We start from the raw sequence: 177,500 nt of genomic DNA, 5'->3' as shown, positions 1-177,500 counted from the left end.
CAAAAAGAAGGTCTCTTTTTGACAAATGCTCTAGCAGCACGGCCCGGCCCGCAACAGACGCCGGGGGCCGCACCTTTCCTGCGGCCCCCGGCGTCCTGAAGTCGGCGTTACAGCGCCAGATACGCCTCGCGCACCCTGGGGTCCGCCAGCAGCGCCGCGCCCGTCCCCTCGTTCACGACCTGCCCATTTTCCAGCACGTAGGCACGGTCGGCCAGCCTCAGGCTCAGGCCCACGTTCTGCTCGACCAGCAGGACGGTCACGCCCTCGGCATTCACTGCCCTCAGTGCCCCGAACACGGTCTGCGTCATCAGGGGCGAGAGGCCCAGCGAGGGTTCGTCCACGACCAGCACGCGGGGGCGGGCCATCAGCGCGCGGCCCAGCGCCACCATCTGCTGCTCGCCGCCCGATAAGGTGCCCGCCAGTTGCCCCTGGCGCTCGCGCAGGCGCGGGAACAGGGTGTAGACGTGCTCCAGCGTCTGCGCCTGCATCGCGCGGGCTTCCGGCCGCATCGCCGCCCCGAGTTCCAGGTTCTCACGCACCGTCATCAGGGGGAACAGTTCCCGGCCCTCCGGCACGTGCCCCAGCCCCAGCGCCACAATCTGCGGCGGGGTCGCGCGCGTGATGTCCTGCCCGCCCAGCAGGATGCGGCCCCCGCTGGGCTTCACCACGCCGCTCACGGCGCGTAGGGTGGTGGTCTTACCCGCCCCGTTCGCGCCGATCACGGCCACGAACTCGCCGGGCCGCGCGTGCAGGCTCACGTCCCACAGCACCTGCACCTTGCCGTACCCGGCGGCGAGATGTTCGATCACGAGGTCCTGGCCCTGGAGGTGCGGTTCAGTCATGGGTGTGCCTTGGTTGAGGAGAGGGGGGCGTGGGAGGCAGGACGCGGTGCGCGGTGAGGGGGCTGCCCGTCCGGTCCGGTCAAAGGCCTGTCAGAGCAGGACAGGGAACGCCGGAGCTGGCCCGTCCTTTCTTTTTCCCGCGCACCGCGCACCGCGTCCCGCTGCCTTCTCCCCCTCATGCGTGTAGCCCCTCTTCCGTGCCCAGGTAGGCCGCGACCACCTGCGGGTTCGCCGTCACCTCGCGGTAGGTGCCTTCCGCGAGCACCTGCCCCTGGTCCATCACGACCACGCGGTCGGCCAGGTCGCGCACCACCGGCATGATGTGTTCGATAAACAGCACGCTCACGCCGCTGCCCCGCACGCTCTGCACCAGCCCCACGGCCTCCTGCGCCTCCGCCGGACGCAGGCCCGCCATCACCTCGTCGAGCAGCAGCACGCGCGGCTGGGTGGCGAGGGCGCGGGCGACCTCCAGCCGCTTGTCCTGCAAGAGGGTCAGTTCGTGCGCGGCCTTCTCGGCGTGCGCGGCGAGGCCGGTGCGCTCCAGCAGGTCATAGGCCCGCTCGCGCGCCTCGGGGAGGCCCACGCCGCGTGTCACTACGCACGTTATTTGCGATGTTTCTCCGCCTGAAGGCATCGTTTACACAAGTTAATTGCGAATAATACACACAGTATTTGCGAATTTAGTGCAACTGGGTCACAATATATGCGAATATGCGACCTCCCCCCAAGCCGCTTGGTGAACATCCTGTCCGGGCCATCACGAAGAACCACCGTGCGGTGACGGGAACCCTGGCCTCTACCAAAGGTCCGGCAGGGGCGCAGTATGAGTCGGCGCTGGAGCGGGATTTCTTTCTGCAACTGGATTTTGACCCCAGCGTCGTGCGGTTCGTTCCTCAGCCCGTCTTGATTTCGTGGGTCAATGGACGGGGGCGGAAGTTGCAGTATCCGCCGGATGTGCTGGTGCACTACAGCGACGGGCGCAGGCCTGCCCTCTTCGAAGTGAAGTATGTGGCGGAAACCCAGGAGAAGGCGGATGAACTGCGGATCAAATTTCGTGCAGCGCGTGCTTTTGCTCGTGAGCAGGGTTGGACGTTTACGCTGGTGACCGAGCGGACGGTGCGCGCGCCCAGCCTGAAGAACATTCAGTTCCTGCGGCCGTATGCTGCGCGTGTCTTTGCTGAGGACCAGACTGGGCCTCTGCTCACGGCCCTTGGGCATGAGGTGAGTACGCCTGAGTCCCTGCTCTCCACGTTTCCTGAAGCTGAGCGTCCCCATCTCATTCCCGCACTGTGGCACCTTGTCGCCACGCATCGCATCGAAGCAGACCTGAGCCTTCCGTTCACCATGAAGAGTGCCATTCGCGCCCGGAGGCGGTCATGACTGAACAGTTACGTCTGAAAGTCGGTGAGTGGTACGAACACCACGGTGAGCGCGTGCGGCTCGTTCGGACGCCCAACCTCACCGAGGTGCAGGTTCGTGATGAGCGAGGGGACTTGCGAACGGTTCCGCTGTTTGCCCTGGGGCCTGTAAAGCAGGAGGCATCGAACGTAAATGCCGCCCGGCCATCGCGTCCTCTGGATTCCCGTGCCCATGCCCAGGCCCTCGCAGGCGCTGAGGAGCGTATGGCCGTGTTGGAGTCCCTGGTGGCCCTGCCGGGGGGCCGGGCGTCGGAGCGGGTTGCTGAGGCCGCGAAGCGCTGTGAGGTTCATCCCAGCACGATCTACCGCTGGTTGGCGGCCTATGACCGCAGCGGGTCGATGGAGGGCCTGCTGAGACAGCCCAGGCAGGACCAGGGGAAGTCCCGCCTTCCGCAGGCGGTCGAGGAACTGATGGACCGCGTGATCGAGACGAAGTACCTCGTTCCCGAGCGGCCCAGCTTGTCTTCTGTCTATGTCCTGCTGCGCGGTGAGATCGAGCGGGCCAACCGCACGCACGCAGCAGGCGAGCCTGAGTTGCCCACACCGAGCTACGAGACCTTCCGTCGCCGCATCGGGGCGGTGGAGCAGCGCAAACGAGTCAGCCGCCGCTACGGTCACCGGGCCGCCGAGGCGCTCGATCCGATCCTCGGGCACTACCCTGGGGCGACATACCCCCTCGCAGTTGTGCAGATCGACCACACGCCCATCGACCTCGAACTGGTCGACAGCATTTACCGTCGGCCCATCGGGCGGCCCTGGCTGACACTGGTGATGGACGTCTTTTCGAGGGCAGTGCTCGGGTTCTACATCTCGTTCGATGCCCCGAATGCCTTCAGCGCGGGGATGGCCCTGACGCACGCCATCCTCCCCAAGGAGATCTGGCTGGCCGGGCATCAGCAGGTCATCAGCGGTCTGGTGAAAAACCTGCGCGATGAACTCGGTGGCGGCGACCCTGACCTGCAACTCTCCTGGCCCTGCTGGGGGAAGCCCGTCCTCGTGAAGATGGACAACGCCCGCGAGTTCCGGGGGAAGACCCTCGAACGGGCGCTGCGCTGGCACGGCATCGACCGGGAGTTCCGTCCGGTGAAGAAGCCGCGTTATGGCGGGCACGTGGAGCGCCTGCTCGGCACATTCGCACGGGAGATTCAGACCCTGCCCGGCACGACTTTCAGCAACCCCCGTGCCCGTGGGGACTACGACTCCGAGGGGAAAGCCGCGCTGACGCTGGAAGCCTTCGAGACCTGGCTGACGGCCTACATCCTCGGGATCTACCACTGCCGGATTCACGAGAGCCTTGGCAAGACGCCGCTTCAGATGTGGGAGGACGGTCTGTTGATCGGCACGGACGACCACCCGCCGACTGGGGTTCCCGAGCGTCTCGGCGGAGACGCGGCAAACCGCCTGAAGATGGACTTCTTGCCTTTCTTCGAGGGCACGGTGCAGCGTGCGGGCATCCGCCATGACGGGTTGACTTACCGGAGTGACGTTCTGCGTCGTCATGTGGGCGCGCGCCACCCGGACTACCCCTCGCGCGCCCGCGTGTTTCAGGTGAGCTATGACCCGCGTGACATCAGCGGTGTGTACTTCCTCGATCCGGACATCAACCGTTATTTCGAAGTGCGTTGCGTGCAGGCCAACTTCCCGTCCATGAGCGTGTGGGAGTTGAAGGCGACCCGCCGTTTCGCGAAGAGCCAGAACATCCGTCTGGACAACGAAATCGCCATCATGAACGCCTACCGACTGATGCAGCGTCTCGTGGACAGTGAGAAAGCGGAGACGAAATCCATCCGGGCCGGGGCCGAGAAGAAGCGGCAGCGGGCCAAGGTGGAGACTCCGGCGGGCGTCGAACGCATGCGGGCACCCTCACTCAGCCGCTCCGCTCTGAACCCTTTTCAGCATGTCGGTGAGATCAAGCCCTTCGATGAAGTTGAGTAGACCGATTCTCCGTTATTCATTTCAGACTGGCGTTAAACGACTCTCTGGTCGTACCAGTGGCCGTCTTGGACAATCTGTCGGCGCACCACCGTGAATCCGTGAGGGCGTTAATAGAAGAACGCGGTTAGATGCTGCTTTTTCTTCCACCCTACAGCTCAGATTTCAATCTCATTGAGCTGATGTTCTTCAACCTCAAAGCCTGGATTCGGGCCCGGAAATTTTGTGAGGTCAAGGCCCTGAATCAGAGCATCGGGAACGTATGCCCCAGCATCAGCCGGGGCATACCTCTGAATGGGAATTATCTCAAATGTTCTCGTCCAAAGAAGGCCAAGTCACTGCGGGCCATGGTCGGCACCAGGAAGTTCCGATCCAAAAAGCGGTTGAACGTCTCACAAGACGTCTCTGAGGCCAACACGCAAGCGTGGCAGGCTGCGCCCTTGAGTCCTCCATGCTCGGCCGGCTCATGATCTGCGCATAGTGGATCCGAAGAGCAGCGCTCCATCGAGCGCAGCGCGCCGCGCAGCAATTCGGGCAGCCGCTTATCAGAACCCAGGTCCACCAGCCCTCCTAGGCTGCCGTCGGTATCCGCACTGGCGGTGTAGAGCAAGATGCCGCTCATAGGCTGCTCCGGGTCAGTGCTGCTGTAAATGCGTTCGCGAATCGCACTCGCCGAGTAGCCGCAGTCCAGGGACAGTTGTCGAATCAGCGCGTGCGACAGCGAGTGCAGCAGAACGTAGCGTGCCCCCGGGAATGGCACGGGCTGGCGTCCCCGGAACTGCCGCTGTAACGTGCTGAAGTTGACGGCTAGTTGCAGGGCCCGCTGCCGGACGGCCTTCTGGCCCTCCCACTCACGTAGCTTGGTCTCGTTCAGCTCGATGAATATCCCTTCCCCACGCACCTCCACCGCCGGGAGCCAATCCAGTGGCGTCCGGCTCAGGGGCGCAAGTTGGTCCGGCAGTTCGTCATCAAAGCCGGCCACCGCGTCAATCCGCGTGAAGCCCACCAGAGCCCGCACTTCCAGCAGCTTGCGTGCGAGAACCACCCGGGTCACCTCAGTCTCGAAGCCAGTTGGAACCTCGCCGCCTTCCAGGAAGAGGTCTTTTTGATCGTCCTGGGCAGAATCCGGGTCGCGCAGCACTTCCCACTCGGGCCGCCGCAGGTCGGTGTCAGACAACTCCTTGAGTCCCCGCATCCGCTGTAACTCGTCCCACACCTCTTGCGGCGTGTAACCGGAAAGCGAGGGGAACATGCCCATGTCGAGCATGACCTTCACTCCTTCCGGGGTGGTGAGCTTCTCGATTTGGCCCTGGTTGCACTCCTGCACGGCGCGGCGCAGCGGCGTCGCCTGCTCGCCGATGGACAGAGCGCTGCGCACTACCGAGAACCAGCCGTTGGTCGCCACGCGCTGCATGGCGCGCAAGCTCTGGGGCTGCTGACACCCGTGGGCATCGTATTCGCTCATGCCCATCCAGGGCCGGCGCCCCTTGCATTCCTCTGTGAACTTCTCCTGGTTAAAAGCGTCACTCAGCGAGCGGAAGACCTTGCTGGGCTTCTTGGGATCGTCGCGCCCGCAGTCGCACTCTACCACCAGGTCGGCGATTGAGCCGGTCCGCGCCCGCGTGAACAGCCGCAGACGCCTCGTGCATTCGGTATCCCCACGGTGGACATATTCGCGCCAGGGGAAGTCATCCAGGTGGCCATGGGCGCAGGCCACTACGATGGGTGCCGGGACTGTCCGGACCCGGCGGGGCTTGCCCTTGCCTGGTGCCCCCTCTTCCCTGGGCTGGTTGCAACCAGGAGCATTACATTCCGGTTCACGGTCGGCCCGGGTATGCTTGAGGTCGTCGCTGCCATAGAGCGAAAGCGTGCCGCATTCCGGACAGTGCTGGTAGCGGGGGAAGACATATGCTGGCACACCGCCCCCCCCACCGGAACTGGGGGTCAGAAAGTGACTGACCTTGAGGATGCGCTCTAGGCGGGGCTCACGAATGATGTGCGTCCGCTCGGTGTTCCAGGTATCCAGACCACCGACGATAACTGATAGGGCACGGGTGTCGACGATCGCGCCCGGGCCGAAGGTCGTGATGAGTTGGCTGGGCCGGACCTCCCCGGCCTTTCTAAAAACAGGGGGGGACGTCATGGTCAGAGGTTCTCCAGCAGATTGATGGCGACGGTGGGCTCCACCTCGCGCAGCGAGCCCGGCACGGCCCAGCGACCTTCTTCGCGCGATCCGGAGGTGCGGATCAGGACGCGCGCGTTGTTCTTGGGAGGGGACTTAGGCCCATTCCAGTAAATCGTCGGATCCTCGTTGAGGCGTTGCCACTCCTCAGCTGCCTTCTCCAGCCTTTGGCGTATTCGCTCGGCCTCATCGCCGTCGCGCAGAGCCGCGGCCCGCTGCACGATCTCTTCGATGACCTTTGTTGCGCTCAGCGCTTGCGGCTGGAATCCATGCGCATCTTCATTGCGCACCATAATTGCGTCTTGCAGTCGATTCATGGCCACATACACCCCATGCAGTCCCCGATCTAGCGCCCGGGAGGCAAAGGGGGTGGCGCTGATCGCCTCGACATGCCGGTAAATCGCCGCGTGATAGGAACGGAAGCGCTCGTAGTGCGACAGGTCGCGTGCGCCCAGCCAGTTGTAGGCCACGACGACCAAGCCAGGGTACTTGCGCCCCACGCGGCTGGTCGCCTGGATGTACTCGGCCGTGGTCTTGGGCTGTCCCGCGACCACCATCAGGCCCAGGCGGTCAACGTCCACGCCTACCGAAATCATGTTGGTCGCCAGCAACACATCTAGCGGCCAGGGCATAGACTGGCCCTTCTCGGGACGCGGAAAGGGTAGGTCCAACCGCTTAAGCAGCTCTGGGATCTCAAAGGACTTCTTGCGGCTGGTCATCTCCTCGACATTCAGGTAACGTCTATGCGGAAATTGATGCTGCTGCCGTAGGTATCTCAAGCGCACCCGCACGTCATCTTCGACCAAACGCTTGGCACCGCCCAGGGCTCGCAAGCTGTTGAAGTACCCCACCAGGGTAGCGTATGGGTCTGCGTCCATGACCTCACCCGACTCCACTCGCACATCCATGGCCTGCTGGGCCGACGCGAGCAGTGCGGCGTAGATACGCACCATCAACGTCTTGCCGCTCGACCCTGGAGCGTTGAGCCCGACATAGAGACGGCCTGCCGAGGCATCTTTCTCGGGGTTGATTTTGACTTCCTTGGCGAAAAAGGAGTCACGAGCAGTCACACCGCTGGGTGGGAATACGCGCAACTCCCGGGCGTAAAGTTGGCGGACTTGCTCATCGGCCCGGCGAATCGTAGCGGTGGACGCGATGACCTTAGCGCGGACACGCTTACCTTCCTGTTGTATCTGTGTGAGGTGGTCCACTGCCGTTTCGTAGAGCCCCACCATGGTGCCTAAGGGCCCCGAAATCAGGTGTAACTCATCTTGGATAATCAGCTCTGGCGGCAGCAGGGGCTTGGCTGCAGTAGATGCGTCCTTGCCGCGGCCCTTGAAGCCCTTATGGGCGGCGGTGAGATGTCCGAACTGTGGGTGATACCGGGACCGCGCCCCGAAGATGCCCTGTGTCTCACCTTTGAAGGGCAAGCGCGCGAACTTGTCGACGGTGCCGATGATCACACACGGCCGCATGCGGTAGATCTCATCGTCTACCACCACCACGGGAATGCCTTGGCCGCTGGACTTGGGGCCGGAAAAGTCGCAGTCCCGGTTGGGGCAGTACAACAGGATTCTCTTGCAGAAATCATCAGCGATGTACGTCCTGGCACGGGGCTTCCCTCTGTCCACCAGGTGCTCGCCACACCACGGACAGGCAAGTAGTTGGACGGGTGTTCCCTTTTTGGTCTCCCCGCTTTCCAGGCTCAACTTGGCATCGTCATAGGTGTTGGGCGTGGCCGACTGACCCACCCACAGCCCAATGCGGAAGCGCTCCTTGCCGTAGCTGCGCTCATCTCCGCGCCGCAGCATTTCGCAGGCGGCCACCAGCGCCGTAGCGCGCTGGAACTGCTGGATGGTGAGCAGACGCAGGGTGTAGCGCATAATCACGCTGACCCCAGCGTCTGCGGCGTGAGTCGCCGTGCCGCCCTTGAGGCGGCGCAGCGCCAGGGTGAAGGCCGCCAGACCCAGGTAGGCCTCGGTCTTACCACCGCCAGTGGGAAACCAGAGAAGATCGACCAGATCGCGGTCTGGACTGCTCGGGTCCGCCACGCCACGCAGATTCAGCAGAATGAAGCCCATCTGGAAGGGGCGCCAGGTGCGGTTGTCGGCGAAGTCGATGTCGACGTCCCTGGGCGAGCCGGTGCGCTCACCGGTTTTGCGGGTGCGCGCTGCCCAGATCGCCTGCGTGCGTTGCATCCACATTGCCCGGTTCGCAAAGCCAAAAGCCTGGAAGACCTTGGCGTCGCTCTCAATCAGCTCAAGCCCTTTCTCCATACGCTGCAGCGCCTCGCCGCAGCGCCTCAGGTGGCGCTTGGCTGCATCGGCGAGGCTTGTGTCGCCTTGGATGTCCGGCTGTTCACACTCCTGCTCCACCTTGGCTATCCATTGCCGGTAAGCTGTCAGAATGGGTTGAAGCATCCCTCGTACCTCGGCACCGCTCTTTGCCTCGGCCAGGTCGCGCATGTCCAAGCAGGCACCGCCCGCCGCTGAAGCGGGAGCCACCAGAGCGGGAATCTCAAAGCTCGGAATAAATTCAGTCCAGACGGCAACTGTACGCTTGCTGTCACCATCGGGCTCTGACCACTCGGCGGCCACGCCGTGGCCGGTGGCGAATTCCCGGGCATGCCGGTACAACAGGGCGTTGCTGGCTTCATCGTCGTCCAGGGCACGCTGTTGGTCGCGCACCGCATCTTTGGCGACGAAAATGGGAGTCTTATCCGGTGCGCGAACGGTCATGCGCGGTTGAAAGATCCACCGCCGGTCCTTGCGGCGATCCTCCTTGGCGTCGGCGGGACGCCGATTTACCAAGAAGAGGCTCACGGCGCGGTAGCCGCCGAACTCACTGACCACGCCCTCCAGGCGCACGTCATTGTCTTGGAGTCCTTCAACCTCGACTCCGACATGGTCCGCGCCTAGCCCCTCTGGATGAAGCGGGATGCTGGGCAGCTTCCCAGTCTGGTTGACGCGGAGGCCCGTGACCTTGCCCTGGCGGGGACGCCGATGCCACGTGATGGATGAGTCGCCTTCGGGCTCATAGTCCCCCCAGCTTAGCTCGACGTCGACCTGCTGAACCCCCGTATCAAGCAGGAAGGATAGACCGAAAGACGACGGCTTAAAGCTGGTCAGCAGCGGCGGCGGCGGTGGGGTGTCACCGAGATCAGTGTCATCGCCCCCGTCCTCAAAGACACTGAAGTCAGGATCAGCCTCACCGACGTCGTCCTCCAGGGTCTCCAGGGGTGCCAGGCGCCCGAGCAGATAGCGGGTAGTAGGAAACTCGGCCGAGACTTCCTCGGGAGAGGCAGGTCCCATCAACTCCTGGGTGAGGAGTTCAATGAGCCTTGAGCGCACCGTACGCTTGGGGCCAAAGCCTGGTGGGACGTTAGGGACATCAGATGTTGAACTGGGGGGACTATGGGTCATGAGGACTCCAGAAATGCGCAGTGAGGGAGGTGCCCCAAGTGTAGAGCACGAGACTCAGATCCCACGCTCCAAATCTGCAGGATTACCGTTCTGGCTTGCGAAACGGGGCGGGGCGTGCTCGAATACGAGCAGATGACCACCTCCCCGTTCTCCCCCCTGGCCCTTGACGGCCGCCCCCTAGGGGAGATTCTCGCCGTCCTTTATCAAGAAGAGGAGAGGACGCCCTGGGCAGATCGCTTTGGTGAGCTGATGCGGCACTCCTTGCGGTGGCCAGCCGAGCAGTTGCGGACCCTGAGTCTTTTCTCGGGGGGTGGGGGGTTGGACATTGCTTTTCATGACGCGGGCTTCGACGTGGTGGAGATGGTCGAACTCAGCCCCAGCTACTGCGCGACGCTGACCCACAACGCGGTGCCGGGCGGCATGCTGGCGGGGTCGCAGGTGCGCTGCGGGGACATCCGTACTTACGACGCGGGCCACCTGCGCAACATTGCCTTCATTATCGGGGGGCCGCCGTGTCAGACCTTCTCAGCCGCAGGACGGCGCATGGCAGGTGCTCCCGGTGCCAAGGACCCACGTGGGGAACTGTTTGAGCCGTACGTCGCGCTGCTCAAGCAGCTTCAGCCCCGGGGTTTTCTGTTTGAGAACGTGCCCGGAATCAAGAGCGCCGATGGCGGGAAGACCTGGCCACGCATCCTGCAAGAGTTCGACCGGGCTGGATACGACGTGTTCGAGCGAGTGCTGGACGCGGCGGATTATGGGGTGCCGCAACACCGCGAACGCCTCTTCGTGGTTGGCGTGCGCAAAGGCTCGGGAACCTTTGCCTTTCCGCGCCCCACCCATGGCCCCGATGCGGAGACCGGGCTGGAACACTTCCCTGCAGGTCAGGCCGTTGCAGGGGCCGACGTCAGTGGGGTGATCCGAGGGATCGGCGGCATCTATGGGCACTTGCTGCCTGATATTCCTCCAGGCTTAAACTACAGCTTCTATACGGCGCGCATGGGGGATCCGCGCCCGTTGTTCGCCTGGCGCTCAAAGTTTTCGGATTTCCTCTATAAGGCTGACCCTGAGCGCCCGGTGCGGACGCTCAAGGCTGCCGACTCGGGCTACACTGGTCCTTTCTCCTGGGAGAACCGCGTGTTCACCAGCGGGGAACTCAAGCGGCTGCAGACTTTCCCTGACGCTTACGTTCTTCACGGCACCTCTAAGGGACAGGGGGAGCAGATAGGCAACGCGGTTCCGCCTCAAGTGGGACGGATTCTGGCGCTGGCCATCCTCGACCAGGTGTTTGGCCTTCCGATCCCCTGGACGGTGCCGTATCTGAAGCCTGGCGAGCCCCTCTCTTTTTCTCGCCTGAAGCGCAACCGCCAAGCGGACTCTTTGGCCAAGGCCCGTGCCGCTCATGCCAAGCGTGGGGTGACGCCCCTGGTGTCGGCCGCGCGGCACGTGTCCCGGAACCGACGCCTGGGGACGGGCTTTGAGTGGACGGAACACGAGACCGGCACGGGGGTCTACCGAGTTGAAGCCGACCTGGGGGAAAAGGAGTGGCGCATCAGCGCGGGCGAGCGCCTAGAAGGTTATGGTTATGAGCTTGAACTCCGGCCTAGTCGGGATCGGAGCTGGCATATTCCTCTGGAGCGGGTGGTTCTGATCGGGCGGGACCGTCAGGCGGAGACGCACACTGCCCTGTGGTTGGCCTTCGAAGAGTTCTTGCGCGAGGTGTATGGCAAGTACGACCTGGTCCAACTATCGGACTACTATTACTATCCATCGCGCATCCAGGCACGCTTTACTTTTCCAGGAGCGCGCCCCCGGGGCAAGGTCTGGAAGGCGCTGCGGGCGGTGGTCGAGGGCCATGGTGTGGGCGAACGCATGATGGTCCACCAACTGGCCAAAATCTGGGGATTGAAGGAGATGGATGTGCTACCAGTCTTGCAGGGGCTGCGCGCACTCGGATATGAGGTGCGCGGCGCTAGTACTAACCTACAGATGTCCCCGGAGGAATATCTGGTGCCGTATGCGTTCCCGTCACTGCGTCCCAAGAGTGTGCAACGCCACCAGCTCTTAAAGCAGCTGGAGCAAGCGCCAGCGGCCGCAGGTCTGCTGGCTACCGCCGACGATGAGGAGGATGACTGAGCCTCTGGACCTCCCGCCCTCCCCATGCTTGGTGATGAACATGCGGGCATCCGACAACGCGTATGGGGAGTATGGACTTCGGGGGGCTGGATAGATTTGGGGGTGTTCCAACGTGCTGCCCTCCCGCTTTACCACGGCGGCCCGTCCGAGGGCCGGATGCAAGCGCGCATCCGGCAATACGCCATCGGACGGGTGGACGTGGTGGTCGCCAGTCATATTTGTTTGACCACTTGCCCTCCTGCACCAGACTGGTTACCATGACACCCGGGGGTATGTCAGGTGGCACAAGAACGGCAGTTGATCGAGGCGGCTGCGGCGCTGTTGAAGGCACCGGACGCGGAGCGGATCGCGTTCATCAAGAGAGACCGCTGGATCGGGTACCCGCAGGCGAAGGCGGCCCTCGTGGAGATGGAGACCCTCTACAGCTATCCCGTAGTGACGCGCCCGCCGAACATGCTGCTGACGGCGGACACCAACAACGGCAAGTCAACCATTGTGAACCGCTTTGCGGCACTGCATCCGGTGGTGGATGACCCCCACGCGGCCCGTGCAGAGCGCCCGGTGATCGTTCTGGACGCGCCGAGTGCCCCGGATGAGGAGCGGTTTTACAACCACCTGCTCAAGGAACTGGGCGCGATCTACAAGCCGAGCGACCGCATCGACAAGAAGCTCTTTCAGTTGACCGACCTCCTCTTGAAGACAGGCTTGCAGGTGCTTGTCATCGATGAGATCAACAACAGCCTCGCGGGGACCGGCACGCGCCGCCAGCAGATGCTGAACGCCATCAAGGAACTCGGGAACTCCCTCGGTCGCCCCATCATCCTGACCGGAACCTTCGACGCCCTGCTGATGCTGCGGGAAGACAAGCAGGTCCAGAACCGCTTCCCGCCCTTCGTGCTTCCCAAGTGGCAACTCGATGGCGACTTCCTCCAGCTTCTTGCCTCGTTCGAATCGGCCCTGCCCCTGAGGCGCGCCTCGAATCTCGCTTCTGAACGCCTCGCGCCACTGCTGCTGATCCTCAGCGGGGGCTTGATCGGTGAACTCAGTCGTCTGCTCAAGCGGGCGGCCACCGAAGCCATCCTCAGTGGCCGGGAACGTATCACCATTCCGCTGCTTCTGGACCTCAAGTGGCTGCCGCCTGAGGAGCGCGACAAAGCGGCGAGTGCAGCGGAGGCCGGACTGGTCTACCGCTTCGACTACCGTGACCGTCTCGCGGCCCTCGGCATCGACCAGGGCGATGAAGACGACGAGGACGCCGAGTAAGACCCCGTCGGCCTCGGCCACGCATTCTGGAGGATCACCGTGGAAGGCCTGTTGCCTGTCCGGCCCCGTCCCTACGATGGGGAACTGTTCACCTCATGGCTGATGCGCCTCGCCCATGCCAACGTGCAGCGCCTGCCGTTCTTCACCCGCATGCTCACGGGAGACGCGAACTTCTGGGTTCACGACGCGGACCGCCATCTTCGCCCGGACGTGGTCGAGCAACTGGCCGCGGCCACTGGGGTTACGCCTGAACGGGTGGAGGCCCTGTCGCTGCGGGCTTTCGAGGGGCGGCTGTTTCCCGGCTTCCAGCCCCGGAGCCTGCCTCGCTGGGTGCTGCCCCTCTACAAGAAGGGCTACCTGCGTGAACGGCCCGGTGTGGTGTATTGCCCCCACTGTCTGCGCGAAAAGCTGTACCTCCGGCTCCACTGGCGGCTCTCGTTCATGACCGCCTGTCCGGAGCACGGTTGTGAGTTGCTGGATGCCTGCCCGCGTTGTCAGGCCCCCTATGCCCCTCAGCGCAATGACCTCGGATTCGGTCAGGACTGGAGCGTGCAACCAGAGCCGCCCTTCGGCTATTGCGCGGCCTGCGAGGCCGACCTGCGCGACGCCCCCACCAGACCAGCAGCCCCCGCCCTCGTGACCTTGCAGGCCCAGCTTCTGGAGGCGCTGCGCTGCGGCGTCATGCCATGGACCCCCGGCCATGAGGTTCCAGCCATTGAGGGCTTCGACGTGCTCCACCAGTTGCTCGCTGTGGTGGTTCAGGGGGACATGGAGGCATACCTGACCCGGACCTGTGGTCACGAGGTCTTGCAGGCCCCTCCTGAGCGCCGCAACCGGGCCTTCGAGGATCATGCCCTCCCCGACCGCCGACGCCTGATGCAGCGGGTGACTGACCTGATCGAGGACTGGCCCCAGCGGCTCATCCGGGCCTGTGAAACGGCGCGCGTCTACAAGCGGCCCTTGATGGTGAACTTTGCGGCGGCTCCAGCGTGGTACGTGGCCGTCGCTGACCAGGTGAGCCGGGCGAACGGGCGTCGGCCCTACAAGCGGACGCCCCTCGTGCCTCACCTCAGCCTCGAAGAACTTCGTGCGGAGTTGCAGGCGGCCCCGACAGCCCGGGAAAGGCGGCGCTGGGAAATCCTCTGTCATTACCACGGAGTGGAAGAGGCGCTGCCTGTGGCTCAGGCGCTGGGGGCATCACGAGAACTGGTCTTCCGCACTGTCAGCGTCTACAACGAGAGTGGGCCGGACGCCATGCGACACCACCAGCGGGGTCGCCCCAACCCCCGCAAGCGCCTGTTGACCGCCGAGCAGGAGGCGGACCTGCACGCGGCGATGCAGCGGGTTCCTATGACCTACGAGGAGATGGCGGACTGGGTGGAGCGCCGTGTTGGCAAGCGCCCCTGCGCCTCGACGATGTGGATCTACAGGCGGGGCGCGGAAAACCAGTCACGGGAAGGGCGGCGGGCACGGCAGTAGAGGCGAACGCGATGCGGAGGTAGCGCGTCAGAATCTGTTCTATGCCTTATGCATTGGAGCTTTACCGCGGCCCCCTAAACCAGTCCCAGCGGCTTCTGTCACTCCCGCGCGCCGAACTCCGGCGTCAGACCTTTCAGGCTGTTCAGAACGGTGATCAACAAACACTATGCGACCTGATGAAGGCGCATCTGCTGGCCTTCGGAGAGGCGGGCGGGCGGATCAGCGACCACACTCTGCGCTCGTACACCACCAGTGTCCGTCAGTTTCTCACCTACGCAAAGCGCAATGCCGTCAACATCCTCCGTGCCACCCCTGAGCAGGGCCTTCTCTGGGTCAGGGGCATGGAGACTGTCGGGAAGGCTGCGGCTACCGTTCGGGTCAGAATGGCTGGTGTCCGTGCCTTTTACCGCGCCCTCCGCTGGGCGACCGACATCCAGACTGATCCCCTTCAGGACGTCAAGGCAATGAGAGATCCGACGCCACCATGGGAGAAGCGTCTGCCATATCAGGTGGCTGAGATCGACACCCTCGTGAACGCCAGCCCGCCGAAGTTCCGGCGGCTGATCCTGTTGTGTGCCCATGCTGGGCTGCGGATCAGTGAGGCCTTGAGCGTGAAAGCAGACGACGTGACGGAGGACGCACTGATGGTCCGCAATGGCAAGGGCGGGAAGGCCAGGCGGGTCGTCCTGAGCCGGACGCTCAGGGAGGCGCTCAAAGCGGCCCCGCTGTGCCCCGAAGAGGCCATGACGTACCAGACGGCCCGGCGTACGTTGAAAGCCCTGTGCGACCTCACGGCGGTGCCTTACCGGGCGTGGCACTCCATGCGCCACTACGCAGGTACGCGCCTGAGCCGCGAAACGGGCAGCCTTGAATGCGTGGCGCGGCATCTGGGGCACACCAACCTCGCCACGGCGCGGATCTACGCCAAGTGGAGCGATGACGCTTTGGTTCAAAGCGTAGGCAACTGGTAACAAGATCTACCGTGGCGTACTCACAGGCTGTAACGACGCCTTCGTGATTGACGAGCAGACACGCACGCAACTCATTGAGAAAGATCCAAAAAGTGCGGATCTGATTCGGCCCTTAGCCGTCGGCGACGACGTACGTAGGTGGCATATCAGGGATAAAAAGCGCTACCTGATCTTTACTCGACGCGGAATAGAAATCGAAAAATATCCCGCCATCCTCGCCCACCTGGATCAGTTCCGCGAACGTCTCGAACCACGTCCAAAAGATTGGGACGAGTCAGAACGGTGGCCGGGTCGCAAAGCTGGAACATATAAGTGGTACGAGATTCAGGATGATATAGCTTATTTTCAAGAGTTCGGCAAGCCCAAGATTATCTACCCAGACATGGCTCAAGAGCCTAGATTTACCCTTGATTATTCGGGAACATTTTTTGGCAATACCGCTTATATGATTGCAATAGAAGATAAGTATCTCCTTGGCGTTCTCAACTCCGCTCCTTTTTGGAATCTTTGTCTCCAAAGTTTTGCCGTATTTAAAGGAAATACGCTGCGAATTTTCAAGCAGGATCTCGAAAGTATGCCAATTCCAGTTGCCACCGAAGAGTGTCGACAAGAGATTATTGCCCTTGTTGACATACTTCTAAGCAATCCAAAAGCTGACAGGCTTCTATTGGAGAAAACGATTAGCAATTTGGTATCTAAGCTATATGGTTTATAATCCGTATAGTTTAGTAGCGACTTCGTTGATTTCAGCTTCCACTTTGTCCAAATCTCCTCTCTTATTCTCCAAACAATTTTTAGCTAATTCGGAAAGTTGATTTTTGGTAGTATTATCGGCGTCCGGAATGGGAATCGTTGATACATATATCTTCTTCATTCTCAGTGATTTCCCTTGAATGGATGCGCTAACTGAAATTAAGTAATTCCATACAACTTTCGAATTTAGTAAGGCTAATAAATAATAGTCTTCAGCTGGCAATATGAATGTTGTATCGTTTGAAAACGTGCCGGACTTATCAATCGTAAAGCGGCCGTGCTGGACAATGTCTGGGTAGATAATCTTGGGCCTATCGAATGCATCGTAGTAGTCGCAAGAGCGCAGTTCCCACCAATGATTTCCCTGATCAGATCGGGCACGAAGGCGATCTTCAAACTTTTTAAGATGGGCAAAGACAGCAGGGTAACGCTGAATGTCTACGCCAATTCGAGTCACAATGAGGTAGCGCTTTTTATCCCTGATATGCCAGCGCCTGACATCATCGCCCACTGCAAGGGGCTTAATGATTTCGGCGCTGTTTGGATCAGCGGCAATAAGTTCATCCCGCTTTTCCGCATCGATGACAAATGCCTCGTTGCATCCGGTCTTTATTCCCCAATAGATCTTGTTACCGACATACTCCCCAAGGGGAATGCCCCGCGACCGCATTTGCTCGACCATTTTCGCAAGGTCATTGCTCATGAGTCGCCACTCGTCGCCCTTGATGGCATCCTGCGGCAGAATCTGCCCCTGCTCTGCAACCAGAAGCTCGATGTCCGGATAAGGGGCTGCCAGGTTTTTCACCTCGGTCAGCACCGTGTCCACCGTCCGGCCATCCTTCTTCTCGGCTATGAAAATCATCGGGTAGGTCGTGGCGTTCTTGAAGACGGGCAGTTCCCCAAAGTCGATGATGTTGTGGATCGCCATCTTCTCTGCGAGGTGGCGGCGCAGGCTTTTGCCATAGTTCGCCTTGAACCACTTGTTCGGTGTGATGAACGCGAGCACACCGCCTGGCTTCAGCACCTCCAGCGCGGCCCCGTAGAAGTACGTGTAGAGGTCCGCCGTCCCGTTGTAGACGTCCGGAAACGCCTTCTTCAGTGCCGGCTTGAGCTCCTTGATCAGTTCCTGCCGTACATAAGGCGGGTTGCCGATGGCTATGTCGAAGCCGCCTTCGCGGAAGACCTCGCCAAAGGCCACATGGAAGTCGAAGGTGCCGTCCTGACCCCAGTGCCGGGCCGCCGCATACACCTTCTGGGTGGCTTCGTTGATCTCCTGCCGCAATTCCTGCTTGCGGGTGCGCTGGCTTTCGTTGAAGTAGGTCTGTTTGAGTTCTGCCAGTCGGTCCCGCGCGGCGAAGTCCGTGAACCCTTCGATGCGGCTCATGGTGTTGCCCACGACGATCTTGTAGTCGAGGTTCGGCAGCGGCTTGATACTGCTGAAGTCGGTTTCGTCCACGACCAGGGAGAGCCAGAGGCGCAGTTTGGCGATGTCTACAGCGGCGGCGTCGATGTCCACGCCATAGATGCTCTCGAAGATCGCGTGGCGTTTGAGCGTGTAGGCGCTCCGGTCCTCATTGCTCCCCAGAAACGGCGTGAGGAAGGCGCGGCTGCGGATGATCTCGGTCAGCACACCCACCGGGAACGCCCCGGAGCCGATGGCCGGGTCGATGACCTTCACGCGGGCCAGCAAATCATCAAGTTCACGGGCATGGGTTCGAATGCTCGCGGGCACCTTGAAGCTGTATGCCGCAGTTTCTTGCCCTTTCGCGGCGGTGGCGGCGTCGTTCTCTATCGCCAGATCGGCGTAGCGAATAAACGAGGCAATGTCCGCGACCGGCACCCGTTCGGTGTAGGTGCGGTTGCTCAGCATCGGCTGCCGCGTGAGAGCCACAGCGCTGCCGAAGAGGCCCGGCTGCGCCGCCGCCACGAGTTCCACCTCGCCGAAGTTCATGCCCCGGTCGAGGTAGTGGATCAGGGCGTCCTGCGCCATGTAGTGCACGATCTCGCGGGGCGTGTAGAACGCCCCCTTGCTCTTGCGGTCGGTAACTTCCAGCAGATTCTCGAAGACTTTCCCGAGCATCTCCGGGTCGACGGCGACCTCTTTGTCCAGCGGGGAGTCTTCCTGCACGGTGAAGTTGTAGAGGTCGAAGGTGTCGAGCACGTCGCCGATGTGCTGGTCCGGCACCCGGATACCGATGTTCACCCAGTCGTACCCGTTCATCGGCTCAAACAGGCCGCCGTTCAGGAAGGGCACACGGCAACGCAGGTGGTGGAAGTAGTGATCCTCCACGCTGCGGTCGAGGGCCAGGCCCTCGTAGAACAGTGGTTCGAGCAGGTCGTCGAAGAAGTTGTCGTACGGAACGATGTCTTTCCGGTAGAGCCTGCGCAGGAAGTCGCGCGGCCCTTCACCCCAGCGGTGGTGCTTCTCCACACCGAGCCAACCTTTCTTCTGGATGAAGTAGAGGAAGACGAGTTGCCCCATCAGCCGCTTGGCGAACGTGGCGGTGTCGATGGCTTTCGCGCTGAACTCGGCGGCCACCTGGACGTCGCTCGCCACAATGTCGTCGAGGTCGCCCTTGAGTGTCAGGAACAGACGCTTGTAGCTCTCGAAGAACTCGTCGGTGACGACTTCGATGCTGAAGGCGTCCTCGATGGCCGCGAGCGTTGGTGTGCCTTCGTCTTCGAGGAGGCCGACGAGTCGCCGCTGGGCCGTGTGGCTGCCCTCACCGGGACCCACGAGGAAGGAGAGGCGCTTGGCCGGGGTCACATTCTTCTGGAACGCCCCTTTCCCATCCTCTCGCGTGACGTAGTTGAGTTCGAGCTTGATCAGCGAGAAGCGCCATTCGGTGGTGTCTTCGCTGTAGAAGGCGACGATGGCCGCGTCCCGCCCACTTCCTTCGAGATACCGCGCGACGAAGTTGCGCTGCGCGGTGCGCGCGCGTTCCAGTGTCAGGCCGCTTTTCAGGCGAACGGCGAGGACATCGACATCCTGCCGCGCAGCGTCGGTGAAGTGCCCGAGGTGTTTGACCTGTGTGACGGTATCGCGAAACGCCTCGCTGACCGCTGACCCGCTCGAAGCGGGACGCTGCTCCTCTTGCCAGTGGCCGAGGAGGTTGCGGACGAAGACGCGGAAGCGGGTCTCGTCGTAAGGCGCTTCGAAGGTGGTGTGGATAAGGCGGCAGGCCTGTTCGTGGTTCATGTGGGGTCTCCAACGAGGTACGCCGAGAGGATGACCTCGCGGCTTTGCTGCTGACCGGGCGGCCCCGAGTGAAGCGGGGCGAGGTGAGCGGGAGTGACGTGCTTGCGGAAGCAGCCAAGGATCTGAAGTGGGCGCAGCCCCCCCTTCTTCAAGGCCGCATCGATCTCTTTGCGGATGGTCTGAAGGGTCTTGTGAGGGACGGTGCCCGCGTCGAGGGCGGCGCGCACTTGCTGAAGGAAGAGCTCGTCCTCGTCGGTGAATTCCGCCACGCGGCGCATCTCGGACGACCGCAGCAAGGTGGCGAGGTGGCGATCATGGCTGGCTCCAGTGGCCCCCATGCGTTCCTCAGGCGTCGTGAGGCTTTCGAACTGCTCCTTGTTGCGCTGAAGCAGGTCGAAGTAATCCTTCGGCATCGGGACGCGAGCGAGGTCACGCGGGCAGGCGAGCAGGTCAACCGCTTCGAAGAAGTTCACCTCGCTGACTTTGTACTGTCCGGGCATGCTGGCGAGCACCTTCTTGAGCTTGCCCTGGCGGAAGAAGGTCATCAGGGTGCTGCGCTCGTGGGGGCGTGCGCTGCGCCCCTTGCGAGGCAGGCGTTTGATGCGTTCGAAGAGTGTCGGCTCCTTGTCCCGGATGTCACGCAGCAGTTGCAGGTACTGCAATTCACTGCGCTCCTCCTGCTCTTCGAGGCCAGCTTTCGTGCTGAGGCGCTGGTAGAGCCGGTCGCTGAAGTTGTGGCTGGCAATCTCCTCGTCGTCGCTGAGGTATTTGGCGTCCTCACCGAGCGTGTCGTGAAAGCTCTGGAGCTTGGCCTTGATGCGCTGCTCCAGGCCGAGGTGACTCTCCGAACGAGCGGTGGGGAAGAAGTTGAAGACCGAGACTTCGGTGTGCTTCGTACCGACGCGGTTGACGCGTCCCACGCGTTGAAGAACCCGCGTAGGGTTCCACGGCAGGTCGTAGTTGATCACCACAGCAGCGCGGTGCAGGTTCATCCCTTCTGCGAGCACATCGGTCGTGACGAGCAGACGCAAGGGGGACTCCTCCTTGCGCGCGCGCTTGGGGTCGAAGGCGTTCTCGATCATGCTGCGCGCGGTTTGCACACTGAGGCTTTGACCGTCGTGCCGACCACCGTTGCTGGCGTAGGCGATGACCTCGTTGCCGTACTCGCTGCGCAGATGTTCGTACAGATAAGCTCCGGTCTCCTTCGACTCCGTGAAGATCAGCACGCGCTGCCCTTTCAGGCGTGGGTTGACTTTCAGTTCATGCAGGAAAGCGTCGAGCTTTGGATCCTCATGAACGTCCTGCCAGAGCGACTGGATCCGGCGGAGCAGATCGAGATCCTGCCGGAGCCTGGGCAGATACTCGTCATCGAAGTCGGTGGCTGCGTAACGGTCGAGCTTGCCCTTGCCCTCCAGGTCGAGCAATCGAGCCTCGTCGTCGCTGTTGAGGAGTTCGTACACGTCGAGGTTCTTGCCGATGAGGATGGTGCCCCCTTCGAACATCTCGATGAAGCGTTCATACGACGTGATGAAGCGGGCGACCGTGAGGCGGAAGGCATGAAACGACGATTCGAGGCGTTTGACGAGGATGCCTTTCATGAACCCGCCGACGTTCCGTTGCCCCTGCCGCTGCTGCCCGGTAATCGCCTTCTGGAGGTACAGCAGAGGCGTGTAACGGGTGTACTGGAACTCCCGCAGCAACTCCATCGTCTCGTCGAAGACCTCGTTTGTTCTCTCGTCAAATTCGTAGATGATGCGTTGAGGCGGCGCGAGAGTCGGGAAACTCAGGTTCTGCTCTTGGAGATCCTGCGAGAAAAACTTCTGGATCTCTGTACGGGTCCGCCGGACCATGACGTGCGAGAGCACCTTCTCACGCACCTGCTCGGAGGCCCGCTTGACCGCTTCGAGGTACTCGGGTGTGCCCTTCTCGTACAGCTTGAGGGACTGGTTCAACTCCTTGAAGAAGGCTTCGAGGTTCGGCACACCGGGAATCGTCCCCCGCCGCGCGGGCTGGAACAGTTTCAGCAGGCTGAGGATGTCTTCGAGGCGGTTGTTGAGCGGTGTGGCAGACACCAGGATGACGCGCTTGCCCCAGCAGATGTCATGCAGGGTCTGGTAGGTCTGGGTGGTGTCCGTCCGGAAGCGGTGGGCCTCGTCGATCAGGACGTACTGGTACTTCTCGGTGCCGCGTTCGCGAATCTCGTCCAGTTTGCCGAGCGAGCGGACCTCCACGCCGCGCACGCCGAATTCAAGGAAGGTTTCGCGCCAGTAGTTTTCAAGGGGCGGGGGGCAGATGACCAGTTTTCGCCCCGGGTACCCTTGCAGGAGCATCGCGCTGATGTACGTCTTCCCGAGACCGACCACGTCTGCGATGAAGACGCCGCCATACGCTTCGAGGATCTTGCGGGCGGTCAACACGGCCTGCTTCTGGTAAGCGAGATCCATGAAGCCGTCGGGCAGGTCGATGTCCACCTCGTTGTCGAGGTTGATGTCCTCCTTGAAGTATTCGTAGAGGAACTTCAGGTAGATCTCGTAAGGCGTGATGGCCTCGGAGAGCCACGTCTTTTGCTGGACCGTGTCGACGTAGGTCATGCTGACGTCCACGCCATCGCGCCAGAGGTCCTCGAACTTCGCGAGGGCGAAGTCCACGTCGTTGCGGTCTTTGAGTTCGACGTTGAACTCTCGCTGTGCGACGAGGCCGTTCAGGCTGAAGTTGCTGGAACCGGTGATGACGCGCCCGTAATCAGGGAACGTGTCCGGGAAGCGCGAGATATAGACCTTGGCGTGGAGGTCCTGAGATGGGAAAGCGCGGAGTTCGAGCTGCCCGCTCTGGATGGACCCGATGAACTGCCGCGCGGAGGCCTCGACTTCTGCGGCGTCGTCCCCGTACTCCAGTTCGTTGACAAGTTGCTCGGTGAACTGCTCCTTCGACCGGGCGTGGGATTCGAAGTCCAGCATGCCCTGATGGGCCTGCGAGAAGAGGTCGAAACTGCGCTGGTCGACGTTCAGACCCACGAGGATCCGCATCTTCTCCACGCTGTTCAGCTTGTCGTGCATCGCCTTGTAGCCGCTGGTGCGGAAGTAGCCGACCAGAACGTCGAAAAACTGGGCATGGTCGAGAATCTTCCCGAAACGGTCGTGCAGCGTGGCACCCGGCTCGTTCGTGAAGAAGCGGCGGTCGCTGGGATGGGTCTGGGTCATAGGGGTTTCTTATCTCAAGTATAGGCGAAATGTACCCCTGAGCTTTGCGGTGGAGAATTCTCTTTTGTTTCTTGCGTTAATTGTTTGCGCCAGATTTCTATTATCGGTAATTTACTGATAAGTAATCATTGATAAATAATGCAGTTAGTTCTAAAAAGTAATCCTGTATTTCTTCGGTAATTGCATTCCCGCGCCCGGATTTATAACCTAAGCCGGACCGGCTGTATATAGACACTGTACCGGGTGTGGAGGGCTTATTGTCAATTTTATAGAGTGACCAATTGACGTTAAATACGGAGACATTTACATCCGTATTGTATAGAAGGGACACTGTTAATTGAAGCGCATTACCCTTGGAGCAATCGTTTGAGGTAATCTTATATTTACCAAGTTGGACCAATAGGTCTTTGCTAATTTTATCTTCTATTCCCTTGCCATCGAATTGGGCTGCCTCAGCGCTCACTTTCGCCCCGATAAAGCAGAACTTTAACCCTTTTAGGTTTTCAGGTGGTGCAAACGCTGCACCTGCTGATGTCATCCAGAATGCTCCTCCCAGGAGGATGCCCAGTGCCCTAAGTCGTATCGGTTTCACCCTTCCACCGTACCCAGGTGGAAGAAGAAAAACCAGCTCCCACAGCTGAAAAATCAGCTTTTGACGACTTCGCCCCGCACAAGCGCCCACAGCGGATCCTCGATGAGGTCGAGCCTCCCCCGCAGCAGGCACCCCTGCATGGTGTGCAGCAGGTCTTCCTTCGGGCAGCGGTGCTGTGCGTACGGCCACGGACGCCTCAGCAGCGCGGCGGGCAGGTCGGGGAACAGGTGGTGCCGCAGGAGCAGCGCGATGTCGTGCAGGCGGTGGAGTGTCAGCGCCTCCGGCGCGGGGTACGCTTCGATGATCGAGTTGAGTTCACCGGGTTTGATTCCGAACGTCTGCATGAGGTGGTGCCGCTCGGGCTGGGCGCGCAGGTAAGCCCCCGATGTGCAGTGCCGCAAGAGGGGCAGCAGGGGCCGGTAGCGGTCACGGGCGGCCAGGTCGCCCAGGTGGCTGAGCCATGGCGTCTCCTGCCGGGCACACAGCGTTGCGAGGCTCAATGTGAACCCACCGGGCCAGCGCACCGCCTGTCCGTCCTCGGTGACTTCGGCGCGGCGGAAGACGTGCTCGGCGCTGAGCGGCAGCAGGCTGTCCGGGCCTTCGCTGGGCCGCAGGGCGACATGCAGGGTGCGTTCCTCGTCCACGGTCACCCAGAGGCGGTGGTGGCAGTCCGGCAGCACTTCGGTGATGCGCGAGAGAGGCGTCATGTCCGCACCAGCAGGTCGGAGATGACCACCAGCCGGGCGTGGATGACCGCGTGCGGGTGCCGCCACGTGCCGCTGAGGCGGTACGAGATGCGCCGCTCAGCGTCGGGGGTCTCGCGCCACAGCAGCAGGCAGGGTCCGCAATGTTCGGTCAGCAGGCGGTAGACCTGCCGCCGGATGGCTGAAGGTGGGCGGTGGGGCGTGAACAGCGTCAGGGTGGGCGGCGTCACGAGGCTCCTCCGGTGGTTACCCCTGGGGGTTGAGGTTGCGGGTTTGCCGGGCGCGGCCTGTGCCGATGTGACCCACGAGGCAGCCCTGCACGAGGACGTCCACGGTCTTGAAGGTCATGGGCGGGTAGTCCGGATTTTCCGAGAACAGCGTCACCGTACCGTTGTTGCGGTGCCAGCGCTTCAGGGTGGCGGTGTCTTCACCGGGCACGGCCACGAGGGCGATCTCGCCATTGTGTGGCTCGGCGGCGCTGGGACGGATGACCACGTAGTCGCCGGGGTAGATGCCGATGCCGATCATGCTTTCACCGCGCACGCGCAGCAGGAAATCGCCTTCGTGGAGCGAGAGCAAATCCTGCAAGCGCGTGGCGTACCCTTCGACATGCTCGCTGGTGTATCCGGGCGGGCCTGCCGCCACGTCACCGACGATAGGCAGGGAGAGGACGATGGGCGGAAGGTGGAGGTAAGCCCGTCCACGGTCGCTGAGTTGAATCACGGCGGTGCGGCGTTCGCTGGCGTCGTAGTGAACGAGCTGGCGTTCGACCAGGATGAGGAGGTACATCCGGACGTTCTGGCGGGGCATCCCGAGGTGTTCGGCCAGCCGCCCTGTGGTGATGTTCTCGCCCAGAGCCTGGAGCCGGGCGACTTCCGCGAGCACGTCGCGTTGCCGGGGAGTGAGGGGTTTTTCCTGTTCCATTATGTCACCTGACGTAATTGTGTCCTGGTGACTGAGAGAAAGCAAGGCCCCCGGCTCTGACGGCTGTGAGATGCTGCGTTCACATGGCCGAATCATTTACGGAGACTGAGCGCCGAACCATCTACCGCAAAAGTGCCGACATGTGCTGGTATTGCGGCAGGGCGAGAGCTGCCCACGTCGAACACCAGACGCCGAAGGCCCTGGAGGGAACCAGCCACCTCAGCAATCTGGTCGGGGCTTGTGCCGAGTGCAACCGTCAGAAGGCGGGGCACCGCGTCTCCGGGAACCCAAACTGGACGCTGGAGCAGTACCGCGTTCAGGTGGCGGCGGCCCTGGCTGTCCCAGCCGAGGGCTTCGAGTTTTATGGCGAGCGCCTGGATGCTCTGCGTCGCGCCTATGCCTCTGAGCATCCCGGAGAGACCGCGAAGCTGGTGTTACGTGGCCTGAAAGATGACTTGCTCCCCGGTGTCCCAGAGCCTTTGCCGATGATCGTTTGGAACCCGCCCTATGTCTACGAGGACGACAGCCTTTAAGGCGAACTGGGCTTCACGGGCTGGATGCCTCCTTGTTGTTCCTGGCCCCGCAGCCTTTCAAGGCGACCCTGCACGCCCGCCGCGAAGCGCTGGTCGTCAGTGAAGGCGTGTGGGACGGTGAGCAATTGCCAGCCGGGCAGGGCTGCAGGCCAGGAGCGGCGGCCCTGCCGGGTGGTGAGAAGGGGCCGCAGGTCGTCGGTGGTGGCTGGTGCAAGCCCCAGCCGGGCGGCGACGAGCAAAGGCCCATATTCACCGGGGCGGCGCGCCCTTTCGGCGAGGTAGGCGTGGAAGGGCGGCTGAAAGACGTGAACCACGAGATGTTCTGCATGCTCCGGTGGAAGCGGCACAGGGACTTCCTCGGTCTGGAAGCCAGCCTCGCGCAACAGGTCCGCCACGCGGCGGAGGGCAGCGAGGTCGTCGCGTGCTGGAGGAGGGGCCATTTCAGGGGGTTCGTCGTTCGCTTTGCGCGTGATGGTTACCTGCCGGGCATGGGAGTGGACGTCGCTGCCAAGGCCCGTGGAAAAGGTGCCTATGGGGGTCGGTGCCGCGAAGAAGGTGAGGTTGTCAGGGGCCTGGGCGATTCCCTCTTCGCGGGGGAGAACCTTCTCATCGGAGAACTGAGAGGGCAACGCACTGAGGAGGCGGGCCTGTCCACCGCGCCGGGGTTCCTGATCGGACACGAGGACGGTGTGCTGACCCTGAACTGGGGGCAACCTGCGGTTGCGTTCACCCTGTGGGGCGTCGGCCTCTTCTCCCGTCTGTGGGATGGGGAGGGTCACCTCATAGGGCAAGCGGTAGTCGACATCGAGGATCTGATGCACCAGAAAGCGGCGGCGGCTGGGACTCCCCTCTGGGGCGGGGACCCACCTTCCCCGCGCGCGTACGCGGCGAACGCCGTTGTAGGGGAAGAGGGCGCTCGGATGACTGATGCCGGATGTGGGGTCGCCGCGCTCCCGGCCACGCCCCCGCGTGACGGCGATGCTCCGGTCGATGTTCAGGGCTTGCAAACGCGCCTGGGTGTCTTGAGAGAGCCACGCCAGCGTGTAGGCATCCTGTGGGGGAAAGCCGGGTGGGAGCACCAGATCGAGACGGTTCCCGTTCAGGAGTGCGTGCTCATCGACCCAGTCGAGGACGCGGGCCAGTTCGTCGGACAGCACGGCTTGGAGCATTCGGGAAGACGAACCGTAGCACCAGCGCAGCAGTTCGGCCACGGGCACGCAGATGCCGTAGGGGTCGGTGGAGCGCGTGAAGGCGGTGACGGCGCTCTGGTTCACGACGGGTTCGGCGTGCCTCGCAACGAGGGACTCGAAGGGCAAGAGTGTCGGCGGGTCTCCGAGCCGGAACACTTGCTGCCTGCCGAAATCGATTTTGAAGGATTGTTCGCGGAGCAGGCCCCGTCGCGGTGCGTAGGCGCGTCCCTTGCTGAAGAAGGTTCCGATGGAGAGCATCGGCAGGTCGCCGACCGCGAACTGCACAAGGCGCATGTTGTCGAAGGCCTCCCGCCGCTCGGGGTAGCCGTTCTGAAACACTTCCCGAAAGGTCTTACCACTGGAGTCCCGGATGCGTTGAACGACCCCGCGCATGGTGCGCTGGGTCGGCATGTTGGAATCGATGTCAAAAAGCCCCAGCCACGTCAGGAGCCATACGCCGTCATCATCCGGCAGGCTCGCAAAGCGTGGTGGGGCTTTGTTCAAGCAGCGACCCTCTGCTGGGAAGGGTCATTCGCATTTAATTTGTGTAATTCGCATTTATTGTGTGTAGTGACACCGCGTTTGCCGAACAGCGCCCCCACCGTCACGTTCTCGTGCACGGTCATCTCGGGAAAAGGCCGCACAATCTGGAAGGCGCGGCCCAGCCCCGCGTGACAGCGCGCCTCCATGCTCTCCTCCGTCACGTCCCGCCCCAGCAGGTGCAGCCGCCCGGAGCTGGGCCGGTACACCCCCGACAGCAGGTTGAGCAGCGTGGTCTTGCCCGCCCCGTTCGGTCCGATGACCGCCAGAATCTCGCCGTCGTACTGCGTGAACGTCACGTTCTGCACGGCTTTCAAACCACCGAACCTCTTGCTGAGACCCTCGGCGCGCAGCACGACTTCCTGCTGGCTGACCGCTGACGGCTGACTGCTGACGGCCGTCACAACTCCCCCCCGTGCTTCCCGCGCCGAAACAGGCCCATCAGCCCGCGCGGCAGCCACAGGATGCTCAGCATCAGCACCAGGCCGTAGACGACGAGGGAGCCGTTCTTCACGTAGGCGTGCAGCACTTCCTCCGCCACGCGCAGCACGGCCGCGCCCAGGATCGGCCCCAGCGTGGTGTACAGCCCGCCGAAGATGGAGGTGGTGAGCGGCGCGATGGAGTTGGCGAGGCTGAAGGTTTCCAGCGGATTGATGAAAAAGGTCTTTCCGGCGAACAGCACGCCGCCCAGCGCCGCCAGGAAGGAGGAGATGAAAAAGGCGGTGAGCTTGTAGCGCACCACGCTGACCCCCAGCACCCGCGCCGTTTCCTCGCCCTGCCGGATGGCGGCGAAGGCGTGGTGCAACCTGGAGCGGCGAAGGGCGAGACTCACGAGCGCCGTGAACAGCAGCACCCCGAAGGCCAGGAAATACTGCGCCCGCGCGTTGCCGCCCAGCAGCGCGGGCACCAGCAGGCCGTTCGCGCCGCCCGCCACCGATTCCGGCAGGTTCTGGATAACGGTCCGCACGACCTCGGTAAAGGCCAGGGTGGCAATGGCGAAATACATCCCGCTCAGGCGCATGGTCACCGCCCCCAGAATCAGGCTGACCAGCCCGGCCAGCAGCGCGGCGAGGGGCATCGCCAGGAACCAGGGCAGCACCTTGACCAGCAGCGCGAAGCCGTAGGCCCCCAGCCCGTAAAAGGCTGCGTGCGCCAGGCTGACCTGCCCGCTGCGCGCCAGGATGTCCCACGACAGCGCCAGCACCCCCGCCACCAGCGTGAAGAAGGCGATTTGCAGCAGGTATTCGGCCCGCGCTCCCAGCGGCAGGAAGGGGAACACCAGCGCCAGCCCGAAAAAGAGGCCCAGCGGCACCAGCGCCCGCGCGGTGAAGTCCGGGCGGCGGATGACGGTCCGCCGGGCGTCGATCGCCTGACTCATGGTGCCCCCCTCATCTGGCCCCCCGGAAGGACCGGAACACCAGCGTGGCAAAGATCAGCAGGAAGAACACCGCGTCACTCCACCCGCCGCCCCCAGGCACGTAGGTCTGTACCAGCGCCTCGGATACGCCCAGCACCACGCTGGCCCACAGCACGCCCGTCAGGTTGCCCAGCCCCGCCATCACGATGATGGCAAAGGCCTTCAAGGCAAAGACCAGCCCCACCGTAGGGGACGCGAACAGCAGCGTGGCGACCAGCACGCCCGCGACCGCCGCCAGGCCGCAGCTCACCCCGAAGGCGATCAGGTACACCCGGTCCACGTCGATGCCGATCAGTTGCGAGCCGCGGCGGTTCTGCGCCACCGCGCGCATCTGGCGGCCCAGGGTGGTGCGGTACAGCACCGCGTACAGCCCCGCCAGAATCACGGCCGCCAGCCCGAACGCGATCAGCTTCGGCCCGCCCACGCTGAGGTCGCCCAGGCGGAGGCTGCTGCCCTGATAGGGCGTCGTGACCGTGCGCGTGTTGCCGCCCAGCAGCATCAGCGCCAGGTTTTGCAGCAGGATGCCCAGGCCGAAGGTGAGCAGCATCTGGTTGAGTTCGGGGGCCAGCAGCACGTGGCGGATGCTCACCCGGTAGGTCAGCGCGCCCACCGCGAACACGGCCACCGCCACCAGCGGCAGCGACAGCAGCGGGTCCACCCCCAGGTACACGCTCGCGCCCCAGGCCAGAAACGCGCCGATCATCAGAAACTCGCCGTGCGCGAAGTTCACGATGCCGACCACGCCCACCGCCAGCGCCAGCCCCGACGCGACCAGGGCATACAGGCCGCTTTGCAGCAGGCCGTTGAGCAGGGTTTGAAGAAAGAGTTCCATGCAGGCTCCCTCGGGAGCTGTCAGCCGTCAGCAATCAGCCAGCAGCAAAGAGCGCAAAAGCAAACGCTTTGGCCCAGTGCTGAAAGCTGACCGCTGAGAGCTGAAAGCTTACTTGTTCCACACCATCGGCTTCTGCGCGAACTTCACCGGGTATACGGGCACGCGGCTGTCGCCCAGGAACTGGAAGTGCAGCCAGTTTCCGGCCTTGAAGCCCTGGTACTGCGTCTTGTTGCTCTTGCTGAAGGTCAGCGGGCCGAAGGGTGTGGGGGTGTTCGTCCGGGCGAGTTCGGCGGCCACCTTGTCCTTGTCGGTGCTGCCCGCGCGGTTGATGGCGGCAGCCAGCGTCTTGAGGTTCACGTAGGCGAGCGGCGCGAAGTATTCCTCGGTCATGTTGCCGAACTTCTTCCGGTAGGCCGCCACGAACTTGCGGCTTTCCGCCTGCGGGCTGCTGGGGAGCCACAGGCTCAGGCCCGCGATGTTGTCGGCCAGCTTGTTCTTCTCGAAGCCCACCGGCCAGGAGGGCGGCGTGCCGTAGATCAGGCCCACGTCCAGGTTCTGCTGCTTGATTTCCGTGGCGAGCGGCAGGGCGTCGGTGTCGTAGCCCACCCAGTAGAAGATGTCGGGCTTGGCGGCCTTGGCCTTGCTGACCAGCGGACCGAAGTTGCCGCTGCCGGTCTTGAACTTCTCGCTCATCACGACGTTGAAGCCCGCCTTCTTGAAGAGGGCGACAGTGTCGTTGATCCCCGCGCTGCCGAAGGGACCGTCCTCGTAGGCGATGGCGATGTTCTTCGCGCCCTTGCTGCGCTTGAGGTACTTGAAGTAGTCGAGGATCGCCTCGAAGTTGTAGTACGACCAGGGGTGGTAGTGAAAGAAGTACTTGTGGTCGGCAAAGGCGTCCTCGACCGGCACCGCCGCCGCCCCGATCCAGGCCATGAAGGTGCCGTACTGCTTGGCCGGGCCGCTGATGGCGATGGAGGTGGCGCTGCTCACGCCGCCCGCCATGAAGTCCACCTTGTCCACCGTGACCAGCTTGACGAACTCCGGCACGGCCTTGGCGGGCGAGGAGCCGTCGTCCGCGAAGTCCAGGTCCAGCGGCTGGCCCAGCACCCCGCCCGACCGGTTGATCTCGTCCAGCGCCAGCAGGTAGCCGTTCCTGGCCGCCTGCCCCGACACGCTGCCCGCCCCGGTCAGGGGAAGCAGCACGCCCACCTTCACCGCGCCCGCGCCGGAGAGCGCGAGCAGAACGCCCGTCAGAAGCATCTTTTTCATGTTCAAGGCGAGTGTAGGGGAAGGGCATCACGCCCGCGTTACAGCAGGAAGGCCGATGGCTGATGGCAAATGGCAGAAGGCGAACAGCAGGCGCAGGCTTTCGCAAAAGCTCCCCCGGGCCTTCTGCCTTCCGCCTTCTGCCCCCTGCATCTGTGACCACCCCGTAACGCCCCCCGCCTACGCTCGGGGCGATGCGACAGATTGAGGGAGCGGGGGCAGCATCCGGGGCGTTCACGCTGGAGGTGACGCTGCCGGTCGCGGGTGTGCCGGTGCCCGTGCGGCTGGGTGTCCAGACCTGGGGGCGGCTCAGCGCGGCGCGGGACAACGCCGTGCTGGTGTGCCACTACTACACCGGCACGTCGCAGGCGGCGGGCGAGGGGCCGCAGAGCCTGCCCGGCTGGTGGGCCACGCTGATCGGCCCGGGGCGGGCGGTGGACACCGAACGCTTTTTCGTGGTGGCGATGAACACGCCCTCCAACGTGCAGGCGCACGACCCCCGGGTGGTGACAACCGGGCCGGACACCCCCCACCCGGACGGCGCGCCCTGGGGCGACCGTTTTCCCGCCTGGGATTTCGCGGACCTGCACGCGCTGCAACTCGCGCTGCTGCGCCGGCTGGGGGCGGAGCGCTGGCACGCGGTGCTCGGCCCCAGCTTCGGCGGCCTTCAGGCCCTCCAGTGGGCGGCCCGCTCGCCCGACCTCGCGCCGCGCGTGGCCGCCATCGCCGCCAGCCCCTGCGCCGGGCCGGTGCTGCGCGGCGCGTTCGGCCCCCTGCTCCGGGACGTGGCCCCGCGCGGGGGGCTGACGGGTGCCCTGCGGCTGATTTCCTTTTTCGGAATGGGGGCCGAGGGGCTGGAACGCGCCTTCCGGGAGACTGACTTCGGGGCCTACCTGCGCTCACGGGCGGCCACGGCCAGCCTGCCGCACATCCTCGACATCGCGCGGGTGGTGGAAACGCACGACCTGGGCAGCGTCCTGCCCCGCGCCGACCTGTTCGCCCGCTGGCGCGCTGCCGGGCTGCGCCTCCTGAGCGTGAACATTCACGGCGACCAGTTCTTCCCGGTGGCCGAGATGCGCGCCTTTGCCGGGGCGAGCCGGGCGGCGGGCGTGGCCCACACCCACTTCGAGTACGCCTCCCCCCACGGGCACCTGGCCTGCGTGGCCGACACCGCGCCCTTCGCGGGCCTGCTGCGCGCCCTGCTTGAGGACACGCTGCCCGCCGTGCCCCTCCCGCCCGACCCCCTGAGTGCCGACCCTATAAGCACCGGGGAGGCGACCCATGCCTGAGCGCGTTCTGGTGGCCCTGCATGGCAACTTCGCCTCCGCCGCGTGGTGGGCGGACCTGCTGGCCGACCCGCCCACCGGCTGGCGCGTCCTGGCCCCCGACCTGCCGGGCTTTGCCGGAACCCCTCACACGGGCGAGGTGAGCATCCCCGCCTACGCCGACTGGCTCGCGGACTGGCTGGCCCGGCAGGGGGTCACGCGCCCCGTGCTGCTGGGCCACAGCCTGGGCGGGGCGGTCGCGCTGGAGTACGCCGCCCGTGACCCCGGCGCACTCTCGGCCCTGGTCCTCGCGGCCAGCGCACCCCTGACGGGCCTGGTCACGCCCGAGGAGAATTACCCGGTGCTGGAACTGCTGCGCGGCGACCCGCAGCTCCGCGAGATGAGCCTGGGGGCGCTGTTCCCCTCCCGCCGCCCGGACAACTTCCCCGCGCTGGTGGAGGACGCCGGGCGCATGGCGAACACGCACTACAGCGGCAACGCCCGCGCCCTGGCCGGGTGGAGCGTGGACCCAGCGCGCCTCCGGGGGTTGCCCGTGCGGGTGCTGGGCGGGGCACTCGACGCCCTGGTCACGCCCGAGATGGTACGCGCGCAGGCGGCGGCCCTGGGGACCGGGGCCACGGTGCTGGAGGGGCGCGGTCACGGCTTCCCGCAGGAGGACCCGGCCGCCTTCCGCGCGCTGCTGGAAGAGTTTCTCGCCGTTCTGCCTAGGACGGTGCCCAGAAAGGTTGCCGAACCTTTGTGGGCCGAACGAAGTGAGAAACCGTGATAAGGGCGGCGTGAAGTGGAGTTGCTGCCCAGGACACGCGGCAACGGCTGGGGTGCGCCGCCCTAACGACCGTTAGGAATGCCTATTACAATGGAGCCGACATGAACAAGGTGTATCCGAGCGCCGCCGAGGCGCTGAGTGACGTGGTGCAGGACCGGCAGACTGTCGCCGTGGGGGGGTTTGGCCTGTGCGGCATTCCCGAGCAGCTCATCCTCGCGCTGCGTGACAGCGGCGTGACGGGCCTGACCGCCGTCAGCAACAACGCGGGCGTGGACGGCTGGGGTCTGGGCCTGCTGCTCCAGACCCGCCAGATTCGCAAGATGATTTCCAGTTACGTGGGCGAGAACAAGGAGTTCGAGCGCCAGTACCTCGCCGGGGAGCTGGAACTGGAGTTCACGCCCCAGGGCACCCTGGCCGAGCGCATGCGCGCGGGCGGCGCGGGCATCCCCGGCTTCTACACCAAGACCGGCGTGGGCACGGTCGTCGCGGAGGGCAAGGAACACAAGGACTTCGACGGCGAGACGTACATCCTGGAGCGCGGCATCAAGGCCGACCTCGCGCTCGTCAAGGCCTGGAAGGCGGACCGGGCGGGGAACCTCGTGTACCGCAAGACCGCCCAGAACTTCAACCCGATGGCCGCCACCTGTGGCCGCGTAACGGTGGCCGAGGTCGAGGAACTGGTGGAGGTCGGCCAGCTCGACCCCGACGAGATCGACACTCCCGGCATCTTCGTGCAGCGGGTGGTGCTGAACCCGAACCCGGAAAAGCGCATCGAGCAGCGCACCGTGCGGCAGGCAGCCCCCGCCTCCAGCGCCGCCGGAGAGGAGGTCTGACATGCCCTGGACCCGAGACGAGATGGCGGCCCGCGCCGCCCGTGAACTGCAAGACGGCTACTACGTGAACCTGGGTATCGGCCTGCCCACCCTGGTCGCCAACCACATCCCGCAGGGCGTGTCCGTGATGCTCCAGTCCGAAAACGGCCTGCTGGGCATCGGCCCCTTTCCCGCCGAGGACGAGGTAGATCCCGACCTGATCAACGCGGGCAAGCAGACGGTGACGGCGCTGCCCGGCGCGAGCTTTTTCTCCAGTGCCGATTCTTTTGCCATGATTCGCGGCGGCCACGTGAACCTCGCCATCCTGGGGGCGATGCAGGTGTCGGAAAAGGGCGACCTCGCCAACTGGATGATTCCCGGCAAGATGGTCAAGGGCATGGGCGGCGCGATGGACCTGGTGGCGGGCGTGCAGCGCGTGGTGGTGCTGATGGAGCACGTGGCGAAGGGGGACGCGCACAAGATTCTGCCGCAGTGTTCCCTGCCCCTGACCGGCCAGGGCGTGGTGGACCGCATCATCACCGACCTGGGCGTGCTGGACGTGACGCCGGAAGGCCTGAAGCTCGTCGAACTCGCCCCCGGCGTGACCCTGGACGAGCTGCGGACAAAGACCGGCGCACCGATTCAGGAGTAGGTCCCAGCCGCGCGGCGGCCAGCCTGACCCACCGTTCGGGGTCGGCTGGCCGCTCTCGCATCCCGCTGCGGGTAACGCCCCTGTGACGCCCCCGGCCTACACTCCGCGCATGACAGCACAGCAGGAGCAGCGGGTCGCCCTGGTCACGGGCGGAACGAGCGGCATCGGCCTGGCGATTGCGGGGCGGTTTCAGGCCGATGGGATGCGTGTGGCCGTGCTCGACCTCGACCGCCCCCACGCGCGGGAGGTGGCGGGGCAGCGGGGCTTCACCTTCATTCCCGCCGACCTCGCCCGCCGCGAGGACTGCCGCCGCGCGGTGGAGGAGACGGTTTCGGCGCTGGGTGGGCTGGACGTGCTGGTGAACAACGCGGGGTTTCAGCACATCGACCCCATCAAAGAGTTCCCCGAGGACACCTGGGACACCATGCTCCACGTGATGCTGACCGCGCCCTTCCTGCTGATCAAATATGCCTGGCCGCACCTTACCCGCGGCGGGCAGGGCCGGGTCATCAACATCGCCAGCATTCACGGCCACGTCGCCAGCCCCTTCAAGAGTGCCTACATCAGCGCCAAACACGGCCTGATCGGCCTGACGCGCACCGCCGCGCTGGAGGCGGGCGAGCAGGGCCTGACCGTAAACGCCATCTGTCCGGGGTATGTCCGCACCCCCCTGGTCGAGGGGCAGATTGCCGACCAGGCCCGCACGCGCGGCCTGAGTGAGGCGGAGGTCGAGCAGAAGGTCATGCTCGAACCCGCCGCCATCAAGAAGCTCCTGAATCCGGAGGATGTGGCGGCCCTCGCCAGCTACGTCGCCAGCCCCGCCGCGTGGGGGATGACGGGGGCGGTGCTGGACCTCGACCTGGGGTGGACGGCGCGGTGAGGGGCCAGCGACCAGCTTCCAGCCGCCAGCGAAACCGGGACTGGTTCTGAACCAAAAAGGGCGGGGGCAGCGGCATTCCCGGTTGAATGGATGCCGCTGCCCTCGCCTCTGGTCTTAGTCGGCCCGGTCGTGGTGGATGGTGCCCAGCAGCGCCTTGACGGCCATGTACCCCACCACGAAGAACAGCAGGGGCGTGAGGTTCAGGGTGACCTCGGCGTCCTTCTCGGGTTGCAGGGCGTTCTGCTTGCGGTACTTGATCATGGGTCCAGCGTACCCGGCCCCGGCGTCGGCCTGCCTTGAGGGTCGCTTGGGCCTTCTCACGCGCCGCTCGGGTGCCCCCCCGGTGAAGAGTGGCCGGTGAAGCGCGGCCCGTGAAGTGCGGCATGGTCGGCGGTCCAGCCCGGCGCTATGTTTGGACCGACCGCCGCGCTCACCGCCGTTTTCCCGCGGTGCGGCTGCTCCGACGTGTTTTCCCTCTGCCCGAAAGGAACTGTCATGACCGCTGCCCCGACGCCCACCCACCCAAGCCCCACTACCCCAGTCCCCACCACCATGAAAGCCCTCAGCAAGCAGGAAGCCCGCGAGGGCCTCTGGATGACCGAGACGGACGTGCCCACCCCCGGCCCCAACGACCTGCTGATCCGCATCAAGAACAGCTCCATCTGCGGCACCGACGTGCACATCTACAAGTGGGACGAGTGGGCGCAGAAGACCATTCCCGTGCCGATGGTGGTCGGGCACGAGTACGTCGGCGTGGTGGCCGGGATGGGCAGCGAGGTGCGCGGCTTCGAGCTTGGCGACCGCGTGAGTGGCGAGGGCCACGTCACCTGCGGGCACTGCCGCAACTGCCGCGCGGGCCGTCGCCACCTCTGCCGCAACACCCTGGGGGTGGGTGTGAACCGCCCCGGTTCCTTCGCCGAGTACCTGGTGCTGCCCGCCTTCAACGCCTTCAAGATCCCCGACGACATTCCCGACGAGATAGCGTCCATCTTCGACCCCTTCGGCAACGCCGTGCATACCGCCCTCAGCTTCGATCTGGTGGGCGAGGACGTGCTGATTACCGGGGCCGGACCCATCGGCGTGATGGCCGCCGCCGTCGCCCGGCACGTGGGCGCGCGCCAGGTGGTCGTGACCGACGTGAACGACTACCGCCTGGACCTCGCCCGCCAGATGGGGGCCACCCGCGCCGTGAATGTGGCCCGCGAGGACCTCTGGGAGGTCGCCCAGGCCGAGCTGGGCATGACCGAGGGCTTCGACGTGGGCCTGGAGATGAGCGGCAACGGCGCGGCCTTCGCGCAGATGGTGAAGACCATGAACCACGGCGGCAAGATCGCCCTGCTGGGCATCCCCGCCGGCCGGGTGGACATCGACTGGAACGACGTGATCTTCAAGATGCTCACCATCAAGGGCATCTACGGCCGCGAGATGTTCGAGACGTGGTACAAGATGACGGCCCTGATCCAGTCGGGCCTGGACCTGACGCCCGTGCTGACGCACCGTTTTCCGATCGGCGACTACCAGAAGGGCTTCGACGCGATGCTCAGCGGGCAGAGCGGCAAGGTGATTCTGGACTGGGAGGCGGAGAAGGGGCTGTGAGCCGTGAGCTATGAGCTGTGAAAAAGAGGGCTGAGGCCGAAAGCTGAAGCCTCGGGGTGCTGGTTCATAGCTCACCGCCCATAACTCATAACCCCAACCTGCTAGCATGGCCCCCATGAACCTGCCCCTCGCGTGGTGGTGGCCCGGACATTAGCCGGGTCCCCTCGCCATGCCCCGCAGGCAGGCCGCGCCCGGAGTGATCCGGGTGCGTTTTTTTTGGCCTCTCATTCCCCCTCCCAGGAGAACCCATGACCACCACTCCCCCCCGACCCCGCATCCTGACCGGCGACCGCCCCACCGGCCCCCTGCATATCGGCCACTACGTCGGCTCGCTGAGAAACCGCGTCGCCTTGCAGCGCAGCCACGACACCTATGTCCTGCTGGCGGACGTGCAGGCCCTCACCGACAACTTCGAGAACCCCCGCAAGGTGCGGGACAACGTGCTGGAGGTGGCGCTCGACTACCTGGCGGTGGGCCTGGACCCGCGGGAGGCGACCTTCGTTATCCAGTCGCAGGTGCCCGAGATTGCTGAGCTGACGGTCTTTTACCTCAACCTCGTCACGGTGTCGCACCTGCGGCAGAACCCCACCGTCAAGACCGAGATCGCGCAGAAGGGGTACGGCGAGGCGGTGCCCGCCGGGTTCTTCGTCTATCCCGTCTCGCAGGCCGCCGACATCACGGCGTTCGGCGCGAACCTCGTGCCCGTGGGCGAGGACCAGCTCCCCATGATCGAGCAGACCCGCGAGATCGTGCGGCGTTTCAACCACCTCTACGCGCCCGTGCTGGTCGAGCCGCAGGCGCTGGTGGGCGAGGTGGCCCGCCTGCCCGGCCTGGACGGCAAGGCCAAGATGAGCAAGTCGCTGGGCAACGCCATCCTGCTCTCCGACAGCGCGGACGAGGTGTCCCGTAAGGTGCGCGGCATGTACACCGACCCGAACCACCTGCGGGTGGAGGATCCCGGCCAGGTGGAGGGTAACCCCGTGTTCGCCTATCTGGACGCCTTCGACCCCGACCAGGCGCGCGTGCAGGCCCTCAAGGACCACTACCGCCGCGGCGGCCTGGGCGATGTGAAGGTCAAGAGGCACCTGCTGGAGGTGCTGGAAGCCACCCTCGCGCCCATCCGCGAGCGCCGCGCCGAGTTCGCGCGGGACCGGGCAGGTGTGGAGGCGGTGGTCCGCGAGGGCACGGAACGGGGCCGCGAGGTGGCGGCCGGAACCATGCGCGCCGTGCGGCAGGCGATGCACCTGGACTACTTCCCCACACCCTAGCCGCACCCACGTTTCTTGAGTCCGGTCGTGTTAACCTGGCGAGTGGAGGTCGGGCCGCGCCCGGCGACACACACGACATGGATTACTACGAACTGCTGAGCGTTTCCCGAACCGCGACGGCGGATGAAATCAAAACGTCCTACCGCAAGCTGGCCCTGAAGTTCCACCCCGACCGCAACAAGGAGGCGGGGGCGGCCGAACAGTTCGCCCGCATCAACGAGGCGTACGCGGTGCTCTCGGACCCCGAGAAGCGCGCGCACTACGACCGCTACGGCAGCGCCCCCGGCGCGGGGATGCCGGGTGGGGACCCCTTCGGCGGCATGGGCTTCGACCCGATGGACATCTTCGAGCAGCTCTTCGGCGGGCTGGGCGGGCGCGGGGGTCGGCGTGGCCCAGCACGCGGCGACGACATCGAGGCCGAGGCGCGCATCACCCTGCTCCAGGCCCGCGCGGGCGAGGAGATCGAGGTCGAGGTGGACCGCCTGACCACCTGCGAGCACTGCCACGGCAGCCGCACCGAGCCGGGGGGCAAACCGCCCGTGACCTGCTCGACCTGCGGCGGCGTGGGCGCGGTGCGCGCGCAGGCCCGCACCATCTTCGGGGTGGTGGAAACGCAGCAGCCCTGCCCCACCTGCCGCGGCGAGGGCCAGATCATTCAGGACCCCTGCACGGTCTGTCATGGCCGGGGGCGCACCTTGAAGGCCGAGAAGGTGGGGGTCAAGCTCCCGCGCGGCATCGACGAGGGCTACCGCATCCGCGTGGCGGGCATGGGCAACGAGGGGCCGGGCGGCAACGGCGACCTCTATGTGCATATCGAGATGGAACCCCACCCCGAGCTGCGCCGCGAGCAGGAACACCTGATCTACACCGCCCGCCTCGGCTTTGCCCAGGCCGCCCTGGGTGCCCAGGTCACGGTGCCCACCCTCGACGGGCCTCAGACGGTGGAGGTCAAGGCGGGCACGCAGCACGGCGACCTGCACCGCCTGCGCGGCCAGGGCCTGCCCCGCCTCCAGGGGGCCGGAACGGGCGACCTGATCGTCGAGTACGAGATCAATGTGCCCAGGCCCTCGCAGCTCACGCCCGAGGCGCGCGAGGCCCTGCATGCCTACGCCCGCGCCGTGGGTGACGAGGTCCACGAACACCGCGAGGGCTTTTTCGACAAGGTGGGCAAGATCTTCCGGGGCGAGTAAAGAAGCGTCCGGGGAGTCGGTGGGGAGGGGGTGCGGGTGCCCCTTGCCCACCGGCCCCTTTCCGTGCTCGCGGTGCGGTCCTGCTCCGGGCTGGGCTGTCCCCGTCTGGGGAACGCGGCGCGGCTGTCCCGTGACAGTGGCTCGGGGGGGCGGGTATGCTGCTGTGCGGTCGCCTTCCCGCGACACTTCCCGTTCCCACCTGCCCGGAGGTATTCCACCTTGACCGTTTCCGAACGCCCCCTGCCCGAGCGTCTGGCCCTGTCCGAGCGGCTGGCGCAGAGCCGCCGTCAGCCCCTGCTGGTGTTTGCCGGCCAGAGCAACCGCCCGCTGGCGCAGGCCATCTGCGACAACCTGGGCATTCCGCTGGGCCGCAGCAAGACCGAGAAGTTCACGAACGACAACCTGATCGTGCATTACGAGCAGTCGCTGCGCGAGGGCGACGTGTTTATCGTGCAGTCGTTCAGCACCCCGGTCAGCGACGCGATCATGGAACTGCTGCTGATGATCGACGCGGCCAAGAGCGCCTCGGCGGGCCGCGTCACGGCGGTCATTCCGTACTTCTCCTACGCCCGCAGCGACAAAAAGGACAGCCCCCGCATCTCCATCGCCGGGCGGCTGGTGGCCGACATCCTCCAGGAGGCGGGCGCGGACCGCGTGCTGACCATGACGCTGCACGCGCCGCAGGTCCACGGCTTTTTCAAGGTGCCGGTCGATCACCTCTCCGCCGACCTCGTGCTGAGTGCACACTTCAAGCAGTGCGTGCCGGATGCCGACCGCGGCGTCGTGCTGGCCCCCGACGCGGGCAGCATCAAGCGCGCCAGCCAGATTGCCCGCCGCCTCGATTCCGGCCTCGCCATGATCGACAAGGAGCGCCTTTCCGACACCGAGGTCCGCCCCCGCGCCCTGATCGGTGACGTGGAGGGCAAGACCGTCTTTATCGTGGACGACGAGATCAGCACCGCCGGGAGCCTGGTCGAGACGGTGAACATCGCCCGCAGCATGGGGGCCAGGGACGTGTATGTGGCCGTCACCCACGGCGTCTACACCGGCCCCGCCATCGAGCGCATCGCCGCGCTGGACGTGACCCAGGTCGCCAGCACCAACACCGTCTACGTGTCGCCGGAGAAGGTCGCCGCCTCCAACGGCAAGCTGGCCGTGCTGGACGTGGCACCGCTGTTTGCCAACGCCATCGCCAACATCCATACCGGCGAGAGCGTCAGCACGCTGTTCGAATAAGAGCGGGGGCAAGGCAGGAGGGGAAGGCCACCACTGGTCTTCCCCTCCTGCGCTTGTTTGCCCCGGCTCAAGTTATCCGTGGCCTGGTGCGGTTCCACGCCGTCAACCCCACCACCAGCGTCCCCGCCGCCAGCAGCGCGAGCAGCAGCCCCGATTGCCCGCTCACCAGGAACGTGAGCGGCACCAGGGCGGCCACCAGCAGCGGCGGCAGGTACGGGCGGCCCAGCGCCAGCACCCCGAACACCAGCCCGGCCAGCGCGCCCAGCGGCACGGCCAGGGCGGGTGGCAGGTACGCGGTCAGCACGCCGCCCAGTGCGAAGCCCACCGCAAGGCCCAGCACCGCGCTCGCCAGCCGCAGCGGCGGCAGGGGCAGGCGGCGCAGCAGCGCCCAGGCCAGGGCCAGCAGCGCGGCCAGCCCCAGCACGAGCGGCTGCACCAGCCCCACCTTGGCGAGCATCTCGCGCAGGCTGCCCTGGGCGAACACGACGGCCACGTTCTGCGCGGTAATCACGTCCTGAAGCCGCCAGCGCAGCGTCTGGGGGCCGCCGAAGGTCCCGCGAACCACGTCGGTGGGATACAGGCTGTAGCGCTCGAACTTGGCGGGGCGGTTGGCGGTCACGGTCAGGTCGAGGTTCCGCAGCGGCTCGCGCCGGTCGGACAGGCGGTAGCTCCAGCCGCGCGACCCCTGGTGGCGGTAGGTCACGTTCACGCGCACGGTCTGCCCGCCGGGCACCTCGCCCTCCCAGATGCTGCCCTCCCGCAGGTCGCTGGCGCGGTAGCTCCGGCCGTTCACGGTGAGGCGGAAGTCGCTCAGGGTGCCGCTTCCGTAGGGCAGCGGAAACACGAAGCGCAGCGTGGCCGCCTCCCGGCGCGGGTTGGTGAAGGTGTAGTCCGCCCCGAAAGTGGCGTTGTAGTAGCTGCCGCGCCCGCCAGCCGGGTCCACGAAGCGCAGGTCGGCGCGGGCGCGGGTGGTGTCCAGGCCCAGGGGTTCCTCGACTTGCAGGGTCACGTCGCGGGTGTAGATCAGATTGCGCCCCTGCCGCCGGAAGCCCTCGCGCAGGTCCTGCACCGTCAGGCCGGGGGGGTTCCCGAAGTACGGCAGCAGCGTCTCCCAGCCGCCGTTCAGGTCCAGCCGCGCGTACACGTCGGCGGGCAGCACCAGGCTGCGCGAGTAGGTGCGCGTGGACAGCACGCTGACGCGCGGGGCCGACTGCACCGTCTGTCCCCCGGCGGGGTCGGCGGCGTTGGCGTAGCGGGCATTGAGCTGCGCGCCCAGCCGGGCATCCACCGCGCGGCGCGTGACCGTGGTGGCGAGTGCGCCCGCCGCCACCGCCAGCGCCACCAGTGCCCAGCGCCCCAGCCACGGCAGCCGGGCACTGGCCCAGCTCAGCCCCGCCCGGAACCGTTCGCGGTCCAGCAGGCCAATCAGCAGCAGCGCCAGCAGCAGAGCGCCCAGCGTGACCGCCAGCGGCACGGCCAGCCCCGCCAGCCAGGAAAGAGCGTCATACAGGGCGTTGAGCGCGGTCTGAACCATAGGAAACCTCCGGTGAGGGCAGGGGAGCTGTTGTCAGAGATGTACTTCTCTGAGTATGTACCTCAAAGAGAGGGCGGAACTCATCCGACTTTTGGAGGAGGGTGCACGGGAGCTACAAAACTCAAATCGGTTGATTTTTTAAAGCGTTTGGCTCAAACTGGGGTCATGACCCAGACCTCCCGTCCCCTTCCCGCGACCACACGGGTCGGCCCCGTGACCCTGCTGGCGCGCGACCTGCCCCGGCTAAGCGATTTTTATGCTGGCCTGCTGGGACTGACGCCGCTGGAACAGACGGCAGAAGCAGTGACGCTGGGGGCGCACGGGATGCCCCTGCTGCGGCTGGTGGCGGCCTCCGCCCTCCCCGCGCCTGCGGGCACCCGCCCCGGCCTGTATCACACGGCCTTCCTGCTGCCGACCCGCGCCGACCTGGGGCGCTGGCTGGCGCACGCGGCCGGGCTGGGCCTGCGCCTGGGCACCGGCGACCACCTCGTCAGCGAGGCCATTTATCTGAACGACCCCGAGGGCAACGGCATCGAGGTCTACCGCGACCGGCCCCGCGACGAATGGACCTGGGAAAACGGCCAGGTCCGCATGGACACCCTGCCGGTGGATGTGCAGAGCGTGCTGGCCGCCGCAGAGGGCACCCCCTTCGAGGGCGCGCCCGCAGGCACCCGCGTCGGTCACGTTCACCTCAAGGTCGGGAACGCGGCCGAGGCGGCCCGCTTCTACGGTGACGCGCTGGGGCTGGACGTGGTGTCGCACTTTCCGGGCGCGGCCTTCCTGTCGTGGGGCGGCTATCACCACCACCTGGGCCTGAACGAGTGGCATTCGCGCGGGCAGGGGAAGCCTGCGGCCCCCGCGGCGGGCCTGGAGGGCATCGAGTTCACCGCGCCCGACCTCGCGCCGCTCCGCTCACACCTCGCCGCCCGCGGGCTGCATGTGCAGGACAGCGGCGACACGCTGAGCTTCGAGGACCCCTGGGGCAACCGGGTGACGGTGCGGGCGGCACGGGCTTGACCCAGGTTCTGCCGTTCCCGCGCCGCGGCCCGCTAGACTCCCCCCATGAGTGAGCAGGTCGGGGTCGAGCGCGTGCGGGTCGGCGCGGAGGCGGAACTGCCGGAGGGCAGCCAGACGGAAGTGACGGTGGACGGCGTGAGCGTGGTCGTGGTGCGCTCCGAGGGCCAGTTCTACGCCCTGCGCAACAACTGCACCCACAAGGACTTCCCGCTGCTGGGCGGCGAGGTGAGCATGGGCCGCATCACCTGCGCCAAGCACGGCGCGAAGTTCGAACTCGCCACCGGCAAGGCCAAGACACTGCCCGCCGTGAAACCGGTGAAGATTTACCGCACGCTGGTGGAGGGCGGCGAGGTCTACGTGCTGCCCCTGTAGGGCGGGCACTGGAGGGCTGGCCTTCTGGCCGATGTGACGCCGTGCCCGACGTGAAAGGCTGATGCCCATGCGTGTCCTGAACGTGCCTGTTCCCCCCGGCCTGCCCGACGCCTGGGCGGGATGGCTGGCCCCGGCCCGGCAGCCGTTCTTCCTGACCGGGGAGGAGGCGCAGGCGCTGGGCCTGCGGGCCGTCCTGCGCTCCGGCGTGACGTTCACCCCGGAACAGCGCGACACCTACGCCCTCTGGAACCTGCGCCCGGAGGCCGACCGGGTGGTCTGGCTGGGCCAGGAAGACTGGCGGGCGCTGCCTCCCGCCTCTCGCCGGGCGCTGCTGCGGGCACAGGTGCGGCATGGCCGGGCTGCTGTGCCCCGCACGCGCGATTTCGCGGACCTGCTGCCCCACCTGACGGGCGCACGGTTCGTGTGGTGGCCCTCCCTCGTCTCGCCCGCAGTGCTGGCGCGGGTGCTGTCGACGGGTCGCCCGGCGTGCCAGAGCCAGAGCGTCCCGGCCGAGGTGTGGGCAGATGCGGCCTCCCTGTTGCCCCAGGCCCAGGAACTGGCGGGCACCTGGCCGCGCGCGAGCGGCCCGAACTGCTTCGGCACGGTGATGGGCGCGGCGGGTGTGGCGGGTGCCGCCGAGGAGTGGATGCAGCGCGAGCCGTTCGAGGCGTTTCTGGCGGCGCGCACTCGCCCCGGCGGCCAGGACGACCAGCCCGGCACCCTGCTCGTCTGGCGTGACGTGGCGGGAGCGGTACAGCACGCGGCTGTCACCCTGGGAGGCGGCTGGGCACTGCACAAGCCCTCGCAGTCGTGGATGACGCCGCGGGTGGCGCTGCCGGTGGACGACCTGATTCGCTCCTGCCGCACGCGCGGCTGGCGGCTCTACCGGTCCAGACTGCGGGTGTAGGGACGCTACCGGCCCCTGCGCGTCAGCCGCCACAGCGTTACACCGTTGGACACCAGCAGCAGCGCGCACAGGATGGCAAAGGGCACGTTCTCCTTCTGAATGAAGCGGATGGTCAGGATGCCCCACCCGCACATCAGCGCCACCACCAGCCAGACGCGCCATGCGGGGGCGTTCACGGAGTCCTCCGGGTGTTCATGGGGTCAGGGTAGCGGGTTTGGGGAGGCGGGGCGTCCCGGTGGGGTGAGTGGAAAAAGAGGGGCGGAAGCTGAAGCAGGAGCTTTTGCTCCCACTGACCACTTCCTACTTCCCACTCACCGCTTTAACCGCCGCCTCCGCGTTCAGCACCCCCCGCCCACAGCTCCTGCGCGGGTCGGGGTCGCAGCGGCCCCCCGGAAAGGGCGTCGCCGTGCGGGTGAGGAGGTCACGGACCTGGGCGGGCGTGAGGGTGGGTTTCAGGCCGAACAGCAGGCTCGCCACGCCTGCCGCGTGGGGGGCGGCGAAGCTGGTGCCGTTGGGGGTGCGTTCGCCGCCGGGGCCGCTGACGCTGCTCGCCACGATGCCGTGACCGGGTTCACCGCCGGGGGCGGCCAGCGCCACCGCAACGCCCCAGTTGGCATAACCCGGCCGCCTGCCGTCGGCGGTCACGCTGGTCACGGTGAGCACGTTGCGGCACCCGGCGGGCGAGTAGCCTCCCGCGTCCGTGCCGTCGTTTGCGGCCCCCGCCACCACCAGCGCCCCGCGGGTCGTCACCGCGTCCACCGCCGCCTGAATGCGGGCGTCGCAGCCGGTCAGGGGGATGAAGTCGGCGTACAGGCTGAGGTTCAGCACGCGGGCGGGGTTGGGGTTCACGGGCGCGCCCGGCACGCTCAGGCCCGCCGCCCAGCGCAGGCCGTCGGCCAGGTCCTGCGGGGCAATCATGCCGTCCACGCCCGCCACCCGCACCTGCACCACGCGCGCCTGGGGGTTGATGCCCGCCATGCCGCGCCCGTCGTGCGCCGCGCCTATCAGGTTGGCGATGACCTCCGCGTGGTAGGCGAACTGACCCACTCCACTCGCGTCCCGGTCGCGTCCGTCGCCGTCCCCGGCCCGCGCGGGGTCCGAGACGAAGTCGTACCCGTTCACCACGCGCCCCGCCAGCTCCGGCGAGTTCACGAAACCGGTGTCCAGCACGGCGACCGTGACCCCGGTGCCCCGCCCGCCCGCCGCCACCTGCGCCCAGGCCCCCGGCATCCCGATGGCCTGAAGGTCCCACTGCCGCGCAAAGAGGGGGTCGCTGGGCTGGCTGCTCAGCGGGGCAGGGCGCGAGGCCGGAAGGGGGGTGGTGGACCGGGTCGGGGTGGTGGGGGTCGGTGTGGGCACCGTCACGGGAGACAGCGGCAGCAGCGGCAGCAGCGGCAGCAGCGGGAGCAGCGGCGGCGCGGGCAGTGTGCGGCCCGGTTCCGGGGTCAGTTCGGGCAGGGGAGCTGTGGCCGGGCCGGGGAGGGGCAAGCCAGGTGAGGCGGCCAGGGCGGCAGTGCCCGCCAGCGCGGCGGTGAGCAGAACGGACGGCAGGACCTTCATCCGCCCAGTCTCGCGTGCCTGGCTGACGGGGGGCTGAGTGAACGCTGGCGGAAGGGTGGGGGAGGGGCCAGACCCTTACCCTGGAGCATGACTCTTTCTCGGCGGCAAACCGTCCTTCTCACGGGGGCGTCCAGCGGCATCGGGCGGGCCACCGCGCACGAACTCGCCGCCCGGGGCTACCGGCTGGTGCTGGCGGCGCGGCGGGAGGAGGAACTCGCGGCCCTGGCGCGCGAACTCGACCCCAGCGGCTCGCGGGTGGTCGCGGTGCCCACCGACGTGACGGACGACACCTCGCGCCGCGCCCTGGTGGCGGCCACGCAGGAACACTTCGGCCAGGTGGACGTGCTGATCAACAACGCCGGCGTGACCGTCGAGCGCGGCTGGTGGTGGGACGATCCCGACCCGCTGCGGGTGCTGCGCGTGAACCTCGAAGCGCCCATCGAACTCACGCGGCTGGTCCTGCCGGGGATGCGGGCGCGGGGGGCGGGCCACATCGTCAACATCGGCTCGGTGGCGGGGCGGGTGCCCTTCAACGGGATGTACTCGGCCAGCAAGTTCGGGCTGCGCGGCTTCTCGCAGGCGCTGCGGCGGGAACTGCTGGGGACCGGGGTGCAGGTCAGCCTCGTCTCACCGGGGTTCGTTCGCAGCGAGATGACGCGGGCGGCCCGCCTCCCCATGCCCGGCCCCGAGGTGATTGCCCGCGCCGTGGCCGGCGTGCTGGAACGTCCCCGCCGCGAGGTGGTCGCCCCGCGTGCCTACGCGCTGCCCATCCTCCTGGACGCCGCGCTGCCCGGCCTGGTGGACCGCGTGGCGCCGCTGGTCTTCCGCCGCCGGTATGCCCATGAGCGGGGGAAGTGATACCAAATGGCGTTGATTCCCTGGAACCGAAGCAATCCCGTATGTCGCCGGGGCCGCCATCTCTCAGCGTTCCCTTCAGGCGTGGGTGCTGCGCCCACCGCCGCGAGTCCGTAGACTGACCGCCAGATGAGCGCCTTCAAGACCGCTTTCAAGGCGATTCAGCCCGCGCTGGAACGGGGGCTGCTGGCCGTGGACCATGCCGTCAGCGGCTACGTGCAGCCCCGGCGGGCGCGCGGCAAGCTGATCTTGCAGCCCTACGTGGGCTGGGGCACCCCGCAGGCGGTGGAACTGTCCGGGCGGGTGCTGCTGCCCCGCGCGCTGGCCCCGGCCCGCAAAAAGGACACGCGCTGGCGCAACTTCCGCAGCATCCTGCGCCGCCTGCTCTCGCGCGAGGTGGGGGGCGTCCGGGTGGTGGGGAGGCTGGGGGACCTCAGTGCCAGCGCCGTGAGCGACGGCGACGGCTACTTCACCCTGACCTTTGCCCCCACCGAGCCGCTGGCGGGCGGCTGGCACGAGGTGAGCCTGAGCATCGAGGGCCGCCCCGGCACCACCCGCGCCCGCGTACAGGTGGTCGCGGAGGCCCGCTTTGGCATCATCAGCGACCTCGACGACACCGTGATTCAGTCGGACGTGACCAGCCTGCCGCGGATGCTCGTGACCAGCCTCACCGGCAACGCCCGCACGCGCCTGCCCTTTCCCGGTGTGGGGGCGCTGTACCGCGCGCTCACCCGCGACGGCGAGGCCCGCAATCCGATTTTCTACGTCTCCAGCAGCCCCTGGAACTTCTTCGACCTGCTGTGGCAGTTTCTGGAATATCGCCGCATTCCGCTGGGGCCACTCTTCCTCCGCAACTGGGGCGTGGACCTGCTGGGCGGGCACGGGGGCTACAAACACGGGGTCATCGAGCGCATCTTCGCCCGCTTTCCGGGCCTGAACTTCGTGCTGGTGGGCGACAGCGGCGAGAAGGACCCCGAAATCTACGCCGAGGTCGTGCGCCGTCATCCGGGCCGCGTGCTGGCCGTCTACATCCGCGACGTGACTGGAGGCAGCCGCGACGAGGGTGTGCTGAAGCTGCGGGGGGAGGTCCGCAAGGCGGGCGTGGACCTCGTGCTGGCCGCCGACAGCCTGAACGCCGCCAGCCACGCGATGGCGATGGGCCTGATGACGCCGGGCGAGTTGCGCAGCGTGCTGACGAGCGTGGCGCGGACGTACGAGACGTGAGCTTTCAGCCGTCAGCCAGAAGCTGTCAGCTCAGGATGGACGCGGCTTAGAGCATTTGACGTAAAAAGAATCCCTCTCCCCTTGCTTCGCAAGGCCCTCTCTGCTCCGCAGCTCTACGAGTCCCGCAAGGGGAGAGGGTCAAAAAACGCTGCTATCTTTACGACAAGAAGAGCGCATGTAGGAGGGCCTTTCTCTCCCTCTCCCCTTGCGGGAGAGGGTTGGGGAGAGGGGTGGCAGCCAATAGGCTGCTCTCAAAACGCCACCTGACCCTGGGATTTATCCCTCCCCGTTGGCCCCCACAAGCAGAGCAGGCCAGAGGTTTCCCCCTGCCCCGCCCGGCTGAGTGGCTGCTTCTCCTGGTTAGCCCGGCTGTCCGTTGCTCCCCCGGCGGCCCCGGCGGCGGCGGCGGCGTTTGGCGTCCGCGTCGTTGCTGGCCTGACCCGCGTCGGGCTGAGTGGGGGCCTGTGTGGCCTGGACGCGGGGCGGGCGGCCTCCACCCTGCGTTCCGCCCGAACGGCCGTTCAGGTCACGCACGGCTCCGCGGTCGTTCGCGCCGCGCGAGAAGCCCTGGCCGCGGCCCCCGCGGTCGCTGCGCTCGTACCCGCGCCCGCCGCGGCCCTGGCCCTGACCGTCCTCGGGCGGCATGTGGTCCACGGTCCAGTCCCCGAAGTACATGCGCTGCACCGTGATGTTCACCGGGCGCAGATGTTCGTTGCGGGGCCGCTCCAACGTGATGACCCGCCGCTTGAAGCCGCCGCCCTGGCGCATCGGGGCGGGGGCGCGCCCGCCCTGGCCGCCCTCGCGCTGGGGCTGGCCGCGTCCGCCGCGGGCCTGGCCGGCCTGCCGGGGGGGGCTGCTCTGCACCGCCGGTTGCGGGTCATCCAGCGTGAACTTGCGGGGCGCGGTGGTGCTGATGCTCTGAAGCTTCTCGCGCTTTTCCGCCTCGCGGTCCTCGCGGCGGCGGGCGCGGGGCCGCACGGTGCTGTCGTTGCCGTCCATGTCGTTCTCCTGCGTGAAGTCAATCTGGCGGGCCAGGGGGTTGACCTGGCTGATGGTGACGTTGAGGGCATCGCCCAGCCGGAAGGTGCGCCCATTCGAGCGGCCCCGCAGCATCTGCGCGTCCTCCAGGTAGATGTAGTAGTCGTCGTCGAGGTTGCTGATGTGCAGCTTGCCCTCCACGCCGTTGTCCAGCGCCACGAAGAGGCCGCTCGACACCACGCCCGACACGTTGCCGGGGAAGCTCTCGCCCAGATGCTCCTGCGCCCACTTGGCCTGGTAGTACTTGGTCAGGTCGCGCTCGGCCTCGGCAGCCTTGCGCTCGCGGTCGGAGGTGTGGTCGCCCATCGCGGGCAGCTCGGCGCGCAGCTCGTGCACGGCGCGGCTGTTCGCCCGCAGGTCGCCCGACAGCACGCCCCTCAGCACCCGGTGAACGAACAGGTCCGGGTAGCGGCGAATGGGCGAGGTGAAGTGCAGGTACTCGGCAAAGGCGAGGCCGAAGTGCCCCAGGTTCTCGCCCGCGTACTTGGCCTGCTGCATGCTTCTCAGCAGCAGCGTGTTCACCACGCTCTCGCGCGGCGTGCCCCGCACGGCCTTGAGCACCGCCTGATAGGCCTGCGGCGTCGGCTCGCCGCCGGGGAACGAGAGGCCCAGCCGCCCGATGGCGTTGCTGGTTTCCTGGAACCTCTGGAGGGTGGGTTCCTCGTGGATGCGGAAGAGGGTGGGAATCTCGCGCTCGATCAGGTAGTGCGCGACCACCTTGTTGGCGAGCAGCATCAGATCCTCGATCATGCCGCGCGCCGTTTCCTCGCGGATGGGGATCAGTTCCATCCGACCGTCCGGCCCCACGTCCACCTTGACCTCGCGCAGCTTGAAGTCCAGCGATCCCTCGCGCAGCCTCTTCTGGCGCAGCTTGGTCGTGATCTTCAGCAGCAGGTGCAGGTCGCCCTCAAGGTGCCGGGCATGGTCGGGCAGCGTGGAGGTCGCCTCCGAGTAGGCCTGCACCTCGTCGTAGGTCAGCCGCGCCTTGCTCTGGATGACGCTGGGCGCGAGCTGCACGTTCAGGATGTCGCCCTCGGCGGAGAGTTCGATCATGGCCGTCATGGTGAGGCGGTCCTCGTAGGGCACCAGGCTGCACACGCCGTTGCTGAGGTGCTCGGGCAGCATGGGCAGCACGCGGCCCGGCAGGTAGACGCTGGTGGCGCGCGCATACGCCTCGTCGTCCAGCGGCGTGTCTTCCTGCACGTAGTGGCTCACGTCCGCGATGTGCACACCCACCACGAAGGTGCCTTCCGGCGTGGGCTGGATGTGAATGGCGTCGTCGAAGTCCTTGGCGTCGCGCCCGTCCACCGTGAAGATGTTGAACTCGCGCAGGTCGAGGCGGCCCACCAGGGCTTCTTCGGGAATCCGGGTGGGGATGGCGTTGGCCTGCTCCAGCACGTCCGCCGGGAAGGCGCCGCGCAGGCCGTACTTCACGATGACGGCCTCCGTCTCGGTTTCCGGGTCGTCCTGCTCTCCCAGCACGCGCGTGACCTGGCCGAAGACCTCGTCCTCGCCGGTCTGCTCGGGCCAGTACAGCTCGGCCACGACCCTCGCGCCGCCCTCCAGCCCCTCCAGCCCCTCGGGCAGCAGTAGGATGCGGTGCCGGGCGCGGGGATCGTCGGGCTTGAGGATGGGGTGGCCCTTGCTGAACTCCAGGCTGCCCACCAGTTGCCTGTAGGCGCGCTGCACGATGCGGGCCACCGAGGCGCGCGGGCTGCCGTCGCCGCGCTGGCCCCGGCGGGGTCCACCGCCGCGTCCGCTGTCGCCGCGGCCTTCCATGCGCACCAGCACGGTGTCGCCGTTCCAGGCTTCCAGCGTGTCCTCCGGCGCGACGTAGAAGTCCTCGCCGCCCGAGTCCGGAACCACGAAGCCGAAACCCGCGGGGGAGGCCTGGAAGCGCCCGCGCACCAGGCTCATCGCCTCGGGCAGGCCATAGGTGCGCCGCCGGGTACGAATCACCTCGCCCGTGCGGGTCAGCTCGTCCAGCAGCGCCTCCAGATCGCGCCAGTTCCCCAGGCGGTCGAGCATCTGGCGGGTAAAGGTGCGTTCCAGGTCGCGCACGTGAATCGGGCGGCCCAGCTTGCGAAGCTGCGCGATCACCAGGTCGCGGGCCGGGTCCTGCCCATCGGGCTGGTCCGGCTCGGCCTCTTCCCCCGCCACCTCTTCCTGGGCCACTGCGGCGGGCAGGCTTTCTGCCTCGGGGGCCGCCCTGGTCTCGCGCCGGGTCTGACGGCCGCGGCGGCTGGTCTGAACGGGGCTGGCCCGCACGGGCAGATCCAGCTCCTCCGGCAGCAGCGTGTCCACCACGGGAGCGGGCGTGTCTGCCTGGGCGTTTCCGGGGACGGTCAGCACCGCCTCGGCCTGCGGCCCCTGGGGCTGTTCCTCCACCTCCACCGGCTCCACGCCGCCGAGGACGGTATCCAGGGGCACTTCCTCATCCAGGGTCACGGCCTCCTGCTCGGATCCCGCGGGGAGCGGGGTAGGTTCAGGCAGAGCGGTCTTGGGCGGGCGGCCACGGCGCTTCTTGGGCACTTCCAGCAGCACGGGGTCGGTCGGCTCCGGGGCGGGGGGCAGCACTTCGGGGATGGCTTCCGCCTCAGCCGCCGCCCTGGGTTTCCGCCCGCGCCGGGGCCTGGCGGGCGCTTCCGCCTCTGCCGCCACGGGTTCCGGGTCGGGCTGGACGGGTTCGGGCTGCGGCTGCTCTGTCGTCTGCGTCTTGCGCCCACGGCGGGCGGGACGGGCAGACACTTCAGACCCTTCTGCCAGGGGTGCAGGTTCAGTGGAGGCTGCCTCCTGGACGGGCTGGGCCTCCTGGGGCTGGGCGGCCCCCTTCGGCGGGCGGCCCCGGCGGGGTCTGGGGGTGGGTTCAGGGTTGTTTTCGGGGGTAGGGTCCGCCCCGGCGGTGTCCGTCACGGGGGGTGGTTCGGCAGCGGCCCGGGTCTTGCGCGTGCCGCGCTTGGGGGCGACGGGCGTCACGGCCTCCTGTGCGGGGGCCAGGGCTGCCGGGGTGTCTGTGGGTTCGGCGGGAGCGGCGGTCGGCGCGGCATTCTTCGGCCTGCGCCCGGCCCGGCTCCCGGTCTTCGGTTGTTCTTCGGCGGGGGCGTGGTCCGGCTGCTCGCCTGAGGCCACGCGCTCCTTTTTCGCTCTCGGCATTCCTCACCTGTCAGGACGCCCGTGGGTGTGCTCATTGGGATGCGGCGGGCCACCTGGTCTCATGCGCCGGTGAATGGGAAGGCACTGGCGTGGTGGTGGCCCCTGGCGTGCATCTCACCCACGGGGGAGGGGGGTCGCTTGTCTCGGGCTGCCCCCGAGCCGCCTGATGACGGCGCGGGGACGCTGTCCTGTTGCCCGGCAGCGAGGCCAGTCTATCACGTGTTCCCAGCTCACGTTTCTGCATGAAGTCGCGTTTAGCCGCCGGGGGTGTTCCGCCCGCCGGGGTCCGCCGTACCTGTCAGCACGGTGCCCGTCAGCGGCGCGTGGTCGCTCAGCCGGGCGGCGCGGTCCACCCACAGCTCCCGCACCGGCACGCCCGCCGCCAGCAGGTAGTCGATGCGCCAGCCCACGTCGTTGGCGTAGGCGTTCCCGCGGTTGCTCCACCAGGTGTACTCGCTGCGCTCCCCCAGGTGCGCCCGGTGCGTGTCGATCAGGCCGGAGGCGAGGTGGGCGGTCATCCACTCGCGCTCGTGGGGCAGGAAGCCGCTGTTCTTCCGGTTGCCCCGCCAGTTCTTCAGGTCCAGTTCGCCGTGCGCCACGTTGTAGTCGCCGCCGATGACGAGGGGCAGGCCCTCCGCCAGCATGGCCTGGGTCCAGGCGTGGTAGTCGGCCAGCACGCGGTCCTTGAAGCCCTGCCGCTCCGGGCCACTGCTGCCGCTGGGGAGGTACACGCTGGCAAAGCGCACGCCCCCCACCACCGCGCTCAGCACCCGGCCTTCACCGTCCATCTCGGGGTGCGCCATCCCCACCCGCACGTCCGCGAGGGGCCAGCGGCTCAGCACCGCCACGCCGCTGTAGCCGGCCTTCTGCGCCGGGAACCAGGCCCCCGCGTAGCCCAGCTCCCCCAGCGCCTCCGGCATCGGGTCGGCGCGAACCTCCTGAAGCAGCAGCACGTCGGGCTGCTCCCGGCCCACCCAGCCCGTCAGGCCCCTGCGCAACGCACTGCGCAGGCCGTTCACGTTGAGAGTCGTGACCTTGAGGGCAGTGGGCGAGGCGGGCGGCATCGGCGGGAGCATAGCGCGCGGGGGGCCGCTCAAGGAACGTTCAGCCCAGTCGTGTGTGGGGCAAGGCCCTCTTCCGTTAGGCTGGACAGACCATGGCCGAGATCAAGTTCCGCAACGAGAAAGACGGCACGGAGTTCGAGATGACCCACCCCAAAGCCGCGCGTGTCCTCACGGATGTGGCTGCCTGGGCCGACGGGAACGGCTTTGAACATGTCACCTTCTGGCGCGATCCCGACGACGCGCACAAGCTCTGGGTGCAGCTCGGGGACGACCGCCTGAACTACTGGATTCACGACAGCACCTTCACCGAGGGCAAGCACGAGACGGTCGAGATGCAGCTCGACTACGCGCGGGGGGCGCAGCGGCGCAGCGCAGCGGGGTACGACAAGTTTGACAAGTAGCGGCAGGCAGGCAGAAGGCACAAGGCAGCGGGCAGAAGGCTTTACACCGGCCCTCTGCTCTCTTTTTTGCTGACCTCGACCCTGAGGTGCAGCGTGTCTTCCAGCGGGAACCCGCTTCCCTGGGCGCTCAGGCCGTAGCTCTCAGCGAGACGCCGGGCCGCGTTTACGGTGACCACCACAGGCAGGTGGAGATGGCAGACGGCGGAGGCAGTCTCTGTCGTCTGCCCCGGTTCTGCCTGTCCCGGATTTGCCTGCCCCAGTGCCTGCCAGGTGGCCCGCAAGTGGTCGGGACCGTGGGCCGCCACCACCAGCAGCCCACCGGGTCGCAGCACCCGCCGCGCTTCCGCCAGGGCCGCTGCCGGATCCGGCAGGTGGGCCAGGACCCGCACCAGCAGCACGGCACCAAATGAGGCGGCGGGGAAGGGGAGGGCCTGGGCCGTGCCCCGCGCAACCCCCGCCCCCGGTGCCGGGTCCACACCGACGCAGCTTCCCCGGTGCCCGCGCTCACGCAGGAGCCTCAGCAGTCGCCCGTCGCCTGCGCCCACATCCAGCACGTCGGTGTGGGCGGGCAACTTCAGGGCGTCCAGCAGCGGTTCATGCGGCCAGGCGACTCGGTCCAGGCGCGAGAGCAGGGCGTCGCGGTGGTGCAGGGCCATGACGGGCAGCGTACCGTCTGGCCGGAACGGCCTGCCGACCTCTAGCCCGCTTACCCTCTCCTGAACAAGTGTCTATGGAATGTTCACATGGCGACAAGTATTACGTTTCGGGCAGGGCGTGCGGGACAGAGTTGGCCTGTGTCCGCTCCGGGGACGCGGGTACAGGATTCAGGTGCCGCGCCCCACGTTCCAGGCCCTCTTTTTAGAAAGCAGGTCTTTCATGAAACTCTCCAACATCATGTACATCCTCGGCTTCGCGTCCATTGCCATGTCGGCGGCCAGCTTCACGTCCGGCAAGACTGACGACGGCCACAGCGGTGAGGAAAAGCAGCGCAGCGGCCTCTTCGTCGGCTTCTGGCCGCCCACGTTCTTCATCCTCGGCAAGATCATCGAGGACCGCGAGAACAAGGGCAAGAACATCCTGACCGGCGAATAAACAAAAACAGGCGGAGGGGACGTGGTTTGAGTGCCACGTCCCCTCCGCCTCTATGTATGTCTGGCCGTCACATCTCCATGCGCGTCTTCAGGAAGTTGGTCAGCACGGCTCCCCGCTTGTAAAACGGGTTGTCCATGATCTTGATGTAGAGCGGAATGGTCGTTTTCGGCCCCTGGATGACCGTTTCTTCCAGTGCACGCTTCATGCGGCTGATGGCCTCGCCGCGCGTGTCGTGGTGCACGATCAGCTTGCCGATGAGGCTGTCGTAGTTCGGCGGAATCACGTAGCCGCTGTAGGCGTGCGAATCCACCCGGACGCCGGGGCCACCCGCGAAATGCACGTCGTCGATCTTGCCGGCCGCCGGGCGGAAGTCCTTGTCGGGGTCTTCCGCGTTGATGCGGCACTCGATGGCGTGGCCATGCAGCTCGATGTCCTCCTGCTGGAGGGCCAGGCCCTCGCCCGCCGCGATCTGGAGTTGCAGCCGCACGAAGTCCAGCCCCGAGATCATCTCGCTGACGCAGTGCTCGACCTGGATGCGGGTGTTCATCTCCATGAAGTAGTAGTTGCCGTCACGGTCCACGATGAATTCCAGCGTGCCCGCCCCGGCGTAGTTCACATGCTGCGCGAGGCGCACCCCGGCGTCCAGAATCTCCTGCCGCAGCGATTCGGGCAGGGTGGAGGGGGCCTCCTCGATCAGCTTCTGGTTGCGGCGCTGGATCGAGCAGTCGCGCTCCCCGATGTGGATCACGTGGCCCAGGCCGTCGCCCATCACCTGCACCTCGACGTGCCGGAACTCCTCCAGGAACTTCTCCATGATGATGGCCGGGTCCCCGAAGTACAGCCGCGCCTCCTCCTGCGCCTGCGCGAAGCCCTTGGCGAGTTCGTCCTGCGTGCGGATCACCTTCTGCCCGCGCCCGCCGCCGCCCGCCGACGCCTTGAGCAGCACCGGGTAGCCGATCTGCTTGGCTGCCAGCAGCGCCGCGTCCACGTCCTCCAGCACGCCGGTGCCGGGCACGGTGGGCACGTTGCTGGCCGCGGCGATCTCGCGCCCGCCCGCCTTGGACCCCAGCGCCCGCATGGATTCCGGCGTCGGCCCGATAAAGACGATGCCGTGCTCGCGGCACATCTCCGCGAAATCGGGGTTCTCGGCCATGAAGCCGTAACCGGGGTGAATGGCCTCCGCGCCCGTCATCAGCGCCGCCGAGAGGATGTTGGGGATGTTCAGGTAACTCGCGTTGGAGGCGGGCGGCCCCACGCACACCGACTCGTCGGCCAGCAGCACCGGCAGACTCTTTTCATCGGCCGTCGAGTACACCACCACCGTCTTCACGCCCATCTCGCGCGCAGTGCGAATCACGCGCAGGGCAATCTCGCCGCGGTTGGCGATCAGGATTTTCTTAAACACAGCTTTCAGCCCTCAGCTTTCAGCCTTCAGCTAACAGCCTGTCGCGGACGCTTCAGCTCTCGCTGCTGACCGCTGACCGCTGATAGCTGGCAGCTCACTCGATGATGAACAGCGTCTGCCCGTATTCCACCGGCTCCGCGTTCTTCACCAGAATCTCGCGGACCGTGCCACTGACCTCGGCCTCGATCTCGTTCATCAGCTTCATTGCCTCGATGATGCACAGCACCTGCCCGGTGCTGACCGTGTCGCCCACCTTCACGTAGGCAGGCGCGTCCGGGCTGCTCGCGGAGTAGAAGGTGCCCACGATAGGAGCCTTGACGGGCGTGCCTGTGCTGGCGCTTTTGGCCGGGGCAGCAGGTGCGGCCTCGGGAGAGGAAGCGGGCGCAGCGGGCGTCTCGGCCGCGGGCGCGGTAGGGGACGCCAGGGCCGGCGTGCTGGCGGCTGGCGGCTGGAAGCTGGGCGCAGGCATGGGCGCGGCAGCGGCGGGCGCACTGGGCGCGGCGGGGGCCGCAGCGGGGCCGCTCAGGGCCACCGGCCCGCGCTTGAGGTCCAGGGCAAAGCTGCCGGTCGTCAGGCTGAACTCGCGCACATCGGCATGGCTCAGGGCGTCGAGGATTTTCTTGAGATCGTCTGGGTTCATGGCCCCTCCTGTCTGAGCTGAACTCTTGCTTTCCATCATGACGCGGGCGGCGCGGGCCGGGCTGTTACCCGGAGCCGAACGCCCGTTAGGCTGGACCGAGTCTAACCGCAAAAGCGGACGCCGCCCCGTTTGCATGGGAGCGGCGTCCGGCGGGAAGCATACGCTTAGGCGCGGCTGAGGTACTGGCCGGTGCGGGTGTCGACCTTCACGTCGGTGCCCTGCTCGACAAAGAGGGGCACCTGCACGACCGCGCCCGTTTCCAGCGTGGCGGGCTTGGTGCCGCCGGAAACGGTGTCGCCGCGCACGCCGGGGTCGGTCTGCGTGATCTTGAGGATCACCTGGTTGGGCAGGGTGATGTTCAGCGCCTTGTCGCCGTACATCGCCACTTCCACGTCGGTGTTCTCCTTCATGAACTTGGCGGCGTCGCCCACCAGCGCGGGCGGCAGATGCACCTGGTCATAGGTGTCCAGGTCCATGAAGACGTAGTCCGCCCCGTCCTTGTAGAGGTACTGCATCTTCTTGCCCTCCACGTAGATGTCCTGGAGCTTTTCGCCGCTGTTGAAGGTCCGGTCCACGATGGAGCCGGTTTCCATGTTGCGGAACTTGGTGACCACCTTCGCGCCGCCGCGTCCCATCTTGAGGTGCGAGTACTCCAGGCACTCCCACAGACCGCCGTCCATCTCCACCTTCGTGCCGTTGCGCAGTTCAGTCACGCTGATCATGTCTTTTCTCCTTGTTCGGCCGGGGCACGTCGCGCCCGCCTGGGGGGGCAGGGAGGTGGCCGCGCGGCAACAGGCCAGATTCTAGCAGAGGGAATGCCGGGGCCGGAACCCACACCCCGCAGAAGTTTTGCTACACTGCCAGGGTTGCTTGGCCCCCGCCCCCGCCCCGCAGAGCCGTGCGGACCGCGGCGCGAGTGAGGCGGCCAAAGTGCCCCCCGGAGGAAACACGCACATGGAACTGAGAGCAACCCCCCGCAAGAGCCAGGAAAAGCTGGCCCCCGGCCTGATCGCCGCCGTCGCCTACAACAAGGAGCAGAACGTCTCCTTTGCCATCGAGCGCAAGGCCTTTGACCGCGCCTTCCGCCAGCAGGGCACGACCGGCCTCTTCGACATCACGATCGAGGGTGGCGAGACTTTCCCCGCGCTGGTCAAGACCGTGCAGATGGACAAGCGCCGCCGCGAGGCCATCCACGCCGACTTCTACATGGTGACCTACGGTGAACCCATCGAGGTCAGCGTGCCCGTCCACACCACCGGCAAGAGCCAGGGTGAGGTTATGGGCGGTCTGGTGGACGTAGTCATCCACAACCTCCAGGTGATCGCCCCCGGTCCGCGCCGCATCCCCCAGGAAATCACCGTGGACGTGACCCGTCTGGGCATAGGTGACCACGTGACCGCCGGGCAGATCAAGCTCCCCGAGGGCGTGAAGCTCGCCGCCGACGCGGACCTGGTCGTGCTGAGCGTGCTGCCGCCCCGCCTCACCGCCGAGGAACTGGAAGCCGAGACGCAGGCCGCGCAGGTCGCGGGCATGGTCGCCAGCGGCGAGATCTCCGAGGAAGCCGCCGAGGCCGTGCTGGAAGGTGGCGCGAGCATCGAGGAAGTCAAGGCCGACAGCGAAGGCAGCGAGGCCCAGCGCGAGACCGAAGAGGCCAGCCAGGAAGCCAACCAGGGCTGAGCCTGTTCAGAGAGTGGGGCCGGGATTCCCAGAGTGGGGTCCCGGTCCTTGCTTTTGGCTGATAGGCAGCGAGGAAGGGCGTCCCCCGGTGATGGGGAACGCCCTTCCTGCTGTTACGCCCGGTCCTACGCCCCCGGCGCAGGCGTGCCGACCGGAGGGCTGGCGGGCACGCTGACCACGGTTTCCCGCCTGGCCTGGCGGGCGGCGCGGCCCCGCTCGAACAGGTAGAAGGCGGCGGGCACGACGTAAAAGGTCATCAGGGCCGAGACGCTGATGCCGCCCACGATGACGATGGACAGGCTCTTGCCGAACTCGCTGCCGCTGCCCCGGTTGAGCAGCAGCGGCAGACTGATCACCAGCACGGTCAGGGTGGTCATGACGATGGGGCGGAAGCGCAGGCGGCTGGCCTCCAGCAGGGCTTCGCGCAGGGGCCGCTCCTGCATCTGATCGACCACGAATTCGAGGTAGATGATCGCGTTCTTGGCCGAGAGGCCAATCAGGAGCAGGAAGCCCAGGACGCCGAAGATGTCGAGCGTGCTGCCCGCCAGGAACATCATCCAGTAGGCCCCGGCGACCGCAAAGGGCACCGGCAGCAGCAGGTAGAGCGGATAGCGGAAGGAGTTGAACTGCGCGCCCATCACCAGGTACACCAGCAGCAGCGAGAGGGCAAAGGCCTGGAGGCCCAGCGACCCCACGCGGTTGCCCAGCGCAAAGGCGCTGTTGCGGTCGGCCCGGCCCACCGTCACGAGATTGTCGATCACGCCCGCGCGGGTCAGGGCCGCTGTGAGCTGCTCCTGAAGCTGCGTGCCGGTGAGCTGGCTGGCGGGGTCGGGTTCGATGGACAGGTCGAGGCTGTACAGCCGGTTGGTGCGCTGCACGCTGGTGGGGGTACTCGCCTGGACGATGCTGCCGAGCTGGCCGACCGTCACGCTGCTTTGCAGGCTGGGGCTGTAGATCGGCAGCGACAGCAGTGACTGATCGTCCCGCAGGTACTGCGGATCGAGTTCGACGCTGATGGGAGAGGTGACGCCGCCGATCTCGACGTTGCCGCCGCTGGAGCCGCTGCCGTAGGTGCCCAGTGCCTGCGCGACCGTGCCCGCCGTCAGGCCCGCCTGGGCCAGCAGGCCGGGATTGGGCACGAACTGGTTTTCCAGGGTGGTGTTGTCCAGGCTACTGCTGGCGCTCAGCACGTTCGGGTTCTGCTCCAGCACGTTTACGGCCGTCGCCGCACGCTGCTTGAGCAGGTCGTAGTTGCTGGCGACCAGCGTGAGGCTCTGGCTGTTGCCCTGGCCCCGGAAGCCGCCGCCGCTGAAGACATTAGCGCGCACGTCGGGAACGTCGCTGAACATGCCGCGCAGCGCCTGCTGGTAGGTGCCCGTCAGGGTAGCGGTGTCCTCCCGCTCCGTCTTGGGCTTCAGGGTGATGTTGAGGTTGGTGCCGTTCCCGGTCACGCTGGTCTGGACACTCTGCACCTCGGGTCGCCCCAGGAAATAGCCCTCCATCCGGCTGACGAGTTCGTTGCGCGTGTTCAGGGACAGGCCGCTGGGCAGGCGCAACCCAGCCCGCAGCGTGCCGGAGTCGGTGGCGGGCGTGAAGGTGAAGTTCATGCGCGGCACCACCAGCAGCACGGTCGCCACCAGGAACGCGGCGGCGATCAGCAGCACCCCGGCGCTGGCATGCAGGGCGCTGTCGAGGCTGCGGACGTAGGCCTCCCGCACCCCCACCAGCAGCCGGTCGGTCAGGCCATGCAGCGTCAGGGTGAGGGCCTCCAGCACGGCGAGCAGCACGCCCCAGAGATACCGGAGCACGCCCAGCGCCAGCGGGAGCAGCAGGGCAGTCAGCAGCAGCAGGCGGTTTTCGTTGCGCGTCCACAGCGCGGCCAGGAGGCCGGCGGCCAGCACCCAGAACCACCACGTCCGCACCGAGGTCAGGCCCCAGCGCATGGCCTGTGGCAGGCGGCCCACCGTGCGGGGCACGTCCCGCCAGCCCAGCGGCGCGGCGTCGGGCGTGTAGGCCATGCGGACCGTCAGGAACAGCAGCGCCTCCAGCCACGAGAGCAGCACGGCGGCGGCCAGCCCCAGCGCAAACTGCCGGACGTACTCGCCCACAATGCCACCCATGAAGCTGACCGGAATCAGCACCGCGAGCAGCGACAGCGAGGCGGCGGCGACTGCGCTGAACACCTCGGACGCACCGCGCAGCACGGACTGAATCCGGTCGAAGCCCAGCGCGCGGTAGCGCTCCACGTTCTCGGCCACCACGATGGAGTCGTCCACCACGATACCGATGGCGACGATCAGCGCCAGCAGCGACACCTGATTGAAGGTAAAGCCCATCAGCTGGTACAGGATCGGTGCGGCGGCCAGCGAGATCGGGATGGCCGCAATCACGGTGAGGGCCATGTTCAGCCGCCCCAGGAACAGCAGCGTGACCACCGCGACCACCAGCGCCGTGACCCATAGCTCGTGGGTGGTGGACTCGATGCTGGCGCGAATCGGCCCGGTCGTGTCGTTGCTGTAGGTGACTTGGTAGCCTGTGGGCAGCCGGGTCTGCGAGATCAGCGCCTTCACGCCGTCCACGACCGCGACCGCGTTGCTGCCCGAGGTCTGCTGGATGCTGACGAGCACCACCGGCAGGCCGTTGACGCGCGTCACACCGGTCGCGGTGCTGCTGTCCTTCACGTTCGCCACGTCCGCGACCCGCACGCCGCGGTCGGCGTCGAGAATCACGTTCGCAATGTCGTCCAGGCTGGTGAGCCGGGCGTTGGTGGTGTAGTTCAGGCTGTTGCCGTCCCGCGTGACCGTGCCGATGGAGGAACGCACGTTGCTGCCGCTGATGGCGTTTGCCACGCTCTGCGGCGTCAGGCCGTAGGCGCTGAGGCGGTTGGGGTCGAGCAGGACCTGGGTGCGCCGCTGCGAGCCGCCGCTGAGTTCCACGTCCGCCACGCCCTCCACGCGCTGGAGGGTGGGGACCAGTTGGTTCTCGACGTAGTCGTACACGTCGGCCTGGCTCGCGGTGCCGCCCGAGACGCCGAACTCCAGAATCGCCTGGGCATTGGGGTTGAAGGTGCGGACGCTCGGGTTCCCCGCGCCCTCCGGCAGTTGCCGCGTCGCGCCCGACACCAGCGAGGCCACCTGGTTCGCGGCGGCGTTCTGGTCGGTGCCGTCCTCCAGTTGCAGCGTCACGCGGCTGCTGCCGGTGTTGCTGGTGGAACTGATGCTGGTCACGTCAGGCACCTGCGCGACCGCGCTCTCGATCACCTGCGTGACCTCCTCGTCCACCGAGGCGGGGCTGGCCCCGGGGTAGGAGGTGCTGATGTTGACCACCGGGATGTTCGTGCTGGGCAGCAGGTCCACCCCCAGCGAGCGCATGGACACGAACCCGAACACCACCACGCCCACGAAAATGCCGATGGCGAGCACGTAGCGCGCGACCGAGAACCCCACGACCGGGTTCACGCCGCTGAACACCTTCTGACCGACCTGGCGAATCACGGCGTTCCTCCGGGAGGCGGGCCGCCCGCGCCGGGGCCGACCGCGCTGCCCCGCTGCCGGCTGCCGCTGGAAGTGGTCACGCTCGCCCCGTCCAGCAACCCGGTCGGCGGCTGGGTGATCACTTCGCTGCCCGCGTCGATGCCGCTCACCGCCGACTGCGTGCCCGCCTGCCCTAGCACGTTCACCTCGTGCTGCTGCGCCTTTCCGTTCTCGATGGTAAAGAGGTAGGTCTGGTCATTGTCCGCCTGAAGCGCCGTACTGGGCACCAGCACGCCCGACGCCACCTTCGCGGAATACACCACCGACCCGACCGTGCCCAGCGCCGGGGGGCTGGCCTCGGTGAAGCGCGCGATGATGGGCACGCTGCCGCCTGTGGGGGCCGCCGCATTCTGCGCCACCTTGAGGGGATACTTCTGCTGCCCCACCACGAACGTCAGCGCCGCGCCGACCGGCAGGGCACCGGCCTCAGTGGCGGGCACGTTCACGGCCACCTGCCGCTGGCTGCTGACCAGGGTAAAGGCGGGACTGTTCGCCGCGAGGTACTGCCCCTCGCTGACATTCAGGCCGGTGACCTGCCCGGCAAAGGGCGCGGTCACGCGGACCGCATCCGCCGCCGCCTGCGCCTGGTTCAGCGCAATCTGCGCGCGCTGCACGGCGAGGCGGGCCTCCGCCAGGCCCTCCGTCTGGGCGCGGGTGTTCTGGGCGAGGTTCGCCTGTGCGGTGGTCAGGGTGGTGCGGGCCGCCTGCACCTGGGCGTTCTGGTTGTTGAGTTCCGTCCGCGACGCCGCGCCGATGGTCGCGAGCTTCTCCAGGGCCGCGAGGCTCTGCTGCGCGTTCGCCAGCGTGGTCTGCGCCGCGCTGACCTGCTGCTGAAGCTGCGCGCGCTGGCTCTGCACGCTGTTCGTCTGGCTGCGAAGCTGCACCTGGGCCGTTTCCAGCGCGTTGCGCGCACTCTCCACGCTGGTGTTCAGGTCATTGTTGCTGAGCGCCAGAACGGTCTGCCCTGCGCTGACGCTGCCCCCCACGTCGGCGGCGATGCGGCTCACCGTGCCCGACGTGCGCGCCGAGACGGTGGTTTCCTGCGCCGCCGCCACCGTGCCGGTCAGGCGGCGCTCGGTGCGGAGGATACCCTGCTGAACCGCCGCGGCCTGGACCGGGGTGGTGACCCCGCTTCCGCCGCCCGTCTGTCCCTGCCCTCCCGCACTGCCGCGTCCGCTGCGCGTTCCTGCTCCGGCGGCACTGCCAGCGGCCCCGGTCCGGCTGCCGGCCGCCGACCCCGCGCCTGCACGGGCCGTCTGCCCGCCCGCGCCCTGGCCGCCCGCACTCTGCCCGGCGGCACTCTGGCCCCCGGTGCGGGTACTGCCTCCCTGCCCGCTGCTCCCCTGTCCTGCACCGCCTGGCGTCGCCCCTCCGCCGAAGCCGCTGCCGCCGAAGCCACCTCCAGCCGTGGCCGAGCTGCTCGCGTCGTCCTGCCCCAGCCGGTAGCCCACGTAGCCCACCCCGCCCAGCAGCAGCGGCACCAGCAGCCAGCCCCAGGGAAAGGTGCGGCGTTTGCTGTTCGGCGCAGGGGCAGGTGGGCTGTCCTGTTCTGAAACTGGCCTGGTCACCTGATCCATACGGTCATGGAACCACCGTTTCTCGAAGGAATATCGAAGGATGCCTGCCCGCCTCCGTGCCCCCTGTCCCGGCAAAGGCCCCGCTGCGCCGCGCTGCGGTGGCCTGGCCTGCCTTCGCAGAATCTTCACATTGCCAGGGGCGCGGTCCCTCCCCGCCGCTACCCTGGGTCATGTCCCCCGAACTGTTCCACCTGCCCCAGAATGGTTCCGTTCCCAACAACCCCCAGCCCGCCCGCCTCTTCCGCGCGGCTTTGAGGGGACAGATGCCCGCGCAGATAGAGGCCTACCTGGCGGAGCGCAGCTGGACCAACGCCTGGCGCAACGGGATTTACCCCTTCCACCACTACCACTCCACCGCCCACGAGGTACTGGTGGTCGCGCGGGGCCAGGCCCGTCTGACCCTGGGTGGCGAGGGCGGCCCGCAGGTGCAGGTGGGGGAGGGCGACGTGCTGCTCCTGCCTGCCGGAACGGGCCACCGGAACGACGGCAGCAGCGCCGACCTGCTCGTGGTCGGTGCCTACGCCGGGGGGAGGGAATGGGACCTGTGCCGCCCGGAGGAGACGGACGTGGCGGAGGCGCGGGCGCGAATTGCGCTAGTGCCGGGGTGGGAGGAGGAGCCGATGTAAGCCGCTTCTCAGGCTTCAGCACAAATCAGAATAAACTGTCTTTCTCGTATGCCACAAACTTCTTGGGTTAACTTTGCTATACCTGCGTTGAGTGTTCTTCTTAGTGCGATTATCGCATGGAACGTTTCTAAGCATCAGTCTAAGTTCAGGACTATTGAGTATATCAAAAGAGTAAAATACTTTTATTCTCAACAGAAGCCAATATTGCTGGAAACTGTGGAGCTTCTTGGAAACCTTGAAAAGAACTACGCAAAATTTATGCAAATCTTATCTATTCATGAGAGGGAAAAGATGGAGGAGGACAAGAGAAGCATGGAGACTGCTTTAAGCTTCTATACCGACTTCTCTTATCCTATTTTGCCAGAACTTAAATTCTTTTCAGCCCTACCAAATGATAGTAGATTTATTGAGATGGAAGATTTTGTAGCATTGGTATATCTTGAGGGAATATCTAAGGAGTGCAGTGATGCAATTAAAAGGATGGTTGATTCTCACTATAGACTCAGTAGTATAGCAATTAAACTTGTCGAGATGAAAAATTTAGAAGAATTTGACAGTGCAAATATATTTCCTGAACTTAACTTGGCTATGAGGGAGTTTTTAAGCAGAGTAAAATCTGCCCAACATATATCAAATGTGTATGCCAGCGAAATAGGTAATTTGTTGAGGCAGCAAGGTGGCCAGCCCCTTGCTCGAAGCTGACCGCTGAAAGCTCTCAACTTCCCTTACGCCGCTCCCATCTTCTCCGCAAGAGCACACAGCTCAGCCCCTTCCCCACCCTAGTCAATGCTTGCTAGAAGCTCCGCCCTCCCGCGCCAGCACCCGCTCGATACGCCGGTCGGGAATCAACCACATCAGGGCGACGGCGGTCAGCAGCAGCCCGGACACGATGACGCCCGGATATCCGAAAAAGGGCGCGGCAATTGCAACCAGGTACGCCGCGATGGACAGGTTGCCCTTCAAGTCACGGCCCGTCGCATCGGCCAGCAGGTGGTTGCTCACGTCGGCGCGGATGATGGCGCGGACCAGAATGGTATAGGCCACCGCGCACATCAGCGCCACGAAACCGTAACAGCTCATCGGCACGGCTGCGAAGTGGCTCTCGCCCGCCCAGCCGGTCACGAACGGAAACAGGGACAGCCAGAACAGCAGGTGCAGATTGGCCCACAGGATGCCCCCGCTGACGCGGTGGACCGTCAGCATCAGGTGGTGGTGGCTGTTCCAGTAGATCCCCACGTACAAGAAGCTGATGACGTAGCTCAGCAGCACGGGCCAGAGCCGGACCACCTCACGCCACTCATGGCCTTCCGGCGTCCTCAGCTCCAGCACCATGATTGTGATGATGATGGCGAGGACACCGTCCGAGAAGGCTTCCATACGGGACTTGTTCATGCTGGGTTTTACCACCAAGCCCCGACGCGGAGAAGCGGTCAGCCCTTCCCAGGACTGACCGCTGACGGCTGAAAGCTGACCGCTCCCCTTACGCCGCCCCCACCTTCTCCGCAATGATCCCCTCGATGTACGCCACGACGCTTTTCAGTGGCACGCGAGTCAGGACGTCTTCCAGGAAGGCCGTCACCAGCATCTTCTCGGCCAGCTCCTTGTGGATGCCGCGCGAACGCAGGAAGAAGAGGGCTTCCTGGTTGACCGGGCCGGTGGTCGAGCCGTGCGAGCAGCGCACGTCGTTGGCGTTGATCTCCAGCTGGGGCACCGAGTAGTTCTGCGCCTCGCTGGAGAGCATCAGCGTGCGGTGCTTCTGGTAGGCGTCGGTCTTCTGCGCGCCCAGGTCCACCTTGATCATGCCGCTGAACACGCCCACGGACTGGTCGGCGTTCACGCCCTTGTACAGCAGGTCGCTGTGGGCGTGCGGCGCGGCGTGGTGCTGGAGGGTGTAGTGGTCGAAGTGCTGGTCCTCGTTGGCGAAGTACAGCGCGAGCATTTCCGAGTCGCTGCCCTGGCCGCGCAGGTAGCTCTGCATCTCGGTGCGGCTGAGGGTGCCGCCCATCGTCACCACCAGGCTGTTGAGGGTCGCGTCACGGGCCACATCGCCGCGCTGGCGCTGGATGTGCGTGACGCCCTTGCCCCAGTTCTGGATCGACACGTAGCGCAGGCGCGCGCCGGCCTTGACCACCAGTTCCACCGCGCCGATGGCATAGGTGCCGGGCAGGTCTTCGCTGTCCTGCTCGTCGATGAAGGTGACCTGGGCGTTCTCCTCGGCCACGACCAGCGTACGGGTCGCGGTGTAGGTGCCCGCCTCGCTCATCACGCGGAAGCTGCCCAGGGGCAACTCGACTTCCACGCCGCGCGGCACGTACACGAAGGCCCCGTTCGTCCACAGGGCCGCCGCCAGGGCGCTGAACTTGCCCTCGCTGGGGTCGGGGGACTTGCTGGGCGTGGTGCCTGGGGCGGCGATGGTGGTGTCGTCGGGCACTTCCGCCGGGACCACGGAGTAGAGGTACTGCTGCACCTTGTCGGCGTGCTGCTCCACCGCCGTCTTGAGGTCCGTGAAGATAACGCCCTTCTCACGCAGCTCGGCGGGAAGCTCGGTCGCGTACACCACATCCGGGCCGTCCAGCACGAGGTACGCGCCCACGTCAGTGCTGGTCAGGCGCTTCTGCACACTCTCCGGCAGCGCGGCGATGTCGGTCACGCGCTCGCGCTTGGGGTGGGGGCGCAGCTCGCTGAAGTCCACGTCCACGCGGGTGTACTTCCACGCCTCGACACTCTCGGAGGGGACTTCCAGCGTGTTGAACAGGTCCAGCGATTCGCGTCGCTTGGCCGTCAGCCAGTCGGGGCCGCCCGTTTGGGCGAGTTGGTCGGTGAATGGGGTCATTGTTCCTCCTGCTGCCAGTCTGTAAGGGATAGACTGGGGATTCGTTGAAAGTGCCTGGTGTTGCGGGTGATGAGGGTCGCGCCGTGGCGGATAGCGGTCGCGGCAATCAGCAAGTCGGCGTCCTCGATCAAGGTGCCGCTGGACCGAAGTGTTTCAAAAAGGGAAGCTGCAATATCCGCCGTTTCGCTGTCCATATCCAGAGTTGGATGCAGGTCAAGCAGGGCGTCAAGCCCGCTTAGACGGCGCTGATAGCGTGGATTTTGTAATTCTTTGCGTGCTTCATAGCGAACCAGCGCGGGAACAGCTATGGTTTCGCCTCTGCTGACAGCCGCCGCATATGCCGAACGCACCTGTTCATTCCGCTTCTGAAAGGCAATGAGAACGTTAGTATCCAGGACCAGCATCAGCCCGGCTCATCTCCGGTAGAGCGCAGCTTGACACGCTGGCTAAGCGCCGCCTCAAAGGCCGCTTCTTCCTCCGGAGTCCAGCCTTCCGCAAAGGCATCCAGGGCTGCCAGGTGCCGTTCGACCCGCTCCTGCCGTTCCCGCTCCAGAAACTCCTGAAGCCGCTTGAGTCCTTCCGGCGAAAGCTGGTCAATCTTTTCGTGAAGTTCCTGCGGTGCGGTCATGCTTCCCCCGACGAGACAAGAGCCGCACCCGGTCAGGAGTGCGGCCCTCAGACCAGCTTCAGCCGACGCTGCCTTCCATCTCCAGCTCGATCAGGCGGTTGAGTTCCACCGCATATTCCAGTGGCAGTTCCTTGGCAATCGGCTCGATAAAGCCGCGCACGATCAGGCCCGCCGCCTCGTCCTCGCTGAGGCCGCGCGACTGGAGGTACAGGATCTGCTCGTCGTTGATCTTGGACACGGTCGCCTCGTGGCCCACGGAAGCGTCCTTTTCCTCGATCTCGATGTAGGGGTAGGTGTCGGTGCGGGCTTCCTCGTCCAGCAGCAGGGCATCACACTCGACGTTGGTCTTGCTGCCGCGCGCGCCCTCGTAGATCTTGACCAGGCCGCGGTAGGAGCTGCGCCCGCTGTCCTTGGAGATGGACTTGGAGACGATGGTGCCACTGGTGTAGGGCGCGAAGTGGACGATCTTCGCCCCGGCGTCCTGGTGCTGGCCGCGGCCCGCCATCGCAATGCTCAGCACCTCGCCGCGCGCGCCCTCTTCGAGCAGGTAGCAGGCGGGGTACTTCATGGTGACCTTGCTGCCCAGGTTGCCGTCCACCCACTCCATCACGCCGTTGCCGTACACGGCGGCCCGCTGCGTGACGAGGTTGTAGACGTTGTGGCTCCAGTTCTGGATGGTGGAGTAGCGGAAGCGCGCGCCTTCCTTGACGATGATCTCGATCACGCCCGAGTGGAAGGAGTCGCTGGCATAGGTGGGGGCGGTGCAGCCCTCGATGTAGTGGGCCTGCGCGCCCTCGTCCACGATGATGAGGGTCCGCTCGAACTGGCCGCTGCTCTCCGCGTTGATGCGGAAGTAGGTCTGGAGCGGAATATCCACCTTCACGCCCTTCGGCACGTACACGAAGGAGCCACCCGACCACACGGCACTGTTGATCGCCGCGAACTTGTTGTCCTCGGGCGGCACGACGGTGGCGAAGTACTCGCGGAAGAGGTCGGGGTACTGCTTCAGGCCGTCCTCAATGCTGAGGAACACCACGCCGAGCTTTTCCCACTCCTCCTTGAGGTTGTGGTACACCATTTCCGACTCGTACTGCGCGCCCACGCCGGCCAGCGCGGCCCGCTCAGCCTCGGGGATGCCCAGGCGCTCGAAGGTCTGCTTCACGTCCTCGGGCACGTCGTCCCAGGAACGGGCGTTGAAGCCCTCCGGCTTGATGTAGTAGTAGATCTCGTCGAGGTTCAGGCCCGAGAGGTCTGCGCCCCATTCGGGCATCGGCTTGGCGTAGAAGATTTCCAGCGCCTTGAGGCGGAAATCGAGCATCCACTGCGGCTCGTCCTTGGCCCGGCTGATCATCTCGACGACTTCACGGCTCAGCCCCTTGGGGGCCTTGACCGCGTACCGCTCGGGGTTGCTCCAGCCGTACTCGTACTCTTTGTTGATGTTGGCAACTTCGGGGTTGGTCATGGGGGAACTCCTTGGGAGGTTGCAGATGGCGGAGGGCAGAAAGCAGATGGCTCAGGGAAGGGGCTTGTGCTGAAGCGCCAGTTGGCCTTTTGCCATCTGCCTTTAGCCTTCTGCGCTCAGTCGCCCGCTACGGCGAGCTGCTTGACCCAGTCGTAGCCCTCGGCGTCGAGGCGCTGGGCCAGTTCGGGGCCGCCCGTCTGCACGACGCGGCCGTCTACGATGATGTGGACCTTGTCGGGCACGATGTAGTTCAGCAGGCGCTGGTAGTGGGTGATGATCAGGCCGCCGAGATTTGGGCCGCGCAGGCTGTTGACGCCCTTGGCGACGATCTTGAGGGCGTCCACGTCGAGGCCGGAATCCGTCTCGTCCATGATGATGTAGTTCGGTTCCAGCATCAGCATCTGGAGAATCTCGTTGCGCTTCTTCTCGCCGCCCGAAAAACCCTCGTTGAGGTAGCGCTCGACGATGCTCTCGTCCCACTCCAGGGTCTTCAGGGCGCTGGTCAGCTTGCCGTAGAACTCGGCAAAGCCCACCTCTTCGCCTTCCTCCTTGCGGGCCTGCATGGCGAGGCGCAGGAAGTTGGCGATGGTGACGCCGGGAATCTCGACCGGGTACTGGAAGGCCAGGAACACGCCCAGGCGGGCGCGCTCGTCGGGTTCCATCTCCAGGATGTTCTGGCCGTCGACCAGCACCTCGCCTTCCGTCACGGTGTACTCGGGGTCGCCCACGATCACCTTGGCGAGCGTGCTCTTGCCGTTGCCGTTCGGCCCCATGATGGCGTGCAGTTCGCCGCGCGGCACGACGAGGTTGACGCCCTTCAGGATCGGCTGGTCACCGACGGAGGCGTGGAGGTTGCGAATCTCGAGCTGGTGGGGCTGGTTGGTCATGGAGGCTCCTTTGGCTGGTCCTGCAGCGGAAATCTCTCTTCTTGAGAATGATTCCTAGTTACCGTGCCATTGTACCCACCCGGTGGGCTAAAGTCGAGTGATTTGGTGTGGATTGAGCGGCGGTTCTGGGCGCAGGACGCGGTGCATGGGAAGCGGGAAAAGAGGGGAAGGTTTTCACCGCGCACCGCCTCCCGCGCACCGCACACGCCCCCCGCATGAGTCCCCGGCCCGCCTTTTTCACGCTTGCCACGCGCGGCCGTGCTACCCGTGAGGGCGATGAATCTCCTGGCTCTGATTCAGGCCGCCGGCCCCCTGCTGTGGGTGCTGCTCGCCCTGTCCGTGTACGTCGTCTACACCGCCGCCGTGCGCGCCCAGGCCCTGGGGCGTCTGGGGCAGGACCCGTCGGCGCTGATCGAGCGCACGCGGGCCGTCACCGCCGAGAGCGGTCCCGCCGCCGCCCTGGCCGAGGTGGACCGCGCCGCCGACCCCACGCCCGCCGCCCGTGTGCTGCGCGCGGGCCTGAGCCGCGCCGACCGGGGCACGGACGCCGCGCAGGCCGCGATGAACGCCGCCGTGCTGGCCGAGGACGCGCGGCTGTACGCGGGCCTCTCGGCCCTGGGCACCGCCGCCCAGATCGCGCCGCTGCTGGGGCTGCTGGGCACCGTGATTGGCATGGTGCGCTCGTTCCTGGTGTTCAGCTCCACCACCGCGCCCACACCCTCGCAGCTCGCCACCGGCATCAGCGAGGCGCTGATCAACACGGCGGCGGGCCTGATCGTGGCGATCATCGCCTACGTGGCCCGCAATGCCCTGCGTGCCAAGGCTGACCGCATCGCCACCCAGGCCGAGCGGGTGCGTGAGGAACTGCCCGCCTGGCTCGCCCCGCGCGGCCTGACCTCCACCCGGCCCGTGCCGGAGGTCGCCCTGAACTTCGACCCCGTGCCCGCAGGCGGAGCCGCGCGGTGAGGCGGCGCTTTCGTGAGGGCGGCGACGCCGTGACCTTCGATTTCGCGCCGATGGTGGACATCGTGCTGCTGCTGCTGATCTTCTTCTTCCTGACCAGCAGCCTGGGGGCACGCCAGAACGCGCTGCCGCTGGACCTGCCGCGCGCCAGCACCACCGTGCAGGAGACGCCCGCCCTGCCTATCGTGAGCGTGGACCGCGCCGGGAAGCTGTTTCTGAACGGCAAGGAAACCACCCTGACGAAACTGGGCGGGCAGCTCAAGCCCCTGCTGCAAACGTCGGGCGGCGTGGTGGGCCTGCGCGCCGACGAGCGCGGCAACTACGGCACCGTGGTGCGCGTGATGGACGAGATCAAGAAGGCGGGCGGCGAGCGCCTCGCGCTGGGAACCCGCACGGCCCAGGGGGGCGGAAAGTGACCCGGACGTGACCACACTGCCGACCCCTCCCTCCGGCCCTGTCTCCAGCCCGGCCCACGACCCGGCCCGTCAGGAACGACTGCGGGCGGCGGGGGTGACGCTGCTGCTGCACGGCGCGCTGCTGCTGGGCCTGCTCGCGGCCCGGCCCGACCTGCGCCCCCCCGCCCTCACCGCCCCGCCCGACCTGAAGCGCGCCCCGCTGGAGGTAGTCACGCTGGCCCCACCCCCCGAGGCCACGCCGACCCCCCCCATCACGTCCCCGGCGCGAGAGCAGGTGAGGCCGAGAACCACGCCGCGCACCCAGACCAAACCCGCCGAAACCAGGCCAGCCCAGACCAGACCGGCACAGAACAAGCCGACGCCACAGACCCAGCCACCGGCCCAGCCAAAACCGGCGGCACAACCCGCGCCGCCCACCCCGCAGGCTCCCGCGCGGCAGGCTGCTCCTCCCACGCCCGCCGCCCAGCCCGCGCCCCCGGCGGCCCAGGCCCCGGTCCAGGACAGCACGCCCGACCCGGCCCCCACCGCGAGTGCGGCCCCGCTGCGGCCCCTGCCCCAGACCTCCGAGCAGGTGAAGGTCGAGTCCGCCGAGCCGCAGGGGGCCACCCCGTTCCCGCTCCCCACACCCCAGACGCCGCAACCGCAGCCCGCGCCGCAGGAAACCCCCGTTCCCGAGACGCCCACGGCTGCGGCCCCGGCCGGCGCGGGCACGCCGGACCCCGAACCCCAGGCACAGGCCGACGACACGCCCGCCGACCCGGTGACCGCTGCCCCCGCCGCGCCGGCCCCCGACCCCGAACCCGTGACCGCCCTGCCCCGCCGCGAGGACGCCGCCCCCGCCAGCGCCGAGGAAACGGCGGCCCCGGCCAGGGGAGAGGCCACCGCGACCGAGGAACCCGCACCCGCGCGGGGGGGCGCGCCCGCCGAGGCCAGTGCCGAGGCCGCGCCGTCCGTGGCCCGTATTCCGGCCCGGCCCCCGAGTGCGCCGCAGGGCAGCGCCCCCGAGACTCCCACCGCCTCGCGTGGCACCCTGGCCCCCGGCAGCCCGGAGGCGGTGGCCGGACGGGAAGGCAGCGTCTCCCGCACGCCTGAGGCGAGTGCGCCGGATGCCCCCACGCCCACGCGCAGTCCGGCTCCGGCGGCCACGCCTGCGGCCGAGGCTCCCGCGCCCACTCGCACGCCCGCCCCGGCGGCCCCGGAGGCGACGGCTCCCACCCGGACGCCGGCCCCTGCCGCCGCGGTCCCCGACCCCACGCCCGCCCCCACCCCGACACGCGGGGCAGCAGGCCAGGGGACTTCCGAGGCCCCCCAGGCCGAGACTTCCCGCCCGTCCACCCGGCCCGGCACCCCCACCGGAACAGGGGAGGGGACGGCCAGCCCGGCGGCCCGCACCGGCACCTCGCCCGGTGACGCCAGCCCCGGCCCGCAAGCCGAGGCCCCCGCGCGGGGGACGGCGGGCAGTGGCGGCGCGACGCCCGCCGCGCCTGCCGCCCCCCGCGAATCCTCCGGGGGCAGCGGCACCGGCGCGGGCACGGCCCCCGACCCCGGCCCGGCCGCTGGTGGGCGTGGCGGCTCGGCCAGCACGGGCAACGGCAACAGCCCCTCCGGTGCGGGCGAGGCCCCGGCCTCCGGTCGTCCGGGGGGCGGCAGTGGGACCGGGTCCGGCACCCCGGCGGGCGGCAGCACCGGCGGCGGCGAGACGGCCCGCGCCGGTGGCGGCGGCGGTGCGGCTGCGGGCAACGAGAGCCGGCCGCTGAACTGCACGGTCGTCGTGGACGTGCGCGGCCTGGGGGCCTTCCAGCGCGACATGACGAGCTTCCTCTACGACGAGGGCGGCACGCAGCTCTGGCCCGACGCGGCCCTCGTCAAGGGCGTGAGTTCCCAGCTCGTGCAGGAGGGCAACCTCCACACCTACATCACGTCCGAGGGCCAGATTGGGCAGTTCCAGAACGTGACCCGCGTCAAGGCGGTGCGGGTGGAAGAACCCCGCATCGCGCGCGGCAGTGGCGTCTTGACCAACGCGGTCCTCGGCAGCAGCGCCGCCGCCCAGTTCCGCGCGGCGGGGAAGGCCTGCCGCGTCGTGTACCTGAAGGACTGAAGCGCCCCCCGCGTCAGCCTGCCGTCATTCCCCCCTGTTATGAGGTGCAACATGCGCAAACCCGTCCTTCTCACCCTGACCGTCCTGCTGTCCGCCCCCGCCCTCGCGTGGGTGCCCAAGCTGGAGGAAACGACCGCCAAGAACGTCATCGACGGCGCGTATGGCCGCCGTGACCCGGTGCCCACCTACCAGACCCTCGACCTGACCGTCAAGGACGGCAAGTTCGCCGCCGGCGACGGAGCCGTGAAGGTGTTCGACGGCGGCGACAAGTGCCTGGCCGACTGGATTGCCGCGCCCACCGACTTCAAGGGAGGCAGCCGCCCCGCCAGCGTCACGGTGAGTGGGCAGGCCGACCAGCTCTACTTCCAGGCGCAGGACGCCCGCGACAACTTCCGCAACCTCAGCGCCGAGGGCGCGCTGGGGACTGACCTGGCCGGGAAGCGCCTGGCCGACGGCCTGCTGCGCGTGGACGTGAACGTGCGCGGCCTCCCCACCGAAAAGGCCCGCGACGCCTACCTGGTGCGCCTCAAGGCCCCCGACGGCAAGATGCTCGCGCCCACCCGCAAGAGCTACGTCAGCGACTTCAAGCAGGACGGCGGCACCTGGTCGGGCACCCTGGTCTACTACTTCGAGCCGCTCAAGTCGGGCATCGGCGCGAGCGATAAGGTGGACCTGCTGCTCCGCACCGAGGCGGACACGAACTGCGCCTACAGCGTGGGGCTGGACCTGGGCAGCTTCCAGTAAGCGCAGAGAGAGGGGGGCAGCGGCCGGTTACTGGCCCGCTGCCCCCTTCTCCGGTGTGCGCCCGACCGCGAGGACCACCGTGGAATAGGCGAACAGGTGCCCGGCCGCGTCCAGTGCGCGAAAGTGCGCCTCGAACGCCGCCCACTCTTCCGAGGTGAGGACTCCGGCCTCCAGCGCCGCCTCGGGACGGGTAAACCAGGTGTCCAGCAGGGCCTCCGCGTCCAGGGGCACCACGATGACTTCCGCCGTGACCCCCTCCAGCCCGGCCTCCCCGAACAGCCGCCGCAGCTGCCGCCCCGGCTTGCCCCGGAAGGTCGGCCCGCTCGCCTGTTGCCGCTGGAAGGCGGTGATGCGGCGGTCGAGTGCCTGCACCTCGTCGCTGGCATAGTCCACCGTGGGCGGGAGGTCGGTGTCCATCGCGCTGACCCGGCCGCCGGGGCGGGTGACGCGCAGCATCTCGGCCAGCAGGCGGGAGGCGTCGGGCGTATGCATCAGGACGCGCTCGGCCCGCACGGCGTCGAAGGAACCGTCAGGAAAGGGCAGCGCCAGCCCGTCGGCCTGCCGGAAAAGGATGTTCGTCCGGGGGGGCAAGGCGGCGCGGGCATGTTCCAGCATGGTCGGGTCGTGGTCCACGCCCACCACCTGCCCCTCTGGCCCCACCCGCCCGGCGAGGGCCGCCGCGTCCAGCCCCGGCCCGCAGCCCACGTCCAGCACCCGCGCTCCGGGAAAGAGATGCAGGGCGTCGTAACTCTGCTGCTTGGCCGGTTGCATAGCGCGGCCCAACGCCTTCAGGTAGGCCGGATGGATGAAGTCCGGCATGCTCGGTGACACGCTCATGGTGAAGCCTCCGTGTTGTGGTCAGGGGCGAACCCCGGTTGCCCGCACCCTACCACACGGTCCTCCCACGCGGCGGCCGACTCACCCTGCCTGAATGCGCTCCCTCACCACCTCGATCGCGTCCGGGTTCTCCAGGCTGGTCAGGTCGCCCCGGACCTCGCCCGTCACCAGCAGGTCGCGCAGCAGGCGGCGCATGATCTTGCCGCTGCGGGTGCGGGGCACGGTGGGCGTGACGATCACGCGGGCGGGCCGCGCGATGGGACCGACGCCGCGCACGATGGCCTCCGCGAGTTCGTCCTCCAGCCCTGGACCACCCTGCGCGTCCCCGCGCGGAACCACGAAGGCGACCGGCACCGCGCCTTTCACCTCATCGGGCATGGCGACCACCGCGGCCTCGCTGACGGCGGGGTGGGTGATCAGGGCGGCCTCCATCTCCATCGTGCCGATGCGGTGCCCGGCCACGTTCATCACGTCGTCCAGGCGGCCCGTGACCCACAGTTGCCCGTCGGCGTCGAGCAGGGCGGCGTCACTGGCCGCGTAGCTGCCCGGAAAGTCCGACAGGTAGGTCTGCACGTAGCGGTCGTGGTCGCCCCACACCGTCCGCGCGAGGCAGGGAAACGGCTCGGTGAGGGTCAGCGCGCCCAGTTCGCCGGGCTGCGCCTGGGTCCCGTCGTCGCGCACCACGCGGACGCGGTAGCCGGGCAGCGGATGGCCGCAACTGCCGGGGCGGGTGGGGGTAATGCCGACCATCGAGCTGGCCCAGGCCGTGCCGGTTTCCGTCTGCCCATAGGTGTTGTTCACGAAGATGCGGCCCGCGCCCAGTTTGCCCTGCGTCCAGTGCCAGGTTTCGGGGTCGAGCGGCTCGCCCACGAGGGCAATCAGGTCCAAGCGGCCCAGGTCGTGCCCCTCCAGGGCGGCGTCCCCCGCGCGGCGCAGCATCCGCAGGGCGGTGGGCGCGGTAAAGACCTTGTTCACGCCGTAGCGTTCAATGACCTCGTAGGGGCGGGCGGGCGTGGGCGTGTCGATGCCGCCCTCGTAGATTACGTGCGTCGCCCCATGCGCCAGGCCCCCCACCAGCGCGAAGATCGGGAAGGTCAGCCAGCCCACGTCCGCCGTGCACCAGTACACGTCCTGGGGTTGGAGGTTCAGCGCCCACTTCACGTTCGCGTAGGTGCCCACCAGAAAGCCGATGCCCGCGTGCACCAGTCCCTTGGGCTTGGAGGTGGTGCCCGACGTGTAGATGATGAAGCCGGGGTCGTTCGCCTCCAGCGGCACGGGGTCGGCGCGGCGCGTCGTCCGTTCCAGCAACGTGTGGAAGTCCTGCTCCCCCTCCCGCAGTGGAGAGGCCCGGTCCACCCGCCGCGCGACGATGACGTGCGGGATGTCCAGGCCCGCCATCGCCTCGTCCAGCGTGGCCTTGAGGGGGACGGTCTTGCCGCGCCGCAGGGTGGCGTCGGTGCAGACCACGACCTTCGGGCGGGCGTCCTCCAGGCGGTCGCGCACCGCCGACGCGCTGAAGCCCGCGAAGATGACCGAGTAGATCGCCCCGATGCGGTAGCAGGCGTGGATGGCGATAAAGGCCTCGGGAACGTTCCCCAGGTAAATCGCCACCCGGTCGCCCTTCTCGACCCCCAGGTCCTGCAACGCGGCGGCGAAGCGGGCGGTGGCGTCGGTCAGTTCGCCGTAGGTCCATTCTTCCCGCAGGCCGTCCTCGCGCTCGTACAGCAGGGCGGTGCGCTCCCGCGGCCAGCGGTCCAGGCAGTTCACGCTGACGTTCCCGGTCGCGCCGGGGAAGTAGCGGAAGTCGCCCAGCGTGCCCTCCAGGGCCACCGTCGGCGGCGTGTCCCAGGTCAGTTCGCGGGCAATCTCCAGCCAGTAGGCGGGGGGGTCCAGGGCGAGCAGGCGGGCGGCCTCGTCCTCAGCGACAGGGGCCGACGCCTTCAGGGCGGCCGTGGGGGCGACGAGGGGATGCTCCAGCAACGATTTCTCCACGGGGAGACCTCCAGAGGTGGGGTGAGTTGTGCTTCTGCCGCACGCTAGCGCGTTCGCGGCGGCGTTGCCAGCGCCTACAATTGCCCCCGTGCCCGCCTCCTTCCCCCTCCTCGCCGTGGACATCGGCAACACCAGCACCGTGCTGGGCCTCGCGGACGAGCACCTGAACCTCACCCACACCTGGCGCGTCCGCACCAACCGCGACCTGCTGCCCGACGACCTCGCGCTGCACCTGCACGGCCTCTTCACGCTGGCGGGGTCGGCCATTCCGCGCGCGGCGGTCCTGAGCAGTGTCGCCCCCCCGCTGGGCGCGAACTACGCGCTGGCCCTGCGCCGTCACTTCGGTATCGAGGCGTTCGAGGTGATGGCCGACAATCTCCCCGACGTGACGGTGGAACTCGACCAGCCCGGCAGTGTCGGTGCTGACCGCCTGTGCAACCTGTTCGGCGCGGAGAAGTACCTGGACGGGTACGAGTACGCCGTCGTCGTGGACTTCGGGACCAGCACCAATTTCGATGTGGTGGGGCGGGGCCGCCGCTTTCTGGGCGGGATTCTCGCCACGGGCGCGCAGGTCAGCGCGGACGCCCTCTTCGCCCGCGCCGCCAAGCTGCCCCGCATCACGCTCGAAGCCCCCGCCAGCGCCATCGGCAAGAACACCGTCCACGCCCTCCAGTCGGGTCTGGTCTTCGGCTACGCCGAGATGGTGGACGGCCTGCTGCGCCGCGTGCGCGCCGAACTCCCCGCCCCCGCCGTCGCCATCGCCACCGGCGGCTTCGCCCGCACCATCGAGGGCATCTGCCGCGAGATCGATTTCTACGACGAGACCCTGACCCTGCGCGGCCTGGTGGAACTGTGGGCCAGCCGGGGGGAAGCCCTGTCGCCTGTGGAGAAGTAGAGAGAAAAGAAGCGGGGGAGACGAACTCTGTGTCTCCTCCCGCTCCTTTTTCCTGACCGCTGACCGCTGACGGCTCATGGCTGAAACTGACCGCTCCCCTACACCCCCAGCGCCAGAATCACCTTGTGAATTGCCCACCCCAGCGCGATGCAGGTGGGAATGGTGATGAACCACGCGGTCACGATGCGTCCGGCCACCTGCCACTTGACCTTCCTGAAGCCCTTGGTGGTGCCCACGCCCATGATGCTGGCGCTGATGGTGTGGGTGGTGCTGACCGGGATGCCCAGGGTGCTGGCCGTGTGGATGATCAGGGCGGCGCTGGTCTCGGCCACGAAGCCGTCCACCGGCTTGAGGTCCACGACCTTGAAGCCCATCGTCTTGATGATGCGCCAGCCGCCCACGCTGGTGCCCAGGCCCATTGCGGTGGCGGCGGACAGCACCACCCACAGCGGCACGTGGTCGTACTGGGTGCCCGCGTAGGCGCTCAGGGCAAAGGTCATGATGCCCATGGTCTTTTGCGCGTCGTTGCCGCCGTGCGAAAAGGCCATGAACGCCGCCGAGGCGATCTGCGCCCAGCGGAAGGTGCGGGTCACGGTGCGCGGCCGCATCCAGCGCAGCACCAGCCAGGTCAGCAGCGCCATCAGGAGGATCGGCACCACGAAGCCCAGCAGCGGGCTGGTAAAGAGGCCCGTCACCGTCTTCTGCACGCCCTTGGGAATGATGATGCCCCAGCCCCCCGCGGCGACCCCCGCCCCCACCAGGCTGAAGATCAGCGCGTGGCTGGAGGAGGAAGGCAGGCCCTTCCACCAGGTGTAGAGGTTCCAGAACACGGCGCTGAGCAGGGCCGCCCCCACCAGTTCCAGCGTGGCGTACTGCTGCGGCACGATGTCGCTGGCGATGGTCTTGGCGACGGCGGTGCCGGTCAGCGCGCCGACGACATTGAGGACGGCGGCCATGGCGATGGCCTGGAAGGGTGTCAGCACCTTGGTGGCGACGGAGGTGGCGATGGCGTTGGCGGTGTCGTGAAAGCCGTTGATGAAGTCAAAGGCCAGCGCCAGCGCGATGATGACGAGCAGGCCGATCAGGGCAGGTTCCATGCAGTTTCGCCCCTGACCCTTACGCGTTTTTCAGGAGAATGCTCTCCACCGTCTTGGCGACCCGCTGCGCCTGATCCGAGGCGTCCTCGATCAGGTTGAGGATCTCGCCGCTGCGCATGGCGCGAATCATGCCGGGCACGTCGCTCACGCCCTGGTAGAGGGTGCGCTGCACCTCGTCGCTGATGTCGTCGCCCTCGTCCTCCAGGGTGCGAATCTGTCCGGCCAGCGCGGCGAGTTCGCGGATGCGGCCCGTATCCTCGATCATGGGCATCCCCTGGGCCAGCAGCGCGCACTGCTGCTCGACCACGCGGGCCAGCCGCGCCATCTGCGGGAGGGGCCGCTCGATGCTGTAGAGGCTGAGCTTGCGCGCGGCCTCCTCCATGTTGTCCACCAGATCGTCGAGTTCGTTGTTCAGCGCGATGATGTCCTCGCGGTCAAAGGGCACGATGAACGACTCGGCCAGCAGGTTGGTGATCTCGCGGGTGATGCGGTCGCCCTCGTGTTCGAGGTCGCGGACGCGCTGCACCTTGGCCTCCACGTCCGTGTAGTTCTCCAGCAGGTCCACCAGGGCCTGGGCGGTGGCGTGCGCGTTGCGGGCGGCTTCAGCGAACTTCGCGCTGAATTGGGGATTCCTGGGCATGAACTTTGACAGAACCATGACGTTTCACTCCGATTCTCTGCCCTTTTGTCAGCCCAGTGTCAGCCCCGGGCCGCCTGGGCGGGAAAACGGGAGGCCCCTGGGCCGGCAGCCTCCCGCGTGGTTCCGAGTCTAATACGGATTCTGCCGCCGCCCGGGGCTTCAGGCCGCCGGTGCGGCCGCAAGGACCACGCCCGCTTCCGTGCCGAGATGGACCCGGTTGCCGCCGTCCTGGCGGGCCTGCGCCAGCGCCTGTTGCGCGTGCGTCAGCAGGGCGCGGCCGCTGGTGTGCCCGGCCCAGACCGTCACGCCGACGCTGACGGTGGGCAGGACGCCCTGCAGCGGCCGCGAGGCGACCCGCACCCGCAGCCGCTCGCAGGCCGCGCGGGCCGACCGGGCATCGGGAACGCGCATCAGCACGGCAAAGGTCCCGTCGCCCAGGCACCCGACTACGTCCTCGTCGCGGGTGGCGGCGGTCAGGGTGCGGGCCACGTGGGCGCGCAGCACCTGGGCAAAGGCCACCCCCCGCTCCGCCTGCGCTTCCTCCAGACCGTCCAGCGCCAGCACCGCCACCGTCAGCCCCGCCGGGCGCTGGGGAAGATGCCCCGCCAGCACCCGCTCCAGCGCGGGGTATCCCGGCAGGCCGGTCAGGGGATCACACTCCTGGTCAGCCATGCCTGACCAGCTTCCGCAGCGGGCTGCCGTCCGGGCGCGGCGGCCCGCCGCCTGCTGCCCCAGCAGGGCCACACCCCCGGCCAACTGCACCTGCAACAGGGCATTCAGCAGGGCGCTGCCTTCCGGCCCGCGCGCGCCCATGGGACCGGCGGCAAAGAGGAGGGTCAGCAGCAGCAGGCTTCCCAGGGCCGCCCCACTCACCACCCGCCCCTGCCGCTCCCCGAGCAGCCAGGCCGGGGCCAGGAGCAGGACCAGACACCAGGGGAGCATGTTGCCCAGCGACAGGACCGCGCCCGGTGTGGCCGCGCCAAACAGCCGGAAGGCCAGTTCGCCCAGCAGCAAGGCCCAGCCGCCCAGCAGCAGCAGCAGGTCCAGCACCCGCAGCGGGCAACGCGGCACCAGCGTCAGGACCAGGACCAGCCCCAGCAGGCCCGCCAGCCCCAGCAACGTGACGGCCAGCACGGGCGCGGGGGCCGGTCCTGGCAGGGCCAGCGGGAGGAGAGTTCCCAGCAGCGCCAGCGGCAACACCGTCTGATAGCTTTCCCGGCGGTTCGTGCCTTTGCGCAGGAGGCCCCGTCCGCGCCACGCGTCGGCCGGCGGCAGGACGTCGGGAAACGGCAGGCAGGGATCACGCATACCCTGGCAGCGAAGCATGCCCGCCCTCACCGGAACCTGACACGGCTGCTGCCCCCGGTGGGGGAGGGACATGCGCTGCCCTGGCCCCCTGCGGGGCAGGCGTTGACACCCCGCCGCCCCCCTGATACATTGTCACCCGCTCGTCCGGAAGGACCGGCGGAACAAGGTGCGCGGGTGTAGCTCAGCTGGTTAGAGCGCACGCCTGATAAGCGTGAGGTCCCCAGTTCAAGTCTGGGCATCCGCACCAAGACAAGACCCCTGCCCACGGCGGGGGTTTTTGCGTCAGGACAGGAGTCATAAAAGGATATTGACCAGGCGGAGCGGACAGGTGTCCTCACGGCGTCCGTCGCGCCCAGGACAGCAGGCGAAATAGGGCAGCGGCGATTCGGACAGGGCTAGGGCGGCGCTCCGTTGCGTCGCTGCATGTCTCAGGCGTCCACTCCACTCCGCGCCGCCCTTTCTGCGCCCCGACCTAGGGCCGCCTCTCCCAGGGGTCCACCACGCCGATCACCTGCCGGTTCAGGTGATGCCGCAGCGCATGCAGGACGCCTCCGCTGATTTCCTCGTGGGTCAGCCAGCGCGAGCTTTCCCCCGCCAGCACGAACCCGAGGATGAGTTCGCGGTAATCGTGGTGCAGCGCCGCGAAGCGCTCCCGCCTGCGGCTGCCCATCCTGGCCGGATTCGCTGCCGCGCTTCCCAGCAGGTGCCAGTAGGGGCCGCGCACGTGCCGGGCCACCACGAAAGGGGCTTCGGGTGCGGTGCCGTGTATCCACACCACCGCCCGGTCGAAGGGTCCGGCCTGCGCCAGCGCCCGCTCCAGCGCCTCCGTGTCCCGGTAATCCAGGGGCAGGAGGTGGGCGCGGGTGTCCTGAAGCCGCTCAGGCCGCCGCGCCAGCACCGTCACCTCGTCCCCCTCCTCCAGCAGGGCACGGACCACGCCCGCGAGCATTCCAGTTCCGCCGACCACCAGCGTTCGCATGGGCCAAGGGTAAGGGGTCGGGGCGTCGAGAGGTGGCCCGACCCCCCCAGCTTCTCGCCTTCAGATCAGGCTGAGCTGCTCGCCGCCCTCCAGGTGCGCGAGGTGGTCGGGCAGGTCCGTGGGGCGGTCCATCACGATCTGCTCGGCCTTGTACGAGGAGCGGACCAGCGGCCCGGCGACGACTTCCAGGAAGCCCATCGCCATCCCCTCCTCCCGGATATCGTCGAACTCGGCGGGGGAGACGTAGCGCTCGACCGGCAGGTGGTGCATGGTGGGACGCAGGTACTGGCCGAAGGTGAGCACGTCCACGCCGTGCGCGCGGCAGTCGGCCATCGCCTCGCGCAGTTCCTCGCGCGTCTCGCCCAGGCCCAGCATGATGCTGGTCTTGGTGATCACGTCGGGGCGGCTCTGCTTGGCGTGCCGCAGCACCCCCAGCGTGCGCTCGTAGCTCGCGCGGATGTCGCGCACAGGATGGGTCAGGCGGCGCACCGTTTCGAGGTTCTGGGCGTACACGTCCACGCCGCTGTCCAGCACCAGGTCCACGCAGTGGGGATTGCCGCCGAAGTCGGGCGTCAGTGCCTCAACGCGGGTGCCGGGATTCTCGCGCTTGATGGCCGTCACCGTCTTGGCGAAGTGGTACGCGCCGCCGTCGGGCAGGTCGTCACGGTCCACCGAGGTCAGCACCACGTACTTCAGGCCCATCAGCCGCACCGACTCAGCCACACCGCGGGGTTCGTCGAGGTCCAGCTTGCCCATCGGGTTGCCGGTATCCACCGCGCAGAAGCGGCAGGCGCGGGTGCAGATGTGGCCCATCAGCATGAAGGTGGCGGTGCCGCGCGACCAGCACTCCCCGATGTTGGGGCACATCGCCTCCTCGCAGACGGTGTGCAGGCGGTGTTCCTTGACGATCTTGCGGACCTCGCCGTACACCTGCCCGGTCGGGATGGTGACCTTGAGCCACTCGGGCTTCTTGTCGCGGACCGGCACGCTGTCCTTGCGGTAGATGCCGTTCTTGATAAAGCGGGCTTCTTTCTGGGTCGGATCCTGCTGCGTCATGCTCTGCTCCCCGCTGCGGCGATTTCCGGCAGCGTCCAGTCGTAGGTTTGGAAGGTGGTGAAGAAGGCGCGGGTGAGGGCGGCGCGCGCTTCCTCCAGGCTGGCGGTCCGGTTCAGGCCGCGCAACTCGTACTCGCGCTCGATGCTGGTCATCTGCGTGCCACTGAGGCCGCAGGGCACGATCAGCTCGAAGTGCTGGAGGTTCGTGGTCACGTTCAGCGCCAGCCCGTGCAGGGCCACGTGGCGCTGCACTGCCACGCCGAAGGATGCGATCTTCTGCTCGTACTCGCGGCCGTTCACCTCGCGCGGGTCCACGTACACGCCCGCGTAGCCGGGGTTGGGGCGGGCGTCGGGCAGGCCCAGTTCCCCCAGGGCCGTGATGGTCGCCCCCTCCAGCAGCCGCAGGAAGTCCTGCACCCGCCGCCCGACCGGGAAGATCGCGTAGGCGACGAGCTGACCGGGGCCGTGGTAGGTCACGTCGCCGCCGCGCTCGACCTCCAGCACCTCGATGCCCTGCCCGGCGAGGTACTCGCGCGTCACGATGATGTTGCTGCCTTCCCTGGCCTTGCGGCCCAGCGTCAGCACGGGGGGGTGCTCGACCAGCAGCAGCGTGGGCCGCCCGCCCGCCGCCACCCGCGCGTGGTGCCGATGCTGCACGTCCCACGCCTCCCGGTAGGAGAGCGTGCCCAGGTCCAGCACGTCGAATGGTGCGTCCTTCACGGCCCGATTGTACGCCCGCCGCCGGCCCGCCCACCGTGCCAGAGGGCGAGATTCGGGGGGACATTGACCAGCGGGAATGGTCGGCGGATATGCGCGCAGTGGTCAGGACGGCAAAAATCTGGCCGCCGGGGCGTCCGCCTTGTCCGGACGGCTGAGGCGGCCTCCGCCTTCTGGCCGAGGCCCCCGCCTGCCCCCGGCCTCTACCCTGGCCCATGCCGAGCCTGGTTCCCCCCTCCGAGCGGTACAAAGCGAGCTTTCTGGACGCGGTGCGCGAGGCGCAGGCCAGTGGGAGCGGCCTGGGCGACACCCTGACCTGGAACGTTGCGGAGGCGGAGGCCGACTTCGGGCCGCTGCTGGCCGCGCTGCGCCGCTTCGAGCCGCCCGCTGAGCTGCCCCAGGGGTATGTCCACTCCGAATACCGCTGGCTGGTGGAGGGCGACACCTACCTGGGCCGCGTCAGCCTCCGCCACACGCTGAACGACCGTCTGCGGCAGTTCGGCGGCCACATCGGCTACGAGATTCGCCCCTCGGCCCGGCGTCAGGGGTACGGCACACAGATCCTGGCGCTGGCGTTGGGGCGTGCCCGCGACCTGGGCCTCACGCGCGTGCTGCTCACCTGCGACGTGGACAATCTGGGTTCACGCGGGGTGATCGAGGCGAACGGCGGGGAACTGGAGGGCGAGTTCCGCCTGGATTTCTACGAGAAGCCGATTCGGCGCTACTGGATCACGCTCTGACCCCAGGGCACCGCCCTAGCGGCCCCGCAGTTCCTCGGCCTTATGCTGGAGGGTACGGGCCAGGTCGTCGAGGACCTGGACCTTCTGGGGGACAGAGGCTCCGGTGTCGCTGACCTTCTCGGCCACCGCTTCCCCGATGGAGGTCAGGGCACCCAGTTGCCCGGCCCCGGCCTCGTCCAGCTCGGCGATGCGTTCCACAATGCCCTCGCCCACCTCGGTGAGTTCCCGCAGCTCCTCCTCGGCACCGAATTGCCGCAGGGCCTCCACCCGCGTCTGGTGTTCGGCGCTGAGGCGGTCGAGCCGCGCCACCTCCTCCAGCGTGCCCGCCTGCGCCCGCGCCGCCGCGATGATGGTGCCCAGCGCCTGCATCTGCTCCTGGAGGCGCTGGTGAATCTGCCGCAGCGTCTGGACGCTCACCTGTTCGCTGGGCGTCCGGGTCACGTCCTCCAGCGCACGGCAGATCAGGTCGTCCAGCGCTTCTGCCGCCGTGATCTGGGCCTCGCCGCTGAGGGCGATCTCGGTCAGGGCGTGGACATGCTCTTTCCGTTCCTGCGCCTGCGCCCCGAGCGGCAGCGCCCGCACCTGCTCGGTGGTGAGGCGCACCACCTGCCGCAGCGTTTCCGTCGCGGCCAGGCCCTCGCGCCCCGCCCGGAGGATGTCCTCCAGCGTGCGGGTCTGCGCCCAGCCGGCCGCCCCTACATGCTGCCGCGCCCGCACCTCGGCCAGGCGGCGGCGCTGCTCGGTGGTCGCCTGCCGGGCAGTGTTCAGCAGGGCGTCTCTCTTCTCGACGGAATCGCTCACCGTGCCATGTTGCCGGAGGTCATAGATGAGGAAAGTGAAGGATACCCTTTCCGCTTTTCCCCGGCTTTTTGCGCCTCCAGGCCGTCTTCTTAAACTGCGGGTGAAGAGAGGAGCGCTGCCCCGTTCCCCTCCCCTTGAGTGTCCCCGCCCGCCCGCGTATACTCCCAAGGTCTGCCCCGCCCAGAGCGGGTGCGTACATCTGACCAAGAACGTCTCTGCCTGATGCAGTCAGGAGGTGGGGCGGTCCGCTGGCAAAGGAGAGAGTCATGCAGAACATCAAAGTGAACCGCGGCGCGATTCTGCGTTCGGTCGAGCAGGGGCACATCAAGACGGATCACCCCGACTTCCAGCCCGGCGACACCGTGCGCGTCGAGACGAAGGTCGTCGAAGGCAACCGCACCCGCAACCAGGCCTTCGAGGGCGTGGTTATCGCCATCAACGGCACGGGCAGCCGTAAGAGCTTCACGGTCCGCAAGATTTCCTTCGGTGAGGGTGTCGAGCGCGTGTTCCCCTTCAGCAGCCCGCTGGTCGCCAAGGTGACCGTGATGGAGCGCGGCAAGGTGCGCCGCGCCAAGCTGTACTACCTGCGCGAACTGCGCGGCAAGGCCGCCCGCATCAAGAGCGACCGCAGCCGCGTGATGAAGGACGCCGCCCGCAGCCAGCAGGCCCGCGCGCAGGCCCAGGCCGCTCCCGCCGAGACGGCCACCGAGGCCCAGAGCGACTTCACGCCCGTCGAGACGCTGGGCGAGTAAGACCTCCCCGGCTTTCGCCCCGCCTGCCTAAAAGGGCAGGCGGTTTTCCTTTGCCGCCCCCCGCCTGCTAGGCTGCCGCCCGTGATGCCCCGCCCGCCTGCCGACCTGCCCCTGCTGCTGGCCTTTGACCTCGACGGCACCTTGATTCCCGACCAGGGCCGCGAGGTGCCCGCCGCGACCGCGCAGGCGCTGGTGCGTTTGCGGGCGCTGGGCGTGCGGCTGGCGATCATCACCGGGCGCGACACGCCGCCGTCGGCGGTGCGGGAGGCCGTGCAGCCCGATGCGGTCGCCACCAACAATGGCGGACGCATCGAGATCGGCGGCGAGCTGCACACCGAGGCCCGCTTCACGCCCGCCGAGCTGGAAACGGTCCTGGCGCACGAGCTGGAGGACGCCCGCGTGGTGGTGTTCACGGCCCAGGGCCTGTATGTGGACCTCCCGCCGGGCCGGGAGCCGGAAGCCTGGATGCACGCCCGTGGCTACCGGCCCCTGGCGGAAGCTCCGACCGAGGGCGTGCTGAAGGTGGGCTTCTATCACCCCGATGTCGCGGGGTTCGCTGCCCGTCTGCGCGCCCGGTATCCACACCTCGTCCTGACCGGTGCGCAGGCCCCCTACACCGAGTTCCTGACCGTCACGCCGGTCGGTGCCCACAAGGGCGCGGCCCTGACGTTGATTGCGGAGGCGCTGAATATTCCGCTGGAGCGCACGGTGGCCTTCGGCGACAGCGACAACGACCAGGCGATGCTGGAACTCGCCGGGTACGCGGTGCAGCTCGGCACGCTGCCCCTGCTCGCCCCGCACGCGCACGCTCAGGTGGCTTCCCCGGCCACCCTGGGGGCGTATCTGCATGAGCTGGCCGACCGGCTGGAAGAGGCTGGGCGGGGGGCCTGAAGCCCCGCTTCGCTTCCCTTTAGGGCGGGGCACAGTGGAGTGGACGCCCGAGACATGCGGCAACGAAACGGAGCGCCGCCCTAGCTCCGCTGGAGCACCATCAGGGCGTTGCCGTCCGGGTCGCGGAACACGAAGTAGGCCAGCCCCCGGTGCGCCTCCTCGATCTCGCCCACCGACAGAGCCCCCAGGGTCCGCAGATGCTCACGGGCTGCGGACAGGTCCCGGCTGTGAAAGGACAGGATGGGATGCGCCGCAGGCTGGAACTCGAACGCCGGGTCCGCCCCGTGATCATCCAGCGTCACCCACGGCTGTTCCCCGGACACGTTCAGCGTGTAGTAGTGGCGCTGTAACTCCTCCTCCTTCAGGGGCACCCCAAACGCCGCGCTGTACCACTCTGCAGCCCGGCGAAGGTTGCGGACATGGATAAAAACGCCATCCACACGGTTGAGCAGGGGCGAGGAAGACATGCCGGCCACTGTACCTCAGCGTCTCCTGGGGAGAGGATCTGCTCCCGCCACCCGCCCGCCCTCCAGCCGCAGATGATGCGTCAGGCCCGGCGGCGCGTCCTGAGGCCGGTGCGCGATCACCATGACATGCGTCCCCTGCCGCGCCAGTTCCGGCAGCAGCGCCAGAAAGCGGGAACGCGCCCCCGCGTCCAGAAAATCCAGCCCCTCGTCCAGCATCAGCAGGCGGGGGGCGTGGCCCACGGCGCGGGCCAGCAGCAGGCGGCGCAATTGCCCCTGCGAGAGTGCCTCGGCGCGGCGGTCGAGCAGGTCGGTCACGTGCAGGTGGGCCGCCAGTTCCTCCACCCGCGCGGCCTGCTCCGGGGTGAGTTCCGCCGTGAAGCCCTCGCTGCCGCCCCACGCGCTGCCGATCACCTCGCGGCCCGTCCAGGCCCGCCGCTGCCGGATGCCGACCTCCGCGCCGACCAGGCCCACCGTGCGGCGGCGCTCGCTCAGCAGGTCGCGGGTCAGGAAGGGGCGCTCAATCCGGCCGCCCAGCGCGGGGTGCAGTTCCCCGGCAATCAGCCGCGCGAGGGTGCTCTTGCCGCTGCCGTTCTCGCCCGTCACCAGCCAGTGCTGCCCGGCCTCCCAGGTCCACGAGAGCGGCCCCAGCGCGCGGTGCCCGTTGCGGTACACCTCCACGTCCCGCAACCGCACGAGGTCGCCGGAACTGGGGGGCGGGGGCAGGTGGACGGCAGTCGTGGGGGGAGGGGCCGTTGCCTGTCCTGCCACGACGCGCCCACCTTCCACCCACAGCGTCCGCCAGGGCAGCGGCGGCGCTTCCTCGGGCCGGTGCGTGGCGAGCACGATGGCGACGCCGGCGGCATGAAGGTCCCCCAGCACTCGCCCCAGCGTCTCCCGCGCCCCCGCACTCAGCCCATCCGTGAACTCGTCGAGCAGCAGCAGTTCCGGGCGGGGCATCAGGGCGCGGGCCAGCACCACCCGCCGCCGCTGCCCGTGGCTGAGCGTGCGGAAGTCGCGCTCCAGCAGGCCCGTGACCTCCGTCAGCGCCGCGACCTCTGTCAACCGGGCCAGCGCCTCCGTGCCCGGCTCCCACAGCCGCAGCGTGTCCCCCTCGAAGCCAGCCAGCAGCACATCCCGCACGGTCTGCGCCCAGTCGCGCGTGAGGTAGAAAGCCTCGGCATCCGGTCCCACCACGCTCAGGCTGCGCCGTGCCCGCACCGCCGACCGCTGAAGGGAGCCGCCCAGGCCGTACACCCGCTCACCCTGGACTGGGGCCGCCTCACCCGAGAGCAGCCGCAGCAGCGTGGTCTTGCCGCCGCCGTTCGGGCCAGCCAGGCAGAGCGCCTCGCCGGGTCGGAGGTCCAGACTCACACCCTCCAGCAGGGTGCGCCCGCCCGCGCGCACGGTCACGTCCCGCAGCGCCACCAGCGGCACGGTCCCCGTCTCCTCCCGCGCCTGTTCCCCTGCCTTGCCCGTCATCCCCACACCCTACCGCCCACACCCCAGCAAAAAACCCCCCTCCACACGGGAAGGGGGTCTTGCCTGCCGCCTCGAATCAGCGCTTGCTGAACTGGGGGGCGCGGCGGGCCTTCTTGAGGCCGTACTTCTTGCGCTCGACCTCGCGGGGGTCGCGGGTCAGCAGGCCGCGCGGCTTGAGCTGGGCGCGGAAGTCGGGGTTGACCTTCAGCAGCGCGCGGGCGATGCCGAGCTTGATCGCGTCGGCCTGACCGCTGGGGCCGCCGCCGGTCACGGTGATGACGGCGTCGTAGCGGCCCGCCGTGCCCGTCTCGCGGAAGCCCTGGAGGGCGTGGACGGCGCGCAGCAGACCACGGAAGTAGGTCTGGAACTCCTTGCCGTTCACGATGATCTTGCCTTCGCCGGCGCGCAGGAACACGCGCGCGACGGCGGCCTTGCGGCGGCCGGTGCCGTAGAACTGTTCAGTAGCCATGATTACTTGACCTCGAGCTTCTGGGGCTTCTGGGCGCTGTGCGGGTGCGTCTCGCCCGCGTAGACCTTCAGGCGCGTGTGCATCGCGCGGCCCTGGCGGCCCTTGGGCAGCATGCCGAACACGGCGTGCTCGATCACGCGCTCGGGGTGCTTGGCGAGCGCCTGACGCGCCGTTTCGGTCTTGAGGCCGCCCTGGTAGCCGGTGTAGCGGGTGTAGACCTTGCCGTCCAGCTTGTTGCCGGTCAGCACGACCTGCGCCGCGTTCAGCACGACCACGAAGTCGCCCTGGATCATGTTCGGCGTGAAGTCGGGGCGGTGCTTGCCACGAATGCGGCTGGCGATCAGCGTCGCGAGGCGGCCCAGCGGCACGCCCGTCGCGTCCACCACGACCCAGTTCTGCTCGTCGTTCTTGGGAACAAAGGTTTTCACCGTGAAACTCCGTAAAAGGGGGATTTGGCTGCGAGTGCGCCCCGCCCCGCTCGGGGGAAAGCTGCGGGCGTGCGCCTCCGGGTGCCTCCCGGTCGCCTCGGCCCTACCAAGCACGAGACACTAAAGGTAAAGGTATCAGAGGAGAGGGGGGAGGGGCAAGGGCGGGGAAGTGCGCGGGCAGCGGTGCGCGGGACGCAGGAAAGGGAAACCGCGCACCGCCTCCCGCGCACCGCGTTCCCCTTACCCTCCCTCCACCAAAGCCTCCAGCGCCAGCCGGTAGCCCAGAAAGCCCAGCCCACTGATTTTTCCCCGGCAGACCGCTGCCGTCACCGATTTGTGCCGGAATTCCTCGCGGGCGTCCACGTTGCTGATGTGGACCTCCACGACGGGGAGGGGTTGCCCGGAAATAGCGTCCCGCAGCGCGTAGCTGTAGTGCGTCAGCGCGCCGGGGTTGAGGACGATGCCGGTGAAGCCGTGGGCGTCCGCGTCCTGAATCCACTCCAGCAGTTGGCCCTCGTAGTTGCTCTGGCGGCAGGTGACGGGCACGCCAAGTTCCGCCCCCCATGTCTCGCAGAGGCGTTCCAGGTCTTCCAGCGTCTGCGAGCCGTACACGCCCGGTTCGCGCAGGCCGAGGCGGTTCAGATTCGGGCCGTTCAGGACGAGAATCATGGGATACCTCCAGGGTAGGGTGAAGCTATGAGCGGTGAGCTATGAAAAAGATGGCACATGCCAAAGCTGAGGCTCCTTTGGTGCCGGTTCACAGCTCATAGCTCATAGCCTCCTCCTGCCAGCGGCCAAACTCCCGCCGCAGCACCGCCGAAGGCACCCGCGCCAGATAGGGCTGGGCCAGGCTATGCAGCAGCACGAAGCGCACGCCCTCCGAGTCGGCCTTCTTGTCGCGGGCCATGTAGGGCCACACCTCGTCGAAGGTGAGGGGGGGGAGGGGGCGAGGCCGCTGCCAGCGCAGGAAGGCGCGGGTATGCCCGGTCAGGTCCGCGCCGCCCAGTGCCCGGCCCAGCAGCGCCGCGTAGTGCATCCCGTACCCGACCGCCTCGCCGTGCGTGACCGCGTGGTCGGTGACGGCCTCCAGCGCGTGCGCGAGCGTGTGGCCGAAGTTCAGGAAGGCCCGCTCGCCCTGTTCGGTCAGGTCGCGCGTCACCACGGCGGCCTTGACGGCGATGGCGTCCGCGAGGGTGTCCTCCAGACCCGGCCCACCAGGGCGGAAGTCGGGCGAGAGGACGCGGGAGAGCAGCGTCGGGTCGGCAATCAGGCCGTGTTTGTAGGCCTCCGCCGCACCCTCCGCGAACACGGCGGGCGGCAGGGTGGCGAGCGTGTCCGTGTCGCACCAGACGGCTTTCGGCGGCCAGAAGGCCCCCACCAGGTTCTTGCCCTCGGGCAGGTTCACGCCGGTCTTGCCGCCCACCGCCGCATCCACCATGCTCAGCAGCGTCGTGGGCAGGGTGTAAAAGGCCACGCCGCGCAGGTAGCTGGCCGCGACATAGCCCGCCAGGTCCGTTACCGCGCCGCCGCCCAGCCCCACCACTGCCGCGTCACGCGGGAGGTTGGCCTGCGCCAGCCCTGAGAGCACGCCCGAGAACACCTCCAGCGTCTTGCAGTCGTCGCGGGCGGGAACTTCGACCGTCAGGGCGGGGGAGAGGGCCGCCTGCACCGCCCGCACATAGGCCGCGGGCAGGTCCGCCGGGTGAAGCAGCGCGATCTGACGTTCGGGCACCCGCACCCGCGCGAGCAGGCCGGGGCCGACCTCCACCGCGTAGGGCTGCGGGCCGCCGACCTCGATTCGCCGCACGTCAGTCGGAGGCACGTTCCGCCACCGGTTCGGCCTCCCCGTCGGCCCAATCGTTGGCCCAGGCCCACAGGCGCTCGACGACCTCCTCCACGATTTCCTCGGCGGGGCGGCCGTCGCTGTGGACGTGGATGGTGCCCTGGCGGTAATGCTCCTCGCGCTCGTCCATCAGGGTGCGGATGCGCGAGAGGGGGTCTTCCGTGCGCAGCAGGGGCCGGTCGCTGTGGCGGGTGCGCTGGTACACGGTCTCAGGCGAGGCCCACAGCACGACCACCGGGCCGCGCTCCAGCAGCGTACGGCGGTTGGCCTCGTGGATGAAGGTGCCGCCGCCCAGGCTCACGACTGCGTGGTCGAGGCGGGTGACGCGGCGCACCACCTCGGCCTCGCAGGCGCGGAAGTAGCCCTCGCCCTCGTCGGCAAACACTTCCGGGATGCTCTTGCCGACCACGCGGGTGATCAGCTTGTCGGTGTCCACGAAGTGCAGCGCCAGCGCCCGCGAGAGTTCCCAGCCGATGCGGCTCTTGCCGGTGCCCATGAAGCCCGCCAGCGCCACCCAGGTGACGGGACGCTCGATCAGGCCGGACCCGTTCATGGGAGACAGTCTAGAGGAAAGCCCGTCAGTCAGCGTGACGCCTACACCCTCTGGCCCCGCACCTCCCGGCCCGTCCGGGTCAAGCAGCGCCGCCCGCACCGCGAGATCCACCCGCTCAGCCAGGCTTTCCGTGCGGTCAGTAGTCACGCGCGTAGGCCCGCGCCGCCGCCAGCCGCTCCTGAAGTTCGGGCAGGGTGTCGCCGCCGAACTTTTCCAGCACGGCCTCGGCCAGCACCCAGCCGATCACGCACTGGAGAATGACCCCGGCGGCGGGCACGGCGGTCGTGTCGCTGCGCTCACGGGCCGCGTCGGCCGCCTCGTGCGTGACCACGTTCACGGTCGGGAGCGGCTTCATCAGTGTGGCGATGGGCTTCATGGCGACGCGCACGATAAGCTCCTCGCCGTTGGTCATGCCCGCTTCCAGGCCGCCCGCCGCGTTGGTGTCGCGGGCATAGGTTCCCTCGCGGTAGTACACCGGGTCATGCACGCCGCTGCCGGGCTTCACGGCATTCTCGAAGGCCCGCCCGATTTCCACGCCCTTCATCGCCTGCACGCTGAGACAGGCCTGCGCGATCCGCCCGTCGAGCTTGCGGTCCCAGTGGACGTGGCTGCCCAGGCCCACCGGGAGGCCCCGGAAACGCACCTCCAGGATGCCGCCCAGCGTGTCCCCGTCCTTTTTCGCCTGGTCGATCCGCTCGCGCATCTGCGCCGCCGCGTCGGCATCAGGGGTTCGCAGGTCGGATTCCTCGATGGCGTCCAGCGCGTCCCAGGAGAAAGGCTGGCGCGTCTCGATGCCGCCCAGGCTCGCCACGTAGTTCGCTCCCTCCACCCCCAGTTCGGAAAGGAGCCTCAGCGCTACCGATCCCACCGCCACTCGCGCGGCCGTCTCGCGGGCGCTGGCGCGTTCCAGCACGTCGCGCAGGTCCCTGTGGCGGTACTTGATGCCGCCGGTCAGGTCCGCGTGGCCGGGGCGGGCGTCGGTCAGGGCCTTTTTGCGCGGTTCGTTTCCGGGTTCGGGCGACATGATCTCGGTCCAGTTGCGGTGGTCCCGGTTCTCGATCACCAGCGTGACGGGCGCACCCGTGGTCCGGCCCGCCCGCACGCCGCTCATGATCTGCGCCTCGTCGGTCTCGATCACCATGCGTCGGCCGCGCCCGTAGCCGCCCTGCCGCCTGCGGAGCCAGGGGTTGATGTCGCCCGCTCCAAGCGGCAGTTGTGAGGGAAGCCCCTCGATGATGGCCGTCAGTTGCGGCCCATGCGACTCCCCGGCGGTGAGATACCTCATGGAGGCGACTGTAGCGCCGCTTCCGGTGGGGGCAGGGCGGGCTGCCCAAACAGGGCGGGGGCGGCCCCGTTGCGGGAAACCGCCCCTCTCTTTTTTGCCGAAAGCTGATGGCTGAAAGCTACCCGCTCCCTTACTTGACGACGTTGCCGGTAATAATCACCAGCAGTTGCGTCTGCGTGCGGTCGGTCCGCTGCTTGCCGAAGGCCGCTCCAATCACCGGCAGGCTGCTCAGGAAGGGCACGCCGTCGGTGCTGCGCGACTCGGTGGTGCCCAGCAGGCCGCTCATCAGCACGGTCTGGCCGCTCTTGAAGGTGATGGTGCTCTGGGCTTCCGAGTTGGTGAAGTTCAGCAGGTTGGGCAGGGCGTTGGTGGGCAGCGCCCCGGCGATGTTGTTGACCTGCCCGCGCACCCGCAGTGTCACCGTGCCGTCGGGAGCGACCTGCGGGCTAAAGAAGTCGAGGTTGAGGCCGTAGTCGATCTGCTTCTCGATGTTGCCCGCGCTGGAAGGAATGTTGATTTCCAGCCGCCCGCCGCTCTTGATGCTGGCGGCCGCATTGGCCGAGGCGTTTTGCGTGTTGGTGCCGGTGCCCAGCGACCGCTGCCCGCTCTGCATGGTGACGTTGCCGTCGTACACGCGCTTGGTCATGCCCTGGTTTTCCAGCGCTTGCAGCGACGGGAAGATGTTGAAGCCCACCAGGTTCTGGGTGGGGTTGAAGGTCGCCCCCAGGCCGCCGCTTCCCACGCTGACGTTGAAGCCCCCGAAGTTGACCTTCCAGTCCAGGCCCAGCGTGCGGGCGGCCGTCTCGGTGATCTCCTGAATCCGGACCTGCACGTTGATCTGCGGCACCACCTGATCGAGCTGCGGCACCAGTTCAGCGATCTGAGCGACCTGCACGGGCGTGCCCCGCACAATCAGGGTGTTGGTGCGCTTGTCCGCGATGATCGTCGCGCCGTTGGACTCGGGGGCAGGCTGAGCCGCGTTCTGGCTGGTCTGGCTGGTGTTCTGCGCGGCGCTGGTGCCGGTGGTCGGCACCGTCACGGTGATGGCGTTGCCGTTGGCATCAGTAGCGTTGACAGGCACGTTCGCCAGCTTCTGCGGGTTGCCGCTGTCACCAGTGGCGGTCAGGTCGCGGGCCAGCGTCCCCTCCAGCGTGGCCTTGACCTCCTCGGCGCTGGCGTTGACCAGTTGGAAAACCTTCTGGACGACCTGCGGCCCGGTCTGGGGCGTGGGGCGGTCTACCTGGGCGAGCAGGGTGAGGGCGGCGTCCACGTCATTCTTGATGCCGCTGACGATAAGCTGCGACGACGCGCCGTACTGGGTCAGGCTCAGATTCGGATAGCGTGCCTTCACGAAGTTGACGACATCCGCCGGACTCCCCTGGGCCGTGTAGATCACCTGGCTCTGCGGCACCGACGCCACCTGCGCCTTGGGAACGTCAATCGTCGAAATGAAGCTGCGGACCTTTGCGGTGTCCTCCGCCGTGCCGCCCACGATCAGGCGGTTGTTCTCGGTGTCGGTGACGATCTTGAGGGTCCCTGCCAGGACGTAACCGTCGAACTGGCGCACCTTGTCCACAATCGCGCCGCTGGAATCCCGGATGGGCAGCTCGGTGTAGGTGCGCTCCCCGAAGAACTCCAGCGCCCGCTGGTACGCGTACTGGGCGTTGATGTTGCTGAGGGGTACCGCGAGCTGTGCGGGCCGCTGGCTGATGCGCAGCACCTGGCCGTTGCCGACGCGGACCACGCTGTATTGCAGCTCGTACACGTCCATCAGGAGGGGCCAGACCTCGTTGAAGGGCTTGTTGACGAAGCTGTAGGCGATGGGCTTGGCGCTCAGTTCCTGGGGCCGACCTATGGCAGAGGCATATCCCAGGCTGCCCGTGGTCGAGACGCTCTGGGTGTTGCTGCCGCCGGCCGTGCTGGTCGTGGTCGTGGAGGAGCTGGTCGTCAGGGCACCGTCGATCAGGGCCAGCGCATCGACATTGAAGTTGAACACCACCTCATAGCCGGCGCTCTTTGCCAGCGCGGCCAGCAGCATGGAGAGGGGGCCACGGTAGCTGCCCGTATTCACGCTCACGGGCGAGGAGGTCAGTTGGGGGTCAACGCGCGCCTGTACGGCAGGAGCAGCACTCTGCACGGAAGCGGGGGCGGTCTGCGCGGCGGCCATGCCGAGCGCGGCGGTCAGCAGGAGGGCGTATCTCTTCATGGCTCACCTTTTGTCGAGTTCCAGGGTCTTGGTGTCGTTGCCCAGCGCGAGGGTGACGCTGGTGGCGGTCACTTCGCGCACCACCACGTCCGAATCGGGGAGGGTCTGGCCGACCGACACGACCAGGAAACCGTCCTGGCCGTGGAAAATTGCGGTGTTCACCGGCCCGAGGACGGCGGCGTTGAACGCGAGGTCGCGGCTCTGCACCAGGCGGTCGAGGGGGTTGGTCGCGGCGGCCGTGCCGGTGGCCGGGGCAGCGCTGTCCGCGCCCAGTTGCGTGATGGGCTGCGGCGTGCCGGGGGTGGGCAGCGCGGTGACGGTCTGGCCGCCCGCCGTGCCCGCAGGCGTGGGCGTGCCCGCGGCGTCGGTGGTGCTGTTCCCGGCGGGCGCGCGGCCCAGCAGACCGTTCAGGTCGAGGTTGCCCTGCGGCACACTGACCCCGGCGACGGGCGGCTGCATGGGTGCGGACGGGGTGGGGGTGGCGGGGCGACCCGTCGGGGCCGCGCCTGCCGGGGTGCCGGGGCGGGTTGCGGGGCGAGTCACGGGCACCGTGGCCGTCGGAAGAGTGGGGCGGGGCGGCGTCAGGGTGACCGGCTCTGTCCTGGGCACGCTGCTGCTTGCCCCCGGCAGGGTCGGGGTCGGGAACGCGCCGCCCGTCACGCTGGGCGTGTTCACGCTGGTGGGGCGGCCGGTGCCGGGGATGGGCGAGATGGCGAGCGCGCCGGTATCCCGGCTCTCGGGCACGCGGACCACCGGGCTGGCGGCCTCGTTGCCGGGCAGGCGGCTGCCCGCCGGGGTGACCGGGGCCTGGGCCGTGACCGGGGCGGACGCGGTGCCTGCCCCCGCCCCGTCCGTGACGACGGACAGGGGGCGGAAGGGGTTCACGGTGGGCAGCGCCGCCAGGGGCGTATCCGGGTTGATGCCGCCGGGGATGGGCGGCGTTTCCTCCGCTGGGGTGCTGGTCGCGCCGGAATCCACCTGGCCGAAGGCCGGGAGGGAAGGCACCTCGACCTGTCCGGCGGGTTGCACGGCATTCACGTCCGTGCCGGTGCCCTGGGCCGCCTCCGCCTGGGAGGCCGGGGCCGTCGGCTGGGTGGGGGGGTCACTGGTGGGTGTGGCGGACGGGGTCTGGGCCAGGGTGTCCGCGCTGCGGCCACTGGTCCACACGTACCAGCCGCCCACCAGCGCCACCATCAGCAGCAGGACCAGCAGCAGCTTCATCTCGCGCGAGAGGTTCAGGGCGGTGGGTTTGGCCGGCTTCACCGAATTGCGGGTCACTGGGCACCTCCCTGGGGAGCCGCCGGGGGCGCGGCGGGGGCCGCGGGTGCGCCGCCCTCAGCGGCAGTGCCCGAGGCCTGCTGCTGGTCGTAGGTGTACACGGTGAGGTTCAGCGTGCCCTCCAGCTTCGGGTTAAAGGAGGTGGCCTGCGGCAGTTGCAGGTTCAGGCCGCCGACGGTCGTGAACCGGTTCATGGTTTCCAGCGAACGCAGCGCCCGGAACACCTGCGCGAACTGCCCGCTCAGGCTGAGGTTCAGGTTGATGGGCCGCACGCCGCCGGGCAGCCCGGTTCCGGTTCCGGCCTGCACATTGAAGGTGTTCATCTGCGCGCCCGCCGCGCTCACGTTGCGCCGCACCTCGTCCAGAACGCTACCGAACTGTGCGGTGGCGGGAAGTGCCCGCAGAAACTGGTCGCGCTCGCCCTCCAGGCGCGTCACGGTGCTGCGCAGCTCGGGCAGGCCACGCTGGGCGGCGCGGTAGCGCTCGGCGGTCATGCGGGTGGTGTCCACTTCGCCCTGAAGCTGGCTGATTTCCTGGAGGCGGACCTGATAGCGCCCGAAGTACCAGCCCAGCAGCAGCACCACGCAGAGGCCCAGCAGGGCCAGGAACAGGGAACGCGGGGCGAGCTTAACGGACATTGCTGCCTCCTGCCGGGGTGGCGGGCGCGGCAGGCGCGGCGGCGGGGGTCGCGCTCCCGGCCGGGTCCGCAGGGGCTGCGCCGGTGGTCTGGGTGCCCGGCTCGCCCACCAGTCCCACCGACGCGGCGAAGGTATACCGGCCCGTGTCGCCTTCCTGCCCCAGGCTGCGGAAGTCCACCGCGAAGTTCGGGCTGTTCTCGTAGGCGTTCAGGAAGTTGATCACCGACTGCTGGCTGCGCGCGGTGCCCGCGAGGTCGAACTCGCGCACCACGTTCTTGCCGGCGTAGATGCCGCCCTGTTGCTTGGAGGCCAGCGCGCCGGCGTCCAGCGGTTTGACGTTCATGCTGGTGATCGCTACGCCACCGCCGCGCGGAAGCTGGGCGGAAAAGGTCGCCACATCGTTCGTCCAGTACGTCTTGCCGTTCCGGAGCTGTTCCGCGACCGCCGTGACGTCTTCCAGGGTGCGCTGGGTGGCGAGCAGGCGGTCGTATTCCTGCTTGGCAGGAGTCAGGGCCGCGATCTCGCCATTGAGCCTATCCTGCTCGCCGCGCAGGCGGCTGACCTGCGAGCCGACCAGCAGTTCGGGAATCAGGATGGCGGCGGCGGTCAGGGGCAGCAGCGCGTAGGTCGCGTAACGCCAGGCGTCGGGCTGGCTGCGGCGGCGCTCCTGCTGGGGAAGCAGGTTGATCTCGATCATGAGGACTGCACCCCCCTCAGCGCCAGCCCCAGCGGCACGGTGAACTCGGCGGCGTTGGCCTGGAGGTAGCCGGTGTCCACGTTGGCCTGGTCGGTCTGCACGCTCAGCCAGGGGCTGCCCACCGCCACCCGGAAGCCCAGCGCGTCACTGATGGCGCTGCTCAGGCCGCGCAGCTTGGCCCCGCCCCCCGCGATAAAGGTCCGGTCGATCACCACGTCGCCCGACTGCACGCGGTAGAACTCCAGCGAGCGGCGAATCTCGGTGATCAGGTCGCCCAGCACCGGGCGGATCACCTCGAACACGCGCGCCGGGCTGTACTGCTCGCGCGACAGGTCGAAGTTCAGCAGGTCTTCCTCGTCCTCGGTGGGGGTGGTGGCGGTCGCGTAGCCCAGCTTGACGTCCTCGGCGGCGCTGAAGTCCAGGTCAAAGGCCTTCTGCAGGGCCGTGGTGAAGTCGTCGGCGGCCACGCCGATGTTGCGGGCCATCAGAATCCGCTCGCCGCGCACCAGGCTGATCACGCTGCTGCTCGCGCCGATTTCCAGCACCAGCGCCACCTCGCCCGCCTCGGTGTAGTTGGTGCCCACCAGGGTCTGCTTGTTGAGGTGCTCGCCCAGCAGGTTGCCGCGCAGCGCACGCAGCGCCGCGAAGCTCTTGAGGTCCACGACCGTGGGTTCCAGCCCCGCCAGCCGCAGCACCTCCACCTGCCGCGCCACCGCCTCGCTGGGGGCCGCGGCGATCACGGCCTCCATCTGCCCTTCCTCGGGGATGTCGGTGGGGTCGTCGAGCAGGTCGAAATCCAGGTTGACCTCGTCGATGGGGTAGGGGATGTAACGCTCCGCCTCCCACTTGATGGCCTCCTGGAGGTCCTTGCGCTCCATGCGGGGCACCATGATGTTGCGCGTGACCGCCGACTGGTTGGGCACGGCGGTCACGGCCTGACGGGTGGTGATGTGGTGTTCGGCCAGCAGGTTCTTCAGCTCGGTCGCCACCGCCTGCGGCTCGATCACCAGGCCGTCGCGCATGCTGCCGATGGGCGTGGGGACCATCACCGCGTGCTGGAGCACCGGCGGCGCACCAGGGCGCAGCGCCACCACCTTGATGGTGCTGGTCCCGATCTCCACGCCGATGGCACTCTGGCGCGGACTCATGAGGCGTTGGAATAGGCTCGACATTCTCCCTCCAGAAGCGGGCGGTATTTAGGGGTGACTCATCTGCGGGCAGGACCGCTCCGGCAGGAAGAGGAGAGGCAGAGAGGCGTGAAAAGGCAAAGGGGGGTGCATGAGCGTCTCATGCAACCACCCACCCACTTACGGAACTCTGACAGCCTCGGAACGCCTTGCTGGACGTGGTTTTGAGCGTATCTCAACGGAGGCCGGAGCGGGAACGGACACCCCCGGAACATGAAGACGGGTGGGCAGGCCACGGCCGCCCGTTTCCCGCCCCTCCGTCTCAGCGCATCAGCGGGGTCAGGTCCACACCGAAGACGCGGACCGTGCCGCCCGGCGCGACCGTGACCACATCCGCCCCGACCAGGCCCACGCGGCCCGGGCCGTGCGGCACGCTCGCCAACACCCGGCCCGCCGCGTCCAGCCGTTGCAGCGCCGTGCCCGTCAGGCGGTAGGTGCCGGTCAGGGTCGTCACCCCCGGCAGGCTCACCGAACGCGCCCCGGTGGGGGTGGCCTCCAGCAGCGGCTCCGGGGCCGTCTCGACCACCAGGCCGTCCGGCACGCGCCGCAATGCGCCCGCCAGGACCACGTAATCCTGACCGTCGCCGCCCGTGATCGCTGCCGTGGGTGCCCCCACCACGCCGGGAGCCGGGCGGCCGTCAAAGGCCACGGCGCTGCCGTCCTCGCGGTAGGCACGGGTGGACGAGACGGCCACCACCCGGCCCACCGGCACGGAGCGCGCCGCGCGGTCGAGCGTCACCAGCAGTCCGGCCCCCGGCAGGGCGGCCCAGGCGTCCCCCCCGTTCCAGGCCACCCCCACCGCCGCGCCCGGCAGCGCCGGACACACGGCCCGGTAGGACGGTGCCCGCGCCACGCAGGCCCGCCCCGCATCCACCCACGCGACCCCTTCCGGGGCATAGGCCGCGCTGAAGCTGGGGACGGCGGTGCGTGGGGCGGTGGCGGGAGCGCAGGCGGCGAGGGGCAGCAGGCCGAGGGCCGAAAGCAGAAGGCGGCGCATGGGCGCATTGTTCAGGAACGTACGCTGTGGGGCATGAGGCTGCCCCTGACCGCCCTGCAACGCACCCCACAGGAGAAGCAGGACATCGCCCTGAGCTGGCGGCGGCCTGACCTGAACTTCTTCGCGGCGGGGGCCTGCCACGTCCTCGCCTTCGCGTTTCTGGAGACTTACCCGCGCGCCGGATTCCGGCCACGCTTCATCCGCCCGGTGGCGGGATGTGGGGGGGCACACGTGTACGTGACGAACGGCCTCACGGCCTTCGACGCACAGGGGTATGTGCCCGAAGCCGAACTGCTGGCCCTGCACCGTGCCGCTTACCAGGCGGAGAACCCGGCGTGGCGGGCGGAGGTGCTGGACCTGGAGGTGCCCCTGGCGGAGTTCTGCGCCGCCCACCACCACCGCCCACCCTGGGATTTCCCGCCGGGGGTGTGGGAAAGGGCGCTGGCCTACCTGTCGCGGTTTCCCGCCCCGCCCTCCCGCGCCGACGGCTGACCGCTGACCGCTGACCGCTCCCTCAGCAGCGCCTCCACCACCACGTCCAGCCCCACGCCCTCCTGCGCGCGCTTTTCCGGTGTCCACGAGATGCCGCGGCTGGCCTTGACCAGCACCACGTCGCCGTCCCGCACCTCGGCGAGCAGGTCGGCCAGCAGCTCGGGCACCGTACGGTGGGCACGCTCGCCCAGTTCGGCGGCGAACTCGCCCACGCCGTAGGTGAGGTCGGCCTTCTCCCGCGCGTGTGCGCCCACCTGCGCGTGCAACTCGCGCTCCGTCTCGCCCAGTTCCAGCATCCGCCCCAGCACGCTGATACGCCGGCCCGGCAGAGCGGCGAGGGCGTCCAGTGCCGCCGTGACCGCCAGGGGCGAGGCGTTGTAGGCGTCGTCGATAACGGTGAAGCGGCCCGGATGCACGCGGTAGCGGCCCCCCGGCACCTGCACCCGCGAGAGCCGCGCTGCCGCCTGCTCAAGCGGCACTCCGGCTTCCAGCGCCAGCGCGAGGCCCAGCACCGCCGCCTCCGCCTGCACGCGCGAGGCCAGCGGCAGCGTGACCGGCACGCCCCGGAAGGTGAACTGCGCGCCCTCCGGCGTGACCTCCAGCCCCTCGCCCGCATAGGTCACGCCCTCGCCAAAGCCGTAGGTGTCCGCGCCGGGGTAGAAGGGGGCGGCCTGGGTGCCCACCAGCCCGCGCCGCCCCTCCAGAATCACGCCCTTCTCGCGCGCCACGCCCGCCACGCTGCCGAGTTGTTCCAGGTGCGCGGCCCCCACGCTCGTCACCACGCCCACGTCGGGCCGCACGAGGTCCACCAGTTCAGCCATCTCGCCCACGCGGTCGATGCCCATCTCGACGACCAGGGGGCGGCCAGACGCTCCGTATTCCAGCAGGAAGCAGGCGATGGCGGGCATCGTGTTGTAGACGGGCATGAAGTGCGCGTCCAGCGCCGCCGCCGCGTAGCTCTTGGCGGTCGTCTTGCCCACGCTGCCGGTGATGCCCACCACCCGCCCGTTCCTGGCCCGTTCCGTCCGTGCCCAGGCGAACAGGGCCTCCCGTGCGTCCGGAACCCGCACCGCCCGTTCCACGTCCAGGTCGGTCAGGACGAAGGGCGCACCCGCCGCCAGCGCCGCCTCCACGAACCGGTTGCCGTGCATCTTCTCGCCCGGCAGCGCCGCGAACGCGACCTCCGGCCCCGCCTCCCGCGAATCCCAGGTGAGGCGCGCGGCGGGCCGGGCCTCCGGGTGGACATAGGCGGTGAAAGGCAGGGGGGCGTGGGGGTCGGGCATGGGGGGAAGGTAGCAAAGAGGCGGGGGGCAGAGAACCGCTGCGGCTCCCTGCCCCCTGCTCCCTTTCCCTACACCTCCCCCCGTGCGAAGGCCGTCATCACTCCCGGTGCGGCGCTGTCGAAGCCCACCACGTCGAGCATGTCGGGCCGGGCGGGGTCCGCGATGCTGAAGCCGGTCGCGGTCAGGCCCACCACGATCAGGCGGGCGGGGATGCCCGTCTGCTGGCGGTAGCGGTCGAGGGCGACGCTGGGGTGGACCTTCCCCGCCCAGGTCTCGTTGTCGGTGTACACCACGAAGGTGTCTACCTCGACCCCGTTCGCGGCGGCCCACAGCATCGGCAGGGCGCAGTCGGTCGCGCCGAAGCTGGCGGCCTGGGCCTTGTGCATCGCCGCCTCCAGGGTGTCCTTGGGCGTGATGCCCAGCTTGCGGAACTCGCTCGCGAAGCCCATCGTCAGCGCCTCCGGCTCGGTGCGCAGGGCGACCATGCTCATGGCGGCGGCGGCCATGTTGGGCGTCAGGCCAGGGGTGCCGGCAACCTCGCCGCAGGTCATGCTGCCCGAGACGTCCAGCGCCAGCAGGTGCCGCGTTCCGGCGGGTTGCACGTTCCCGAAAGCCAGGTGGAAGGCGTCTTCCAGCGCGTCCACCACCTTCGGCACGGGGAGCCACTGGCCCCCGCCCCTCACGCCGCGGCCCTGGGCGTACACCAGGCGGGCCTTGAGCGCGTCGAGGGGGTGGATGCGGCCACGCTTCAGGGCGACGGGGTCGGTGATGCGGCCAATCACAGCTCGCGTCACCTCGCGGTCGTTCACGCCCAGCACGCCCACGCGCCCCAGGTTGCCCAGGTTGCGCAGCAGCCAGGTCAGGCCGTTCGTCGCCATCGCCGCGCGGTAGACCTCAGCGCCGCGCAGGTGGGTGGGCACCGCCTCGATGGGCAGGCCGTACTCGCGCATCAGCCGCGCGGCTTCCGCGTCCGTCCCCGCCTGCAGGGCGAGCAGGTGGCCCTCGATGACGCGCAGGGCGGGGTCGGTCGCGCCCTCCAGCACGCCGCTGACCATGAACTTCAGCACCGCGTTGCGGCTGGCGTCGGTGGCCCTGGGGTGCGCCAGGCGCAGGGCGTCACGCTGGCTCCAGCCGTCGCGGGCCTTGTACTTCACGGCCCAGAGGGCCAGGCGCTCCAGGGGCGCGTCCTCGTACACGCGGGCCACGCCGCGGCGGGTCAGGCGGCCCCAGCCGCCCAGCGCGTCCGCGAAGGCCAGGAAGTGCAGCAGCATCGTGCCGGTGCGCGCCACCTCGGGCAGCGCGTTCCAGGCGGCCTGGCGGTCGGCCGCGTTGGGCGCGGTCTTGGCAATCAGCGCCAGCACCAGCAGCGCGGGGTCGGCCTTGGGCGCGCGGTTGCCGCGCACCACGTCCAGCGTCACCCGCAGCGCCGTGGCCGCGTCCCGCTGCACGAACTCGCGCACGAAGTCGGTGGCCTGCACCGTGTGTGCCCGCGCGCCCGCGTAAAAGGTGCCGCCGTCCGTGCCCAGCACCAGGAAGCGGGTCAGGCGGCCCTCGTCGGGGAGGGCGTACACGAATCCGCCCGCGTTGTTCCTGACCTGCCGCCCGTCCAGGCGCTCGGTCTGCTTGCGGTTCTTGGGGGAGACGCTATTCAGAAGGTTCTTCATGTTTCGGCCCTCCTTTCAGGGGCGAGGGGGGGCGCTGGATTCACCAGCGGTGACAGGACACCGAGCGGTGCCGTGTGGTGGAGCGGGCGGGACTCGAACCCGCGACCCGGCCATTAAGAGTGGTAACCCTCCCGCTTCGGCCCAGGACTGGGCAAGGGGTGCCGGAAGGAGTGTTCCTGCTCTACCAACTGAGCTACCGCTCCACGCGGGGGATGAAAAAAGGGAAGGGAACGGGCGGGATTCGAACCCGCGACCTCTCGATCCCAAGTCGATAAGCCTGAACCTTCGGCCCACCTGGCTCGGGAGAACCGGGGGCAAGGGGCGGCCAGGCCAAGCGCTCTATCCGCTGAGCTACCGTTCCCAGAAGAGTCCCGGCGTACCGGGAGGGGGAGATGGAGGTGGGTGCCTGGAGTCGAACCAAGGTTTACCGAGAACCCTCGCGCGTCGGCCCATTGAAGGGGCAAGGGGTGCGGAGGGGTTGAAACACCCACCATAGAAGGCCGGGGAACATAACCCTCTCGCTTCGGCCCGGAGCCGGGCGAGGGGGGGCGGAAGGGGGATATTCCCCGTGGAGCAGGCTGGTCGCCAGTGCCTATGAAGCAGGGGGCACCGCCGTCTCCCCGCTGGTCGCGGGGCGTCTTGCTGCTAGACGAAACCTGCATGAACGTTCAGGGCAAGGAGCGGACCACGGTGACGCCCGGAAGCGTTTCCCCGCAGTGGCGGAGAATCGGAAAGAGAACCGTGGCCCTGCGGCCCTGGGCCTGAGATTGAATGGAAATGACCGGACAAGGGGTGACGCTGGGATGTGAGCTACGTGACAGGTAGGTAACCCAGCGTCTCCGGCCCGGTCAGTGGGGGGGCGGCGCGCGGGCCTCCTCCTCACCTGGGGCAGAGTCTAGGGGCGGGACCCGGCACGGAACATCTGCCGGGTGGCGCAGGGGTGCGGTACGCCAGATGATGCAGAGCAGGCCGGGGAAACTCGCGCTCCCCGGCCTTCTGCCATCCGCCTTTTGCCTCCCGCCTACTCCATCGTGACCAGATAGTCGTACAGGTCCGGCCCGCCCAGGTGCGCCTCGACCTCCGCCATCGGGAACTCCCCGCCGATGCGGGCGGCGAGGGTGTCCAGGTCGTCCTGGGTCTTCTGGGGGCCGCCGAACACGGTGATGATCTCCTGCCCGGCGTAGTTGCGGTTGAGCATGTGCAGCACGCTGTCTTCCGGCGTGCCGCCTGCCTGCACCAGCTCGTCGTCCTTCAGGCCGATGACGTCGCCTTCCCTGATGTCGAGCGTCACACCTTCCTTGGTCGTGATGTTGGTCGTGCGGCTGGCGCGCGTCACCTCGAAGGTGGTCACGCGGGCGGCGGCTTCCTCCATCTCGGCGCGCAGGCTCTCGGCGTCCGCGTCCGGCTGGAAGGCCAGCGCTGCGCCGATGCCCTGGCCCAGCGTGCGGGTAGGCACGACCACCGCGCGGCCCTCCATCAGTTCCATCGCCTTCTCAGCGGCCATCAGCACGTTCTTGTTGTTGGGGAGGATCAGGACCTTCTCGGCACTCACCGAGCGCACCGCGTCCACGATGTCCTGCACGCTGGGGTTGGCGGTCTGCCCGCCCGACACGATGCGCGCGCCGAGGGAGCGGAAGAGCTTGACGAGGCCGTAGCCACTCGCCACCGCGACGAGGCCCGAGGGCGGCACCTCCTCCTCGGCCCGCGCCGCCGCGCCCGCCATGCCCAGAATCTCGGTGTGCTGCTCGGCCATGTCCTCGACCTTGGTCTTGAGCATCCGCCCGTAGCGGCCCACCGTCGCCAGCAGCGCGTCGGGTTCGTTGGTGTGGATATGGCCCTTGACGTACCCCTCCGCGCCCACCACCAGCAGGCTGTCCCCGAAGGGGCTGACCAGTTCACGGATTTCCTCGATGGGTTTCTGCGCCTCACTCATCAGGAACTCGGTGCAGTAGCCGAATTCCTCGGTCTCGAAACCCTCCTGCGCGTAGGACGTGACCTCGGGGGCCTGGGGCAGCTCGTCGCCGCGCAGGGCCGCCAGCATCCCCTGGACCACGTAGAGGTAGCCCTGGCCGCCGGAGTCGATCACGCCCGCCTGCTTCAGCGCCGGGAGCATCTCGGGCGTCTGGTCCAGCAGCTTCTGCCCGCCGAAGAGGGCGGCTTCCAGCACTGAGTCCACCGTGTCGCGGTCGTGGGGGCCGTTCGCGCCGTCGGCCACGCCGCGCGCCACGGTCAGGATGGTGCCCTCCACCGGCTTCATCACCGCGCCGTAGCCCGCCTTCTGGGCCGCGCGGAAGGCGGCGGCGAGCGTGTCGGCGTCCACCTCGGCCTTGTCGCGCAGGCACTCGGCAAAGCCCTTGAGCAGTTGCGACAGGATCACGCCGCTGTTGCCGCGCGCCCCCAGCAGCGCGCCGTAGCTGATAGCCCGCGCCACCGACGCCATGCTGTTCTCGTCGCAGGTGTCCAGCTCGCGCCGCACCGACTGCATCGTGAGGTGCATGTTGGTGCCGGTGTCGCCGTCGGGCACCGGATACACGTTCAGGGCGTTGACCTGCTCGCGGTACACGCCCAGCCAGTCGGTCGCCGTCCGCATCATGCGGGCGAGGTCGGCGGGCCGCAGGGCCTTCACACGCCCATTCGCAGGAAACTCAGGCACGCTGCACCCCCACGGCATGCACGCGCGTGGCCTTCAGTTCGATGCCCGCCTGCGTCTTCACGATGTGCTCCACCCGGTCCTTGATGTTGCGGGCCACGGTCGGGATGCTCACGCCGTAGGCGACCACCACGTACAGGTCGGCGGTGTAACTGCCGTCCTCGCGGCCCACGACCACGCCTTCGCGGGCATTGGCGCGCCCCAGCACGCGCGAGAGGCCTTCTTTCAGGTTGGCGGGGGCCATGCCGACCACGCCGGGAATCTCGTGCGCGGTCAGGCCTATCAGCGAGGCGAGCGCCGCCTCGGAAATCACGATGGAGCCAGTCACAGTAAAGGGGAGTATACGCGAGGGGGCACAGCGGGGGCAGGAGCGCGGCAGCAAAAAGCCCTCTCCGGTGGGGAGAGGGTTGGGGTGAGGGGTCCTTGTCCTCATACGGGATTGCTCTGATTCCCGGACATCTGGGAAAGCGCCAGATGTCCGTCCATCGCCGCAACCCCGTCCTTTTTGCTGCTCGCTCCGCTCGGTTGATTCCAAGGAATCAACGCAATTTGGTATCAGTCGCCCATCTGGGCTTCCGGCTGCGCCTGGGCGGCAGGCGTCATCCGCTCGGTCTGGCCCCGCAGCGGGATGGCCGGGACGAACAGGGTCACCAGGAAGCCCGCGAGGATGATCCAGATGCTGGTGCCGAACATCTTCGTCATGGAGGCGGTGAAGCCCTCCTTCATGCCGTTGATCAGCCCCTCGGCCAGCTTCTTCGCCTGCGCGTCGAGCTGGGTCCTCAACTGTGCCAGCGTGGTCTGGGTCGCCTGCTTCACGGCGGCGGGTTCCTGCGCCAGGATGCCCTGCTGGACACGCTGGGCGGTCACGGCGGCAGCCTGCGGCGTGGCGAGGGCCTGGGCGGGCAGGGCGCGGAGCTGGGTCTTGAGGGCGTCCGGGACTTCGGCGCTGCTGAGCAGGGCCTGGCGGCCGGACTCACCGTTTTTCAGCACGTCTGCGACCTGCGCCGCCTGGGCCGCCACCTTCTGGTGCACCTGCGCCTGAAGCCCGCCGCTGCCCACCAGTGCCTTGAGTTCGGCGGGGACGACCGGGTTGGCGGCCAGCGCGCGGGCGGAGGCCTGGTCGCCGTTCAGCGCCTTTTCGATCTGGGCGTACTGGGCGTCGAAGGCTTCCTGAATCTTCTTCTCGGGGCCGTTGCCCGTGCCGCTGGAGCGCAGGGCACCCAGGTCGAAGTTGTTGGCGTTCATCTGCATGCCGGGCATCTGGGGCAGGTGCTTGGGCAGTTCGGCGTGCAGGTTGTTCAGCAGCAGCGTGCCGAACACGGCCGCGCCGATGGTGGAGCCGATCTGGCGGAAGAACTGCGAGCTGGAGGTGGCGATGCCCAGTTGCTTCACCGGCACGGCGTTCTGGATGGCGAGCGTGAAGAGGCTCTGCGCCGGGCCGAGGCCCAGGCCCACGATGAACATCCGCCAGCCCAGGTCCGCGATGCTGGTCTGGGTGGTGATCTGGGTCAGCAGGTACACGCCCAGCATCAGCACGATGCCGCCGCCGATCATCCAGGGCTTGTACTTGCCGGTGCGCGCCACAATCTGGCCGACGCCGATGCTGGACAGAATCAGGCCGCCCATCAGCGGGAGCATCGAAAAGCCGCTCTTGGTGGGCGAGATGCCCAGCACCATCTGCATGTACAGCGGCAGGAACAGGATCACGCCCAGAAAGGCCATGCCCATGATGAACGAGGCCAGGTTGCCCAGCGAGAACATCCGGTTGCTGAACAGGTCCAGCGGAATGATCGCGTCTTTGGTGCGCGCCTCCACGAACAGGAAGGCGATCAGGCTGACCGCGCTCACGGCGAACAGCGTGAGGATGCGGGCGCTGTCCCAGGGGTAGGTCACGCCGCCCCAGGTCAGGGCCAGCAGCAGCGGAATGGTGGTGAGCAGAATCAGCGCTGCGCCGGGCAGGTCGATCCGGCCCCCGGCGCGGTGCGTCAGCCGGGGCATCCGGGCGACAATCAGAAAGAGGGCCAGCAGGCCCAGGGGCAGGTTCACGTAGAACACCCAGCGCCAGCTCAGGTTGTCGGTCAGGAAGCCGCCGATGGCCGGGCCGACCACGCTCGCCAGGCCGAAGATCGCGCCGAACAGGCCGCCGAACTTGGCGCGCTCGGCGGGGGGGAACATGTCGGCCAGAATGGTAAAGGCAATCGTGAACAGCGCCGCGCCGCCGAAGCCCGCCACCGCGCGGAAGGCGATCAGCTGGTTCATGCCGCCGCCCAGGAAATTGCCCAGAAACGGCTCGCCCGCCAGGCCGCTGAGGGCCGAGCCGAGCAGGAAGACCACGATGCCGAACACCAGAATCGGCTTGCGGCCGTACAGGTCCGAGAGCTTGCCGTAGATCGGCACCATCACCGTGCTGGCGAGCAGGTAGGCGGTGGTGACCCAGGAGTAGAGGTTGAAGCCCTTGAGGTCCGCGATGATCAGCGGCATCGCCGTGCTGACAATCGTCTGGCTGAGGGCCGCGAGCAGGAAGACCACCAGCAGGCCGATCAGGGTGATGCGCTTTTCCTGGTCGGTGAAGTCGGAATGGGGCAGGGAGGGGGTGGATGCGGTCATGCGGGTTCCTCTTGGGTCAGGAGTTCGAGGGCGTCGAGCAGGGCGGGCAGGGCACCGGGGTCCAGCCGGGCCAGCCGCGCCCCGGCGAGGGCGTGGACGGTGTCGAGGGTGTCGGCCACGGCGTGTTCGCCCGCCGCCGTCAGGGTCAGCCGGGTGCGGCGCGAGTCCTGCTCGTCGATATGCCGCTCGATCAGGCCCTGCTTGACCAGCTGGTCGAGGTAGCGGCTGAGCAGCGTGGCGGGCATCTGGAGCTGTTCGGCCAGCACCTTGGGGTACTGGTCGCCCCCCTGAATCCCGCGCAGGATGAAGAACTTGCGCGAGTCGAGGCCGTGCCGGGCGGCCAGCAGGGGGTCGAGTTCCTGTTTGAGCCGGCGCTGAAACCGCCACATGCTCGCCAGGAAGCGCCCCGCCTGTTCCCGCGTGGCCTGCGCCTGGGGTGGAGGAAGAGAGGTCTTGAACGTCACCACGCCACACTAAGGCAATAGTTTACTAAAGTCAACTATCCAGGATGTGATGCACTCTGCCCCGCGTCGCCCGGCGGACGGGCATGGTTTACTGCCTCCCATGCAACTCGTGAATGGGCAGGAGAGAGCGGACCTCACGCTGAAGTTTCTCGCGCCGGAGCAGGCGGACGTGCCCGCGCAGGTCACGCGGAACCTGCGGCCGGGGCAGGTGCGCCTGCTCTCGCGGGGCGCGGAGGGGGACGTGGCCGTGGCCCTGCCGCCAGCAGACGCGGCCCAGGCCCGCGACGTCGGCGCGGCGCTCGTGGGGCTGGCAACCGACCTGGGCGCGCAAAGCGTGCGGGTGGAGGAGACGGCCCACGCCGACGCCCTGGCCCTCGCCGCGCTGGCGACGGGCGACCGGGACGCGCGTTACCGGGCGGAGGCGCGGCCCGGCCCGGCCCACCTGGCGGTGGAGGGCCTGCCAGAGGCCGACCGTGCCCGCGTGGACGCCCTCGCAGCGGGGGTGCGCTTTGCCCGCGAGCTGGTGAACGCCCCGGCCAACCTCCTCAACCCGGCCACCCTGGCCCGCGAGGCCCGCAGCCTTGAGCCTCTGGGGGCCGACGTGGACGTGTGGGACGGCACCGAGATCGAGGCGCGCGGCATGGGCCTGCTGGCGGCGGTGGCGGCGGGCAGCGCCACCGGCCCGCGCCTGATTCGTGTGACCCTTCCGGCACGGGGGGAGGCCACCCGCATTATCGCCCTGGTGGGCAAGGGCGTCACCTTCGATACGGGCGGCTACTCCATCAAGCCCGCCGCGGGCATGACCACCATGAAGGGCGACATGGGCGGCGCGGCGGCGGTTCTGGGGGCGATGCATGCCCTGGCCGCCGCGCGTGACCGGCTCCCCGAGGGGGTGGAGGTCCGCGCCTACGTGCCCGCCGCCGAGAACATGGTCGGCCCCCACGCCATGCGGCCCGGCGACATCTACCGCGCCGCCAACGGCAAGACCGTGGAGGTCGTGAACACCGACGCCGAGGGCCGCCTGATTCTGGCCGACGCCCTGGCCGTCGCCTGCGACGAGGGCGCGACCGAGGTGGTGGACGTGGCGACCCTGACCGGCGCGAAGGTCGTCGCCCTGGGCAACGACGTGGCCGCCCTCTACAGCACCGACGCTGACCTGACCACACGCCTCAAGGCCAGCGCCGAGGACACCGGCGAGTTCGTGTGGGAGCTGCCCCTCCACGCGCCTTACCTGAAAGCCTTTCAGAGGGAAACCCTGGCCGACCTGCGCAACGCCGACATGGTGCCTGCGGGCGGCAGCATCAAGGCCGCCCTCTTCCTGCGTGAATTCGTCACTAGGCCCTGGGCACACCTGGACATCGCCGGGAACGCGATGAAGGAAGGCCAGGCCACCGGCTGGGGAGTGGGGACACTGGTGGGGTACGTGCTGGGAAGTTGAGGAGCGCAGGGAACACGGTCCAGGGCTGGTGGCTTTTCACGCCAACCTCTGGACCGTGTTCTTTGCAATTCAGCCTTTCCGCAAATGGTAGTAGTAATACTTATAGTAAGAGGCTGTTATAACAGCGAGGAGAACGAGCAGGAAAGTATTGAGGATTGTAAATCCGGTGGTAGCCACCCAGAAAGACGCCAGGACCGTACACAGAATCAGAATCTTTGCCAGAAACCCGTAGTAGTCGGACATCTACCCCCCTTACGTGTCGAGAAGTTGACAGGAGCTTACTCCACGAAAAGGGAGATTCGGCTGATGGACGTTTCACGCGAGCTTCCGTCGTTGAAGGGGCGGGGCAAGGAGTGGCCTGGGGAGGTCTACCGGTTTCCTTTACCAACCGGCCCAAACGTGCCCCGGCCCATTCCGCCCCGGCCTGCCCGGACGCTGAAATGCGGACATGCTAGGAAGGTTCTTCAAGAAGCCCGAGGATGACATGGGGGGGCGGGTTCCCCCCGGTCAGACGCTCACGAGCCGCTTTCCCGTCCTGACCTACGGCCCCACGCAGCACTACGCGCCGCAGGACGTGGTGGTGCGCGTGTTCGGCCTGGCCGAGGAGAAGACCTTCACCTGGGCCGACCTGCTGGCGCTGCCGCAGACCACCCTGACCTACGACATCCACTGCGTGACCCACTGGAGCAAGCTGGACACCAGCTGGACCGGCGTGCGCGTCGTGGACCTGATGGAACACCTGAAGCTGGACCCCGCGGCCCGCTACGTGATGCAGCACAGCGTGGGGGGGTACACCACCAACCTCTCGCTGGAGGACTTCACCCGCCCGGAGAACCTGCTGGCCCACACCTTCGGCGGTGAGCCGCTCGCGCCCGAGCACGGCGGACCGCTGCGGCTGGTCGTGCCGCACCTCTACTTCTGGAAGAGTGCCAAGTGGCTGACCGGGCTGGAGTTCATGGCGGGGGACAAGCCTGGCTTCTGGGAACGCAACGGCTACCATATGCGCGGCGACCCCTTCAAGGAGGAACGCTACGACGATGACTGAGGGGGAGCTTTCAGCCCTCGGCTCTCAGCCCGCGGCGGGGGAGGGCTACCTCGTCCCCGACGTGCTGCAAGAGGGGCTGACGCTGGTGCTGGTCGGCACGGCCCCCAGCCGCATCAGCGCCCGCGCGAAGGCGTACTATGCCAACCCCGAGAACAAGTTCTGGCGGGTGCTGGCGCAGACGGGCCTCACGCCCCGGCAGCTCGCCCCGCGCGAGTACCCCAGCCTGCCGCAGTACGGCATCGGCCTGACCGACGTCGCCAAGCGGCACAGCGGCGTGGACGCGGCCCTGCCGGGGGAAGCCTGGGCACCGCAGGAACTGCGGGAAAAACTCCGGCAGTACCGCCCGGCCATCGTCGCCTTTACCAGCAAGCGCGGCGCGTCCGAGACGCTGGGAGTGCCGACGGGGAAGCTGCCGTACGGCCCGCAGCCTTTGCCGCTGGAGGGTGCCGAAGTCTGGGTGCTGCCCTCTACCAGTCCGCTGGGGCACAACCATTTCCGGCTGGAGCCGTGGCAGGCGCTGGCCGACCGGGTGCGCGAGCTGCGCGCGGACCGTGAGCCGGATGGGAACCCGGACCCGGCAGAGCGCGTACCCTGACCATATGGCCCCGCGCGTCACGACCGTCCTCACCGCCGCCCGCGCCGGCTCGCGGGTGGTGCGGTATCTGATTCGGCCTGCCGGGCAGGCGGCCCGCCCCGGCCTGCGGGCACCCGACCCCTGGCTCGCGCCGCAGCCGCCCGCGCACCCCCTGCGACACGGCGCAAGTCTGGCCCGGCGCGCCCTGGGCCTGGGCGTGCTGCTGGTCATCAGCGTGCTGGGGGCGCTGCTGCTGGTGCCGCTGCTCGCGGTGCTGGGCATCGGCACGGCGTACGGCAGCCACCTGGCCGCGTGGTTCCTGGGGTTCACGCTGCTGCTGGGCCTGTTGGGCACGGTCTGGACCTTCCGCCGCGCCTCCCGCATCATCACGGCCCCACGGGAGCCGGAGGTCGTGCCCCCGGACGGGACCGCCCCCAACGCCGACGACGAGGCGGGCCTGCTGGCCCTGTGGCGGGCGGGTGAGCGTGCCCTGCCCGCCGCCCCCCGGACGGCGCTGCGGGACACCGTGCTGGCTACCCGCGAGGCGCTGCGGGCCACGGCTGACGATGCCTCGCTGGGCCGGGACGCCTTCGATGCCCGCCAGGCGGCCCGCGAGGACCTCCCCGACCTGCTGCGGACCTACCGCGCCGCGCCCCGCTCTGCCGCGACCGACGACCTGTTCCTGGGCCAGCTGCGCCTGATCGAGCGCCGGATGCAGGGCATCACCCACGACCGCCAGGCGCAGCAGACCCGCGCCCTGGAAGCCCAGCGCCGCTACCTGGAAAGCAAGTACGGGGAGGAGGAGGAGTGAGGGCCGCGCCCACCGGGGCAGGGTACGCTGGGGCATGAAGCCGCTCCTGCTGCTGGCGCTCCTTCAGGTATCCGCCGCGCTGGCGGCCCCGGCGGCCTTCCACCCCGTCCTGGTGCAGCTCCCCGGCGAGGACCGGCCGGAACTGCTGGGGGCCTGGACGCCGGGCGGCTGGCTCAGTGCGCCCCGCACCGCTCCACGCTTGCGGGGGGGCCAGGTGTACCGTCCGCTGCTTCCGTCCGGGCAGGGGGCCTCGGTCAAAGGGGGGCGGGCGGAGTCCTTTGGCCCCCCCTGTGAACTCGCGTTTGGGGTGCCGCTGACCCCGGCGGCCAGCGGGAACACCTTCCGCCTGTTCACGGACGCGGGGCTGAAGGCCTGGCCCCGGCCCGTCCTGAACCTGCCCACCACGAATGCCGTCTACCGCGACATCGTGCGCGCCGAACTCGTGAAGCGTGGGCTGAAGAATCCCCAGGTGCATCTGACGGGCCTGACCCGTGTGGACCTGAACGGCGATGGCAGGGCGGAAGTCATCGTGGAGGCGGCACACTTTGCCGAACGGTCCGGGCTGTACCCCCCGCCCGTCGGCCAGCCCGGCGATTACAGCCTGCTGCTGCTGCGTGAGGTGGTGAGGGGCCGGGTCGTGACGACGGTGCTGGGGGAACACGTCGCCCCCCTGAAGCCCTGGACCCCCGGCGACCCCGAGCCGATGCCGATGGCGCTCCTGTACCGCCTCGCAGGGGTGGCTGACCTCAACGGCGACGGGCGGATGGAACTCGTCACCTTCGGCGCGTACTACGAGGGCTACGGCCTGGACGTGCGGGAGTGGACGCCCGGCGGCTGGAAGACCCGTCTGGAGGGCGGCTGCGGGGTCTAGCCTGGCGCGAACACTTGCCCAGCAGAGCAAAACCCCCGCACCTCAGCGGGGGCCTTCGCTTTTCCGGCTGGTCGCTGGAAGCTGGTGGCTGGACGCTTACCTCAGCCGCGCCTGAATCCACCCCGCCAGCTCGCTGATCTTCACGCGCTCCTGGGCGAGCGTGTCGCGGTCACGCACCGTCACGGTGTCGGTGAGATTCGGGTCCTCGCCCTTGCCCACGGTGTCGAAGTCCACCGTCACGCAGTAGGGCGTGCCCACCTCGTCGTGGCGGCGGTAGGCCTTGCCGATGTTGCCGCTGTCCTCGTACAGCACGCGGCCCAGGCCCAGTTTCTGGAGGTCGGCCTTGATGGCGCGGGCCACGCTGGTAATTTCCTCGCGGTTGCGGGCCAGCGGAATCACCGCCACCTTGATCGGCGCGAGGTGCGGCCGCAGCTTCAGCACGATGCGCTCGGAGCCGTTCTCCAGCGTCTCCTTGGTAAAGGCTTCCGACAGCACCGCCAGCATCGCCCGGTCCACGCCCGCCGAGGGTTCAATCACGAAGGGCACGACGGGCTTCTGTGTCTCGGGGTGCGGGATGGTCAGCTTGGCGATGGAGTCTTGGTTCTCCTCCACACGCGCCTGGAGGCCCAGCTCGGCCTGCGCTTTCGTGTGGCTGCCCAGGTCGAAGTCGGTGCGGTTGGCGATGCCCTCGATTTCCTCGTAGCCCAGGGTGGGGTAGTCGTACATCAGGTCGTAGGTGCGCTTGGAGTAGTGCGCGAGGTCCTCTTTCGGCACGTCCAGAATCTGAATCTTCGAGCGCGGTACCCCCTGCGCCTCCCACCAGGCGAGGCGGGCCTCCAGCCACTTCTCGTGCCACTCCTCGTCGGTGCCGGGGGCGCAGAAGAACTCGATTTCCATCTGCTCCAGCTCGCGCACGCGGAAGATGAAGTTGCGCGGCGTGATCTCGTTGCGGAAGGCCTTGCCGATCTGCGCGATGCCGAAGGGCAGGCGGCGCGAGGTGGAGTCCACCACGTTCTTGAAGTTGGTGAAGATGCCCTGCGCGGTTTCGGGGCGCAGGTAGCCGTAGGAGTCCTCGTCGGCGGTGGGGCCGATGGTCGTCCTAAACATCATGTTGAAGGGCTTCGGCTCGGTCCAGTCGCCCACCTCGCCGCTGAAGGGGTCGCGCACGCCCGCCGCCATCAGCGCCGCGCTGGCCTGCGCCGGCCTCGCCACCAGCGCCGCCACGACGGCGGGGAAGTTCTCGACGCTCTCGCCCATCTCGGCAGCCACCTTCGCCACCACCTCCGCCTTCTGGTCCTTGACGAGGTGGTCGAGGCGGTAGCGCTTGTTGTTCTTCTTGTTGTCCACCATCGGGTCGCTGAAGGTGGCCTCGTGCCCGGAGTGGCGCAGCACCAGCCGGTGCATGATGATGGAGGCGTCCAGGCCCTCCATGTCGTCGCGCTCGTAGACGTTGGTGCGCCACCACGACGCTTTGATATTGTTCTTCAGCTCCACGCCCAGGGGGCCGTAATCGTAGAAGCCTTGCAGGCCGCCGTAAATCTCCGACCCCTGGAAAATAAAGCCCCGGCGCTTGCACAGGCTGACGAGTTCTTCCATCGAGTTCGCGGGCACAGTCTTCTCCTTTCCCGAACCGGAAAAGAACGTCCCCAGACGGCCCTTTCCCGGCTCGTCTGGGGACGCAGAAGTTAGACCCGCGCGGTTCCACCCCAGTTCCACAGCCGCGGTCTGCGGCCAGTGGCACTTTTCTCGCTTCAGCTCCCCGCCGCCCTTCCCGACGCTGCTGGCCGCCTGACTCTCACCGTCTCAGGCTCGCTCATGACTGCGCTTGCGCGGTACTCCTGCGGATCAACGCTGAGCAGAGTGTGCCGCACAGCGAGGGAGAGGGTCAAGGGTGGGCACGGTCAGCGTAGGGGGAAGCTGGCGCGCAAGCCCACCCCCGGATTCGGGCCGAGCCGCGCCATCCCTTCCAGCCGTGGGCCGCCGAAGTCGTAGCCCAGCACGCCATGCACGTTCGCCAGCAGCAGCGGCGAATACACGATCAGGGGAATGCCGGAGCCGGGGTCGCCAAAATCGGCCAGCAGGCCCGAGCCGATGCCGCCCCCGTAATAGAGACTCCCACTGTTTTTGAGCAGCGTCAGGTCCAGCCGTACCTCGGGCGCGCGGTTCAGGCCCACGTTGCCTTCCAGCAGGCCGCGCAGGTCCAGGCTCCGGCTGACGGCTCCCTGCACGCTGAGATGCCCGCCTACGGTCGCTGCCAGTCCGAAATTGTCCGGCAGGAGAGTACTCGCCTGCACCCCGAACCGCCACTGTGCCCCCTGGGCGGAGGACAGAGTCAGGAGCGTGAGGAGCGGCAGGGCTGCTTTGTGGAGAAAGGAACGTGCAGGCATGGGGGCGAGCATACCGCCCAGCTTCAGTTCAGGTCACCCCGGCCCCCGCCCTGCCCCTTCTGTTTCTCGTCGGCGCGGCGGCGCAGCTCGGCGGCGAGGTCGGTGAAGTCCTGGGGACTGGGCAGGACGCGGCGGGCCTGGCCCTTGGCCTCCTGAATGACCTTGACCTGCTCCTGCCTGCTGTCGGGCAACCCCTGGCGCTTGCGCTCGAAGTGGTTCTGCGCCACGCGCCCCAGGGCAAAGGTCCAGCCGTACACGGCGGGCGCGGTGATCAGGCCGCCGATCACCGGCAGGGCCAGTTTGGCGACGCCGCGCATCACCTGCCGGGCCAGCATGCCGTAGGCCACGGTGGCTCCGAGTTCCCGCACGATGTCCTTTGCCCGGTCGGGGGTGATTTCGAAGCCGTAGATCTTGCCGATGTGCAGCACCATCTTGGCCTGCACGGGCGTGATCAGCAGGATGTCGGCAAAGGGAACAGGTTCCACCGCAATCGCCCCGGACAGCAGCGCCGCGCTCCGGATGACCTCCTCGACGTTTTCCTCGGGGGTCAGGGCCGGGTCCACATCGAAGTTGAAGTTATCGAGAACCTGCTTGACGAGGGGCGGCAACATGGGGCGAGTGTAGCGCCGCCGCCATGCCGCACATGAGTTACCGCTCAGCAGACATTGAAGCTGCCTGCGCCTCGTTTACGGCTGGGGCCGGGGCCGCCCACATCCCAGACTCCAGTCCAAAAAGGAAGGGCGCGCCCAGGGGGGGTAGCGCGCCCTATGGAGGGAAGGATGAGGGGTGGCGTCCACCGCTCAGGACCATCGTACCCAGCCCGAATGACAGCTTTCTGACATGCGGGTGAGGTCATGGGCAGGTTGGCCCGCTGGTCTTGGCCGCAGCTTGGGAGACCGCCTGCCCGGCATGTTCAGGGGGTGCATTCGGGGGGGCGAGTGCTCAGCGCCGCCAGCGCGGGCCGTCGCGGGTGTCCTCGACCGTCACGCCGACGGCGGCGAGGGTGTCGCGCAGTTCGTCGGCCTGGGCGTACTGCTTGTTCAGGCGGTAGTGCTGCCGGGCCTGAAGCACCAGGTCCATCAGGGCGTCGACCACCTGGGTCTCGTCCTGGCGCTCGGCCGCGCCCTGGGCGAACAGGCCCAGCACGTCACCGCCCAGAGTGCGGTAGGCGTCGCGGGCGGCCTCCAGCGCCTCCCGGCCCACCTCGCCCGCACCCAGGGCCGCATTCATGTCGGTGGTCAGGCCGAACAGCGCCGCGACCGCCCTGGGGGTATTGAAGTCGTCGCGCATGGCGTCCTCGAACTCGCGGACGTGGGCAGCAATCTTTTCGCGCAGGGCCGGGTCGTTCTTCTCCGGGGCCGTCTCCAGGCGGCGCTCGACCTCGTGCAGGGCGTCGGTCAGGCGGCGGTAGCCGCTGCGAGCGCTCTCGAAGGCCGCGTCACTGAACTCGGTGATGGAGCGGTAATGGCTGCCCACCAGCAGGAAGCGGATCACCATCGGGTCGTGCTGGGCCAGGAGGTCCTTCAGGGTTGTGAAGTTGCCCTTGCTTTTGCTCATCTTCTCGCCGTTGATGGTCAGCATGTTGTTGTGCATCCAGTAGCGCGCGAAGGGATGCCCGGCCGCTTCCGACTGCGCGATCTCGGCCTCGTGGTGCGGGAATTCGAGGTCTAGGCCGCCGCCGTGGATGTCGAAGCCCTCGCCCAGATACTTCAGACTCATGGCGCTGCATTCGATGTGCCAGCCGGGAAAGCCCACGCTCCAGGGCGACTCCCAGCGCATGATGTGGGCGGGTTCGGCCTTCTTCCACAGGGCGAAGTCGCGCGGGTCGCGTTTTTCCTCGCGCACGGCCTCGCGGGTGCCTTCTTCCAGATCGTCGAGTCGGCGGCCCGAGAGCTTGCCGTACTCGGGCCAGCTCCGCACGTCGAAATACACGCTGCCGTCCGACACGTAAGCGTGGCCCCGGTCGATCAGCTCCTGGATCAGGGCGATCTGCTCGGGAATATGGCCGGTCGCGCGGGGGTTGATGCTGGGCTTGAGGATGTTCAGGGCGTCCATGTCACGCACGAAGGACCAGAAGTACTTGTCTGCGACCTCCATCGGTTCGAGCTGTTCCAGCCGGGCGCGGGCCAGCAGCTTGTCCTCGCCCTCGTCGGCGTCGTTCTGGAGGTGGCCCACGTCAGTCACGTTGGTGACGTAGCGCACGTCATAGCCGAAGTGCAGCAGCGCGCGGCGAATCACGTCGAAGGCCACCTCCTTCTTCGCGTGGCCGAGGTGCGCGTCGCTGTACACGGTGGGGCCGCACAGGTACATGCCCACCCGGCCGGGCACACTGGGCACGAAGGGCACCTTCTGGCGCTGCATGGTGTCGTAGAGGACGATGCCGGGGTCGGGCTGGCGGCCGGAAGGCCGGTCCGGTGATGTCATGACTCCTCCTGATGAGAACACAGAAATGGGCGAGAAAACAAAAAAAGCCGCCGCGCCACACAGAAGGGGCGCGGCGGCAGGGCGGGTGCGCTGCTTACCGCGGGGGAAGGCAACACAGGCTGGACATGCCCCCACTGTAGCAAAGCCCAGGCATGCTGCGGCGGGACCTGCCCGTCCCAACCTGGCAGGGCCGAACCTACCCACGCTGGGCTAAGGTTCACGCAACGCTCGCCCGCGCGCACGGCCGCCTTCCCCTCCGTATCATGGGCGGCGTGATCTCGCCCCCGAAAGCCCCCAATGCCTTTCAGTACGTCTGGCGCAGCCCCTGGGTGCGCGCCCTCGTGTTCCTGCTGCTGTTTTACGTCCTGTATCGCCTGTTGGGCCAGATCACGACGGTGGTGGTGGTGTTCGCGGTGGGCTACCTGATCGCCTACCTCGCCAACCCGATGCTCAACTGGCTGGAGCGCGGACGGGTCAAGCGCGGCCTGGGCGTCTTTTTCGTGCTGCTGCTGTTTATCGGCATCTTTGCGCTGGCGGCCGGGCTGCTCGTCACCGTCTCGACCCAGCTGATCGCCCTGATCACCGGGCTGTCGGCCCAGGTCGGGCGGCTCAATGAGATACTGGACGGCGTCTTTCAGTGGCTGGGCGCGCACGGGATTCCCGGAACCGAGGCCGTGCGGTTGCGGCTCACCGACGCGGTGCAGACGGCCTTGCAGAACCTGGGGCGCAACATCGTCCCGATCCTGCAAAACGTGCTGAGTTCCAGCGGCACCATCTTCAGCGGCCTGGTGTCTATCGGCGGCATCCTGGGCCAGGTGGTGCTGATCTTGCTGCTCAGCGTGTACCTGATGCTGGACTACAGCCGGGTGAACGCCTCGCTGCTGCGCGCCTTTCCCCGGCCCTGGCAGCCGCGCGTGCTGGAGTTCAGCGAACTGGTGGGCACGGCGGTGGGTGGCTACGTGCGCGGGCAACTGCTGATCGCCCTGTTTATCGGCGTGTTCGTGTGGCTGGGCCTGACCGCGCTGGGCATTCCCAGCGCCGCCGCCATCGGCTTCCTGGCCGGGGCCTTTAACATCGTGCCGTACCTGGGGCCGGTGATCGGCGCGACGCCCGCCCTGCTGCTGGCCCTGCCCTTCGGCTGGGTCAAGATGCTGCTGGTGATCGTGGTGTTCGTGGCCGCCAACCAGATCGAGGGCAACTTCCTGAGTCCCTACATCCTCAGCAAGACCACCGACCTGCACCCCGTCACGGTGCTGCTCGCCATCCTGATCGGCGCGTCGCTGCTGGGCTTCGCCGGGGCGCTGCTCTCGGTACCCGCCGTCGCCCTGGGCAAACTGATGCTGGACAAGTATTACTTTCCGAGCCGGGTATATACGGAAGGGCCATAGGCGCGGCGCAGAAGGCGAAAGGCAGAAGGCAGATGGCGGGAGCTTCCCAAAGCCATCTGCCTTCCGCTTTCAGCCTTCTGCCAGCAACTCCACCTGTCGCCCGTCCGGGTCCAGCACAAAGGCCATGTCGCGCCCGCCGGGGCTGGGCTGGAGGTCGCGGGTGACGGGCACGCCCGCCGCGCGCAGGTCGGGGAGGAGGGCGCGCAGGTCCGGCACGTGCAGGGCGATGTGTTCGGCCCAGTGGGGATGGGGGGCGGGGGCCTCACCGGGCACCTCGAAGAATTGCAGGCGGCCCCCAGCCTCCTGAGCTTGGCCGAGGCGGACCACACCGCGCCGGAAGCCCTCGGCGGTCGTGAGGTCTTTTTCCACCACGCCGCCCAGCCGGCTGTAAAAGGCGAGGACCGCGCCCAGGTCGCGGGTCAGGAAGGACACGTGTTTCAGCATCAGGGCGAGGGTAGCGCGTAGCCTGGGCCTATGCCCCCGCCTCCCTGGACGCTGACCGGGCGCGGCCTGATGGCGCTGTATACCCCCGCGCCGCAGGCCGGTCTGGGTGCCCTGATGCTGCTTCGCTACGCCACGTCCCCCGTCGGCCCCTACGACGAGCTGCTGTGGGCCGAGGCGGGCCGCGCCAGTCCTGCCGGGCCGCGCCCCCGCGTGCGCTCCATCGTGGTGAGCACCAAAGAAAGCGTGGTGTGGGGGCGGCGCAACTGGGGCCTGCCGAAGCGGCTCGCGCAGTTCGAGTGGCAGGAAGACGGGCGGCAGGGTCAGGTCCGCGTGACCGGGGAGGACGGGCAGCCCGTTGCCCATCTGGCCTTCCGCACGGGTGGCCCGCGCCTGCCCGTGACGACGGCCCTGGTGCCCCCGGCCTGGCGCACGCTGGCGCAACCGCCGCTGGACGAGGGTGGGGACTGGTGCCTGACGCGCGTGGGGGCGAGCGGACACGCAGGCCTGGCCCGCCTGACCGTCCTGCACACGGACGGCCTGTATTTGCCCCTGCGCCATACCCGGCCACGCCTGACGCTGGGGGTGCCGGACTTCCGGCTGGTGTTTCCTGTGCCCGAGCGGAGGGGGTTCAAAAAGGCGCATGAATAGCGTGTGCGTTCCTCACGGAAGAACGCGGCCCGGTGGCGCTCAGGCCACGTCCAGAAACCAGTGCAGGTGTCCGCAGTTCGCGCAGGCGAAGTAGGAGGCGCTCCGGTTCATCCAGTCCAGGCCCAGCAGCGTCATTCCCTGCGTGTTGAGCTGAGCCTCACCCCGGTGAAAGAGGTCGTGTTGGCAATGGGCGCAGGTCAGGCCCTTGCCCGCGCGGGTGACGGCGTGGGGTTCGGGAGGTGTGGATGCAAAGAAGCCCATATGTTCCGGTACGTTCCCAGTCGGGCAGACGTTCCTGCCTCCTTCCCTGAACTGCCCCCCACCTGACCGTTCGTTCGGGGTGCATTGTCCCCCGTGGGCGGTGGAATAGTACGGTTATGGAATACCGCAAACTGCTGGGCACCGATCTCACCGTCAGCGCGGTGGGCTTCGGCGTGTGGACGGTCGGCACGACGTGGTGGGGCGTCAAGGACGACCAGATGGCCGAGCGCCTGCTGCGCCGCGCCCTGGACCTGGGCATCACCTTCTTCGACAACGCGGACACCTACGCTTCCGGCCACGCCGAGGAACTCCAGCGCCGCGTGCTGGGGGGCGTGCGCGCCCAGATTGTCATCGGCACCAAGTTCGGCTACGACATCTACAACCACCCCGAGCGCCCCGGCCAGCAGGAGCGCCCGCACGACTGGACGCCCGAGTACCTGCGCAAGGCGCTGGAAGGCAGCCTGAAGCGCCTGGGCACCGACTACATCGACTACTACCAGCTTCACAACCCCCGCCTGGACGCCATCCAGAAAGACGACCTCTGGGCCGAGCTGGAGCAGCTCAAGGCCGAGGGCCTGATTCGCGCCTACGGCACCGCCCTCGGTCCCGCCCTGAACGAGCGGCAGATTGAAGAAGGCATCGAGACCATCCGCCTGCGCCACGCGCCCACCCAGATCATCTACAACCTGCTGGAGCAGGTGCTGGGTGAGCAGATTCTCCCGGTGGCCGAACAGGAGGGCGTGAGCGTAATGGCCCGCGTGCCGCACGCTTCGGGGCTGCTGGAAGGCTACATGACCCTCGACACCGAGTTCGAGCCGGGCGACCACCGCAACTGGCGCATGACCACCAACGCCCGCCGCAAGGCCTGGATGGAAGACGGCCTGAAGAAGGTCGAGCAACTCGAAGTGCAGTTCCTGAACGGGCGCACCATCGGCCAGCTCGCCCTCCAGTTCGCGCTGCGTTCGCCCGCGATGGCGAGCGTCATCCCCAACATCTACGACGGGAAGGGGCTGGAAGAATACGCCGCCACCTTCGACGCCGCGCCCCTGACCGACGCCGAGTACGACGCGATGCAGACGCTTTACCGCGCGAACTTCGGCCTCACCCACGACCTGCGCGGGCAGGAGGTGGCGCGGTGAGTGAGCGGCCAGCAGCCAGCGACCAGCCGCCAGCGGAGACGCCGCCGACCACGGGAGGGCGTCCGGGTGGTGCCCCCGGTGGGCGTCCCAAAATGATGGTGGACCTCGACCCCAGCGGGCAGGTGACGCAGCGGGAGCCGGACCGGGCGCAGCGGCAGTTTCTGAACTACGCCTTCTTCAAGCTCGACCCCGCGTTCCGGCGGCTGCCCCAGGGTGAGCGCGAGGAACTCAAGGCCGAGTTTCTCGCGGCGGCCCAGGGCTGGGTCACGGACGCGCCCGCCGAGAAGGGGCTGATTCAGCGCACCTACAGCCTAGTGGGCGTTCGCAGCGACGTGGATTTCATGCTCTGGCGCATCGCCTTCGACGTGCGCGAGTTTCAGGAGGCGCAGGCCCGCCTGAACCGCACGCGGCTGATGGGCTACCTCACGCAGCCGTACAACTTCGTCTCCATGAACAAGCGCAGCCAGTACGTGAACCGCGTCGAGGGCAGCGGGCACGGCCTGGAAATCCTGCCGGGGCAGGGGCAGTTCCTCTTCATCTACCCCTTCATCAAGACCCGCCCCTGGTACGACCTGACGCCGCATTCCCGCCAGGGCATGATGGACGAACACATCTACGCCTCCGGCCCCTTCAAAGGCGTGCGCATCAACACCTCCTACTCGTACGGCATCGACGACCAGGAGTTCGTGGTCAGCTTCGACTCGGACTATCCGCAGGAGTTCGTGGACCTCGTCCACCGCCTGCGCTACACCGAGGCGAGCAACTACACGCTGCGGGACACGCCGATGTTCACGTGTGTGAAGAAGGAGCTGGCGGGCGTGCTGGACGACCTGGGCTGAGGGTTGCAGAAGGCGGAAAGCAGAAGGCAGAAGGCGGGGGAACGCTCCCGCCTTTCGCTTTGGCTGTCTGCTGGCGGCCGGAAGCTGGCCGCCCCCTCATTCCTCCAGGCTCGCCAGCCCGTGCCGCAATGCGTACAGCGCCGCCTGAGTGCGGCTTTCCAGCCCCAGCTTGCTCAACAGGCGGCTGACATGGGTTTTCACGGTCGCCTCGGTCACGCCCTGGTCGCGGGCGATGTCGCGGTTGGAGCAGCCGCGCGCGATCAGTTGCAGCACGATGACTTCCTTGGGCGTCAGCGTCTCGCGCATGTCGGGGGTGCGGAAGTCGCGCACCAGGCGGCGGGCGGCTTCCGGGTGCAGGCGCACCTCGCCCCGCGCGGCGGCGTGGATCGCGTCGGCCAGCGTGTCGGAGGAGGCGTCCTTGAGCATGTAGCTGACGGCCCCCGCCTCAATCGCGCCGTTGACCTTGTGTTCTTCCAGCGTGCTGGTCAGCGCGATGACTTCGGTGTCCGGATGGGTGCGGCGCAGCAGGCGGGTGGCCTGAATGCCGTCCATCACGGGCATCATCAGGTCCATCACCACCACGTCGGGCGTCAGGCGGTCCGCTTCCAAGAGGGCTTCCTCGCCGTTGGCGGCCTCGCCCACCACCTCGATGTGGGGGTCGAGGCCCAGGAAGAGGCGCAGGCCCTGGCGCACGACGGCGTGGTCGTCCACCAGCAGCACGCGGACGGGGGGGGTGGGGGCAGGGTCGGTCATGGGGGGGAGGCTCCTTCCGGGCGGGGGTCACGCAGCGAGAGGTCGGCGCTCTGCGCGTCGATAAAGAGGTCGAGGTCGGGGTCGTTCAGGGCCTGGGCGTCGGTGGCGGCGGTGTTGCCCTGGCGCTTCAGGCCGGGGGGCAGATGCAGGGTCGTGCGGTCGGTGAAGCGCAGCCGCAGGGACAGGCCGCGCGGAACGGTCAGCGCCACGCGGCCGCCCTCCGAACGGAAGTCGAAGGTGCCCGCCGCGCCGTCGGGCAGGTCCAGATTCACGTCGCCGTGCCCGGACGCGATGGTCGTGCGGTCGGTGCGGGGCAGCGATCCGGTCACGTCCCCGCTCAGCACGCCCACGCTGAGCGATTCCACCCGCGCGGCGGCCAGGTCGAGATTCACGTCGCCGCTCTCGGTGTTCACGCGCAGGGCGGGGGCACGCCACTCCGGACGGGCGTGCAGGGTCACGCCCCCCCCCAGCGTCACGAAGGTCAGCGGCCCGCTCTGCCGCTCCGGCAGGGTCGCCACCACCTGCCCGAAGCCGCTGCGGACGTTCAGGGTCCGCACCCGCAGGGCGTGCAGGTCCAGCCGCGTGTCGCCGTTGTAGGTGTCGGTCGTCAGCGTGACCGGCACCGCCCGCGAGAGTTGTGTGTCCAGCCGGTGCTGGAGGGACGCCGGGGCCACGCGAATCACCCCCTCGTCCAGCGGTTTCACGTTCAGGCGCAGGTCGGCATTCAGGGTGCCCCCCTCGCGCGTCACCTGCACCTGAAGGGGGTTGCGTTCGCGGTGGACGGCGCTTCCGCCCAGCGCCCCCCGACCGGGCCACGCCAGCCCCGCCACGCTGAGGTCGGTGAGGTTCCCCTCCAGCCGGATATTCAGCGCCCCCGCGCCGTTCAGGGGAAGGTCCAGCGGCGTCCGCACCGCGTTGAGACCGGGCGTGGGCGTGACCTGTTTGCCCTGCCAGCCTAGGAAAAGGCCGCCCGCCACCAGCCCCAGCCCCAGTGCAATCCGCGCCAGCACGGGGGCCAGCGGGCGCGGCGGCGTACGCTCCGCGACCGTCACGCGCCCGCCTCCTCGGCCACCGCCGGGAGGGTGAGGGTGACGGTGGTTCCCCCGCCTGGCTCACTCTGGACCTCCAGCGTCCCGCCCGCCCCCTGCGCCCGCTCGCGCATGGAACGCTGCCCCAGCGTGCCGCCGGACAGGGCCGCCGGGTCGAAGCCGCGCCCGTCGTCGCGGACTTCCAGCGTCACCGCGCCCTCCGCCTCCCGCACGTTCAGCCACACCTGTGAGGCGCGGGCGTGCTTGACCACGTTGTGCAGGGCTTCCTGCGCCACGCGGTAGGCGGCGGCCTGCGCGGCGGGGGAGAGGTGCGGCTCGCGCCCCAGGTCGGTGTGGACGGTCAGACCGTGCCGGGCTTCCAGCGCGTGGGCGTTCTGCGTGAGGGCCGCCACCAGCCCGCCTTCCTCCAGCGCGTCGGGGCGCAGGCTGAACAGCAGGGCCTTCATCTCGCTGACGCCGCCTTCCGCGAGCCGGATGGTGTAGTCCAGGCTGGCGCGGGTCCTGTCGGGGTCGCGGCCCAGCGTGGCCCGCGCGGTCTTGGCCCCCAGCGTGATGCCGTAGAGGGCCTGCGCCACGCTGTCGTGCAGCTCGCGGGCCAGCCGGGCGCGCTCCTGCTCTTCGGCCCGCTCCGAGGCCCGCCGGATAAGTTCGGCGGCGTGGAGCGCCGTGCCCGCGTGGTCCGCGATGCTCAGCAGAAAGGCCAGTTCCTCCGGCCCCGGTTGCGTGCCGGGCGCGTAGAGGGCGCGCAGGCTGCCCCCGTCCGCGCCGCCCGCCACGACGGGCAGCGTCGCCAGCGTCACGCCTCCCGCCGCGTACCGCACGTCCGCGCCGCCTGCGGGAGGCATTGCGCCGGGGCCATGCAGGGCCGGGTGGTCGGGGCCACTCGTCGCGCGCAGCGTGCCGTCCGGGGCCGTCAGCGCCACCGCCCGCGCGGTACTCGCCGCCCGTGCCTGACCCGCGAGGTCCGCGAGGGTCGCGTCCAGGTCGTCCCCCAGCGCCACCCGGCCGGCCGCCCGGCGCAGCGCCGCGACCTCCCGCCGCGCGCCGCCCTCGTCCACGGGGGCCGACAGCAGTGCGTAGGCCAGCCAGGCCCACACCCGGCCCAGCAGGTTCAGCACCCCCGCCGTGACCAGCAGTCCGCCCGCGCCTGCCAGGGCCAGCCCCGCCGCGCCCGGCCCGCTCAGGCTGACCCTGGCCCCCTGCCACGTCACCGGAAAGAGGGTGGGCTGGGTGGCCCACCAGGGCGCGGCCAGGGCCAGCAGCGACGTGCCCAGCAGCGTGCCCAGGACCAGCCAGCACACCACCGCCAGCGGCAGTTGCAGCAGGTGGAACATCAGGGCGCGGTACGTCGCGCCGTCGGCCAGGGTCGCGCGCAGCCAGGGCAGCACGCCCGCGTAGACCGGCGGCGGCGTCACCCGCGAGAAGCGCAGGCCCAGCAGCCGCGCCAGCCAGCGCTGCACGTCCGCCAGCCCCGGCACCAGCCAGAGCGTGCCCAGCAGCAGGGCCGCGCCCACCAGCAGCGGCAGCGTCAGTACGCCCGCCAGCGCCCCGCCCACCAGCAGCCCCGTGACCAGCCCGCCCAGCGGCAGCGCCAGCCCCACGTACAGCGCCGTGCGGTAGGTGCGTGCCGAGAGCAGGTCGGCCAGCGGTCCTTCGCGGCGTGGTGGAGAGGGGGCGCTCATCACGTCCATCATGCCCGCAGCGTAGGTGTCTGGGGCGGGGCCGGGCGTCCGCCGAAAGGGGGAGTCAGGGCAGGGTGTTCAGCTCGTCGGGCGGCGGGAGCAGCCGGGGATTCCAGCGTGTCTTGCCGCCGAAGGTGACGCGCCGCTCCGGGTGCGCCTGCCCGTCGCAGGGGGGCGTGGCCCGCTCGGGCACGGCCAGCGGCCACATGCTCGCCAGCGCCCGCCCCGCGATGTCCCCCACACCGACCGGGCCGAAGACCCGGCTGTCCAGGCTGCCGCCGGGGCTGCGGTTGTCGCCCATCACGAAGTAGTGTTCGGCGGGGACGGTAATTTCCGGTTGCTCCGTCTGAACGGGTGATGCGGCCACACTGTTGGCCAGCACGCTGTCGCGGTCTGGGCACAGCGTCTTCCAGAAGGGGAGGGTCCAGCGCTGGTCTACCCGCTGCCCGTTGACGTACAGTTCGCCCCGGTTCATATGCACGCGGTCGCCCGGCAGCGCCACGACCCGTTTGACGAGGTAGGGACGGTAGGCCCAGGGCAGGGAAAAGCCCCGGTACTCGCGCGTCCACTCGGCCGCGGCGCGCGGCGGCTTGAACACCACCACGTCTCCCCGCCGGTAATCGCCGAGGCCTGCCCGGTGTGCCCAGCCCTCCACTTTGGGCACCACCAGCCACTCACCGTTTCGCAGCGTGGGCATCATGCTGGCCCCGTCCACCCTGACCGCCGTCGCTCCAAACTGCGTGATCAGCAGCGCGAGAACCACCGGGAAACCCCACTCGTGCCAGAGCCGGCGCAGCCTGCCCTTCACGGGCGGGCCTCGTGGGCCGGTGGGTGGGTTGGCGGTGTGGCTAGGTTGTGCGTCCACAGGGCCGAAGCCGCGCCCCCCAGCACCCCGGCCGCCAGGCCGAGCCGCAGCAGCAGCGGCAGCGTGTGGGTGCGGGCCAGGCCCAGCGCCGTGAGCCAGGGCGGACCAAAATCGCGCAGCGCAGTGGCCCAGGCTTCCGGCTCGGTGCGGCCGCAGGTGAGGTGATCCAGCATCGCCTGATGCAGGTTGGCGTGGAGTTCAGCGTGCGCCGGCTGCCCGGAACCGGGAAGCAGCAGCCGGGTCGCCGTCCGCAGGTAAGCGGCCACGGCCGGGGGCAGGTCGGCATTCACCACAGGCTCCGCAGCGCGCGGTCAAAAGCGGCGTATCCCTCGCGGCGGCGGCGCAGTTCTGCCCGGCCCGCTTCCGTCAGGTGATAGGTCTTGATGGGCGGTCCGCCCCGGCCCGGCGTGGCCAGCGTCGCCGCGAGGTGGCCTGCCCTTTCCAGCCGGTGCAGCGCGGGGTAGAGGCTCCCCGCGTTCAGCGTGATGTGCCCCTCCGTCAGCGCTTCTACCCGTTTGGTGATCTCCAGCCCGTAGCCTTCCTCCCGCTCCAGCACGCTCAGCAGGATCAGGTCCAGGTTGCCCTTGAACAGGTTCACGTCCATCCTCGGCCTCCGGTATCAGCATCCGATATCAGGATGTGAGTCCGGTGTGGGGTGGGGGTCGCCGGGAACGGGTCAGCGTGCCAGCACCGGCAGGGGCGGCAACTCCGGCGCTTCCACCCAGGTCCGTAGCGCCGCCGCCCCCGCCTCGCCCACCTGGGTTCGGGCAAAGGCCAGCAGGTCCGCCGTGCCCAGGCTCCGGCCCGAAAAGCGGGCTGTGTAGGCGTGCAGAAAGGCCCGGAAGGCCGCGTCCCCGACCGCCGCGCGCAGGGCGTGCAGGGCCAGAGCACCCCGGCGGTAGGCGCTGCGGTCGAACAGTTGCCCGGCCTGGGTGGCGACCAGCGGGCGGGTGCCCCCCTGCGCCAGCGTGGCGTGCCAGCGTGCGGCCACCGCCTGCCCGTCCCCGCCCTGCGTCTCGGTCCACAGCAGTTCCGCGTAGGTGGCGAAGCCCTCATTCAGCCACACGTCGGCCCAGGTCGCGGGTGACACGTCGTCCCCGAACCACTGGTGCGCGAGTTCGTGAACGGCGGTGCGCTCGCTGGTCGTGGGCGGCATGGTGGAGAGCGTCGCCGTTTCCAGCGCGGGCAGCGGGGGCGCGACCACCGCCACGCCGTAAGCCCCGAACGGGTACGGGCCGAACCAGTCCGCCAGCACGCGGAGCATCTCGTCGGTGTGGGCATAGGGGGTGCGCGTGCTGTCCAGCGTCCCTGCCGGGGAATAGTCACGCCGCGCCACCGGCGAGCCGTTCACCCCCACCGGGACGGCCGGGGACACCACCCGCTCGAAGCGGTTCACCTGAACGGCCAGGGCATAGGTCGGGATGGGCTGCGCCTGCGTGAAGACGAAGGTGCGGGTGCCGTTGCCCTCCACCACCGGCCCCTCGACCCCGCTCGCCGCCGCCGTGTACCCCACTGGGACGGTCACGCGCGTGGTGAAGGTGGCCTTGTCGCTGGGGTGGTCGTTCGACGGCAGGAAGGCGTGGGTGCCGTTCGGCTCGCTGAAGGCGAAGTTCGATCCGGGCTGGTCCGCCGCTGCCGGGACCGCCTGCCAGCCCAGGCGCAGGGCCGGGCTGAAGTCCGGGTCGAAGATGGCCCCCGCCGTTCCCTGGTACTCCACCGTCAGGCGGGCTTCCTGTCCCGGCCGCAGCGGCGCGGGCGGCACCACCACCAGCTTCTGCGCCTCCGCCTCTGGCCGGAAGGGCACCGGCTGCCCGTTCCAGTGCGCGGCGGTCACGTCCGGCCCCAGAAAGTCCAGCCGCACCTCGGCCAGTGGGCGCGTCGCGGTCAGCGTGAGCGTCACTACGCCGCTCAGTCGCGCGGTCCCCGGTTCGGCCACCGTCAGCGCCACGTCGTAGTGCCGCACGTCCAGCCCCGCCTGTCCCAGACCGGGGAAGATGGGGTCCCCCAGCGTCGCCGTGGTCCCGGCGGAGGCGGACGGCTGCGCGAGGGCCGGCAGCGAGACGGCCAGGGCGGTTCCCAGGAGCAGCAGCAGCCTCGGCATGGGCCGCCCTAGATGGGGTAGTAGGTCCGGGCCTCGCCGCGCAGGAAGTCGCGGGTGGGCACCCAGATCAGGGGGTTGCGTTCCTCGACCTCTGGGGGCGGGCCGTAGCGGATGAGGCTCTCGACCTGGGCGAAGGGCACCCACTTCACGCCCACCACCTCGGGGTCGGTGGGGTCGAGTTCGCCGTGGAAGGTGGCCGTGAAGCGCCCGAAGTTGGCGTAACACTCGTTGCGGGTGCCGGTCAGCATCTCGCCCTCGAGCAGGCTGACGAAGCGCAGGTCGGTCACGGTCAGGCCCGTCTCGACCCGGACCTGACGCACGGCGGCGTCCGCGAGGCTCTCGCCGGGGTTGGCCTTGCCGCCCGGCAGGCCGTAGAAGATGCTGCCGTCGTCCATGCGTTCCTCGACGAGCAGCAGTTCCTGGTCGCGGACGAGGTAGACGTGTGCGGCGCGCTTGATGGGCAGGGTGCGCGACAGGTGGCTCATGTGCGCCGCAGTCTAGCGGGCAGGGGGCGGGGGTGGGTGTGGAAAAGAAGCTATCAGCCGTCAGCCCTCAGCGGCTCCGGCTGTCAGCAGCGTCAGCACGTCTTCAGGCAGGCGGGCCGGGCGGTAGGTCTTGTCGGTGGCGATGTGGCGTGTCTCACCGGTCGCCAGCAGTTCCCCCTCCGCGCCCGGCTCCCCCCGCCACAGTTCGTAGGTGAAGGTGAGGGTGCGCGAGCGGACGCTGGAGACGCGCGTCACGAGGGTGAGGTGGTCGTCGTAGCGGGCAGCGCGGCGGTATTCCACGTTCAGGCCCGACAGCATCAGGTAGTAGCCGCGCGCCTCGACCTCGGCGTAGGGGAGGCCCAGCTGGTGCATCAGCTCGCCGCGCCCCACCTCGAACCAGACCGGGTAGTTCGCGTGGTGCGCCACCCCCATCGCGTCCGTCTCGGCGTAGCGCACGCGCAGGTCGCTGCGGCTTTGGGGGGGGGCGGCCAGCGGCGCGGTCACAGCATCCCCCGTTCGTCGGCCGAGCGGAACTCCAGCGTCGGCGTGCGGCGCATCCGCACATGGGCCGAGATTTCGCGTTGCAGGTGCCCGCGCGCGTGCGTCAGGGCGTCGAGCAGCGCGGGCATATCCGCCCCCATCGCGCTCACGTACACGCGGGCCAGGCCGTAGTCGGGGGTCACACTGACCCGCTCGACCGTGACAATCAGCGGCACGCGGGGGTCACGCAGGCCCGCAATGGCCTCACTCAGGACGCGCGTGATCTGTGACTCCACCTGCGCGGGCTTCAAGGGCGGCCTCCGGGGTGGGGAAGAAGGAACTTCATCGCTGCATGGTACGGGAAGAAGGCTATGAGCCATGGCTATGAAAAAGCGGGCTGACGCCAGAGGCCAGAGCGACCGGGTGCCTGTTCATAGCTCACCGCTCATCGCTCACAGCCCTACCTCGCGTACCGCCGCCCGGTGTACCCCGTGAACACCCCGATGCCGTATGCCACCTTGCGGACGCTGTTCACCACGGCCTGACCGTTCCAGGCCAGGCCCGCGCTGCTGCCGCCGTCGAGGAGCAGGGCGTCGCGCACGCCGAGCTGGGCCATCACCTTGCCCATCTCGGTGGTGGTGAGTTTGGCGTGGGTGGTCACGAACACCAGGTCGCGGTTGCTTTGCAGCCCGACAGCGCTGCGGGCCGCCCGCCCGAAGAGGGCCGGGTCGCGGAAGGCGCTGGCGTACTGCCGGACCACCGCCCCGCCGTTGAGGATGCGTGGGCCGGTGGCAATCACGGTTTCCATGCCGTGCCAGGACGCCTCCAGCGGGAGGCCCAGCAGCGGCGTGGTGCTGGGCATGATGGCCGCCCGGTTGTCGGGCGTGATGGCCAGCGCGGCGGGAATACGGCCCCAGGAGAGCAGGCGGCCCTGCATCACCAGGTCGCCGGCGGGCACGTAGGAGCGCGGGTGAAAGTAACTGCCGTTCACGACCGCCCGCGCGCCGCTCGTCCGCGCGAGGCTGCCCACCGTGGCCCCCACGCCCACCCCCAGGCCCGAGCGGGGCAGCACGGGCGCGACCAGCACGTTGCGCCAGCGCAGGTCCACCCGCAGCACGTGAACGGGAATGTTCAGCGCCCGCACCTGCTGCACGGTGAGGGGTGCCCGCCGGGGCTGGGGCGGAATGGGCACCGGCATGCGCCGGGGCACCAGCAGCCGCTGGCCGGGATAGAGCCGCCGCTGCACGCGGCTCAGGCCGTTGAGGCGGGCCAGCCCGTCGGGGGTGGTGCGGTAGGTGCGCGCCAGCCCCTCCAGCGTCTCGCGCGGCCCGACCCGCACGTACCCGTAGATCACCCGCACCTCGGTGGTGGGCCGGGGGGCCGGGGCGCGGGGCACAGGGGCGCTTCCCTGCGCCGTCACCGTGCCGCGCGGGGGCACCCGCAGCCGCTGGCCGACCCGGATCAGGTTGCCGCTCAGCCCGTTCGCCGCGCGCAGGGCCGCCACGCTGACCCCGGCCCGCCGCGCGATGTGGCCCAGGGTGTCGCCCGCGCGGACGGTGTAGGTGCTGAACCCCGCAGCAGCGGTTTTCCCACCCGGCCGTGCCGCGACCGGGGCCAGGGAAGCGGGCACCGGGCCGCTCATCCGCAGGGTCTGGCCGGGCCGGATAGTGTTGTTCTTCAGGCGGTTGAGGGCCTTGATCCGCTCCACGCTGACGCCGCTGCGCCGGGCGATGCCGTAGAGGGTATCGCCCTTCTTGACCGTCACGGTCTGGGGGGCGGCGAGCGCACCGGGAAGCAGGACACAGAGCAGAAGGGCCAGCAGGGCGGTGCGGCGGGGCATTGCCGTTCAGGGGAGCATGTCCGCCCAGCCCGCAGATGAGCTGAAGCTGACGGGCGGGTTTAACTGCGCCGGGTGACCTGGCTGCGGGCGGTCCGGAAGGGACCCAGCGGCGTGTAGCCCGCACGCCGCAGGTCGTGGTCCAGCTCGGCCGCGCCCAGGTGAGGGCGGCGGGGCCGGGCCTCCAGCGTCGCGTCGCCCAGCCGGGCCACCGGCCAGGCGCGCACCTCCCAGTCGGCCAGGGCGGGGGCGGTCGCCCGGCCGTCCGGCGTGATGGCCTCCACCATCAGCAGGCCGAACACCTCCGGGCCGCGTGGGCAGGGGAGCGGGGGAACGGGCAGGGCGGGAACCAGCGGAACTCGCGTCATGGGGCAACCTCCTCCGGCTTCAGGGTGCGCCGGACTGGGCCGCGCAGGACATCGGGCGCAGGGGAGGCGGGCACGGCCGGGCATCGGGTGGGCCGATGGGGCCGCCGCCCCGGGTGACTAGAATCGGAGCCATGACCGACCGACTCCCGCCCGCCCCGGCCCAGGCCCCCTCGCTGGCGCAGCTCCGGGCGCTGATCGCGGTCGTGGATGCGGGGGGCTTCGGGGAGGCAGCGGCGGAACTGGGTGTTTCGCAGTCCTCGCTGAGTGAGGCGGTCGCGCGGCTGGAGGCGCTGGCGGGCCGCCCGCTGCTGCGGCGCACACCCGCCGGAACCTTCGCCACCGAGGCAGGGCTGCGGACCCTGGGCCACGCCCGCGCCGCCGTCCAGGCCGCCGCCGACGCCCTGCTGGCCGCGCAGGAGGAGGGCGCGCTGGCGGGCACGCTGCGCGTGGCGTCTTTCCGGTCCACCGCCACCCACCTGCTGCCGCCCGCACTGGCCGCCTTCCGGGCGAGGCATCCGGGCGTGACCGTGATCCTGCTGGACGCCGAAAGCTGCGGCGGCGGGCCAGAAGCCGTCCGGGCGGGCCGGGTGGATGCCGGCCTGATCGTGGCCGACGAGGCCCCCGACCTGCGGCTGACCCCCCTGGTGCAAGACGACTACCTGTTCGCCGCCCCCAGCGCACGTGGCACCCACCCCGTCACGCTCGCGGACCTGGCGGCCCAGCCCCTGATCCTGCCGCCGCTGCGCGACTCCTGTCACCGGCGGGTGCGCGGCTACCTCACGGCGCGCGGCGTGCCGCTCACCCACATCATGGAAGTCGAGCAGGACAGCGTGACCCTCTCGATGGTGGGCCACGGCCTGGGCGTGACTATCATGCCGCGGCTGGCGCTGCTGCCCCTGCCGCCCGGTCTGGTCGTCCTGCCCCTGCCCGAACCCCTCACCCGGCCCCTCGCGCTCGCCGTGCTGCCGCAGCGGGCTGCCCTCCCCCTGCTGCGTGCCTTTACCGGGGCCGTGCTGGAGACGCTCGGAAAGATGGGAACGCCGAACGGGACCGGGGAGGTGCAGGAACCGGCCGCCCCTCTGCTGCGCACCACTTCGAACTGACCGGGGGAACACAAAAAACAGGCCAGCCCGCGCGGCTGACCTGCCCGGAGAAAATTGTGCTCAGCCCTCGAAGGGTTTCCCGAGGGCGCGCGGCGCGGCGCTGCGGCCCGTGAAGATCAGGGCGATGATGGTGATCAGGTACGGCAGCGCCGTGACCAGGGTGGGGGGCAGCAGGTCGGTGCCGCCCAGCGTGATGGCGAGGGCCTGGAGAAAGCCGAACAGCAGGGTCGCGCCCAGCACGCCCAGCGGTTTCCACTGCCCGAAGATCAGCGCCGCCAGCGAGATGAAGCCCAGGCCCGCGCTGATGTTGCGCACGTAGGAGTCGAGGTTCCCGATGCTCAGGAACACGCCCGCCGTGCCCGCCAGCAGCCCCGACAGGATCACGCCGCTGTAGCGCATGCGCCGCACGTTCACGCCCATGCTGGCCGCCGCGCCGGGATGCTCGCCGGTCGCGCGCAGCCTCAGCCCGTAGGGGGTGCGGTACAGCACGTACCACGTGACCGCCACCAGCAGGAACGCGAAGTACACCGGCGGGCTGAAGCGCAGTTCCCCGGCACCCCACAGCGGCAGGCCGTGCGGCACCTTGGGACTCTCGGTGCTGGTGCCGTACAGCGCGGTCAGAATCACCGACGGCACCCCGGTCGCCAGCAGGTTGATCGCCGTACCGCTGATTACCTGATCGGCGCGGTACTTGATGCTGACCACCGCGTGAACCCAGGCGATCAGGCCGCCGACCAGCGCCCCCGCCAGCCAGCCCACCCAGGGGGCCAGCGCGCCCAGCACCGGGTCAAGCGTGTAGGTCACGATGGCCCCCGCCAGCGCCCCGAAGATGATCAGGCCGTCCAGCGCGATGTTCACCACGCCGCTGCGCTCGCTAAATAAGCCACCCAGCGCCGTGAGCAGCAGCGGCACCACGCTGCGAATAAAGGTCGCCAGGAAGGCGGTGGTCACGAGTTGGGCGAACAGGCCTTCCATTTAAAGAACCTCCACGTTGAGCGTGAGCGAAACGGCGAGCAGAGCGAGTCGGAGATGATGCGTCCGGATGGAGGTCTGGAGGGACGCTTCCCCCTCGCGGCCCGGAAGACCGGAAACTGGACGCATTTACTTGCTCCCTTCGCGTTCCCGGTCGAGTTCGACCTGGGCATTCACCTCGCTGCTGCGCCCCACGTTGGGGACGGGGGTGGCGCGTTCGGCAGCGGCCCCGGCGGGGCTGAGGTGGCCCGCCTCGGCGGGGCCGGTGCTGCCCGCGGCGGCCACCAGTTGCGGGGGCGGCGGGTCGGTCACGCGGCGGCTGAGGAAGCCCCCCGCCGCGATAAACAGCACGATTAGCGCCTTGAGGACCGTCACGAGGTTGCGGTCCACCTGATTGAGTTTCTGCTGCACGTCCACGCCGCCGGTGTCGATGGTTCCGAACAGCACGCTGGCGGCCACCACGCCCACCGGCGTGCTCTGGCCCATCAGCGCCACCGCGATGCCGTCGAAGCCGACGTTCACGGGCATGTTGCCCTTGAGGCGGTACTCGTCCAGCGCGCCGCCGTTCACGTAGTGCGTGCCGGCCAGCCCCGCGAACATCCCCGCTATGGTCATCGCCAGGATGGTATTGCGCGCCACGCTGATGCCGCCGTATTCCGCCGCGCGGGGCGAGAGGCCCACCGCCCGCAGCGCGTAGCCGGCCGCCGTGCGCCACATCAGCACGCCGAACACGCCCACACCTATCAGCGCGATCAGGAAGCTGGCGTTGAGCTGGCTGCCCGCGATCTGCACCGGAATTCCGATGCGCCAGGTCAGCAGGCCCAACACCAGCGCGGCGGCCAGCGCGATCAGGCCCCCGCGTGCCCGGCGACCCAGTGCCCAGCGCGCGATGAAGTACGTCGCCAGCGCCACCAGCGGCGCAATCGACAGGGCCGTGGCCCCGCCCTGCCCCACGTTGAAGAGGCCCAGCAGCGTGGGCAGGCGCGAGCCGGGTTGCAGGTCGTAGCTCGCGGGTTCGTAGCCGGGGGCCTTGAAGGGCAGGTGGTACTCGCGCCCCAGGAACGGGAAGGTGTCGCTGCCGATCATGAAGATGAAGATCGCCGACGCGACGTAGTTCAGCATGATGGTGTTGATGACCTCGCTGGAGCCGAAGCGGGCCTTGAGGAGGCCGGGAATCGCGCCCCACAGCGCGCCGCCCAGCCCCGCCGCGATCACCGAGAGCGGCAGCAGCCCCCAGCCCAGGCTGGCCGGGCCGTACACGCCCACCAGCATCGCGGCAATCGCCCCCAGCGTCAGTTGACCTGGCGCGCCGACGTTAAAGAGGCCGGTGCGGAAGGCAAAGGCCACCGAGAGGCCCGTAAAGATCAGCGGCGTGGCGAGCTTCAGACTGTCCAGAAAGGGGTTCAGGGCCGTGACCGGCGCGAACAGCGTGGAGTACACGAAGTACACCAGGTCACTCTTGGCGAGCCAGCCGCCCCACAGCGAGAAGGGCGTGCCGCTGGTATTCACGGCGGGTTGCACGATCAGCACGACCACCGCGCCCACCAGCACCGCCAGCCCGATGGCGACGGCGGGCACCAGCAGGCCGCGCAGCCGGTTGAGCCGCTCCCACCACGCCGGGCGGGCACTCAGCCCCGCCCCGGCCGTGATCAGGCCCGCCACGATGGGTAGAAACAGACCCAGGTTCATGCCCCCCTGGGCATAGAAGTTCCGGAGCTGCCGTTTGGCCCCCGGCCGCAGTGTGGTGTCGGCGGCGATCCGCGCGGTCTCGGCGCTGAGGCCCGAGCCGAGCACCCACACCGCCGCCACCGCCGTCACAAAGGCCAGCAGCCCGGTGATCCAGAACCAGTTCGCGCGGCGCACCGCGCCCACAATGCTGGCGACCAGCAGGGCCAGCGTGGCCCACCCCAGCGCCAGCACCGTGCCGGTGGGGGGCAGCGGGGCGTCCGGATTGGCCGTGAGGTTGAAGACGCCGCCGCTGAGGTGCAGCAGCACCGCGTCCGCGTCGAAGCCGCGCCCCAGCGTCGCCAGCGGAAACAGCAGCAGCCCGGCGGCCGCGACAGCGCTCGCCGTCAGCGCGATTCTGGCCGCCGTCGGCGAGGGGCGGGAGTCGGGAGCAAGGGTCATACGAACTCCGCAAAGCTGCGCGGCCGTCTCCGGAGAGGGGCCGACCGGAGCGGGCAGGCGCAAGGGCGAAGGGGGCGAGGTGGACTGGCAAAGCGGCACAGCAGAGGCCTTTCCGGTGCTGTCCCGGAAGGCACGGTGGGGAGCGGAAGCCGTATCACGCCGACATTGTACGGGCCTGAAGATGGCTCACATAAGCGGCTCAGCCTCTTTCCCTGCTATCCTCGCCTGCGGTATGGAACGCACCTTTGCCATGATCAAGCCCGACGGCGTGCGCCGCGGCCTGACCCCCGAGATTCTCGCCCGTATTCAGCAGAAGGGTTACCGCGTGGTCGGCCTCAAGCAGATGCTGATTCCCCGCGAGGTCGCCGAAACGCACTACGGCGAACACCGCGAGCGCCCCTTCTTCGGGGAACTGGTGGACTTCATCACCGGCGGTCCGGTTGTCGCCATCGCCCTGGAAGGCGAGAACGCCATCGCCGGCTGGCGCGCGATGATGGGAGCCACCAACCCCGCCAACGCCGCCCCCGGCACCATCCGCGCCGACTTCGCCACCACCACCGGCGAGAACGTGACCCACGGCAGCGACTCCCCCGAGAGCGCCGCGCGGGAACTGGGACTGTTCTTTGGGGAAGGCGAGCTGCTGGCGTAAGCGGCCAGCCGCCAGCTTCCAGCCGCCAGCAAAGAAGGCGAACGCCCTGGCCCAGGCCGGGGCCTTTTTTGTGCTGGCCGCTGGAAGCTGGCGGCTCACCTGAACGCCGACAACAGCTCCGGCTCCTGCCCCGCCGCGAACCCCCGCGTCAGCAGGCGCAGGCCTTCCGGGGTGGACAGGATCAGCACGCTCTCCAGGCGGCCCCCGGCAGGGCGCAGGCCCTCGCCCCGGGGGGTCTGGACGGTGCGGGCATCCTGGCCGGCGAGGTCGCGGGCGGTGAAGCGGGGTCCCTGGACCAGCATCTCCCAGGAGAGGGGGCGGTTGTTGCCGTCGTAGCGGACGGTGATGGCCTGGGCGGGCAGCGGCGGGCGGCTGGTCCACACGTCGCGGCGCAGGCCGCCGCCGATGCGGTCGCGGATGTCGGCCTGGGCGTCGTAGCTGCCGTTGGCGGTAAACAGCACGCGGGCCGTGAGGTCGGGTTCGGCCTTCGGGCCGCAGCCGGGGAGCGCCGACGTCAGCAGGGCGGCGAGGGCGAGAAGGGCGGGGAGGCGCTGCATGGGGGCACCATACGCCCCCCGGCCGTGTGCGAGCATGCCGAACGTGGAACCGCACCGCCTCGCGCTGCTCGTGACTGCCGGGCTGCTCGCCGGGCTGCTGCTGCTGGGCCTGAGCCTGCAACGGGGCTGGCGGCGCGCTGCTCCGGGGGCGCGGCTGGCCCACTGGCCGCACCACGCGCTGTTCTTCGCGGTGTGTGCGGGAACGCTGCTCTCGCTGGGCCTGGGCTGGTGGGCTGGGGCGCGGGCCTGGGCGCTGCTGCCCGCGCTGGCGCTGCTGCTGACCATGCCGCGCACCCGCCCCGGCCGCGCCGACCACTGGCAACGGGCGCTCGTCTGCGCTGCCGCGTTTGCCCTGGGCGCGTGGGGGGCGTGGTAGCCCGGCGCGGGGTGATAGGCCCCGTGTCACCGCGCGGCGAAAAACACCAGATCGAGTGCGGGCGGGACCTGCCCGAGCAGGCGGATCATCTGGACGATCTGCGCCGTGTGCCGCACCTCGTGCTGCATGACGTGCCACAGCACCTCGTCCACCGTGCTCGTCTCGGGGCGGTTTTCGTCGACCGGGACGCGGCGGTCGGTCGCCGCCTGTGCCATCAGCTCGGGCCAGCGGGCCAGCGTGTCTTTCTCGACGGCCTCCCAGTACGCGAGCAGCTCCTCCAGGGGCCTGTCCTGATGGTGCCAGTACTCGTCGGCGGAGGCGGGGGGCGTCCAGCCAAAGTGTTCCCGCACCAGCGGCTGGCCCAGGATGTCGCCCCGGAACCAGCCGTCCTCGACCACGGCGACGTGCATCACCAGGTCCTTGACGCAGCGTGCCCCATCCGTTGGAATCACGGCCCGCGAGAGCTGTTCGTCGGGAATGGACCGCAGGGTTTCCCGGAGCGCGCGGCGTGTCTGGGTCAGGTAGTGGTAGAAGGCGGCAGTATTCACTCCCTCAGGCTAGGGCCGATTCAGGTCAGGACCTGTCGGGATGGGCGTCGGCGGGACGTGTGGGCCTCCCGCAACGCGCTAGCCTGGGCACGATGACCCGCCCGCCCGCCCCCCGGACCCCGCCTGACCCCGCCCCGGCGGACCTGCCCGCCGTGGTGAGGGCCATGCTGGCCCGCCGCACCACCAATGGTCCCTTCCTGCCTGACCCGGTGTCGCGTGGGCACCAGCACCTGCTGATGCGGGCGGCGCAGGCGGCCCCCAGCCATTTCAACAGCCAGCCCTGGCGCTTTGTGCTGATCGAGAACCCGGACACCATCGCCCGGATTGCCGACATTTCCGGCGAGAGCATGACTGAGCTGATCGAGGCGGGCGTCTTTTTCGAGCGCTACCGCCGCTACTTCCGCTTCAGCGCGGCTGAGATGGACGAGCGGCGCGACGGCATCCACATCGACCACCTGCCGGGGCCGCTGCGGCCCTTTACCCGGCAGGTCTTTTCCGACGCGGGCCTGAAACTCCTGCGTCAACTCGGGGTGGCCCGCAAGCTGGGCGAGGACAACCGCAAGCTCGTCGCGGGCAGTCCCCTGCTGCTGGCCGCGCTGCTTGACCGCACCGAGTACCGCCCCGGCGAACTCAGCGCCTTTTACAGCGTCTTCGGACTGGGGGCGGCAGTCGAGAACATCTGGAACACGGTCGGGTCGCTGGGCATGGGCATCCAGTTCGTCTCCACGCCGATGGAAATCCCGCGGCAATGGCAGGCGATCCGCGACCTGCTGCGCGTGCCGGAGAACCTCGAACTGATGGCGGTGTACCGCCTGGGCTACCTGCCCGAGGGAGAGCGGCGGCCCACCATCGACTGGAGCAGCCGCCACCGCAAGAGGCTCTCGCAGTTCGTGAGCCGCGAAACTTGCGACGTGCCCGAGCGCGGGGAGCCGGAAGCCGAGGAGGCGCGCGGCTGATGAGGGAACGCTCTGCCCGCCTTCTTTCATCCGTCCCCCTTCCCTCACCCCTGAGCCGTCACAATGCGCGGCGGAGGAGCAGACCATGACCGACACCACCCTGCGGGGAACCACCCTGAACGCCGCCCAGAGCGGCACCTTCCAGATCGGCGGCGACCTGACGGTCAATCGCCTGGGCTTCGGCGCGATGCGGATCACCGGGGAGGGGGTCTGGGGCGAACCGGCCGACCGTGAGGGGGCGCTCGCCACGCTGCGCCGCCTGCCCGAGCTGGGCGTCAACCTGATCGACACCGCCGACTCCTACGGCCCCGCCGTCAGCGAGGAACTGATCCGCGAGGCGCTGCACCCCTACGACACGGTAGTGGTCGCCACCAAGGGCGGCCTGACCCGCACCGGCCCGAACGTCTGGCCGCCGTGTGGCCGCCCCGAGTACCTGATTCAGCAGGCGGAGCTGTCACGCCGCCGCCTGGGGGTGGAGCGCATCGACCTGTGGCAGCTTCACCGCATCGACCCCAAGGTGCCCCGCGACGAGCAGTTCGCGGCGGTGCGCGAGCTGATGGACCGCGGCGTGATCCGGCACGCGGGCCTCAGCGAGGTGAGCGTCGAGGAGATCGAGGCCGCGCGGCGCGTGTTCCCGGTGGCGACGGTGCAGAACCTCTACAACCTGGTGAGCCGCAAGTCGGAGGACGTGCTGGACTACTGCGGGCGCGAGGGCCTGGGCTTCCTGCCCTGGTACCCACTCGCGGCGGGCCGCCTGGCCCAGGAGGGCAGCGTGCTGGCCGAGGTCGCCGCGCGCCTGGGGGCCACACCCTCGCAGGTGGCGCTCGCCTGGGTGCTGCGGCGCAGCCCCGTCATGCTGCCCATCCCCGGTACCGGCAAGGTGCGGCACCTGGAAGAGAACGTGGCCGCCGCGGGCCTCCACCTCACCGACGAGGATTTCCGGCTGCTCGACGAGGTGGGCCGCGAGGAGTGGCAGCGGCAGCAGGCGGCACGAGGCTGAAGATGGACCCGGTGAACCTGGTCGAGAAGTTCGGGCAATTCGACGACGCCTGGAACCCCAGGGTGGTGGCGGAGCTGAACGGCCAGCAGGTCAAGGTGGCGAAGCTCCGGGGCGAGTTCGTCTGGCACCACCACGACCACGAGGACGAACTGTTCTGGGTGATCCGGGGCCGCCTGTGCCTGCGCTTCCGGGACGGCGACGTGCGGCTGGGCGAGGGCGAGTTCCTGGTCGTGCCGCGCGGTGTCGAGCATCTGCCGGTGGCCGAGACGGAGGAGGTGTGGGTGGTGCTGTTCGAACCCGCCTCGACCCTCAACACCGGGAACCTGCGGGGCGAGCGGACCCGCGAGACGCTGGAGCGGTTGTAGGCGGGCACGAGTTTCCCCTCGAATACGGCGGCCCAGCAGTGTCAAAAACGGTTCAACCCGAGGTGAGCGAGGAGGAACGTTGAGGGTTGCCGGGATAAGGCATTCTCGAATCAGCGCTTTCCCGATTTCGTCGGGGGTTGGGCGGAACCCGTATAAACCCTAAAGGCCGCGTCAGGCCCACCGTGCCTTCCCGCACGGTCACCGCGTGTGGAGGGGGGAGAATGCGCCATGCTTTCTGCCCCCACGGTGCGTTCCCTGGTCACGGGGAATCCTCCCCACCGCACGCCCCAGACCGAGGTGCGTGAGGCGGCCCGGACCCTGTTCCCGCGCATGGCGGCGCGTGCCCACATGCTGGACGTGTTCGACAACGCGCAGATCGAGTCGCGCTCGCTGGCCCGCCCGCTGGACTGGTACCGCCAGGAACGCGGCTTTGGCGAGAAGAACGCGGTCTTTGTCGAGGAGGCCCGCGCCCTGACCCTGCGCCTGGCCCGAGAGGCCCTGGAACGGGCCGAACTTGCCCCTGCCGACGTGGACGCCGTCGTGGTGGTCAACACCAGCGGTATCAGCGCCCCCAGCCTCGACGCCTACCTGATCGAGACGCTGGGCCTGAATCGCCACGCGGCGCGCCTTCCGGTGTGGGGCCTGGGCTGCGCGGGCGGGGCAGCGGGCCTCAGCCGGGCGGCGGACCTGGTGCGCGCGGGCTTCCGGCGCGTGCTGTACGTGGCGGTTGAGCTGTGCAGCGTCACCCTGATTCACGGCGACGAGTCCAAGAGCAACTTCGTAGGCACGGCGCTGTTCTCGGACGGCGGCGCGGCGCTGGTCGTCACCGCCCCGGACGTGCCCGGCCCCCCGCCGCTGCTCACCCTGCACGGCGGCTACTCCACCCTGATCGAGGCCAGCGAGGACATCATGGGCTGGGACATCGTGGACGAGGGCCTCAAGGTCCGCTTCTCGCGCGACATCCCTACCCTGGTGCGCTCGATGATGGAGCAGAACGTGGAAGAAGCCCTGACCGCCCACGGCTGGACGCGGGACGACGTGCAGACCTTCGTCGTCCATCCCGGCGGCGTGAAGGTGGTCGCCGCCTACGAGGAAGCCCTGGACCTGCCCCCCGGCGCGCTGGACGCCAGCCGCCGCGTGCTGGCGCAGCACGGCAACATGAGCAGCGTGACCGTGCTGTTCGTGCTGGAAGAAACCCTGCGCCGCCACCCCCAGGGCCGGGGCCTGCTGAGCGCGATGGGGCCGGGCTTCAGCGCCGAGCATGTGCTGGTCGAGTTTCCGGGTGGGTGATATGAGTCTTACGGCGCATCAGAAGAGGGAGAGACACACCTTTATGGTGATTCCTTCTTCAGTGGTCGCTGTCAAAGGTCAGAGTCCTGTCGTGACCGTAATAACTGGCGAGGAATAGTTCCCAGGCACGTAGTAGCCATTCATGCTCCTCGTCCTCGAAGGCTCCTTGCATCGTCCGGTAGCATTCAGCCGCCTCCCGGTCCGGTTGAGAGGGCTTCTGGTAAGAATGGTAGTACCGCCTGATCATGTCGAATGCCAGCGTCGTGGGCCACAACTCAACTGTGTGGCCCTCCTTGCGGTAGGTGGCGTAACCTTCCTCAATCAGCCTGAGCATCCCCAGGGTCATCACGGCCACGAGACAACGATTACCCTTCTGGAACGCGCGGAAACGTTCTTCAGCGGGAGTTCGTTCACGGGTAGGCACGTGGTTCTCAGTTCGCCAGACAGGTGCAGAGAAATGGAGGTTTCAAACTGCGCTGTGGGAGTCAGCCGTTCCTTATCCCTCTAGCTGCCCTGCTCCCCATCCACGGTCTTGTCGGGGTTGGTGGTGGCTCCGCTGGCGGGTTGGCCTCCCTCCATCCCGCCGTAGGTGCTGGGGTTGCGGTCCCGCACGCCGGTCACACTGGCCTCGTCGTCCTGGGACTGGCCGGTGGTGGGCGTGTCCGCCCCCGCGTCCCGGTTGTCGTCGCTGGTCTGGTCCCAGTAGCGGTCCTGCTGGCCCTCGCTGGGCGTTTTCTCGCCGCCGGTGTCCCAGTTGGGATTGGTCTTGATGCGCTCCTGCGGCACGTTGTCCTGGGGGCCGGTCTGTCCTTCGTGTTCACTGGATGGTGGGTCGGTCATGGTGTCTCCCGGTCGCGTTCAGCGTGAGGCGTCGGGCCGGTCGCTGACCACGGCGTCCGGCAACTGCTCGACCTGTTCGGACTTCTCCTTCATCCCTGGCCGCTGCACGTCCTTGACGCCGCTGAGGTCGTCGGTGTCCTTCTGGCCGCCCTGCGGGCTGCGCTCGGCGGGCGGGTGGGGCTTGTCGTCACTCATGGTGAACCTCCCTGAACTGTGGTGTGACCCCAGCCTACCCCGCCCGCCGCCCCACACGGGTTGAGATTGTATTCATCCCCTGCGGTCCCGGTCCGGGCACCCCGCCCCTCCAATTCCCGCACCCCTGCCGTGCGAGGGGAGAGGGATAGAAGTCCTTCTGTTGTCCCTAGGGTAGAGACACCGTGCCTGCGTCAGTAACGGGGTCCGGGCCACGCGGCGCGGCTTATGATGAGGGCATCGAACCCGCCGACGCGGGCGGCCCCCTGCGGGGCAAGGAGGAACCCAGAGATGGCGATGAACCTGTTCGGTGCGCGCGACACGCTCACCACCAAAGCCGGCCAGACCCTGTATTACTACAACCTCAACAAGCTCCAGGTGGAGGGGGCCGACATCGGCCGCCTGCCCTTCAGCGTGAAGGTGCTGCTCGAAAGCGTGCTGCGCGAGGCCAACGACTACGACGTACGCCAGGAAGACGTGCGGGCCGTGGCGAACTGGAAGCCCGTCAACGAGGAAATCGAGATTCCCTTCAAGCCCGCCCGCGTGATCCTCCAGGACTTCACCGGCGTGCCCGCCGTGGTGGACCTCGCGGCGATGCGCACGGCGATGGTGGCCCTGGGCGGCGACCCTGCCAAGATCAACCCGCTGATTCCGGTGGACCTCGTGATCGACCACTCGGTGCAGGTGGACGAGTTCGGCACCGAGCTGGCGCTCCAGCACAACATGGAGCTGGAGTTCGAGCGCAACCGCGAGCGCTACGAGTTCCTGCGCTGGGGGCAGCAGGCCTTCGACAACTTCGGCGTGGTCCCGCCTGCCAGCGGCATCGTTCACCAGGTGAACCTCGAATACCTCGCCAAGGGCGTGCAGAGCCGCCCGGAAGACGACGGCGTGGTCGTGTACCCCGACTCGCTGGTGGGCACCGACTCCCACACCACCATGATCAACGGCCTGGGCATCGTGGGCTGGGGCGTGGGCGGTATCGAGGCCGAGGCCGTGATGCTGGGGCAGCCCATCTACATGCTGATGCCGGAAGTGGTGGGCTTCAAGATCACGGGCGCGATGCCCGAGGGCGCGACCGCCACCGACCTCGCGCTGCGCGTGACGCAGATGCTGCGCGAGAAGGGTGTGGTGGGCAAGTTCGTGGAGTTCTACGGCGCGGGCCTGAGCAACATGACCCTGCCCGACCGCGCGACCATCGCCAACATGGCCCCCGAGTACGGCGCGACGATGGGCTTCTTCCCCGTCGACGAGGAGGCGCTGCGTTACCTGCGCCGCACGGGCCGCCTGGAAGACGAGATCGAGCTGGTGGAGCAGTACTACCGCGCCCAGGGCATGTTCCGCACCGACGAGACGCCCGACCCGGTCTTTACCGACAATATGGAACTCGACCTCTCGACCATCGTGCCCAGCCTGGCGGGTCCCAAGCGCCCGCAGGACCGCGTGAACCTGGCGGACATGCACAGCGTCTTTGCTGAGGCGCTCGCCGCCCCCGTCAAGAACCGTGGCTTCGAACTGCCCGCGGACAAGCTGGACGACCAGGGCACCGTCGGCGGCACCGAGATCAAGATCGGGCACGGCGCGGTGACGCTGGCCTCCATCACCTCCTGCACGAACACCAGCAACCCCAGCGTGCTGATCGCGGCGGGCCTGGTCGCCAAGAAGGCGGTCGAGCGTGGCCTGCGGCCCAAGCCCTGGGTCAAGACCAGCCTCGCGCCCGGATCGCGCGTCGTGACCGAGTACCTGGAAAACGCGGGCCTGCAAACCTACCTCGACCAGATCGGCTTCAACACCGTCGGTTATGGCTGCATGACCTGCATCGGGAACTCCGGTCCCCTCCCCGAACCCGTCGTGCAGGCTATCGAGGAAGGCAACCTGGTGGTCGCCAGCGTGCTGTCGGGCAACCGCAACTTCGAGGGCCGCGTGAACCCGTACATCAAGGCGAACTACCTCGCCTCGCCGCCCCTGGTGGTGGCCTACGCGCTGGCGGGCACGGTCGTGAACGACATCGTGAGCGACCCCATCGCCACCGATGCGGACGGCCAGCCCGTGTACCTGCGTGACCTGTGGCCCACCAACGCCGAGATCGCGCAGATCATGGATCAGGCCATCAACGCCGAGATGTTCGCGCGGGTCTACAACGGCATCGAGAAGAGCAACGCCGAGTGGAACGCGATCCCCGTCAGCGAGGGCGCGCTGTACAACTGGAACCCCGAGTCCACCTACATCCAGAACCCACCCTTCTTCGAGAACCTGGCGGGCGGTCCCAGCGAGATTGTCAGCATCGAGGGCGCGCGTGCGCTGGTGAAGGTCGGGGACTCGGTGACGACCGACCACATCAGCCCGGCGGGCAGCTTCAAGTCCGACACCCCCGCGGGCCGCTACCTGCTGGAGCGCGGCATCCAGCCCAAGGACTTCAACTCCTACGGCTCGCGCCGCGGCAACGACCGCATCATGACGCGCGGCACCTTCGCCAACATCCGCCTGAAGAACCAGCTCGCCCCCGGCACGGAAGGCGGCTTCACCACCGACTTCACCGACAACCAGACCACGACCATCTTCGACGCCGCCCAGAGCTACAAGGCGCAGAACATCCCGCTGCTGGTGTTCGCGGGCAAGGACTACGGCATGGGGTCGTCGCGTGACTGGGCCGCCAAGGGCACCTTCCTGCTGGGCGTGAAGGCCGTCATCGCCGAGAGCTTCGAGCGCATCCACCGCTCCAACCTCGTTGGCATGGGCGTGCTGCCCCTCCAGTACAAGGACGGCCAGACCGCCGACAGCCTGGGCATCCAGGGCGACGAGACCTTCGACATCCTCCTCCCCGCCGACCTGAAGCCCCGCCAGGACGTGACCCTGCGCGTGACCGGCAAGGACGGCGCAAGCCGCGAGATCACCCTCCAGTGCCGCATCGACACCCCGGTCGAGATCGACTACTACAAGAACGGCGGCATCCTCCAGACCGTGCTGCGCGGCATCCTGGAGCGCAGCGAGCAGGGCCAGGGCGCGACGGCGTAAGGCTGAAGCACCCAAAGCCCAAAGAGGAAGGGCCACCCCAACCTGCCGGGTGGCCCTTCCTCTTGTTGGGGCCGCTAGAGGGTCACGCCGGCGTAGATGTCGTCCAGGGACAGGGGAATGTCCAGGCAGGGCAGCGTCACCTCGTCCTGCACGATGTCTACGGTCCAGCCCTGGGGTAGGCGCTTGTACAGTTCGGCGGCCCGATTCTCGCTGTCTACCAGCAGGTAGCCCTGAAGGCTCGGCAGGCTCAGGTAGTCCTGCGCCTTGTAGGTCAGGTCCACCTGCCGGGTCGACTGGCTCAGAATTTCCACGACGAGGCAGGGGCGGGTTTCGGCCTGTCTCAGGTCCTCGTGCGGTTCGCAGATCACGACGATGTCGGGGTAATAGTAGCGGAGCCGTCCGGGGCTGCTGACCTGCACTTTCATATCACTCGCGTAGGACCAGCAGCCACGGCTTCGGGTGGCGGGAATCAGGACGGCCTGGATGTTGGTGGCGATGCGGTTGTGCGGCAGGCTCGCTCCAGCCTGCGCATACACGAAGCCGTCCACGTACTCCCGCTTGACCGGGCTGGTTTCCTCCGTGCGGAGGTACTCTTCCTCGCTGATTTTCCGCAGCACGGGGTCGCTCATGCCCCCATGCTACGCGCCCCGCTCCCAAAGGAAACGCGGCTCCCGCCACTGCCGGAGCCGCCCCCTTTTGCCTCCCCGAACGGCTATTTGCGCCGCACCCGCTCGGGCGCGAGTTCCGGCTGCGGGGTTTGCAGGCTGTGCAGCAGCAGCCCGAACACGACCAGCCCGTGCAGCGCCAGCAGGCCGAAGAGGCTAGCGCTGGGCTGGCTGGCGTGGCCGTACCCCCCGACAAGCTGAAACAGGATCAGCGTGAGCAGCACGCGCGGGCGGCGGGCGGGAAAGCGCAGGTAGGCATAGGTGCCCGCCAGGATGCTGAACAGCAGGGGGAGGGCCAACACATTGAGCATTTCTTGGCTCATGTCTCATTTTTACGGGAGGAGGAGGGGGACAATTGTGCTATCGCCTGCTGAGGCGTCCAGACAGGGGCACGTCACAGCCGGTAGCGTTCCAGTTTGGCCGGGTCCAGCCGGTGCTCGCGCAGGGCGGCCACGTCCAGCCAGCCGTCTTCAAAGGTGATGGGCCGGTCGAGCAGGTCGTCTTCCAGCTTCAGGACGAAGCTCAGTTCGCACGGCTCGGTCACTTCTTGCTGGGTGGAGAGTAGGGCGGCATGGAGGGTGCCCAGGCCGGTGCTGGCCTGCGAGCCGACCATGCCGCCCTTGCCGTGCCGGGCGGCGGCCGCGAGCATCTGGAGGCCGTCGGTGAAGCCGTTGCGGGCCGTCTTGACGTTCAGGATGTCGAAGGTGCCGAAGTCCAGTTCGCGGGCGAGGTCGGCGGGCGTGAAGCAGGAATCGTCCGCGACGATGGGCAGCAGGCCCCGCGCGTGCAGGTCGGCCCTGGCCCGCAGCTCCCGCACGGGGAGGGGTTCTTCCACGTAGGTCAGGCCCGCCTCACGCATGGCAGCCAGCGCGGCGGGGGCGGCCTCCGGCGTCAGCGTCTCGTTGCTGTCGGCGTAGAGCTGCACCTCTGCCCCGAAAGCGCGGCGCAACTCCGCAATCACCGCGAGGTCGCGGGCGTGGTCGCGGCCCACCTTCACCTTCAGGCAGCGCACCCCCGCCGCGACCACCCGCTCGGCCTCCGCGAGCATGCCGGCGGGCGTGTCGATGCCCAGGATGAAGCTCACGCGCACCCGGTGTCGCGGCCCCAGCAGCGTGTCCCACAGCGTGAGGCCCTGGGCGCGCGCACGGGCATCCCAGAGGGCCATATCCAGCGCCCCCCGCGCCGTGTGGTTGTTCGCCACGCTGTTTCGCACCCCGTTCAGGGCCGTCTCGTCCGTGATGTCCAGGCCCCGCAGGGCAGGTTCGAGGTAGCGCAGGATGGCGACCACGCTCTGCGGCGTTTCCCCGTAGATGGTGGGGCGCGGTGTGGCCTCGGCGGTGCCGACGATGCCGCCCTCCAGCGTGACGCGCACCAGGACATGTTCGGCGGCGCTCAGGGCGCTGTGTGCCCCCCAGGCCAGCGTGCCCCGCAGCGGCAGGCGGTAGGGCAGGCCCTCCACCCGCGCGACCCTGGGCGCGCTCATGCCCACGCCCGGATGGCCGCAGCCACCTGGTCCGGCGAGAGGGCCACCGTGTCCAGCACCAGCGCCCGCTCCGGCGGCAGCGTCCGCAGGAAGGCGGCGGCGGCGTCCGGGTCGTAGTGCTGCCGCTCGCTGACCACGATGCCCGTCCTGGCGAGGATGTCCGCCGCCGAACAGCCCGCACCCTCCAGCGCGGCGAGCGTGTCCAGTTCGGCGGGCGTAAATACCGCGTCCACACCCGGCAGGGCGGCCAGTCGCGCGCGCAGGTTGCCCCCCGCCGGGGCGTTCTCCAGCCGGTCGAAGGCGTCGGCGCGGCCCAGCAGGCGGCGGACCCGCACCGCGTCGGGCGCGTGCAGGGCCACGAAGCGCCAGCCGGGGAAGGTCTGCGCGGCGTACCGGACCTCCTCCAGCCCGCGCAGGCCGTCGAAGAGGGGCCGCTGGCCCCAGCAGCGCGTGTCGGCGGTCAGGGAGCCGAGGGCCTGGGCCATGCCGCCGGGGTGCCCCTCGCGGTAGCGGGCGGTCAGGCGGAAGCGTTCGGCGCGGTCGGTGATGGGCCGCCCGGCCAGCGGCAGAATCATCACCTGGTCGGTAATCTCGCGGCGGTCGGGCAGCACCCGCGCGGCCGGGTCGGCGGCCCGCAGCGCGGTGAGCGCCGTGCTTTTGCCCACACCCGTCACGCCCACCAGCACGGTCAGGGGCAACCCGGCCAGCGGCACCTCGTGCGGGCCATGTGGGGGAGCGGTATGAAGATGAGGCAGCGGCTCGGACATGCCCGGAGTCTAGGCTCCCGGCCAGCCTTAAGGTCGGCGTAAGGTTCAGTCAACCCGGCCTAAGTGGCCCACCCTCCCACCGGCCTGGAAGCGTTTCTAGACTTGGAAGTGGAGGACTTCACATGGCTCGATTGCAAGGCGACAGTGGTGGTGGCGGCAAGACAGTGCTGCTGGTCATCGTGATTCTGGTGGTGTTGTTTTTGCTGGTGTACTTCCTGTACCTCAAACCCCGCGGTCTGCTGAACTTGGGCTTCTGACGTTCGTGCGCCCGCCCGCGCTCCCCCATATTTCCCACCCCCTCACTGGAGTGACATCATGATCAAAGGCAAGGAACTGCTTGGAGAAAACATCGTCGCCATCGACACCGGCGAGCGCGTGGACAGCGTGCGCGATCTCGTGTTCGATCACCAGGCCAACCAGGTGCTGGGCCTGCTGGTCGACGAGGGGGGCTGGTTCCGCGCCGCGCGAGTGGTGCCCTTCGAGGCCGTGCGCGCCTTTGGCGAGGACGCCATCATGGTAGACAGCGCCGCCTCGGTGACGACCACCCGCGAGGACGGGCGGCTGGCCGAGGTGCTGGATTCCAAGGTCAGCCTGATCGGCATGACGCTGCTGACCACCGAGGGCGAGAACCTGGGCAAGATCGCCGACGTGTTCTTCGACGAACACACGGGCCGGGTCGAGGGGTACGAGGCGACCGGTGGGGTCTTCAGCGACCTGAGCAGTGGCCGGACCTATGTGCCCGCCCCCGAGAGCGTCCAGATCGGCGAGGACGCGGCCATCGTGCCCGTCAGCGTGGCGACGGCGATGCAGGAGCAGCAGCCGGGCGGCCTGAAGGGAGCCTTCCAGTCGGCGGGCCAGAGCGTCAGCGAGGCGTACCAGAATGCCGCCGACAGCGTGAAGGAAGGCTACGGCAACATCGCCGAGGCGACCAAGGAACGCCAGAAGGAGTACGTGGTCGGCAAGACGGCGGGCAGCGACGTGGCTCTGGACGACGGCGGCGTGCTGGTCCACCAGGGAGACGTCATCACCCAGCAGCAGGCCGAGCGCGCCGATCAGGCAGGCAAGCTGGCCTCCCTCGTCGCCGCCGCGACAGGTGGGGCACTCAGCCAGACCTACGGCAGTGTCCGCGAACGGGTGCAGAGTGGCTACGAGGACCTGCGCGGGGCTACCGCCGAGCGCCAGAAGGAATACGTGGTGGGCAAGACCGCCGCGCAGGACGTGACGGCGGACGTGGCCGACGGCGTGCAGGAAGTGCTCGTGCACCAGGGCGAGACGATCACCGCCTTCCAGGCCGACCGCGCCGAGCAGGCCGGGCGGCTGGGTGCGCTTGTCGCCGCCGCCACCGGCGGAGCCATCGAGGATCGCGTGCAGTCGCTGCGCGAACAGACCACCGCGCCGCAGGAGCCGACCCTGGAAGACACCATCGGCCGCCGGGTTAAGTCGGACGTGCGCGTGTCCGGTGGCCGCCTGCTGGCTGTCCAGGGGCAGATCGTGACCCCGGAACTGGCCGGGCGTGCCCGTCAGGCGGGGGCCGAGGCCGCCCTGATCGCCGCAACGATCGGCAGTGGGGCCACCCCGACGACGGCCGGAGCCAGTGCGGCCCTGGCGAGCGGCGTGTCCAGCGTCAGCGAGGGGGCCAGCAACCTGCTCGACCGGGCCAAGTCCTGGTTCAGCGACAAGCGGCAGGAGGCCGAGCAGGCCCTCGACCAGCGCGAGCAGGACATGCAGGAACAGCGCATCCGTGACGCCCTGGGCCGCCCCGTCACCCGCGTGATCCTCGCCCCCGACGACAGCATCATCCTGAACGTCGGCGAGATCATCACCCATAAGGCCGTGGACGCGGCCCGTTCAGGGGACGTGCTCGACATCCTGCTCGACAGCGTGAGCAAGGAAGAGGCCACCATCAACCCCCTGGTCGCCCGCCCGCACGAGACGGGAAGTGCCGCCCTCGAAGGCCAGCCCGACATCAGCGCGGCCCAGGCCGACCAGCCCGCCTCCGGCTCCGGTCACATCATCACCGACCCCAACGCCCCGAAGACGCAGGGCTGAGCGGTAGCGCAGGCGGGGCGGGCCTTCCGGGTGTGGGAGGCCCGCCCTTTGTCTGGCTCTGAGCAGTGAGCGGTGAGCTATGAACCGGCACCAGAAAGCTCTGGCCTCTGCATCTTTTTCAGAACTCAAAGCTCATGGCTCATCGCACTGAGCTTCACCGCTAATTCCTGAAAATCACCTCCTCGCGCCCGAACGAGCGCAGGGCCAGCAGGCCGGCCAGCAGCGCGCCGAGCAGGTTGGCGGCGATGGCGGTCAGGACGTGCCCGGCGGTGAGGTTGCCCCGCACCGTGTCGAGGATGGCGACCATGCTGCCGAAGAGGGGCAGGGCGTAGATGCCGCCCCCCAGGTTCAGGAAGTCGCTGAATTGCAGTAGCACGGCGGGAAAGACAATCAGCAGGGTCAGGGGTGTGACATAGGTCTGCGCCTCCTTGTAGGAGCGGGCGTAGATGCTCAGGGCAATCAGGACGGCGCTGATCAGCAGCGCAGCGCTGATCACCGTGCCCAGCAGGGCCAGCGCGCTTCCAAAGGTCAGCGTGAGCTGTCCGCCAAAGGCTTGGGTGAGTTCGGTGGGTGCCCCCGAGAGGGCCGCCCGCGCCAACACGCCACTCAGCAGGAAGCCCAGCACACTGAAACAGGCGGTCGTGAGGGCCGTGATCGTGGTGGCGAGCAGCTTCCCGGCCACGACCTCACTGCGGCGCACCGGGGACACCAGCAGGCTTTCGAGCGTGCCGCGTTCCTTCTCGCCCGCCGTGGCGTCGAGCGCGGTCGCCATCGCGCCCGTCAGGATGAAGTTCAGCATCAGCATAGGAATCAGGAAGGCGAGCTGCCCGCTGCGCCGCTCCTGCTCCGGGCTGGCGTCGATGGGGGAGAGGGTGACGGGCGTCAGCGTCTGCGCGCCCAGGCCCGCGCCCCTCAGGCGCTCCAGGGCCAGCGTGCGGTTGTACGCCTCCACGGCGGCCTGCACCTTGGCAAAGGCCCCCGTCTGCGCGCGCAGGTTGCCCAGCTTGGCGTAGACCTCCAGCTCACCGCTGCCGTCGCCCGCGCGGGTGGGCAGGGGAGAGGGGGCGCGCAGGGCGGCGTCCACCTCGCCCGCTTGCACCGCAGCTCGCGGGTCCCGGACCGACACCAGCGCCACCCCGGCGCGCGTCACCGTGCCGTCCGGCGTCTTCTCGTCGCGGGTCAGGGTCGCGCGCAGGGGAGCGGGCAGCGTGCCCACCACGCCCACCTTCTGCCGTTCCTGCGCCTGCCCGCCGATGAAGCGGCCCAGCAGGAGCGGCAGCCCCAGCGTGAACAGCGGAATCAGCAGCAGCGGAATCAGGATGGTGCTGGTCAGCGTCCGCCGGTCGCGCAGCGTGGAAAGCAGGTCGCGTGAGGCGACGCGCCAGATGTAATCAGGACGCATGCGCCGCCTCCTGCCCCCGCACCAGCGCGAAAAAGGCCCGTTCCAGATTGCGCTCGCCCGTCTGCGCCAGGATGCCGGGGACGCTCCCCACCGTCACCAGTTGCCCTTCGTGCAAAATCGCCACCCGGTCGCAGACCTCCTCCGCCTCGCTCATCACGTGGGTGGAGTACAGCGTCAGCTTGCCGGGCTGCCGCGCCGCCGCCACGAAATCCAGCAGCGTGCGCCGCGCGAAGATGTCCAGGCCGCTGGCCGCCTCGTCCAGAATCAGCACCCGTGGGTCGTGGATGACGGCGCGGGCGATCACCACCTTCTGCTTCATGCCGGTGCTGTACTCGCCCGCGCGCACGTCCAGTGTGCGGCCCAGGTCGAGTGCCTCGTCCAGCTCGGCAATCCGGGCATCGGCCTGCGCCCGGTTCAAACCATACAGCCCCGCGAAGGAGCGCAGCACCTCCCGCCCGGTCAGGCGCGCGGGTAGGCCCATACCGCCGTTCACCACGCCGATGGCCCGCCGCACCGCCTCCGGTTCGCGCAGCACGTCGTGCCCGGCCAGAGAGGCTGTGCCGGAGGTGGGCCTGAGCAGCGTGGCGATGATACGCAGCAGTGTGGTCTTTCCGGCCCCGTTCGGCCCCAGCAGCCCGAACACCTCACCCCCCTGCGCGCCGAGGCTCACCTCCCGCAGCGCCGCGTGTTTGCCGTAGGTCTTGCTCAGGTTCTGGATGTTCAGCATGGTGCCTCCCCTGGGGGAGTACGGGAGCGCGGGCGAAAACGTTTCCACCCCCACCGCACCCCCCCCTAAAGGCAGCCCGGCTCACGGTGGGGCTGGCCTGGACCGCTTACCATGGGCCACCTTTTCGGCTTCCGCCTTCTGTGTTCGCCCCTTGCTGCCAGCACATCAACCGGCCGTCAGAGACCTCATGCAATCTGCATGAGAACCTGTCACAATAGGAAAGTTGCGCTCCCAGGCGCACTTGTTTTGACTTGACCCCAAACCGGGCGGCCGCATCAGTGACGGTTTCAGCCGCTCTGCTCAATTCGGATTCTCCGGAGGATAGCGCATGTTCAACCCCCCCACCCTCGAAGACCTGCAAGAAACCCGGCGTGCCAACGAGAAGCTGGTGCTGAGGGCGCTGGAAAGCAAACCCGAATGGGTTGAGACCGAACTCGCCAAGACCACCGGCCTGGCGCTCTCGCACCTGCGCGCCGCGCTGGCGAGCCTGCTGGACCAGGGCCGCGTGCGTCGCCTGCCCGGCACCGGGACCCGCGCCGTCTACGGCCTCGCGGACCCCGGCCTGGCCGACGTGCCCGCCACGCCCCTCACCGAGGATGCCAAGCGCGTGCGTGACTACCTGGAAGGCCGCGCCGACAGTGCCCTCTACATGAGCGAGCAGCTCCGCATGACCCGCGAGGACGTGATGAAGGCGCTGTCGCTGCTCAACGCCCACGGCATGATCACCTGCACCTTCGTGGGCAGCCTGGTGATTTTCCGCCTCAAGGAAACCCAGGCCATCGGGCAGGAGCAGGCCCCCGTCCCGGCGGGCAAGAAGAAGCAGGTCGCGTAAGCCCCGCGCACCCTTTGCGGCTGGCCTCCCTCACGGGGGGCCTTTTTTTGGCTGGCTGCTTCTCTTGGGCTGGAGCGGCTGACCGGCCCCTCACCTCCGCTCTGTTATCCTGAGCTTCATGAAGCTGGTTCTCGCCGTGATTCAGGATGCCGATGCCGCCGGCCTGGTGCGTACGCTGTCGGAGAACGCCTTCGAGGTCACCAAGCTCGCCAGCACCGGCGGCTTTTTGCGCGAGGGCAACACCACCCTGATGATTGGCGTGCCCGACGAGCGCCTCGCGGAACTCAAGCGCCACGTGCAGCAGACCTGCCGCACCCGCACCCGCCTGGTTACGCCCAGCGTCCCGATGGGCGAACAGGGCGAGGGCATGGCGGCCGACCCGGTGGAGGTCGCGGTGGGCGGCGCGGTGATGTTCGTGATGGGCGTGCAGGAATTCGTGAAGGTGTGAACGGGCGAGGATGACCCAACCACATCAGCCCCTGCCGACCCTGACCCTGGGCGGCCAGCCCGTGCCCATCCTCGGCCAGGGCACCTGGATGATGGGCGAGCGCCCCGAGCGCTACCGCGAGGAACTGTACGCCCTGCAACTCGGCCTCGACCTCGGGATGACCCTGATCGACACGGCCGAGATGTACGGAAACGGCGCGTCCGAGCGGCTGGTGGGCGAGGCCCTCCGGGGCCGCCGCCACGAGGCGTTTCTGGTCAGCAAGGTGCTGCCCAGCCATGCCAGCCGCGAGGGAACGGTGCGGGCCTGTCACCAGAGCCTGAAGTGGCTGGGGACCGACCATCTCGACCTCTACCTGCTGCACTGGCGCGGTTCCGTGCCGCTGGCGGAAACCGTGGAGGCGCTGGAAGGGTTGCGGGCCTCCGGCGAGATTCGTGCCTGGGGCGTCAGCAACTTCGACCCGGCGGATATGCGGGACCTCGCACGGGTGCCGGGGGGTGAGGCGGTGGCGACCGACCAGGTCCTCTACAACCTCACCCGGCGGGGCATCGAGGTGGACCTGCTGCCGGAGTGCCAGGCGCGGGGGCTGCCCATCATGGCCTATTCGCCCGTCGAGCAGGGGCGGCTGCTGCGCCAGCCCGCCTTGCAGGAGGTGGCGCGGCGGCACGGGGCCACCCCGGCGCAGGTGGCGCTCGCCTGGGTGCTGCGCCAGCCGGGCGTGGTCGCCATTCCCAAGGCCTCCCGTGAGGCGCATGTCCGCGAGAACCGCGCGGCGCTGGACGTGCGGCTCACGCCGGAGGACCTCGCCCAGCTCGACCAGGCCTTTCCGGCCCCCACCCGGCCCGTGCCGCTGGAAATGCTGTAGTTCAGCCCGGCCTGCCCAGCCAGCCCGCTGCCCAGCGGGTCGCCAGCGGCATCACCAGGTAGGTCATGGTGGGCACGACAAGGCACATCTGCGCCAGCGACCGCCACAGCAGCGGCCAGTGCCCGACCACCGGCGCGAGCAGCAGCGCCAGCGTCACGCTGACGGGGTACAGCGCGGCCAGGGTCAGCAGCGTCATCTTCCAGCGGGGCGGCTGGCGCAGGGTGGGGCTGGCGGGGGGCGTGAACCAGAACTCCAGGCCGGGCTGCTTCTCGAAGCTGACCTGACCGTCGACCAGCGGGGCCACCCGCGCGAGCCACTCGGCGCGTTCGGGGGACAGTTCCCAGGCGGCGGCGCTCGTGAAGGTGTCGAAGCGTGAGAGCAGCGTGTATTCCCGCTCGCCCGGCGCGGGCCGGATAACGCCGGTGCCGCGGTGGCCCGGCAGCCGCGCGAGCAGCCCGATGGCCTCGGCCAGCAGGGCCTCGAACTCCGCCTCGCGGCCGGGGCGGATACGGCGGCGCACGACCAGGCTGACCGGGTCGGTGGGGGGAGCGTCTTCCAGGGTGAGGACGGGTGCGCTCATGCGCCCGCTCCTGCGGCCCCCGCAGGCTGGCGGCGCGGCCAGGCCACCAGCACCACGCCCGCCAGAATCACGCCCAGCGCGGTCCAGCCTAGGCGCGTGAGGCTCTCGCCGCCCAGGCCCACGCCCAGCAGCACCGCTACGACCGGATTCACGTAGGCGTAGCTCGTCGCCAGCGCGGGGCGGGTGTGGGCCACCAGGTACATATAGGCGCTGTAGGCGACCAGGCTCCCGAACACTGTCAGGTAGGCCAGCGCCCACAGGCTCGCCGGGGTCGGTCTGCCCCAGTGTTCGCCCAGGCCCAGTTGACCCAGCCCCAGGCTCAGCAGCAGCAGGAGCGCCCCCCCGGTCAGCATCTCGGCGGCGCTGCCCATCAGCCCGGCGGGGAGGGGCAGGTGCCGCGACCACTGGCTGCCGAAGGTCCAGCAGATGGGGGCCAGAATCAGCAGGAAGGCCGCCAGCGGCGTGGCGTGCAGTTCGCCCAGGTTCAGAAGCGCGATGCCTGCCAGCCCCACCGCGATGCCCAGCCACTCGCGCCCGCTCGTCCGCTCGCCCCACAGCCGCCCGAACAGCGCCGCGAAGAGGGGCGACACCGCAATCACCAGCGCCGCCACACTGCTGCTGGCGTCCCGCTCGGCCAGCGTGACCAGCCCGGTGCCCCCGCCCAGCAGCAGCAGGCCCACGATGGCGCTGGCCCGCCACTCCCGCCCGGTGGGCGGCGGTGCGCCCCGCCAGCGCAGGAAGCCGTAGAGCAGCGCCCCCGCTACAAGAAACCGCACGCCTAGCATCCCCAGTGGCGGCAGGCTCCCGATGGCGACCTTGATGCCGAAGTAGGTGCTGCCCCACACCACATACACCAGGGCGAGGGCCAGCAGGATGGCGGGAGTCAGGCGGGCGGTGCGGGCGGGGGCAGCAGTCACCGGGAGAGCATACGCGCCCGGATGGGGGATGCCACATGTGCGCCTCCTCGCCGGTCCGGCCCGGCCTAGACTTGCCCGGTGGTTTCTTCCGAACGGGTCTGGACGGGGGTCCTGGCCAGTGGCCTGCTGACAGTCGCGTTCCTGACGCTCGGCCCTGTTCTCCATCCGGCCCCACGGGTGCCGACCGTCACGCGGGTGGACCTGCCGCCGCCCAGGCAGGCCCAGGCCGCCGCGCCCGAGTACCCCACCACCGCGAGCGTGCAGCCGCTCATTTCGGGGAGGGTCAATCTCAATTCGGCCAGCCTGGAGCAGCTCGAAGCCCTGCCGAAGGTCGGCCCCTCCCTCGCCGCCCGCATCGTGGCGGGGCGGCCCTACCGCAGCCTCGCCGACCTCGACCGCGTGAAGGGGGTCGGCCCCTCCACCCTCGCGGCCCTGGCTCCCCTCGTGACCTTTTGATGGGTGGGCGGCACAGCGTTTCTGCCGTGCAGGTAGCTCCCGCTCCAGTGCCCTATGAACTGCCAGGGACTGCCGGACGCCTGGCCTGGCCCGTCCCGCTCGCGTTCGGGGTGATGGGCGGCATTCTGCTGGGGCTGGGGATGTGGTGGGGCGGCCTGGTGGTGCTGGCGGGGGCGCTGCTTCCCGTGCTGGATGGGAGATTTGCCCTGCTGTTGCTCGCCCTGCTGGGGGCGGGGCTGGGGTTCGGGGCGGAGCGGCTGAACGCGGCGCGTCCCGACCCCATGACGCCCTGGGTGGGGGCACAGGTCACGCTGCGGGGCGACTGGGACGGCCAGTTCCTGAGGCTGACCGAGCCGCCCGCGCGGGTGGCCCTCTCCCCGAAACCTCCCGTATCGCCGGGGCGGCTGGTCGTCAGCGGTCGTCTGGTCCGGCCCTCGGGGCGGCGGGTGCCGGGCGGCTTCGACCAGGCGGCGTGGCTGCGGGGGCAGGGCGGACTGCTCGTGCCGACGCCCACGACGGTGCTGGTCGCGGCGCGCGTGCGGGGGCACACCCCGGAAGGCGGGATGCGCGGCTGGTTTCGCCGGGGCCTGACCGCGGGGCTGGGGCCGCGTCAGGCCGCGCTGATGCAGGCCGTCGAACTCGGGGACCGGGCCGACATCGGCCGCGAGGAGTTCGCCGAGGGGTACAGCGTCCGCGATGCCTTTGCCCGCTCGGGCCTCTCGCACCTGATGGCCCTCAGCGGGCAGAACGTGGCGCTGCTGACGGGCGTGGTGGTCTGGCTGCTGATGTGGCTGCGGCTGCCGCTGGGCTGGCGGTATGCGGGCGCGCTGCTGTTCCTCGCGCCTTACCTGCTGCTCGTCGGGGTGTCTCCCAGCATCACCCGGGCGGTCTTGATGGGCGGGGCCGTTTTGCTGGCCGCCGCGCTGGGCCGGGGGCGGCCGGACCCTTACGGCGTCATCGCGCTGGCCGCCGTGGCCTGCCTGCTGCCCTTTCCGCTGTGGCTGCTGGACGTGGGGTTTCAGCTCTCGTTCCTGGCGGTGCTGGGCCTCACGCTGTCGGGCCGCCTGGCCGGGCGTCTGCCCGCGCGCTGGCCCGCCTGGCTGCGGCTGGCGCTGGCCGCGACCGTGCTGGCCGAACTCGCCACGCTGCCCGTTATCGCCGGGACTTTCGGGCAGATTCCGCTGGTGGGCCTGCCCGCCAACCTGCTCGCGGGCGTGCTGATGGCCGCGCTGGTGCCGCTGGGCTTCGTGGCGGGGTTGCTGGGGCCGCTGGCGGCAGCGGTCAACCCGCTCACCGGTCTGCTGTCCTCGCTGCTGCTGGGCGTGGTGGAACTGTTCGGCCGTGCGCCTGTTCTGACCTGGGGCACGGTGGGCGCGGCGGGATTGGTGGCCTATGGTGTGGCGGCGCTCGCCGGGGTGCTGTGGCTGCGTGGCCGCGTGTGTGCGCCTACTCTGCTGGGCACCCTGCTCGCCTGTGCCCTCCTGACCTGGCTCCCCGGCGTGCTGCGGCCCACCCGCGAACTGGTCTTTCTGGATGTGGGCCAGGGCGACAGCACGCTGGTCCGGGCGCGGGGGCTGAATCTGCTGGTGGACGGCGGCGGCTCGGTCGGTTCGGACTATGACGTGGGCGGCCGCACCGTCGTCCCCGCCCTGCGTGCCCTGGGTGTTCGGGCACTGAACGTGGTCGTCGCCACGCACGCCGATACCGACCATATCGAGGGACTGTCGGCGGTGCTGCGTGCCCTTCCTGTGGGCGAACTGTGGATCGGCCAGCGCAAGGCGGACGACCCGGTGCTCTCCGAACTGCTGACCACTGCCCGCCAGCAGGGCGTGCCCGTGCGCGAGGTGCGGCGCGGCGACCAGGTGACGGCAGATGGCGTGACCCTCACCGTGCTGTGGCCCGCGGGCCGGGTCTGGAGTACCGAGGACAATGACAACAGTGTCGCCCTCCGGGTGGAGTCGCGTGGCTTCCGCACGGCCCTGCTGGGCGACCTGCCCGACCCCGCCGAAGCGCTGATTGGCGTGGGCGACCTCGACCTGCTCAAGGCCGCGCACCACGGCAGCCGCCACAGCACGGGCGAGGCGCTGCTGAGGGAAACCACGCCCCACGACGTGCTGATCAGCGTGGGCCGCAACACCTACGGCCACCCCCACCCCGACATGCTGAAACGCATCGGGGAGGCGGGCGCGAAGGTTTGGCGCACCGACCAGCTCGGCACGGTGCGCTGGCCGCTGCCCTGAACCTCAGCCCGCGACCGCTACCCGCTGCCCCTCCCGCGCTGCCTCGAACAGCGCGTCGAGCACCCGCGCCTGCCGCACCGCGTCCTGCGGGGGATAGAGGAGGGCCTCCTCCCCCCGCGCGGCCTGCTGGAAGTGGGCGACCATCGCGGCGTAGCCGTCGTGCGGGGGAAAGGTTTCGGTGCGCTCGCCCTGCGCCGCCCGCACCCGCAGGGTCAGCGGCTCGTCGGTCTGGCTGCGAAAGACCCCGGCCATGTCGAGGCTGCCCGCCGTACCCACCACCGTCAGGCGTTGCGTGGGCGTGGCTCCCCAGTCGAAGGCACAGTCGATGCTCGCCAGGGCCTCCCCGAAGTGCAACGTGCCGCTCAGCCCCATGTCCACACCCCCCGCCGTCCAGCGGGCCTGCGCGGTCACGTGGTCCGGCTCCCCCAGCAGCAGCCGGGCGAGGTTCACCGCGTAGCAGCCCACGTCGTATAGCGCGCCGCCCCCCCTGGCCGCGTCCCAGCGAAAGTCGTCGGGGCGCGTGAGCGGAAAGCCGAAGGCCCCCCGGTAGGCCCGCACCTCCCCCAGCTCCCCGCTCGCCACGATTTCCCGCACCCGCAGCACATGCGGCTGAAAGTGGTAGGCGAAGGCTTCCAGCAGCACCCGGCCCGTTTCTGCCGCCGTTTCCGCCAGAAGTTGCGCCTCGCCCGCATTCAGGCTCAGCGGCTTCTCGGTCAGGGCGTGCTTGCCCGAACGCAGGGCGGCCTGCGTCCAGGGGAGGTGGGCGTCGTTCGGCAGAGGGTTGTAGACCGCCTGTACGTCCGAGGCGATCACGTCGGCATACGTGCCGACCTGGGGAATGCTCCAGTCGGCGGCAAAGGCGCGCGCCCGTTCGGAGTGTGGGTCGCGCACGCCCAGCACCGACACCTCGCCGCCCGCCGCGCGAATGGCCGGAATAAGTGCCCGCGCGATCCGGGCCGCGCCGAGAATCCCCCAGGTGAAGGCTGTCATGGGGGCAGCCTACCCCGGAAGCAGAAAAGGGGAGGGGGCCTGCCCGGATCGCTCCCGGCAGGCCCCCTCCCCTCAGCAGGGGCTTATTCGCCCTGCTTTTCCGTGTTCTCGGTGCTTTCGCCCTGGTCCTTCTTGTCCGAGCCGAGGCCGAACTGCGCGAAGAGGTCGGCGTACACGTCGCCCAGCTTCGTGCTGATCTTGCCGCCCTGGCTGGCGTCCTTGGCGTTGTAGTTGTAGTCGGCCCCGCCGCCGCGGCCACCGCGCCCGCCGCTGCGGCTTCCGCCGCCCTGGCCGCCGCTGTAGCGGTCGCTGCGCGCGCCGCCGCCCTGGCTGACATAGTCGCGCACCGGGCCACCGCCGCCGAGGGCGCGGCGACGCGAGAGGCTCGCGCGCTGCTCCACGGGGTCGATGTTCAGGATCACGGCCTCGATCTCGTCGCCCTTCTTGAAGAGGTCGGCGGGGTTGTTCACGCGCTGCGTGTCGAGTTCGCTGATGTGAATCAGGCCCTCAATGCCCTCCTCGATCTCCATGAAGACGCCGAAGTCGGTCATGCCGGTGATCTTGCCCTTGACGGGCGTGCCGGGCGGGTAGCGGTCAGGCAGCGCGCTCCAGGGATCATCCGTGGTCTGACGAATGCCCAGGCTGATGCGCCGGTCCTTGGGGTCGATGCGCAGGATGACGGCTTCGACCTCGTCGCCTTCCTTGAGCACCTCGTTGGGATGACGCACGCGCTTGGTCCAGCTCATCTCGCTGACGTGGACCAGTCCTTCCAGGCCGGGTTCCAGTTCCACGAACGCGCCGAAGTTGGTGAGGTTCGTGACCTTGCCCTTGACGCGCTGGCCGATGTGGTACTTCTCGACCGCACCTTCCCAGGGATCCTCGGTCAGCGACTTCATGGAGAGGTTGATGCGCTCGCGGCCCTCGTCCACGTCGATCACCTGCACCTGCACCTTGTCGCCCACCTTCACCACGTCGCGGGGGTGGTTGAAGCGCCCGAAGGTCAGCTCGCTGCGGTGCACCAGGCCGTCGATGCCGCCCAGGTTCACGAACACGCCGAAATCGGTGATCTCGACGACTTCACCCTCGAACTGCGCGCCGGGCACCAGCTTGCCGATGGTCTGCTCGCGCGCCTGGGCCTTCTGGGCCTCCATGATGGCGCGGTGGCTGATGATCACGCGGTTGCGCTTGCGGTTCAGCTCGATCAGCTTGACCATCAGCGGCTTGCCCACGTAGGGGTCCAGCTCGTTCACCCGGCGGGTGTCCACCTGGGAAGCGGGCAGGAACGCCCGGATGCCCTCGACCTGCGCCACGAGACCGCCGCGCACCTTCTCCAGCACCTCGACCTCGAAGGCCTCGTCGTTCTCCTGCATCCGCTCCAGCACGCGCCAGCCCTTGTCCTGGTCGGCCCGCTTCTTGGAGAGGACGATCTGGTTGTTCGCCAGGTCGACCCGCACGACGTACGCCTCGATCTTGTCACCGGGCTTGTACAGCTCCTGGGCCTGCTCCAGCGTGACGGGTTCGTCGCCGATCTGGTTGAGGGGAATGACGCCCTCCACCTTCGCGCCGACGTCCACCGCGATGCCCTCGTTGCCGATAAACACGACGGTGCCATCCACGATGTCGCCGCGGCTGACCGACTGGTGCTCGGTCGCCTCGCTGGCGAGCACGTCTTCCATGGTCATGGCCGGGTACTCGCGCTCGTCCGTGCTGGCGGGCGTGGTGCTGGCCGGGGTGCTGCTGGCGGCCTGAGCCTGCTGGGTCCCCTGAGTTTCCTGGGTGCCCTGCGCCTCGGTGCTGGTCTGCTCGGTGCCCGGCATGGGCTGAGTGGTCCCGCCCTCTGCGGCGGGGGTCTGGGTCTGGTCTTCCATGAACTCCTGTCCTCCTGGGTGCGCCACCCTTGCCGGGCGGGCACCACGTAACCTGCGCTCTAGCGCGGAAACGCCTCAGTGTAGCACCGCCCGTTGGGGGGGGCAAGGGCGGTTTGAACGCGGTCCATTCGATGTCGAGACAAACTGCCCGCCCGGGCAGCAACGCTTCCAGAGCGGGGGGCCGGTTGACGGGGCGCAAAGAGGCGGCTATACTCCCTCACGCTCACCACCGCAGCGGTGGGGGCAGCCAGAGCAGGCTTTGGGGCATCGTCTAATGGCAGGACGTCGGTTTCTGGCACCGTTAATCAAGGTTCGAGTCCTTGTGCCCCAGCCAAACAGGAAAAGCACCCCGCAGCAATGTGGGGTGCTTTCTTTTGCTCGTCCTCTGGGCCTGCTCCGGTGGGTACGGCCCCTGTTGTGCCTGAACTCCTCTTTGCTTTAAAAAACAAAGTGTGCCCGTCTGACCATCCCCGAATGTGCCCGGTGGTACGCTTCTTTCATGACCAGCGCCTCTCAGAATGCCCAGGATTTCGACGTGGTGATCGTCGGTGGCGGCCCCGCCGGACTGACCGCCGCCATCTACACCGGCCGCGCCAGCCTCAGCACGCTGGTGCTGGAAAAGGGGATGCCCGGCGGCCAGATCGCGCAGACCGAGGAGGTCGAGAACTACCCCGGCTTTCCCGAGCCGATTCACGGGATGGAACTCGCACAGCGCATGGTGCAGCAGGCCGAGAAGTTCGGTGCCCGCATCGAGATGGAGGAGGTGGAGGCCATCGAGGCCGCGCCGGGGAACCATCCCTACGTCTTCACCGTGCGCGGGTACGGCGGCACCTACCGCGCCAAGAGCGTGATCCTGGCGACGGGCGCGAACCCCAAGCGCCTGAACGTGCCCGGCGAGGAGCAGTTCTGGGGCAAGGGCGTGAGCACCTGCGCTACCTGTGACGGGTTCTTCTACCGCGGCAAGAAGGTGGTCGTGGTGGGCGGCGGCGACGCGGCGGTCGAGGAGGGCCTCTTCCTGACCAAGTTCGCGGACGAGGTGACGCTGATTCACCGCCGTGACACCCTGCGCGCCAACAAGGTGGCCCAGGCCCGCGCCTTTGCCAATCCCAAGATGAAGTTCATCTGGGACACGGCCGTTGAAGAGATTGAGGGCACGGACAACGTGACGGGTGTGCGCCTGAAGAATCTCAAGACCGGCGAGACGAGCGACTTTCCCACCGACGGCGTGTTCATCTTCATTGGGCACGTGCCGAATACCGAGTTCGTGCAGGGCACCGTGACACTGCGCCCCGACGGCTATGTGGAGGTCACCGACGAGATCTACACCAGCGTGCCTCTGCTGTTTGCTGCCGGTGACGTGTCGGACTACGTGTACCGCCAGCTTGCCACCAGCGTGGGCGCGGGCACCCGCGCGGCCATGAGTGCCGAGCGCGCGCTGGCCGCCCTGGAACTCGAGAGCGATACCAACGCGGCGGCCGACTGATACGGGAGTGCTCTGATTCCCGGACATCTGGGAAAGCGCCAGATGTTCCTGCCCGCCCTGAAAGCGTGTCCAGAGGCGGCTCTGGACACTGGGCGGTTCCATCGCCGCAACCCCGTCCTTTTTGCCACTCGCTCTCCTGCGGAGCTGTGCCAGTCCGCTCGGATGATTCAAAGGAATCATCGCAATTTGGTATGAGCGGGCTGGCCCGGAAGACGGGGGAGGGGAACCGCCTGTGCCCTTATCCTGGGCCTGTGCGTTCCCTGACCTCTGCTGCCCGGCTGGCCCGCAAGGCGCGCGGCTACGCGGGCAAGGTGCGGCGGCTGGCCCGCAGTCTCAGGGCGCGGGATGCCCACCCGGACGATGCCTGGGCCATATCGCTGCTTACCCCAGCGGAGGCCCACGTCTACCTGGGGATGGACCCCCGCGACCGCGAACACGCCTGCCGCGTGACCCGGCACCTGCTGCGCGACCACCCGGCCGCTGCGCCCGAGGTGGTCGCGGCCGCCCTGCTGCACGACTGCGGCAAGAGCATCCGCCCCTACCACGTGGCCGAACGTGTCCTGGTCGGCCTGGTGCCCAACCGCCTGACCCGGCTGCTGCCCGTCGGGGCGCTCTCGGTGCGGGCCTACCACCCGGAACTGGGCGCGGAGCTGCTGGCCCGTGCCGGTGCCCGCCCCCAGGTGGCCCGCCTGGTCGCCCGGCACCACCACCCCGGCGGCGACCCGGACGCGGCCCTGCTGCACCATTACGACGATCTGGAATAGGCGGAGCTTGACTTTCCTGGCCTGACCCGCTTAAAATTTCCCCTTGCCTGACGCCGCGCCCGCGCGGAAGCTTCACCCCCGGACGGCCCCATCGTCTAGCGGTCAGGACAGCGCCCTCTCAAGGCGCAGACACGGGTTCAAGTCCCGTTGGGGTCACCACCACGCGCCGCCTTCCCTGTGAGGCGGCGTTGTTCTTTCCCGGGTTCCTGCCAGACGCATCCGGGTAGCACTCCTTCCGCTACGCTGCCCTCATGTCCCTCTCTCCGGCCCTGACCGAGCTGATCACCTACTTCGAGCCGCTCTCGACGGTGCGGCGCGATTTTCGGGGGGCCGTGACCCTGTATACGCCCGGCGTGAACGTGCTGGCGCTGAACGCGACATATCTGCCGGACGCCGACCCGGACCGCCTGCCGCTGGTGGTCGCCTGGCATCAGGCGCAGGAGATGCCCGCGCTGGTGGCCGCGATCGTGCCGCTGCCGGGTGCCGAGGTCGGGGCCGTGCGGGTCGGTACCTACCACCCGCAGGCGGAGCCGGGCCTCATCACGGTGGAGCAGGTGTCGCGCCTCTCGCTGCCCGCCTGGGTCGCCGTTCTGACCGAGGCGCACGAGACGCCGGAATGGGCGGGAGCGCTGGCCCGCCATCTGGCCGCGCGGCTGGAGGGCGACCCGGCCTTCACGCTGCTGCTGGCCTACGCCGGGGGAGAGGCGGTCGGGGCGCTGCTGTGGCGGGCCACGCCGGGGGGCGGAGGAGCGGCCCACCTCTGGGGCACCCTCGATCCCGCCGCCGATGCGCCGCTTCTCAACGCCGCCCACGCCCTGAGTGGCAGCCTGGGGGCCAGCCTGCCAGATACCAGTCCCCTCTCCCTGGCCGATGAGGTGGCCGTGACCTTTCATCTGCTGGAGCCGTCTGCCGAAGTTCTGCCGGAAGGCTGAGCTGCAACACCACCCTTCCTTTATTGAGAAAGATGGGAATTGTCAGTGTGGTCAAATCCACAGAGAGCCGTTTTCTTCCTTTCACTCCGGCCTTTCCAATTTGTGAGATGTGAGAACCTTTAACTCACGCTCATGACATCCCGGTCGGGTTTACTGACGTTCATGCGTCAATTCAAGCAGATGGTTCTGGTCGGCGGCCTGCTGACCCTCGCGGCCTGCGGGGCGACTCCTCCGGCCACCACGGCCACCGAGGCCGCCCCCGCGCTCGCCACGTCCACCGGCCTCACGGCGCAGGCCAGTGCCGGAACGCTGACAGTCGGGCAGACCCTCCAGCTCAACGTGACGGTCGGCGGACGTGCGCCGCTTCCCGGCGAACTGACCTGGACGACCAGCAACGCGGGTATCGCCACCGTGAGCCAGTCCGGCCTGGTGACTGCACGCGGGGCCGGGAACGCGACCGTCCGCGCCGCGCTGACCCGCTCCCCCTCGGCCTTCATCGACTTCACGCTGACGGTCACCGCACCGGCGACCACGCCTACGCCCGCCCCGACGCCTGCACCCACACCCGGCACCGGCAGCAGCGCCTTCGCGCAGCGCGTGCTGGACCTCACTAACCAGGCGCGTGCCCAGGCGCGCACCTGCGGCAGCACCAGCTTTGCGGCGACCACACCCCTCACCTACAGCGCCCAACTGGAGCAGGCCGCGCAGGCCCACGCGACCGATATGGCAACCCTGAACTACTTCAGCCACACCAGCCAGGACGGCCGCACGATGGCGCAGCGGATCACGGCCACCGGCTATACCTGGCGCACCATCGGGGAGAACATCGCCGCCGGGCAGCCCACCCCCGAGAGCGTGGTCGCCGGGTGGCTGGCAAGCGAGGGCCACTGCCGCAACATCATGAACCCCAGCTTCCGGGAACTCGGCGTCGGCTACGCCCAGGGCGGGGCCTACGGTTCCTACTGGGTGCAGGACTTCGGGGCGCGCTGAGGCGCGGACCCTGGACCCTGGCCTACAGGCGCGGCGGGAAGAAGTTTCCGCCGCGCCTGCATTTTTACAGCGGGATATTCCCGTGCTTCTTGAAGGGCCGCGCCTCCTCCTTGCCCCGCAGCATCGCAAAGGTCTGGATCAGGCGGCGGCGGGTGTCTTCCATCGGGATCACGTCGTCGATGTAGCCCTTGGCGGCGGCCACATAGGGGTTGTCGAAGGTTTCCTTGTACTGCGCGATCTTCTCGGCGCGGGTGGCTTCCGGGTTCTCGGAGTTCTGGATGTCGCGGCGGTAGACGATGTTGGCAGCTCCCTCCGCGCCCATCACGGCGACGGCGGCGGTGGGCCAGGCGTATACCACGTCTGCGCCCATGTCGCGGCTGTTCATGGCAAGGTACGCGCCGCCGTAGCTCTTGCGGGTGATCAGCGTGATCTTGGGAACGGTGGCCTCGGCGTAGGCGTAGAGCATCTTCGCGCCGTGGCGGATGATGCCCGCGTGTTCCTGCGCCACACCCGGCAGGAAGCCGGTCACGTCCACTAGTGTCAGAATCGGGATGTTGTAGCAGTCGCAGGTGCGGATGAAGCGGGCGGCCTTGTCCGAAGCGTCGATATTCAGCGTGCCCGCCATCACCTTGGGATTGTTCGCCACGATGCCGACGCTCTGTCCGTCCAGCCGCGCGAAGCCGCAGAGGATGTTCCTGGCCCAGCCGGGCTGGATTTCCAGGAACGTGCCGTCATCCACCAGCTCGTGAATCACGTCGTGCATCGCATAGGGCTTGCGCTGGTCGGGCGTGACGATGTCGAGCAGGCGTTCGTTGCTGCGGCCGACCGGGTCGGTGCATTCGCGCACCGGCGGCTGCTCGCGCGCGTTCTGCGGCAGGTAACTCAGCAGGTCACGGATGCCGTCCAGCACCGCCTCGTCGCCGTCGTATTCCAGGTGGGCCACGCCGGACTTGCGGGTATGCACGTCCGCGCCGCCGAGCTGGTCGAAGGTCACGTCCTCGCGCGTGACACTCTTGATGACCTCCGGCCCGGTGATGAACATGTAGGAGCTGCCCCGGCTCATCAGGATGAAGTCGGTCAGGGCGGGGGAATACACCGCGCCGCCCGCGCACGGCCCCAGGATCGCGCTGATCTGCGGCACGCTGCCCGAATAGATCGCGTTGCGGTAAAAAATCTCGCCGTAGCCGGACAGCGAATCCACGCCCTCCTGAATGCGCGCGCCCGCCGAGTCGTTCAGGCCGATCACCGGACAACCCGTCTTGGCCGCGAGGTCCATCACCTTCGTGACCTTGGCGGCGTTCATCTTGCCCAGAGAGCCGCCCAGCACGGTGAAGTCCTGGCTGAACACGAAGACCTGCCGCCCGTCGATGGTGCCGCGCCCCGTCACCACGCCCTCGCCGGGGGCCTCCACGCCCGCCATCAGGCGATTGGCCCCGTGTTCCACGAAGGTGGAGAGTTCCAGAAAGCTGCCGGGGTCGAGCAACCTCTCGATACGTTCGCGGGCCGTGAGCTTGCCGCCCTCGCGCTGCTTCTGCTGGCGCGCCTCGCCGCCGCCCGCCTCGACCTTGCTGCGGCGCTGCTCCATCGCCGCGATCAGTTCCTGTAGTTCGGCCGCCGGTTGTGTCATGCGGCCATGCTACCCAAACGCCCGTTTGGACGGCCCGCGTTCCCAGCGGGGGGACACCTCTGCTGGGCCTGGCGGTCAGCGCGGCGGCAGGTTGGACAGCAGGGTCCGCGCCTGTTCGGCCACGTCGGCGTCGGCCAGAATCACGTAACGCTCGGCCCGCATCCCGCCGATGGAGGTGAAGTCGCGCCGCCCGCCGCTCAGCGCGTAGCTCACCAGGCCCCACACCAGCCCGGTGATCGCGCCCATCACCATGCCGTAGGCGACGGCGTACAGGATGTTGCCGCCCCCCAGCCCGAGCAGCCCGAACAGCAGCCCGATAAACAGGCCCAGAAACAGGCCCTGGCCGAAGCCCAGCCCCGCCGCGCGGCCCCAGTCCAGGCGGCCCGTCACCTGCTCGACGGTCTGGAGGCCCTCGCCCACAATCGCCATGCGCTCCACCGGAAACCGCTGGTCGCTGAGGTAATCCACGGCGCGCTGGGCCTCGGGATAGGTGGCGTAGGTCGCCACGTTCATGCGGGCGCTCTGGTCGGGGATCAGGGCTGAGCGGGGGTCCGGCTGGGTCACGTCAGGTCACGTCCTTCCTGCGTTCAGCGTAGACAGCCTTCCTGCCCCTCATCTGAGCGTCAGGTTCAGGAATGCTCACGCTGGCGTTTGGCGTTTCCTGAAGGGATTTCCAGCGAGCGGGGCCTGACCTACGGGGGGTCGAACGGTCAAAAGGTCGAACCGCCGAACCACGGGAAAGCCTGGGCGGTTCGGCCATCGGACGGCTGGACCCTTTCTCAGTGCCCTGCCTCCACCACGATCCCCTCGGCCTCGTTCATCCGGACGATGTTGGCTAGCGTCAGGATGGGCACGTTCAGGTCGGCCAGCCTTGTGCGGCCGTCCTCGAAGCCCTTCTCGACCACGCAGCCCAGGCCCAGGAGTTCGGCCCCGCTCAGCGCGATGATGCCCGCCAGCGCCCGCAGCGTGCCCCCCGAGGCCAGGAAGTCGTCGATGACGATCACCCGGTCGCCCGGCCCCAGGTATTCGCTGCTCACGAACAGGTCCACGGCCCCGCCCTTGGTGCGGCTGACGGACTGCGCGGTGAAGGTCGGCTCCTGCATGGTGATGGGCTTTTTCTTGCGGGCGTACACCAGCGGCACGTTCAGGACGAGCGCCGTGGCGAGGGCGGGCGCGATGCCGCTCACCTCGATGGTCACGACCTTGTTGGGGTTCAGGTGGGCAAAGCCCGCGGCAAACCGCTCGCCCATCTCCCGCGTCAGCCCGGGCAGAAGCTGGTGGTTGACCAGCCCGTCCACCTTGAGAATGCCGCCGGGCAGAATCACGCCCTGCTGCCGGATCGCCTCGACGAGGGTCTGCATGGAGGGAGTGTAGCTGTGCGGGGGCGCGGTGAGTGGTCAGTGGGAAGTGGTCAGTGGAAAAAGAGGAGCCAGGGCAAATGCCTCCGCGCAAGCTCCCACTTCCCACTCACCACTTCCCACTGACAGCGCGCAGCGCCCTACAGCTCGTTCACTTCCGGCCTGAACCCCACCTCGCGGATGTAGTGCAGGTATTCCTGCTCGCTGAGCGCCTCGCGTTTGCCACTGAGGGCCACGAAAAAGGCCTCCAGCACGTTGGTGGCGAAATTGCGGCTGCCGATGCGCGGGGTGGTGGTGACCAGGCGGGCGACGCCGCGCTCCTTCATCCAGACGCGGTCGGCCTCGGTGATGGTCTGGGTGAGGATGGTCTTGCCGGCCAGGTCGCGCGGGGCGTAGCGCTTGGCGTAATGGGTGTCGCCGGCGATCACGTCGGCCCAGGCGTAGTAGCGGGTGCCCTTGCCCGGCACGCTGGTTTCCTGCTTCTCACCGGTGGGATAGAACCAGTCCTGCGGCAGCTTGGTGATCACGGGCAGCACGAGGTGGGCGACCCGGCGCAGCGCCGCGAGGCTCCGCAGCGGAATGTCCAGGTTCAGGCCGAAGACGATGTCGCCGTACACCACCTCGGCTCCAGCCTTTGCCAGCGCCTCGGCCATGCCGAAGCGGTCCACCGCGCTCACCATCAGCACCTTCTGGCTGCGCCAGTTCAGCAGCGGGTCGAGCTGGGCCACGGCTTCCCGTTCCAGCGTGTTCTTGAGGCCGCTGCCGTCCAGCACGGGCGTAAGCTTGGCGTTGGCGACCAGCTTGCGGATGTTGCCGAAGGTGTAGCGCTTGTGGTCGGCGATGACGTACAGGTCGGCTCCCCCCAGCCCGAAGGCGTCCACCCGGCCGTCGAGCGCCTGAAAGAGCTGCGCCGCCTTCCTCGCGTCCCCGTCGGTGCCGATGCGCTCCAGCACGAAGGGCTGGCCCAGCACGTTGATTTCCTCGCGGGCATTGCGTTTGCTGCCCCCCAGCGACACGCTCACCACGTGCTTGAACCCCGCGGGCGCGGGCTGCCAGCCGCTCAGAAGGTCGGTCATGGGGGGCATTGTAAGCCGCGGAACCAATGGCCCCGTGGGGTCCGCCCCCGGCAAGCCTAAAGCGCCGTTAAGCCGGATGGGGAGGGCCGCGCCGCGCCGCGTGCGAAGCTGGGGCATGAGCGACGACAAGACCTCGAATGTGCCCGACCGCCCCTACACCGAGACGAAAAGTGACGGCGTGAGCCACGACGACCCGGTCTACCAGCCCCCCGCCAGCGCTGAGGAGAGCGACCTGCTTGACGCCGCCGTGGACGGCACCAGCGCCTCGCACTACGGGGCCAACGACCCGGCCCTCTACGAGGAGACGAACGGCGGCGAGTCGGGCGGCGACAACGACGACGACCGGTAGCCCGGCGCATGGTCCGCAGGGTGCTCTTCCGGCGGCTGCCCAGGGGCGCGAGCCTGTCTGACGGTGCGGGGCCGAACGGGCCATGAACAAACGAGTTGACGACCTTGTGGGGGGCCTCTGCGGCGCGGTGGACCATTCCCTCGCCCCGTTCCTGCGCCAGTGGTGTCAGGACTCGCGCCCCTTCCTCGCCTTCGCCCAGGCCCATGAGGCCAAGATTCGCAAGAAGGTGCGGCTGGCCGCCTCGGAGGAGGAACGGGGCGATCTGCTCGCGGAACTCGCCTTTGCCGCGCTCCTGGTGAAAGATCGGCGATTCAGCGTGCTGTACGAGCCTTATCTCGCCACGGGCCAGCGCGGTCCCGACCTCGGCGTGACCTTCAAAACCCACACCCTGTTTCACGTCGAGGTCACCCGGCTCCGGCTCCTGGAGGCAGGCGACCCGGGCGGAAATGCACTCAAGCTCGCGCGGGTGGTGTGCGAAAAGATCGGGCAACTTCCACCCGGCGCGGGAAACCTGCTCGCCGTCTTCGTGCCGCCGGAGGTGGCGAGTGGGGACCTGGCGGCGACGGCGATTCGGCTGCTGGACCGCGCCCCTGCGGGCGGTGCGGGCAGTCCGGCTCCGGGGTTGCGGCCCGAGGCCCTACAGAGCTACCTGCGCGGACGCCAGCGGCTCAGCGCCCTGGCGCTCTGTTCGCTCGGGGTGGGCGGGCGACCGCAGAACATGTCGCTCTGGCTGGGTCCCCAGGCCAGGCACCCCCTGCCCCCCGAGGTCTCCAGATACCTTCTCCAGACGGCATAGAGCATTTGACGTAAAAAGAACCCCTCTCCCCTTGCTTCGCAAGGCCCTCTCTGCTCCGCAGCTCTACGAGTCCCGCAAGGGGAGAGGGTCAAAAAAAACAGCCATCTTTACGTCAAATGCTCTAAAAAACGGGAGCGCTCCGAAGAGGCTCCCGCTCTTGCTGGCTGCTGACGGCTGAGCGCCGACGGCTTTACGGGTACAGCCCGCGCAGCGCCCGCGCCTCCAGCACGCGGGTGCAGGCGACGATGTAGGCCGCCGTGCGCAGGGTCACGCCGTGGCGTTCCTTCACGTCCCACAGGCTCAGGAAGGCCTCGCTCATGATGCGGTCGAGGCGGTTGTTGATTTCCTCCTCGGTCCAGAAGAAGGAGGAGAAGTCCTGCACCCACTCGAAGTAGCTGACCGTCACGCCGCCCGCGTTCGCCAGCACGTCCGGCACCACCGTCACGCCGCGCTCACGCAGGATGTCGTCGGCCTGCGGCGTGGTCGGCCCGTTGGCCCCCTCGACGATCAGTTTCGCCTTGATCTGCCCGGCATTCGCCTCGGTGATCTGCTTTTCGAGCGCCGCGGGGATCAGCACGTCGCAGTCCACCGTCCAGAACTCCTCGCGCTTCAGCTCCTCGCTGCCGGGGAAGCCCGTGATCTTGCCGGTCTTGGCGAGGTGGTCGGCGGCGGCGTAGGGGTCGATGCCCGCGGCACTGGCGATGGTGCCCGTCACGTCCTGAATCGCCACGATCTTCGCGCCGTGGTCATGGAAGATGCGGGCGGCGGCGTTGCCCACGTTGCCGAAGCCCTGCACCGCGATGCGCGCGCCCGAGAGCGGCAGCCCCAGTTTCCCCAGGGCCTCCGCGCCGGTCACGAACACGCCGCGCCCGGTGGCGTCGCTGCGGCCCAGCGAGCCGCCCAGCGAGACAGGCTTGCCGGTCACCACGCCGGTCGCGGTGCGGCCCACGTTCATGGAGTAGGTGTCCATCATCCACGCCATCGTCTGCGGGTTGGTGTTCACGTCGGGCGCGGGGATGTCCTTTTCCGGCCCGATGATCAGGCCGATCTCGGTGGTGTAGCGGCGGGTGAGGCGTTCGAGTTCCCCGGCGGAATACTTGCGCGGGTCGATGCGGATACCGCCCTTGCCGCCGCCGTAGGGCAGGTTCACGGCGGCGTTCTTGATGGTCATCCAGGCCGAGAGCGCCATCACTTCGCTGAGGGTCACGTCCTGGTGGTAGCGCACGCCGCCCTTGGCCGGGCCGCGCGAGGTGTTGTGCTGCACGCGGTAGCCCTCGAAGTGCGCGACCGTGCCGTCGTCGAGGTGAATCGGCACGTCCACGATCAGGATGCGCTTGGGCCGCTTGAGGGTCTCGACCCAGTACGCCAGCTTGCCCAGGTAGGGCGTGACGCGCTCCACCTGCTCCAGAAAAATCTCGTAGGGGCCGATGTTGTTGGGGTCGAGGTAGCTGGGGATCTGGTGCTGGCCGAGCTTCTTCTGCTCCGGCGTCTGGTTCTGCGGGTCCTGTGTGGCGGTCATGGTGAAGCCTCCAGTGGGGTGAGGAGAGAAGCTTTCAGCTATCAGCCGTCAGCTTTCAGCAAGAGCATCCGTGGCTGACTGCTGAGGGCTGACCGCTTCACGGATACACGCCGCGCATCACCGCCGCCCCGTGCAGGCGGGTCAGGGCGATGGCGTAGGCGGCGGTGCGCATGTCCACGTCGCGGGTGCGCATGAAGGCGGTCACGGTGTTCACGGCGGCGTCCACGCGCAGGTCGATGGCGCGCTCGATCTCGGCCTCGGTCCAGAAGAAGTTGCTGGCGTCCTGCACCCATTCCAGGTAGTTGACGACCAGGCCGCCGATGCTGGCGACCAGATCGGGCAGGATGGTCACGCCCTGGCCCTTCAGGAAGCGCTCGGCCTCGGGCAGCACGGCGCGGTTGGCGGCCTCGACCACGTAGCGGGCGCGGACCGCGTGGGCGTTGCCGGCATTCACGCTGCCGTAGTCGTAGGCGAGCATCAGCACGTCCACGTCGAGTTCGATCACCTCGGTGGGGGTGATGTCGGTGGCAAAGCCCTGCACGCTGCCGTGGGCCTCGCGGTGCGCGCTGAGGGCCTCAAGGTCCAGGCCGCTGCTGTCAAAGGTCGCGCCGTTCTGGTCCGACACCGCGACCACCAGCGCGCCCTGCGCGGCGAGGGTCTGCGCGGCCTTGCGTCCCACGTCCCCGAAGCCGTACACGGCGACGCGGGCACGCTCCAGGCTCTCGCCGCGCTCCGCGAGCACCCGCGCCGTGACCAGAGCGGCGCTGCGGCCCCGCGCATCCTTGCTGCCGTAGCTGCCACCCAGTTGCAGCGGCTTGCCGACGACCATGCCGCCCGCCGTGGAGCCGGTGTTCTCGCCGTAGGCGTCCAGAATCCAGGCCATGACCTGCTGATCGGTGCCCACGTCCGGCGAAAGGATGTCCTCGCTGGGGCCGATCAGTTCCACCAGTTCGCTGGTGTAGCGCCGGGTCAGGCCTTCCAGCTCGTGCGGGCTGAGGGTCTGCGGGTCCACGTCCACGCCGCCCTTCGCGCCGCCCAGCGGCAGGTCCGCCACGGCGGCCTTGAGCGTCACGATGGCGGCCAGCACCTCACACTCGTGGGCATTCAGGCCGGGCGTGAAGCGGACGCCCCCGGTGCTGGGGCCGCGCGCGGTGGAGTGAACGGTGCGGTAGCCCCGGAACACGCGCACCGTGCCGTCGTCCATGCGGACGGGCAGGTTCACGCTCAGGGTGCGTTTGGGGTATTTGAAATAGGCGAGGGACTGGTCGTTGACCTCGCTGTACGGCAGCGCCTGCTGGAGTTGCTCCATGAGGCCCTGCCAGTTGAGTCCTGATGCCCTCATCGCGGTCTCCTTTGGGGCGGTACGGGGGGTGCAGCACAGGCGGGGCGGTCCGCAGAGGGGCCGCCGGGATCAACAGGGGGGCTGAACCCCCCGAGCATACACGCATGGGCAGACGGGTCGCCCGGCGCAGGATACGCCCCCCGCGCCCGGGAGCGTCAACCCCCACGGGAGCCGACAGACACGCGCAAAACCTGAACCGCTTCCAGCCCGGGAGAGACATGGCGCGACCCCACCCGACCTGTCAAATGCCAGCTTCCGGGTGGCTGGGGATGTTCTGGCAGGCGGGACGGCCGGGAGGAAGAACGGCCTCAGCGGGTGCGTTCGATCTCGCGCCGGGGCAGCTCGGCCAGGGCCTCGCGGGCGGGGGAGGCAGGCAGGGCCTCCAGGGCCTCTACAGCAAGGCGGGCGCGGCGGTGAATCTCCCCCCGGGTGCGCCCGGCGGCCCCCTCCAGCAGGGCCAGCTCGCGGACGCGGGCCACGTCGCCCGGCCCGGCGGCGCGGCGTTCGAGCACCTCGCGGACCTCGCCCCCGTGCGGGCCGTCCAGCAGGTGCAGCACGGGCAGGGTGGCCTTGCCCTCGCGCAGGTCGCCGCCCACCGGCTTGCCGAGGGTGGCCTCGTCGCCCATCAGGTCCAGCAGATCGTCTTGCATCTGAAAGGCCAGGCCGTACTCGCGCCCGAAGGTGAGCAGTGCCTCCCGCTGCGGGGCCGGGGCGTTCAGCAGCAGCGCCGGGGCACTCGCGGCGAGTTCCAGTAGTGCCGCCGTCTTGCCGTGGATGATGTCCAGGTACTGCTTCAGGCCGTAGTCGGCGTAGGCCGCAACCTGGAATTGCAGCACCTCACCCTCGCAGATCTGGGAGGCCGCCTCCCCAAAGGCGCGGGTCAGGGCCGCGCCCTGCGGCAGCCCGGCCAGCAGCGTCAGCAGCCGCGAGAGCATGAAGTCGCCGCTCATCACGCTGACGACGTTGCCGAAGCGCCGGAAGGCCGCCTGCTGGCCCCGGCGGGTGTCGGCGTCGTCGATCAGGTCGTCGTGCAGCAGGCTGGCCGAGTGCAGCAGCTCCACGCACACGGCCAGGTCGGTCACGGCACTCCAGCGGGTGTCCTGGGCCTCCAGCCCGAGCGTCTGCGCGGCCAGAAAGGTCACCGCAGGCCGCGCGCGTTTACCGCCCGCCGCCACCAGGTCTTCCCCGATCAGCTCGATAAACTCCACCCGCGAGCGCAGCACCTCGCGCAGCCGCGTCTCGAAGACGGCACCGGGGAGGGTCAGGGCGGCCACGCCAGTCATGCCCGCAGTATAGAAAACCAGCGGTGGGCCGAACGTACCCCCCAGCGCCTGCCCGGATGAGGCCAGTTCGGGAACAGGCCTGAGAACTGGGTTGACCTGAAGACCCGTTGCGCAGTAGCTGAATGGGCAGCGGGGGGACGGCGCACGTCGCCCCGCTGCCCGGCCTCTGCCTTCAGAGGGTGGGCAGGTGGAGTCGGCGTTTCCAGCGGAGGTTGACGAGTCCAGCGACACAGCCCCAGATCAC

The 177,500-nt window shown here is 68.4% G+C and carries 170 protein-coding genes, 5 tRNA genes and 1 pseudogene; 70 read left to right on the top strand and 106 right to left on the bottom strand.

Translation table 11 applies throughout. The annotated features are described in order from the left end of the window. Nucleotides 1-107 precede the first annotated feature (107 nt). Nucleotides 108-842: an ABC transporter ATP-binding protein gene (locus ABEA67_RS07140; RefSeq protein ID WP_345463040.1), complete on the bottom strand. Its 735-nt coding sequence runs from the start codon at nucleotides 840-842 to the stop codon at nucleotides 108-110. A 175-nt stretch (nucleotides 843-1,017) separates the two neighbouring features. After that, nucleotides 1,018-1,437 carry an ABC transporter ATP-binding protein C-terminal domain-containing protein gene (locus ABEA67_RS07135; RefSeq protein ID WP_345463037.1) on the bottom strand — a complete coding sequence of 140 codons (420 nt, stop codon included), beginning with the start codon at nucleotides 1,435-1,437 and terminating at the stop codon, nucleotides 1,018-1,020. Nucleotides 1,438-1,553: 116 nt separating this feature from the next. On the opposite strand from ABEA67_RS07135, the gene ABEA67_RS07130 reads away from it, so the two are divergent. From ABEA67_RS07130 to ABEA67_RS19430, 3 genes and pseudogenes are all read left to right on the top strand, one after another. Continuing rightward, entirely contained in the window at nucleotides 1,554-2,222 is a 669-nt protein-coding gene (locus ABEA67_RS07130) for a TnsA endonuclease N-terminal domain-containing protein (RefSeq protein WP_345463034.1), read from the top strand. Then, complete coding sequence (locus ABEA67_RS07125; RefSeq protein WP_345463030.1) at nucleotides 2,219-4,195, top strand: Mu transposase C-terminal domain-containing protein; 1,977 nt, start codon at nucleotides 2,219-2,221, stop codon at nucleotides 4,193-4,195. The genes ABEA67_RS07130 and ABEA67_RS07125 overlap by 4 nt, the downstream gene beginning before the upstream one ends. 128 nt (nucleotides 4,196-4,323) lie before the next feature. Beyond that, a pseudogene (locus ABEA67_RS19430) lies at nucleotides 4,324-4,422 on the top strand (transposase); the annotation flags it as partial. A gap of 71 nt (nucleotides 4,423-4,493) precedes the next feature. Here ABEA67_RS19430 and drmB read toward each other — a convergent pair. Beyond that, a complete protein-coding gene (drmB, locus tag ABEA67_RS07115; protein WP_345463027.1) occupies nucleotides 4,494-6,335 on the bottom strand; it encodes a DrmB family protein in 1,842 nt (613 codons plus the stop codon). A 2-nt stretch (nucleotides 6,336-6,337) separates the two neighbouring features. Further along, entirely contained in the window at nucleotides 6,338-9,796 is a 3,459-nt protein-coding gene (gene drmA / locus ABEA67_RS07110; RefSeq protein WP_345463025.1) for a DISARM system helicase DrmA, read from the bottom strand. A gap of 114 nt (nucleotides 9,797-9,910) precedes the next feature. Between drmA and ABEA67_RS07105 the strand changes: the two genes are divergently transcribed. The 5 genes from ABEA67_RS07105 (at nucleotide 9,911) to ABEA67_RS07085 (ending at nucleotide 16,357) form a co-directional block, all read left to right on the top strand. Beyond that, on the top strand, nucleotides 9,911-11,929 hold the full coding sequence (locus ABEA67_RS07105) for a DNA cytosine methyltransferase (RefSeq protein WP_345463023.1): 2,019 nt from the start codon (nucleotides 9,911-9,913) through the stop codon (nucleotides 11,927-11,929). Nucleotides 11,930-12,208: 279 nt separating this feature from the next. After that, nucleotides 12,209-13,192, top strand: coding sequence for a TniB family NTP-binding protein (locus ABEA67_RS07100; RefSeq protein WP_345463021.1), 984 nt, complete (start codon nucleotides 12,209-12,211; stop codon nucleotides 13,190-13,192). Between the two features lie 39 nt (nucleotides 13,193-13,231). Continuing rightward, nucleotides 13,232-14,671, top strand: coding sequence for a TniQ family protein (locus tag ABEA67_RS07095; protein WP_345463019.1), 1,440 nt, complete (start codon nucleotides 13,232-13,234; stop codon nucleotides 14,669-14,671). A gap of 41 nt (nucleotides 14,672-14,712) precedes the next feature. After that, nucleotides 14,713-15,642 carry a tyrosine-type recombinase/integrase gene (locus ABEA67_RS07090; RefSeq protein ID WP_345463017.1) on the top strand — a complete coding sequence of 310 codons (930 nt, stop codon included), beginning with the start codon at nucleotides 14,713-14,715 and terminating at the stop codon, nucleotides 15,640-15,642. 43 nt (nucleotides 15,643-15,685) lie between these two features. Continuing rightward, nucleotides 15,686-16,357: a TaqI-like C-terminal specificity domain-containing protein gene (locus ABEA67_RS07085; protein ID WP_345463014.1), complete on the top strand. Its 672-nt coding sequence runs from the start codon at nucleotides 15,686-15,688 to the stop codon at nucleotides 16,355-16,357. Here ABEA67_RS07085 and ABEA67_RS07080 read toward each other — a convergent pair. The 6 genes from ABEA67_RS07080 to ABEA67_RS07055 form a co-directional block, all read right to left on the bottom strand. After that, nucleotides 16,352-19,594 (bottom strand): Eco57I restriction-modification methylase domain-containing protein, encoded by a 3,243-nt coding sequence (locus tag ABEA67_RS07080; protein WP_345463011.1) that lies wholly within the window; start codon nucleotides 19,592-19,594, stop codon nucleotides 16,352-16,354. The genes ABEA67_RS07085 and ABEA67_RS07080 overlap by 6 nt on opposite strands. After that, nucleotides 19,591-22,794: a helicase-related protein gene (locus ABEA67_RS07075; RefSeq protein ID WP_345463008.1), complete on the bottom strand. Its 3,204-nt coding sequence runs from the start codon at nucleotides 22,792-22,794 to the stop codon at nucleotides 19,591-19,593. The genes ABEA67_RS07080 and ABEA67_RS07075 overlap by 4 nt, the downstream gene beginning before the upstream one ends. Nucleotides 22,795-22,894: 100 nt before the next feature. Further along, a complete protein-coding gene (locus ABEA67_RS07070) occupies nucleotides 22,895-23,332 on the bottom strand; it encodes a hypothetical protein (protein WP_345463005.1) in 438 nt (145 codons plus the stop codon). Between the two features lie 107 nt (nucleotides 23,333-23,439). After that, nucleotides 23,440-24,093, bottom strand: a complete 654-nt coding sequence (locus ABEA67_RS07065; protein ID WP_345463002.1) for a hypothetical protein — start codon at nucleotides 24,091-24,093, stop codon at nucleotides 23,440-23,442. Beyond that, a complete protein-coding gene (locus ABEA67_RS07060; RefSeq protein WP_345462999.1) occupies nucleotides 24,090-24,320 on the bottom strand; it encodes a hypothetical protein in 231 nt (76 codons plus the stop codon). Before ABEA67_RS07060 ends, ABEA67_RS07065 begins: the two co-directional genes overlap by 4 nt. Nucleotides 24,321-24,336: 16 nt before the next feature. After that, a complete protein-coding gene (locus ABEA67_RS07055; protein WP_345462996.1) occupies nucleotides 24,337-25,014 on the bottom strand; it encodes a LexA family protein in 678 nt (225 codons plus the stop codon). Between the two features lie 83 nt (nucleotides 25,015-25,097). On the opposite strand from ABEA67_RS07055, the gene ABEA67_RS07050 reads away from it, so the two are divergent. Continuing rightward, nucleotides 25,098-25,547: an HNH endonuclease gene (locus tag ABEA67_RS07050; RefSeq protein ID WP_345462993.1), complete on the top strand. Its 450-nt coding sequence runs from the start codon at nucleotides 25,098-25,100 to the stop codon at nucleotides 25,545-25,547. Here the strand turns inward: ABEA67_RS07050 and ABEA67_RS07045 are convergent. The 5 genes from ABEA67_RS07045 to ABEA67_RS07025 form a co-directional block, all read right to left on the bottom strand. Then, nucleotides 25,544-27,241, bottom strand: a complete 1,698-nt coding sequence (locus tag ABEA67_RS07045; RefSeq protein ID WP_345462990.1) for a hypothetical protein — start codon at nucleotides 27,239-27,241, stop codon at nucleotides 25,544-25,546. The genes ABEA67_RS07050 and ABEA67_RS07045 overlap by 4 nt on opposite strands. Continuing rightward, nucleotides 27,238-27,681, bottom strand: coding sequence for an ATP-binding cassette domain-containing protein (locus tag ABEA67_RS07040; protein WP_345462987.1), 444 nt, complete (start codon nucleotides 27,679-27,681; stop codon nucleotides 27,238-27,240). Before ABEA67_RS07040 ends, ABEA67_RS07045 begins: the two co-directional genes overlap by 4 nt. Continuing rightward, nucleotides 27,678-28,655: a branched-chain amino acid ABC transporter permease gene (locus ABEA67_RS07035; protein WP_345462984.1), complete on the bottom strand. Its 978-nt coding sequence runs from the start codon at nucleotides 28,653-28,655 to the stop codon at nucleotides 27,678-27,680. Before ABEA67_RS07035 ends, ABEA67_RS07040 begins: the two co-directional genes overlap by 4 nt. A 10-nt stretch (nucleotides 28,656-28,665) precedes the next feature. Next, entirely contained in the window at nucleotides 28,666-29,526 is an 861-nt protein-coding gene (locus ABEA67_RS07030) for a branched-chain amino acid ABC transporter permease (protein WP_345462981.1), read from the bottom strand. Between the two features lie 108 nt (nucleotides 29,527-29,634). Beyond that, the gene (locus ABEA67_RS07025; protein WP_345462979.1) at nucleotides 29,635-30,795 is read right to left on the bottom strand and encodes an ABC transporter substrate-binding protein; all 1,161 of its coding nucleotides are present in this window, start codon (nucleotides 30,793-30,795) and stop codon (nucleotides 29,635-29,637) included. Between the two features lie 191 nt (nucleotides 30,796-30,986). Here ABEA67_RS07025 and ABEA67_RS07020 point away from each other — a divergent pair, with 191 nt between their 5' ends. From ABEA67_RS07020 to ABEA67_RS07000, 5 genes are all read left to right on the top strand, one after another. Continuing rightward, nucleotides 30,987-32,081 carry an alpha/beta fold hydrolase gene (locus ABEA67_RS07020; protein WP_345462977.1) on the top strand — a complete coding sequence of 365 codons (1,095 nt, stop codon included), beginning with the start codon at nucleotides 30,987-30,989 and terminating at the stop codon, nucleotides 32,079-32,081. Continuing rightward, on the top strand, nucleotides 32,074-32,844 hold the full coding sequence (locus ABEA67_RS07015) for an alpha/beta fold hydrolase (protein ID WP_345462974.1): 771 nt from the start codon (nucleotides 32,074-32,076) through the stop codon (nucleotides 32,842-32,844). Before ABEA67_RS07020 ends, ABEA67_RS07015 begins: the two co-directional genes overlap by 8 nt. 101 nt (nucleotides 32,845-32,945) lie before the next feature. Beyond that, on the top strand, nucleotides 32,946-33,677 hold the full coding sequence (locus tag ABEA67_RS07010; RefSeq protein ID WP_345462971.1) for a CoA transferase subunit A: 732 nt from the start codon (nucleotides 32,946-32,948) through the stop codon (nucleotides 33,675-33,677). 1 nt (nucleotide 33,678) lies between these two features. Beyond that, the gene (locus tag ABEA67_RS07005; RefSeq protein WP_345462968.1) at nucleotides 33,679-34,308 is read left to right on the top strand and encodes a CoA transferase subunit B; all 630 of its coding nucleotides are present in this window, start codon (nucleotides 33,679-33,681) and stop codon (nucleotides 34,306-34,308) included. A gap of 109 nt (nucleotides 34,309-34,417) precedes the next feature. Continuing rightward, a complete protein-coding gene (locus ABEA67_RS07000) occupies nucleotides 34,418-35,188 on the top strand; it encodes a 3-hydroxybutyrate dehydrogenase (RefSeq protein WP_345462966.1) in 771 nt (256 codons plus the stop codon). A 114-nt stretch (nucleotides 35,189-35,302) separates the two neighbouring features. On the opposite strand, the gene ABEA67_RS06995 is transcribed toward ABEA67_RS07000, so the two are convergent. After that, nucleotides 35,303-35,449: a hypothetical protein gene (locus ABEA67_RS06995; RefSeq protein WP_345462963.1), complete on the bottom strand. Its 147-nt coding sequence runs from the start codon at nucleotides 35,447-35,449 to the stop codon at nucleotides 35,303-35,305. Between the two features lie 291 nt (nucleotides 35,450-35,740). Between ABEA67_RS06995 and tdh the strand changes: the two genes are divergently transcribed. The 4 genes from tdh to ABEA67_RS06975 all read left to right on the top strand — a co-directional run bounded on the left by tdh (nucleotide 35,741) and on the right by ABEA67_RS06975 (nucleotide 40,478). Continuing rightward, entirely contained in the window at nucleotides 35,741-36,784 is a 1,044-nt protein-coding gene (gene tdh, locus ABEA67_RS06990) for an L-threonine 3-dehydrogenase (RefSeq protein WP_345463205.1), read from the top strand. A gap of 248 nt (nucleotides 36,785-37,032) precedes the next feature. Beyond that, complete coding sequence (gene trpS, locus ABEA67_RS06985; protein WP_345462959.1) at nucleotides 37,033-38,052, top strand: tryptophan--tRNA ligase; 1,020 nt, start codon at nucleotides 37,033-37,035, stop codon at nucleotides 38,050-38,052. A gap of 77 nt (nucleotides 38,053-38,129) precedes the next feature. Then, nucleotides 38,130-39,242, top strand: a complete 1,113-nt coding sequence (gene dnaJ / locus ABEA67_RS06980) for a molecular chaperone DnaJ (RefSeq protein WP_345462956.1) — start codon at nucleotides 38,130-38,132, stop codon at nucleotides 39,240-39,242. Nucleotides 39,243-39,461: 219 nt separating this feature from the next. Next, nucleotides 39,462-40,478 (top strand): ribose-phosphate diphosphokinase, encoded by a 1,017-nt coding sequence (locus ABEA67_RS06975; RefSeq protein ID WP_425557161.1) that lies wholly within the window; start codon nucleotides 39,462-39,464, stop codon nucleotides 40,476-40,478. A 67-nt stretch (nucleotides 40,479-40,545) separates the two neighbouring features. On the opposite strand, the gene ABEA67_RS06970 is transcribed toward ABEA67_RS06975, so the two are convergent. Then, nucleotides 40,546-42,012, bottom strand: a complete 1,467-nt coding sequence (locus ABEA67_RS06970) for a hypothetical protein (protein ID WP_345462953.1) — start codon at nucleotides 42,010-42,012, stop codon at nucleotides 40,546-40,548. Nucleotides 42,013-42,177: 165 nt separating this feature from the next. On the opposite strand from ABEA67_RS06970, the gene ABEA67_RS06965 reads away from it, so the two are divergent. From ABEA67_RS06965 to ABEA67_RS06955, 3 genes are all read left to right on the top strand, one after another. After that, a complete protein-coding gene (locus tag ABEA67_RS06965; RefSeq protein WP_345462950.1) occupies nucleotides 42,178-43,029 on the top strand; it encodes a VOC family protein in 852 nt (283 codons plus the stop codon). A 45-nt stretch (nucleotides 43,030-43,074) separates the two neighbouring features. Beyond that, complete coding sequence (locus ABEA67_RS06960) at nucleotides 43,075-43,401, top strand: non-heme iron oxygenase ferredoxin subunit (protein WP_345462947.1); 327 nt, start codon at nucleotides 43,075-43,077, stop codon at nucleotides 43,399-43,401. Between the two features lie 67 nt (nucleotides 43,402-43,468). Next, on the top strand, nucleotides 43,469-44,308 hold the full coding sequence (locus tag ABEA67_RS06955) for a hypothetical protein (RefSeq protein WP_345462945.1): 840 nt from the start codon (nucleotides 43,469-43,471) through the stop codon (nucleotides 44,306-44,308). Between the two features lie 5 nt (nucleotides 44,309-44,313). On the opposite strand, the gene ABEA67_RS06950 is transcribed toward ABEA67_RS06955, so the two are convergent. Together ABEA67_RS06950 and ABEA67_RS06945 are read right to left on the bottom strand one after the other, a co-directional pair. Further along, nucleotides 44,314-44,484, bottom strand: a complete 171-nt coding sequence (locus ABEA67_RS06950) for a hypothetical protein (protein ID WP_345462942.1) — start codon at nucleotides 44,482-44,484, stop codon at nucleotides 44,314-44,316. Between the two features lie 124 nt (nucleotides 44,485-44,608). Beyond that, nucleotides 44,609-45,868, bottom strand: coding sequence for a S8 family serine peptidase (locus ABEA67_RS06945; protein ID WP_345462939.1), 1,260 nt, complete (start codon nucleotides 45,866-45,868; stop codon nucleotides 44,609-44,611). An 87-nt stretch (nucleotides 45,869-45,955) separates the two neighbouring features. On the opposite strand from ABEA67_RS06945, the gene ABEA67_RS06940 reads away from it, so the two are divergent. Continuing rightward, a complete protein-coding gene (locus ABEA67_RS06940) occupies nucleotides 45,956-46,726 on the top strand; it encodes an SDR family NAD(P)-dependent oxidoreductase (protein ID WP_345462936.1) in 771 nt (256 codons plus the stop codon). A gap of 126 nt (nucleotides 46,727-46,852) precedes the next feature. After that, nucleotides 46,853-47,947 (top strand): App1 family protein phosphatidate phosphatase, encoded by a 1,095-nt coding sequence (locus ABEA67_RS06935; protein WP_345462933.1) that lies wholly within the window; start codon nucleotides 46,853-46,855, stop codon nucleotides 47,945-47,947. A 360-nt stretch (nucleotides 47,948-48,307) separates the two neighbouring features. Here ABEA67_RS06935 and rnr read toward each other — a convergent pair whose 3' ends face one another. Together rnr and ABEA67_RS06925 are read right to left on the bottom strand one after the other, a co-directional pair. Then, nucleotides 48,308-52,138 (bottom strand): ribonuclease R, encoded by a 3,831-nt coding sequence (gene rnr, locus ABEA67_RS06930; protein ID WP_345462930.1) that lies wholly within the window; start codon nucleotides 52,136-52,138, stop codon nucleotides 48,308-48,310. 254 nt (nucleotides 52,139-52,392) lie between these two features. Then, nucleotides 52,393-53,202, bottom strand: a complete 810-nt coding sequence (locus ABEA67_RS06925; protein WP_345462927.1) for an exodeoxyribonuclease III — start codon at nucleotides 53,200-53,202, stop codon at nucleotides 52,393-52,395. A 92-nt stretch (nucleotides 53,203-53,294) separates the two neighbouring features. Between ABEA67_RS06925 and ABEA67_RS06920 the strand changes: the two genes are divergently transcribed. Further along, the gene (locus tag ABEA67_RS06920) at nucleotides 53,295-53,603 is read left to right on the top strand and encodes a hypothetical protein (protein ID WP_345462924.1); all 309 of its coding nucleotides are present in this window, start codon (nucleotides 53,295-53,297) and stop codon (nucleotides 53,601-53,603) included. A 41-nt stretch (nucleotides 53,604-53,644) separates the two neighbouring features. Here the strand turns inward: ABEA67_RS06920 and ABEA67_RS06915 are convergent, their stop codons facing one another. Next, nucleotides 53,645-54,259: a class I SAM-dependent methyltransferase gene (locus tag ABEA67_RS06915; protein ID WP_345462921.1), complete on the bottom strand. Its 615-nt coding sequence runs from the start codon at nucleotides 54,257-54,259 to the stop codon at nucleotides 53,645-53,647. 220 nt (nucleotides 54,260-54,479) lie between these two features. Between ABEA67_RS06915 and ABEA67_RS06910 the strand changes: the two genes are divergently transcribed. Beyond that, nucleotides 54,480-54,695, top strand: a complete 216-nt coding sequence (locus tag ABEA67_RS06910; RefSeq protein WP_345462919.1) for a hypothetical protein — start codon at nucleotides 54,480-54,482, stop codon at nucleotides 54,693-54,695. A 67-nt stretch (nucleotides 54,696-54,762) separates the two neighbouring features. Here the strand turns inward: ABEA67_RS06910 and accC are convergent, their stop codons facing one another. From accC to efp, 3 genes are all read right to left on the bottom strand, one after another. After that, nucleotides 54,763-56,100 carry an acetyl-CoA carboxylase biotin carboxylase subunit gene (gene accC / locus ABEA67_RS06905; RefSeq protein WP_345462918.1) on the bottom strand — a complete coding sequence of 446 codons (1,338 nt, stop codon included), beginning with the start codon at nucleotides 56,098-56,100 and terminating at the stop codon, nucleotides 54,763-54,765. A gap of 94 nt (nucleotides 56,101-56,194) precedes the next feature. After that, nucleotides 56,195-56,740, bottom strand: coding sequence for an acetyl-CoA carboxylase biotin carboxyl carrier protein (gene accB, locus ABEA67_RS06900; protein WP_345462917.1), 546 nt, complete (start codon nucleotides 56,738-56,740; stop codon nucleotides 56,195-56,197). 164 nt (nucleotides 56,741-56,904) lie between these two features. Then, complete coding sequence (efp, locus tag ABEA67_RS06895; RefSeq protein ID WP_345462915.1) at nucleotides 56,905-57,462, bottom strand: elongation factor P; 558 nt, start codon at nucleotides 57,460-57,462, stop codon at nucleotides 56,905-56,907. A 232-nt stretch (nucleotides 57,463-57,694) separates the two neighbouring features. Between efp and ABEA67_RS06890 the strand changes: the two genes are divergently transcribed. Next, nucleotides 57,695-58,417: a 50S ribosomal protein L25/general stress protein Ctc gene (locus tag ABEA67_RS06890; protein ID WP_345462912.1), complete on the top strand. Its 723-nt coding sequence runs from the start codon at nucleotides 57,695-57,697 to the stop codon at nucleotides 58,415-58,417. A gap of 125 nt (nucleotides 58,418-58,542) precedes the next feature. Here ABEA67_RS06890 and ABEA67_RS06885 read toward each other — a convergent pair whose 3' ends face one another. Then, nucleotides 58,543-61,911 (bottom strand): efflux RND transporter permease subunit, encoded by a 3,369-nt coding sequence (locus ABEA67_RS06885; protein ID WP_345462909.1) that lies wholly within the window; start codon nucleotides 61,909-61,911, stop codon nucleotides 58,543-58,545. Continuing rightward, nucleotides 61,908-63,527 carry an efflux RND transporter periplasmic adaptor subunit gene (locus tag ABEA67_RS06880; protein ID WP_345462906.1) on the bottom strand — a complete coding sequence of 540 codons (1,620 nt, stop codon included), beginning with the start codon at nucleotides 63,525-63,527 and terminating at the stop codon, nucleotides 61,908-61,910. Before ABEA67_RS06880 ends, ABEA67_RS06885 begins: the two co-directional genes overlap by 4 nt. A 170-nt stretch (nucleotides 63,528-63,697) precedes the next feature. Between ABEA67_RS06880 and ABEA67_RS06875 the strand changes: the two genes are divergently transcribed. Continuing rightward, nucleotides 63,698-64,153 carry a cupin domain-containing protein gene (locus ABEA67_RS06875; RefSeq protein ID WP_345462903.1) on the top strand — a complete coding sequence of 152 codons (456 nt, stop codon included), beginning with the start codon at nucleotides 63,698-63,700 and terminating at the stop codon, nucleotides 64,151-64,153. A 48-nt stretch (nucleotides 64,154-64,201) separates the two neighbouring features. Continuing rightward, on the top strand, nucleotides 64,202-64,855 hold the full coding sequence (locus tag ABEA67_RS06870; RefSeq protein ID WP_345462901.1) for a hypothetical protein: 654 nt from the start codon (nucleotides 64,202-64,204) through the stop codon (nucleotides 64,853-64,855). Between the two features lie 81 nt (nucleotides 64,856-64,936). Here the strand turns inward: ABEA67_RS06870 and ABEA67_RS06865 are convergent, their stop codons facing one another. The 6 genes from ABEA67_RS06865 to sufC form a co-directional block, all read right to left on the bottom strand. Next, a complete protein-coding gene (locus tag ABEA67_RS06865; protein ID WP_345462898.1) occupies nucleotides 64,937-65,545 on the bottom strand; it encodes a TMEM175 family protein in 609 nt (202 codons plus the stop codon). An 88-nt stretch (nucleotides 65,546-65,633) separates the two neighbouring features. Beyond that, nucleotides 65,634-66,986: a Fe-S cluster assembly protein SufD gene (gene sufD / locus ABEA67_RS06860; RefSeq protein ID WP_345462895.1), complete on the bottom strand. Its 1,353-nt coding sequence runs from the start codon at nucleotides 66,984-66,986 to the stop codon at nucleotides 65,634-65,636. Continuing rightward, the gene (locus tag ABEA67_RS06855) at nucleotides 66,983-67,390 is read right to left on the bottom strand and encodes a PIN domain-containing protein (RefSeq protein WP_345462892.1); all 408 of its coding nucleotides are present in this window, start codon (nucleotides 67,388-67,390) and stop codon (nucleotides 66,983-66,985) included. Before ABEA67_RS06855 ends, sufD begins: the two co-directional genes overlap by 4 nt. Next, complete coding sequence (locus ABEA67_RS06850; protein WP_345462889.1) at nucleotides 67,390-67,614, bottom strand: hypothetical protein; 225 nt, start codon at nucleotides 67,612-67,614, stop codon at nucleotides 67,390-67,392. The genes ABEA67_RS06855 and ABEA67_RS06850 overlap by 1 nt, the downstream gene beginning before the upstream one ends. A 58-nt stretch (nucleotides 67,615-67,672) precedes the next feature. Then, entirely contained in the window at nucleotides 67,673-69,076 is a 1,404-nt protein-coding gene (sufB, locus tag ABEA67_RS06845) for a Fe-S cluster assembly protein SufB (protein ID WP_345462886.1), read from the bottom strand. Nucleotides 69,077-69,192: 116 nt separating this feature from the next. Continuing rightward, the gene (gene sufC, locus ABEA67_RS06840; RefSeq protein WP_345462883.1) at nucleotides 69,193-69,963 is read right to left on the bottom strand and encodes a Fe-S cluster assembly ATPase SufC; all 771 of its coding nucleotides are present in this window, start codon (nucleotides 69,961-69,963) and stop codon (nucleotides 69,193-69,195) included. Between the two features lie 276 nt (nucleotides 69,964-70,239). Between sufC and ABEA67_RS06835 the strand changes: the two genes are divergently transcribed. The 4 genes from ABEA67_RS06835 to ABEA67_RS06820 are packed head-to-tail and all read left to right on the top strand — an operon-like array spanning nucleotide 70,240 to nucleotide 74,184. Then, nucleotides 70,240-70,929 carry a MotA/TolQ/ExbB proton channel family protein gene (locus ABEA67_RS06835; RefSeq protein WP_345462880.1) on the top strand — a complete coding sequence of 230 codons (690 nt, stop codon included), beginning with the start codon at nucleotides 70,240-70,242 and terminating at the stop codon, nucleotides 70,927-70,929. Then, nucleotides 70,926-71,342 carry an ExbD/TolR family protein gene (locus ABEA67_RS06830; RefSeq protein ID WP_345462877.1) on the top strand — a complete coding sequence of 139 codons (417 nt, stop codon included), beginning with the start codon at nucleotides 70,926-70,928 and terminating at the stop codon, nucleotides 71,340-71,342. The genes ABEA67_RS06835 and ABEA67_RS06830 overlap by 4 nt, the downstream gene beginning before the upstream one ends. A gap of 7 nt (nucleotides 71,343-71,349) precedes the next feature. After that, nucleotides 71,350-73,440 carry a hypothetical protein gene (locus ABEA67_RS06825; protein ID WP_345462875.1) on the top strand — a complete coding sequence of 697 codons (2,091 nt, stop codon included), beginning with the start codon at nucleotides 71,350-71,352 and terminating at the stop codon, nucleotides 73,438-73,440. Between the two features lie 51 nt (nucleotides 73,441-73,491). After that, the gene (locus ABEA67_RS06820) at nucleotides 73,492-74,184 is read left to right on the top strand and encodes a hypothetical protein (protein WP_345462872.1); all 693 of its coding nucleotides are present in this window, start codon (nucleotides 73,492-73,494) and stop codon (nucleotides 74,182-74,184) included. Nucleotides 74,185-74,211: 27 nt separating this feature from the next. Here ABEA67_RS06820 and ABEA67_RS06815 read toward each other — a convergent pair whose 3' ends face one another. Both ABEA67_RS06815 and ABEA67_RS06810 read right to left on the bottom strand, forming a co-directional pair. Further along, on the bottom strand, nucleotides 74,212-75,021 hold the full coding sequence (locus ABEA67_RS06815) for a methyltransferase domain-containing protein (protein WP_345462869.1): 810 nt from the start codon (nucleotides 75,019-75,021) through the stop codon (nucleotides 74,212-74,214). 81 nt (nucleotides 75,022-75,102) lie between these two features. Then, nucleotides 75,103-77,013 carry an acetate--CoA ligase gene (locus ABEA67_RS06810; protein WP_345462866.1) on the bottom strand — a complete coding sequence of 637 codons (1,911 nt, stop codon included), beginning with the start codon at nucleotides 77,011-77,013 and terminating at the stop codon, nucleotides 75,103-75,105. 88 nt (nucleotides 77,014-77,101) lie between these two features. On the opposite strand from ABEA67_RS06810, the gene ABEA67_RS06805 reads away from it, so the two are divergent. Further along, complete coding sequence (locus ABEA67_RS06805) at nucleotides 77,102-77,908, top strand: type III pantothenate kinase (protein ID WP_345462863.1); 807 nt, start codon at nucleotides 77,102-77,104, stop codon at nucleotides 77,906-77,908. A gap of 98 nt (nucleotides 77,909-78,006) precedes the next feature. Here the strand turns inward: ABEA67_RS06805 and ABEA67_RS06800 are convergent, their stop codons facing one another. From ABEA67_RS06800 to ABEA67_RS06790, 3 genes are all read right to left on the bottom strand, one after another. Beyond that, on the bottom strand, nucleotides 78,007-79,005 hold the full coding sequence (locus tag ABEA67_RS06800) for an inorganic phosphate transporter (protein ID WP_345462860.1): 999 nt from the start codon (nucleotides 79,003-79,005) through the stop codon (nucleotides 78,007-78,009). A gap of 19 nt (nucleotides 79,006-79,024) precedes the next feature. Further along, nucleotides 79,025-79,663: a DUF47 domain-containing protein gene (locus tag ABEA67_RS06795; RefSeq protein ID WP_345462857.1), complete on the bottom strand. Its 639-nt coding sequence runs from the start codon at nucleotides 79,661-79,663 to the stop codon at nucleotides 79,025-79,027. A gap of 141 nt (nucleotides 79,664-79,804) precedes the next feature. Next, nucleotides 79,805-80,953, bottom strand: a complete 1,149-nt coding sequence (locus ABEA67_RS06790; protein WP_345462855.1) for a GGDEF domain-containing protein — start codon at nucleotides 80,951-80,953, stop codon at nucleotides 79,805-79,807. Between the two features lie 170 nt (nucleotides 80,954-81,123). On the opposite strand from ABEA67_RS06790, the gene ABEA67_RS06785 reads away from it, so the two are divergent. Continuing rightward, a tRNA-Ile gene (locus ABEA67_RS06785) sits at nucleotides 81,124-81,200 on the top strand. A gap of 225 nt (nucleotides 81,201-81,425) precedes the next feature. Here ABEA67_RS06785 and ABEA67_RS06780 read toward each other — a convergent pair. The 3 genes from ABEA67_RS06780 to lipB are packed head-to-tail and all read right to left on the bottom strand — an operon-like array spanning nucleotide 81,426 to nucleotide 83,707. Then, nucleotides 81,426-81,932, bottom strand: a complete 507-nt coding sequence (locus ABEA67_RS06780; RefSeq protein WP_345462853.1) for a short-chain dehydrogenase — start codon at nucleotides 81,930-81,932, stop codon at nucleotides 81,426-81,428. 60 nt (nucleotides 81,933-81,992) lie between these two features. Further along, nucleotides 81,993-82,988: a lipoyl synthase gene (gene lipA / locus ABEA67_RS06775; RefSeq protein WP_345462851.1), complete on the bottom strand. Its 996-nt coding sequence runs from the start codon at nucleotides 82,986-82,988 to the stop codon at nucleotides 81,993-81,995. After that, nucleotides 82,985-83,707: a lipoyl(octanoyl) transferase LipB gene (lipB, locus tag ABEA67_RS06770; RefSeq protein WP_345462848.1), complete on the bottom strand. Its 723-nt coding sequence runs from the start codon at nucleotides 83,705-83,707 to the stop codon at nucleotides 82,985-82,987. The genes lipA and lipB overlap by 4 nt, the downstream gene beginning before the upstream one ends. 212 nt (nucleotides 83,708-83,919) lie before the next feature. Between lipB and ABEA67_RS06765 the strand changes: the two genes are divergently transcribed. Next, complete coding sequence (locus tag ABEA67_RS06765) at nucleotides 83,920-84,444, top strand: GNAT family N-acetyltransferase (protein WP_345462845.1); 525 nt, start codon at nucleotides 83,920-83,922, stop codon at nucleotides 84,442-84,444. 15 nt (nucleotides 84,445-84,459) lie between these two features. On the opposite strand, the gene ABEA67_RS06760 is transcribed toward ABEA67_RS06765, so the two are convergent. Then, entirely contained in the window at nucleotides 84,460-85,245 is a 786-nt protein-coding gene (locus ABEA67_RS06760) for a hypothetical protein (RefSeq protein ID WP_345462842.1), read from the bottom strand. Nucleotides 85,246-85,511: 266 nt separating this feature from the next. Here ABEA67_RS06760 and rplS point away from each other — a divergent pair, with 266 nt between their 5' ends. Both rplS and ABEA67_RS06750 read left to right on the top strand, forming a co-directional pair. Then, on the top strand, nucleotides 85,512-85,997 hold the full coding sequence (gene rplS / locus ABEA67_RS06755) for a 50S ribosomal protein L19 (RefSeq protein WP_345462840.1): 486 nt from the start codon (nucleotides 85,512-85,514) through the stop codon (nucleotides 85,995-85,997). 84 nt (nucleotides 85,998-86,081) lie between these two features. Then, complete coding sequence (locus tag ABEA67_RS06750) at nucleotides 86,082-86,888, top strand: HAD-IIB family hydrolase (protein ID WP_345462837.1); 807 nt, start codon at nucleotides 86,082-86,084, stop codon at nucleotides 86,886-86,888. A gap of 80 nt (nucleotides 86,889-86,968) precedes the next feature. Here ABEA67_RS06750 and ABEA67_RS06745 read toward each other — a convergent pair whose 3' ends face one another. The 14 genes from ABEA67_RS06745 to ABEA67_RS06680 form a co-directional block, all read right to left on the bottom strand. Beyond that, complete coding sequence (locus ABEA67_RS06745; RefSeq protein ID WP_345462834.1) at nucleotides 86,969-87,355, bottom strand: VOC family protein; 387 nt, start codon at nucleotides 87,353-87,355, stop codon at nucleotides 86,969-86,971. A gap of 15 nt (nucleotides 87,356-87,370) precedes the next feature. Then, entirely contained in the window at nucleotides 87,371-88,834 is a 1,464-nt protein-coding gene (locus tag ABEA67_RS06740) for an ATP-binding cassette domain-containing protein (RefSeq protein ID WP_345462831.1), read from the bottom strand. Nucleotides 88,835-88,910: 76 nt separating this feature from the next. Beyond that, a complete protein-coding gene (gene rpsI, locus ABEA67_RS06735) occupies nucleotides 88,911-89,303 on the bottom strand; it encodes a 30S ribosomal protein S9 (RefSeq protein ID WP_345462828.1) in 393 nt (130 codons plus the stop codon). A gap of 2 nt (nucleotides 89,304-89,305) precedes the next feature. Further along, nucleotides 89,306-89,731, bottom strand: coding sequence for a 50S ribosomal protein L13 (rplM, locus tag ABEA67_RS06730; RefSeq protein WP_345462826.1), 426 nt, complete (start codon nucleotides 89,729-89,731; stop codon nucleotides 89,306-89,308). 240 nt (nucleotides 89,732-89,971) lie between these two features. Further along, the gene (gene aroQ, locus ABEA67_RS06725; protein WP_345462823.1) at nucleotides 89,972-90,400 is read right to left on the bottom strand and encodes a type II 3-dehydroquinate dehydratase; all 429 of its coding nucleotides are present in this window, start codon (nucleotides 90,398-90,400) and stop codon (nucleotides 89,972-89,974) included. Nucleotides 90,401-90,488: 88 nt separating this feature from the next. Next, nucleotides 90,489-91,538, bottom strand: a complete 1,050-nt coding sequence (aroB, locus tag ABEA67_RS06720) for a 3-dehydroquinate synthase (RefSeq protein ID WP_345463199.1) — start codon at nucleotides 91,536-91,538, stop codon at nucleotides 90,489-90,491. Nucleotide 91,539: 1 nt separating this feature from the next. Further along, nucleotides 91,540-92,127: a shikimate kinase gene (locus ABEA67_RS06715; RefSeq protein WP_345462820.1), complete on the bottom strand. Its 588-nt coding sequence runs from the start codon at nucleotides 92,125-92,127 to the stop codon at nucleotides 91,540-91,542. A gap of 136 nt (nucleotides 92,128-92,263) precedes the next feature. Further along, nucleotides 92,264-93,412, bottom strand: a complete 1,149-nt coding sequence (aroC, locus tag ABEA67_RS06710; RefSeq protein ID WP_345462817.1) for a chorismate synthase — start codon at nucleotides 93,410-93,412, stop codon at nucleotides 92,264-92,266. A 130-nt stretch (nucleotides 93,413-93,542) separates the two neighbouring features. Next, a complete protein-coding gene (locus ABEA67_RS06705) occupies nucleotides 93,543-95,618 on the bottom strand; it encodes a secretin N-terminal domain-containing protein (protein ID WP_345462814.1) in 2,076 nt (691 codons plus the stop codon). A gap of 3 nt (nucleotides 95,619-95,621) precedes the next feature. Continuing rightward, nucleotides 95,622-96,896, bottom strand: a complete 1,275-nt coding sequence (locus ABEA67_RS06700) for a hypothetical protein (RefSeq protein ID WP_345462811.1) — start codon at nucleotides 96,894-96,896, stop codon at nucleotides 95,622-95,624. Beyond that, the gene (gene pilO, locus ABEA67_RS06695) at nucleotides 96,893-97,534 is read right to left on the bottom strand and encodes a type 4a pilus biogenesis protein PilO (RefSeq protein WP_345462809.1); all 642 of its coding nucleotides are present in this window, start codon (nucleotides 97,532-97,534) and stop codon (nucleotides 96,893-96,895) included. Before pilO ends, ABEA67_RS06700 begins: the two co-directional genes overlap by 4 nt. Further along, entirely contained in the window at nucleotides 97,524-98,231 is a 708-nt protein-coding gene (locus tag ABEA67_RS06690) for a fimbrial assembly protein (RefSeq protein WP_345462806.1), read from the bottom strand. Before ABEA67_RS06690 ends, pilO begins: the two co-directional genes overlap by 11 nt. Then, the gene (pilM, locus tag ABEA67_RS06685; RefSeq protein WP_345462803.1) at nucleotides 98,228-99,403 is read right to left on the bottom strand and encodes a type IV pilus assembly protein PilM; all 1,176 of its coding nucleotides are present in this window, start codon (nucleotides 99,401-99,403) and stop codon (nucleotides 98,228-98,230) included. Before pilM ends, ABEA67_RS06690 begins: the two co-directional genes overlap by 4 nt. 277 nt (nucleotides 99,404-99,680) lie before the next feature. Further along, on the bottom strand, nucleotides 99,681-100,415 hold the full coding sequence (locus ABEA67_RS06680) for a hypothetical protein (RefSeq protein WP_345462801.1): 735 nt from the start codon (nucleotides 100,413-100,415) through the stop codon (nucleotides 99,681-99,683). Between the two features lie 33 nt (nucleotides 100,416-100,448). Between ABEA67_RS06680 and ABEA67_RS06675 the strand changes: the two genes are divergently transcribed. Further along, on the top strand, nucleotides 100,449-100,907 hold the full coding sequence (locus ABEA67_RS06675; protein WP_345462799.1) for a hypothetical protein: 459 nt from the start codon (nucleotides 100,449-100,451) through the stop codon (nucleotides 100,905-100,907). On the opposite strand, the gene murF is transcribed toward ABEA67_RS06675, so the two are convergent. The 8 genes from murF to ABEA67_RS06635 all read right to left on the bottom strand — a co-directional run bounded on the left by murF (nucleotide 100,862) and on the right by ABEA67_RS06635 (nucleotide 109,575). After that, nucleotides 100,862-102,190 (bottom strand): UDP-N-acetylmuramoyl-tripeptide--D-alanyl-D-alanine ligase, encoded by a 1,329-nt coding sequence (gene murF, locus ABEA67_RS06670; protein ID WP_345462797.1) that lies wholly within the window; start codon nucleotides 102,188-102,190, stop codon nucleotides 100,862-100,864. The genes ABEA67_RS06675 and murF overlap by 46 nt on opposite strands. Before the next feature lie 68 nt (nucleotides 102,191-102,258). Continuing rightward, nucleotides 102,259-103,854, bottom strand: coding sequence for an RNA-binding protein Rsr (gene rsr / locus ABEA67_RS06665; RefSeq protein WP_345462795.1), 1,596 nt, complete (start codon nucleotides 103,852-103,854; stop codon nucleotides 102,259-102,261). A 75-nt stretch (nucleotides 103,855-103,929) separates the two neighbouring features. Then, nucleotides 103,930-104,057 (bottom strand) — tRNA-OTHER (locus tag ABEA67_RS06660). A gap of 23 nt (nucleotides 104,058-104,080) precedes the next feature. Beyond that, a tRNA-OTHER gene (locus ABEA67_RS06655) sits at nucleotides 104,081-104,215 on the bottom strand. A 660-nt stretch (nucleotides 104,216-104,875) separates the two neighbouring features. After that, nucleotides 104,876-106,447, bottom strand: a complete 1,572-nt coding sequence (locus ABEA67_RS06650) for a DAK2 domain-containing protein (RefSeq protein ID WP_345463196.1) — start codon at nucleotides 106,445-106,447, stop codon at nucleotides 104,876-104,878. 52 nt (nucleotides 106,448-106,499) lie between these two features. Further along, nucleotides 106,500-106,832: an Asp23/Gls24 family envelope stress response protein gene (locus ABEA67_RS06645; RefSeq protein ID WP_345462793.1), complete on the bottom strand. Its 333-nt coding sequence runs from the start codon at nucleotides 106,830-106,832 to the stop codon at nucleotides 106,500-106,502. A gap of 227 nt (nucleotides 106,833-107,059) precedes the next feature. Then, on the bottom strand, nucleotides 107,060-109,111 hold the full coding sequence (locus ABEA67_RS06640) for an MDR family MFS transporter (protein ID WP_345462790.1): 2,052 nt from the start codon (nucleotides 109,109-109,111) through the stop codon (nucleotides 107,060-107,062). After that, nucleotides 109,108-109,575 (bottom strand): MarR family winged helix-turn-helix transcriptional regulator, encoded by a 468-nt coding sequence (locus tag ABEA67_RS06635; RefSeq protein ID WP_345462787.1) that lies wholly within the window; start codon nucleotides 109,573-109,575, stop codon nucleotides 109,108-109,110. Before ABEA67_RS06635 ends, ABEA67_RS06640 begins: the two co-directional genes overlap by 4 nt. A gap of 100 nt (nucleotides 109,576-109,675) precedes the next feature. Here ABEA67_RS06635 and ABEA67_RS06630 point away from each other — a divergent pair, with 100 nt between their 5' ends. The 5 genes from ABEA67_RS06630 (at nucleotide 109,676) to ABEA67_RS06610 (ending at nucleotide 114,314) form a co-directional block, all read left to right on the top strand. Further along, nucleotides 109,676-111,013 (top strand): M17 family metallopeptidase, encoded by a 1,338-nt coding sequence (locus tag ABEA67_RS06630; RefSeq protein ID WP_345462784.1) that lies wholly within the window; start codon nucleotides 109,676-109,678, stop codon nucleotides 111,011-111,013. 448 nt (nucleotides 111,014-111,461) lie between these two features. Further along, on the top strand, nucleotides 111,462-112,058 hold the full coding sequence (locus ABEA67_RS06625; RefSeq protein WP_345462781.1) for a sulfite oxidase-like oxidoreductase: 597 nt from the start codon (nucleotides 111,462-111,464) through the stop codon (nucleotides 112,056-112,058). Then, entirely contained in the window at nucleotides 112,051-112,653 is a 603-nt protein-coding gene (locus ABEA67_RS06620) for a mismatch-specific DNA-glycosylase (RefSeq protein WP_345462779.1), read from the top strand. The genes ABEA67_RS06625 and ABEA67_RS06620 overlap by 8 nt, the downstream gene beginning before the upstream one ends. A 4-nt stretch (nucleotides 112,654-112,657) precedes the next feature. Further along, nucleotides 112,658-113,443: a hypothetical protein gene (locus tag ABEA67_RS06615; RefSeq protein WP_345462777.1), complete on the top strand. Its 786-nt coding sequence runs from the start codon at nucleotides 112,658-112,660 to the stop codon at nucleotides 113,441-113,443. A gap of 34 nt (nucleotides 113,444-113,477) precedes the next feature. Further along, the gene (locus ABEA67_RS06610) at nucleotides 113,478-114,314 is read left to right on the top strand and encodes a hypothetical protein (RefSeq protein WP_345462774.1); all 837 of its coding nucleotides are present in this window, start codon (nucleotides 113,478-113,480) and stop codon (nucleotides 114,312-114,314) included. A gap of 96 nt (nucleotides 114,315-114,410) precedes the next feature. Here ABEA67_RS06610 and ABEA67_RS06605 read toward each other — a convergent pair whose 3' ends face one another. The 4 genes from ABEA67_RS06605 to cysS form a co-directional block, all read right to left on the bottom strand. Beyond that, nucleotides 114,411-115,925, bottom strand: a complete 1,515-nt coding sequence (locus tag ABEA67_RS06605) for a glycine--tRNA ligase (protein ID WP_345462771.1) — start codon at nucleotides 115,923-115,925, stop codon at nucleotides 114,411-114,413. 290 nt (nucleotides 115,926-116,215) lie between these two features. Further along, nucleotides 116,216-116,701, bottom strand: a complete 486-nt coding sequence (locus tag ABEA67_RS06600) for a hypothetical protein (protein ID WP_345462768.1) — start codon at nucleotides 116,699-116,701, stop codon at nucleotides 116,216-116,218. Between the two features lie 23 nt (nucleotides 116,702-116,724). Further along, nucleotides 116,725-117,312, bottom strand: coding sequence for a YcjF family protein (locus tag ABEA67_RS06595; RefSeq protein WP_345462765.1), 588 nt, complete (start codon nucleotides 117,310-117,312; stop codon nucleotides 116,725-116,727). A gap of 331 nt (nucleotides 117,313-117,643) precedes the next feature. Then, nucleotides 117,644-119,125 carry a cysteine--tRNA ligase gene (gene cysS / locus ABEA67_RS06590; RefSeq protein WP_345462762.1) on the bottom strand — a complete coding sequence of 494 codons (1,482 nt, stop codon included), beginning with the start codon at nucleotides 119,123-119,125 and terminating at the stop codon, nucleotides 117,644-117,646. Between the two features lie 272 nt (nucleotides 119,126-119,397). Between cysS and ABEA67_RS06585 the strand changes: the two genes are divergently transcribed. Continuing rightward, a complete protein-coding gene (locus tag ABEA67_RS06585; protein ID WP_345462759.1) occupies nucleotides 119,398-120,513 on the top strand; it encodes an AI-2E family transporter in 1,116 nt (371 codons plus the stop codon). A 69-nt stretch (nucleotides 120,514-120,582) separates the two neighbouring features. On the opposite strand, the gene ABEA67_RS06580 is transcribed toward ABEA67_RS06585, so the two are convergent. Continuing rightward, nucleotides 120,583-120,957: a VOC family protein gene (locus tag ABEA67_RS06580; protein ID WP_345462756.1), complete on the bottom strand. Its 375-nt coding sequence runs from the start codon at nucleotides 120,955-120,957 to the stop codon at nucleotides 120,583-120,585. 30 nt (nucleotides 120,958-120,987) lie between these two features. On the opposite strand from ABEA67_RS06580, the gene ABEA67_RS06575 reads away from it, so the two are divergent. Further along, complete coding sequence (locus tag ABEA67_RS06575; protein ID WP_345462753.1) at nucleotides 120,988-121,605, top strand: acetoacetate decarboxylase family protein; 618 nt, start codon at nucleotides 120,988-120,990, stop codon at nucleotides 121,603-121,605. A gap of 39 nt (nucleotides 121,606-121,644) precedes the next feature. Here the strand turns inward: ABEA67_RS06575 and ABEA67_RS06570 are convergent, their stop codons facing one another. Beyond that, entirely contained in the window at nucleotides 121,645-121,866 is a 222-nt protein-coding gene (locus ABEA67_RS06570; RefSeq protein ID WP_345462751.1) for a hypothetical protein, read from the bottom strand. Between the two features lie 116 nt (nucleotides 121,867-121,982). On the opposite strand from ABEA67_RS06570, the gene ABEA67_RS06565 reads away from it, so the two are divergent. Beyond that, nucleotides 121,983-123,005 carry an aldo/keto reductase gene (locus tag ABEA67_RS06565; protein WP_345462748.1) on the top strand — a complete coding sequence of 341 codons (1,023 nt, stop codon included), beginning with the start codon at nucleotides 121,983-121,985 and terminating at the stop codon, nucleotides 123,003-123,005. Nucleotides 123,006-123,097: 92 nt separating this feature from the next. Beyond that, nucleotides 123,098-123,844, top strand: a complete 747-nt coding sequence (locus ABEA67_RS06560) for a chlorite dismutase family protein (protein ID WP_345463193.1) — start codon at nucleotides 123,098-123,100, stop codon at nucleotides 123,842-123,844. A gap of 96 nt (nucleotides 123,845-123,940) precedes the next feature. On the opposite strand, the gene ABEA67_RS06555 is transcribed toward ABEA67_RS06560, so the two are convergent. The 12 genes from ABEA67_RS06555 to ABEA67_RS06500 form a co-directional block, all read right to left on the bottom strand. Further along, nucleotides 123,941-124,597: a response regulator gene (locus ABEA67_RS06555; protein WP_345462745.1), complete on the bottom strand. Its 657-nt coding sequence runs from the start codon at nucleotides 124,595-124,597 to the stop codon at nucleotides 123,941-123,943. Beyond that, complete coding sequence (locus tag ABEA67_RS06550) at nucleotides 124,594-125,649, bottom strand: DUF4097 family beta strand repeat-containing protein (protein WP_345462742.1); 1,056 nt, start codon at nucleotides 125,647-125,649, stop codon at nucleotides 124,594-124,596. Before ABEA67_RS06550 ends, ABEA67_RS06555 begins: the two co-directional genes overlap by 4 nt. Beyond that, the gene (locus ABEA67_RS06545) at nucleotides 125,646-127,340 is read right to left on the bottom strand and encodes a sensor histidine kinase (protein WP_345462739.1); all 1,695 of its coding nucleotides are present in this window, start codon (nucleotides 127,338-127,340) and stop codon (nucleotides 125,646-125,648) included. Before ABEA67_RS06545 ends, ABEA67_RS06550 begins: the two co-directional genes overlap by 4 nt. Nucleotides 127,341-127,392: 52 nt before the next feature. Further along, entirely contained in the window at nucleotides 127,393-128,136 is a 744-nt protein-coding gene (gene lepB, locus ABEA67_RS06540; protein WP_345462736.1) for a signal peptidase I, read from the bottom strand. Further along, nucleotides 128,133-128,483 carry a hypothetical protein gene (locus ABEA67_RS06535; RefSeq protein ID WP_345462733.1) on the bottom strand — a complete coding sequence of 117 codons (351 nt, stop codon included), beginning with the start codon at nucleotides 128,481-128,483 and terminating at the stop codon, nucleotides 128,133-128,135. Before ABEA67_RS06535 ends, lepB begins: the two co-directional genes overlap by 4 nt. Beyond that, a complete protein-coding gene (locus ABEA67_RS06530) occupies nucleotides 128,480-128,797 on the bottom strand; it encodes a PadR family transcriptional regulator (RefSeq protein WP_345462730.1) in 318 nt (105 codons plus the stop codon). The genes ABEA67_RS06535 and ABEA67_RS06530 overlap by 4 nt, the downstream gene beginning before the upstream one ends. A gap of 72 nt (nucleotides 128,798-128,869) precedes the next feature. Next, on the bottom strand, nucleotides 128,870-130,294 hold the full coding sequence (locus ABEA67_RS06525; RefSeq protein ID WP_345462727.1) for a M1 family metallopeptidase: 1,425 nt from the start codon (nucleotides 130,292-130,294) through the stop codon (nucleotides 128,870-128,872). Between the two features lie 8 nt (nucleotides 130,295-130,302). Continuing rightward, entirely contained in the window at nucleotides 130,303-130,779 is a 477-nt protein-coding gene (locus ABEA67_RS06520) for an NUDIX domain-containing protein (RefSeq protein ID WP_345462724.1), read from the bottom strand. A 60-nt stretch (nucleotides 130,780-130,839) separates the two neighbouring features. Continuing rightward, nucleotides 130,840-131,283, bottom strand: coding sequence for an acyl-CoA thioesterase (locus tag ABEA67_RS06515; RefSeq protein ID WP_425557160.1), 444 nt, complete (start codon nucleotides 131,281-131,283; stop codon nucleotides 130,840-130,842). Next, on the bottom strand, nucleotides 131,280-131,570 hold the full coding sequence (locus tag ABEA67_RS06510) for a ribosome-binding factor A (RefSeq protein WP_345462721.1): 291 nt from the start codon (nucleotides 131,568-131,570) through the stop codon (nucleotides 131,280-131,282). Before ABEA67_RS06510 ends, ABEA67_RS06515 begins: the two co-directional genes overlap by 4 nt. Before the next feature lie 149 nt (nucleotides 131,571-131,719). Continuing rightward, complete coding sequence (locus ABEA67_RS06505; protein WP_345462718.1) at nucleotides 131,720-133,099, bottom strand: LysM peptidoglycan-binding domain-containing protein; 1,380 nt, start codon at nucleotides 133,097-133,099, stop codon at nucleotides 131,720-131,722. Between the two features lie 59 nt (nucleotides 133,100-133,158). Beyond that, nucleotides 133,159-133,464 (bottom strand): hypothetical protein, encoded by a 306-nt coding sequence (locus tag ABEA67_RS06500; protein WP_345462715.1) that lies wholly within the window; start codon nucleotides 133,462-133,464, stop codon nucleotides 133,159-133,161. A 131-nt stretch (nucleotides 133,465-133,595) separates the two neighbouring features. Between ABEA67_RS06500 and ABEA67_RS06495 the strand changes: the two genes are divergently transcribed. Then, nucleotides 133,596-134,567, top strand: coding sequence for a LysR family transcriptional regulator (locus ABEA67_RS06495; protein WP_345462712.1), 972 nt, complete (start codon nucleotides 133,596-133,598; stop codon nucleotides 134,565-134,567). 60 nt (nucleotides 134,568-134,627) lie between these two features. On the opposite strand, the gene ABEA67_RS06490 is transcribed toward ABEA67_RS06495, so the two are convergent. Then, entirely contained in the window at nucleotides 134,628-135,542 is a 915-nt protein-coding gene (locus tag ABEA67_RS06490) for an ABC transporter permease (protein WP_345462709.1), read from the bottom strand. Between the two features lie 126 nt (nucleotides 135,543-135,668). Continuing rightward, nucleotides 135,669-137,666, bottom strand: a complete 1,998-nt coding sequence (locus ABEA67_RS06485) for an ABC transporter permease (RefSeq protein WP_345462706.1) — start codon at nucleotides 137,664-137,666, stop codon at nucleotides 135,669-135,671. Nucleotides 137,667-137,898: 232 nt separating this feature from the next. Between ABEA67_RS06485 and ndk the strand changes: the two genes are divergently transcribed. Next, nucleotides 137,899-138,315: a nucleoside-diphosphate kinase gene (gene ndk / locus ABEA67_RS06480; protein WP_345462703.1), complete on the top strand. Its 417-nt coding sequence runs from the start codon at nucleotides 137,899-137,901 to the stop codon at nucleotides 138,313-138,315. Between the two features lie 95 nt (nucleotides 138,316-138,410). Here the strand turns inward: ndk and ABEA67_RS06475 are convergent, their stop codons facing one another. Continuing rightward, on the bottom strand, nucleotides 138,411-138,872 hold the full coding sequence (locus tag ABEA67_RS06475) for a hypothetical protein (RefSeq protein WP_345462700.1): 462 nt from the start codon (nucleotides 138,870-138,872) through the stop codon (nucleotides 138,411-138,413). A gap of 34 nt (nucleotides 138,873-138,906) precedes the next feature. Between ABEA67_RS06475 and ABEA67_RS06470 the strand changes: the two genes are divergently transcribed. Next, a complete protein-coding gene (locus ABEA67_RS06470) occupies nucleotides 138,907-139,248 on the top strand; it encodes a hypothetical protein (RefSeq protein ID WP_345462697.1) in 342 nt (113 codons plus the stop codon). A gap of 26 nt (nucleotides 139,249-139,274) precedes the next feature. Here ABEA67_RS06470 and ABEA67_RS06465 read toward each other — a convergent pair whose 3' ends face one another. Continuing rightward, nucleotides 139,275-139,796, bottom strand: a complete 522-nt coding sequence (locus ABEA67_RS06465; protein WP_345462695.1) for a DinB family protein — start codon at nucleotides 139,794-139,796, stop codon at nucleotides 139,275-139,277. A 164-nt stretch (nucleotides 139,797-139,960) separates the two neighbouring features. On the opposite strand from ABEA67_RS06465, the gene ABEA67_RS06460 reads away from it, so the two are divergent. From ABEA67_RS06460 to ABEA67_RS06445, 4 genes are all read left to right on the top strand, one after another. Next, the gene (locus ABEA67_RS06460) at nucleotides 139,961-140,752 is read left to right on the top strand and encodes a nitroreductase family protein (RefSeq protein ID WP_345463187.1); all 792 of its coding nucleotides are present in this window, start codon (nucleotides 139,961-139,963) and stop codon (nucleotides 140,750-140,752) included. Nucleotides 140,753-140,837: 85 nt separating this feature from the next. Beyond that, a complete protein-coding gene (locus ABEA67_RS06455) occupies nucleotides 140,838-141,752 on the top strand; it encodes an aldo/keto reductase (RefSeq protein WP_345462693.1) in 915 nt (304 codons plus the stop codon). A gap of 2 nt (nucleotides 141,753-141,754) precedes the next feature. Further along, complete coding sequence (locus ABEA67_RS06450) at nucleotides 141,755-142,117, top strand: cupin domain-containing protein (protein WP_345462690.1); 363 nt, start codon at nucleotides 141,755-141,757, stop codon at nucleotides 142,115-142,117. Between the two features lie 228 nt (nucleotides 142,118-142,345). Next, nucleotides 142,346-143,407 (top strand): type III polyketide synthase, encoded by a 1,062-nt coding sequence (locus tag ABEA67_RS06445; protein WP_345462687.1) that lies wholly within the window; start codon nucleotides 142,346-142,348, stop codon nucleotides 143,405-143,407. A gap of 58 nt (nucleotides 143,408-143,465) precedes the next feature. Here ABEA67_RS06445 and ABEA67_RS06440 read toward each other — a convergent pair whose 3' ends face one another. The 3 genes from ABEA67_RS06440 to ABEA67_RS06430 form a co-directional block, all read right to left on the bottom strand. Next, complete coding sequence (locus ABEA67_RS06440) at nucleotides 143,466-143,762, bottom strand: hypothetical protein (RefSeq protein ID WP_345462684.1); 297 nt, start codon at nucleotides 143,760-143,762, stop codon at nucleotides 143,466-143,468. A 149-nt stretch (nucleotides 143,763-143,911) separates the two neighbouring features. Next, the gene (locus tag ABEA67_RS06435; RefSeq protein ID WP_345462681.1) at nucleotides 143,912-144,247 is read right to left on the bottom strand and encodes a hypothetical protein; all 336 of its coding nucleotides are present in this window, start codon (nucleotides 144,245-144,247) and stop codon (nucleotides 143,912-143,914) included. 18 nt (nucleotides 144,248-144,265) lie between these two features. Continuing rightward, nucleotides 144,266-144,442: a hypothetical protein gene (locus ABEA67_RS06430; RefSeq protein WP_345462678.1), complete on the bottom strand. Its 177-nt coding sequence runs from the start codon at nucleotides 144,440-144,442 to the stop codon at nucleotides 144,266-144,268. A 288-nt stretch (nucleotides 144,443-144,730) separates the two neighbouring features. Here ABEA67_RS06430 and acnA point away from each other — a divergent pair, with 288 nt between their 5' ends. Continuing rightward, nucleotides 144,731-147,451 carry an aconitate hydratase AcnA gene (gene acnA, locus ABEA67_RS06425; RefSeq protein ID WP_345462675.1) on the top strand — a complete coding sequence of 907 codons (2,721 nt, stop codon included), beginning with the start codon at nucleotides 144,731-144,733 and terminating at the stop codon, nucleotides 147,449-147,451. 74 nt (nucleotides 147,452-147,525) lie between these two features. Here the strand turns inward: acnA and ABEA67_RS06420 are convergent, their stop codons facing one another. From ABEA67_RS06420 to ABEA67_RS06405, 4 genes are all read right to left on the bottom strand, one after another. Next, complete coding sequence (locus ABEA67_RS06420) at nucleotides 147,526-148,080, bottom strand: Uma2 family endonuclease (protein ID WP_345462672.1); 555 nt, start codon at nucleotides 148,078-148,080, stop codon at nucleotides 147,526-147,528. An 83-nt stretch (nucleotides 148,081-148,163) separates the two neighbouring features. Continuing rightward, nucleotides 148,164-148,439, bottom strand: a complete 276-nt coding sequence (locus ABEA67_RS06415; protein WP_345462669.1) for a hypothetical protein — start codon at nucleotides 148,437-148,439, stop codon at nucleotides 148,164-148,166. A gap of 71 nt (nucleotides 148,440-148,510) precedes the next feature. Then, nucleotides 148,511-149,599, bottom strand: a complete 1,089-nt coding sequence (locus ABEA67_RS06410; protein WP_345462666.1) for an enolase C-terminal domain-like protein — start codon at nucleotides 149,597-149,599, stop codon at nucleotides 148,511-148,513. Then, nucleotides 149,596-150,366 carry an ATPase gene (locus ABEA67_RS06405; protein ID WP_345462663.1) on the bottom strand — a complete coding sequence of 257 codons (771 nt, stop codon included), beginning with the start codon at nucleotides 150,364-150,366 and terminating at the stop codon, nucleotides 149,596-149,598. The genes ABEA67_RS06410 and ABEA67_RS06405 overlap by 4 nt, the downstream gene beginning before the upstream one ends. A 122-nt stretch (nucleotides 150,367-150,488) precedes the next feature. Here ABEA67_RS06405 and ABEA67_RS06400 point away from each other — a divergent pair, with 122 nt between their 5' ends. Together ABEA67_RS06400 and ABEA67_RS06395 are read left to right on the top strand one after the other, a co-directional pair. After that, on the top strand, nucleotides 150,489-150,623 hold the full coding sequence (locus ABEA67_RS06400; protein ID WP_345462660.1) for a hypothetical protein: 135 nt from the start codon (nucleotides 150,489-150,491) through the stop codon (nucleotides 150,621-150,623). Between the two features lie 58 nt (nucleotides 150,624-150,681). Then, entirely contained in the window at nucleotides 150,682-152,415 is a 1,734-nt protein-coding gene (locus ABEA67_RS06395) for a PRC-barrel domain-containing protein (RefSeq protein ID WP_345462657.1), read from the top strand. Nucleotides 152,416-152,575: 160 nt separating this feature from the next. On the opposite strand, the gene ABEA67_RS06390 is transcribed toward ABEA67_RS06395, so the two are convergent. Both ABEA67_RS06390 and ABEA67_RS06385 read right to left on the bottom strand, forming a co-directional pair. Next, entirely contained in the window at nucleotides 152,576-153,817 is a 1,242-nt protein-coding gene (locus ABEA67_RS06390) for an ABC transporter permease (RefSeq protein ID WP_345462655.1), read from the bottom strand. Further along, nucleotides 153,807-154,544: an ABC transporter ATP-binding protein gene (locus ABEA67_RS06385; RefSeq protein ID WP_345462652.1), complete on the bottom strand. Its 738-nt coding sequence runs from the start codon at nucleotides 154,542-154,544 to the stop codon at nucleotides 153,807-153,809. The genes ABEA67_RS06390 and ABEA67_RS06385 overlap by 11 nt, the downstream gene beginning before the upstream one ends. 328 nt (nucleotides 154,545-154,872) lie before the next feature. Between ABEA67_RS06385 and ABEA67_RS06380 the strand changes: the two genes are divergently transcribed. The 3 genes from ABEA67_RS06380 to ABEA67_RS06370 all read left to right on the top strand — a co-directional run bounded on the left by ABEA67_RS06380 (nucleotide 154,873) and on the right by ABEA67_RS06370 (nucleotide 156,686). Beyond that, nucleotides 154,873-155,376, top strand: a complete 504-nt coding sequence (locus ABEA67_RS06380) for a transcriptional regulator (protein WP_345462649.1) — start codon at nucleotides 154,873-154,875, stop codon at nucleotides 155,374-155,376. A gap of 118 nt (nucleotides 155,377-155,494) precedes the next feature. Continuing rightward, on the top strand, nucleotides 155,495-155,824 hold the full coding sequence (locus ABEA67_RS06375; protein WP_345462647.1) for a cyclic-di-AMP receptor: 330 nt from the start codon (nucleotides 155,495-155,497) through the stop codon (nucleotides 155,822-155,824). Nucleotides 155,825-155,834: 10 nt separating this feature from the next. Then, nucleotides 155,835-156,686 (top strand): aldo/keto reductase, encoded by an 852-nt coding sequence (locus tag ABEA67_RS06370; RefSeq protein WP_345462645.1) that lies wholly within the window; start codon nucleotides 155,835-155,837, stop codon nucleotides 156,684-156,686. 1 nt (nucleotide 156,687) lies between these two features. Here ABEA67_RS06370 and ABEA67_RS06365 read toward each other — a convergent pair whose 3' ends face one another. Further along, complete coding sequence (locus tag ABEA67_RS06365) at nucleotides 156,688-157,266, bottom strand: antibiotic biosynthesis monooxygenase (RefSeq protein ID WP_345462643.1); 579 nt, start codon at nucleotides 157,264-157,266, stop codon at nucleotides 156,688-156,690. After that, nucleotides 157,263-158,183 carry a drug/metabolite exporter YedA gene (gene yedA, locus ABEA67_RS06360; RefSeq protein ID WP_345462640.1) on the bottom strand — a complete coding sequence of 307 codons (921 nt, stop codon included), beginning with the start codon at nucleotides 158,181-158,183 and terminating at the stop codon, nucleotides 157,263-157,265. The genes ABEA67_RS06365 and yedA overlap by 4 nt, the downstream gene beginning before the upstream one ends. Nucleotides 158,184-158,261: 78 nt before the next feature. Between yedA and ABEA67_RS06355 the strand changes: the two genes are divergently transcribed. Both ABEA67_RS06355 and ABEA67_RS06350 read left to right on the top strand, forming a co-directional pair. Continuing rightward, nucleotides 158,262-158,639 carry a ComEA family DNA-binding protein gene (locus tag ABEA67_RS06355; RefSeq protein ID WP_345462637.1) on the top strand — a complete coding sequence of 126 codons (378 nt, stop codon included), beginning with the start codon at nucleotides 158,262-158,264 and terminating at the stop codon, nucleotides 158,637-158,639. Then, entirely contained in the window at nucleotides 158,639-160,879 is a 2,241-nt protein-coding gene (locus ABEA67_RS06350; protein ID WP_425557159.1) for a DNA internalization-related competence protein ComEC/Rec2, read from the top strand. Before ABEA67_RS06355 ends, ABEA67_RS06350 begins: the two co-directional genes overlap by 1 nt. Nucleotides 160,880-160,882: 3 nt before the next feature. On the opposite strand, the gene ABEA67_RS06345 is transcribed toward ABEA67_RS06350, so the two are convergent. Next, nucleotides 160,883-161,869, bottom strand: a complete 987-nt coding sequence (locus tag ABEA67_RS06345; RefSeq protein WP_345462634.1) for a Gfo/Idh/MocA family protein — start codon at nucleotides 161,867-161,869, stop codon at nucleotides 160,883-160,885. 83 nt (nucleotides 161,870-161,952) lie between these two features. After that, nucleotides 161,953-163,737: a 30S ribosomal protein S1 gene (locus tag ABEA67_RS06340; RefSeq protein ID WP_345462631.1), complete on the bottom strand. Its 1,785-nt coding sequence runs from the start codon at nucleotides 163,735-163,737 to the stop codon at nucleotides 161,953-161,955. 260 nt (nucleotides 163,738-163,997) lie between these two features. Here ABEA67_RS06340 and ABEA67_RS06335 point away from each other — a divergent pair. The 6 genes from ABEA67_RS06335 (at nucleotide 163,998) to ABEA67_RS06310 (ending at nucleotide 167,906) form a co-directional block, all read left to right on the top strand. Continuing rightward, nucleotides 163,998-164,071: transfer RNA gene (locus tag ABEA67_RS06335), tRNA-Gln, on the top strand. A 165-nt stretch (nucleotides 164,072-164,236) separates the two neighbouring features. Then, nucleotides 164,237-165,220 carry a thioredoxin-disulfide reductase gene (gene trxB, locus ABEA67_RS06330; RefSeq protein WP_345462628.1) on the top strand — a complete coding sequence of 328 codons (984 nt, stop codon included), beginning with the start codon at nucleotides 164,237-164,239 and terminating at the stop codon, nucleotides 165,218-165,220. A 251-nt stretch (nucleotides 165,221-165,471) separates the two neighbouring features. Then, complete coding sequence (locus ABEA67_RS06325) at nucleotides 165,472-165,984, top strand: HDIG domain-containing metalloprotein (RefSeq protein WP_345462625.1); 513 nt, start codon at nucleotides 165,472-165,474, stop codon at nucleotides 165,982-165,984. Nucleotides 165,985-166,068: 84 nt separating this feature from the next. Beyond that, nucleotides 166,069-166,143: transfer RNA gene (locus tag ABEA67_RS06320), tRNA-Glu, on the top strand. 92 nt (nucleotides 166,144-166,235) lie between these two features. Then, complete coding sequence (locus ABEA67_RS06315; protein ID WP_345462622.1) at nucleotides 166,236-166,916, top strand: hypothetical protein; 681 nt, start codon at nucleotides 166,236-166,238, stop codon at nucleotides 166,914-166,916. A gap of 162 nt (nucleotides 166,917-167,078) precedes the next feature. Further along, nucleotides 167,079-167,906: a CAP domain-containing protein gene (locus ABEA67_RS06310; RefSeq protein WP_345462619.1), complete on the top strand. Its 828-nt coding sequence runs from the start codon at nucleotides 167,079-167,081 to the stop codon at nucleotides 167,904-167,906. 64 nt (nucleotides 167,907-167,970) lie between these two features. Here ABEA67_RS06310 and ABEA67_RS06305 read toward each other — a convergent pair whose 3' ends face one another. The 4 genes from ABEA67_RS06305 to ABEA67_RS06290 form a co-directional block, all read right to left on the bottom strand. Further along, complete coding sequence (locus ABEA67_RS06305; protein WP_345462616.1) at nucleotides 167,971-169,533, bottom strand: acyl-CoA carboxylase subunit beta; 1,563 nt, start codon at nucleotides 169,531-169,533, stop codon at nucleotides 167,971-167,973. Between the two features lie 75 nt (nucleotides 169,534-169,608). After that, the gene (locus ABEA67_RS06300) at nucleotides 169,609-170,097 is read right to left on the bottom strand and encodes a YflT domain-containing protein (protein WP_345462613.1); all 489 of its coding nucleotides are present in this window, start codon (nucleotides 170,095-170,097) and stop codon (nucleotides 169,609-169,611) included. A gap of 215 nt (nucleotides 170,098-170,312) precedes the next feature. Then, complete coding sequence (xpt, locus tag ABEA67_RS06295; RefSeq protein WP_345462611.1) at nucleotides 170,313-170,894, bottom strand: xanthine phosphoribosyltransferase; 582 nt, start codon at nucleotides 170,892-170,894, stop codon at nucleotides 170,313-170,315. 137 nt (nucleotides 170,895-171,031) lie between these two features. Continuing rightward, nucleotides 171,032-171,967, bottom strand: a complete 936-nt coding sequence (locus ABEA67_RS06290; protein WP_345462609.1) for a quinate 5-dehydrogenase — start codon at nucleotides 171,965-171,967, stop codon at nucleotides 171,032-171,034. Nucleotides 171,968-172,082: 115 nt separating this feature from the next. Between ABEA67_RS06290 and ABEA67_RS06285 the strand changes: the two genes are divergently transcribed. Then, entirely contained in the window at nucleotides 172,083-172,316 is a 234-nt protein-coding gene (locus ABEA67_RS06285) for a hypothetical protein (protein ID WP_345462606.1), read from the top strand. 82 nt (nucleotides 172,317-172,398) lie between these two features. Continuing rightward, nucleotides 172,399-173,112: a hypothetical protein gene (locus ABEA67_RS06280; RefSeq protein WP_345462603.1), complete on the top strand. Its 714-nt coding sequence runs from the start codon at nucleotides 172,399-172,401 to the stop codon at nucleotides 173,110-173,112. Between the two features lie 190 nt (nucleotides 173,113-173,302). Here the strand turns inward: ABEA67_RS06280 and ABEA67_RS06275 are convergent, their stop codons facing one another. From ABEA67_RS06275 to ABEA67_RS06265, 3 genes are all read right to left on the bottom strand, one after another. Then, entirely contained in the window at nucleotides 173,303-174,631 is a 1,329-nt protein-coding gene (locus ABEA67_RS06275; protein ID WP_345462600.1) for a Glu/Leu/Phe/Val family dehydrogenase, read from the bottom strand. 97 nt (nucleotides 174,632-174,728) lie between these two features. Continuing rightward, nucleotides 174,729-175,973 (bottom strand): Glu/Leu/Phe/Val family dehydrogenase, encoded by a 1,245-nt coding sequence (locus ABEA67_RS06270; protein WP_345462597.1) that lies wholly within the window; start codon nucleotides 175,971-175,973, stop codon nucleotides 174,729-174,731. A 308-nt stretch (nucleotides 175,974-176,281) separates the two neighbouring features. Further along, a complete protein-coding gene (locus ABEA67_RS06265; protein ID WP_345462594.1) occupies nucleotides 176,282-177,256 on the bottom strand; it encodes a polyprenyl synthetase family protein in 975 nt (324 codons plus the stop codon). Nucleotides 177,257-177,500: the final 244 nt, after the last annotated feature.

Origin of the sequence: Deinococcus carri, from assembly GCF_039545055.1 — a bacterium.
In the GTDB taxonomy this organism is placed as follows: Bacteria; Deinococcota; Deinococci; order Deinococcales; family Deinococcaceae; genus Deinococcus; species Deinococcus carri.
Note: the sequence above shows the minus strand (reverse complement) of the source record. Positions and strands in the feature narration are given on the sequence as shown.

What these genes read in the sequence shown, in the direction of transcription:
- ABEA67_RS07140 (WP_345463040.1), bottom strand. Translation starts at nt 842, where the DNA reads ATGACTGAACCGCACCTCCAGGGCCAGGACCTCGTGATCGAACATCTC.
- ABEA67_RS07130 (WP_345463034.1), top strand. Translation starts at nt 1,554, where the DNA reads ATGCGACCTCCCCCCAAGCCGCTTGGTGAACATCCTGTCCGGGCCATC.
- ABEA67_RS07125 (WP_345463030.1), top strand. Translation starts at nt 2,219, where the DNA reads ATGACTGAACAGTTACGTCTGAAAGTCGGTGAGTGGTACGAACACCAC.
- drmB (WP_345463027.1), bottom strand. Translation starts at nt 6,335, where the DNA reads ATGACGTCCCCCCCTGTTTTTAGAAAGGCCGGGGAGGTCCGGCCCAGC.
- drmA (WP_345463025.1), bottom strand. Translation starts at nt 9,796, where the DNA reads ATGACCCATAGTCCCCCCAGTTCAACATCTGATGTCCCTAACGTCCCA.
- ABEA67_RS07090 (WP_345463017.1), top strand. Translation starts at nt 14,713, where the DNA reads ATGCCTTATGCATTGGAGCTTTACCGCGGCCCCCTAAACCAGTCCCAG.
- ABEA67_RS07080 (WP_345463011.1), bottom strand. Translation starts at nt 19,594, where the DNA reads ATGAACCACGAACAGGCCTGCCGCCTTATCCACACCACCTTCGAAGCG.
- ABEA67_RS07075 (WP_345463008.1), bottom strand. Translation starts at nt 22,794, where the DNA reads ATGACCCAGACCCATCCCAGCGACCGCCGCTTCTTCACGAACGAGCCG.
- ABEA67_RS07070 (WP_345463005.1), bottom strand. Translation starts at nt 23,332, where the DNA reads ATGACATCAGCAGGTGCAGCGTTTGCACCACCTGAAAACCTAAAAGGG.
- ABEA67_RS07065 (WP_345463002.1), bottom strand. Translation starts at nt 24,093, where the DNA reads ATGACGCCTCTCTCGCGCATCACCGAAGTGCTGCCGGACTGCCACCAC.
- ABEA67_RS07055 (WP_345462996.1), bottom strand. Translation starts at nt 25,014, where the DNA reads ATGGAACAGGAAAAACCCCTCACTCCCCGGCAACGCGACGTGCTCGCG.
- ABEA67_RS07050 (WP_345462993.1), top strand. Translation starts at nt 25,098, where the DNA reads ATGGCCGAATCATTTACGGAGACTGAGCGCCGAACCATCTACCGCAAA.
- ABEA67_RS07035 (WP_345462984.1), bottom strand. Translation starts at nt 28,655, where the DNA reads ATGAGTCAGGCGATCGACGCCCGGCGGACCGTCATCCGCCGCCCGGAC.
- ABEA67_RS07030 (WP_345462981.1), bottom strand. Translation starts at nt 29,526, where the DNA reads ATGGAACTCTTTCTTCAAACCCTGCTCAACGGCCTGCTGCAAAGCGGC.
- ABEA67_RS07025 (WP_345462979.1), bottom strand. Translation starts at nt 30,795, where the DNA reads ATGAAAAAGATGCTTCTGACGGGCGTTCTGCTCGCGCTCTCCGGCGCG.
- ABEA67_RS07020 (WP_345462977.1), top strand. Translation starts at nt 30,987, where the DNA reads ATGCGACAGATTGAGGGAGCGGGGGCAGCATCCGGGGCGTTCACGCTG.
- ABEA67_RS07015 (WP_345462974.1), top strand. Translation starts at nt 32,074, where the DNA reads ATGCCTGAGCGCGTTCTGGTGGCCCTGCATGGCAACTTCGCCTCCGCC.
- ABEA67_RS07010 (WP_345462971.1), top strand. Translation starts at nt 32,946, where the DNA reads ATGAACAAGGTGTATCCGAGCGCCGCCGAGGCGCTGAGTGACGTGGTG.
- ABEA67_RS07005 (WP_345462968.1), top strand. Translation starts at nt 33,679, where the DNA reads ATGCCCTGGACCCGAGACGAGATGGCGGCCCGCGCCGCCCGTGAACTG.
- ABEA67_RS07000 (WP_345462966.1), top strand. Translation starts at nt 34,418, where the DNA reads ATGACAGCACAGCAGGAGCAGCGGGTCGCCCTGGTCACGGGCGGAACG.
- ABEA67_RS06995 (WP_345462963.1), bottom strand. Translation starts at nt 35,449, where the DNA reads ATGATCAAGTACCGCAAGCAGAACGCCCTGCAACCCGAGAAGGACGCC.
- tdh (WP_345463205.1), top strand. Translation starts at nt 35,741, where the DNA reads ATGAAAGCCCTCAGCAAGCAGGAAGCCCGCGAGGGCCTCTGGATGACC.
- trpS (WP_345462959.1), top strand. Translation starts at nt 37,033, where the DNA reads ATGACCACCACTCCCCCCCGACCCCGCATCCTGACCGGCGACCGCCCC.
- dnaJ (WP_345462956.1), top strand. Translation starts at nt 38,130, where the DNA reads ATGGATTACTACGAACTGCTGAGCGTTTCCCGAACCGCGACGGCGGAT.
- ABEA67_RS06970 (WP_345462953.1), bottom strand. Translation starts at nt 42,012, where the DNA reads ATGGTTCAGACCGCGCTCAACGCCCTGTATGACGCTCTTTCCTGGCTG.
- ABEA67_RS06965 (WP_345462950.1), top strand. Translation starts at nt 42,178, where the DNA reads ATGACCCAGACCTCCCGTCCCCTTCCCGCGACCACACGGGTCGGCCCC.
- ABEA67_RS06960 (WP_345462947.1), top strand. Translation starts at nt 43,075, where the DNA reads ATGAGTGAGCAGGTCGGGGTCGAGCGCGTGCGGGTCGGCGCGGAGGCG.
- ABEA67_RS06955 (WP_345462945.1), top strand. Translation starts at nt 43,469, where the DNA reads ATGCGTGTCCTGAACGTGCCTGTTCCCCCCGGCCTGCCCGACGCCTGG.
- ABEA67_RS06945 (WP_345462939.1), bottom strand. Translation starts at nt 45,868, where the DNA reads ATGAAGGTCCTGCCGTCCGTTCTGCTCACCGCCGCGCTGGCGGGCACT.
- ABEA67_RS06940 (WP_345462936.1), top strand. Translation starts at nt 45,956, where the DNA reads ATGACTCTTTCTCGGCGGCAAACCGTCCTTCTCACGGGGGCGTCCAGC.
- ABEA67_RS06935 (WP_345462933.1), top strand. Translation starts at nt 46,853, where the DNA reads ATGAGCGCCTTCAAGACCGCTTTCAAGGCGATTCAGCCCGCGCTGGAA.
- rnr (WP_345462930.1), bottom strand. Translation starts at nt 52,138, where the DNA reads ATGCCGAGAGCGAAAAAGGAGCGCGTGGCCTCAGGCGAGCAGCCGGAC.
- ABEA67_RS06925 (WP_345462927.1), bottom strand. Translation starts at nt 53,202, where the DNA reads ATGCCGCCCGCCTCGCCCACTGCCCTCAAGGTCACGACTCTCAACGTG.
- ABEA67_RS06920 (WP_345462924.1), top strand. Translation starts at nt 53,295, where the DNA reads ATGGCCGAGATCAAGTTCCGCAACGAGAAAGACGGCACGGAGTTCGAG.
- ABEA67_RS06915 (WP_345462921.1), bottom strand. Translation starts at nt 54,259, where the DNA reads ATGGCCCTGCACCACCGCGACGCCCTGCTCTCGCGCCTGGACCGAGTC.
- ABEA67_RS06910 (WP_345462919.1), top strand. Translation starts at nt 54,480, where the DNA reads ATGAAACTCTCCAACATCATGTACATCCTCGGCTTCGCGTCCATTGCC.
- accB (WP_345462917.1), bottom strand. Translation starts at nt 56,740, where the DNA reads ATGAACCCAGACGATCTCAAGAAAATCCTCGACGCCCTGAGCCATGCC.
- efp (WP_345462915.1), bottom strand. Translation starts at nt 57,462, where the DNA reads ATGATCAGCGTGACTGAACTGCGCAACGGCACGAAGGTGGAGATGGAC.
- ABEA67_RS06890 (WP_345462912.1), top strand. Translation starts at nt 57,695, where the DNA reads ATGGAACTGAGAGCAACCCCCCGCAAGAGCCAGGAAAAGCTGGCCCCC.
- ABEA67_RS06880 (WP_345462906.1), bottom strand. Translation starts at nt 63,527, where the DNA reads ATGGATCAGGTGACCAGGCCAGTTTCAGAACAGGACAGCCCACCTGCC.
- ABEA67_RS06875 (WP_345462903.1), top strand. Translation starts at nt 63,698, where the DNA reads ATGTCCCCCGAACTGTTCCACCTGCCCCAGAATGGTTCCGTTCCCAAC.
- ABEA67_RS06870 (WP_345462901.1), top strand. Translation starts at nt 64,202, where the DNA reads ATGCCACAAACTTCTTGGGTTAACTTTGCTATACCTGCGTTGAGTGTT.
- ABEA67_RS06865 (WP_345462898.1), bottom strand. Translation starts at nt 65,545, where the DNA reads ATGAACAAGTCCCGTATGGAAGCCTTCTCGGACGGTGTCCTCGCCATC.
- sufD (WP_345462895.1), bottom strand. Translation starts at nt 66,986, where the DNA reads ATGACCCCATTCACCGACCAACTCGCCCAAACGGGCGGCCCCGACTGG.
- ABEA67_RS06855 (WP_345462892.1), bottom strand. Translation starts at nt 67,390, where the DNA reads ATGCTGGTCCTGGATACTAACGTTCTCATTGCCTTTCAGAAGCGGAAT.
- ABEA67_RS06850 (WP_345462889.1), bottom strand. Translation starts at nt 67,614, where the DNA reads ATGACCGCACCGCAGGAACTTCACGAAAAGATTGACCAGCTTTCGCCG.
- sufB (WP_345462886.1), bottom strand. Translation starts at nt 69,076, where the DNA reads ATGACCAACCCCGAAGTTGCCAACATCAACAAAGAGTACGAGTACGGC.
- sufC (WP_345462883.1), bottom strand. Translation starts at nt 69,963, where the DNA reads ATGACCAACCAGCCCCACCAGCTCGAGATTCGCAACCTCCACGCCTCC.
- ABEA67_RS06835 (WP_345462880.1), top strand. Translation starts at nt 70,240, where the DNA reads ATGAATCTCCTGGCTCTGATTCAGGCCGCCGGCCCCCTGCTGTGGGTG.
- ABEA67_RS06820 (WP_345462872.1), top strand. Translation starts at nt 73,492, where the DNA reads ATGCGCAAACCCGTCCTTCTCACCCTGACCGTCCTGCTGTCCGCCCCC.
- ABEA67_RS06815 (WP_345462869.1), bottom strand. Translation starts at nt 75,021, where the DNA reads ATGAGCGTGTCACCGAGCATGCCGGACTTCATCCATCCGGCCTACCTG.
- ABEA67_RS06800 (WP_345462860.1), bottom strand. Translation starts at nt 79,005, where the DNA reads ATGGAACCTGCCCTGATCGGCCTGCTCGTCATCATCGCGCTGGCGCTG.
- ABEA67_RS06795 (WP_345462857.1), bottom strand. Translation starts at nt 79,663, where the DNA reads ATGGTTCTGTCAAAGTTCATGCCCAGGAATCCCCAATTCAGCGCGAAG.
- ABEA67_RS06790 (WP_345462855.1), bottom strand. Translation starts at nt 80,953, where the DNA reads ATGCGTGATCCCTGCCTGCCGTTTCCCGACGTCCTGCCGCCGGCCGAC.
- ABEA67_RS06780 (WP_345462853.1), bottom strand. Translation starts at nt 81,932, where the DNA reads ATGCGAACGCTGGTGGTCGGCGGAACTGGAATGCTCGCGGGCGTGGTC.
- lipA (WP_345462851.1), bottom strand. Translation starts at nt 82,988, where the DNA reads ATGACGCAGCAGGATCCGACCCAGAAAGAAGCCCGCTTTATCAAGAAC.
- ABEA67_RS06765 (WP_345462845.1), top strand. Translation starts at nt 83,920, where the DNA reads ATGCCGAGCCTGGTTCCCCCCTCCGAGCGGTACAAAGCGAGCTTTCTG.
- rplS (WP_345462840.1), top strand. Translation starts at nt 85,512, where the DNA reads ATGCAGAACATCAAAGTGAACCGCGGCGCGATTCTGCGTTCGGTCGAG.
- ABEA67_RS06750 (WP_345462837.1), top strand. Translation starts at nt 86,082, where the DNA reads ATGCCCCGCCCGCCTGCCGACCTGCCCCTGCTGCTGGCCTTTGACCTC.
- ABEA67_RS06745 (WP_345462834.1), bottom strand. Translation starts at nt 87,355, where the DNA reads ATGTCTTCCTCGCCCCTGCTCAACCGTGTGGATGGCGTTTTTATCCAT.
- ABEA67_RS06740 (WP_345462831.1), bottom strand. Translation starts at nt 88,834, where the DNA reads ATGACGGGCAAGGCAGGGGAACAGGCGCGGGAGGAGACGGGGACCGTG.
- rpsI (WP_345462828.1), bottom strand. Translation starts at nt 89,303, where the DNA reads ATGGCTACTGAACAGTTCTACGGCACCGGCCGCCGCAAGGCCGCCGTC.
- aroQ (WP_345462823.1), bottom strand. Translation starts at nt 90,400, where the DNA reads ATGATTCTCGTCCTGAACGGCCCGAATCTGAACCGCCTCGGCCTGCGC.
- ABEA67_RS06715 (WP_345462820.1), bottom strand. Translation starts at nt 92,127, where the DNA reads ATGAACGGGTCCGGCCTGATCGAGCGTCCCGTCACCTGGGTGGCGCTG.
- aroC (WP_345462817.1), bottom strand. Translation starts at nt 93,412, where the DNA reads ATGAGGTATCTCACCGCCGGGGAGTCGCATGGGCCGCAACTGACGGCC.
- ABEA67_RS06705 (WP_345462814.1), bottom strand. Translation starts at nt 95,618, where the DNA reads ATGAAGAGATACGCCCTCCTGCTGACCGCCGCGCTCGGCATGGCCGCC.
- pilO (WP_345462809.1), bottom strand. Translation starts at nt 97,534, where the DNA reads ATGTCCGTTAAGCTCGCCCCGCGTTCCCTGTTCCTGGCCCTGCTGGGC.
- ABEA67_RS06690 (WP_345462806.1), bottom strand. Translation starts at nt 98,231, where the DNA reads ATGATCGAGATCAACCTGCTTCCCCAGCAGGAGCGCCGCCGCAGCCAG.
- pilM (WP_345462803.1), bottom strand. Translation starts at nt 99,403, where the DNA reads ATGTCGAGCCTATTCCAACGCCTCATGAGTCCGCGCCAGAGTGCCATC.
- ABEA67_RS06680 (WP_345462801.1), bottom strand. Translation starts at nt 100,415, where the DNA reads ATGCGCCGCCTTCTGCTTTCGGCCCTCGGCCTGCTGCCCCTCGCCGCC.
- ABEA67_RS06675 (WP_345462799.1), top strand. Translation starts at nt 100,449, where the DNA reads ATGAGGCTGCCCCTGACCGCCCTGCAACGCACCCCACAGGAGAAGCAG.
- murF (WP_345462797.1), bottom strand. Translation starts at nt 102,190, where the DNA reads ATGCCCGACCCCCACGCCCCCCTGCCTTTCACCGCCTATGTCCACCCG.
- rsr (WP_345462795.1), bottom strand. Translation starts at nt 103,854, where the DNA reads ATGAAGAACCTTCTGAATAGCGTCTCCCCCAAGAACCGCAAGCAGACC.
- ABEA67_RS06650 (WP_345463196.1), bottom strand. Translation starts at nt 106,447, where the DNA reads ATGATGCGGACGGCGACCGACTGGCTGGGCGTGTACCGCGAGCAGGTC.
- ABEA67_RS06640 (WP_345462790.1), bottom strand. Translation starts at nt 109,111, where the DNA reads ATGACCGCATCCACCCCCTCCCTGCCCCATTCCGACTTCACCGACCAG.
- ABEA67_RS06630 (WP_345462784.1), top strand. Translation starts at nt 109,676, where the DNA reads ATGCAACTCGTGAATGGGCAGGAGAGAGCGGACCTCACGCTGAAGTTT.
- ABEA67_RS06625 (WP_345462781.1), top strand. Translation starts at nt 111,462, where the DNA reads ATGCTAGGAAGGTTCTTCAAGAAGCCCGAGGATGACATGGGGGGGCGG.
- ABEA67_RS06620 (WP_345462779.1), top strand. Translation starts at nt 112,051, where the DNA reads ATGACTGAGGGGGAGCTTTCAGCCCTCGGCTCTCAGCCCGCGGCGGGG.
- ABEA67_RS06615 (WP_345462777.1), top strand. Translation starts at nt 112,658, where the DNA reads ATGGCCCCGCGCGTCACGACCGTCCTCACCGCCGCCCGCGCCGGCTCG.
- ABEA67_RS06610 (WP_345462774.1), top strand. Translation starts at nt 113,478, where the DNA reads ATGAAGCCGCTCCTGCTGCTGGCGCTCCTTCAGGTATCCGCCGCGCTG.
- ABEA67_RS06600 (WP_345462768.1), bottom strand. Translation starts at nt 116,701, where the DNA reads ATGCCTGCACGTTCCTTTCTCCACAAAGCAGCCCTGCCGCTCCTCACG.
- ABEA67_RS06595 (WP_345462765.1), bottom strand. Translation starts at nt 117,312, where the DNA reads ATGTTGCCGCCCCTCGTCAAGCAGGTTCTCGATAACTTCAACTTCGAT.
- cysS (WP_345462762.1), bottom strand. Translation starts at nt 119,125, where the DNA reads ATGACATCACCGGACCGGCCTTCCGGCCGCCAGCCCGACCCCGGCATC.
- ABEA67_RS06580 (WP_345462756.1), bottom strand. Translation starts at nt 120,957, where the DNA reads ATGCTGAAACACGTGTCCTTCCTGACCCGCGACCTGGGCGCGGTCCTC.
- ABEA67_RS06575 (WP_345462753.1), top strand. Translation starts at nt 120,988, where the DNA reads ATGCCCCCGCCTCCCTGGACGCTGACCGGGCGCGGCCTGATGGCGCTG.
- ABEA67_RS06570 (WP_345462751.1), bottom strand. Translation starts at nt 121,866, where the DNA reads ATGGGCTTCTTTGCATCCACACCTCCCGAACCCCACGCCGTCACCCGC.
- ABEA67_RS06565 (WP_345462748.1), top strand. Translation starts at nt 121,983, where the DNA reads ATGGAATACCGCAAACTGCTGGGCACCGATCTCACCGTCAGCGCGGTG.
- ABEA67_RS06560 (WP_345463193.1), top strand. Translation starts at nt 123,098, where the DNA reads ATGATGGTGGACCTCGACCCCAGCGGGCAGGTGACGCAGCGGGAGCCG.
- ABEA67_RS06555 (WP_345462745.1), bottom strand. Translation starts at nt 124,597, where the DNA reads ATGACCGACCCTGCCCCCACCCCCCCCGTCCGCGTGCTGCTGGTGGAC.
- ABEA67_RS06545 (WP_345462739.1), bottom strand. Translation starts at nt 127,340, where the DNA reads ATGATGGACGTGATGAGCGCCCCCTCTCCACCACGCCGCGAAGGACCG.
- ABEA67_RS06530 (WP_345462730.1), bottom strand. Translation starts at nt 128,797, where the DNA reads ATGGACGTGAACCTGTTCAAGGGCAACCTGGACCTGATCCTGCTGAGC.
- ABEA67_RS06525 (WP_345462727.1), bottom strand. Translation starts at nt 130,294, where the DNA reads ATGCCGAGGCTGCTGCTGCTCCTGGGAACCGCCCTGGCCGTCTCGCTG.
- ABEA67_RS06520 (WP_345462724.1), bottom strand. Translation starts at nt 130,779, where the DNA reads ATGAGCCACCTGTCGCGCACCCTGCCCATCAAGCGCGCCGCACACGTC.
- ABEA67_RS06505 (WP_345462718.1), bottom strand. Translation starts at nt 133,099, where the DNA reads ATGCCCCGCCGCACCGCCCTGCTGGCCCTTCTGCTCTGTGTCCTGCTT.
- ABEA67_RS06500 (WP_345462715.1), bottom strand. Translation starts at nt 133,464, where the DNA reads ATGACGCGAGTTCCGCTGGTTCCCGCCCTGCCCGTTCCCCCGCTCCCC.
- ABEA67_RS06495 (WP_345462712.1), top strand. Translation starts at nt 133,596, where the DNA reads ATGACCGACCGACTCCCGCCCGCCCCGGCCCAGGCCCCCTCGCTGGCG.
- ABEA67_RS06490 (WP_345462709.1), bottom strand. Translation starts at nt 135,542, where the DNA reads ATGGAAGGCCTGTTCGCCCAACTCGTGACCACCGCCTTCCTGGCGACC.
- ABEA67_RS06485 (WP_345462706.1), bottom strand. Translation starts at nt 137,666, where the DNA reads ATGACCCTTGCTCCCGACTCCCGCCCCTCGCCGACGGCGGCCAGAATC.
- ndk (WP_345462703.1), top strand. Translation starts at nt 137,899, where the DNA reads ATGGAACGCACCTTTGCCATGATCAAGCCCGACGGCGTGCGCCGCGGC.
- ABEA67_RS06475 (WP_345462700.1), bottom strand. Translation starts at nt 138,872, where the DNA reads ATGCAGCGCCTCCCCGCCCTTCTCGCCCTCGCCGCCCTGCTGACGTCG.
- ABEA67_RS06470 (WP_345462697.1), top strand. Translation starts at nt 138,907, where the DNA reads ATGCCGAACGTGGAACCGCACCGCCTCGCGCTGCTCGTGACTGCCGGG.
- ABEA67_RS06460 (WP_345463187.1), top strand. Translation starts at nt 139,961, where the DNA reads ATGCTGGCCCGCCGCACCACCAATGGTCCCTTCCTGCCTGACCCGGTG.
- ABEA67_RS06455 (WP_345462693.1), top strand. Translation starts at nt 140,838, where the DNA reads ATGACCGACACCACCCTGCGGGGAACCACCCTGAACGCCGCCCAGAGC.
- ABEA67_RS06450 (WP_345462690.1), top strand. Translation starts at nt 141,755, where the DNA reads ATGGACCCGGTGAACCTGGTCGAGAAGTTCGGGCAATTCGACGACGCC.
- ABEA67_RS06445 (WP_345462687.1), top strand. Translation starts at nt 142,346, where the DNA reads ATGCTTTCTGCCCCCACGGTGCGTTCCCTGGTCACGGGGAATCCTCCC.
- ABEA67_RS06435 (WP_345462681.1), bottom strand. Translation starts at nt 144,247, where the DNA reads ATGACCGACCCACCATCCAGTGAACACGAAGGACAGACCGGCCCCCAG.
- ABEA67_RS06430 (WP_345462678.1), bottom strand. Translation starts at nt 144,442, where the DNA reads ATGAGTGACGACAAGCCCCACCCGCCCGCCGAGCGCAGCCCGCAGGGC.
- acnA (WP_345462675.1), top strand. Translation starts at nt 144,731, where the DNA reads ATGGCGATGAACCTGTTCGGTGCGCGCGACACGCTCACCACCAAAGCC.
- ABEA67_RS06420 (WP_345462672.1), bottom strand. Translation starts at nt 148,080, where the DNA reads ATGAGCGACCCCGTGCTGCGGAAAATCAGCGAGGAAGAGTACCTCCGC.
- ABEA67_RS06415 (WP_345462669.1), bottom strand. Translation starts at nt 148,439, where the DNA reads ATGAGCCAAGAAATGCTCAATGTGTTGGCCCTCCCCCTGCTGTTCAGC.
- ABEA67_RS06410 (WP_345462666.1), bottom strand. Translation starts at nt 149,599, where the DNA reads ATGAGCGCGCCCAGGGTCGCGCGGGTGGAGGGCCTGCCCTACCGCCTG.
- ABEA67_RS06405 (WP_345462663.1), bottom strand. Translation starts at nt 150,366, where the DNA reads ATGTCCGAGCCGCTGCCTCATCTTCATACCGCTCCCCCACATGGCCCG.
- ABEA67_RS06400 (WP_345462660.1), top strand. Translation starts at nt 150,489, where the DNA reads ATGGCTCGATTGCAAGGCGACAGTGGTGGTGGCGGCAAGACAGTGCTG.
- ABEA67_RS06395 (WP_345462657.1), top strand. Translation starts at nt 150,682, where the DNA reads ATGATCAAAGGCAAGGAACTGCTTGGAGAAAACATCGTCGCCATCGAC.
- ABEA67_RS06390 (WP_345462655.1), bottom strand. Translation starts at nt 153,817, where the DNA reads ATGCGTCCTGATTACATCTGGCGCGTCGCCTCACGCGACCTGCTTTCC.
- ABEA67_RS06385 (WP_345462652.1), bottom strand. Translation starts at nt 154,544, where the DNA reads ATGCTGAACATCCAGAACCTGAGCAAGACCTACGGCAAACACGCGGCG.
- ABEA67_RS06380 (WP_345462649.1), top strand. Translation starts at nt 154,873, where the DNA reads ATGTTCAACCCCCCCACCCTCGAAGACCTGCAAGAAACCCGGCGTGCC.
- ABEA67_RS06375 (WP_345462647.1), top strand. Translation starts at nt 155,495, where the DNA reads ATGAAGCTGGTTCTCGCCGTGATTCAGGATGCCGATGCCGCCGGCCTG.
- ABEA67_RS06370 (WP_345462645.1), top strand. Translation starts at nt 155,835, where the DNA reads ATGACCCAACCACATCAGCCCCTGCCGACCCTGACCCTGGGCGGCCAG.
- ABEA67_RS06365 (WP_345462643.1), bottom strand. Translation starts at nt 157,266, where the DNA reads ATGAGCGCACCCGTCCTCACCCTGGAAGACGCTCCCCCCACCGACCCG.
- ABEA67_RS06350 (WP_425557159.1), top strand. Translation starts at nt 158,639, where the DNA reads ATGGGTGGGCGGCACAGCGTTTCTGCCGTGCAGGTAGCTCCCGCTCCA.
- ABEA67_RS06345 (WP_345462634.1), bottom strand. Translation starts at nt 161,869, where the DNA reads ATGACAGCCTTCACCTGGGGGATTCTCGGCGCGGCCCGGATCGCGCGG.
- ABEA67_RS06340 (WP_345462631.1), bottom strand. Translation starts at nt 163,737, where the DNA reads ATGGAAGACCAGACCCAGACCCCCGCCGCAGAGGGCGGGACCACTCAG.
- trxB (WP_345462628.1), top strand. Translation starts at nt 164,237, where the DNA reads ATGACCAGCGCCTCTCAGAATGCCCAGGATTTCGACGTGGTGATCGTC.
- ABEA67_RS06315 (WP_345462622.1), top strand. Translation starts at nt 166,236, where the DNA reads ATGTCCCTCTCTCCGGCCCTGACCGAGCTGATCACCTACTTCGAGCCG.
- ABEA67_RS06310 (WP_345462619.1), top strand. Translation starts at nt 167,079, where the DNA reads ATGCGTCAATTCAAGCAGATGGTTCTGGTCGGCGGCCTGCTGACCCTC.
- ABEA67_RS06305 (WP_345462616.1), bottom strand. Translation starts at nt 169,533, where the DNA reads ATGACACAACCGGCGGCCGAACTACAGGAACTGATCGCGGCGATGGAG.
- xpt (WP_345462611.1), bottom strand. Translation starts at nt 170,894, where the DNA reads ATGCAGACCCTCGTCGAGGCGATCCGGCAGCAGGGCGTGATTCTGCCC.
- ABEA67_RS06290 (WP_345462609.1), bottom strand. Translation starts at nt 171,967, where the DNA reads ATGACCGACCTTCTGAGCGGCTGGCAGCCCGCGCCCGCGGGGTTCAAG.
- ABEA67_RS06285 (WP_345462606.1), top strand. Translation starts at nt 172,083, where the DNA reads ATGAGCGACGACAAGACCTCGAATGTGCCCGACCGCCCCTACACCGAG.
- ABEA67_RS06280 (WP_345462603.1), top strand. Translation starts at nt 172,399, where the DNA reads ATGAACAAACGAGTTGACGACCTTGTGGGGGGCCTCTGCGGCGCGGTG.
- ABEA67_RS06275 (WP_345462600.1), bottom strand. Translation starts at nt 174,631, where the DNA reads ATGACCGCCACACAGGACCCGCAGAACCAGACGCCGGAGCAGAAGAAG.
- ABEA67_RS06270 (WP_345462597.1), bottom strand. Translation starts at nt 175,973, where the DNA reads ATGAGGGCATCAGGACTCAACTGGCAGGGCCTCATGGAGCAACTCCAG.
- ABEA67_RS06265 (WP_345462594.1), bottom strand. Translation starts at nt 177,256, where the DNA reads ATGACTGGCGTGGCCGCCCTGACCCTCCCCGGTGCCGTCTTCGAGACG.